This window comes from Streptomyces sp. NPDC002306 (assembly GCF_053593435.1).
The window spans coordinates 1-228477 of record NZ_JBSFCK010000009.1 but is presented as its reverse complement, the minus strand read 5'-3'; the positions used below and the strand labels follow the sequence as shown (position 1 = coordinate 228477).

Sequence of the window (228477 nt, the reverse complement as noted above, 5' to 3'; positions counted from 1 at the left end):
GCAGCAGGGGCGACAGCACGAGCACGGACTTCGTCCGCTCCACGAACGGCTCCCCCGCGATCCGCTCCAGCACCCGCTCGAAGTGGCGCATGTCGGAGGCGAACACCTGGACGATCGCGTCCGCGTCCCCGGTGACGGTGGACGCGGCCACGACCTCCTGGTACCGCTCCAGACCCCGCTGGATGGTCTCCGGCGAGGTGTTGCTCCGGCAGTAGACCTCGACGAACCCCTCGGTCTCCCAGCCGAGCGCGGCCGGGTCCACCCGGACGGTGAAGCCGGTGATGGCGCCGGTGGCACGCAGCCGGTCCACGCGCCGCTTCACCGCGGGCGCGGACAGGCCGACCAGCTGCCCGATGTCCGCGTAGGAGCGGCGCGCGTCCTCGGCAAGGGCGTGCACGATGCGTTCGTCGAGATCGTTCAGCACTGCGGGTGGTTCACTTCTCCGGAGTCGCGAGTCGGGAACGGCGAGGGCCGTACACGAAGTAGAACACGAGCCCGGCCGCCGTCCGGACTCCGAAGACCATGCAGGTGAGCGCCGCCCCGCGCGGGCAGGGGGCTTGGCCCCGGTCAGCTCCAGCTGGCGTGCAGCGGCTTGCCCTCGGCGTAGCCCGCGGCGCTCTGGATGCCGACGACGGACTTCTCGGCGAACTCCTCCAGCGAGCCCGCGCCGGCGTAGGTGCAGGAGGAACGGACGCCCGCGATGATCGAGTCGATCAGGTCCTCGACGCCCGGACGGGCCGGGTCGAGGAACATCCGGGAGGTCGAGATGCCCTCCTCGAACAGCGCCTTGCGGGCGCGGTCGTACGCCGACTCGTCCGACGTACGGTTGCGCACGGCGCGCGCGGACGCCATGCCGAACGACTCCTTGTAGAGGCGGCCGCCGGCGTCCTGCTGGAGGTCGCCCGGGGACTCGTACGTACCCGCGAACCACGAGCCGATCATCACGTTGGACGCGCCGGCCGCGAGAGCCATCGCCACGTCACGCGGGTGGCGGACACCGCCGTCGGCCCACACATGCTTGCCGTACTTCTTCGCCTCGGCCGCGCACTCCAGGACGGCCGAGAACTGCGGCCGGCCCACGCCGGTCATCATCCGGGTGGTGCACATGGCGCCGGGGCCGACACCGACCTTGATGATGTCCGCGCCGGCCTCGATCAGGTCCCGCACCCCCTCGGCGGCGACGATGTTGCCGGCGGCGATCGGGACCTGCGGGTCGAGCGCGCGGACCGTCCTGATCGCGCTGAGCATCGACTCCTGGTGGCCGTGCGCGGTGTCGATGACGAGCGTGTCGACGCCCGCGTCCAGCAGCTGCTTGGCCTTGCCCGCGACGTCGCCGTTGATGCCGACGGCGGCGGCGACGCGCAGCCTGCCGTTCGCGTCGACGGCGGGCGTGTACAGCGTGGCCCGCAGGGCGCCCTTGCGGGTCAGGATGCCGGCCAGCCTGCCGTCCTCGTCGACGGCCGGAGCGTAGCGCCGGTTGGCCGCGTCGAGGCGGTTGAAGGCCTCGCGCGGGTCGATGTCCGCGTCGAGCAGCAGCAGGTCACGGGACATGACCTCACCGAGCTGCGTGAAGCGGTCCACGCCGGTGAGGTCCGTGTCGGTGACGACGCCGACCGGGCGGGTGTCCTCGTCCACGACGACGCCCGCGTTGTGCGCGCGCTTGGGCAGCAGGGCGAGCGCGTCGGCGACGGTCTGGTGCGGGCTCAGCACGATCGGGGTGTCGAGGACCAGGTGGCGGCTCTTCACCCAGGAGACGACCTCGGTGATGACGTCGATCGGGATGTCCTGCGGGATGACCACGAGTCCGCCGCGCCGGGCCACCGTCTCGGCCATGCGGCGGCCGGCGATGGCGGTCATGTTGGCGACGACCAGCGGGATCGTCGTGCCCGTGCCGTCCGGGGAGCTGAGGTCCACGCCCTGTCGCGAGCCGACGGCGCTGCGGTTCGGCACCATGAAGACGTCGTCGTACGTCAGGTCGTACGGGGGCTTGATGTCGTTGAGGAAACGCACGTGCTGCACATCCCAGTCGATCAGAGGTGGCCCCCGGACAGGTCAGCCAGGGGGAAAGAGCACGTACTTCATTCTCCCATGCCGTCGGCCCTCTCATCCCCCGACAGAACATCCAGGCTGGTCAGAGGCGCCTTAGGAGGATCCTCCAAGAGCCAGCGCCACGCAGAGCGCCGGGAGTGCGTCCACCGCCTGGGCGAAGACCTCCTGGGCCGTCCGCCACTCCCGCGGGCGGGTCCTCGCGTACGCCTGCCAGCCCCGGACGACGACCAGGAGCCCCTTCTCCCTGGCGGCCTCGGGCCAGACGGAGGGGTCGGAGAGGCTGTCGGCGAGCGCGTCCCAGTTGCGCCCGAACCAGTCGGGCAGGTCGAGCGCGCGGGCGCAGCGGTCCATCAGGTCCGCCTTGTCGGTGACGCCGTCGAGATCCAGCAGGACGACATGCCGGCCGGTCAGGTCGTCGGTCATCTCAGCACCGCCCGGAACGAGTCGTAGTGATCGTCGGTGTAGTAGAACTCGTCGCCCTGTCCGGTGACGATGCGCCGGGCACCGCGGTCGCGCGAGCCCGGCGTCCGGACGGTGTATTCGTGGTAGTAGCCCCGCTGGTGCGAGGGCAGCAGTCCTTCGAAGTTCCCGAAGACCGCACCGTCCTTGGCGTACGGGAAGGGGCCGCCCCGGTCGATGAGGTCGAGCGTTTGCCGGGCCTCGACCGGGAGCCGGGACGCCTGGACGGTGTCCAGGGAGCCGGCCCACGTGGGGGTGGCGGTGGCGTGGGCCGCGCCACCGGCCGGGGCCTGCGTCGAGGCGCAGCCCGCCAGCAGGACGGTGAGACAGACCAGTGCCCCCGCGAACACGCGGGGGACGAACCGCAGCAGCATGCCCCGATGCTGTCACGGCCGTCCCCGTCATGACCTGTCGTCCGCGCCCTTCCGGGCCCGTCCGTCCGTACTCCCCGTGACCCGTCCGGCCCGGCCCGTCGCGCCCTGTCCGCCGCAGCCGTCCGTGCCCGCCCGCCCTACGCGACCGCGCCCGTCCGCCGCGCTCGACCGCGCCTGAGCGCCGTACCCGCCGTGCCCGCCGTGCCCCGTCCGCCGTACTCGACCGTGCCTGACCGTGGCCGTCAGGGTCCGTCGGGGTCCGCCCGGTTGAGCGCGGGCCTCGGCATCGGTCCCGCCGTCAGCAGATAGTCCGCGGCGGACGTGTCCGTCACCAGGCTGGTGACGAGGCCGGACCGCAGCACCGCGTCGATCGCGGACGCCTTGCGCTGGCCGCCCGCGATGGCGACGACCTCGGGGATCCGGCGGAGCTGGTCCGCCTTCACGGTGATGCACCGCTCGCCCAGGTCCCGGCCGACCCGGCGGCCCTCGGTGTCGAAGAGGTGCGCGGACATCTCGGCGGCGACACCGAGCGAGGCGTAGTGCGCCCGCTCCTCGTCGCTGAGCATGTCGTGCACCGTCGAGATGCCCGGCTCCCAGGAGCCGATGGAGACACAGGCGACCGTGACCTTGTCGAAGTACTCGAAGGCGCGGGCGATGCCGGTCTGGTTGCGCAGCGCGGCCGCGGTGGCCGCGTCCGGCAGCAGCATCGGCGCGTAGATCGGATGGGCGTCGCCGCCCGACACCTGTGCGGCGCGCCGCACGGCCTCCACCGAACCGCGCTCGGCGGTCCCCGCGTCGTACACCCCGGTCAACTGCACCACCGTGCACGGCGGCAGCCGGTCGAGGGCGGCCGCCATGTGGATCGTGGACCGACCCCAGGCCAGACCCAGCACGTCCCCTTCGTTGAGGAGCTCACCGAGCAGGTCGGCTGCCACTTCCCCCAGGTTCTCGGGATCGGGTGTCTCCTCGGCATCGGCCGGGGACTCGACCACGACGGCGTGCCTGAGGCCGTACCGGGCACGGAGCGCGTCGGAGCGCTCGGCGTCCAGTTCGGCCGGCACGCGGATCTCGATGCGTACGAGATCCCGTTCGAGGGCCGTCTCCAGGACCCGGGCCACCTTGAAGCGGCTGACGCCGAACTCCTCCGCGATCTGGATCTTGGACTTGCCCTCGAGGTAGAAGCGGCGGGCCATGGCCGCCGCCTGCACCAGCTCAGCGGGTCCCATCCGCATGGCTGACCGGCCCGCCGACATACCCGACACGGCGATCTCCTCACTGCTGTTCACACTCTGGATTCGCCGTTCATCCTTGCAGATCCGGCGCACTTGATCGGCCCTGCCGGCCGCCGTTCACGTTCCCTTCGTTCAGTGGCTGCACGCCCATGACGCCTGGGCCGTGACCGCGTCCGCACGGGCGCGCAGCGCACGGACCGCTTCGGCCGGGTCCGACGCCCCGTACACCGCCGAGCCGGCGACGAAGACGTCCGCTCCGGCGTCGGCGCACCGCTCGATCGTCTCGGCCGACACGCCGCCGTCGACCTGGAGCCACATCTGAAGTCCGTGCTTGCTGATGAGCTCACGGGTGCGGCGGATCTTCGGCAGCATGATGTCGAGGAACGCCTGACCACCGAAGCCCGGCTCCACCGTCATGATCAACAGCATGTCGAGCTCGGGCAGCAGGTCCTCGTACGGCTCGATCGGCGTCGCGGGCTTGAGCGCCATGGAGGCGCGGGCCCCCTTGGCGCGGATCTCCCGGGCCAGCCGGACCGGCGCGGCGGCCGCCTCCACGTGGAAGGTGACCGAGGAGGCCCCCGCTTCCACGTACCGGGGGGCCCACCGATCGGGGTCCTCGATCATCAGATGGCAGTCCAGCGGCGTGTCCGTCGCCCGGGCCAACGACTCTACGACCGGCACACCGAGCGTGAGGTTCGGGACGAAATGGTTGTCCATGACGTCGACGTGGAGCCAGTCGGCTCCCTCCACCGCCTTCGCCTCGTCCGCGAGGCGGGCGAAGTCTGCGGAGAGGATGCTGGGGTTGATCTGTGCGGCCATGCCCCAAGCCTGCCATGCCGGAGCCCGGTTGTTCGCGCCGGTACAGACCTGGGACGTTCAGATGTTCGTCGGACGGTCGTCCCGGATCACCGGGCGAGGGGCTCACGGCACCCGCCCGGCGTCCCGGCCGGCTCCGCCGCGCCGCCCTTGCGCACGGTCAGGCGGTGCGGCGCAGGAGCGCCAGGTACATCGCGTCCGTCCCGTGCAGATGCGGCCACAGCTGTACGTCGGGGCCGTCGCCCAGCGCCGGTACGCCGGGCAGCAGCGGCCGGGCGTCGATCAGCTCGGCGTCCGGGAACTGCTTGAGCACGTCGGCGACGACGGCCCGGGTCTCGGCGAGGTGCGGTGAGCAGGTGGCGTAGCCGACTACACCGCCGACCCGTACCGACTCCAGCGCCGTACGCAGCAGATCGCGCTGGAGCGGCGCGAAGTTGTCCAGGTCCTCCGGCCGGCGCCGCCACCGCGCCTCGGGCCGCCGTCGCAGGGCGCCCAGTCCGGTGCACGGCACGTCCATCAGGACCCGGTCGAAGGAGCCGGGCCGCCACGGCGGCCGGGTCCCGTCGGCGGTGATGACCTGGTAGGGCCCGGGGTTGCCGGCCAGGGCCTTCGCCACCAGTCCGGCCCGGTGCGGCTGCTTCTCGGAGGCGAGCAGCAGCGCGCCGCGCTCGGCGGCGAGGGCGGCCAGCAGCGCGGCCTTGCCACCCGGCCCGGCGCACCCGTCGAGCCACTTCGTGTCCGTCCCCTCGACCGGCGCGTTGGCGAGGGCGAGCGCGACGAGCTGGCTGCCCTCGTCCTGCACACCCGCCCGGCCGTCCTTCACGGCCTCGATCGCACCAGGCTCGCCGCCCTCGGTGAGCCGCACGGCGTGCGGCGACCAGCGCCCCGGTACGGCGGCCTCCTCCCGCAGCAGCTCGTCCGTGGAGGACCGGCCCGGCCGGGCGACCAGGGTCACCTCGGGCCGCTCGTTGTCGGCCTCCAGCAGGTCCTCGATCCCGGCCCGGCCGCCGCCCAGCGAGTCCCACAGCGCGGAGACGACCCAGCGCGGGTGGGAGTGCACGACGGCGAGATGCTCCTCGGGATCGTCGTCGTACGGCGGGGTGATCTGTTCCAGCCACCCGTCGAGGTCGTGCTGCGCGATCTTCCGGAGCACGGCGTTGACGAACTTGGCCCGCCCGTCACCGAGCACCACCCGCGCGAGCTCGACGGAGGCGGAGACGGCCGCGTGGGTCGGGATCCGGGTCCCGAGCAGCTGGTGCGCGCCGAGGCTCAGCACGTCGAGCACCGGCGGGTCGACCTCCCGCAGCGGCCGGTCGACGCAGGCGGCGATGATCGCGTCGTAGGTCCCCTGCCGCCGCAGCGTGCCGTACACCAGCTCGGTGGCCAGGGCCGCGTCCCGCCCGTCGAAGTCGCCCTTCTCCCGGGCCTTGCGCAGCAGCGGGGGCAGTACGAGGTTGGCGTACGCGTCCCGCTCGTCCACGGCCCGCAGTGCCTCGAAGGCGAGGATGCGGACGGGGTCCTTCTGGGGCCGTCGGTAGGGCTTGCCGGGCTTGCTGGGCCCACGGGAGGTGTCACTCACGAAAAAGGTGCTCCGGATGTCAGATGGAAATACCCCCCAAGCGTACGTCGCACCGGTCCCGGCGCTCCGCCGCGGTGCTCCGGCCACGGCCGACCGCCGTCCCGGGCAGCCGCTTCCGATCCCCGAGAGCCGTCTCCTACTCCCCCAGGCTTTCCGCTACTCCCCCAGGCTCTCCGCCGCGCCGATCCGCACGCCCCGCGCCCAGTCCGCCGCCTGCATCGGCTTCTTGCCCTGGGCCTGCACCCAGAGCAGCTCGACGGCGTACGAACCGGTGCCGACGTGGACGTGGTTCTTGCCGACCTCCAGGGCGCCCGGGGCGAGGTCGGTCCGCTCCGGCCGGGGCGTGACCTGGATGAGCTTGAGCCGCTCGCCGCGGAAGGAGGTCCACGCGCCCGGCGCGGGCGTGCAGCCGCGGACGACCCGGTCGACCCGCAGCGCCGGGGTGGACCAGTCGACCTGGGCGTCCTCGACGGTGATCTTCGGCGCCACGGTGATGCCGTCGCCCGGCTGCGGTACGGCCTTCAGGCTGCCGTCCTCGACGCCGTCCATGGTCGCGGCCAGCAGCCCGGCGCCCGCGAAGGCGAGCCGGGTCAGCAGGTCGCCGCTGGTGTCGGTGGGCCGGACCACCTCGGTGACGGTGCCGTAGACGGGCCCGGAGTCGAGCCCCTCCTCGATGAGGAAGGTGGAGGCCCCGGTGATCTCGTCCCCGGCCATGACGGAGTGCTGCACGGGGGCGGCCCCGCGCCAGGCGGGCAGCAGCGAGAAGTGCAGGTTGACCCAGCCGTGGACCGGGATGTCCAGGGCGACCTTGGGCAGCAGGGCGCCGTAGGCGACGACGGGGCAGCAGTCGGGGGCGATCTCCCGCAGCCGCTCCAGGAACTCCGGATCGCGCGGCTTCCCGGGCTTCAGCACCTCGATCCCGGCCTCCTCCGCCCGCTGGGCCACGGGGGACGCGACCAGCCTGCGCCCACGCCCGGCCGGCGCGTCCGGCCGCGTGACGACGGCGGCCACCTCGTGCCGCCCGGAGGCGATCAGGGCGTCCAGGGCGGGAACGGCGACCTCGGGGGTACCGGCGAAGACGAGCTTCATGGGTGGGATCGGGCCTCTCGGGCGGGGTGGGCAGCGGCAGCGCACAAGTCTATGACCACGAGGTGTGACGCGGCGACGGCGTGATACTCCGCGCGGAGACGGCGTCGCACTCCCGCGCGGGCCGGGGACGCTGACGTGCGGCCAAGGCGGAGGCGGAGGCGCGCAGCGCACATCCACGCCGGGGGCGTACGCATATGCCCCTACGCCCCCACAGCGTGACCAGCGGAGCGCACACGCGTTGGTCAAGAAGGAGTTGACCGCAACGGGCCGCCCTGGCGGCCCACTTCCTTTCACGCCGGTTCGAGAGGCTTGTTCATGGCCGACCACGCAACCCACGACGCCCAGGCCCGGGCCAGCCTGCACTTGCTGGTGCGGGACATCGAGCGGGTCCGCCGCCAGGTGGACGCCCTCCGTACGCTCACCGCGCAGCTGGGCAACGTCTACCGCCCGCGGCGCTCCGGCCCCTCCACGGGCTTCGTCGTGTACGGACGCGCTCCCGCGCCGACGGTCCGTCTCGCCCAGGAACTGCGGGACAGCGTCGAGACCCTGGTCACGGCGGCGGTCGACTTCGACCGCTCGCTCGGCTTCTCGTGGGACGCGGTGGGATCCGCGCTCGGCGTCACCAAGCAGGCGGTGCACCGCCGTTACGGCGCCCGCCGCGCCGCAGCCCAGGCGGCCGCCGAGGCCGAGCGGAGCACGGAGACGTCGGCCAACCACACGGTCAACGTGGGCACCGGCATCCCCGCGGTACCGGTACCGACGGTCCCCGCGGCCCGCTCGATGCCCACCCAGCCGACGGCCGGCAGCCCGGCCCTGCGCGAGGACGTCAGACCGACGGTCTTCCCCGCCCCCCGCAACGGCTGACGCACCTTCATCCCGCCCTCCCGGCGAGCCCCCGGGAGGGCAACCGCATGCCGTGCCCTCCCCCACGGCCTGGCCACTCCACGAACCGCGCACCACCATCCCGCTGTACGGGCCCGCACGGACAGCCCCGGCACAACCAGGCCAGCCCCCCAACCACGCGCGACCGCCGAGAGCTACGTCCCCACACGCGGCGCCACGCCTCGCCGACAGTCCCAGCGCACGACCACCGGCGCCGCCGGCCCGCGCAGCCCACCGAGGCACCCCGGCCCACCGCCCTCCGAAGAGACGCGACACCGCACCGTCCCCGCGCGCACCGCCGCGGCACACGGCCGCCGAGGTCACCGGCTCCGTCCTCACCCGATGTCAGCCGGATCGATCCGCACCCAGACGGGCTCGCTCGCCGCTCCCCCGCCGCCGCCCGTGCCCCGGGCCATCCGTGCGGCCTGCGCCGCCTTCAGGGCGGACGCCAGCGCGCCGCCGCTGCCCGGCGGTACCCGGATCAACGCGCGTTCCCAGTGCTCGCCCGGGGGCGGCGCCCCCGGCCGGCGCGGGCGCCCAGGGGTGGTGTCGGGCACGGGTACCGGCCCCAACACCTCCGCGTCCCCGGGCAGTTCGACCGAACCGAGGAACCCGGCGACCGCCGCCGCCCGGCCCGACACGGCCGCCATCCGCGACACCGGGGGGAAGCCCAGTTCCGCCCGCTCGGCGAGTTCCCGCACCGCGTGGCCGACGGGGTCCCACCGCACGAGCGCCTGCACGGGCCGCAGGCTCGGTTCGGCGACGACGGCCACGGTCCCGCCCGCGCCCTGCGGCCGGACCAGCGCGGACGCGGCGATCCACCGGCGCAGGGCGTCCTCGCCGGCCCGCAGATCGGGGCGCCCGAGCATGGCCCAGCCGTCGAGCAGCAGGGCCGCCGCGTAACCGCCCTCGGCGACGGGCTCGGCGCCCGGTGTGCTCACCACCAGCGCGGGCGTGCCGGGCACGGTGTCGAGCACGTGCTCGCGGCCGGAGGTCCGCACCGGGACCGCCGGGAACGCCCGCCCCAGCTCCTCCGCCGTACGCCGCGCCCCCACGACCTGGGCCCGCAACCGGAACGACCCGCACTCCGGGCAGTGCCAGGCGGCTTCCTCACGCCCGCACCACCCGCACCACAACGCCCCGCCGTCCCGCGCCTCCAACGGCCCGGCGCAGTGCCGGCACCGGGCGGGCGCCCGGCACTGCGCGCAGGCCATCCGCGGTACGTACCCGCGCCGGGGCACCTGGACGAGCACCGGCCCGTGCCGCAGCCCTTCCCGGGCCACCTGCCAGGCGAGACTCGGCAGCCGGGCGGCGCGCGCGGCCTCGTCCCGTGCCAGATCCACGTCACCGACGGTCCGCACCAGCGGGGCGGCGCGGCGCACCTGCTCCCGTCCGGCGACGAGCGGCCGCGCCCAGCCGCTCTCGACGAGCTGCGCGGCCTCCACGGTGCAGCCCCAACCGCCGAGCAGGAAGCCACACTTGTCCAGGGCGGCGCGCAGCAGCAGCACCTCGCGCGCGTGCGGCTGCGGCGCGTGCTGCTCGCTGTGGCTGTCGTCCCCGTCGTCCCAGAGGGCGACCAGCCCGAGATCCCGTACGGGGGCGAACATGGCGGCCCGGGTGCCGACCACCGCCCGTACCGACCCGCGCCGCACCGCGAGCCATTCCCGGTACCGCTTCTCGGGCCCTGCGTCGGCGGTGAGCAGCGCGTGCCGCCCCTCGCCCAGCAGCGCCGTCAGCGCGGCGTCGACACGCGCGGCGACCCGCCCGTCGGGCACGACGACGAGCGCCCCGCGTCCTGAGGCGAGCGTGGCGGCGACGGCGCGCGCCAGCTCCTCGCTCCACTCGGGCCCCGGCAGGGCGTTCCACACGGCGCGCGGCGCGCCTCCCGAGGCCAGGGCGGCCAGGAACGCCGTCCCCTGCTCGTACCGGACCCAGGAGCCCGCCTCCGGCGCCGCGGGCACCGGCAGCGGCTCGGGGGAAGGCCGCTGCTCGGCCCGCGCGCTGCGGGGCGGCACGGCGAGCTGGAGCACGTCCGCGAGACTTCCGGCGTACCGGTCGGCCACCGCGCGGGCCAGTCCCAGCAACTCCTCGCTGAGCACGGGCTCGGGCGACACCACCTGGGCGAGCGCGGCCAGCGGCCCCGAGTAGTCGGACTCGGCGAGCCGCTCCACGAGGAACCCGTCGATGAGCCCCCCGCCCTCGCGGCGGCCCTCCCGCACCCGGTGCCGCCCGGCCCCGAACCGGACCCGCACCCGCACGCCCGGCTGCGCGTCCGCGTCGAGCTCCTCGGGAACGGCGTAGTCGAAGTACCGGTCGAGATGCAGTACGCCCTTGTCGACGAGGACCCGCGCGACGGGCAGTTCCTTCGCCAGCGCGGCCCCCCGCCAGGTCCGCGGCTTGGCCCGCGGCACCTTGGCGTTGCGCACGCTCTCCCGGATGAACGCGAGCTGCTCGGGCGGCGCCCCTTCGGCGTCGCCCGTCCCCGTCCCGTTCTCGCTGCTCACGCTTGCATTCTTACCAAACGGGACTGACAACCGACGCCGCCCGCCTCCCGCGGTCGGTTCCGCGGCGGCGACACCGTTCCCGACGGACGCCCGCGCACGGGACGGGCCCGGTCCTCCCGCAGCGGGAGAACCGGGCCCGGACACACAGGGAGCGGCGGGACTACAGCCCCGCGGCCTCCCGCAGCGCCTCCACGCGGTCCGTGCGCTCCCACGTGAAGTCGGGGAGCTCACGGCCGAAGTGGCCGTAGGCGGCGGTCTGGGCGTAGATCGGACGGAGCAGGTCGAGGTCGCGGATGATCGCGGCCGGCCGGAGGTCGAAGACCTCGTCGATCGCCTTCTCGATCTTCTCGGCGTCGACCTTGGCGGTGCCGAAGGTCTCGACGAAGAGACCGACGGGCTCGGCCTTGCCGATCGCGTAGGCGACCTGGACCTCGCAGCGCGAGGCCAGACCGGCGGCGACGACGTTCTTCGCGACCCAGCGCATGGCGTACGCCGCCGAGCGGTCGACCTTGGACGGGTCCTTGCCGGAGAAGGCGCCGCCGCCGTGGCGGGCGAAGCCGCCGTACGTGTCGATAATGATCTTGCGGCCGGTGAGGCCGGCGTCGCCCATCGGGCCGCCGATCTCGAAGCGGCCGGTGGGGTTGACCAGCAGGCGGTAGCCCTCGGTGTCCAGCTTGATGCCGTCCTCGAGGAGGGCCTTCAGCTCCGGCTCCACGACGAACTCGCGGATGTCGGGAGCGAGCAGCGACTCCAGATCGATGTCACTGGCGTGCTGGGAGGAGACGACGACCGTGTCCAGGCGGACCGCCTTGTCGCCGTCGTACTCGATGGTGACCTGCGTCTTGCCGTCGGGGCGCAGGTAGGGGATGGTCCCGTTCTTGCGGACGTCCGACAGCCGCTTCGACAGGCGGTGCGCCAGGAAGATCGGCAGCGGCATCAGGGTCGGCGTCTCGTCGCTGGCGTAGCCGAACATCAGGCCCTGGTCGCCGGCGCCCTGCTTGTCGAGTTCGTCGTCGTCGCCCTCGACCCGGGACTCGTACGCCGTGTCGACGCCCTGCGCGATGTCCGGGGACTGCGAACCGATCGACACCGAGACGCCGCAGGAGGCGCCGTCGAAGCCCTTCTTCGAGGAGTCGTAGCCGATCTCCAGGATCTTGTCGCGCACGAGCTGCGGGATCGGCGCGTAGGCCTTGGTGGTGACCTCTCCGGCCACGTGCACCAGACCGGTGGTGATGAGGGTTTCGACGGCGACCCGGGACGTCGGGTCCTCGCGCAGAAGCGCGTCGAGAATGGTGTCGCTGATCTGGTCAGCGATCTTGTCGGGGTGACCCTCGGTCACAGACTCCGAAGTGAACAGGCGACGGGACACAACGCTCCCTGGGGTTGCAGCGGCTGCTGGCTGATCATTGGCGGACGGGACAGGGCTGCGCCTGGCGTCGTCCGATAACAGCTTATCGGTCGCACTCGGCCACGGCCCCACCTGTCTCGCCACTCGGAAGCGCTGTGACCTGCGGCACGGGCATTCTGCCCAAAGCCGAGCGGCCTTGACCAGAGTCACCGCGCCCGAATGTGCGGGACGGAAGCGATCCTTGTGCTGAAGGAAACATTCAGCTGAGGCGTCGCGCCACCAGGTCCCACACGGTTTCGGCCAGAGCCTCCTTCGGGCCGTGCGGTACGGGGATTTCGGCGCCGTCGGCGCCCAGCACCACGGCCTCGTTCTCGTCGGCGCCGAAGGTCTTGCGTTCCCCCACCTCGTTCACCACGAGCAGGTCGCAGCCCTTGCGCCGCAGCTTCGCGCGGCCGTTGGCGAGGACCTCGTCGGTCTCGGCGGCGAAGCCGACAATCACCTGTCCGGGGCGCGCCCGATCGGCGGAGATCTCCGCGAGGATGTCCGGATTCCGCACGAGAACGAGAGGTTCCGGCTCCTGCCCGTCCTGCTTCTTGATCTTCCCGGCCGCGTACGCCGCCGGGCGGAAGTCGGCGACGGCGGCGGCCATCACGACCGCGTCGGCGTCCGGGGCCGCCTTGACCACCGCTTCGCGCAGCTGGACCGCGGTGCCGACCTGGACCACGTCCACGCCCGCCGGGTCGGGCAGACCGGTGTTCGCGGCGATCAGGGTGACCCGGGCGCCGCGCGCCGCGGCCGTACGGGCGAGGGCGTAGCCCTGTTTGCCCGAGGAGCGGTTGCCGAGGAAGCGCACCGGGTCGAGCGGCTCGCGGGTGCCGCCGGCGCTGACGACGACATGGCGGCCCACGAGGTCCGGCTCGCGGACACCCCGGGCCAGCACGCGGCGGCAGACCTCGAAGATCTCGGCCGGGTCGGGCAGTCGGCCCTTGCCGGTGTCGACGCCGGTGAGACGGCCCACGGCGGGCTCGATGACGACCGCGCCGCGGCGGCGCAGCGTGGCCACGTTCTCCTGGGTGGCCGGGTGCTCCCACATCTCGGTGTGCATGGCGGGGGCGAAGACGACGGGGCAGCGCGCGGTGAGGAGCGTGTTGGTGAGCAGGTCGTCCGCCAGCCCGTGGGCCGCCTTCGCGAGCATGTCGGCCGTGGCCGGGGCGACCACGACCAGGTCGGCGTGCTGGCCGATACGGACGTGCGGGACCTCGTGGACGTCGTCCCAGACCTCGGTCGAGACGGGGTGGCCGGAGAGCGCGGACCAGGTCGCGGCACCGACGAAGTGCAGCGCCGAGGCGGTGGGCACGACCCGGACGTCGTGCCCCGACTCCGACAGTCGTCTCAGCAGTTCGCAGGCCTTGTACGCGGCGATGCCGCCGCTGACCCCCAGCACGACCTTCGGCTTGTCCACCGTCTCTCCCCGGACTCGGCTCGCGTGCGCCGGTGGCCGGCGCACGACTCCATCACACACCACAGGCCCGGCAGTCGCGCTGCCGGGCCTGTGGAAAAACCAACTGCAAGCTGGAAATACTACTGCGCCGGGCCCTCGATGGCCTCGGACGTCAGCAGTCCCGCGTTGATCTCACGCAGGGAGATCGAGAGGGGCTTCTCGTGGACGTGGGTGTCCACGAGTGGACCGACGTATTCGAGGAGGCCCTCGCCGAGCTGCGAGTAGTACGCGTTGATCTGGCGGGCCCGCTTGGCCGCGTAGATCACGAGGCTGTACTTCGAGTCGGTGGCCTCGAGGAGCTCGTCGATCGGCGGGTTGATGATGCCCTCGGGCGCGGAGATGGAAGAGGACACGCTCTACCTTCCGATGGATGGGAAAAGATCGGTCATGATCACATGTTCGTGATCACACAACATCCATCAAGGCTAGCAGCTCGCGCGCCACGTCCTCGACGGAGGTGTTGACCAGGGTCACATCGAACTCCGGCTCGGCCGCCAGTTCGATCTTCGCCGCCTCCAGGCGGCGTTCGATCACCGCGGGCGACTCGGTGCCCCGGCCGGTGAGCCTGCGCACCAGTTCCTCCCAGGACGGAGGGGCCAGGAACACCAGGTGGGCCTCGGCCATGGAGTCGCGGACCTGCCGGGCGCCCTGGAGGTCGATCTCCAGCAGGACCGGCACACCGGACTCCAGGTGCTCCAGCACGGCCGCTCGGGGTGTGCCGTAGCGGTTGCCGGCGAACTCGGCCCACTCCAGCAGCTCTCCGTTGGCGATCAGCTTGTCCATCTCCTCGTCGGTGACGAAGAAATAGTGGACACCGTGCTTCTCGCCGGGGCGGGGCCTGCGGGTCGTCGCCGACACCGAGAGCCACACCTCGGGGTGAGCCTTGCGCATATGAGCGACGACCGTGCTCTTGCCGACCCCGGAGGGGCCGGAGAGCACGGTCAGCCGCGGACGTACGTCCGGGGGCTCGGGGGTCGTCCCCCGGAATGTTGCAGCCATGCAGCGATTATTCCAGCAATCCCGGGCTGCCCGGGACGCCGGTCCCGGACTGCCCGGTACTCAGGAGCCGGTGCTGCCGAACTCGCGCTCCAGGGAGGCGATCTGGTTGGAGCCGAGACCACGCACGCGGCGGCTCTCGGAGATACCGAGTCGCTCCATGATCTGCTTGGCGCGGACCTTGCCCACGCCCGGCAGGGACTCCAGCAGGGCGGAAACCTTCATCTTGCCGATGACGTCGTTTTCCTGGCCCTGCTTGATGACCTCGTGAAGGGAGGCGCCGGAGTGCTTGAGTCGATTCTTGACCTCGGCCCGCTCCCGGCGAGCCGCGGCGGCCTTTTCGAGCGCGGCTGCGCGCTGTTCGGGGGTAAGGGGCGGAAGAGCCACGCCTACGTCACCTCGGATGTCGAACTGTCGGATACGGACCGGTGAGGAACCTAGTCGCCCCACACCTGGGGAGCTACGAGCAACACGCTTGCCCGTTGCCCCCCACTGCATTTAAAGCGTGGGAGGTGCCCCCACTCGTCGGAGACTAGCGGCCAACTCCGCCAGAGTCAGCGAGAACAGAGGAAAAGTCCTGGTCAGCCTCAGTCAGGACAGGATATTTCAGACATACTGCCCCGGATTTGAGAATGTATCCAGCCTCAAGTCGTCCTGAAGGCCCTCGTCGGAGCCTTCCGAAGATCGTCACGCGGACGCGAGCGCCGTCCGGATCTCGTCCGAGAAGCGGTCCGCGGCCGCCCGCAGCGCCCCGACGTCGGGACCGCGGCGCAGCAGACCCCGGCTGACGTTCGGCACGACGTTGCGCACCGCGGCGCCGAAGACCCGGGGAAGGTCCGCCGGAGTCGCCCCCTGGGCGCCGATGCCGGGCGCGAGGAGCGGGCCGTTGATGTCGAGGTCGTACGTCGACAGGTCGCCGAGCGTGGCCCCGACGACCGCTCCGAAGGATCCCAGGGGCTCCTCCCCCAGGTTCTCCGCGGCCAGGTGCGCCAGCATCGTCGCGCCGACGTCGCGCCCGTCCGCGCGCATCGCGTGCTGGACCTCGCCGCCCTCCGGGTTGGAGGTCAGGGCGAGGACGAAAAGACCGGCGCCGCTCTCGCGCGCCAGCGCGACGGCCGGGCTCAGCGACCCGTAGCCGAGGTACGGCGAGACGGTCAGCGCGTCCGAGAACAGCGGAGCGTCCTTGTGCAGGAAGGACTCCGCGTACGCGGCCATGGTGGAGCCGATGTCGCCGCGCTTGGCGTCCATCACGACCAGCGCGCCGGCCGTCCGTGCCGCCTCGACCGTCCTCTCCAGGACGGCGACGCCACGCGAGCCGAAGCGCTCGAAGAAGGCGCTCTGCGGCTTCAGCACGGCGACCCGGTCGGCCGTCGCCTCGACGACCGTGCGGCTGAACCGCTCCAGGCCCGCCACGTCGTCGTTCAGGCCCCACTCGGCGAGCAGGGAGGCGTGCGGGTCGATGCCGACGCACAGCGGACCGCGCTCGTCCATCGCGCGGCGCAGCCGGGCACCGAAGGGTTCCAGGGAGCTCATGCGGCCTTCCTCACGTCGGCGCCGACCGCGTCGGCGAGGGTGGCGTACGGGCTCGTGCGCAGCCGCGCGGCGAGCCCCTTGTGCAGGGCCCGGGTCCAGAAGGGCCCCTCGTAGACGAAGGCGCTGTATCCCTGGACGAGCGTGGCGCCGGCCAGGATGCGCTGCCAGGCGTCCTCGGCGTTCTCGACGCCGCCGACGCCCACGAGGGTGATCCGGTCGCCCACGCGCGCGTAGAGGCGCCGCAGCACCTCGAGGGAGCGCGCCTTCAGGGGCGCCCCGGACAACCCGCCGGTCTCCTTGACCAGCGCGGGGTCGGAGGCCAGACCGAGCCCCTCGCGCGCGATGGTGGTGTTCGTGGCGATGATCCCGTCCAGGCCGAGCTCGACGGCCAGGTCGGCGACGGCGTCGACGTCCTCGTCGGCGAGGTCCGGGGCGATCTTCACCAGCAGCGGGACCCGGCGGCCGGTCACCGCGCGGTCGGCCGCCTCGCGCACGGCGGCGAGCAGCGGACGCAGCGCCTCGGTGGCCTGGAGGTCGCGCAGGCCGGGGGTGTTCGGGGAGGAGACGTTGACCACCAGGTAGTCGGCGTACGGCGCGAGCCGCTCGGCCGACTTCACGTAGTCGGCGACGGCCTCCGTCTCCGGGACGACCTTGGTCTTGCCGATGTTGACGCCCACGACGGTCCTGAAGACCGGCGTGCGCGCGGCCAGGCGGGCCGCGACCACGAGCGAGCCGTCGTTGTTGAAGCCCATGCGGTTGATCAGCGCCCGGTCCGCGACGAGACGGAACAGCCGCTTCTTGGGGTTGCCCGGCTGCGCCTCCCCGGTGACCGTGCCGATCTCGACGTGGTCGAAGCCCAGCATCGACATGCCGTCGATCGCGACCGCGTTCTTGTCGAAGCCCGCGGCGAGCCCGAAGGGGCCGTGCATGCGCAGCCCGAAGGCCTCGGTGCGCAGTTCCTTGTGCCGGGGCGCGAGGGCGGCCGCCAGGAAGGTGCGCAGCACGGGCACCCGGACGGCCCGGCGGATCCAGCGGAAGGCCAGGTGGTGTGCCTGTTCGGGGTCCATCCGGGTGAAGACCAGACGGAAGAAGAGCTTGTACATCACTGTGTCCTCACGAGAAGGGGGACACCGTTTCCGGTGTCCCCCTCGTCGGCTGCTAGTCGCGGGCCGCGGTCAGATGCCGGGCGTGTTCCTGGAGCGAACGGACGCCCACACCGCCGTGGTTGAGGGCGTCGATGCCCTGGACGGCGGCGGCGAGCGCCTGGACCGTGGTCAGGCAGGGCACGGACCGCGCCACGGCCGCCGTACGGATGTCGTAGCCGTCGAGGCGGCCGCCGGTGCCGTACGGGGTGTTGACGATCAGGTCGACCTCGCCGTCGTGGATGAGCTGGACGATGGTCTTCTCGCCGTTCGGCCCGGTGCCCTCGGACTGCTTGCGGACCACCGTGGCGTTGAGGCCGTTGCGCCTGAGGACCTCGGCCGTGCCCGACGTGGCGAGCAGTTCGAAGCCGTGGGCGACCAGTTCACGCGCCGGGAAGATCATCGAGCGCTTGTCGCGGTTGGCGACCGAGATGAAGGCGCGGCCCTTGGTCGGCAGCGGGCCGTAGGCGCCGGCCTGCGACTTGGCGTACGCGGTGCCGAAGACCGAGTCGATGCCCATGACCTCGCCGGTGGAGCGCATCTCCGGGCCGAGGATGGTGTCCACACCGCGCCCGGAGGTGTCCCGGAAGCGGGTCCAGGGCAGCACGGCCTCCTTGACGGAGATCGGTGCGTCGAGCGGGAGCTCGCCGCCGTCGCCGGTCGCCGGGAGCAGTCCCTCGGCGCGCAGTTCGGCGACGGTCGCGCCCAGCGAGATCCGGGCGGCGGCCTTGGCCAGCGGCACCGCGGTCGCCTTCGAGGTGAAGGGGACGGTGCGCGAGGCACGCGGGTTGGCCTCCAGGACGTACAGGATGTCGCCCGCCATCGCGAACTGGATGTTGATCAGTCCGCGGACGCCCACCCCGCGCGCGATGGCCTCGGTCGAGGCACGCAGGCGCTTGATGTCGAAGCCGCCCAGCGTGATCGGCGGCAGGGCGCACGCCGAGTCGCCGGAGTGGATGCCGGCCTCCTCGATGTGCTCCATGACACCGCCGAGGTAGAGCTCGTGGCCGTCGTAGAGGGCGTCGACGTCGATCTCGATCGCGTCGTCGAGGAAGCGGTCGACCAGGACCGGACGGGTGGGGCTGATCTCGGTCGACTCGGCGATGTAGGAGGCCAGCCGGGTCTCGTCGTAGACGATCTCCATGCCGCGTCCGCCGAGGACGTACGAGGGACGCACCAGGACCGGGTAGCCGATCTCGTCCGCGATGCCCTTCGCCTCCGCGAAGGTGGTGGCGGTGCCGTGCTTCGGGGCCGGCAGGCCGGCCTCGGCCAGCACCCGCCCGAAGGCGCCCCGGTCCTCGGCCGCGTGGATGGCCTCGGGAGGGGTGCCCACCACCGGCACGCCGTTGTCCTTGAGCGCCTGCGCCAGGCCCAGCGGGGTCTGGCCGCCGAGCTGGACCACGACGCCCGCGATCGGTCCGGCCAGCGACTCGGCGTGGACGATCTCCAGCACGTCCTCCAGCGTCAGCGGCTCGAAGTACAGGCGGTCGGAGGTGTCGTAGTCCGTGGAGACGGTCTCCGGGTTGCAGTTGACCATCACGGTCTCGTACCCGGCGTTGGACAGCGCGAAGGAGGCGTGGACGCACGAGTAGTCGAACTCGATGCCCTGGCCGATGCGGTTCGGGCCGGAGCCCAGGATGATCACGGCCGGCTTGTCGCGGGGCGCGACCTCGCTCTCCTCGTCGTAGGACGAGTAGAAGTACGGCGTCTTCGCCGCGAACTCGGCGGCGCAGGTGTCGACGGTCTTGTACACCGGGCGGACGCCCAGCGCGTGCCGCACCTCGCGCACCACGTCCTCGCGCAGGCCGCGGATCTCGCCGATCTGGTGGTCGGAGAAGCCGTGCCGCTTGGCCTCGGCCAGCAGGTCGACGTCCAGCCGCTCGGCGGCGGCCAGGTCGTCCGCGATCTCCTTGATGAGGAAGAGCTGGTCGACGAACCACGGGTCGATCTTCGTGGCCTCGAACACCTCCTCGGGCGTGGCACCCGCGCGGATGGCCTGCATGACCGTGTTGATCCGGCCGTCGGTGGGCCGGACGGCCTCCGCCAGCAGCGCGGTCTTGTCGCCGGTCTCGCCGACGAACGTGAACTGGCTGCCCTTCTTCTCCAGCGAGCGCAGTGCCTTCTGGAACGCCTCGGTGAAGTTGCGGCCGATGGCCATGGCCTCGCCGACCGACTTCATGGTGGTGGTGAGGGTCGAGTCGGCCGACGGGAACTTCTCGAAGGCGAACCGCGGGGCCTTCACGACCACGTAGTCGAGCGTGGGCTCGAAGGAGGCCGGGGTCTCCCGCGTGATGTCGTTCGGGATCTCGTCGAGGGTGTAGCCGACGGCGAGCTTGGCGGCGATCTTGGCGATCGGGAAGCCGGTCGCCTTGGAGGCGAGCGCCGAGGAGCGGGACACACGCGGGTTCATCTCGATGACGATGACCCTGCCGTCGGCCGGGTTCACCGCGAACTGGATGTTGCAGCCGCCGGTGTCGACGCCGACCTCGCGGATCACGGCGATGCCGATGTCACGCAGGATCTGGTACTCGCGGTCGGTGAGCGTCATCGAGGGCGCCACGGTGATCGAGTCACCGGTGTGCACGCCCATCGGGTCGAAGTTCTCGATGGAGCAGACGACCACGACGTTGTCGTGCTTGTCGCGCATCAGCTCCAGCTCGTACTCCTTCCAGCCGAGGATGGACTCCTCCAGGAGCACCTCGGTGGTCGGGGAGAGCGTGAGGCCCTGGCCGGCGATGCGGCGCAGCTCCTCCTCGTCGTGGGCGAAGCCGGAGCCGGCGCCGCCCATGGTGAACGACGGGCGCACGACGACCGGGTAACCGCCGAGCTCGTCGAGACCCGCGAGCACGTCATCCATGGTGTGGCAGATCACGGACCGGGCGGACTCGCCGTGGCCGATCTTCGCCCGGACCGCCTCCACGACGCCCTTGAACAGGTCGCGGTCCTCGCCCTTGTGGATCGCCTCGACGTTGGCGCCGATCAGCTCGACGCCGTACTTCTCCAGGACGCCGTTCTCGTGCAGCGAGATCGCGGTGTTCAGCGCCGTCTGGCCGCCCAGGGTGGGCAGCAGCGTGTCGGGGCGCTCCTTGGCGATGATCTTCTCGACGAACTCCGGGGTGATCGGCTCGACATAGGTCGCGTCGGCGATCTCCGGGTCGGTCATGATCGTCGCCGGGTTGGAGTTGACCAGGATGACCCGCAGGCCCTCGGCGCGCAGGACGCGGCACGCCTGCGTGCCCGAGTAGTCGAACTCGGCGGCCTGGCCGATGACGATCGGGCCGGAGCCGATGACCAGGACGGACTGGATATCGGTGCGCTTAGGCACGCTGGCCCTCCATCAGGGATACGAAGCGGTCGAACAGGTAGGCGGCGTCATGGGGTCCCGCTGCCGCTTCGGGGTGGTACTGGACGGAGAAGGCCGGCTGGTCGAGCAGGTGCAGCCCCTCCACGACGTCGTCGTTGAGGCAGACGTGGGACACCTCGGCGCGGCCGAAGGGCGTCTCGCTGACCTGGCCCAGCGGGGCGTCCACGGCGAAGCCGTGGTTGTGCGCGGTGACCTCGACCTTGCCGGTCGTACGGTCCTGGACCGGCTGGTTGATGCCGCGGTGGCCGTACTTCAGCTTGTAGGTGCCGAAGCCCAGGGCCCGCCCGAGGATCTGGTTGCCGAAGCAGATGCCGAACAGGGGCGTCCGGCGCTTCAGGACGGCGCTCATCAGGGCGACGGGGCCGTCGGCGGTCGCCGGGTCGCCGGGGCCGTTGGAGAAGAAGACACCGTCGGGTGCGACGGCGTAGACGTCGTCCTCGGTCGCGGTCGCGGGCAGGACGTGCACCTCGATGCCCCGCTCGGCCATGCGCTGCGGGGTCATGCCCTTGATGCCGAGGTCGATGGCGGCGACGGTGAACTTCTTCTCGCCGACCGCGGGCACGACGTAGGCCTCCTTGGTGGCGACCTCCTCGTACAGGCTCGCGCCCTTCATGTGCGGCTGGGCCTGCACGCGCGCGAGGAGCTCAGCCTGCGGGGCGACCGCGTCGCCGGAGAAGATGCCGGCCCGCATCGAGCCGCCTTCGCGCAGGTGGCGGGTCAGGGCCCGGGTGTCGATGCCGGAGATGCCGACCACGCCCTGCTCGACCAGTGCGTCGTCGAGTGAGCGGTTGGCGCGCCAGTTGGAGGGCACGCGCGCGGGGTCGCGGACCACGTAGCCGGAGACCCAGATGCGGCTGGACTCGTCGTCCTCGTCGTTCCAGCCGGTGTTGCCGATCTGCGGTGCGGTCGCGACGACGATCTGCCGGTCGTACGACGGGTCGGTGAGGGTCTCCTGGTAGCCGGTCATGCCGGTCGAGAACACCGCTTCGCCGAAGGTCTCCCCCACGGCCCCGTAGGCACGGCCGCGGAACACCCGGCCGTCCTCCAGGACGAGTACCGCGGGAAGCGCCCCTTTCCTCTGCGAGGCGTTCCCCTTCGTGGAGGTGGTCATCGTGCGCCTTCCGTTGTTTCCGTCTTGTTGATCATCGCGTTGATGGTGTCGACCCACTCGTTGTGTTCGGCCGCGCGGTCGGAGCGGAACCCGGAGTCGATCAGCCGGTCGCCGTGCGCCCAGGTCACGACGAGCAGGCCGCCCTCGGTCAGCACCTTGCCCGCGATGCCCTTGTCGAGCCGGGCCTCCCGCAGGGCCGCGCGCGGGACGAAGAAGTCGGTCGCCCCGGGGCGTACGACGTCCAGGCCCGCGTCGGTCAGCGTGAGCTCGACGCGGCTGCGGGTGCCCAGGCCGTGCGCGACGATGCGGTCCAGCCACTGTCCTGCGGTGGTGGAGCCGTGGTAGCGGCCGCTCATGCCCAGTGTCACCGGGCCCGGCTCTTCCGGCATTCCGGACCGTGGCGGCCGGTCGTCTCCGTCGCGGGTGGTGGCGAGCGACGGGCGGGTGGGCAGCTCGGGCAGGTCGCCCTGGAGCGTGCCGCGCCACTTCCAGCCCTCGCGCATCAGCCAGTAGACGAGCGCGACGAAGAGGGCGAGGCCGACGAGCCAGCCGACGCGGGCGGCCCAGTCGGTGACCTCGGCCGACTTCTTCTCGGCGGCCAGCAGGATTACAGATGTCACGTGAGCTTCCCGTCGACGAGGGTGGCCTTGCCCCGGAGCCAGGTGTGGGTGACACGGCCCGGCAGCTCACGGCCCTCGTAGGGAGTGTTGCGGCTGCGCGAGGCGAAGCCCGCGGGGTCCACCTGCCCACGGTATTCCGTGTCGACCAGGACGAGGTTCGCGGGCTCGCCTGCCGAGACGGGTCGTCCATGACCGGTGGCCCGTCCGATCCGGGCCGGCTTGACGGACATGCGGTCGGCGACGCCCGCCCAGTCGAGCAGTCCGGTGTCGACCATCGTCTCCTGGACCACCGACAGCGCGGTCTCCAGGCCCACCATGCCCATGGCGGCCGCGGCCCACTCACAGTCCTTGTCCTCGTGCGGGTGCGGGGCGTGGTCGGTGGCGACGATGTCGATCGTGCCGTCGGCGAGCGCCTCGCGCAGCGCGAGCACGTCCCGCTCGGTGCGCAGCGGCGGGTTGACCTTGTAGACCGGGTCGTACGAGCGCACCAGTTCGTCCGTGAGGAGCAGGTGGTGCGGGGTGACCTCGGCGGTGACGTCGATGCCGCGGGACTTGGCCCAGCGGACGATCTCGACGGAGCCGGCCGTCGACAGATGGCAGATGTGGACGCGGGAGCCGACGTGCTCGGCGAGCAGGACGTCCCGGGCGATGATCGACTCCTCGGCCACCGCCGGCCAGCCGCCGAGTCCCAGCTCGGCGGAGACGACGCCCTCGTTCATCTGGGCGCCCTCGGTCAGCCGCGGCTCCTGCGCGTGCTGGGCGACGACCCCGCCGAAGGCCTTCACGTACTCCAGCGCGCGGCGCATGATCACGGCGTCGTCGACGCACTTGCCGTCGTCGGAGAAGACGGTGACACCGGCGGCCGACTCGTGCATGGCACCGAGCTCGGCGAGCTTGCGGCCCTCCAGGCCGACCGTGACGGCCCCGATCGGCTGGACGTCGCAGTAGCCGTGCTCCTGGCCGAGCCGGTAGACCTGCTCGACGACACCGGCGGTGTCGGCCACCGGGAAGGTGTTGGCCATGGCGAACACGGCGGTGTAGCCGCCGGAGGCGGCGGCCCGGGTGCCGGTCAGGACGGTCTCGGAGTCCTCGCGGCCCGGCTCGCGCAGATGGGTGTGCAGGTCGACCAGGCCCGGCAGCAGCACCTTGCCGTCGGCCTCGACGACCTCGGCGCCCTCGGCGTCGAGCCCGGTGCCGACCTCGGCGATCGTCGCGCCGTCGATCAGCACGTCCTGCGGCTCGCCGCCGAGCACCTTCGCACCACGGATCAGGATCTTGCTCATCGTCGTTACTTCTCCTCGGTGGTACGGGCGTGGGCGACGGCGGGTTCGTTGCCGCCGAGCAGCAGATAGAGGACGGCCATGCGGATGGAGACGCCGTTGGCGACCTGCTCGACGACGGTGCAGCGATCGGAGTCGGCGACCTCGGCGGTGATCTCCATGCCGCGGACCATCGGGCCGGGGTGCATCACGATGGCGTGCTCGGGCATCTTCGCCATGCGCTCGCCGTCGAGGCCGTAGCGCCGCGAGTACTCGCGCTCGGTCGGGAAGAAGGCGGCGTTCATGCGCTCGCGCTGGACGCGCAGCATCATCACGGCGTCGGACTTGGGGAGCGTGCCGTCGAGGTCGTAGGCGACCTCGCAGGGCCAGGTCTCGACGCCGACCGGCACCAGGGTGGGCGGGGCGACGAGGGTGACCTCGGCGCCGAGCGTGTGCAGCAGGTCGACGTTGGAGCGGGCGACCCGGCTGTGCAGGATGTCGCCGACGATGGTGATCCGCTTGCCGTCGAGGTCCTGGCCGATCCCGGCGTCGCGGCCGACGAGCCGGCGGCGCATGGTGAAGGCGTCGAGCAGGGCCTGCGTGGGGTGCTGGTGGGTGCCGTCGCCCGCGTTGATCACGGCGGCGTCGATCCAGCCGGAGGTGGCCAGGCGGTAGGGGGCGCCGGACGCGCCGTGCCGGATGACCACGGCGTCGACGCCCATGGCCTCCAGGGTCTGGGCGGTGTCCTTCAGGGACTCGCCCTTGGAGACGCTCGACCCCTTGGCGGTGAAGTTGATGACGTCCGCCGAGAGGCGCTTCTCGGCGGCCTCGAAGGAGATCCGGGTACGGGTCGAGTCCTCGAAGAAGAGGTTCACGACCGTGCGGCCGCGCAGGGTCGGCAGTTTCTTGATCGGCCGGTCGGCCACCCGGGCCATCTCCTCGGCGGTGTCGAGGATCAGGACGGCGTCGTCGCGGGTGAGGTCGGCGGCCGAGATGAGATGACGCTGCATCTGTCAGGCTCCGTAAGGCAGTTCAGGTTTGGGGAGATTCCGGGCACGCGAGGGCGCGGCCGCGCGGCGCACGAACGTGTCGTACGCCGCGGGGCTAGTGCTGCCGCTCGCCCGGGGAGGTCCGCTTCGCACCGAGCAGCACGGTGTCGCGACCGTCCTCCTCGGCGAGCTGGACCTTGACCGTCTCCCGCAGCGACGTGGGGAGGTTCTTGCCGACGTAGTCGGCGCGGATGGGCAGTTCGCGGTGGCCGCGGTCGACGAGGACCGCGAGCTGGACCGCGCGGGGGCGCCCGATGTCGTTCAGGGCGTCGAGGGCGGCGCGGATCGTGCGGCCGGAGAAGAGCACGTCGTCGACGAGGACGACGAGGCGGCCGTCGATGCCGTCACCGGGGATCTCGGTGCGGGCCAGCGCGCGCGGTGGATGCATGCGCAGGTCGTCGCGGTACATCGTGATGTCGAGGGAGCCGACCGGGATCTTGCGGTCGGTGATCTCCTCCAGCTTGGCGGCGAGCCGGCGGCCGAGGAACACGCCGCGGGTCGGGATGCCGAGCAGCACCACGTCGTCGGCACCCTTGGCGCGCTCGACGATCTCGTGGGCGATGCGGGTCAGTACCCGCGCGATGTCGGGGCCTTCGAGTACGGGCCGCGCATCGGATGATGATGTGTCCATATGAAAACGGACCTCCTTCTCCGCCTCACGGGACGGACCTTAAAGGACGTCGGGATTGCGCCATCCACGGTAGCAGGCCGGGGCGACCCCCCTGATCACCCCCTTGGCCTAGTCGATCGTCGCTACCACGGAAGCGTCGGTGTGGACCATTCGGCTTGACGCAGAAGAATCACGCTGCGTAACCTCACAGTGAGTTACCAACTGCGTGGCCAGGAACCAAAGCCGGCCGCGTCGACCCATGCCGGGGAGCTATATGTCCAGCGAATACGCCAAACAGCTCGGGGCCAAGCTCCGGGCCATCCGCACCCAGCAGGGCCTTTCCCTCCACGGTGTCGAGGAGAAGTCCCAGGGCCGATGGAAGGCGGTCGTGGTCGGTTCGTACGAGCGCGGTGACCGTGCCGTGACCGTACAGCGTCTTGCCGAGCTGGCGGATTTCTACGGCGTTCCCGTCCAGGAGCTGCTGCCGGGCACCACCCCTGGCGGCGCCGCCGAGCCGCCCCCGAAGCTGGTGCTCGACCTGGAGCGCCTCGCCCACGTTCCGGTCGAGAAGGCGGGCCCCCTCCAGCGGTACGCGGCCACGATCCAGTCGCAGCGCGGTGACTACAACGGCAAGGTGCTGTCGATCCGCCAGGACGACCTGCGCACCCTCGCCGTCATCTACGACCAGTCGCCCTCGGTGCTCACCGAGCAGCTGATCAGCTGGGGCGTCCTGGACGCGGACGCGCGCCGCGCGGTCTCCCACGAGGACAACTGAGCGAGGCACCGCCTCAGCAGAAACGTGCCGCCGGGGTGGCCGGAACCTCATCGTTCCGGCCGCCCCGGCGGCGTTCTGCGGGCCTCAGGGGCCACACGGGCACCAGGGAGCTCTGAGCATGCCGGAGGGCCCGCAGCGCGACGCTGCGGGCCCTCCGGCATGCTCAGAGCTCCGGCCTTCCGGTACCTCTTACGCCTCGTCGCGACGCAGCGAGGGCTTCAGCTCCTTCAGACGGCCGAGCAGGCCGTTGACGAACGAGGGCGACTCGTCCGTGGAGAACTCCTTCGCCAGCTGCACCATCTCGTCCAGCACCACGGCGTCCGGAGTCGCGTCGACCCAGATCAGCTCGTAGGCGCCGAGGCGCAGGATGTTGCGGTCGACGACCGGCATCCGGTCGAGCGTCCAGCCGACCGAGTACTGGGCGATCAGCTCGTCGATGCGCCGCGCGTGCTCCGCGTAGCCCTCGACCAGCTCCATCGTGTACTCGCTCACCGGTGGCTGCCGAGTGTCGGCCCGGGAGAGCCGGACCCAGTCGGCGAGGACCGTCAGGACGTCCGCGCCGCGCTGGTCGCCCTCGAAGAGGATCTGGAAGGCGCGCTTGCGGGCCGTGTTGCGGGCAGCCACGGTTAGCTGTTCACCCGGCCGAGGTAGTCGCTCGTACGGGTGTCGACCTTGATCTTCTCACCGGTGGTGATGAAGAGCGGGACCTGGATCTGGTGGCCGGTCTCCAGCGTGGCGGGCTTGGTCCCACCGGTGGAGCGGTCGCCCTGGACGCCCGGCTCGGTCTCCTGGATGGTCAGCTCGACGGCGGCCGGCAGGTCGACGAAGAGCACCTCGCCCTCGTGCTGCGCGACGGTGGCCGAGAAGCCCTCGATGAGGAAGTTGGCCGCGTCGCCGACCGTCTTGCGGTCGATCATCAGCTGGTCGTAGGTGTCCATGTCCATGAAGACGAAGTACTCGCCGTCCATGTACGAGAACTGCATGTCGCGCTTGTCGACAGTGGCCGTCTCGACCTTGACACCGGCGTTGAACGTCTTGTCGACGACCTTGCCGGAGAGCACGTTCTTCAGCTTGGTGCGCACGAAGGCCGGGCCCTTGCCGGGCTTGACGTGCTGGAACTCGACGACGGACCAGAGCTGGCCGCCTTCGAGCTTGAGCACCAGGCCGTTCTTGAGGTCGTTCGTGGAAGCCACGGTTGCGGAATCTCCTGGACTGACGTGGACGACCCCGGGGGCCCGTGCCCCAGCGGCACCCGGGAAGTGCGTGCTTCCCCGGGATCGCTAGAGCGCGAGCAGCTCCTTGGTCGTGATGGTGAGTAGCTCGGGTCCGCCGTCCGCCTCGGGGCGCACGACGAGCGTGTCATCGATCCGGACTCCGCCCCGGCCCGGGAGGTGGACCCCCGGTTCGACGGTGACCGGCACGCAAGCGTCCAGTTTACCCATGGCCGCGGGGGCCAGCTGCGGGTCCTCGTCGATTTCGAGTCCGACGCCGTGCCCGGTGAGCGGTGACAGGCCCTCGCGGTACCCCGCGGAGCCCAGTACATGGCGGGCGGCGCGGTCCACGTCACGGTAGGCCACGCCCGGCACCAGGGACTCCCGTCCGGCCCGCTGGGCGGCGAAGACGAGGTCGTACAGCTCGATCTGCCATTCGGCGGGCGAGGTGCCGATGACGAAGGTCCGGCCGATCTCGCAGCGGTACCCGTGGTACGTGGCACCCAGGCACACCGACAGGAAGTCGCCCTCCTCGACCCTGCGGTCGGTGGGCGCGTGGGTGCGCCGACCGGAGTTCGGGCCGGTGGCGACGGAGGTCGCGAAGGCGGGGCCGTCGGCACCGTGGTCGACGAGCCGCCGCTCCAGTTCGAGGGCGAGGTGGCGTTCGGTGCGCCCGACGAGGATGGACTCCAGCAGCTCGCCGAGGGCCTGGTCGGCGATCTCCGCGCCGATCCGCAGACAGGAGATCTCCTCCTCGTCCTTGACCACCCTGAGCTGTTCGACCGCGCCGCCGAGGTCGGCGAGGCGGAGCCGGGGGGCGACGGAGCGGATGGCCCGGTGCCGGGCCACGGTGAGGTGGTGTTCCTCGACGGCGAGGGAGTCGGCGTCCTGGGCCGTGACGAGATCGGCGGCGGCGACGGCCGGATCCGCACCGGGCCCGGACAGGACATGCACCCGCAGCGCCTCGTCGGGCCGGCCCTCGGAAGGCCGTTCGTCCGGCGGGGCGGTGCAGACCAGCAGGTCCTCGCGCTTTCCCAGCAGCAGGACGGCACCCTGCGGCGCGGCGCCCGCGAGGTAGCGCACATTGGCGGCTCGGGAGACCAGCGCCGCCGCGCTGCCACTCGCGTCGCAACGCTCCCGAAGCCGCGTCCGGCGGGCCGCGTACACCTCTGACATGAGCCGAGCCTACGAGCGGAGGCGGGATCCCGCCGGTCGGGAGGGCCGACCGGGCGGGCGCCGATCGGGGGACACCGCGCGCCACCGGATCCTGGGGCACTCCTCGCGCCCACCGGATCCGGGCCGGCCACTCCCTGCCCTGCCGAAGCCGAAGGGCTCCCACGCCACCGGATCCGCGGCACCCCCCGCCCTAGCGGATCCTGGGCGCTCCGCTCACCACTGCGGTGGGCTGGCGATCGAGCGGGCCAGGACGTCGTCCAGGACCCGTGCCGTCGCGGGCACGTCCAGCTGGGAGTTGTCGATGATCGGGAGGCCCGAGCCGTACCAGCCGGCCATGCGGCCGTGGATGCGGGCGACCTCCTCGTCGGTGAGGCGGCGGTTGCCGCTGCGCTCCGCGTTGCGCTCCAGGACGATGTCCAGGCCGGGCAGGAGGACCACCGGGAGCAGGCCGGGCCCCACGTGCCGCTTCCAGCCGCCGAGTCCGACGACCGGCCGGTCGGGGAAGACGGCGTCGTCGAGGATGCACGAGATGCCGTTGGCGAGGAAGTTGCGCGCGGCGAAGCCGCAGGTGCGGCGGGCCAGGCGGTACTGCGCCTCGGAGTTGTCGTTCCACCCCGACTGCGGGTCGGCGAAGCCGGAGCGGACCCATTCGCGGACGTCGTCGAGGCTGATGTGCGCGGTGGGCACGCGGCGGTGGGAGGCCCAGTACTTGGCGACGCTGGTCTTGCCCGCGCCCGCGGGACCGATGAGCAGCACCGCGAGCGTGGTGACCGTCGGGTCGGGGGCGGTCGCGGCGGTGGGCGGCACGCTGGGCATGGCGACCGGGCCGCCGGGCGGCAGCGGGACGTGGCCGGTGGTGTCCGGGGCCGGCGGGGCCGGGGAATGCTGCGGCACGACGTGCGGCGGCGCGGGCGGGACGGGTGGGACCGGCCCCGACGCGGGCCCGCCGGCGAATCCCGGTGCGGGAGGCGGCGGTGGCACCGGGGCGGGCCCCTGGTGCACGCCCGGTTGATGCGGCCCCTGGTGCTGCGCGGCCGGCGACCAGCCGGCCGCCGGACCGTGCCCCGGCTGGTGGGGCGGCGGCAGCGGAGAACCCACTGCGTGCTGCATCCGGTGCCACTCCGTCTCGTACAGGCAATAGCCGATGGCAAGGGGTGCAAACCCCGCTCTCCCCCACAGCCTAAAGGGCGTGGGGGGTACCCCCGTCCGAACGGTACCGCCCCCGGCTGCCGTTTGGTGAACGGCCGGGGGCGGTCCGAAGTGCCCGGCCCGCCAAGCGAATCGGGCGGAGGGGGCGATGCGGGACCTACTCGCCCACTTCGCCGTACGCGGCGAGCAGGACCGCCGGGTCGGGTCCCTCCAGGACGGTCGGCTTGGCCAGTCCGTCGAGGACGATGAAGCGCAGCAGGTTGCCCCGGGACTTCTTGTCGACCTTCATGGCCTCCAGCAGCTTGGGCCACTGGTCGTAGCGGTAGTGCAGCGGCAGGCCCACCGACTCCAGGATCGCGCGGTGCCGGTCGGCGGTCGCGTCGTCGAGGCGGCCGGCCAGGCGGCCCAGTTCGGCGGCGAAGTGCATGCCGACCGAGACGGCCGCGCCGTGGCGCCACTTGTAGCGCTCGTTCTTCTCGATGGCGTGCGCGAGGGTGTGCCCGTAGTTGAGGACCTCGCGCAGTCCCGACTCCCTCAGGTCGGACGACACGACGTCGGCCTTGACCTTGATGGAGCGCTCGATGAGCTCGGCGGTGTGCGGGCCCGCCGGGGTGCGGGCGGCCTCGGGGTCGGACTCGATGAGCTCCAGGATCACCGGGTCGGCGATGAAACCGGCCTTGATGATCTCGGCGAGCCCGGAGACGTAGTCGTTGACCGGGAGCGAGTCCAGCGCCGCCAGGTCGCACAGCACGCCGGCCGGCGGGTGGAAGGCGCCGACCAGGTTCTTGCCCTCGGCGGTGTTGATACCGGTCTTGCCGCCGACCGCCGCGTCCACCATGGCGAGCACGGTGGTGGGGACGGCGATCCAGCGCACCCCGCGCAGCCAGGTCGCGGCGACGAAGCCCGCGAGGTCCGTGGTGGCACCGCCGCCGACGCCCACGACGACGTCGGTGCGGGTGAAGCCGGACTGACCGAGCGCCTTCCAGCAGTAGGCGGCGACCTCGGCGGTCTTGGCCTCCTCCGCGTTGGGCACCTGGATCGCGACGGCCTCGAAGCCCTGCTCGGCCAGGTCGGCCCGCAGCGCGTCACCGGTGTCGGCCAGCGCCTCGGGGTGGATGACCGCGACCCGGGCGGCCTTGTCGCCGATCAGGCCGCCGAGCTCGCCCAGCAGTTGACGCCCGACCAGGACCTCGTACGGCGCGGAGCCCGCGCTGCCGCCGACCTGGATCCGCGTCACAGACTCGCTCATGCTTCCTTCAACTCCAGTGCGTCCAGGGCGGCCCGGGTGACCTCTTCGGGGGTACGGCCGTCCGTCGCCACGACGGCCGTGGCGATCTCCTCGTACAGGTGGCGGCGGGCCTCCATGAGCTCGCGCCACTGCTTGCGCGGGTTGACCGCGAGCAGCGGGCGGGCCGTGTTGAGGCCGGTGCGCTTGACTGCTTCCTCGACGTCCATCGAGAGATAGACCACGCGCAGTCCGGCCAGCAGCCCGCGCGTGCCGGCGTCGAGCACCGCGCCGCCGCCCAGCGCCAGGACGCCGTCGTGCGCGGCCAGCGCCCGCCGCACGGACTCCTTCTCGATCTCCCGGAAGGCGGTCTCGCCCTCGTCGACGAAGATCTCGGCGACGCTCCGCCCCTGGGCCTCGACGATGTCGTCGTCGCTGTCGCGGTAGGCGACGCCGAGCCGCTCGGCGAGCAGCCGCCCGACGGTGGACTTGCCCACCCCCATCGGCCCGACCAGGACGACCAGCGGCCCGCTCATCGGATGTGCAGGTGGTCGAGGTACGACCGCACGTTGCGACGGGTCTCGGCGACGCTGTCGCCGCCGAACTTCTCCGCCACCGCGTCCGCCAGCACCAGCGCCACCATCGCCTCGGCGACGATGCCGGCCGCGGGGACCGCGCACACGTCGGAGCGCTGGTGGTGCGCCTGGGCGGCCTCGCCGGTGGCGACGTCCACGGTCTGCAGGGCGCGCGGCACGGTCGCGATGGGCTTCATGGCGGCGCGCACCCGCAGCAGCTCACCGGTGGTGAGGCCGCCCTCGGTGCCGCCGGAGCGGCCGGTGGCCCGCTTGATGCCGTCGCCGCCGGCGAGGATCTCGTCGTGCGCCTTCGAGCCGGGCACCCGGGCCAGCTCGAAGCCGTCGCCGACCTCGACGCCCTTGATCGCCTGGATGCCCATCAGGGCGGCGGCCAGCCGCGCGTCCAGGCGCCGGTCCCAGTGCACGTGCGAGCCGAGGCCCACCGGCACGCCGTAGGCGAGCACCTCGACCACACCGCCGAGGGTGTCGCCGTCCTTGTGGGCCTGGTCGATCTCCGCGACCATCGCCTTCGACGCGTCGGCGTCCAGGCAGCGCACCGGGTCGGCGTCGAGCTTCTCGACGTCGGCGGGGACGGGGACGACGCCGTAGGGCGCCGTGGCACCGGCCAGTTCCACGACGTGCGAGACGATCTCGATGCCGGCCGTCTCCTTCAGGTACGACCGGGCGACGGCGCCGAGCGCGACGCGGGCTGCGGTCTCCCGGGCGGAGGCCCGTTCCAGGATCGGCCGGGCCTCGTCGAAGCCGTACTTCTGCATGCCGGCCAGGTCGGCGTGGCCGGGGCGCGGCCGGGTCAGCGGCGCGTTGCGGGCGAGTTCGGCGAGCTCCGCCGGGTCCACCGGGTCGGCCGCCATGACCTTGTCCCACTTGGGCCACTCGGTGTTGCCCACCATGACCGCGACCGGGGAGCCCATGGTGAGGCCGTGCCGGACGCCGCCGAGGAAGGTGACCTCGTCCCGCTCGAACTTCATCCGCGCACCGCGGCCATAGCCCAGCCGCCGCCTCGCCAGATGGTCCGCCACCATGTCGGTGGTGATCGGGACGCCGGCGGGAAGGCCCTCCAGCGTCGCGACGAGTGCGGGACCGTGGGACTCCCCCGCGGTCAGCCAACGCAGCCTGCTCAAAGGTGCTCCTCAGTCTCGCGCCCTCGTACTGCCCTGCGTACGCGTGTCCTCGCGTACGGCGACGGCGCGACCAGGTGCGCGGCCCCGGCCCGCCACCTCCGATCCTCCCACGTCCGCGAGGCGAACCCGGCAGCCGGTCCATCAGGCGGACCGCCGAAGGCCGCCGCGATACCCGCTCCCCTCAGGGGCGCGGGGAGCCGCCCGACCGGCGACGGACGGTCCTCCGGCGGGTTTCCGGGTCGCGGCGAAGTGCCGAGGAGAGCATCGGACGGCCCGCCCGGCTACGCGCCCGACGGCTCAGCGGGCCGCCAGGGCGTGCTCGCCCGCCTTGCGCATGGCCTCCACGGGCGCCGGGGCGCGGCCCGTCATCCGCTCCACCTGGAGCACCGCCTGGTGGACCAGCAGGTCCAGGCCGCTGACGACGGCCCCGCCGTACATCGACCAGCGGGCCGCCAGCGTGGTGGGCCAGGGGTCGTACAGGACGTCGAAGAGGGTGGTGGGCCGCTCGGGGACGGCCGCGGCGAGGGCGTCGGTGGTGCCGGCCGGCGTGGTGGCGACGACCAGCGGGAAGTGCAGCGCCTCGGCCGCGTCCGCCCAGTCCGCGATACGGACGTCCACCTCGAGCCGCTCGCCCCACCGCCGCATCTCGGCGGCCCGCTCCGCGCTGCGGACGTAGGCGACGACCTCGCCGGTGCAGACGCGGGCCAGCGCGGCCAGCGCCGAGGAGGCGGTGGCGCCGGCGCCGAGCACCGCCGCGCTGTCGACCTGGTCGACGCCTCGCTCGCGCAGGGCGGCGACCATGCCGGGAATGTCGGTGTTGTCACCGACGCGACGGCCGTCGCCGGTGAACACGACCGTGTTGACGGCCTCGACCGAGGCCGCCGTCTCGCTGATCTCGTCGAGCAGCGGGATGACCGCCCGCTTCAGCGGCATGGTCAGCGACAGCCCCGCCCACTCCGGCCCGAGCTCGGCGAAGAACCCGGGCAGAGCGGCCTCGTCGACGTCGAACCGGTCGTACGTCCGGTCGACGAGCCCCAGCTCCGCGTACGCGGCGCGGTGCAGCACCGGCGAGAGGGAGTGGGCGATGGGCGAACCGAGTACGGCGGCCCGGCGGGCGTCAGTTGCCCGTACTGGCATCGAACTTTTCCTTGAGTCGCTGGAATTCGTCGTAGTTCTTCGCGAATTCGGTATTGCTCTGACCGTCGGTCGCCACGAAGTAGATCCAGCCCTCTTCGGTCGGATTCAGCGCCGCCTTCAGCGCGTCCTCGCCCGGGTTGCCGATGGGACCGGGCGGCAGACCCTTGTTGGTATAGGTGTTGTACGGGTCCTTGTTGCTGTTGATCTCGGACTCGCTGATGTGGATGTTGCTCTCGTTCTTCAGGTAGTTGAAGGTCGAGTCGAACTGAAGCAGGCGGTTGGTCTCGGTGTTCGTCGGCTTGAGGCGGTTGTAGATCACCTCGGCCATCTTCCGGAAGTCGTCGTGCGTCTTGCCCTCGGCCTGGACGAGGCTGGCGACCGTGACGACCTGCAGCGGGTTCTCCAGGTCGAATTCCTTGGCCTTGGCCGAGAGGTTGTACTTCAGGTACACCTCGTTGGCCTGCGCGACCATCTGCTTCAGGACCGCCTCGGGCTTCATGCCCTTGGCCGCGGGATAGGTGCCCGGGAAGAGGAAGCCCTCCAGCGGGTCCTTGATCTTGGTGTCGGTGTTCGCCCACTTCGGCAGTCCGAGACTCTTGTATTCCTTCTCGGCGACCTTTCTGGTGGCGCCGGCGGAAAGCCCGAGTTTGGTGTCGATGTCCTTGTAGACACCCACGTTCCGCTCGCCGGGGCGAACAATGATGTTGGCCTGGCTCTTCGGGTCGAGCATCATCGCGACAGCGCTTTCCGCGGACATCTCCTTCTTCAGGATGTACGCGCCCGCCTGAATGGCGTTCCCCTTGGGATTCTGCTGCTGCGCGGACACGAAGGCGTCGACGCTCTTCACGACGCCCGCGTCCTTCAGCTTGCGCCCGATGTCGTAGCCGCCGGCGCCTTTGGGAATCTCGACGCTGACCGTCTCGGCGATACCGTCGCCCGCGTAGTCCGGCGCCGTGCCGAAACGATTTTGGTAGAACTGGTAGCCGAAATAGCCGACCCCGGCGAGACCGCCGCCGAACACCAGCACGACCACCAGGCAGGCACAGCCGTTACGGCGCTTCTTGCCTGTGCCACCGCCTTTGCCCCGCTTGTCGCCACGGCCACGCCGGCTGTCCGCCTCGTCGTCACCGTCGCCGTCATCGTCGTCGCCACCGCCCGCGAAGAAGGCGTGTTCGCCCTGGTCGGGGCCGGGATCCCAGTCGACCTTGGGTTCCGGCTCGGGGCGCCTACGGCTGGGCGGCTCGGGCGGGGGGTACGCCTCGGGGGTGCCGTAGTAGTCGGGCGGCTCGGCGCCGTAGGCCACGGCCTGCTGACCGTAGGGGTCACCCGGGTCGGCGGCGTAGGGGACCTGCGCGTGCGTGCCGGTGCCGTCCCAGCCACCGCCCTGCTGGTACTGCTGTTGCTGCTGTTGTTGCTGCTGTTGTTGCTGCTGCTGGTCGTACTGCTGGTACTGCTGCTGCGACGGGTCCGGGTATTGCTGATGCTGCTGCTGGTCGTACTGCTGCGCCTGGCCGTAGGCGACCTGCTGGTGACCGTTGCCCCAGTCGCCGTACTCCTGCTGCTGCGGCTGCTGCGGATAGTGCTGCTGCTGGCCGCCGTAGGCAGACTGAAGACCCGCTTGGGCCTGCTGCCCTTCCCATCCGCCGTCCCCGTACAACGGGTCCTCGGGATGCCACGGTTCGGAGCCTGGGCCCCGGCCATACTCAGTCATCGATCCCCTAGAGCCGCGAGGCGGCGATCATGCGGTTTGCGGGCCGGTCGACGTTCGCCTCTTTTGCTGTGCGGCGACTGTTCGAACACCGCCGCATCGCGCGGAACGTTACCGTATCGCGATCAGATGACCACTTCGACGCCCTCGCCGGGTGGTTTACCTGACACCCGTTCGGATTCCAGCGCCTGCTGAAGGATGATCACGGCGGCGGCCTGATCGATGACCGACCGGCCCTTCTTGGACTTCACACCCGAGGCCCGCAGTCCCTGGCTCGCCGTCACCGTGGTCATTCTCTCGTCGACGAGCCGCACCTCGACCGGAGCGATCCCCCGGGCGAGTTCCTGGACGAAGCCGCGGACCTTGACCGCGGCCGGGCCCTCGCCCCCCTTGAGGGAGCGAGGGAGCCCGACCACGACCTCGATCGGTTCGTACTCCTCGACGAGCTGCCTCAGCCTGCGCTGAGCCGCCGGCACGTCCCGGCCGGGGACGGTCTCCACCGGCGTGGCGAGGATCCCGTCGGGGTCGCACGAGGCGACCCCGATCCGGGCGTCCCCGACGTCGATCGCGAGCCGGCGTCCTCTTCTCATCCTCTTGACCGTCTCTTACTTGGCGGTCTCGGCGACCAGCCGCTCGACGGCCTCGACCGCCTCACCGAGGGCGGCCGGGTTCTGGCCGCCGCCCTGGGCGACGTCCGGCTTGCCGCCACCGCCGCCGCCGAGGGTCTTGGCGGCCGTGCGCACCAGCTCACCGGCCTTCAGACCACGCTCGCGGGCGGCGTCGTTGGTGGCGATGACCGTCAGCGGCTTGCCGTTGTTGACGGTGAACAGGGCCACGACCACGGCCCGGCCACCCTGGATGCGGCCCCGCACGTCGAGCACCAGCCTGCGCAGGTCGTCCGGGGTCGTGCCGTCCGGCACCTGACCGGTGACGACCGCCACACCGTGGACGTCCTTGGCGGACTCGGCGAGCCCGGCGGCGGCCTGGAGCACCTTCTCGGCGCGGAACTTCTCGATCTCCTTCTCGGCGTCCTTCAGCTTGCCGAGCATGGCGGAGACCTTCTCCGGGAGCTCCTCGGGACGCCCCTTGACCAGCTCCTGGAGCTGGGCGACGACCGTGTGCTCACGGGCCAGGAAGTTGTAGGCGTCCACGCCGACGAGGGCCTCGATACGACGCACACCCGAGCCGATCGAGGACTCGCCGAGCAGCTTCACCAGGCCCAGCTGGGCGGTGTTGTGCACGTGCGTGCCGCCGCACAGCTCCTTGGAGAAGTCGCCGATGGTCACCACGCGGACCCGCTCGCCGTACTTCTCGCCGAACTCGGCGATGGCGCCCTGCTTCTTGGCCTCGTCGATGCCCATGACCTCGGCGTGCACGTCGAGATCGCGGGCCAGCACCTCGTTGATCTTCTGCTCGACGTCGGTCATCACGGCCGTCGGGACGGCGGACGGCGAACCGAAGTCGAAGCGGAAGCGGCCGGGCTGGTTCTCGGAACCGGCCTGGGCGGCCGTCGGGCCGAGCGCGTCGCGCAGGGCCTGGTGGGTGAGGTGCGTGGCCGAGTGGGCACGGGCGATGGCCTTGCGGCGGCGGCCGTCGATCGAGGCGTGGACCCGGGATCCGACGGTCACCTCGCCGACCTGGACGACGCCCTTGTGCACGTACACGCCCGGGACCGGCTTCTGGGTGTCGCGGATCTCGATGACGGCGCCGGAGTCGACCTTGATGCGGCCGGTGTCGCCGATCTGGCCGCCGCCCTCGGCGTAGAACGGGGTGCGGTCGAGGACGATCTCGACCTCGTCGCCCTCCGTGGCGGCCGGGGAGGAGGCGCCGTCGACGAGGATGCCGACGATCGTCGACTCGGTCTCGGTGTCGGAGTAGCCGATGAAGTCGGTGGCACCGGCGGCGTCGGCGATCTCGCGGTAGGCGCCGAGACTGGCGTGGCCGGTCTTCTTGGCCTGGGCGTCGGCCTTGGCGCGCTCCCGCTGCTCCTTCATCAGACGGCGGAAGCCGTCCTCGTCCACGGCCAGCCCCTGCTCGGCGGCCATCTCCAGGGTGAGGTCGATCGGGAAGCCCCAGGTGTCGTGGAGCAGGAAGGCCTTGTCGCCGGCGAGGACCGTACCGCCGGCCTGCTTCGTCTCCGTGACGGCCGTGTCGAGGATGTTGGTGCCGGCCTTCAGCGTCTTGAGGAAGGCGTTCTCCTCGGCGATGGCGACCTTCTCGATGCGCTCGCGGTCGGTGACCAGCTCCGGGTACTGCTGCCCCATCATGGCGATCACCGTGTCGATGAGCTCCCGCACGACCAGGCCGGTGGCGCCCAGCAGCCGCATGTTGCGGATGGCACGGCGCATGATGCGGCGCAGCACGTACCCACGGCCCTCGTTGCCGGGGGTCACGCCGTCGCCGATCAGCATCACGGACGTCCGCATGTGGTCGGTGACCACGCGCAGCGAGACGTCGGAGTCGTGCGAGGCGCCGTACTCGACACCGGTCAGCTCGGTGGCCTTCCTGATGACGGCCATCGAGGTGTCGATCTCGTACATGTTCTGCACGCCCTGCAGAATCATGGCGAGGCGTTCCAGGCCGAGGCCCGTGTCGATGTTCTTGCTCGGCAGGTCCCCGAGGATCTCGAAGTTGTCCTTGCCGATGCCCTCGCCCCGCTCGAACTGCATGAAGACGAGGTTCCAGATCTCCACGTACCGCTCGTCGTTGACGGCGGGGCCGCCCTCGACACCGAACTCGGGGCCGCGGTCGTAGTTGATCTCGGAACAGGGGCCGCACGGGCCGGGCACGCCCATGGACCAGAAGTTGTCCTTCATGCCCAGACGCTGGATGCGCTCGGCGGGCACGCCGACGACGTCGCGCCAGATCTGCTCGGCCTCGTCGTCGTCCTGGTAGACGGTGATCCAGAGCTTCTCCGGCTCCAGGGCGTAACCACCCTTGTCCTGGGGGCTGGTGAGCAGCTCCCAGGCGTGCTTGATGGCGCCTTCCTTGAAGTAGTCGCCGAAGGAGAAGTTGCCGCACATCTGGAAGAACGTGCCGTGGCGGGTGGTCTTGCCGACCTCTTCGATGTCGGGCGTGCGCACACACTTCTGCACGCTGGTGGCGCGCGCGAACGGCGGCTTGACCTCACCCAGGAAGTAGGGCTTGAAGGGCACCATGCCGGCCGGGACCAGGAGCAGAGTCGGGTCGTCCGCGATGAGCGACGCCGAAGGGACGACGGTGTGCCCGCGCTCCTCGAAGAAGCTCAGCCAGCGGCGGCGGATCTCAGCCGACTCCATCAGTGGTCCTCATTCCGGTTGTACGAGTACGTCGACCTCTCGACGTACTTCGGGTTGTTGCGGTTCTCGATGGCGACGACGCTCCGGGGAGCGGCGAGTTCGGGGTTCTCGTGGATCCCCAGCGCCTCTCCCAGTTCCGCCTCCCGCCGCGCCATGTTGTCGCGGACATCGAGTGCGAAGTCCACCGCGCGGTCCTTGAGCCGGTGACCGGCCTCGACCGCCTTGTTCGCCGCGGCCGCGGCGAGGCTCTCGGGGGTCAGCTGCTTCAGCTTGCGGTTGACCTTGGTGGTGGCCCACACACCGGCGGCGACACCCGTGGTGAACCAGAACGTACGGCGGAACATCGCTCGGTCAGTCCTTCTTTCCGCGGGCGTTGCGCCTCGCGCGCCGCGCGGCCGGGACGGTGCGGCCCACGATCACGGTACGCCGGGGCGCCTTGGCGGGCACGTCGTCGTCGCGTCGGCCGCCGAGGGCCCGGCGGACGCCGTAACCGAAGGCGGCGACCTTCACGAGGGGGCCGCCGAAGGTGGACGCGACCGTCGTCGACAGCGCCGACGCGTTCGACGTCACCTCCTGGACGTCCGAGGCGATCGAGTCGACCCGGTCGATCTGGGTCTGCGCCGAGCGCACCGCCGAGGAGGCGTCCGCCAGCCGGGACGGCCTGCTCGGTCACGTCCGCCACGAGCTTGGTGGTCGCCCTGAGCGTCTGGGCCAGCCTCGCGAGTGCCACGGCGAGGAAGGAGACCAGGATCGCCCAGAAGACGGCCACCAGGATCCCGGCCACCTCTCCACCGGACACTGCGCACCCGCTCCCTGAAACATGCCTCTACATCGAAAAAGTCGTGCACCGAGCCTATCGCGCCGGGCGTGCCGCTCCGTACCGGATTACCGCCCGTGCCCACCGGAGTCGCGCAGGGCGATTGTACGGAATGAACACGACTCAGTACGCTCCGTGTGCCATGCGAGATCAGCAGCGTGAGGACCGCCGGCCGGACGGCAACCTTCCCCTGGAGACCGACACGTTCGTGGGACGGGCCGGCGAACTCGCCGGACTGGCCGGGGCGCTCGACGCCGCGCGGCTGGTGACGGTGACGGGGGCCGGCGGCGTCGGCAAGTCGCGCCTCGTGGCCCGGGCGGCGGCGCGGCGCGCGCCGGACGACGGGGTGTGGCGGGTGGAGCTGGCACCGCTGCGCGACCCGGAGTTCGTGGCGTACGCGGTCGTGGAGGCCCTCGGGCTGACCGACCACACCACACGGCACCCGCACGAGACGCTGCTCGCCCGGCTCGCCGGGCGTCAACTCCTGCTGGTCCTGGACGGGTTCGAGCATCTCGTGGAGGCCTGTGCCGCGCTGGTGGGCGACCTGCTGCGGCGGTTGCCGGGCCTGACGGTGCTCGCCGCGGGCCGCAGACCGCTCGGGGTGGCGGGCGAGCACCTCTTCCCCCTGGCACCGCTGGACGAGGACGCGGCGGTGGAGCTGTTCGTCGAGCGGGCCGCCCGGCAGGGGCTGACGGTCGCCGACGACGGGGAGGTACGGGAGCTGTGCCGGCGCCTGGACGGCATCCCGCTGGCGGTCGAGCTGGCGGCGGGCCGGCTGCGGGCGCTGTCCCCCGGTCAGCTGCTGGACCGGTTCGACGACCGGTTCCGGCTGCTGACGGGCGGCGCGCGCGACGCCCTCCCCCGCCATCAGGCGCTGCGTACGGCGATCGGCTGGAGCCATGAGCTGTGCACGCCCGGGGAACGGCTGCTGTGGGCGCGGCTGTCGGTGTTCGCCGGACCGTTCGACCTGGCGGCCGCCGAGTACGTGTGCAGCGGGAACGGCCTGGACGCCGACGACGTCCTCGACGTCCTGTCCGAACTCCTCGCCCAGTCCGTGGTGGCCCGGGAGGACACCCCGGCGGGCGTGCGCTACCGGATGCTGGCCACGCTGCGGGCGTACGGCGCCGACTGGCTGGAGGCGATGGGTGACGCGACCCGGCTGCGCCGCCTGCACCGCGACTGGTACATGGGCCTGGCGACCTGGTGCGAGCTGGACTGGTTCTCGCCCCGGCAGAACGAGGTGGCCGCCCGGGTCGAGACGGAGCTGCCGAATCTGCGCCGCGCCCTGGAGTACTGCCTGACCGAGCCGGACGAGGCGCATCTGGGCCAGTATCTGGCGGGCTCCCTGTGGTTCTACTGGGCCGGCTGCGGCCGGCTCTCGGAGGGGCGACGCTGGCTGGAGCGGAGCGTCGAGCGGACCCGCGGCCCGGTGCTGCGGACGGCCGGCCGGCGGTCGCGGCTGAAGGCCCTGTGGGTGCTCGGCTATGTCGCGATCCTCCAGGGCGACTCGGTGCCCGCGCTGGCGGCGCTCCAGGAGTGCCGGGAGGAGGCGGAGCGCGTCGCCAGCCCGACGGCGCTGGCCTACGCGGAGCATCGCGCCGGCTGTCTGGCCCTGGTCACGGACGACATGGCGCGCGCGGAGACCCTGCTGCGTTCGGCGCTCGCGCGCTATCGGGCGATCGGGGAGCTCAACAGCAACGTCCTGATGAGTCAGGTCGAGCTGGCCATGGCCCGGGCCTTCCAGGGCGATCTGCGGGACGCGGTGACGCTCTGCGAGGACGTCCGGCAGGTGTGCGAGGACCACGGGGAGCGGTGGACGCGTTCGTACGCGCTGTACGTCCTGGCCTACGCGGCCTGGCGGGAGGGCGATCTGTCCACCGCCCGCGCGCTGCTGACGGACAGTCTGGCCTGCGCGCACACCTTCCACGACCTGCTCGGCTCGGTGCTGGTGATGGAACTGCTGGCCCTGGTCACGGCCGCGGAGGGCGACGCGGCGGAGGCCGCGGTGCTCCAGGGGGCCGCGGCGGACATGTGGCCCTCGGTGGGGCTGCCGCTGTTCGGCTCGGCGTACTACAACGCCCCGCACGAACTGTGCGAGGCGACGGCCCGCGAGCGCCTGGGCGACGAGCGGTACGAGGAGTGCGTACGGCAGGGGGCGGGGCTGGGGCGGGAGACGGCGGTGGCGCGGGCGCTGGGACGGTCCCGGACGCGGTCGCCGGAGGGCGTGCCCGGGCCGCGCGGGCCGGGCCGGCACGCGCGCGGTGCCGCACAAACGCGCGAACCCGCCGCCTCGCCCACCCGGAAGGGCGGGGAGACGGCGGGCTGAGGTGCTACACCCGGCTGGTGATCAGCGGGCGTAGTACTCGACGACGAGCTGCTCGTCGCAGATCACCGGGATCTCCTTGCGGTTCGGCTCACGGTCCAGGCGGAAGGCCAGGGCCGGGAGGTTCACCTGGAGGTAGCGCGGGGTCTCGCCGTCGGGGGCGAAGCCACCCGCGCGCGAGACCTCGAACAGGGTCTTGCTGCGGCTGCGCTCGCGGACCATCACGACGTCGTCGGGACGGACGCGGAACGAGGGCTTGTCGACCTTCTGGCCGTTGACCTCGATGTGGCCGTGCACGACCATCTGGCGGGCCTGGTAGATCGTGCGGGCGATGCCCGAACGCAGGACCAGCGCGTCGAGACGGCGCTCGAGCTCGATGATCAGGGCCTCACCGGTCTTGCCCTGGACCTTGGAGGCACGCTCGTAGGCGCGGACGAGCTGACGCTCGGACACGTCGTACTGCGCGCGCAGACGCTGCTTCTCGAGCAGACGGACCTTGTAGTCCGAGTTCTGCTTACGGCCGCGGCCGTGCTCGCCCGGCGGGTAGGGGCGGGCCTCGAAGTACTTGACGGCCTTCGGGGTCAGCGCGATGCCGAGGGCACGCGACTTCTTGACCTTGGGGCGGGACTGATTCGCCACTGTGTGTCTCTTTCCTGGATTTCGGCTCACCAGAGTTAAGGGAGGTCGCATCCGCAGCCGGGGAAACCCGCCACGTCCCTGCGGACGAGCCGGGCAGCCGCTCCCTGGTCTGGGCACATACGTGCAGCACGCGAGTGGCCCACCGACCTGTTCCGGGAATCCGGATGGTGGTGGGCTGCCCGCGACACCTTCGACGGTGCGCGACGCTCCTGGAATCCCCGCCGTACGGGCCGGGATTCCGGCTGGATGTCCCGTTCTGGTGGTGCCGGCTCCCTCTTGCGACGGGCCGGACACGGGACTCAGCGCTCCGAGGGATTCTACAGGGTGCTCAGGACCCCTTGCGACCGAGGTGCTTTCTCGTCCACTCGACCGCGTCCGCGTAGCGCGCCTCGCCACCGTGGCGGGTCGGGGTGTAGTACGCGCGGTCCTTGATGGCGTCCGGCGCGTACTGCTGGGCCGCGATGCCCTCGGGCAGGTCGTGCGGGTACACATAGCCCTGCGCGTGCCCCAGCTTGGCGGCGCCCTTGTAGTGCCCGTCCCGCAGATGCGGCGGGACGGGTCCCGCCAGTCCCTTGCGTACGTCCTCCAGGGCGGCGCCGATCGCCGTGGTCGCGGCGTTGGACTTGGGGGCGAGGGCCAGCGCGATGGTGGCGTGGCTGAGGGTGAGGGCGGCCTCCGGGAAGCCGATCATGGCCACGGCCTGAGCGGCGGCGACCGCGATCGGCAGGGCGTTGGGGTCGGCCAGGCCGATGTCCTCGCTGGCGGAGATCATCAGCCGGCGGGCGATGAAGCGGGGGTCCTCGCCGGCCTCGATCATCCGGGCCAGGTAGTGCAGGGCGGCGTCGACGTCGGAGCCGCGGATGGACTTGATGAGGGCGCTGGCCACGTCGTAGTGCTGGTCGCCGTCGCGGTCGTACTTCACGGCGGCGCGGTCGACGGTCTCCTCCAGCGTCGTCAGCGCGATCTCCCGCTCACCCTGGTCGAGGGCGGCGCCGGCGGCGGCCTCCAGGGCGGTCAGGGCGCGGCGGGCGTCCCCGCCGGCGATGCGCAGGAGATGGTCCTCGGTGTCCTCGGGCAGGGTGACGGCGTCCTTGAGTCCGCGTGCGTCGCCCAGGGCCCTGCGGACCAGGCCGCGCAGGTCGTCGTCGGTGAGGGGTTCGAGGGTGAGGAGGAGAGAGCGGGACAGCAGGGGCGAGATCACGGAGAAGTAGGGGTTCTCGGTGGTCGCGGCGATCAGGGTGACCCAGCGGTTCTCGACCGCCGGGAGCAGCGAGTCCTGCTGGGCCTTGCTGAAACGGTGGATCTCGTCGAGGAAGAGGACGGTCTCCTTGCCGTACCCCCCGGTGGCGCGGCGGGCGCCGTCGATGACCGCACGGACCTCCTTGACGCCGGCGGTGATCGCCGACAGCTCGACGAACCGCTTGTCGGTGGCCTTGGAGACGACGTACGCCAGGGTTGTCTTGCCGGTGCCGGGCGGGCCCCAGAGGATCACCGAGGACGGCCCCGCCGGGCCGCCGTCGCCCGCTCCGACGAGGCGGCGCAGGGGCGAGCCCGGCTTGAGCAGATGCTGCTGGCCCACGACCTCGTCGAGGGTGCGGGGGCGCATCCGGACCGCCAGGGGACTCCCCGCGGGGTCCTTCTCCTGGCGGTCTTCGGCGGCGGCGGTGAACAGATCGGGCTCCACCCTGGAAACCCTAAATCACCGCACTGACAATCCCGCCGGGCCCGTCAGCTGGTCCAGAACTCCCACCAGCGGGTCAGCACCAGCATGCCGATGATGCCGATGTGCAGCACGGGCACGACCCAGGTGAACTCGCCGAAGAAGCTCTTCAGCCAGCGCGGGGCGGGCAGCAGGTCGTTGCGGATGTTGAACGAGGTCACGTACCAGAACATGACGATCGTGGCGACCCAGGCCAGGGAGCACCACAGGCACAGCGCGTTGATCCGGTACAGGGACTGGAACTGGAGCCAGGTGCAGAAGGCCACGCCGAAGAGGGTGCCGAAGTTGAAGGTGAGCCAGTACCAGCGCGGGAAGCGGGCGCGGCCGAGCAGGCTCATGCCGACACAGATCACGATGCCGTAGCAGACCAGACCGAGCATCGGGTTCGGGAAGCCGAAGGCGGCGGCCTGCTTGCTCTCCATCACGCTGCCGCAGGAGACCACCGGGTTCAGGCTGCACCCGGGCGTGAAGGTGGTGCCGGCGACCTTGGCCTCGAGCAGCTTGAACTTGTCGATCGTGATGACCCACGCGGCCAGCAGTCCCGCCGCGCCGGTGATCAGCAGCAGGACGCCGAAGGCGCGGCTGCCGCCCACCGTGCGCGCGGCGGGCGCGGAGCGCTCCGGCTCGGGCTCGGTGGAGACGTCTTTGACTGTCGTCTTGCTCATCACGCCGATTCCGTCACTTGAGAGGAGGACCTTCTGCGGGCTGGGGCCATTGTGCCGCACGGGTACGTGCGCGCACCGTTCGCTCCGGATAAGGAAGTGCGTGCGGGCGGCCCCGAACGGCTGGTTCCGGACAGCGTGCGCCTGCGGTGAGGGCGCCGGCGGCCACTGCGGCCCCCGGCGCCCCTTCCACCCGTACGAATGACCGCCCCAGGTCCTCAGCCGAGCCGTGACTCCAGCTCGGCCACGATCTCGTTCACGCCGATCGCCGACTGCTCGCCGGACTCCATGTCCTTGAGCTGGACGACGCCCTCGGCGAGGTCGCGCTCGCCGGCGACGAGCGTGTAGCGGGCGCCGCTGCGGTTGGCGTTCTTCATGGCGCCCTTGAGGCCCTTGTGGCCGTAGGAGAAGTCGGCCGCGATGCCGACCTTGCGCAGCTCGGTGACCTTGGCGAACAGGATCCGCCGGGCCTCCTCGCCCAGCGGGACCGCGAACACGCTGGTGGACGCGGGCAGGGCGAGTTCGACGCCCTCCGCCTCCAGGGCCAGGACCGTGCGGTCGACGCCGAGGGCCCAGCCGACGGAGGGCAGCGCGGGGCCGCCGATCATCTCGGACAGGCCGTCGTAGCGGCCGCCGCCGCCCACCGCGGACTGGGAGCCCAGACCGTCGTGGACGAACTCGAAGGTCGTGCGGGTGTAGTAGTCCAGGCCGCGCACCAGTCTGGGGTCGTCCTCGAAGGCGACGCCCGCCGCCGTGATCAGCTCGCGGACCTCCTCGTGGTACGCCTTGCAGGCGTCGCACAGGTAGTCCCGCAGCAGCGGGGCCCCGGTCAGCTGCTCCTGGACGTCCGGGCGCTTGTCGTCCAGGACGCGCAGCGGGTTGATGTCCGCGCGGCGCAGGGTCTCCTCGTCCAGGTCCAGGCCCCGCAGGAAGGTCTGGAGGGCTTCCCGGTACACCGGGCGGCACTCCTTGTCGCCCAGGCTGTTGAGGAGGATCCGGAACTCGCGCAGGCCCAGCGAGCGGTACGCCTGGTCGGCCAGGATGATCAGTTCGGCGTCCAGGGCCGGGTCCTCGGCACCGATCGCCTCGGCGCCGACCTGCGAGAAGTGGCGGTAACGGCCCTTCTGGGGGCGCTCGTAGCGGTAGTACGAGCCGGAGTACCAGAGCTTGACGGGGAGGTTGCCGCTCTTGTGGAGGCTGGCCTCCAGGGCGGCGCGGAGCACGGACGCGGTGCCCTCGGGGCGCAGGGCGAGCCGGTCGCCGCCCTTGGTCTCGAAGGCGTACATCTCCTTGGTCACGATGTCGGTGGACTCACCGACACCGCGCGCGAACAGTTCCACGTTCTCGAAGCCGGGCGTCTCGATGTAGCCGTAGCCGGAGTTGCGCAGCGGGGCGGCGATCGCCTCGCGGACCGCCAGGTACGTGGCGGAGTCCGGCGGGATCAGGTCGTAGGTGCCCTTGGGGGCCTTGAAGGTGCTCACGGAAGTCTCTCGTCACATTCCTCGTCGGGGAGCGTCGGCGCGCGCTCCCGGGCCGGCCGCCACCTGCCGCAGATACGGGTTGGTGGCGCGCTCCTGGCCGATGGTCGTCTGGGACCCGTGGCCGGACAGCACCACGGTCGAGTCGTCGAGCGGCAGGCACACGCGGGCCAGCGAGTCGAGCATCTCGGCCATGTCACCGCCGGGCAGGTCGGTGCGTCCGATGGAGCCGGCGAACAGCAGATCCCCGGAGAAGAAGACCGACGGGATGTCGGCGGTCTCGGGCATCCGGAAGGTCACCGACCCCTTGGTATGGCCGGGCGCGTGCGCGACGGACAGTTCCAGGCCCGCCAGTTCCAGCCGCGCGCCGTCGGTCAGTTCCTTGACGTCGTCCGGCTCCCCCACGGTCAGCTCGCCCATCAACGGCATCCCGATGGAACGGCCGAGGGCCGTCTCCGGGTCGCTCATCATGTAGCGGTCCGCGGGGTGGATCCAGGCCGGTACGTCGTGCGCGCCGCACACCGGGACGACCGAGGCCACGTGGTCGATGTGGCCGTGCGTGAGGACGACGGCGACCGGCTTGAGCCGGTGCTTCCTGAGCGCTTCCTCGACTCCGGCGGCCGCCTGGTGGCCCGGGTCGATGATCACGCACTCCTCGCCCGCGGCCGGGGCGACCAGATAACAGTTCGTCCCCCAAGCCCCGGCTGGGAACCCTGCAATGAGCACGATCGTCCTTCGTTGTGTCGATACGGGCGGCTACGGCAGTGGTCAGAAGCCTACCGGCGCTGCCGATTCCTCAGCGAACCCATATACGGTACGGGGCACACGCAGGCGGTCGGCACACCAGACGCACGCGTCCCTGACGACGTACGAGACGCATGAGGAGAAAAACCCGTGGTCACCCAGGAACAGCGGCGGCGCCAGCTCGCCCGGGAGAAGTTCTTGCGGCAGCAGCAGCGGCGTACCGCTGCCAGGCGCAAGTCGCGCGTACGCAACTCGGTGATCGCGTCCGTGCTCGGCGTGATCGTCATCGGCAGCCTCGCGCTGTACACCACCGGCGTCCTCAAGGGGGACGACGACAAGACGAACGCGAGCGCGAAGTCGAGCGCGTCGCCCAGCCCGAGCGTGGCGAAGGACCCGTGCGAGAAGCCGGCCGAGGGCAAGGCCAAGACCGAGACCTGGAAGAAGGAACCGGCGGTCACGATCGACAAGTCGGCGAAGTACACCATGAAGCTCGCCACCACGTGCGGTGACATAGACATCGCGCTGAAGGCGTCGGCGGCCCCGCACACGGTGAACTCGTTCGACTTCCTCGCGGGCAAGGGCTACTTCGACCACACCAAGTGCCACCGGCTCACCACCAACGGCATCTACGTGCTGCAGTGCGGCGACCCGACGGGCAGCGGCAGCGGTGGTCCGGGCTACACGATCCCGGACGAGAACCTGAAGGACACCAGCCTCAAGAACAACGTCTACCCCGCGGGCACCATCGCGATGGCGAACACCGGGCAGGCGCACACCGGCGGCAGCCAGTTCTTCCTCGTCTACCAGGACAGTCAGCTCCCGCCCAGCTACACACCGTTCGGCACCGTTTCCGATTCGGGCATGGAGGTGCTGAAGAAGATCGCCTCCGCGGGCGAGAGCACGGGGGGCGGTGACGGGGCCCCCAACGCGACCGTCGTCATCGACAAGGCGACCGTAGCGAAATCCTGATGACCAGCACGGCCAGCTCCGAAATTTCGGTCGCGCTGGATGCGGACAGGCAACCCGCTGGTCGCCTATGTTGGCCGTGACGAAACTGTGGACGATGCCGGGGGAGCCGAGGCCCCCGCAGGCATCATGTGGAGGAGGCGCTGTGAGCAGCGACCCGTGGGGCCGCGTCGACGAGACGGGGACCGTGTACGTGCGTACGGCCGACGGCGAGCAGGTCGTCGGTTCCTGGCAGGCCGGCTCTCCTGACGAGGCGCTGGCCTACTTCGAGCGCAAGTACGAAGGCCTGGTTGTCGAGATCGGCCTCCTCGAGAAGCGAGTCCAGACCACCGACCTGTCGGCCAAGGACGCCCAGACGGCCATCGGCCATCTGCGCGAGCAGATCGACGCGCACCACGCGGTCGGTGACCTGGAGTCGTTGCGGGGCCGGCTGGACAAGCTGGTGGCGACGGTCGAGTCGCGGCGCGAGGAGCGCAAGCAGCAGCGGGCCAAGCAGTCCGACGAGGCACGGCACTCCAAGGAGGCGCTGGTCGTCGAGGCGGAGGAGCTCGCGCAGTCCGACCAGTGGCGGGCCGCGGGTGAGCGGCTGCGCTCCCTGGTGGACACCTGGAAGGGACTGCCGCGGCTCGACCGCAAGTCGGACGACGAGCTGTGGCACCGCTTCTCGCACGCGCGGTCGGCGTTCTCCAAGCGCCGCAAGGCGCACTTCGCGCAGCTGGACGCCCAGCGCGAGGAGGCCCGCCGGACCAAGGAGCGGCTGGTCGCCGAGGCCGAGGCGCTGTCCGCGTCGACCGACTGGGGTCCGACGGCGGCGCGTTACCGCGATCTGATGTCGGAGTGGAAGGCCGCGGGCCGTGCCCAGCGCGAGCACGAGGACGACCTGTGGAACCGCTTCCGCGGCGCCCAGGACGTGTTCTTCGCCGCCCGCAGCGGGGTCTTCGCCGAGCGGGACGCCGAGCAGACGGAGAACCTGAAGCTCAAGGAGGATCTCGCCGAGGACGCCGAGAAGCTCCTGCCGGTCACGGACCTGAAGGCGGCGCGGGCCGGCTTCCGCTCGATCAACGAGCGCTGGGAGGCCATCGGTCACGTCCCGCGGGACGCCCGGCCGAAGGTCGAGGGCCGGATGCACGCTGTCGAGCGGGCGATCCAGGAGGCCGAGGAGTCGGAGTGGCGCCGGACCAACCCGGAGGCACGCGCGCGTGCCGAGGGGCTGACCGGCCAGCTCCAGGCCGCCGTCGACAAGCTGCGCGGTCAGATCGACCAGGCGAACTCCCAGGGCAACACCGCCAGGGCGGAGAAGCTCGGGCGGGAGCTGGAGGGCCGTCAGTCGCTTCTGGACCAGGCGCTGAAGGGTCTGCACGAGTTCGGCGGCTGACCCTGCCCGCCGCGACGCACGCGAGAGGCCCCCGTACACCACGTACGGGGGCCTCTCGCGTGCGTCGGGCCGTCGCTAGGGCCGGCGGGCCGAGGTGACGCGGTAGACGTCGTAGACGCCCTCCACGCCCCTGACCGCCTTCAGGACGTGCCCGAGGTGCTTCGGGTCGCCCATCTCGAAGGTGAAGCGGGAGGTGGCGACGCGGTCGCGGGAGGTCTGGACGGCCGCGGAGAGGATGTTGACGTGCTGGTCCGACAGCACCCGCGTGACGTCCGAGAGGAGCCGGGAGCGGTCCAGCGCCTCGACCTGGATGGCGACCAGGAAGACGGAGGACTGCGTGGGCGCCCACTCGACCTCGAGGATGCGCTCCGGTTCGCGCGACAGTGACTCGACGTTGACGCAGTCGCTGCGGTGAACCGATACGCCGCTACCGCGCGTCACGAACCCGATGATCGGGTCGCCGGGCACCGGCGTACAGCAGCGGGCCAGCTTGACCCACACGTCGTCGACGCCCTTGACCACCACGCCCGGGTCGGCGTTGGAGCGGCGCTTGCGGCCTCGGCCGCGCGCCGGCGGCACGCTCTCGTCGATCTCCTCGGTGGCGGCCTCCTCACCGCCGAGTGCCTGGACGAGCTTCTGCACGACGTTCTGCGCGGCGACATGACCCTCGCCGATCGCCGCGTACAGCGACGAGATGTCGGGGTAGCGCATCTCGTGCGCGAGCGTGACGAGCGAGTCGCCGGTCAGGATCCGCTGGATCGGCAGGTTCTGTTTGCGCATCGCGCGTGCGATGGCGTCCTTGCCCTGCTCGATCGCCTCGTCGCGGCGCTCCTTGGAGAACCACGCCCGGATCTTGTTGCGGGCCCGGGGCGACTTGACGAAGTTCAGCCAGTCCCTGGACGGTCCGGCACCGGCCGCCTTGGAGGTGAAGACCTCCACCAGGTCGCCGTTGTCCAGGGTCGATTCCAGCGGTACGAGGCGTCCGTTGACGCGGGCCCCTATGGTGCGGTGGCCCACCTCGGTGTGCACCGCGTACGAGAAGTCCACGGGGGTGGCGCCGGCCGGCAGCGCTATCACGTCGCCCTTGGGCGTGAAGACGAAGACCTCGTTGCGCGACAGGTCGAAGCGCAGCGACTCCAGGAACTCGCCCGGGTCCTCGGTCTCCTTCTGCCAGTCGAGCAGCTGCCGCAGCCACGCCATGTCGTTGAGGTGGTCGTCCTTGCCGGTGCTCTTGGGCGCGTCCGAGCGCACCTTGGAGGCGCCGGCGACGGCCTCCTGCTTGTACTTCCAGTGCGCGGCGATGCCGTACTCGGCGCGGCGGTGCATGTCGAAGGTGCGGATCTGGAGTTCGACCGGCTTGCCGTTGGGGCCGATGACCGTCGTGTGCAGCGACTGGTACATGTTGAACTTGGGCATCGCGATGTAGTCCTTGAACCGGCCGGGGACCGGGTTCCATCGCGCGTGCACGGTGCCGAGCGCCGCGTAGCAGTCGCGGACGGTGTCCACGAGGACGCGAATGCCCACCAGGTCGTAGATCTCCGCGAAGTCACGGCCGCGGACGATCATCTTCTGGTAGACGCTGTAGTAGTGCTTCGGCCGGCCGGTGACGGTCGCCTTGATGCGGGCGGCGCGCAGATCGGACTGGACCTCGTCGGTCACTATGGCCAGATACTCGTCACGCTTCGGTGCCCTCTCGGCCACCAGCCGTACGATCTCGTCGTACATCTTGGGGTAGAGAATCGCGAAGGCGAGGTCCTCCAGCTCCCACTTGATGGTGTTCATTCCCAGGCGATGAGCCAGCGGCGCGTAGATCTCGAGCGTCTCGCGCGCCTTCTTCTCCTGCTTCTCGCGCTTGAGGTAACGCATGGTGCGCATGTTGTGCAGGCGGTCCGCGAGCTTGATGACCAGGACGCGCGGGTCCTTGGCCATCGCGACGACCATCTTGCGTACGGTCTCGGCCTGGGCGGCCTCGCCGAACTTGACCTTGTCCAGCTTGGTGACGCCGTCGACGAGCAGGGCCACCGTGTCGCCGAAGTCACGGCGCAGCTGTTCCAGGCCGTACTCGGTGTCCTCGACGGTGTCGTGCAGCAGACCGGCCATCAGCGTGGCCGGGTCCATGCCCAGCTCCGCGAGGATGGTGGTCACGGCGAGCGGGTGGGTGATGTACGGGTCGCCGCTCTTGCGCTTCTGCCCGCGGTGCCAGCGCTCGGCGACCTGGTAGGCCTTCTCGATCTGCCGCAGCGTCGAGGTCTCGATCTTGGGGTCGTTGCTGCGCACTATGCGCAGCAGCGGTTCCAGGACCGGGTTGTACGGGTTGGCGCGCTGGACGCCGAGGCGGGCGAGGCGGGCACGGACGCGGTTGGAGGAGCCGGAGCGACCGGGCTGGGCGGACGTCGGGCGCACGGCGGAGGCGCTCGCGGCGCGCTCGGGCGTCGCCGGCTTGGGCCGCGGGGCCTCGGCCGGCTTGTCGGCGGGCGCCGAGCGGTCGTGCTCGACCGGCCCGCGGGCGTCGTTCTTCGCGTGCGGCGCGGGCGTCGCCGCGGGGCCCGGGGCGGGCTCGGGCTTGGCGGCGGTCAGGTGCTGGGCCTCGTCTGCCAAGAGGACTCCTCGTGCGCGGTCCGGGTCCCCCGGTCAGGCTCCGGAGCACCCATCGTAGCGATCCTCGGCCGCGGGATCGCCTTCAGCCCGATGTGAGGGCCTTCCCCAGGTGAAACGCGAGAGGCGGGCCCCGGATTCCTCCGGGGCCCGCCTCGCTGCCTCGCGGCGCCGGTCAGACGGTGAGCAGTGCCTCCAGCGGAGCCCCGTCCAGGGCCGCCTCCAGGCGGGGGCGGCCGGCGAGGAAACCGAGTTCCATCAGCACGGCTGCGCCCACGACCTCGGCGCCCGCGCGGCGGATCAGCTGGATCGAGGCCTCGGCGGTGCCGCCGGTGGCGAGCACGTCGTCGACGATCAGCACGCGGTCCTGTGCGCTGAGGTCCTCGGCGTGCACCTCGATCTCGGCGGAGCCGTACTCCAGGTCGTAGGCCTGGCTGAGGGTGGCTCCGGGGAGCTTGCCCGCCTTGCGTACGGGGATGAAGCCGAGGCCCGCCCGGACGGCGACGGGGGCGCCGAGGATGAAGCCCCGGGCCTCCAGGCCGACGATCTTCGTGGCGCCGGTGCGCTCCGCGACGCCCGCGAAGGCGTCGGTGAGCGCGGTGAACGCCACCGGGTCCGCCAGCAGCGGGGTGATGTCCTTGAACATCACCCCCGGCTCCGGATGGTCCGGGACGTCACGGATCCTGCTGAGCAGCAGGTCCGTGATGTCGGTGAGCTCCGTCATCGGCGCTTCCCCGACGGTCGGCCACGGCCCCGGTTGCGGGACGCGGGCTGACTGCGCGGGCCGACGACCGCGGCGGCGTCGTCGTCGTCCGGGTCCAGGTCGACGGACCGGGTCCCGGTGTACTCCTCCTCGGTGGCGGCCTGGGCGCGCTTGGCCATGACCCGCTTCCTGAGGGCCTTCATCTGCGGCTCGCGCTCCTTGAGGTCGGCGACGAGCGGCGTGGCGATGAAGATCGAGGAGTACGCACCGGCCGCGAGGCCGACGAAGAGCGACAGCGAGATGTCGTTGAGCGTGCCCGCGCCGAGCACACCGCCACCGATGAACAGCAGACCCGCGACCGGCAGCAGCGCGACCACCGTGGTGTTGATGGAGCGGACCAGGGTGCTGTTGATCGAGCGGTTGGCGATGTCGCTGTACGTCCAGCGGGTCTGCTTGGTGATGTCCTTCGTCTGCTCCTTGAGGCTGTCGAAGACGACGACCGTGTCGTAGAGCGAGTAACCGAGGATCGTCAGCAGACCGATGACCGTACCGGGCGTCACCTCGAAGCCGACCAGGGCGTAGATGCCGACCGTGATGGTGATGTCGTGGATCAGCGCGACCAGGGCGGCGATGGCCATGCGCCACTCGAAGGCGATCGCCAGGTAGATCACGACCAGGATCATGAAGATCACCAGGCCCTGCCAGGCCTTGTCGGCGATCTGGTCACCCCAGCTGGGCCCGACCAGGTCCGCGGCGATGTCCTCCGAGGGGACCTTCAGGTCCTTGGACAGGGAGGTCTTGATCGCGTCGGACTTGCTGGTGTCCACGCCGGAGATCTGGATGCGCAGCTCGCCGCCGCCGAGCTTCTGCACGACCGCCTGGTGGCCGGACGCCTCCTCCGCGTACGTCTGCGCCTGTGAGACGGAGACGCTGGTCTTCGGGGTGGTGAAGACGGCACCGCCCTCGAACTCGATGCCCATGTTCAGGCCGCGCACCGTCAGGCCGAGGATGGCCGTGATGGTGATCAGGATCGAGATGCCGTACCAGATCTTGCGGTTGCCGACGAAGTCGTAACCGACCTCGCCGCGGTGCAGTCGGGCGCCGAGGTTGCCGAGTTTCGACATGCTCACGCCTCCTTCGTCTCGGCGGGGGCGGAGGGTCGGCGGGTGCCGCGCAACGGCGGCTTGGCACCCAGTCGCTTCGGGTCGAGGCCGGACCAGCTGTGGCCGTCCGAGAAGAACTTCCTGCGGGCCATGATCGTCATCAGCGGCTTGGTGAAGAGGAAGACCACGACCACGTCCAGCACGGTGGTCAGACCGAGGGTGAACGCGAATCCCTGGACCTTGCCGACGGTGACGATGAAGAGCACCGCCGCGGCGAGGAACGACACGAAGTCGGAGACCAGGATGGTGCGCCGGGCGCGCGGCCAGGCCCGCTCGACGGCGGGGCGCAGGCTGCGCCCCTCGCGGATCTCGTCCCTTATGCGTTCGAAGAACACGATGAACGAGTCCGCGGTGATACCGATCGCGACGATCGCACCGCAGACCGCCGGCAGGTTCAGCGCGAAGTGGATGGTCGGGCCGAGCAGCGCCATGATCACGTAGGTGAGCACGGCGGAGACCAGCAGCGAGGCGATCGCGATGAGCGACAGACCGCGGTAGTAGAACACCAGGTAGATCACGACCAGCCCGAGGCCGATGGCGCCGGCGATCAGACCGGCGTGCAGCTGGTCGCCACCGAGGGCGGCGGTCACCGTGGTGACGCTCTGCTCCTTGAAGGTCAGCGGGAGCGCGCCGTACGACAGCATGTTGGAGAGGCTCTGGGCCTCCTCCTGGTCGAAGCTGCCGGAGATCTCCGCGTTGCCGCCGGTCAGCGCCTGGTTGACGTACGGGTCGGAGACGACGTTCCCGTCGAGGACGATCGCGAACTGGTTCTGCGGGGACTGCTGCTTGGCCAGCTCACCGGTGATGTCCGCGAACTTCTTGGCGCCCTTGGACGTGAAGTCCATGGTGACGGTCCAGCCCGCGGCGGTCTGGGTGTTGAAGATGGCCTGGGCCTTCTTCACGTCCGTACCGTCGACCTCGGCCGGGCCGAGCACGTACTTCTGCCACTGGCCCTGCGAGTTCTTGCCGCACGCGAGGGTCGTGTCCTCGGGCTTGGAACCCTTGCCGGCGTCGGCCCGGTCCGTCGCCTTCGTGCAGTCCAGCGCGGCGTACTGCGCCTGGAGCTTGGCGGTGGCCGCGTCGACGGAGCCGCTGGGCGACGGGGTGGCGGCGCTGCCGGAGGCCGAGGTGCTCGGCGACGGCGTGGAGTCGGCCTTCAGGGCGTCGGTGACCGCGCGTCCCTGCGAGGTGGCGGTCGCCGACGGGGTCGAGGAGCCGGAGGGGGACGCGGACGAGGTCGCCTTGTCCGTCGCCTTGCCCGAAGGGCTGCCGGAGGCGCTCGGCGACGGGCTGGCCGGCGCGGCCGCGCCGGAGGCCTCCGTCGCGATGACCGGCCGGAAGTAGAGCTTGGCCGTGGTGCCGACCTGCTGGCGGGCCTCCTCGGAGTTCGTGCCCTTGGGGATGTTGACGATGATGTTCCGCGTGCCCTGCGTCTGGACCTCGGTCTCCGAGACGCCAAGACCATTGACACGGCGGTTCATGATGTCGACCGCGGTGTCCATGTTGGTCTTGTTGATCGCGGACTCCTGGCCCGGCTCCGGAACGGCCTGGAGCGTGATGCTCGTGCCGCCGGCCAGGTCGATGCCGAGACGCGGAGTCGTGTGCCCGGAGGCGAACATCCCCCCGGTGAGCGCCGCGATGGCGATCAGGATCAGGGCCAGCGAACGCCCCGGCCTGCTCTGGGCGCTCCCGCTCCGGCCCTTCTTAGGTGCTGCCACCTTCTCGTACTCCCTCTCGGGCCGCTCCGCGCCGGGTCAGCGCGGCAGTGGCCATGACATGGTGTCGGGACCCGCTGCGAGATGCGCGAACCCGGGGCGCGCGGACGAGTCCCGCGCGTGTCCCGGGTGGCGCCTACTTCGCGTCGGAGTCGCCGTCGGTCTTCTTCGGCTCTTCGTCCGTCTTGGCCGCGGCGGCGTCGGCGTCGACGGCCTCGGCCTCGGCCTCGTCGGACGGCTCCTCGGTCGCGTCCTTCTTGCCGAGGTCGACGGACTTGTCGCCGGAGACGGCGGCAGCTTCGTCGGCGGGCTCGTCGGCCTCGGTGAGGGAGGAGGCGTTGTCCGGGACGACCGTGGCGTCGGACTTCAGGTCGTGCTCGACGCCGTGGACGATGCGGTTGTACTCGTCGTCGGTCAGTACCGCACCGATGGCGTTCTTCGCGAAGAGCAGATCCACACCCGGGCCGGCGTCGACGAGGACCGTGTCCTCGTTGACCTCCTTGACCGTCGCGTACATGCCCCCGATGGTGCGGATGCCGCTGCCGGGCTGCATGTCGTTGCGCATCTGCGCGGCCGTCTGCTGCTTCTTCTTGGCCGACCGGGTCATCAGGAACATGGCCCCGATGAGCACGATGAACGGGAGGAGGGTCACGAGACTCACGGGTCGGAACTTCCTTCACATGACCGCGAGTGGTGAGCGGCCTGATGGTTGGGGGTATGTGTACCGCCTGTCAGTGGCGGCATCGGCGGAGTCTAAGCGAGTCCGCATGCATGGAACAACGCTCAGCATGGCACCTGGGTTCCAGGCCCGGCCACTGTCCCCCGCCGTCACGCCCCGAACAGGTCCCCTTGTCCGTTTCCCGCGGTGGCGGAGCGGGGCGGAGTGAGGCCGAGGTGCGCCCAGGCGGCGGGCGTGGCCACCCGTCCGCGGGGGGTACGGGCCAGCAGCCCCTCCCGCACGAGGAACGGTTCGGCGACCTCCTCCACGGTCTCACGTTCCTCGCCGACCGCGACCGCCAGCGTGGACAGTCCGACCGGGCCGCCGCCGAACAGCTTCAGCAGCGCCTCCAGGACGCCCCGGTCCAGGCGGTCCAGGCCGCGGGCGTCGACCTCGTAGACCGCCAGGGCCGCCGCGGCGATCTCCGTCGTGATGAAACCGTCGGCCTTGACCTGCGCGTAGTCCCGGACCCGGCGCAGCAGGCGGTTGGCGATGCGGGGCGTTCCCCGGGAGCGGCCGGCGATCTCGGCGGCGCCCGCGGTGTCGATCTCGACGTCGAGCAGGTTCGCGGAGCGGTGGATGACGCGCTCCAGCTCGGCGGGCTCGTAGAACTCCATGTGCGCGGTGAAGCCGAAGCGGTCGCGCAGGGGGGGCGGCAGCAGGCCCGCGCGCGTGGTGGCGCCGACCAGGGTGAAGGGGGGCAGTTCGAGGGGGATGGCGGTGGCGCCGGGGCCCTTGCCGACGATGACGTCGACGCGGAAGTCCTCCATGGCCATGTAGAGCATCTCCTCGGCGGGCCGGGACATGCGGTGGATCTCGTCGAGGAAGAGGACCTCGCCCTCCTGGAGCGAGGACAGGATCGCGGCGAGGTCGCCGGCGTGCTGGATGGCGGGGCCGCTGGTGATGCGGATGGGGGCGCCCATCTCGGCCGCGATGATCATGGAGAGGGTGGTCTTGCCGAGGCCGGGGGCGCCGGAGAGCAGCACGTGGTCGGCGGTGGCGCCGCGCGCCCGTGCGGCGCGCAGCACCAGGTCGAGCTGTTCGCGGACCTTCTCCTGGCCGATGAACTCGCCGAGGTCCTTGGGGCGCAGGGCGGCCTCGACGGCCTGGTCGTCGCGGTCGGCGACAGGGCCCACCAGCCGCTCGGCGGCGGTGTCGTCGGTCGGGTCGTCCCAGTTCATGGAGTGTGCCTCGGGGTCTCGTGGATGCGCGGTGACTCGGTGGGGCCGGCCCGCCGCGGTGCGGCGGCCCGGGACCGGCCCGCGTGGGGTGTGCGGGGCGCGGTCGCTCGGCGGGGTGCGTCGCGGTGGGTCAGCGGGCTCGGTTCAGCGTCTGCAGCGCCGACCGCAGGAGCCGGCCCACCTGGGGGGTCTCCCCTGCGGCCTCGGCCTCGGGGGCGACGGCGGACACGGCCTCGTCCGCCTCCCGGGTCGCGTAGCCGAGGCCGATGAGAGCGGCGTGCAGCTGGTCGCGCCAGCCGCTGGTGACCGGCGCGCCCACGGCGGGCGCGCCGGTCGGCGCGCCCAGCCGGTCCTTCAGTTCCAGCAGGAGTTTCTGGGCGCCCTTCTTGCCGATGCCGGGGACGGCGGTGAGGGCCTTCTCGTCGTCCGTGGCGACGGCCCGGCGCAGCGCGTCCGGGGTGTGCACGGCGAGCATCGCCTGCGCGAGGCGCGGGCCGACGCCGCTCGCCGTCTGCAGCAGCACGAACACCTGGCGCTCGTCGTCGTCCACGAAGCCGTACAGCGTCAGCGAGTCCTCCCGGACGACGAGGGAGGTGGCGAGTCTGGCGGGCTGGCCGAGGCGCAGCGTCGAGAGCGTGTTCGGCGCGCACTGGACGGCCATGCCGACTCCGCCCACCTCGATCACCGCGGTGTCGGGGGCGAGGGCGGCGACCGTGCCGCTCACGAAGGCGATCATGCCGTACGGCCTTTCGATGCGTGCAGGGCCACGGCCTGCTGGAGTCGGTTCTGCGCGGGGGCCCGCCAGATGTGGCAGATGGCGAGGGCGAGGGCGTCGGCCGCGTCGGCGGGCTTGGGTGGTGCGTCGAGCCGCAGCAGACGGGTCACCATGGCGCCGACCTGTGCCTTGTCGGCTCGGCCGCTGCCGGTGACGGCGGCCTTGACCTCGCTGGGGGTGTGCAGGGCGACGGGAATGCCGCGTCGGGCCGCGCAGAGCATGGCGACCGCGCTGGCCTGGGCGGTGCCCATCACCGTCCGGACGTTGTGCTGGCTGAACACCCGCTCCACGGCGACGACTTCGGGCCGGTACTCGTCCAGCCACCGCTCGATGCCCTGCTCGACGGCCACGAGCCGGTGCCCCAGGTCCGCGTCCGCGGGCGTACGCACGACACCGACGCCGCACATCGTCAACGGCCGTCCCGCGACGCCCTCGACGACTCCGACACCACATCGGGTCAGTCCTGGATCCACACCGAGTACGCGCACCGCGCTCCTTCTCCTCCTCGCCCCTGTCCGTCCTGCCGCGCCAGGCTATCCGGCGGCACCGACAACGCGAGGCCGCCGGGGCCGGGGGGCTTGGTCCAGGACACCGGAGCGGCCGCGCGAGATCCCCAAAGGGAAGGTAAAAGATCATCTTCAGATGATCCCCCATATCCGACAAGTCATCAGAAACGCGGGCCGCGGCGGGCTTTTTCGATTGCTTCGCGCCCTTGATCACTTATAGCTTCCGGGGCGACGTGCGCAGCTGACCACTGTGCGCATTCGAGCGAACTGACGTTCGCTTCGACCACATCACACAAGAAACCGGGGAATCCATGCGCTCCATAGCGAAGGTTGCCGTGACCGCGTCCGTCCTGCTGGCCGGCCTGGCTGTCGCGACTCCCGCACAGGCGGCGGCCGACTCCAAGCACACCGGCCGCAGCGGCTGCTTCAACTGGTCGTGGGCCGACGGCGTCTCGACGACGACCGTCTACTTCCACAACATCTGCGACAAGAAGGCCACCATCAACATCTGGTGGAAGGACGGCCGGGTCGACGTCATGCGCGCCGCCACCGTCGCGGCCGACGGCAAGGGCCACATCAAGCACGCCGGCAGCGTGAAGAGCATCGACGGCTGATCCGGCGCCGCACGCCGTATGACGAACGGCCCGCCGAAGGAGACTTCGGCGGGCCGTTCCGTCTGTCCGGTGCGATCAGGCGTCGACCTTCGCCATGACCTCGTCGCTGACGTCGAAGTTGGCGAAGACGTTCTGCACGTCGTCGCTGTCCTCCAGGGCGTCGATCAGCTTGAAGATCTTCCGGGCGCCCTCCTCGTCCAGCTCGACCTGCATGGTCGGGACGAAGTTGGCGTCGGCGGAGTCGTAGTCGATGCCGGCCTCCTGGAGCGCGGTGCGCACCGCGACCAGGTCGGTGGCCTCGGAGAGGACCTCGAAGGACTCGCCGAGGTCGTTGACCTCTTCGGCGCCCGCGTCGAGCACGGCACCCAGGACGTCGTCCTCGGTCAGCTCGCCCTTGGGGACGATCACGACGCCCTTGCGGTTGAAGAGGTACGAGACGGAGCCCGGGTCGGCCATGTTGCCGCCGTTGCGCGTCATGGCGACGCGCACGTCGGAGGCCGCGCGGTTGCGGTTGTCGGTGAGGCACTCGATGAGCACGGCGACACCGTTGGGACCGTAACCCTCGTACATGATCGTCTCGTAGTCGGCGCCGCCGGCCTCGAGACCGGCGCCGCGCTTGACCGCGGAGTCGATGTTCTTGTTCGGGACCGAGCTCTTCTTGGCCTTCTGGATGGCATCGAACAGCGTCGGGTTGCCGGACACGTCGGCGCCACCGGTACGGGCCGCGACTTCGATGTTCTTGATCATCTTCGCGAAGAGCTTGCCGCGCTTGGCGTCGATCACGGCCTTCTTGTGCTTCGTCGTAGCCCATTTAGAGTGGCCGGACATCTGCCTGTCTCCTTCGCGTTACCCAACTCTGTACGAACCCCAGAGATCCTACAAGGACTCCGGTGTCCGGTTCGCGCGCACCATGTCGACGAACAGAGCGTGCACGCGGTGGTCGCCGGTGAGTTCCGGGTGGAACGACGTGGCGAGCGCGTTGCCCTGGCGTACGGCGACGACGTGGCCGCCGTGCTCGGCGAGCACCTCGACCTCGGCGCCCACGGACTCGACCCAGGGGGCACGGATGAAGACGCCCTCTACAGGATCGCCCTCGACGCCGTCGACGTCGACCGCCGCCTCGAAGGACTCGTTCTGGCGCCCGAAGGCGTTGCGCCGCACGATCATGTCGATGCCGCCGACGGTCTCCTGGCCCGAACGCGGGTCCAGGATCTTGTCGGCGAGCATGATCATGCCCGCGCAGGTGCCGTAGACGGGCATGCCGCCGCGCACGCGCGCGCGAAGGGGCTCCATCACGCCGAAGAGGACGGCCAGCTTGGAGATGGTGGTGGACTCGCCACCGGGGATGACCAGGCCGTCCACGGCGTCGAGCTCCTCGGGACGCCGGACCGGCCTGGCCACGGCGTCAGCCGCGGCCAGGGCGATCAGGTGCTCCCGCACGTCGCCCTGAAGGGCCAGGACGCCGATGACAGGGGTGTTCATCAGTGCTTACCAGCCACGGTTGGCGTAGCGCTCGGCCTCGGGGAGGGTGTCGCAGTTGATGCCGACCATGGCCTCGCCCAGGTTGCGGGACGCGTCCGCGATGATCTTCGGGTCGTCGTAGAAGGTGGTGGCCTTCACGATGGCGGCGGCGCGCTTGGCCGGGTCGCCGGACTTGAAGATGCCGGAGCCGACGAAGACGCCCTCGGCGCCGAGCTGACGCATCAGGGCGGCGTCGGCCGGGGTGGCGACACCACCGGCGGAGAACAGCACGACCGGGAGCTTGCCGAGTTCGGCGACCTCCTTGACGATCTCGTACGGGGCGCGCAGGTCCTTGGCGGCGGCGTACAGCTCGTTGTTGTCGAAGCCGCGCAGCCTGGCGATCTCGTTCTTGATCTGGCGCAGGTGGCGGACGGCCTCGACGACGTTGCCGGTGCCGGCCTCGCCCTTGGAACGGATCATCGCGGCACCCTCGGCGATGCGGCGCAGGGCCTCACCGAGGTTGGTGGCGCCACAGACGAAGGGGGTGGTGAACGCCCACTTGTCGGAGTGGTTGACCTCGTCGGCCGGGGTAAGGACCTCGGACTCGTCGATGTAGTCGACGCCGAGCGACTGGAGGACCTGGGCCTCGACGAAGTGGCCGATGCGGGACTTGGCCATGACCGGGATCGAGACGGCGTCGATGATGCCCTCGATCATGTCCGGGTCGGACATCCGGGCCACGCCGCCGTCCTTGCGGATGTCGGCCGGGACCCGCTCCAGGGCCATGACGGCGACGGCTCCCGCGTCCTCGGCGATCTTGGCCTGCTCGGGCGTGACGACGTCCATGATCACGCCGCCCTTGAGCTGCTCGGCCATGCCGCGCTTCACGCGGGCGGTGCCGGTCTCGGGGGCCTGGGCGGGGGTGGGGATCGTGCTGGACACGGGGTGACCTCACTCGGTGAAGAGGATTTGTGCAGCACTAAAGAAACGGGATTGGACCAGGCCACAGCAAGGGCCAATGCGAAGGCGGTGGATCCTTTTGGCCCGGCGGACCTCGGCCGACGCCGGTGAACCTCGGGCGCGACCGGTCGGACGGACCGTGAGGCGACCGGTCGGAGGACCCTGGCGCGACCGGTCGGACGGACCCTGAGGCGACCGGCCGGAGGACCCTGGCGCGACCGGCCGGACGGACCCTGAGGCGACCGGCCGGAGGACCCTGGCGCGACAGGCCGGACGGTCTCAGACCGGGCAGTCGGTCTCAGACCGCGCGGTCGGTCAGGGCGCTCGGCGGCTCGTCGTCCATCTCGAAGGCCATGGGGAACGGGGCGTGTCCGGCGAGCCGGAACCAGCGCACCTTGCGGTGCTGCCGGAGTCTGCGGGCCGCTCCCACGGCGTCGTTGTGGAAGCGCCGGGCCATCGGCACCCGCCGTACGGCCTCCGTGAGTTCGCGCGCCGCCGCCTCTCCCCCGGGCGCCTCGCGCACGGCCTCCACCTGCTGCGGGACCGCGAAGACGGCGCGCAGCGCCTGGCTCAGCTCGCTCTCGGCGACCTCGCGATGTTCCTCCTCCGCCTGCCGGGCCGCGTGCGCGGCCTCGTACAGCACGATGGACGCGGCCGGGTCGAGCACCCCGGAGGTCGCCAGTTCCTGGGCCACGGAGGCCCGGCGCAGCAACTGGGCGTCGAGCGCGGCGCGGGCCGCGTCGATCCGCGCGTGCAGCCGGTCGAGCCGGCCCGCGGTCCAGCTGAGGTACAGGCCGATCGCCGCGAGGGCGACGAGGATCCAGATCAGGGTTGCGGTCACGGGCGGCAAGGCTACCGGGGGCAACCCCGATCACCCAGGGTGGAGGGACCGCCCGAGGGCGACGGCAGCCGGGCCGACTCCGCTCGGGTTCCGGCCACGCGTCCCGCCCCGCCCGAGCACCCGCCATGGAGCCGACTTCGCCCGGGCCCCCACCGGGGACCCCCAGACCCCCCGTGCGCCCTGAACCGGCCGCCGAACAGTTGAGCAAGCGCGGAGAAGGCCGTCGTGGACGGCAGCCCGATTCCGCCCCCACCCGTCGGCAGACGGCGACCCGCGACCCGTCGTGCCGTCGTCCCGCCCGCTCAGTCCCGTGCCAGGCCCAGGCGTGCTCGCAGACCCGGGCTTCGGTCGTCCGCCGCCGCGACGGCCGCCGCGCCCGCCGTGACCGTCTCGTAGACGGACATGATGTCCGCGCCGACCGTCGACCAGTCGAAGCGCCGGACATGGGCGCTGCCCCGCTCGCGCAGTTCGGCGCGGCGGTCCGGGTCGCCGAGGAGGCGCACCGCCGCCTCGGCCAGCGCGTCGGCGTCCTCGTTGGCGAACATCTCGCCCGCCGCCCCCTGGTCGAGGACCTGCGCGAAGGCGTCCAGGTCGGAGGCGAGGACCGGGGCGCCCGCCGACATCGCCTCGACGAGGATGATGCCGAAGCTCTCACCGCCGGTGTTGGGCGCCACGTACAGGTCGACGCTGCGCAGGAAGCGCGCCTTGTCCTCGTCGCTGATCATGCCGAGGAACTCCACCCGGGAGCGCAGCTCCTTCGGCAGGATCTCCACGGCCTCCTCCTCGTCGCCCCGTCCGGCGATCAGGAGCCTGGTCCGCGGGCGGGCGGCGAGGATCTTCGGCAGGGCCCGCATCAGGACCGGCAGGCCCTTGCGGGGCTCGTCGATGCGCCCTATGAAGCCGATCGTGTCGCCCTGCCACTCGGCCTTGGGCTCGGCGTCGGCGAAGAAGTCGACGTCGACGCCGTTGGGGATCACCACCGCGTCCCCGCCGAGGTGCTCGACGAGGGTGCGGCGGGCGTACTCGCTCACGGCGATCCGGGCGCTGATCTTCTCCAGCGCTGCCTGGAGGATCGAGTAGGCGGCGATCATGGCCCTGGAGCGCGGGTTGGACGTGTGGAAGGTGGCCACGATCGGGCCCTGCGCCGCCCAGCAGGCCAGCAGGCCCAGCGACGGCGACGTCGGCTCGTGGATGTGGATCACGTCGAACTCGCCGTCGTGCAGCCAGCGGCGTACCCGCGCGGCGCTCAGGAAGCCGAAGTTCAGCCGGGCCACCGAACCGTTGTAGGGCACCGGGACCGCGCGGCCCGCCGAGACGACGTACGGCGGCAGTGGGGTGTCGTCGTCGGCGGGCGCGAGGACGGACACCTCGTGGCCGAGGCGGATGAAGTAGGCGGCGAGGTCGCGGATGTGGAACTGGACGCCGCCCGGCACGTCCCACGAGTACGGGCAGACGATCCCGATCCTCACGAGGGCCCCTTCCCGGGATCGAGATCCGCGAGCCACAGCCGTTGCAGCATGTGCCAGTCCTCCGGATGGTCGGCGATCCCGGTGGCGAAGGCATCGGCCAGCGCCTGTGTCATCACAGACGTCTTCTCGGCCCGCGTGCCTGTCTCGGGCACCTCGATCGGGGGATGGACCCGGCCGCGCATGACCGGTGAGTCGTCGTACCAGAGCGTGACGGGCAGCAGCAGCGCGCCCGTCTGCTGGGCGAGCAGGGCCGGGCCGGCGGGCATCCGGGCCGTGTCGCCGAAGAACTTGACCTCGACGCCGGAGGCGGACAGGTCGCGCTCGGCGACCAGGCAGATCAGGCCGCCGTCGCGCAGCCGTCGCGCGAGCGTGCCGAAGGCGGTGCCGCCGCTGTGCGGCAGGACCTCCATGCCGAGGCCCTCGCGGTAGGCGACGAAACGGTCGTACAGCGTCTCCGGCTTCAGGCGCTCGGCGACCGTCGTGAAGGGCGTCTCCAGCCGGGTGGTGACCCAGGCGCCGGCCAGGTCCCAGTTCGCCATGTGCGGCAGCGCGAGGATCACGCCCCGGTCTGAGGCGAGTCCGTCGGTCAGGTGGTGCACGTCCTCGGGGTCGAAGCCGTTCCTTATCCGGTCGGCGCTCCAGGTCGGCAGCCTGAACGACTCCATCCAGTAGCGCAGGTACGAGCGCATCCCCGCGCGCGAGAGCTCGGCGAGGCGCTGCGGGCTCGCGTCGGGCACCACGCGCGCGTAGTTGCTCTCCAGCCGCTGGACGCCCTTGCCTCGCCGCTTCCAGGCGAGGTCGGCGACGGTCCGGCCGAGCCGTACGGCGGCCGGTTCGGGCAGCTTCTTGACCGTGCCCCAGCCGAGGCCGTAGAGCGCGTCCGTCAGCCGCTCCCGGGCGCTCACTTCGCGGCCCCGCTCCCCCGTGAGGTGTTCCCCTGCCCGGCCGCGGCGGCCTCGGCCTCGGCCTCCGCCTCCGCGGACTCCCGGCGGACCGTGACGACGCGCTGGATCAGCGTGACGAGGCTGCCGACGGCGACGATCCACAGCGCGACGGGCAGCAGGTACTGGATGCCGGGCACGCCGAACTCGTGCAGGCCCGCGAGCCCGGCCGCGACCAGCGAGACCACCAGCCGCTCGGCGCGCTCCACGAGCCCGTTGACGGCGACCGGAAGGCCGATCGACTCGCCGCGCGCCTTGGTGTACGACACCACCTGGCCGCTGGCCAGGCAGAAAATGGAGACGGCGCACAGGACGTTGTCGTCGCCGTTGCCCGCGTACCAGAGGGCGAAGCCGCCGAAGATGGCGCCGTCGGCCACCCGGTCGAGCGTGGAGTCCAGGAAGGCGCCCCAGCGGCTGGTGCGCCCGAGCTGGCGGGCCATGTTGCCGTCGACGAGGTCGGAGAACACGAAGAGGGTGATGACGATCGTGCCCCAGAAGAACTCGCCCCGCGGGTAGAAGACCAGCGCGCCCGCCATCACGCCGGCGGTGCCGATCAGCGTGACCGTGTCGGGGCTCACGCCCCGCCGGATGAGAAACGCGGCGAACGGTGTGAGGACACGCGTGAAGAATGCACGCGCGTACTTGTTCAGCATGGCCTTCCCGAGGGTCGGTGTGGCCGAGCGGCCCCTGCTGGCCACCGGCTGGCCCATCGTAGCCACGCGCGCTCACGTGCGACGGGCGGGCACCCATGGGCCGTGTCACGTCCTGACGGCATACGGGTCACGGCCGGGTCGCGGATCCGCCGCCCCGGCCGGGTGGCGGGATCGCGTCCGCCGTATGGACGCACCGTGACAGGAGTGGAAAGCTCGAAGGACCGCGGGCGCCATCGGAGCCGCCACCACACGCGGATCCGGGATGCCCGCGCCCACAGTGACCTCACCGTGCACGGGAGGCAGGATCATGGGCGACAAGGCGAACGCACACCCCGGAGCCGCCGGCAGGGCTACGGCGGCCGACCACCCCGCGTCCGTACGGAATGTGGTGCTGGTCGGCCACTGCGGATCGGGCAAGACGACTCTGGTGGAGGCTCTCGCGCTGACCGCGGGAGCGGTGAACCGGGCGGGCCGTGTGGAGGACGGCGGCACCGTCTCCGACTACGACGACATCGAACACCGGCAGCAGCGCTCGGTACAGCTGTCCCTGGTGCCCGTCGAATGGGACGGCATCAAGATAAATCTCCTGGACACCCCCGGATACGCCGACTTCGTCGGTGAACTCAGGGCCGGTCTGCGTGCAGCGGACGCGGCCCTCTTCGTCGTCTCGGCCTCGGACGGGGTGGACGGCTCGACCCGCATGGTGTGGGAGGAGTGCGCGGCCGTCGGCATGCCGCGCGCGATCGTCGTCACGCACCTGGAGTCGGCCCGGGCCGACTTCGTCGAGATGACACGGATCTGCGCGGAGGCGTTCGGCGGGGACGACCCCGACGCCGTGCTGCCGCTGTACCTGCCGCTGCACGGCCCGGCGGCGCCCGACGGGCACGCGCCCGTGACCGGGCTGACCGGGCTGCTGTCGCAGAAGCTCTTCGACTACTCGTCCGGGGAGCGCAAGGAGTCCGAGCCGGGGCCGCAGGACCTGCCCGGGCTCGAGGAGGCCCGTAACCGGCTGATCGAGGGGATCATCGCGGAGAGCGAGGACGAGACCCTCATGGACCGCTACCTCGGCGGCGCGGGGATCGACGTCAAGACGCTGGTGGAGGACCTGGAGCGGGCCGTCGCGCGCGGGACGTTCTTCCCCGTGCTGGCCGCCGCCCCCGCGGCCGAGGGCGCCCGGCAGGGCATCGGGACGGTCGAACTGCTCGAACTGATCACGCGGGGCTTCCCGACGCCCCTGGAGCGCGCGGCGCCGCGGGTCACCACCATCGACGGCCGGGAGCGCGCGCTGACACCGTGCGATCCCGGCGGGCCGCTCGTCGCGGAGGTGGTGAAGACGGCGTCCGACCCGTACGTCGGCCGGGTCTCCCTGGTCCGCGTCTTCTCCGGCACCCTGCGTCCGGACGAGACGATCCACGTCTCCGGGCACGGGCTGGCGGACCGCGGCCACGAGGACCACGACGTCGACGAACGGATCGGCGCCCTGTCGGCGCCGTTCGGCAAACAGCAGCGGGTGCTGTCGCAGTGCATCGCGGGCGACCTCGCGTGCGTGGCGAAGCTGAGCCGGGCGGAGACCGGCGACACGCTCTCGGCCAAGGACGACCCGCTGCTGATGGAACCGTGGCAGATGCCCGACCCGCTGCTGCCGCTGGCCATCGAGGCGCACAGCAAGGCCGACGAGGACAAGCTCTCGCAGGGCCTGGGGCGGCTGGTGGCCGAGGACCCGACGATGCGCCTGGAACAGAACCAGGACACCCACCAGGTGGTCCTGTGGTGCCTCGGGGAGGCCCACGCGGACGTGGCCCTGGAACGGCTGCGCAGCCGCTACGGCGTCCAGGTCGACGTCGTGCCGTACAAGGTCTCCCTGCGCGAGACGTTCGCCGCCCGGTCCGCCGGGCGCGGCCGGCATGTGAAGCAGTCCGGCGGGCACGGGCAGTTCGCCATCTGCGAGATCGAGATCGAACCGCTGCCGGGCGGCTCCGGCATCGAGTTCGTCGACAAGGTGATCGGCGGTGCCGTCCCCCGGCAGTTCATCCCGTCGGTCGAGAAGGGCGTGCGGGCCCAGGCCGCCCGGGGCATCGCGGCGGGCCACCCGCTCGTCGACATCCGGGTCACGCTGCGCGACGGCAAGGCGCACTCGGTGGACTCCTCCGACGCCGCGTTCCAGACGGCGGGCGCGCTGGCGCTGCGGGAAGCCGCGTCCGACGCGAGGATCCACCTGCTGGAGCCGGTGGCCGAGGTGACCGTCCTGGTCGGCGACGACTACGTGGGCGCGGTGATGAGCGATCTGTCCGGGCGGCGCGGCCGGGTGCTCGGCACCGAGCAGGTGAGCACCGGGCGCACTCTCGTCCGGGCGGAGGTGCCCGAGATCGAGATCGGCCGGTACGCCGTCGACCTGCGGTCGCTGTCGCACGGCACCGCGCGCTTCAACCGCACGTACGCGCGGCACGAGCCGATGCCGCCGCAGGTCGCGGAGCGGGTGCGCGAACAGGCGGAGCGGGTCTCGTAGTCGGCGCGCGAGAGCGCCCAACCGGCGTGCGCACGAGGGCAGTACGCCGTCGTGCGACCGGGCGCGCTGGAATGCTCCCCTCCGGGTCGGCGGACCGCTTCCGCGGTCCGCCGACGAACGCCGCTGCCTGCGGATACGCTGATGACCTGATCAACAGGTGTGCGGGGCCGGGAAGTCGGGAAGGCCGCAGGTGCGGGCACGGGCGGCGTTGGGGGGACGGGTATGACCGTTGGCAGCGGTTACGGCGACATCTTCGGACCACAGGTGCCGCGTACGGGCGACGAGGGTCAGACGGCCACCTTCGCGCTGGCCTCGGCGGCCTACCGGGACAACCCGGTCGAGGAGATAACCAAGGCCGACAACGACTGGCACCAGTCGACCGTGAACGCGGGGAAGGTCTCGCTGTTCCGGCCCAACCTCGGCGAGGCCTTCTCCCGGGCGGTGGTGGACCGCATGCTGGGCAGCGGCCGCAAGCCGCTCATCCAGTCCTTCGGCACCGAGCCGCAGGTCGTCGTCGAGCACTGTCTGGCCGCCAACAACATCCGCCGGGACCGGGACAACCGGCTGAGCGCGATCATGGTGCTGTGCGGCCTGCTCTTCCTGCCGGGGCTCCTGGTCTGGCTGCTGGTCTTCGTCATCCGGACCAACATCGACCGGCGCGACGACAAGAGGGCATCGGCCCTGGGCACCACCCTGCTCGTCGCGATCGGCGCCCTCGCCGTCATCTTCCTGATCCGTATGCCGTTCACGGGCTTCTGGGCGTGGTACGCCCGGGCGGCGACCGTCATGCCGGTGGTCGGCTGGGTGCTGGCCCGCCGGGTCTGCGAGAGCACCGCCAAGGACCTGCGCGAGCGCTGGGACGGCCTGCTGTCGGGCAGCAGCGTCGGCGCCAAGGTCCCCGAAGCGGTGCCCAGCAGCCCCCGTGAGACCGCGGCCGAGGGGCTGCGCCAGTCGCTGGCCAAGCTGAGCGCCGAGCAGCAGTCGAACTCCGTCTTCTACGCCGGCCCCAAGGGCATCCTCGGCATGGGCACCCGCTGGGGTGCCTGGCAGCTGGCCGAGGACCTCCAGCCGGCCGACGCCGGCCGGGAGATCCACCCGTTCCGCAGCTGGGACGTGATCCGCTCCATCCACGACCAGCTGCGCATGCTGGAGCGCGGCCCGCTGAACACCGGCGGCTTCCCGAAGGCGTCCATACGACACTGGGTCGTCACGCCGATCGGCGAGAACGCGAAGGCGGTGTCCCGGCCGGAGGGCACGGACGTGGAGGCCTACCAGGTCAAGCCGCACGCGATACAGGAGATCTGCAACAAGCAGCAGTTCGGCGCCGGTGACCGGCACTACCTCGGAGTGCAGTGGACGCTGTGGGACGGGCAGCTGGTGATCACCATGCTGATCACGGTGACCGTGCTGCACTCCACCCTGCGCATCGAGGTGACCGGCCATGCGCTCGGCCCGGTGAACCCGCTGTTCACCACCAAGCCGGAGGCACCGAGCAAGCAGGTCACGAAGTCCCTCAAGCCCTGGGAGACCCGCACGGTGAAACTGCCGCTGGTCACCACCAACGAGGTGGTGCGGCTCGCGGTGCGGGCTCCGCTCACCTGGTATCCGCCGATGCTGAAGTGGCTCGGGGGGACCGTGGGACTACCCGAGCCGTTCGGTCTGCGGCACGCGTGGGCGGACCAGCCGTGGCGGCACCGCTTCATGGCCGACGACGCGCTGCGCGCGGCCGCACCGGTGCTGCGGGTGGTCCACTCCGCCGCGCTGCGGGTCCTGGAGGAGAACGGCGTGAACATCGAGAAGTTCGGTTCGCGGTCGGCGTTCCTCAGCACGTCGGCGCAGGATCTCTCGCCCCGCAAGGCGGACCTCTACGACGCGTAGGCCTCCGGCGGCCGAGAACCGACACCGCTCCCGTCCGCACATCGGCCCGAGGGAGATCAGGCCTTCGGCCAGGCCTCCGCCAGCATCTTGCGGGTGTCCGCGAGCAACTGCGGCAGCACTCTCGTGTGGCCGACGACCGGCATGAAGTTCGTGTCGCCGCCCCAGCGGGGCACGATGTGCTGGTGAAGGTGGGCGGCGATGCCCGCGCCCGCCACCGAGCCCTGGTTCATGCCGATGTTGAAGCCGTGCGCGCCGGAGGCGGTGCGCAGGGCCGTCATCGCCTGCTTGGTCAGCTCGGCGAGCTCGACGGTCTCCGCCCCGGTGAGATCGGTGTAGTCGGCGACATGACGGTAGGGCACGGTCATCAGGTGGCCGCCGTTGTACGGGTAGAGATTGAGCACCGCGTACACGTGTTCACCGCGCCTGACGATCAGCCCGTCCTCGTCGGACTTGGCCGGGATCGCGCAGAAGGGACAGCCGTCCTCGGCCCCCGGACCGGTCGGCTTGTTCTCACCCTGGATGTAGGCCATCCGGTGGGGCGTCCACAGGCGCTGGAACGCGTCCTGCGTCCCCACTCCGATCTGCTGCTCCGGCTCACTCGTCATGCAAGGCAGCATATTGCTTCGCCCGTTCGCGGCGTGTCGGCGGGGTTGCGGGAAATGCGCCCCGGCCAAGCTGGAGCGATGGACCCGAAGGACCCGAAGGCCGGCGACAGCCGGCGGCTCTCCTGGGAGCGCCGTGCCGAGATCCCGCTGGCGCTGGCATCGCTGCTCTTCCTGGGCTCGTACGCGGCCCAGGTGCTCGGGACCGGCCTGCCGGACTCCTGGCGTGGCGTGTGTCTGGCGGTCACCGTGGGGGCCTGGGCGCTGTTCGTCGTCGACTACGTGGTGTGCTGGCGGCTCAGCGGGGAGGGACCGGGTTTCGCGCGCCGGCATCCGCTGGACACGGTCGTCGTGATCCTGCCCCTGCTGCGGCCTCTGTGCATCGTCAAGACGTACGACGCCGTGCAGCACCGCCGCGGCCAGCCGCGCCTCCCGCTGTACCTGCGGGTGATGTCGTACGCGAGCCTGTCGGCGGGGCTGCTCGGCTTCGCGGGGGCGCTCGCGGTGTACCAGCAGGAACGCGGGGCGCCGCACGCCACGATCAAGACGTTCGGCGACTCGGTCTGGTGGGCCTGCTCCACCCTGTCGACCGTCGGCTACGGGGACGTGGCTCCGGTGACGCCCGCCGGGCGGCTGATCGCGGCGGGCCTGATGGCCTGCGGTCTGGCGCTGCTCGGCGCGGTGACCGGGTCGTTCTCGTCCTGGCTGTTGCAGGTGTTCGCGAGCCGGGAGAACGAGCAGGGGCCCCCGGGGAGGTGATCTCCCCGGGGCCCCGCGGTCCGGGATCAGACCTGTGCGCGCTCCTCGACGACCTGCGCGATCTTCGCGATGGCCTCGTCGAACGGGATGCCGTTCTCCTGGGAGCCGTCGCGGTAGCGGAAGGACACCGAGCCGGCCGTCATATCCTCGTCGCCCGCGATGACCATGAAGGGCACCTTCTGCTTCTGGGCGTTGCGGATCTTCTTCTGCATCCGGTCCGAGGAGGAGTCCACCTCGACGCGCAGGCCCTTCTTCTTGGCCGCCGCCGCGAACTTCTCCAGGTACTCGACGTGCGCGTCGCCGATCGGGATGCCGACCGCCTGGACGGGGGCGAGCCATGCCGGGAAGGCACCCGCGTAGTGCTCGAGGAGCACCGCGAAGAACCGCTCGATCGAGCCGAACAGGGCCCGGTGGATCATGACGGGGCGCTGCTTGGCGCCGTCGGGGCCGGTGTACTCCAGGTCGAAGCGCTCCGGCAGGTTGAAGTCCAGCTGGACCGTCGACATCTGCCAGGTGCGGCCGATCGCGTCCTTGGTCTGGACGGAGATCTTCGGGCCGTAGAAGGCGGCGCCGCCCGGGTCGGGCACCAGCGGCAGGCCCTGCTTCTCGGCGACCTGGCGCAGCGTCTCGGTCGCCTCCTCCCAGACCTCGTCGGAGCCGACGAACTTCTCCGGGTCCTTGGTGGACAGCTCCAGGTAGAAGTCGGTCAGACCGTAGTCGCGCAGCAGTCCGAGCACGAAGGTGAGCGTCTTGTCGAGCTCCTCCGCCATCTGCTCACGGGTGCAGTAGATGTGCGCGTCGTCCTGGGTGAAGCCGCGGGCGCGGGTCAGGCCGTGCACGACGCCCGACTTCTCGTACCGGTACACGGTGCCGAACTCGAACAGGCGCAGCGGCAGTTCGCGGTAGGAGCGGCCGCGCGCGTCGAAGATCAGGTTGTGCATCGGGCAGTTCATGGGCTTGAGGTAGTAGTCCACGCCCTCGTCGAGCTGCATGGGCGGGTACATGCCGTCGGCGTACCAGTCCAGGTGGCCCGAGGTCTCGAAGAGCTTCCCCTTCGTCGCGTGCGGGGTGTAGACGAACTCGTAGCCCTCCTCCTCGTGGCGGCGGCGCGAGTAGTCCTCCATCACGCGGCGGACGATGCCGCCCTTGGGGTGGAAGACGGCCAGGCCGGAGCCGATCTGCTCCGGGATGGAGAACAGGTCGAGTTCGCTGCCCAGCTTGCGGTGGTCGCGCTTCTCGGCCTCGACGAGGAAGTCGAGGTACGCCTTCAGCTCGTCCTTGGACGGCCAGGCGGTGCCGTAGATGCGCTGGAGCATCGGGTTCTTCTCGCTGCCGCGCCAGTAGGCGGCCGCGTTGCGCATCAGCTTGAACGCCGGGATGAGCCGGGTGGACGGCAGGTGCGGACCGCGGCAGAGGTCCTTCCAGCACAGCTCGCCGGTCTTGGCGTCGAGGTTGTCGTAGATGGTCAGCTCGCCGGCGCCGACCTCGACGTCCGCGCCGTCGTCGTGCGACGCCGAACCCTTGAGGCCGATCAGTTCCAGCTTGTAGGGCTCGTTCGCGAGTTCCTCACGGGCGGCCTCGTCGGTGACGACACGGCGGGAGAAGCGCTGGCCGCGCTTCTGGATCTCCTGCATCTTCTTCTCGACGGCCTTGAGATCCTCGGGCGTGAACGGCTTCTCGACGTCGAAGTCGTAGTAGAAGCCGTCCTTGACCGGCGGGCCGATGCCCAGCTTGGCCTCGGGGAAGAGCTCCTGCACGGCCTGGGCCAGCACGTGGGCGGTGGAGTGGCGCAGGATGCCCAGACCGTCCTCGGAGGAGATCTCCACACCCTCGACGGTCTCGCCGTCGCGCACCACGTAGGTGAGGTCCTTGAGCTCGTCCCCCACGCGCGCGGCGATGATCGAGCGCTCGCCGGCGAAGAGGTCGGCGGCCGTAGTGCCCGTCGTCACCACGCGTTCTTCCCGCTCGGAATCGCGCTGGATGATCACACGGACGTCTGACACCGGTCTCTCCTGACTGAAGGGGGGTGCGGCGCCATACCAGGAGCGCGCGCATGAGGGGGATCGTACCGACCCGGGCCCGCCGACCGCGAAACGGTTACCGTCAGTCCTCCCCCGTGCACGCCTCCTCGAAGAAGTCCAGGTTCTCCTGGAGCGACTTCATCAGCCGGTCCCGCTCCGCCTCGTCGACCTGCACCGGTACGACCCCGCCCGCGCCGGTGAGCCGGCGGAAGCCGCCCCGGCTCTCCAGCCGCCCGTGCACCCGCACCGGCAGCCCGACCAGGTGGGCCTGTCCCGCGATGCGGTAGTCCTCCTCGTCCAGCGTCAGCCGGACGTGCGGGACCTCGGCGCCGGCGATCACCCGCAGCCGTACGGCTCCCTCGCCGCGCGGCCCCGACCTGCGCATCCGTTCCACCGTGCCGGTGATCCGGACCGGTACCGACGGCTCCTCGCGCAGATAGCGCGCGCCGGCCGCGCGCAGCACCGGCAGATCGCCGGGCGAGAACTCGACGGGCTCGACGCCGGCCGCGCAGTCCTCGGGCACGCCGGCGGCGGGCGCCCACTCGACGGCGATACGGGCCCCCTCGGCGCCGCGCACCAGGGCGATCAGCGCCTCGGTGAGCTCACGGCTGACGCCCGCCTCGACGGCTCCGTCGAAGGCGTCCATGCCGCCGGTGGCCCGCTGGTAGTCGATGGCCTCACGGACGGCGTACAGGGCCTGGTGGAGGCGGACGGCGAGCGGCCGGGCGGTGCCGACGGGCACGAAGGCGGTCAGGTCGCGGCCGCCGGCCGCGGAGCCGACGAGGACGCTCTCCAGCAGTCCGGCGGCCGGGCGGCGGTGCCGGGCGCCGTAGTAGCCGGCACGCGCGCGGGTGGCGAGCGCGCCGGCGAGCAGCATCAGCCGGGCGGCGCCGCGCAGCTGTTCCTCCACGGTCCAGGACGCCGCTCCGGCGGGCCCGCTGGGCACGTCCCGCCACCAGCGGATCTCGTCGCTGGGCACGGAGAGCCCGACCAGCACCTCGCGCGCGGACGGGGTCCCGCTGCGGGACAGCGCGAGCAGCGCCTCGCCGAGCAGGTCGTCGCTGTCGGGGAAGGCGCGGCTCTCGGGCACCAGCAGGCTCGTCCCGCCGCCGCCCGGGCCGGGCGGGGTCCAGCGGCCGTAGCGTCCGGCGGCGCCGCCGCGCCGCTGCCAGCCGTGCCGGCGCAGCAGGGCGCCGAGGACGGCGGGGTCGACCTCGTCGGGTGCGGGCGGCCGGTCCCAGGGGACGTCGGGGTGCGCCCTGACCGGGCGCAGCGCCTCGTCGAGCGGGCGGTGCCTCATGGTCTGCCTCCCGTCCCGACCCGCGTCATGATCTCGCACAGCGCCCGGTCGTCGAAGATGCGTGAGGTCGGTATGCGCACGGTGGTCCGGTGCCGGCCGGTGATGGGCTGTCCGGCCAGGTTGACCCAGTAGCAGCAGTGCCGCAGGTCGAGACGGTCGTGGCTGGCGCGCAGCCAGTCGTCCTGGGATCTGGGGACGAGCATCACGACCAGGATCTTGTGCACCGAGACCGGCGTGCGGGCGAGTTTCGCCAGGTGGTCGTTGTCGAGGGTGAAGGAGAAGAACCGGCCCGGCGGGTGGGGCCGGATCTGGTAGGTGCACTTCAGCTGCACCTTGATGGTGACCTCGTCGTCGACCGTGTGTCCGGGCGAGCCGTGACTGACGTGCCAGTCGATGCCGTTGTCCGGAAACGGCTGTGACAACGAGCATCCCGCGGCCGCGGCGACCGCGTGCAGATACCCCACCTGCAGTGTCTCCATGCAGGCGGTGGTGGCGAGAGTGCCGCGATGGGGTGCCGTCCGTTCGGGCAGCAGCCCGCCCCGCTCGGGCTGCGCTATCACCATGGCCAACAGCCTTCCAAGCCGAGTGTTTTTCCGCTGTGGGCCGCTGAACTGCAAAGACCCGTACTCCTGTTGTGTCCTTCCGGCGTACGGCGCAAACAGCCCGGGTATCACCAAACAGGCAGAAGACGGTGCGTCACCTGCCGTGGGTGAACGAGGAGTTGTGTTCGTATGACGTACTGGTACGAGGGACCCCTGGCCGGGTTCGACACCGAGACCACGGGCGTGGACGTGGAGAGCGACCGCATAGTGTCGGCCGCCCTCGTCGTCCAGGACGCCCCGGGTGCCCGGCCGCGCGTACGGCGCTGGCTGGTGAACCCGGGCGTGCGGGTGCCCGCCGGCGCGACGGCGGTGCACGGGCTGACGGAGGATCATCTCCAGCGCAACGGCCGCTGGCCCGCGCCGGTGATGTACGAGATAGCGGAGGACCTGGCCGAACAGGCCGCGGCGGGCCGCCCCCTGGTGGTGATGAACGCGCCGTTCGACCTGACCCTCCTGGACCGGGAACTGCGCCGGCACCGGGCCTCGTCGCTGGACCGCTGGTTCGACTCGGCGCCGTTGCGGGTGCTGGACCCACGGGTGCTGGACAAGCACCTGGACCGTTACCGCAAGGGCCGCCGCACTCTCACCGACCTGTGCGCGCACTACGGCGTCGCGCTCGACGGCGCGCACGACGCGGCCGAGGACGCGCTGGCCTCGCTGGAGGTCGTCCGGGCGCTGGGCCGTCGCTTCGCGACCCGGCTGGAACGTCTCTCCCCCGCGGACCTGCACGCCTTGCAGACCGGATGGCACGCGGCCCAGGCGCGCGGCCTGCAGGCGTGGTTCGCGCGCAGCGGCACGGAGGAGCAGGTGGACCAGTCATGGCCGCTGCGCCCGGAGATGGAGGCGGCGGCTTGACCGGACCGTCCCCACCTCGCGCGACGGCACACAAAAAGGCCGGTCCGTCTGCACGGACCGGCCCTTTCCCGGTGGGCGATACTGGGTTCGAACCAGTGACCTCTTCGGTGTGAACGAAGCGCTCTCCCACTGAGCTAATCGCCCGGGAACGCACTGAACAATACAGGGCCCCGCACGCTTCGTTCAAACCGCTTGCAGGTACGCGGCGAGACCGCGCCGCCCGGCACGCATCATCAGCCGGTGGTTGGCCCGGAAGACCGGCCGCCCCGGCACCGCGAACCGCCTGAGCAGCGGCTTGTTCACGTCGACCACCTGTTCGTAGCGCGCGAGGGTGCCGTCGCCGTCCGCGGTGAGCGTCCAGCGCGCCCAGCCGTCGATGTCGCCGGACATCGCGACCTCCAGCACCCCGGCCGCCGGATCGCGCCGCGTCTCGCGCGCCGTGAAGGTCATGTCGTACGGCAGCAGGGAGCGGATCCGGATGACGCCGGTGCTGTCGTCGAGCCGGGTCACCTCGCGGACCTGGGGCCACCAGCGGGGATAGTGCTCGGCCCGCTCCAGCGCCTGGTACACGGTCGCGGGCGCCGCGAGCAGGGACCACCGGCTGAGGAAGCGGTATCGGGTCCAGTCCATGGGCAGAGTCTGCCCGCGCCGGGCGGCTTCTCCCAGGATCTGAGTACGTCCTGAGTACCCACGCTCATGCCGCGGGGGGTGACGCGGACCACACTCCGGGACATGACACATGTTCCGCCCCCGGCCGAGGAGTTGCGGATCCTCGACGCCGAGCTGTGGCGACTGGACGCCCGGCGGGCCCAGTTGCTGGCCCGCCGCGCCTGGCTGCTCACCGCCCTGCCACCGCCCCGGCAACAGCCGGTGGCGCCGGTGCACCCGGTGGCTCCGCCCCGGCCGGAGGCCACCGCGCCCCGCGTACAGAACGTCCTCCTGCTGCTCGGCGGTGTGCTGCTCACCCTCGCGGCGATGGTGTTCACGCTGGTCAGTTGGGGACAGCTGGGCATCGTCGGGCGGAGTCTGGTGCTCGGCGCGGTCACGCTGGCCGTGCTCGCGACGCCGGTGCCGCTGCTGCGGCGCGGTCTGCGCTCGACGGCCGAGTCGGTGGTGGGCCTCGGGCTGGCGCTGACGGTGCTCGACACGTACGCGCTGTACGAGGCCGGCTTCGCGGGGACGGACGGCACGGTGTACGCGGCGGTCGCGTCGGCGGTACTGGCCGGGCTCTGGACGGCGTACGGGCTCGCCCTGGACAGGCTGCGTCTGCCGCTGCCCGCGGCGCTGCGCCTGCCGCGGCCCGCCGCGCTGACCGCGGCCCAGCTCCCACTGCTCCTGGCCGCGATCGCCGCCGACGCGGTGCCGTACGGCGTCACGGCCGCGCTCCTGGTGACGGCCGCAGGGGACACGGTCGTGGCGCTCCGGGCGCCCGCCCGGGCCGTACGGTACGTCGCCGCCGTCGGCGCGTGCGGCCTGGGTGCCTGGGGCGTGTCGGCGGCCGGTTGGCTGTCGTGGACGGCCACCGGTCCGAGCGCCGCCGCCCGTGCGGCGGCGCTCCTCACCCTCGCCGCGGGGATCGCGCTGGGGGCCGCCTGGCGCGCGCGGCAGCCGCTGGTCGCCGCCGTCACCGCGGCGGCCGGCGGTCTGCTGCTGGTCGCGGCGGCCGGCGGCCCGCTGCGGGCGGCGCTGCCCGACGGCTGGACGGTGCCCGCGTATCTGGCGTGCGGTGTGGCGTTGTCGGCGGCGCCGCGCGGCCCGCTCCCCGAGCCCGTGCGCCGCGGCCTCGTCCGGGCCTCCGGTGTCGTGCAGTTGGCGGCGCTGGCCGCCGCGCTGCCGCTCGCCGCCGTCACGCTGCTCGGTCCAGTCGGCCACGTGGGGCGGCCGTGGTGGGGCGGTCCGGCCGACGCCCGTGCCGCGGTGACGGTGGGTGTCCCGTGGCCCGCGCACGCGGCACAGTCGCTGATCGCCCCGCTGGTCGTGGCCGCCGTGCTGGTCCTGCTGGTGCGAGCCGAGGCCTGGCGGCAGCGTGCCCTGTCCGGGGCGCTGGTGCTGGGGTGGGCCACCGCCTTCGCCCTGCCCGCGGTGCTCGCACTCCCCTACTCCGCCGGCCTGTGGGCGCAGGGCGTCACGACGACGGCCCTCCTCGCGGCGGTCGCGTCCGGTCGCCTCTCCCCGCTCCCGCGGCGCACGGCGACGGCGGCGGCCCTGGTGGGTTCGTTCAGTCTCGCCTTCTCGGCCCTCGCCTCCGAGGCCGCGACCCTGACCGTGCTGTCCGCCCTGATCCCACTGTTCGCGGCGGTCTCGTGGCGCCGGGAGGCGGCCGCCGTGACCGCTCCGGCGGCCCTGTCCTACGCCGCCGCGCTGGCCTGTGCCACGGGCGCCGCCGCGCACTGGCGGCCGGAGCACATCGCTCTGCTGGTCCTGGCGGTTCCCCTGGCGGCGGCGCTGCTCGCACCGCCCGTCGCCGCCCCCTTGACGCTGGAGGTGCCGGGCGCCGTCGCGGGCCTCGTCGCCATCGGGCTCGCGGTCGCCGACCCGCCGACGCTGGCGCTGGTCCTGTCGCTGTGCGCGGTGATCGCGGCGGGCACGGCCCTGCGACCGGATCGGCGCCACGTCGGCTACGCGGCCGTCGCCCTGTTCGTGACGGCCGCGTGGGTACGGCTGGCGGCCTGGCGGATCGGCGTCCCGGAGGCGTACACCCTGCCGGTCACGGTCCCGGCGCTGCTCGTCGGAGCCCTGCGCCGGCGCCGCGACCCGCACGCCTCGTCCTGGACGGCGTACGGCCCCGCGCTCGCGACCACGCTCCTGCCGAGTCTCGCCGCGGCCTGGACGGACGTCGAGTCCACCCGTCCCGCGCTGCTGGGCGCGGCGGCGCTGACGCTCACCCTGCTGGGCGCCCGGTACCGCATCCGGGCACCCCTGGTGCTGGGTGGTTCGGTGCTGGTCCTGGACACGCTGCACGAACTCGCCCCCTATCTCGTCGAGATGGCCGGCCTGCTGCCGCGCTGGCTGCCGCCCGCCCTCGCCGGACTGCTGCTGCTCGGGGTCGGGGCGACGTACGAACAACGGCTGCGGGACGTCCGCAAGGTGCGGGAGGTCCTGGGGAGGATGGACTAGGGCGGCTCGACGAAGACCTGGAGCGAGTGGGTGGTCTCCAGCAGCACGTCGAAGAAGCCACGGTGCGGGAACCGACGGGGATCGCGAACTGCTCCCCGTCGGCCTCACCGACCGCGGTGACGACACCCTCGCGGAGGTTGTCCCGACTCAGATTTCAGCGTCGATCGGGGACTTGAGGTCCGGCAGGATGCCACGCTTGTCGTACTTCCGAAGAAATCCAACGGCGTTCCGGAATACGTCCGGCGGATTTCCACCGGCGGCCCGTGTCTGGAACTCCTCCCGGAAAGCGACGTGGTCCTGGAAGTCCGCCTTCACCCTGATCTCCGGGTACTTCTTCTCGAAGAGCGCGAGGGATTGATTGATCCTCCGCGCCGTTCGTCGCCACCTCACCATGAGTAACGGATCGTCACCGTCTCGTCGGCCGTCGCGCCATGAATCGATTCAAAGAGGCGCTTTCCGGCACGAGGTGCGGACGAGCGGTGGGGTGCGCGTGCGCCGAGGCGGAACCCCCGGGGCGGGGGTGGGCGGCTGAAAGTCGACGGTGAGCCATCGGCTCGGGAGAGCGGCGGCGGCGTGGGGTTCGGGCTCGCGCCCCAGGGGTGTCACGCGTACAACGAACAGCGGCCCATCCGCGTATTCGCAGATGGGCCGCTGTTTCCGGGTGGGCGATACTGGGTTCGAACCAGTGACCTCTTCGGTGTGAACGAAGCGCTCTCCCACTGAGCTAATCGCCCGGGCGCAGGAAGAACATTACCCCATGTCAGGGGGTGCCTGTGACCGCGTCGGGCGACGCCGGCCGGTGCCCGCGCCCGCGTCCCGGGTCACTGGTCCTTGATCTTCCAGGGCATCACGACGCCGAACTTCCAGACGTAGATCCCGACGACGACCGCGATGATCACGAACCCGATCGCCGTCAGGGTGATGTTGCGGCGCCGCACCTTCGGGTCGAGCGCCTTCTGGGCCGCCTCGGTGACCTTGCGCTTGGTCCAGCGCAGCACCAGCTGGGCCCAGACGAACTCGGTCGCCCAGATCGCCATGCCGCCGAAGATCACGACCCAGCCCGGTCCGGGCAGCGGCAGCATGACGACGCCCGCGCCCACGACCGCCAGCCCGATGATGAAGACGCCGACCTGCCAGCTCAGATGCAGCATGCGGCGCGCCTTGACGAACTCCGGCGCCTTGGAGCCGAGGCCCTGCGCCTCGTCGGCGCCGCGCCCCGCCCCGTCCGCGTTCGTCCCGCTGGGCTGTCCGCCCGACTTCGTCCCGTCCGGCGCCACGGCAACCTCGGCCGGCTCGTCACTCCCCGTGTTCATACGGCCAAACACTACCCGACGGAAACCGGTCACCGGAATGGTCGTAGTTCGCGAATCGGTTCTCGGCCGGAAGAGTTACGTAAAGGCACGCAAAACACTCAGAGGGGTTTACAACGGCACCGTAGGTGGCATGTCGATTTCGCCGACGTGCGAATCCCCGAGCGCACACTGAGCGAAAGGCCCTGGCGCTTATGAACACCACGGTCAGCTGCGAGCTGCACCTGCGCCTCGTTGTGTCGAGCGAGTCATCCCTGCCTGTCCCCGCAGGCCTGCGGTACGACACGGCCGACCCCTACGCCGTGCACGCCACCTTCCACACCGGAGCCGAGGAAACCGTCGAGTGGGTGTTCGCCCGCGACCTCCTGGCCGAGGGACTTCACCGTCCCACCGGCACCGGCGACGTCCGTGTCTGGCCGTCCCGCAGTCACGGTCAGGGCGTCGTGTGTATCGCCCTGAGCTCTCCGGAGGGCGAGGCCCTGCTCGAGGCCCCTGCGCGGGCCCTGGAGTCGTTCCTGAAGCGGACTGATGCCGCGGTGCCGCCCGGCACCGAGCATCGGCACTTCGATCTGGATCAGGAGCTCTCCCACATTTTGGCGGAAAGCTAGGCCGAGGCCGCCACAGAGCCGCCCGGCGCCGTCCACTCGGGGAGACGGCTCGGGCAACGACAACTGCATACGGTATGCATCGACGCCGTCACCGTGAGGTCGACACCCCCACGGTGACGGCGTCGGCGTGCCCGTCGGCCGTCACGGAGCGTTTCCGCCGTCGCGGACGCGGGCCCCCAGGCCGGTCCGGGAACACCGGCCGGCCCGGAGTCGTTCCCCGGGCATGCGCGGGCCGGGCGCAGGGCGGCCTCGGCGGCTCTCCGAGCCACTACGATCGGCCAGCATCGGCGGGCGCCCGCCCACCTTCAGGCCAGGGAGCGAAACGTGCTGATCACCCACGACACCCGGTGTGCCCTCGACGCCGTGGTGGATCTGGTCAACACCGCACCGGAGGACGAGACGACCCCGGACGGGCTTGCGGACGTCCCGGCCCTCATGGAGTTCGTACGAAAGCACGACATGAGCGATGTCGGGATGCTGTCGGAGTTCGACCTGTCGGCGGTGCGCCGCATCCGCGGGCGGTTCGCCGCGATCTTCGCGGCCCCGGACGCCCGGGCGGCGGCCGGAATGATCAACGACCTGGTCGCCGCCGCGGGCACCACGCCCCGGCTGACGGACCACGACGGCTACGACTGGCACGTGCACTACTTCGCCCCGGGCGCGTCCGTCGCCGACCACCTCGCGGCCGACTGCGGGATGGCACTGGCGTTCTTCGTGGTGGCCGGCGAGGAGGAGCGGCTGCGCCGCTGCGAGGCGCCGGACTGCCGGCACGCCTTCGTCGACCTGTCCCGCAACCGCTCCCGGCGCTACTGCGACAGCCGCACCTGCGGCAACCGCCTGCATGTGGCCGCGTACCGGGCGCGACGCAAGGAAGCGGCGGGCTGAGGTCCCGCGAACGGCGCCCCGAGGGATGCGACGCGGTCCCCGGCGGGTGGCGCCGGGGAACGCGGGTACGGCTCACAGCATCAGCAGGTCGTGCAACGAAGCCATGAGCAGCAGACACCCGATCACCGCAAGGAAGATCATCAGCGGTGGCTGGGAAAGGGCGAAGAGGCATCCGCGCGGCTCGTCCTGCGGCGGCGCGGCATCGCTCTGTGTCGTGTCCAGCATCTCGCCGCGATGATGACGCAGCGGACCCCGCTCGCGCGATCAACACGCCCGTAGAGAGCGGGAGTTCGCTGGATTCCGTGACGTCCAGGTCAGGGCATGATCACAGAGTGGACAGGGTGTGATCGTTTTCGGACCCGCGCGGACCTTCTATGACGTTTCAGTCCGCCCGTGGCCTGGTCCGCGCCGCCGTCCGCCAGGTCATATGCCGTGCTTCTTGAGGATGGCCTCGATGTCGCTGAAGTCGTCCGCGGAGCCCTTGCGGGGGGCCGCCGCGGGCCGGATCGCCGGGCGCGTGGCCGGTCCCGGCGATGCGGTCGAGGCGGCCGGCTCCACCGCCTCGCGCCGGGCCGCCGCGCGGGCCTCCCGGCGCTGCTTCCGGCTGCCGCCGCCGCGCCGCTCCACCGCGCGGGTCGTCGCGAACAGTGCCCAGGCCCCGCCGAGCACGCCGAAACCCACCCAGGCGCTGGGGCTGAAGGCGGTGTCGGCGGCCCAGCCGACGACTCCCGTCAGCACCAGGCCGATGGGGACGAGCGAGTAGGCGGCGACACGGGCGGCCGCGAGGAATCGCTTGCGGTAGGCCGTGACCACCGCGATGCCCAGACCCGCCGCGGAGGCGGCGGAACAGACGGTCTCGGCAATCATCCGGTCCTCCAGGCAGGGCTCGGTCGGGCACAGGGCACTTCGTCCCCTCCATCCTGCACCGCCCGGCCCCCGTCGGGCCATGTCCCGGCCCGACATCAGGGACATCTCCGGGTCGGCTCCTCCACAGGTCCCGGTCCCGACCACCGAGGCACCCGTCCCCCCTACGGGCACCGCGGGCACCGCGGGCACCGCGGGCACGCTGAGCGTCGGCGGTTCCGGCAACCCCGGTGACCCGCGTAGCCCCCCGTAGTCCCGTCATCGCCCGTCATCGCTCGTCGTCGCCCGTCGTCCCGGTCGGGGTGGGCGGTGGGGGCTGGGAGACTGGGGGTATGAGTGACTCCTCCCCCGAACGTGCCGCCGCCACCGTCGTCCTCGACGTGTGGTGCGAACTCCAGTGCCCGGACTGCCACAGCGCCCTCGTCGATCTCCGCGCCCTGCGCGAGCGCTACGGCGACCGGCTGGACGTGCGGCTGCGGCACTTCCCGCTGGAGAAGCACCGGCACGCCTTCGCCGCGGCTCAGGCCGCCGAGGAGGCGGTGGAGCAGGGGCAGGGATGGCCTTATGTGGAGGCGGTACTGGGCCGGGTCGAGGAACTCGACCGCGCGGGCGAGCCCTTCCTGGTCCAGGTGGCGGGTGAACTCGGCCTGGACGCGGAGGAGTTCGACACCGCGCTGGTCGACGGACGCCACATCCTGATCGTCGACGCCGACCAGGCCGAGGGCAAGGCCATCGGCGTGACCGGCACCCCCACCTACGTCATCGGCGGCGAACGCCTCGACGGCGGCAAGAGCCAGACGGGACTGCGCGAGCGCATCGAGGAGATCGCTGACCGGCTGCTGGCCGAGTAGCCGCGAGCGAAGCCGGAGCCGGACGGGGCGTCCTACAGCAGGGACTTGTAGAGGACGTGGTCCCGCGTCTCGTAGCCGAGCGACTCGTACAGCCGCTCGGCCGGGGTGTTCCCCGCGAACACGTTGAGGCCGAGGACGCTCCGGCCGGCGGCGATCGCCCGGATCTCCGCCAGCAGCATGAGCGTACGGCCGTGTCCGCGTCCGCGGTGGGCGGCCTCGGTCTCGACGTCGTAGACGAAGGCGTGGTCCTCGCGCAGCGCCAGCCACAGGACGCCCACCCTCGTCCCCTCGTGCTCCAGGACGTCCAGGGTCGTGCCGGGGGTGGCGAGTCCTCGCGGCAGCAGCTGTTCGTGGTCGCGGCGTACCTTGGCGTGGGCCTCGGCCTCGGGGACGCCCCGTTCGATCCAGTCGCGCGCGTACTCCAGCGTCTGACGCGTGTGCCAGGCCTCGAACTCGGGCTGCGTCATGGACCTCGCCCGGCTGCCGGCGGGCAGAGCGGGCGGGATGTCGCCGAGCGGCTTGTCCATGGCGCGGTTGCGCGGGACGTAGCCCAGGATCTCGGCGAGCCGCAGCGCCGCCGGGGCGTCGGCGGGGACGCTCGCCTGGATCTGTCGGCAGCCCCAGCCGCGCGCCACCTCCTCCGCGGCAAGCGCGGCCACCGTGCCCCGGCCACGCCGCCGGTCCGGCTCCTCGATGCGCAGGTCCAGGATGCGGGCCACCGCGTCACCGAGACCCGGGGAGGTGTCGAGGCGGATCGTGCCCACGGGACGGCTGTTCACGCATACCTGGTAGCGGCGTGAACGCCGTCCGTCGGCGGTGCGCTGGAGCGGCTCGGTCGGCCGCAGGGTCGTGGTCATCACCGGTGTTCTACCCGGTGCCGCGCCCCGGGGCAGCCGAATATCCCCGGCATCTCCCGCGCCGGCGCCGCGCGCCCGCACCTCCCGCGCCCGTACCTCCGCGTCACGGATCGAGGTCGTCCCCGGACCGCTCGTCGAAGATCCGCATGGCTTTGGCGGTCACCGGGCCGGGTGCGCCCGGGAGTTCGCGCTCGTCGACGCGGTGTACGGCCTGGACGTCGCGCAGGGTGGAGGTCAGGAAGATCTCATCGGCCCGCTCCAGGACGTCCAGCGGCAGGTCGGTCTCCTTGGCGCCCGTCCACTCGACCGCCAGCGCGCGGGTGATGCCCGCGAGGCAGCCGGAGGCGACCGGCGGGGTGTGGATCTCGCCGTCCAGGACCACGAAGACATTGGATCCGGTGCCCTCGCACAGCCGGCCGACCGTGTTGGCGAACAGGGCCTCGGAGGCGTCGTGCCGGTGGGCGCGGGCCAGGGCGACGACGTTCTCGGCGTACGAGGTGGTCTTCAGGCCGGTGAGCGCGCCGCGTTCGTTGCGGGTCCAGGGGACCGTGACGACGGCGGTGGAGTCGGGGCGGCGGGTGGTCTCGCCGAGGGCGACGACCAGGGTCGGGCCGTGCTCACCGCGGTCGGAGCCCAGGGGACCCTGGCCACCGGTGTAGGTGATGCGCAGTCGGCCGAGGGGCATCGGGTTCGCCTCGATGACCGCGGCGCAGGCGCGACGGACCTCGTCGAGGTCGGGGTCGGGCAGGCCCAGACCGCGCGCGGAGCGGGTGAGCCGGTCGAGGTGCCGGGTGAGCGCGAACAGCCTTCCGTCGAGCGCCTTCACCGTCTCGAAGATGCCGTCGCCCACGGTGAGTCCGTGGTCGAAGACGGAGACGCGGGCGGACTCGGTGTCCTGCAGCCCACCGTCGAGCCAGATCTTCACTTCAGTGCCTCTCCATCTGCGCTTGCCTCGTACGCTCCCGACGCTACCGCGAGCAGCCGGGACGCCTTCAGTTCTGTCTCCCGCCACTCCCCCTCGGGGTCGGAACCCCAGGTGATGCCGGCTCCGGTGCCGAACCGCAGGGCACCCGCGGCCCGGTCGATCCAGAAGGTGCGGATGCCGACGGCGAGCTCGCCCTCGCCCCGGTCGGCGTCGACCCAGCCGACGCCCCCGCAGTACGGGCCGCGCGGTGCCGGCTCCAGGGCGGCGATGATCCGCAGGGCGCTCGACTTGGGAGCGCCGGTGACCGAGCCGGGCGGGAAGGCAGCGGCGAGCAGTTCCGGCCAGCCGGCGCCGGGGCGCAGCTCCCCGCGGACCGTGGACACGAGGTGGACGAGGCCGGGGTGTTTCTCCAGGGCGCACAGGTCGGGGACGGTGACGCTGCCGGTGGCGCAGACGCGCCCGATGTCGTTGCGGACCAGGTCCACGATCATCACGTTCTCGGCGTAGTCCTTCTCCAGCAGGTCCGCCTCGGTACGGCCGGTGCCCTTGATCGGTCCGGACTCGACCGCGCGGCCGGTGCGGCGCAGGAACAGTTCGGGCGAGGCGGTGGCGATCTCCACGCCGTGCCGGGGCAGCCGTATCGTTCCCGCGTACGGCGCCGGGTTGCCGCGGGCGAGCAGTGCGGTGAGGGCGGCCACATCGGCGTCCGGCGCGACGGGCGCGGACAGGACGCGGCAGAGGTTCGCCTGGTAGACCTCGCCGGCCGCGATGTACGCGCGGATTCGGCGGACGGCGGCCGTGTACGCGGCGCGGTCGAGGGAGGAGGTCCAGTCGGCGACCGCCGGACCCCGCCACGCGCCCGGCACCGGCGCGGGAACCGGCACCTCCCGCACCTCCGAGAAGCGCGCGCAGGTCAGACGGCCCTCGAAGTCGGCGCAGACGGCCCAGAAACCGGAGGATTCGAGAGCCGTGGGGTCACTGGTGACGTCGAGCAGGCCGGTGGCGACGCGGTCACCGAAGCGGGCGAGGGGAGGGAGGTCGAGCACACTGTCGAGTCTAGGCGGGTGACCTGCGGGTGACCCGGCCGTGTCCCGGCGGGGGGCCTGAGCAGGTCCGCAGGTGGACGCAGGGCAGCACGCTGCACAAACGCGTTTTTGTGCTGGCCCCGGAATCCGCTAGAGTTCAACACGTCGCCGGGACGCGCAAGCGCACCGAAACGACAGGCGGACGTAGCTCAGTTGGTAGAGCGCAACCTTGCCAAGGTTGAGGTCGCGAGTTCGAGCCTCGTCGTCCGCTCGAAGGAACAGGGGTTTTCCCGATCCCCTACACTCCTGGTGGAGTGGCCGAGAGGCGAGGCAACGGCCTGCAAAGCCGTCTACACGGGTTCAAATCCCGTCTCCACCTCCAAGGACGATTAGCTCAGCGGGAGAGCGCTTCCCTGACACGGAAGAGGTCACTGGTTCAATCCCAGTATCGTCCACTGGCCCGCGAGGGCCTCGATCCGCGAGGATCCCCGCGCGATTAGCTCAGCGGGAGAGCGCTTCCCTGACACGGAAGAGGTCACTGGTTCAATCCCAGTATCGCGCACGCAGTGCCCATGACCGGCTCCTCGGAGTCATCGTGGTCCCGAGGACGATTAGCTCAGCGGGAGAGCGCTTCCCTGACACGGAAGAGGTCACTGGTTCAATCCCAGTATCGTCCACACACACCGAAGCCCCCGGCCGTCTCGAACGGCCGGGGGCTTCGTCGTCTCAGGACGAGAACAGCATGTGGCCGAAGCTCTTGTGGCGGTGGTGGCCGCCGTAGTGCCCACCGCCGTGGTGGCCGCCGCCGTGCGGGGCGCCCCAGGCGGGCGCCTGCGGCTGGGCGGGGTACGCCTGCGGGGCGGACGGCGGCGGGGCGGGCTGCGACCACTGGGACTCCACGCGGGTCAGCGCCTCCAGCTCGCCGTAGTCGAGGAAGATGCCCCGGCAGCCGCTGCACTGCTCTATCTGGACACCGTTGCGGTTGTACGTGTGCATCGGCGCATGGCACTTCGGACACTGCATGGTCGGCTCAACTCCTCGCCGGTCGATCCTGCTTCGTGTTTCGCCAGGACAGACTCTGTCCGGCTGCGGTCGGTTGCACATTACTTGGCCGAGCCTCCGGCCAACTCCGGGGGGATCGGACTCATTCGGGCACATGCGTCGACAAGGGACAGCTCCACCTCGTCCAGCGGGCGGTCGGCGGCGATCGCCTTGCCGACGGCCCGGGCCGCGCTCTGCGCGGTGAGAGCGCGGGCCGGGACGTCCAGGGCGGGCCACGGATCGCCGTCCACGGGCACGGCGGGACCGCCCGCCGCGCGGTAGGCGGTCAGGAAGCGGGTCCACTCGTCGGGCGCGAGCAGCCCGCAGGCGTACCAGGCCGCCGGGCGGGCCAGGTCCCAGGCGGGGACGCCCACGCCGAGGTCGTCGACGTCGATCAGTCTCCAGGGACCGTCCGGGGCCGGGTGACGTACCAGCTGGCCGAGGTGGAGGTCTCCGTGGCAGAGGGTGGCGTGGTCGGGCATGGGGGCCTCGGCGCGCGCCCAGGCCGGGAGGGTGGCCCAGGCCCGGAGAACCGGGGCGACGGCGGGGTGCGGGGCTCCCAGGGCGCGCAGCAGGGCGATGGCACGGGCCGCCTTGACGGGGCCGCGCATCTGGGGCGGCGGGGCGGGCGCGGAGGGTGGGGGCAGCGTGGGCGCGACGGGACCGATCAAGGCGGGGACAGCGGCGGCGGCAGGGACGGTCGAGGCGGGTGCGGTCGACGCGGCGACGGCCGGGTCGGAGGCCGTCGAGGCGGGCGCCGGGGAAGCGGCGGCAGCGGCCGTCGGGGCGGAGGCCGTCGACGCCGGCGCCCCGGAGACGGGGGCGGTCGCCGGGCCGGGGAGCGGCGAGGCCGGTGTCACGGGAGCGGCGGCTGTGGGCCGGTCACCGGCCGTGGGAGCGGGCGCGGTCGGGACAGGGGTTCGGTGGAGGTGGGCGAGGAGGGTGGCGGCGGCCTCCCAGGGGGCCGCGTCCGGATCGTCCGGGTCCACCGGGGCGCCGTACGGCCAGAGGGTCACGAGCCGGCCGTCGAGCGGCGTCGGGCTCGGGTCCAGCGGAGCCAGCAGGATGTGCGGGAGACCGGCGGCGACACCGAGGCGGAGGGCCAGTTCGGCCGGGTCGGTGCCCGGGGCGTGCGCCTTGGCGACGACGCCGGCGTGCCGGACGACGGTGGCGTCGGGGCGGTCGGCGAGGGTCGTGAGGGCGCCGCACGCGCAGCGGGTGCCGTTCGGGTGGGCCGCCGTCCTGGCCTTCGCGGTCAGGGTGGGCAGCAGGTCGGCGGTCACGGGTCCCCCAGCGTCGTACGGTTCTGGCCGGGAGCGTACGCAATCGGGTCCCGCGGGCCGGAAGGTACCCGGTACGCGGGAAAAGCAATGCCGGCGCAGCTCCCCAGCTGCGCCGGCATTTTTTGCCGTCCGCCGCACCCCCGTCCCCACGGGGTTTCATGGGTGGATGTCCCCGCCCGAACCGCTCTTCCGGGCCTGGGGTCGCCGCTCAGCGCCCCAGCATCACTCCCACGGACGACGCCTGTGTCGCCACTGTCTCCCAGCCGTCGAAGACGAGGAGGAGCAGCGCTGCCAGGGGAAGGGCCATGAGCGTCGCCACCAAGGGGTGGCGACGGCCTGTCCGGCGCGGGCGCGTGGTGCGCCCCTCGGTGCGGATCAGCGCCCGCGGTGCCGTGTAGGCCATGGTCCCTCTCCTGACCGTTCTCGGTTGTCGTTGACAGCGGCGGGTGTCTGACCTCGGGGGACGAGTGCTGCACCCGCCGCTTGACCTCAAATCTAGGTGTGTGGCGCCCGCCGGGCGTCATGCCCTCGTACCGATTGGCGGGCCTCCCGGAGGATGAGCGGTGACCTGGGAAGTACTCCCCTGGGTGGAGACGAGGTCCTAGGTCTCGGGGTCTTCCCGGAGGGGGCGTCCGGAGTGCCCCGCCTTTTCCGAGCTGTCCTCACGGGGCACCGGCTGCTCGACGAGCGCCAGGACCCGGTTCGCCATGAACCGGGCCGTACGGACGACCGAGCCGTTTCGGGTGACTTCGCTCACTTCCACCACCCCTCGGCGTATCGCCGTCTCCACTCGGCGGCCCGCCCTGCTCGCCACCACCTCGTACGTCCGAGTCGTGTCACCGGCGTCCACGACTATCTCCACGCGGTCACCCTTCACGGGTTCAATCCCCCTTCTGTGACGAGTGGTTGGTGGTGCGGACAGCGCAAGGCCCCGCTGTGCGCACGCTCCCTGACCACACTTCAATTCTCCCACCGGGCACTGACAATCCGTCGGGCCGAGAGGGCGCGGCCTCTGCGCGCGGGCGGCTGTGGAAACGTAAGCTGTGCCACGTCACACGGACCGGGCAGCGGGGATGAACATGGCGATGATGCGCCTGAGGCGCGAGGACCCGCGCGTCGTCGGCTCGTTCAGGCTTCACAGACGGCTGGGCGCGGGCGGGATGGGTGTCGTCTATCTGGGCTCCGACAAGAAGGGGCAGCGGGTCGCGCTCAAGGTGATCCGGCCCGATCTGGCGGAGGATCAGGAGTTCCGCTCGCGGTTCGCGCGCGAGGTCTCGGCGGCGCGGCGGATCCGCGGCGGGTGCACGGCCCGGCTGGTCGCGGCGGACCTGGACGCGGAGCGTCCCTGGTTCGCCACGCAGTACGTGCCCGGCCCCTCCCTGCACGACAAGGTCGCCGACGACGGGCCGCTCAGCGCGGCCGAGGCCGCCGCGATCGGCGCCGCCCTGTCGGAGGGGCTGGTCGCCGTGCACGAGGCCGGGGTGGTGCACCGGGACCTGAAGCCGTCCAACATCCTGCTGTCCCCGAAGGGGCCGCGGATCATCGACTTCGGTATCGCCTGGGCGACCGGTGCCTCCACGCTGACGCATGTCGGCACCGCGGTCGGCTCCCCCGGTTTCCTCGCCCCGGAGCAGGTGCGCGGGGCCGCCGTCACCCCGGCGACGGACGTGTTCTCGCTGGGCGCCACGCTCGCGTACGCCTCCACCGCCGACTCGCCCTTCGGGCACGGCAGTTCCGAGGTGATGCTGTACCGCGTGGTGCACGAGGAGGCACACCTGAACGGCGTGCCGGACGCGCTGGCCCCCCTCGTGCGCGCCTGTCTCGCGAAGGACCCCGAGGAGCGGCCCAGCACGCTCGAACTGTCGTTGCGGCTCAAGGAGATCGCGGCCCGCGAGGCCCAGGGCCTGGCCGACGGACGTCCGCCCGGACCGCGCACCGCCGAGGCGGACCGGCCCACCGGGCGGCTCGCCGGGCCCAGTTACCCCGAGCACTCGCGGACCACTGGGCGGCGGCCGCAGGGACAGCCGGGCCCGCAGGGGACTCCGCCCCCGCGGGGTGCCACGCCCGCGCGCGGTCCGGCGCCGACCGTCCGGGGCGGCGGAACCCCGTCGCGCGGCGGCGGTTCCTCACGCGGGGGCAGTTCGTCACGCGGCGGCGGCACGCCGTCCCGTTCCGGGGCACGGCCCACCCCGGCCTCGCGCGACACCCGGTCGGGCAGCGGCAGCCGTACGGCACCGCGCAGTGGTACGGGCCGTCCGGCGCCGAGGACCACCGGGACCGGCCGGCGGCCGGCCAATCCGCGCCTGCTGCGCCAGCGGTTGTTCGTGTTCGTCGTGGTGACGCTGCTCGTCGCGGTCGGCATCGCCGTGGTGCAGGGCTGCCAGGGGCCGGCCCGCGGACTGGGCGGCGACGACGTCGTGCGCCGGTCGACCACGCGCTCGCCGTCGCCGGAGCCGTCGAGCGCGGAGCTGATGAGGCGGCCGTACGAGTCGACGGTCCGGGCGGACGACCCGAGGTAACCGCGTCCGCACCCGGCCCCGGACCGCCGTCAGGACTGCGGGCGGCCCGTCGCGACCGCGTAGAAGGCGACCGCCGCCGCCGCGCCCACGTTGAGGGAGTCGACGCCGTGGGCCATGGGGATGCGGACCCATTCGTCGGCGGCGACCAGGGCCTGGGTGGACAGGCCGTCGCCCTCCGCGCCCAGCATCAGGGCCACCCGGTCCATCCGGTGCGGGGCGGCCTCGTCGAGGGACCTGGCCTTCTCGTCGGGGGTGAGGGCGAGCAGGGTGAAGCCCGCCTCGCGGACCGAGTCGAGTCCCTTGGGCCAGGTGTCGAGACGGGCGTACGGGACGGAGAAGACCGCGCCCATCGAGACCTTGACGGAGCGGCGGTAGAGGGGGTCGGCGCAGTCCGGGGAGAGCAGGACCGCGTCCATGCCGAGGGCGGCCGCCGAGCGGAAGATCGCACCGATGTTGGTGTGGTCGTTGACCGACTCCATGACGGCCACCCGGTGGGCGGAGCGCAGGAGTTCGGCCGCCGTCGGCAGTGGTTTGCGCTGCATGGAGGCGAGCGCGCCGCGGTGCACGTGGTAGCCGGTGACCTGTTCGGCGAGCTCCGGGCTGACCGCGTAGACGGGGGCGGGGAGTTCGTCGATGACGTCGCGCATGACGTCGACCCACTTCGCGGACAGCAGCATCGAGCGCATCTCGTACCCGGCGTCCTTGGCCCGGCGGATGACCTTCTCGCCCTCGGCGATGAACAGGCCCTCGGCGGGCTCGCGCTTGCGGCGCAGCTCGACGTCGGTCAGGCCCGTGTAGTCGCGCAGGCGCGGGTCGTCGGGGTCCTCAACGGTGATGAGATCGGCCACAGGGTGATACTGCCTTGTCCTGGGTGTGGTGCCAACGGCTCGGAACGGGTTGTGTTACCCGGGGTTACGCGGAGGTGTGGAGACCCACGGCGACGACATCGCCGATGACGATGACGGCCGGGGGCTTCACGTCCTCGGTACGGACGGTCTCGGCGACGCTCGCGAGGGTCGCGTCGACGCGCCGCTGGGCGGGTGTCGTGCCCTCCTGCACGAGGGCGACGGGGGTGTCCGGCGACCTGCCGTGCGCGACGAGCGTCTCCGCGATCTTCCCGATCTTGTCGACGCCCATGAGGACGACGAGGGTACCGGTCAGCTTGGCGAGCGAGGCCCAGTCGACCAGCGAGCGTTCGTCGTCAGGGGCGACATGGCCGCTGACCACCGTGAACTCGTGTGCGACACCGCGGTGGGTGACCGGGATGCCGGCCGCGCCCGGCACCGAGATCGAACTGGAGATGCCCGGGACGACCGTGCACGGGATGCCCGCCTCGGCGAGCGCCTGGAGTTCCTCCATGCCGCGCCCGAAGACGTACGGGTCGCCACCCTTCAGCCGGACCACGGACCGGCCCCGCCTGGCGTGCTCGATCAGCGCGTCATTGATGGCCTCCTGGGCCATGTACCGCCCGTACGGGATCTTCGCCGCGTCGATCACCTCTACGTGCGGCGGGAGTTCGGCCAGCAGGTCGCGCGGGCCGAGGCGGTCCGCGATGACGACGTCCGCCTCGGCGAGCAGCCGGCGGCCGCGGACCGTGATCAGGTCCGGGTCGCCTGGGCCGCCGCCGACGAGGGCGACGCCCGGCGTACGGGTGCGGTGGTGCGGGGCGACGAGGGTGCCGTCGCGCAGGCCCTCGACGACGGCGTCGCGGATGGCGGCGGTGTGGCGGGGGTCGCGGCCGCGCGCGTCCGTGGTGAGCACGGCCACCGTGACGCCTTCGCTGTGCCCGGTGGCCGGGGTCCAGGCGGTGGCCGCGTCGGCGTCGTCGGAGCGGACGCACCAGACGCGGCGCGTCTCGGCCTCGGCGGAGGCCCGGGTGTTGGCCTCGTGGTCGCTGGTGGCGATCAGCGCGTACCAGGCGTCCGCGAGGTCGCCGTCGGCGTAGGGGCGTCGCCGCCAGGCGATCTCGCCCCCGTCCGCCATGGCCTCGACGGAGGGGGTCGCCTCGGGTGACACCAGGACGATGTCCGCGCCCGCCGCGATCAGCGCCGGGAGACGGCGCTGGGCGACCTGGCCGCCACCGAGGACGACCACGCGGCGGCCGCTGAGGCGGAGGCCTACGGGGTAGGCGGGGTGTTGGGCCATGAGGGTGGCTCCTCGTCCTGGCGGGGGCGATGGGCGCTACAGCTCCGGAGCGGCCCTGACGTGCGGATTTTAGCCGTGTCTTCAGCGTACGGCGGGGGTGGGGGCGGGCGGCGGAACGCCCGGCCGCACCACCCCCCGCCCGCGCTGCGGGCTACTTCTCGGTGACGCCCGCGGAGTCGAACGTCGCCACCTCGTGCATCGCCCGCGCCGTGCTCTGGACCAGCGGGAGCGCGAGCAGCGCGCCCGTGCCCTCGCCGAGGCGCAGGTCGAGGTCGACCAGCGGGCGCAGGCCCAGCTTGTTGAGCGCGGCCACATGGCCCGGCTCGGCGCTGCGGTGGCCCGCGATGCAGGCCGCGAGGACCTCGGGGGCGATCGCCCGGGCGACCAGGGCGGCGGCGCCCGCGCTCACGCCGTCCAGGATCACCGGGGTGCGCAGGGAGGCACCGCCCAGCAGGAGGCCGACCATCGCCGCGTGTTCGAAGCCGCCGATCGCCGCGAGGACGCCGATGGGGTCGGCCGGGTCCGGCTGGTGGAGTTCCAGGGCACGGCGCACGACGTCGGTCTTGCGGGCCAGGGTCTCGTCGTTGATGCCGGTGCCGCGGCCGGTGACCTCGGCGGGGTCGACGCCCGTGAAGACCGAGATGAGCGCGGCCGACGCGGTGGTGTTGGCGATGCCCATCTCGCCCGTGAGCAGCGCCTTGTTGCCGGCCGCCACCAGGTCGCGGGCGGTCTCGATGCCCACCTCGACGGCCTGCTTGGCCTCCTCGCGGGTCATCGCGGGTCCGGTGGTCATGTCGGACGTGCCCGCGCGGACCTTGCGCGGCAGCAGACCCGGGGTGGCCGGAAGGTCCGCGGCGACGCCCACGTCGACGACGCAGACCTCGGCGCCCACCTGAGCGGCGAACGCGTTGCAGACCGCTCCCCCGCCCAGGAAGTTGGCCACCATCTGGGCCGTGACCTCCTGCGGCCAGGGGGTCACGCCCTGGGCGTGCACGCCGTGGTCGCCCGCGAAGATCGCGACGGCCGCGGGCTCCGGGATCGGCGGCGGGCACTGCCGGGACAGGCCGGACAGCTGCGCGGAGATGATCTCCAGCATGCCGAGCGCGCCCGCCGGCTTGGTCATGCGCTTCTGCCGCTCCCAGGCCTCGCCGAGCGCCTTGGCGTCCAGCGGGCGGATCCCGGCGACGGTCTCGGCGAGCAGGTCGTGCGGGTCCTCGCCGGGCAGCGCGCGACGGCCGTACGTCTCCTCGTGCACGACCCACGACAGGGGGCGGCGCTTGGACCAGCCGGCCTGCATCAGCTCGGGCTCGTCCGGGAACTCGTCGACGTACCCGACGCACAGGTAGGCGACGACCTCCAGGTGGTCGGGCAGGCCGAGGGCGCGGACCATCTCGCGCTCGTCGAAGAAGCTGACCCAGCCGACGCCGAGACCCTCGGCGCGGGCGGCGAGCCAGAGGTTCTCCACCGCGAGCGCGGAGGAGTACGGGGCCATCTGCGGCTGGGTGTGCCGGCCGAGGGTGTGCCGGCCGCCGCGGGTCGGGTCGGCGGTGACGACGATGTTCACCGGGGTGTCGAGGATCGCCTCGATCTTCAGTTCCTTGAACTGCTTCGCCCGGCCCTTGGGCAGCGACTTGGCGTAGGCCTCGCGCTGGCGCATGGCCAGTTCGTGCATCGTGCGGCGGGTCTCGGCCGAACGGATCACCACGAAGTCCCAGGGCTGCGAGTGCCCCACGGACGGGGCCGTGTGGGCGGCCTCCAGGACCCTGAGCAGCACCTCGTGCGGGATCGGGTCGCCGCGGAAGCCGTTGCGGATGTCGCGACGCTCACGCATCACACGCAGCACCGCCTCGCGCTCGGCGTCGGCGTAGCCGGGGGCCGCGGGGCCGGTGGACTCTCGTACTTCTTCCACTGCGGCCGTGCTCTCTTCTTCCTGGTCTTCCTGTTCGGCGGCCCTGGTGTCCAGGTCCTCCGCTTGCTGTACGACGTCGGGGTCGGGGTCCCCCGCGAGCTGGGCGGCGTCGGGTCCGGCCGCCCTCGGGGCCGGGACCGTGGCGACGGGTTCCGGAGCCGGGGGGCGCGCGGCCGGTGGTTCCACCGCCTGCGGTGCCGTCGCCCGGAGTTCCTCGACGGGCAGCACGAGGGGGTGCGGCGGGGTCGGGGCGAGGTGCGGGGTGGTCGGCACCATGCCGTCCACCGGGACGAACTGGCCCAGGGTCCGGTCCGGCCGGTGCTCCGGCGCGACCGCGCCGGGCAGGTCCGCGGCCGAGGGGTCCGCGGGCTGGGGCTCGCCCGGAGCGTCGGCGGCCACGGGGGCCGGGTGCGCGGGCACCGGCTCGGCGGGCGCGAGGGTCTCGTGGGCCGGGTGCGGCGTCTGAAGGGCGTCCAGGGCCGACGGCAGGGGCGCGAACGCCACGGCCTCCGGCGCGGGAACGGGCTCGACCGCTTCGGGACCCGGGACGGGCACGGGCGCGCTCTCGTACGCGGCGGGTTCCCGGACCTGCGGGGCCTCGGGCGCCGCGTACTCGGCCGCCTTGGGTTCGGCGGCCCGCGAGGCCGCCGGGGCTTCGAAGCTCTGCGGGCTCTCCGGCGTCACGACCTCGGCCTCGGGGGCCGGCACCGGCTCGGGCGAGTGGGCGACGGCCACCGGGGCGACGGCTTCCGGCGTCTGATCGTGAACCGGCGCCGCGGGCGGCACGGGACCCCGCCCCGCGCCCATGACCACGACGCCCTGGGGAGTCTGTCCGGCGTCCGGGGCCGCGACATCAGGGGTGTACCCGGCGTCCGGGGCCGGCGAGGCCGCGTGGTCCTGTGCGCGGTCCTGCGCCTGGTCCGCGTCGGCGGCGGTGACGGTGACGGAGGACGCCATGGCGTCCGCGTCCTGGCCGTCCACGGCGGCGCCGGGGGCCTGTACGGCGTCCACGGCGTCCGGCACGGGCTCGACGCCCGGGATCGCACCCGGGACCTGGCCCGCGTCGGCGACCGCAGCGGCAGGCTCGACGTACTCGAAGGGCTCGATGGGCTCGATGGGCTCGACCGATTCGGGGCCGGGGATCCGACCGCCGGCCACGGCACCCTCGGGTCCCGGAACCTGACCGGCCTCCGCGACCGGCTCCGGGCCGGCGGACGGGCCGGCCTGCGCGAGGCCGTCGCGCTCGGGAACCTGACCGGCGTCCCCGCCGGGGCCGGCCACGGGGAAGTGCCCCGCCACGGGCTCCCCGTACCCCGCGGATTCCGACGGCTCCGCGGCGGACGCGGGTGCGGTGACCGGACCGGAGAGCGCCGCGGCGTGCGCGTGGCCGCCGTCCTGCGACCGCGGCGGCACCTGGTCCACCGCGACCGGGACCGCCTGACCGGCCTGGCCCTCCTGGAACGCGACGTCCGTCTGCTCCGACGGGGCGGTCACCGCGACCGCCTCCGTGGCGATCCGGGCCATGACGGCCTGGGCCGCGCCGACCGGTTCGGGCTGCTGTTCCCTGACCGGCACAACCGTTTCCGCGGGGTTCGCCCCGGGATCCGCCGACGGCTGTGCCACGACCTGGGCGCCCCAGGGCGAGACGCCCCGCGGGGGCGTCTCGCGCGGCTGCGGGACGTCGAGATACTCGGGCCCGATGGTCGCGGGGCCCGGCTGCCGTACGGGCGCGCCCGCGGGGCCACGGTCGGCGAGCGAGCGGACCGGGCTGGCCGAGGCGTCGGGGATCTGCGGACCGAGGTGCAGGGGCCTGCGGGGCTGGACGGGCGTCGCGGGAGGCGTCGGGCCGGGCAGCCGAACGCCGCTGAGGTCGACCGAGCCGCTGTCCCGGCCGCCCAGCTCGTGCGGGCTCGGCTCGTGGACGGCCTCGACGACCGGTTCCGGCACCGGCGGAGCCACCTCGTTGCCCCAGGCGCTCTGGGCGCCCGGCAGCAGCAACAGGTCTTCGTCCTCGGCGGTGGTCTCGGAGAGGTAGGTGTACGCACCCGGCGCGGGGACGCCCGGCTGCTCCACCATGCCTGAGTTCTCCGGCAGCCCCTCGCCCGGGATCTGGCCGGTGTCGGTCATGCGTACCCCTCGCCCATCGGTTAGTGCCTCTACGACCAGCTCACCGGAAACGGCGCACCGACCGCCCCCGCAGTGAAGAACGAGCGTGCATGCCCAGCGGCACGAACGAGCCGACCGTAAAAGGCGACAAAGCCATTAGGTGGCATTGTCCCGGCCGTTCCGCCGTCACGACAGGTTGATCCGCGACAGCTCGCTGTGGACTGCGCCACGTTGCGCGTCCTCCGGTTCCGCCGTACCACACTCACCCCAAAACGGGCGGGTTTTCCGGACATTGATGAACGAAGTTCCGGATCACCGGGAGCGGTACAACGATCGGCCAGCCTACCGCGCGCAGTACGACAACAGGATCACGGGGCGCGATCCGGCAGCACACCGCTGAGCAGGAACGCGACGCTCCGCTCGGTCTCCGTCCAGGCCCGGGTGTCCAGTTCGACCGACTGGAGGAGGGCGCACTCGACGTCGTAGCCGTGCTCCGTGAGGTCCCGGCCGATGACCTCGGCCGCGTCCCGGTTGGCCGCGTGCGCGACGATGCGGCGCGGGCGGCGGTCGGCGACCGCGGAGACCACGGCGGCGCCCCCGCCGGCGACGCGGACCACGTCGGGTTCGGGCAGCCGCTCCAGGGCGTGCGGGGCGGTGCCGTGGACGACCTGGAGCTGGACCCCGTGCCGGCGTCCGGCGGCGTCCGTGCGGGCGCAGGCCCGAGGGTCGCGGTCGACGGCGATGACGGCGGCGCCGGCCAGGGCCGCCTCGGTGGCGAAGGCGCCGCTGCCGCTGCCGATGTCCCACACGAGGTCGCCGACCCGGGGGCCGAGCCGGGCGAGTTGGGCGGCGCGGAGCAGATCCGTCTCGCCCTCGCCGAGCGGCCCGTCGTAGGCCTCGGGGGGCAGTGTCCAGCCCCGTGGGGCGGCGGCCGGGTCGCGGCCGGCGATCCAGCCGCCGCCCTCGCCCGCGGCGCCCCGGCCGGCCGGACCGCCGATGACGATGACGACGTTCGGGTCGCGCCAGGTGTGGTCGGCGGCCTTGTCGGAGGTGACGACGGAGACCTGTTCACGGTCGGTGCCGAGTTCCTCGCAGATCACGAAGGTGCGGTGGACGCCCTCCAGGAGCAGGCCGAGTTCCGCGGGCCCGGCGCCGGGTGAGGTCAGCACCGCGACCTTGGTGTGGGCCCGGCACACGTTCACCGCGCGGCGCAGCGTACGGCGGTGTGCGACGACCACCTGGGCGTCGTCCCAGGGCATCCCGGCCCGGGCGAACGCGGTGGCCACCGAGGAGACGGCGGGGACGACCTCGACCTCCAGGCCGAAGTCGGGCGCGCGCAGCATCCGTACGACGCCGAAGAAGCCGGGGTCACCGTCGGCGAGCACGACCGCGGTACCGCGGTGCCCGGCGATGCGACGGGCGGCGAGTTCGACACTGCCCAGCCGGATGCGTTCGGCGGAGGGCGGGATCTCGGGCAGTGCCAGGTGGTGGGCCGCACCCGCGACCAGCGTGGCCGCGCCCAGGGCCGCGCGTGCCGTGGCGGTCAGCGGCGAGCCGTCCCAGCCGATCACCGTGACCCGGTCGGCCATCCTCAAACTCCAGGGGTCTCGCGCAGGTCGTCAGGGGGACAGCCCGCAAGGGCTCCGTGAGGGTACCTGGTGGCCGGGTGCGGGTTCAGTTCCAGTCGGTGTAGGCGGTGGACGACGTGAAGCTGCCGCTGTCGGAGAGCTGCTCCCCCGCGCCCTCCAGGTCCTCCGGCAGCAGGCTCCAGACGATGAAGTCGGTGCGCATGTCGATCCAGCGGCCGTCCTCGGTGCGGGTACGCGCTATGCAGGCGTTGCGCAGGACGCCCTCGCTGATGCAGCCGATCTTCTGGGCGACCTGCTGCGAGGCCGTGTTGTCGGCCGCCGTGCGCAGTTCGATGCGCTCGAACTTCTGGTCCGTGAAGAGCCACTGGGCGGTGGCGAGGGCCGCCTCGGAGGCGTAGCCCTCGCCGCGTGCCCAGGAGGCGACGATGTACGACAGTTCGGTGGACCGGACCTGCCAGTTGGTCTTGCCGAGCTGGATGATGCCGACCAGGCGCTGGGTGAGGAACTCGGTGACGGCGAGGTCGAGGCCGCGTCCCGCGACGCGCTCGGTGGGCGCGTAGGTGCTGACCCAGGCGTGGGCGCCGTCCTGGGTGAAGGGCTGGGGCACGCTCGTCCAGGCCGCGATCTGCTCGTCGTTCATCATCTCGGCCAGGGCCTCGACATCGTCCTCGTCGAGGGGACGCAGCACCAACCGCTCCGTGCTGATGGAGATGTTGGGGAAGGTGCTCGTCATGCGCCGCTCCGTAGCCGTCGAGTCGTCAGGTGCTGCTGAACTGCCCAGCATGCAGCATGAAAGCACCGGACCGCACCACGGGGTCCACTCCCGTCGGGACGTGGACCCCGTGGTGCGGTGAGCCGTACTAGAACGAGGCGATGACGGAGCCGTCGTACTTGTCCTGGATGAACTTCTTGACCTCGGGCGAGGTGAGGAGCTTGGCGAGCTTGAGCACGCGCGGGTCCTTCTCGTTGCCCTTCTTCACGGCGAGGAAGTTGCCGTAGGGGTTGTTCGTGGCGGCCTCGAGGACCAGGGCGTCCTTCGCGGGCTTCAGATCGGCCTCGATGGCGTAGTTGCCGTTGATGACCGCCGCGTCCACGTCGTCCAGGGAGCGGGGCGTCTGGGCCGCCTCCAGCTCCTTGAACTCGAGGTGCTTGGGGTTCTTGGTGATGTCGGCGGGGGTCGCCTCGGTGCCGACGCCGTCCTTGAGCGTGATGAGCCCGTTGGCCGCGAGCAGCTTGAGGGCCCGGGCCTCGTTGACGGTGTCGTTCGGGACGGCGACGGTCGCGCCGTCCTTCAGGGCGTCGGCGCTCTTGAACTTGTGGGAGTAGAGGCCGAGCGGCTCCAGGTGGACCGTGACGACGGGCACGATGTGGGTGCCGTTCTTCTTGTTGAAGTCGTCGAGGTACGGCTGGTTCTGGAAGTAGTTCGCCCCCACGGAGCCGTCCTCCGTCGCCGTGTTCGGGGTGACGTAGTCGGTGAACTCCTTGACCTCCAGGTCGAGGCCGGCCTTCTTCGCCAGGTTGTCCTTGACGAAGTCGAGGATCTGGGCGTGCGGCGTCGGGCTCGCGGCGACGACCAGCGGTCCGCTGTAGTCGGCGCCGGAGGATGACGAGGCGGAGTCCTTGTCCGAGCCGCAGGCGGAGAGTCCGAGGGTGAGGGCTCCGGCGGCGAGGACGGCGGTGGTGATCTTGGCGGTGTTACGCACGAAAAGTGCCTTTCCTGAGGGGTGGTGCTGGGTGGTGCGAAGTGGTGCTCTGTGGTGCTGGATGGTGCTCGGTGGTGCTGGTGGTGCGGTGCGCCGCGAGAGGTGCGGCGCGGGTCAGACGGTCTTGCCGGTCGCCGTCGCGGCCTTCAGCAGCCGCAGCCTCGGCGCGGGGCCGCTCTCGCCGCCGCGGCGGTGCAGCGAGCGGGCCGCGTAGTCGCCGGCGAACTGGATGAGCGAGATGACCACGGCGAGGATCGCCACGGTGATCCACATCAGCTGGGTCTCGAAGCGCTGGTAGCCGTAGCGGATGGCGATGTCGCCGAGGCCGCCGGCGCCGACCGTGCCGGCCATCGCGGAGTAGCCGATGAGGGCGACGACCGTGGTGGTGGTGCTGGAGATGAGGGAGGGCAGCGACTCCGGTACGAGGACCTTGCGCACGACCGTCCAGGTGTTGCCGCCCATCGCCTGCACGGCCTCGACGAGGCCGCCGTCCACTTCGCGGACAGCCGTCTCGACCAGCCGGGCGAAGAAGGGGATCGCGCCGATGGCGAGCGGCACGATGGCGGCCTCGCGGCCGATGGTCGTGCCCGTGATCGAGCGGGTGAAGTTCATCAGCGCGACCATGAGGATGATGAAGGGCATCGAGCGGGCGACGTTCACGACCTGCCCGATGACTCTGTTGGCCAGGACGTTCTGGAGGAGTCCGCCCCGGTCGGTGAGGACGAGCAGGACGCCGAGCGGAAGGCCGCCGACGACGGCGATGAGGGTGGACCAGCCGACCATGTAGAGCGTGTCCCAACACGCCTGGGACAGCAGGGGCTGCATCTGGGACCAGCTCACTTCGCACCTTCCTCGACCAGCGCGGGCGTCTGCGCCCGGTTGTCGACCACGTCGATCTGAAGCCCCTGCTCGCGCAGGAAGCCGATGGGCACGACGTTGTCCTCGTAGCCGCCGGGCAGTTCGATGCGCATCCGGCCGACCTGGAGGCCGCCGACGGTGTCGATGGCGGCGCCGAGGATCGATATGTCGATGTTGTAGGTACGCGAGAGCTGGGAGATGACCGGCTGGGTGGCGCTCTCGCCCTGGAAGGTGACGTCGACGACGGTCCGGCCTGCGCCGGTGGCCTCGCCGCCGACGGGGAACAGGGCGGCGGCCAGTTCGGAGCCCGGGGTGGCGAGCAGGTCGCTGACCGTGCCGGACTCGACGATGCGGCCGTTCTCCATCAGGGCCGCCGAGTCGCAGACCGACTTCACGACGTCCATCTCGTGCGTGATGAGCAGGACGGTCAGGCCCAGCTGCCGGTTCAGGTCGCGCAGCAGCTGGAGGATCGACCGGGTGGTCTCCGGGTCGAGGGCGCTGGTGGCCTCGTCGGAGAGCAGCACCTTCGGGTCGCCGGCCAGGGCGCGGGCGATGCCGACGCGCTGCTTCTGGCCGCCGGAGAGCTGGGACGGGTAGGCCTTGGCCTTGTCGGCGAGGCCGACGAGGTCGAGGAGTTCCAGCGCCTTGCGGGAACGTTCCTTCCCCGACTTCCCGAGGATTTCGAGCGGCAGCTCGACGTTGTCCTGAACGGTCCGGGAGGACACCAGGTTGAAGTGCTGGAAGACCATGCCGATCCGGCTGCGCGCCCGGCGGAGCTCCTTGCCGGCGCGGGGTCCGCGTCCGGCCAGGGCCGTGAGGTCCTGGCCCGCCACGGTGACCGTGCCCGCGGTGGGGCGTTCGAGGAGGTTGACGCAGCGGATGAGCGAGGACTTGCCGGCGCCGGACTGGCCGATGACGCCGTACACCTCTCCCTCGCGCACGTGCAGATCGACGCCGTCGAGGGCGGTGACCTCACGGCCGCGGGAGCGGTAGACCTTGGTCAGGCCCGTGGTGGTGATCACTGGAGATTCCGTCACTGTCGAGTGCGCGGGCGTGGGTGTGCCCGGGCACGGGTGCGTTCGTTCAGGGACGCGGCATGGTTCTCGCGGTGGCGATGGAACCGGGGAGAACATGTGCGCGGGCGGCGTCCGTCACGCACGACCTACATCGTGCGGACAGGCCACGGCGTCTCGCTTCGGGGCGCGAGACCGGGTGGTGCGGGGGCCCTCTAGAAGGCGCACATTCGACACATACAACGAGCACCGGGCGTCATGGTCGCCTCGGTCGCAAGGGTGCGGCTGCTCGTCGTGGTCATGCGATCAGTAAACCAGACGTATGGTCCTGACCCTCCGCCGCTGTCCACATGCCGGACAGCGGCGGACGGGGGTCAGCGGCGGACGGAGATCTCCACTCCGGCCTCGGTGACCAGTGCCGACAAGGCCGACAGGTCCCTCACCACCAGGTCGGCGTCGAGCTCGTGGGCCTGGTGGGTTGTGGCCAAGGCCACGGTCGTCATGCCGGCGGCGCGCCCCGCCTCCAGCCCGGCGGGGGCGTCCTCGAAGACGACGCAGTGGGCCGGGTCGACGCCCAGGCGGTGGGCGGCGAGCAGGTAGGGCTCGGGGTCGGGCTTGCCGCGCGTGATGTCGTCGGCGGCGATCAGCGTCTTCGGCAGGATGCCGACGGCGTCGAGCCGGGCCTGGGCGAGGCGCAGGGTGGCGGAGGTGACGACGGCCCACCGGTCGGCGGGCAGCGCGTCGAGGAAGTCCTTGGTCCCGGGCAGCAGTTGCACGCCCCCGTTCGGTACGTCCTCCACCTCCAGCAGCTCGATCCGCGCGACGGCCTCCGGCACGATCTCGGCGGGCAGCAGGTCGGCGGCTATCTCCACGGCCGGCCGGCCGTGCAGCGGGACCCCGGCGAAGTCCTCGGCGGTGATGCCGTACTCCCGGGCCCACCGGGTCCAGCAGCGCCGCACGGAGGCGAGGGAGGAGACGAGGGTGCCGTCGTTGTCGAACAGGAGGGCTTGTGCGTGGAACGTCATGGTCAAGACCCTACGGCGCCACCACACCCGCCCTGTGGGCCCGCCCACGCCCCCCTCACCGAACCGGCTGCTCGGCCCCGCCGGGGTCGGCCACCACCGTCCCGGCGGACCGCTCGCCGACCTCCCCGCGGTGCGGTCGGCTTCGGCGTGGGTGGGGCCCAGGGGCGGGGGCGCACGCGGCGGGGCTTTTGGGGCGTAATAGGGTCGCCGCATGCTTGATGCCCTGACGCCGGTGATCGGTGTCGCCGCGCTGCTCCTCGCCGCCTGGTGCGGCTGGGCGGCCTATCGTGACCAGCCGACGAAGGACTGGCACTTCATCGGGATGGCCGTGGTCTCGGTGCTGGCCGTGGTCCAGCTGGTGGTCGGGATCGTGCAGTTGGCGCGGGGCGAGCAGGCGGAGCAGGGCACGACGATCTTCGTGGCGTACCTGGTGGGCGCGTTCGCGTGCGTCCCGGCCGCGGGCTTCATGTCGCTGGCCGAGCGGACCCGGTGGGGATCGGCGACGGTCGCGGCCGGCGGTGTCGTCCTCGCCGTCCTCGAAGTGCGGCTCTTTGACATCTGGGGAGGCTGAGATGACCGCGGTGAACGAGAAGCCGGCACGGCTCATCGGCGGGCCGGGCATTCTGCTGGTCTGGCTGTACGGCGTGATGGTCGTCGGCGCGGTGTCGCGGTCCGTCTACCAGATCGCCACCGAGTTCGACCGGGCGCCACTGGCGTACACGCTGTCGGCGGTGGCGGGCGTGGTCTACGGATTCATCACGTACTCGCTGGTGCGCGGCGGGGACCGGGCCCGCAGGGCGGCGCTGGTGTGCTGCGCCGCCGAGCTCGCGGGCGTCCTGATCGTCGGTACCTGGACCCTGGTCGACCCCTCGGCGTTCCCGGACGCGACGGTGTGGTCGAAGTACGGCATGGGGTACGTCTTCATCCCCGTACTGCTGCCCGTGTCGGCGCTGTACTGGCTCCGCGGGGCGCGCACCCGCGACTGAGGCGCGCACCCGGGACGGGCGACGGCGACACCCGGGTCGAGCCGGGTCGGCGCTACGCGGTCGTCGCGTAGGCTCCGGCCGGCTTCTCCAGGACGATCATCGGTACGCCGTCGTCACCCTTCGACGTGCCCACCGTCTCGTAGCCGACCCGGCGGTACAGGCGCAGGCTGCCCTCGCTGCGGTGGCCGGCGAACAGGCGGAAGGTCTTGGCGCCGCGCTCCTCGGCGAGCGCCGCCTCGGCCGCGCGCAGCAGGCGGGCGCCGATGCCGTGACCCTGGAGGCGGGGGTGGACGCAGAGCTTGCCGATGGAGGCCGCGCCGTCCTCGGTGATCCGGCCGCGCACCGTGCCGACGACCTCCTCGCCGAGGCGTGCGACGAAGACGCAGTCGGCGTCGACCTCCCCGCGGACCGAGTCGAGGCTCTGCACCAGCGGGTCGATGCGGTAGTTGCCGTACAGCGCCGCCTCGCTCTGGAAGCACAGGTACTGCAGCCTGAAGATCTGCTCCACGTCCTGCTCGGTCGCCACCGAGATGGTCACGCTCATGCCCATGTGCGCACGCCTCCCGCTCACCTGATCGCCTGTTGTCCCTCACTCCTATCCCCGTGCTCCGCGGGCCGCAACCTCCGGCGCGAGCAAACGCCGTAGACATCCGAGACATTTGGAGCGTTCCGGTCCGAGACTGCCCTGTGAGATACCCAACTCCCCCGCGATCTCCCGGTAGGTGAGGTCCTCCGGCGCCAGCAGCGCCTCCAGCAGACGGGGGCAGCGGCCGGGCAGCCGGCGCACCGCGTCGCGCAGGGCGCGGTGGCGGGCGGCGCTGAGGGCGAGTTGCTCGGGGCCGCGGCTGTCGTCGGCGACGGGCTCGGTGGCGTAGGGCCGTTCATGGCGGGCCCGGCGGCGCGTGCGGCGCGCCTCGGAGCGGACGGCCCTGCGCAGCCAGCCCTGGGGGTCGGGCGGCGGCGCGTCGACCGCGAGGCGCTCCAGGAGGCGGAGCCAGACCGCCTGTTCCAGATCACCCGCCTCGGTTCCCGAGGCGTGCGCCTCGGCGGATGCCTCGGCGGCGAGCAGCGGGCGCAGGGTGGTGAGCATGTCGTGCTTCATGTGCGGCACGACGCGGCCGCCCGGGCATCGGGTTGCCCGGGCGGCCGGTTGTCACTCCAACGGGGAATCAGCCGTTGACGAAGTCCGCGCGGGCCAGCACGCCGGTGTCCGCGTTGTCGGTGAAGACACCGTCGATCCCGGTGGCGAAGTAGGCCTTGAAGGCGCCGAAGGCGTCGCCGTAGCCGTCGGCGTCGGTGCCCTTGCGGAAGTTCGCGGGCAGGAAGGGGTTCTCGTTGCGCATGGTGTACGGGTGCAGGATCAGACCCACCGCGTGCGCGTCCCTGACCAGGGTGGTCGGCGTGCCGAGGTTGCCGCTCGCGTCGCGCGGGACGACCAGGTCCAGGGTCGGTCCGATGCCCTGCGCGTAGCCGGCGATCTCCCGGAGCCCCGCGGGGCTGATGAGGTCGGCGACCGTGCGCGGGTCGCCCGTCTCGACGAAGTCCCAGGGGCGGCTGGCCGCGGTGGACAGCAGCACGACGAGCGGGTTGTCGACGAGCCGGTTCAGGCGCTGGATGCTGGTCGGCTCGAAGGACTGGAGGATGACCGGCGAGTTCCACTTGTCCTTGTTGTACTTGCGCAGCAGCTTGGCGACCCGCTCCTCCAGGCCGAGACCGAGCTTGCGGAAGTACGTGGGGTGCTTGGTCTCCGGGTAGATCCAGACCTGCTTGCCGCGCTTGCGGGTCTGCTCGTCCTGCCAGCGGAGCACCTCTTCGAAGGTGGGGATCTCCCAGCGGCCGTTGTAGAGGGTGTTGTGCGGACGGTTGGCCGGGATGCGCTCGACGGCCCGCAGCGTCTTCAGCTCGGCGAGCGTGAAGTCCTCGGTGAACCAGCCGGTGGTGGAGACGCCGTCGAGGACCTTGGTGGTCTTGCGGTCGGCGAACTCCCGGTGGTCGGCGACGTCCGTGGTGCCGCCTATCTCCGGCTCGTGCCGGCAGACGAGGTGACCGTCCTTGGTCGGGACCAGGTCACCGGCCTCGACGACGTCGGCACCCAGGTCGAGGGCCAGCTGGTAGGAGCCGAAGGTGTGCTCGGGGCGGTAGCCGCTGGCGCCGCGGTGGCCGATGACGGTCGGTACGGGCAGGCTCCGCAGGCCGCGTCCCCCGTGCCGCGCGTCGGCTCTCGCCGTGCCGGCGGTGCCCAGGACCGCCGCGCTCGCACCGAGGACCGCCGCGCCGAGCAGCGCCCGGCGTCCGGTCCCGGTCGTTTCCTCGTTCGGCCCCTGCGGCTCCTGTGAACCCTGCGTGCCCATGAGCGTCCTCCTACCGTCGGCTCGTCCGTGCGCGCCGATCGTAGGGGCGTGGATGTGACCGAAGGGAGGCTCCGTGCCGAACAGGCGGATGACACCGGATGGCGTGTCGTCGGCGGGCCGTGACGGGGTGTCGGATTCGGCTCGGACGGCGGGGGTACGCGAACAGTGTCCGCCCGGGCGATCCGGCGGTCGGGTGGTGCGATGTCCGCCACATGGCTCACAGCGTCGCGGTCACGTTACGCGGGGGTGGCGGAGCTGCACCGCAGGTAAACGTACATCAACAGTGCGTAAGACCTCGGTGAACCCGATGTGCGCCGACCCTGGCGCCGCGAGTATCGTCCTCACCTGCCCAGAGACACACATGTCGCTCGGCCGTCTCTCGAACCCGGAGGGTCCGTTGTCCCGCTTCACGCTCATCAAGGCAGTGCTCGGACCGGTCATGCGCCTGATGTTCCGCCCTCGGGTGGAGGGTGTGGAGCACATTCCCGGTGAGGGCCCGGTGATCCTGGCCGGCAACCACGTCACGTTCATCGACTCGATGATCCTGCCGCTCGTCTGCGACCGTCAGGTCTGCTTCATCGGCAAGGACGAGTACGTCACCGGCAAGGGCCTCAAGGGCCGGCTGATGGCGTGGTTCTTCACCGGCGTCGGCATGGTCCCGGTCGACCGGGACGGCGGCAAGGGCGGGGTCGCGGCGCTGATGACCGGCCGTCGGATCCTGGACGAGGGCCGGGTCTTCGGCATCTACCCCGAGGGCACGCGCTCACCCGACGGCCGCCTCTACCGCGGGCGTACCGGTATCGCGCGGCTGACGCTGATGACCGGGGCGCCCGTCGTCCCGTTCGCCATGATCGGCACGGACAAGATCCAGCCGGGCGGGTCCGGGATGCCCCGGCCGAGCCGGGTCACGGTCCGGTTCGGGGAGCCGATGGAGTTCTCCCGCTACGAGGGGATGGACCGGGACCGCTATGTGCTGCGGGCCGTGACGGACTCCGTGATGACCGAGGTCATGCTGCTGTCCGGGCAGGAGTACGTGGACATGTACGCGACCAAGGCGAAGGCCGCGTAGCACTCCGCAGCGGTCCGCGCCCGCCCGGCACCTGCCGGGCGCGGCCCCACAGCTGTCCGCGCCGCCCCGCATCTCCCGAGCGCGGCCCCGCGCCCGCCTGACCGGGGGCGCGTGTCGGTGCCCCCGCGCCCCTCAGTGGCCGCTGTCCAACCGTTGGCCGCGCAGCAGGAACCAGGCCGCTGCCGCCGTCGCGAGCAGGACCACCGCGCCCGCGCCCGCCGCCAGGCTCAGGCCGTGCACGAAGGCCTCACGGGCCGCGCTCAGAAGGTGCTCGGCGGTGTCCGGGGGCAGGTGTGCCGCCGCCTCGACCGCGCCGCCGAGGGACTCGTGGGCCGCGGCCGGGGTGCCCGCCGGGCCCGTGAAGTCGCGGTAGACGCCCGTCATGATGGAGCCGAGTACGGCGATGCCGAGGGCCGCACCGAGTTCGTAGGCCGTCTCGGAGACCGCGGACGCGGCGCCCGCCTGTTCCTTGGGCACGCTGGAGAGGATCACGTCGGCGGTGACGGTGAAGGAGAAGCCGGCGCCGACACCGACGACGAGCAGGGCGGTGCCGAGCAGCGGGTAGCCGGTCGACCGGTCCAGCACGGTGAGCGCGGCCAGCGCGAGACCCACGGCGGCCAGACCGCCCGAGACCACGGCCCGTACCGAGAAGCGCCGGGCCGCGCGGCCCGCGACCAGTCCGGCCGCCACCGCGCCGATCGCGGCCGGCAGCTCGGCCAGGCCCGCCTCGAACGGGCCTCTGCCCTGGACGAGTTGCAGGTACTGGGAGAGGAAGAACACCAGGCCGGAGAGGCCCAGCACGGTCAGCAGGTCGGCCAGGACGGCGCCGCTGAAACCCCGGCTGCGGAACAGCCGCATGTCGAGCAGCGGGGTCGGCATGGTGAGCTGACGTCGGACGAACCCGTACAGGGCGGACGCGCCCAGCAGGCCCGCGGCGCATGTCTCCCAGGTGAGTCCGTGGGTGGCGGCCTCCTTGACCGCGTACACGACACCGATCATGCCGAGCAGGGACAGCACCACGCTGATGAGGTCCCAGGGACCGGGGTTCGGGTTGCGGGACTCCGGCAGCAGCCTGATGCCGACGAGGACGAGGACGACCATCACGGGCAGGTTGATCAGAAAGACGGAACCCCACCAGAAGTGTTCGAGCAGGAAACCGCCGGTGATCGGCCCGATCGCCGTGCCCGCCGAGGCGGCGGCGCCCCAGACGCCGATGGCCAGGCTGCGCTCGCGCGGGTCGTGGAAGAGATTGCGGATCAGGGCCAGCGTGGCCGGCATCAGGGTGGCACCGGCGACGCCGAGCAGCGCCCGGGCCAGGATCATCGTCTCCGGCGTGGTCGCGTAGGCGTTCAGGACGGATATCGCGCCGAACGCCGTGGCCCCGCCGAGCAGGATCCGCTTGCGGCCGACGCGGTCGCCGAGGCTGCCCATGGAGACGAGCAGGCCGGCGATGACGAAGGAGTAGACGTCGCCGATCCACAGGAGCTGGGTGCCGGTGGGCTCCAGGTCCTCACTGATGTAGGGGGTCGCGAGGCCGAGGACGGTCGCGTCCACGGCCACCAGCAGCACGGCGAGCACGAGGACGCACAGCGCGAGCCATCGGCCCGGGCGCGGTGCCGCCTCCGTGGTGGCCGCCGGCCGCAGGGTGCTGGTCATGATTCCTCTCTCCGTGGTTCGTCCCGTCGCAGTGCGCCGCCCAGGAGCAGCTCGACGGTCATGTGCGTGAAGTCCTTGGCGGCGACCCGGCCTTCCGAGACCGCCCAGGCGGCCGAGGCCAGCAGGCCGTACAGCGCCTCCGTGAGCCAGGCCGGGGTGAGGTCGATACGGAACTCGCCGGTCGCCTGGCCCTCGCGGAACAGGGCCGCGATGCGGTCGTCGATCCGGGTCCAGCCCGCGTTCTGCTCCTCGCCCTCGAACAACTGGTTCTCGGTGTAGAGGAAGGCGAGCAGTCCGGCGGCGGGTTCGATTTCGCGCACCAGCCGGTGTACGGCGTCCCGGGCCGGGCCCTCGTCCAGGCGGGCGGCGTCCAGCGCGGCCTCGCACTCGGCGATGCCGAGCGACTCCAGCGCCCGGACGAGCGCGTCCCGCCCGGCGAACTGGCGGTGCAGCGTGGCCCGGCTGATGCCGGCGGCCTTGGCGACCTCGTCCATGGTCGCGGTGGATTTACGGGTCAGCAGGGCGGCTGCGCTGCGCAGCACGTGGTCACGGTCGACAGCCATGAGACAATGATAGGCCAGATGAGACACTTCTGTCTCATCGTGAGCATGTGTGCCTCACGGCCGCCAGGGCGCGGCACGGCGGGGACGAGCACGCCCGGCCGCGCGGGGGTGTCTCGTCAGTGCCAGGGCAGCTGCCCGCGCCGCTCCCAGTACGCGTGCGGCTCCTCCACGAGCGCGGCCAGCCGGGCGAGCTGGTCCTCGTCGAGGTCGACGACGGCCGCGTGCAGGTTGGAGGCGAGCTGGTCGGCGGTCGCCGCGCCGGAGAGGACCACCCCGGCCCAGGGCTCGCGCAGGACCAGGGCGAGGGCGACGGCGTCACAGCCGAGGGAGGTCCGCTCCGCCACCTCGCGCAGCGCCTGCGGCGCGTACGGCCCCGCGAGCCGCCCGTTGGCCATGCCCTCCTTGACGATCACGGCGAGTCCCGCGTCGTGCGCCTCGGCGAGGGCGGGTCCGGCCGAGGTCTCGAGGACGTTGTACGTCGACTGGACGGTACGGAAGAGGGGCTCGCCGTCGACCGTCACGGCGAGCGCGGCCCGGATGGTGTCGGCCTGGGCCGGGCCGCTGGTGGAGAAGCCGATGGTGACGCCCTGCGCGGCGGTCTCGGCGAGCCGGGCGTGGAGCTCCTTGTCGGTGAGGGCGGGACTGTCCGGGGTCACCGAGTGGATCTGATAGAGGTCGAGCCGGTCGCCGAGCAGGGCGGCGGTCTCGGCGTGCTGCCGCTCGTACGTCCGCACGCCGTGGTCCTTGACCTCGTGCCGTTCGGCGTCGGTGGACCAGCCCGCGGTGTAGGTGTAGCCCCACTTGCTGCCGACCACGACGCCGTCGAGGTCGGGACGCGCGTTCAGCCAGTCGGCGAGGAACTCCTCGGAACGGCCGTAGGAGCGGGCGACGTCGAAGTAGCGGACGCCCTGGGCGTAGGCGGCGTCGAGGAGTTCATGGGTGCGCTCGCGCAGCGCGTCGACGCTGCGGTCCGGTGGCAGGTCGCGTTCCCGGCCGAGGTTGATGTAACCGGGACGGCCGACGGCGGCGAGGCCGAGACCGAGGTGGGCGGTGGGAGTCGTCGCTGCGCTCAGGCGGGCGAAGGGCATCGCGTGCTCCGTTCCGGTGGCTCCTTGCGGCTCACGACCAACGTAACCCGCGCCCACCCGGTGGCGGCCGGTGGCGCGGCGCCGGGCGCACGGCCACCCACTCCACTCCACTCCGCCACCGCCCCCGCCCCCGCCCCCGCCAACCGCACCGGCGCCACCCCGAGTTGTCGGGGTGGCGCCGGGCACGGACTTTCGGGAGGAGGCCGCGAGGCCGCTCAGCGGCGGGCGTCGGCCCACGTGTGCTGAACCGCCAGGTCCGCCTTCACCTCGGCGAGCTGTACGGCGACCGCCTCCGGAGCCGTACCGCCCCGGCCGTCGCGCGACGCGAGGGCGCCGGGGACATTGAGGACCGAGCGGACCTCGGGGGTGAGGTGAGGGGAGATCTTCGCGAACTGCTCGTCCGTGAGGCCGTCGAGTTCCTTGCCGTCGGCCTCGGCGACCTTCACGCACTCACCGGCGACCTCGTGCGCCACACGGAACGGCACGCCCTGCTTGACCAGCCATTCGGCGATGTCGGTCGCGAGGGAGAAGCCGGCCGGGGCCAGCTCCTCCATGCGCTCGCGGTGCACCGTGAGGGTGGCCATCATGCCGGTGAAGGCCGGGAGCAGGACCTCCAGCTGGTCGCAGGAGTCGAAGACCGGCTCCTTGTCCTCCTGGAGGTCTCGGTTGTACGCGAGCGGGAGGGCCTTGAGCGTGGCCATGAGGCCGGTCAGGTTGCCGATCAGGCGTCCCGACTTGCCGCGCGCCAGCTCGGCGATGTCGGGGTTCTTCTTCTGCGGCATGATCGACGAACCCGTGGAGAACGCGTCGTGCAGGGTCACGAAGGAGAACTCCTTCGTGTTCCAGATGATGATCTCCTCCGCGATCCGGGAGAGGTTGACCCCGATCATCGCGGTGACGAACGCGAACTCGGCGGCGAAGTCACGCGAGGCCGTGCCGTCGATGGAGTTGCCGGCACTGCCGCGCTCGAAGCCGAGGTCCGCGGCCACCGACTCCGGATCCAGGCCGAGGCTGCTGCCCGCGAGCGCGCCCGCGCCGTACGGCGACACGGCCGTCCGCTCGTCCCACTGGCGCAGGCGTTCGGCGTCCCGGGACAGCGACTGGACATGGGCGAGCACATGGTGCGCGAAGAGCACCGGCTGGGCGTGCTGGAGGTGGGTGCGGCCGGGCATCGCCACGTCCGGGTGAGCCTCCGCCAGGCCGACCAGCGCGTCCTGGAGGTCGGCGATCAGGCCGCCGATGATCCGGGCGTGGTCGCGCAGGTACATCCGGAAGAGGGTGGCGACCTGGTCGTTGCGGGACCGGCCCGCGCGCAGCTTGCCGCCGAGGTCGGGACCGAGGCGCTCCAGCAGACCCCGCTCCAGGGCGGTGTGCACGTCCTCGTCGGCGACCGTGCCGACGAAGGAGCCGTCCGCCACGGCCGACTCCAGGAGGTCGAGGCCGGCCAGCATCCGGGTCAGCTCGTCGTCCGTGAGCAGCGCCGCCTTGTGCAGCACACGCGCGTGGGCACGTGAACCCGCGATGTCGTAGGGCGCGAGGCGCCAGTCGAAGTGGACGGACGCGGACAGCTTCGCCAGGGCCTCGGCGGGTCCGTCGGCGAAACGGCCGCCCCAGAGCCGTACGTCACCGCTGTTGCTGCTCACTCGGTTTGCTCCTCGAAGGTGGTGATGTGCGAGGTCCGCGTCAGGCCGGCCGCGCCCGCTCTATGCATGAGTATGCAGAACTCTGCATGATTCGTCAATCGAAGCGGAGGGTCGTGGCTGGGTGGCGCGCTCCCGGCGGGCGGGCGGAAGGGAGGGAGGGAAGGTACGGCGTCCGGGTGGACCGCCCGCGGGGCCGCGCGGAGATTTCCGCGATCGCTTGAACACGAGAAATCGCTTTCCCGTATTCCTGTCCGACGCAGGCGCCGCGTCGACCGAGGAACGACAGCCACCCCCCGACCCGAGTGAGGCATTCCCATGTCCAGGGCTCTTCCGAAGTACAGCAAGCGCCGCGTCGCGTTCATCGGCGGTGCCGCCGCCGTGGTGCTGTCCGGCGCGGTCATCGCCGGTTCCGCCTTGGCCGGAGAGTCGTCCGGGAACGACAGCGCGAACGCCCGGACCCTGGCGGCCCCCGGCACCATCACCTGTCCGGACGTCGCCTCGCGGCTGCCCGCGATCCCCGCCACCGCACAGGCCGAGGTCGCCCGCAACCTCACCCTGCTCCAGACCCAGATCGACGAAGCGAACAAGCGACTCGTCGACACCGTCGGCCAGGGCGGACCCAACTTCGTCCAGAACGCCATCCTCGGCCCGCTCGAGGACAAGCGGATCGCCACGGTCAACCGCATCGCGACGGCGATCGGACGGACGGCGGCCAAGCCCACGGGGCTGGACGCGCTCGCGCCGTGCGCGCTCGGCGCGGGCGGCGTGACGAACACGGCGCCGGCCGCCCCGGGCGCGACGCAGACCGAACAGCCCGGTGGGAACACGGGCGACGCGAGCGGCACCGGCGGCACGGACGAGACCGGGGACACGGGGAACGCCGGCGCCGCCGGGACGATCGCCTGCCCGGACGTCGCCTCGCAGCTGCCCGCGATCCCCGCCACCGCCCAGGCCGAGGTCGCCCGCAACCTCACCCTGCTCCAGACCCAGATCGACGAAGCGAACAAGCGACTCGTCGACACCGTCGGCCAGGGCGGACCCAACTTCGTCCAGAACGCCATCCTCGGCCCGCTCAAGGACAAGCGCGTCTCGACCATCGACCGGATCGCCCTCTCCATCGGCCGCACCGCCGCCAAGCCCCAGGGACTGGACGCGCTGGCCGCCTGCACCCTCGAACAGTGAGGTGACAGGCAGCTGTGGCCGCCCCGATTCAGCGCCGGCCGGGGCGGCCACGGCAAGCGACGGCCACGAGCGGGGCGGGACGGCCGCGACGAGCCGTGACACGACGAACGCGGGTCGGGTCGGCCACGACCAGCGTGCCGGATCCGGCGGTTCCTGGAGACGGGCGCCAGGGTGTTCGACGATAATCGTTAGACATGGGAAAGACTTACGAGCGCATCGACGGCAGGCTCCGTACGTTCATCGAGGAGCAGCCCCTCTTCTTCACCGCGACCGCTCCACTGTCCGGCGACGGCACGGTCAACCTCTCCCCCAAGGGCCTCCGGGGCTCGTTCGTCGTCCTCGACGAACACTCCGTCGCCTACCTCGACTTCGCCGGATCCAACGCCGAGACCATCGCGCACCTGCGCGAGAACGGCCGGATCACCCTGATGTGGTGCGCCTTCCAGGGGCCGCCGAACATCGTGCGCGTCCACGGCCGCGGGGAGCCGGTCCTCCGTGACGATCCCCGCTTCAAGGAACTCCTCGCCCGCTTCCCGGACATCGACCCGACCCTGCACGGCCTGCGCGCGATCATCGTGGTGCGGGCCGAACTCGTGCGCGACAGCTGTGGGTACGCGGTGCCCTTCATGACGTACGACGAGGACCGCGATCTGCACGCCAGGCGCTTCGCCCGCGAGGACGACGACTCGCTGAGCGACTACTTCCAGCGGAAGGACCACGTGGCGACCAGCCTGGATGGCCTACCCGGGCTGCCGTTGCCGCTGCCGCCGTCTAGCGTCTGAGCATGCGCTCTGGTGCCGTCGCCGGTCTCGTCTCCCTGTCCCTTCTGGTGCTGGGCGCCACCACGCCCGGTGCCCGGCAGCCGCTGCCCGCGGACACCGGGGGCGGCACCCAGCTGATCACCGCTCAGGCGCCCGGCACCGGCTCGACGTCCGGCACGCTCACCTGGTGGGACCTTCGCGACGGGCAGTGGGTGGCGACCGGTTCCGCGCCGGCCAGGTTCGGCGCGAAGGGACTCGTCGACGGCGCCGCCCGGAAGCAGGGCACGAACACGACGCCGACCGGGCTGTACGACCTGCCGTTCGCGTTCGGCGTCGAGAAGGCGCCGGACGGCACCACGGTCGAGTACCGGCCGGTGCGGGAGGACTCCTGGTGGTGCCAGGACAACGACTCCCTGTCCTACAACCGCTGGACCGAGCCCCGCCCGTCCGACTGCCGGGCCGTCGAGTCCGAGCACCTGATCTCGTACCGGACGCAGTACGCGTACGCGTTCGTCATCGGCTTCAACTACCACGCACCCGTACGGGGACGCGGCGCCGGAATCTTCCTGCACGTCAACGGGGCCGGGGCGACCGCCGGCTGCGTCTCGGTGCCGGCTGACGCGATGCGCGCGCTGGTGCGCTGGGCCGACCCCGCGCGGCATCCGCACATCGCGATCGGCACCGACGACGGGCCGACGGCGATCACGCGGTACTGACGCTCCCCTTCGGTCACTCGGCTTCGCATCCGACTCTCCAGCAGGCTGAACACTCGGCGGTCGCGGCACGTATCTGTGGGCCAAGGGTCAAGTCCCCACGGAGGAACCGTGACCACCACGCTCGCGGGCGGCCGTGCCGCCCGACGCCAGACGATGCGCCGCATCCGTCCGCGCCGCTCCCCCGCCGTCCCCCTGCTGCTCGCCGTGTGGGCGGGCGCGGTGGGCGTGCTGTGGCTGTGGTGGCACAACACACCGTCGATCGCCGACAACAGCAGCAGGATCCTCAACGCGGGCCGGATCACCGGTCTGCTCGCCGGGTACCTGATGGCGCTCGTCGTCCTGCAGATGGCCCGCGTCCCCGCGCTGGAGCGCCGGGTGGGCTCCGACCGGGTGGCCCGCTGGCACGCGATGAGCGGGCGCTACACGCTGAGTCTGGTCATCGCGCACGTCTTCCTCACGATGTGGGGCTACGCGCTCCAGGCCGGCAAGTCGCTCGGCGACATCGTCCAGCAGACGATCGACTCGGTCAACCAGCTGCCGGACATGGGCAAGGCCGCCATCGGCACCGGTCTGCTGGTCCTCATCGGGCTGGTGTCGGTCGGCGGGATCCGCAAGCTGATGCCGTACGACACCTGGTACCACATCCATCTGATGACGTACGCGGCGGTGTTCCTGACGTTCTGGCACCAGATCAGCACCGGCAACGACTTCGCCGTCGAGCCGGTCGCGAAGACCGCGTGGTACGTGCTGTACGGCTCGGTCACCGCGCTGGTGCTCTGGTACCGGATCATCACGCCGATCCGGCTGAACCTGCGGCACCGGATGCGGGTCGAGGCGGTCATCGAGGAGACGCCGGGCATCGTGTCGGTGCTGATCGGCGGGAAGAAGCTGCACCGGATGGGTGCGGAGGCCGGGCAGTTCTTCCGCTGGCGGTTCCTCGCACCGGGCATGCGGTTCAGCTCGCACCCGTACTCGCTGTCGGCGGCACCCCGCCCGGACATGCTCCGGATCACCGTCAAGGCGATCGGGGACCACAGTGCCGGACTGCGCGAGCTCACCCCCGGCACCCGGGTGTGGGCCGAGGGGCCGTACGGCGCGCTGACCGCGTCCCGGCGCAGCCGCGGCAAGGTGCTGCTGGTCGCGGGCGGTGTCGGCATCACCCCGATGCGGGCGCTGTTCGAGACGCTGCCCGGCGCGGCCGGCGACATCACCCTGCTCTACCGGGCCAACAGCACCCAGGATCTGGCGCTGTGGGACGAACTGTCGAAGATCGCCGGTGAGCGGGGGGCGCGGCTGATGTACGCGGTCAACAGCCCCGACGGGGAGCGTCCCGACATCTCGGCGGAGAGCCTGCGCCGGAAGATCGGTGACATCGACCGCCACGACGTCTTCATGTGCGGGCCGCCCGGCTTCGCCCAGCAGGTGTACGAGGCACTGCGCGGCGCGGGGGTCCCCGCCCGCCGCATCCATCACGAGTCGTTCGAGATGTGAGCGACGGGAGTCAGGAGCGATGAAGAAGAGCCACCCCCTTCGGCGTGTCGTGCTCGCCACCGCCGCCACCGTGTCCGGAATCGTGCTGCTGCTGTCGCTGAAGCCGGCGTCCGACCCGGGCGCCGCGCAGGCGGCCGGCGGCGCGGCCCCCCAGCAGACGGCCGCCGCGCAGGAGTCCGCCCAGGGCGGCGCCGAGGCCGCCGGAGCGGGCTCGGTTACCGGAAACGTGGTCCAGACCCAGTACGGCCCCGTCCAGGTGCGGCTCACCATGAGCGGCGGCAGGATCACCAAGGCCGAGGCCGTCCAGGCGCCCAGCGGTGGCACCAGCACCCAGAAGACCGAACTGGCCGTGCCCAAGCTCAACCAGGAGGCCGTCGCCGCCCAGAGCGCCGAGATCGACGCGGTCTCCGGGGCCACGTACACCAGCACCGGCTACAAGCAGTCCCTCCAGTCCGCGCTGGACAAGGCCAAGACCGCCGGCGGCTCGTCCGCCGGGGGCGGCGGCTCGTCCACCGGCGGCGGGGGCGCGTCCGCTCCGGCCGCGCAGGCCCGTATCGTCACCGGACGCGTGGCCCAGACCCAGTACGGTCCGGTCCAGGTCCGCATCACGGTCAGCGGCGGCAAAATCATCAAGGCGGAGGCGCTCCAGGCGCCCAGCGGTGGCACCAGCACCCAGAAGACCGAACTGTCCGTGCCCAAGCTCAACCAGGAGGCCGTCGCGGCCGGCAGCTCGGACATCGACGCGGTGTCCGGGGCGACCTACACCAGCACCGGCTACAAGCAGTCCCTCCAGTCGGCGCTGGACCAGGCCGGTGGCTGAGTCGGTGACCGAGTCCGCTGAGGCGCCCGCCCCGGTCCGTCACGCGGAGGAGGTCATGGGGACCGTCTTCTCCTTCGACGTCCGGGGCGGGGAACCCGGTGCCGTACGAGGCGCGCTCGACGAGGCCGTCGCCGCACTGCACCGGGCCGACGAGGTGTTCAGCACCTACCGCGACGACAGCCAGGTCTCCCGGCTGGCCCGTGGTGAGCTGTCCGTCGAGGAGTGCGCCCCCGAGGTGGCCGAGGTGCTCGAACTGGGCGCCGAGGCGGAACGGGTGAGCGACGGCTGGTTCAGCATGTCGTACCAGGGGCGGCTCGACCCGACCGGGATCGTCAAGGGCTGGGCCGCCGAACGGGCCGCCGGACTGCTGGCGGCCGTACCCGGGGTGACCGGCGTGAGCGTGAACGGCGGCGGGGACGTGCAGCTGTGCGGTGCGCCGGGGACGCAACGGCCCTGGCGCGTGGGCGTGGCCGATCCGCTGCGGCCCGGCGGGCTGGCCGCGGTGATCTCGGCGGCCGGGACGGACCGGCTGGCGGTGGCGACGTCCGGCACCGCCGAGCGGGGCGCGCACATCGTGGATCCGCGTACGGGGCGCTCGGCGGTCACCGACCTGGTGGCCGTGACCGTGGTCGGCCCGTCGCTGACCTGGTCGGACTGCTGGGCCACGGCAGCCTTCGCGATGGGTTCGCGGGAGGCGCTGGGCTGGCTGGAGGGCCTGCCGGACGTGGAGGCACTACTCATCACGGCGGGCGACGAGGTCCGGTGCACCGGAGGGCTCGGGGCCCGGCTGGGCTGAGCCCCACGTACGCGAGCGCAAGTACACGGCGGCCGTCACGGGCCGGTGCACCGAGGGACTCGGGGCCCGGCTGGGCAGCTCCGACCCACGCGAGCGCGAGTACGCCGTACCGGGCCGCGACCGGCCTCAGCGGGATACACACCCTCCGGCCCGCCGCCGAAGCCAGGGACCCGGCCGACCGGGGACCGGCCCGGCTCCTCACGCCCGTCCGATCTCCCCCGACGACACCCGTCCGATCTCCCCGGACGACCCCCGGGACGGCGGGTTCCCCCGGTGGCACTCGCACGGCGGGGCGGGGCAGTTGCTCCTTCCTCGGCGCCAAGCGCCCGACGTCCCCGCAGGACGAGGCAGCGGCAGCCACCCCGGCCCGCACGGCAAGCACCCTCAATCCCTCACAGCACCAGGAAACCTGACGCCCCCTCAGCGGGGGCAATCACCCGATCCGCCCGCGCACGCGACACCCGTCATCCCCAACGCGCGCGGCGCCCGCGGAGCGGAACTCCGGGGCGCCGCCAGGTGTCTCAGTGGCCGTTCTGGGCCAGGCGGAGCAGGTGGTCCGCCAGGGCCTGGCCGCCGGTCGGGTTCCGGCTGATCAGCATCAGCGTGTCGTCGCCCGCGATCGTGCCCAGGATGTCGTGCAGCTCGGCCTGGTCGATCGCCGAGGCCAGGAACTGCGCCGCCCCCGGAGGGGTGCGCAGGACCACGAGGTTGGCGGAGGCCTCCGCGGAGATCAGCAGCTCCTGCGAGAGGCGCCGCATCCGCTCCTCCTTCGCCGACTCCCCCAGCGGGGCCCGGGGAGTGCGGAAGCCGCCCTCGCTGGGGACCGCGTAGATGAGGTCGCCGTCCGTGTTGCGGATCTTCACCGCGTTCAGCTCGTCGAGGTCCCGGGAGAGCGTCGCCTGGGTGACGGTCAGTCCGTCGTCGCCGAGGAGCTTCGCCAACTGGCTCTGGGAACGGACCGGCTGCCGGTTGAGGATGTCCACGATCCGCCGGTGACGGGCGGTGCGCGTCTGCGGCAGGGCGGGTCCCCCGGTCTGCTCGTGGTCCTGCGCCTGACTCATCGTCGTCTCATTCCCCGGATCGTCCGTCCCCGTTGGCCACGTCCAGCACGCCGGGCAGCGCCCCGAGGAGCGCGTCCACGTCGTCGTCGCCGAGATTCAGCGCCGGCATCAGCCGTACGACATCGGGTGCGGGCGCGTTCACGAGGAAGCCGGCGTCCTGAGCCGCCTGCTGCGCCTTCTGCGCGAGCGGCTCCGTGAGCACGATACCCAGGAGCAGGCCCGCGCCCCGGACGTGGTCGATCAACGGGTGCCCGAGCGACTCGATTCCGCCGCGCAGCTTCTCGCTCTGGTTCTTGACGTTGTCGAGGAGGCCCTCGTTCTCGATGGTGTCGAGGACGGCGAGTCCGGCCGCGCAGGCGACGGGGTTGCCGCCGAAGGTCGTCCCGTGGTGGCCGGGCTGGAGCAGTTCGGCGGCGCGTCCGAAGGCGACGGTCGCGCCGAGCGGCAGTCCGCCGCCGAGGCCCTTGGCGAGGGTGACGACGTCCGGCAGGACGCCCTCGTGGGCCTGGTACTCGAACCAGTGGCCGGTACGGCCCACACCGGTCTGCACCTCGTCGAGGACGAGCAGCGCGCCGGCGGCGGCGGTGATCGCCCGGGCGGCCTTGAGATAGCCGGCCGGCGGGACGACGACGCCGTTCTCGCCCTGGACGGGCTCGATGATCACCAGCGCGGTCTCCTCGGTGACCGCGGCGGCCAGCGCCTGCGCGTCGCCGTAGGGCACGTGCGTGACCTCGCCGGGCAGCGGCAGGAACGGTTCGCGCTTGCCGGGCTGGCCGGTGAGGGCGAGGGCGCCCATCGTGCGGCCGTGGAAGCCGCCGTCGGTGGCGACCATGTGGGTCCGCCCGGTCAGCCGGCCGATCTTGAAGGCGCCCTCGTTGGCCTCGGCGCCGGAGTTGCAGAAGTAGACCCTGCCGTCGCGGCCGAAGTGCTGGAGCAGCCGTTCGGCGAGGGCGACGGGCGGTTCGGCGACGAAGAGGTTGGAGACATGGCCGAGGGAGGCGATCTGCCTGCCGACGGCCTCGACGACCGCCGGGTGCGCGTGGCCGAGGGCGTTGACCGCGATACCGCCGACGAAGTCGACGTACTCCTTGCCGTCGGCGTCCCACAGCCGGGTGCCCTCGCCGCGTACGAGGGGCAGTCGCGGGGTGCCGTAGTTGTTCATGAGAGCGCCCTGCCACCGCTGGGTGAGCTCCGCGTTGGTCGCGGTGCCGGTCATGCGTCCCCCTCGTCGTCCGGCACGACCATCGTGCCGATGCCTTCGTCGGTGAAGATCTCCAGCAGGATCGAGTGCTGGACCCGGCCGTCGATGACGCGGGCGGTGTTGACGCCGTTGCGTACGGCGTGCAGACAGCCCTCCATCTTCGGCACCATGCCGGAGGACAGCTCCGGCAGGAGCTTCTCCAGCTGGGAGGCGGTGAGGCGGCTGATCACCTCGTCGCTGTGCGGCCAGTCCTCGTAGAGTCCCTCGACGTCCGTGAGGACCATGAGGGTTTCGGCTCCCAGTGCCGCAGCGAGTGCCGCAGCCGCCGTATCAGCATTGACGTTGTAGACATGTCCGTCGTCCTGACTACGGGCGATCGACGAGACGACCGGGATGCGGCCGTCGGCGAGCAGGGCCTCGATCGCGCCCGTGTCGATCGAGGTGATCTCGCCCACCCGTCCGATGTCGACCAGTTCGCCGTCGATCTCGGGCTGGTGCTTGGTCGCGGTGATGGTGTGCGCGTCCTCGCCGGTGAGGCCGACGGCGAGCGGGCCGTGCTGGTTGAGCAGCCCGACCAGCTCGCGCTGGACCTGTCCGGCGAGCACCATGCGCACGACGTCCATGGCGTCCTCGGTGGTGACCCGCAGGCCCGCCTTGAACTCGCTGACGATGCCGTGCCGGTCGAGGGCCGCGCTGATCTGCGGGCCGCCGCCGTGCACGACGACGGGCTTGAGGCCGGCGTGGTGCAGGAACACGATGTCCTGCGCGAACGCGGCCTTCAGCTGCTCGTCGATCATGGCGTTGCCGCCGAACTTGACGACCACGGTCTTGCCGTTGTGCCGGGTCAGCCAGGGCAGCGCCTCGATGAGGATCTGGGCCTTGGGCAGCGCGGTGTGCCTGCGTGTGACGCTCATGACGAGTACGCGCTGTTCTCGTGGACGTAGTCCGCGGTGAGGTCGTTGGTCCAGATGGTGGCGGTCTCGGGGCCGGCCGCGAGGTCGGCGACGATGTGCACCTCGCGGTAGCGCATGTCGACCTTGTCGCGGTCCTCGCCGACGCCGCCGCTCTTGCAGACCCAGACGCCGTTGATGGCGACGTTGAGCTGGTCGGGCTCGAAGGCGGCGGAGGTGGTGCCGATGGCGGACAGCACCCGTCCCCAGTTGGGGTCCTCGCCGTGGATGGCGCACTTGAGGAGGTTGTTGCGGGCGATGGAGCGGCCCACCTCGACGGCGTCCTCCTCGGTCGCGGCGTTGATCACCTCGACCTTGATGTCCTTGCTGGCGCCCTCGGCGTCCCGGATGAGCTGCTGACCGAGGTCGTCGCAGACGCCGCGGACGGCCTCGGCGAACTCCGCGTACCCGGGGGTGACGCCGGAGGCCCCCGAGGCCAGCAGCAGCACGGTGTCGTTGGTGGACATGCAGCCGTCGGAGTCGACGCGGTCGAAGGTCGTGCGGGTCGCGGCCCGCAGCGCCCCGTCCAGTACGTCGCTGTCGAGGTCTGCGTCGGTGGTGAGGACGACGAGCATGGTGGCCAGGCCGGGGGCGAGCATGCCCGCGCCCTTGGCCATGCCGCCGACGGTCCAGCCGTCCCGGCTGACGACGGACGTCTTGTGGACGGTGTCGGTGGTCTTGATGGCGATGGCGGCCTTCTCGCCGCCGTGGTCGCTCAGCGCGGCGGCCGCGGCCTCGACGCCCGGCAGCAGCTTGTCCATGGGCAGCAGGACGCCGATGAGTCCCGTGGAGGCGACCGCGACCTCGGCGGCGTTGTGGCCGAGCGTGGCCGCGACCTTCTCCGCGGTGGCGTGCGTGTCCTGGAAGCCCTTCGGCCCGGTACAGGCGTTGGCGCCGCCGGAGTTGAGGACGACGGCGGAGACCTGGCCGCTCTTGAGGACCTGCTCGGACCACAGCACCGGCGCGGCCTTCACGCGGTTGGAGGTGAAGACGCCGGCGGCGGTGCGGCGGGGCCCGTCGTTGACCACGAGGGCCAGGTCCGGGTTGCCGTTCGCCTTGATCCCGGCGGCGATGCCCGCCGCCGTGAATCCCTTGGCTGCCGTGACGCTCACGGTGCGACTCCGATCGTGGAAAGCCCGGTGGTCTCGTCGAGCCCGAGGGCGATGTTCATGCTCTGGACGGCACCGCCCGCGGTGCCCTTGGTCAGGTTGTCGATGGCGCTGATCGCGATGATGCGGCCCGCCGCCTCGTCGAATGCGACCTGCACCTGAACGGCGTTGGAACCGTGGACGGACGCCGTGGCGGGCCAGCGGCCCTCGGGGAGCAGATGGACGAAGGGCTCGTCGGCGAAGGCCTTCTGGTAGGCGGCGCGCACGGTCTCGGCGGTGACGCCGGGCCGGGCCTTGGCGCTGCACGTGGCGAGGATGCCGCGCGGCATCGGGGCGAGCGTCGGCGTGAAGGAGACGGTGACCGGTTCGCCGGCGGCCGCAGCGAGGTTCTGGATCATCTCGGGGGTGTGCCGGTGGACGCCTCCGACGCCGTACGGCGACATGGAGCCCATGACCTCGCTGCCGAGCAGATGCGCCTTGGGCGCCTTGCCCGCGCCGGACGTGCCGGAGGCGGCGACGATCACGGCCTCGGTCTCGGCCAGACCGGCCGCGTAGGCCGGGAAGAGGGCGAGCGAGACGGCCGTCGGGTAGCAACCGGGCACCGCGATGCGCTTGGACCCCTCCAGCGCGGCGCGGCCGCCCGGCAGTTCGGGGAGGCCGTAGGGCCAGGTCCCGGCGTGCGCGGAGCCGTAGAAACGCTCCCAGTCGGCCGCGTCCTTGAGCCGGAAGTCGGCGCCCATGTCGACGACGAGGACGTCCGGGCCGAGCCGCTCGGCGACGGCGGCGGACTGCCCGTGGGGCAGCGCGAGGAAGACGACGTCGTGCCCGGCGAGCACCTCGGCGGTGGTCTCCTGGAGCACCCGGTCGGCCAGCGGCAGCAGGTGCGGCTGGAGCGCGCCCAGTTCCTGGCCGGCGTTGGAGTTGCCGGTCAGGGCACCGATCTCGATCTCGGGGTGTGCCAGGAGCAGCCGCAGGACCTCTCCGCCCGCGTATCCGCTCGCCCCGGCCACCGCTGCTCGTACCGCCATGTCACCCTCCTCCTGGATGGCATGACTATACGTCGCGCTGCACGTTTATGCAATCGTTCGGGCGGTGCCCGCCCCGGAGTCCATGACCCAGCGCGAGACCACGAAGGTCACCGGGATCGCCGCCATGGACGCGACGAGGGGGGCGAAGCGGCTCCCGTGGTGCAGGACGCCGACGATCACGTACACACCTGCCGTGGTGATCAGGAAATTGGCCGCATTCGTCAGCGGAAACAGCAGGAATTTCCGCCAGGTCGGCCGCGTCCGATAGGTGAAACGCGCATTCAGAAAGAAGGAGCCGGTCATGCTGAGAAGAAATGCAAGCACATGGGCGCCGAGATAAGGCAAGGGGATGAGAAACAAGAGGTAAAGACCGTAGTACGTGGCCGTGTTGATCACACCGATCGCGGCGAAGGTGAGCAGCTGCCGTCGCACGGGTCGCGGCCGCGCGGGGTGCGGGTTCGCGGGGCGCGCGGTCACGGGGCGCGTGGTCGCGGTGCGCATCAGGGAATCAGGTCCTTCACTCGTTCCACGTTGGTCGCCTTCACCAGGAAGTGCGGACGTCCCTTCACCTCGTAGTAGATCCGGCCCGTGTACTCCCCGATGACCCCCAGCATGGTCATCTGGACGCCCGCGAGGGCGGTGACGGCGGTGACGACCGTCACATAGCCGGGTGTCTCCACGCCGTTGACGAGCGCCGCGCCCACGATCCACGCCGTGTACAGCCCGGCGCACAGCAACAGGGTCATACCAAGGTAGAGGGCCGCCCGCAGCGGGCGGTTGTTGAACGAGAGCAGTCCGTCGATCCCGTAGTTGAGCAGGCCCCGGAAGCTCCATGAGCTGCGGCCGTGCTCACGCACGGCATTCTCGTACTCGAAGGTGGTGCCGGGGAACCCCACCCAGGCGAACAGCCCCTTGGAGAACCGGTTGGTCTCGGTGAGCGCCAGGATCGCGTCCACCACGCGGCGGGACAGCAGCCGGAAGTCACCGGCCCCGTCCACGAGTTCCACGTCGACGAGACGGTTGACGAGCCGGTAGTACAGGCGGGCGGTGACGGTGCGCAGCATCCGGTCGCCGCCGCGGGTGCGCTTGGCGATGACCTGGTCGAAGCCCTGTTCGTGCAGCTCCACCATGCGCGTGATCAGTTCCGGCGGGTGCTGGAGGTCGGAGTCCATGACGATCACGGAGTCCCCCGAGGCGTGGCGCAGGCCGGCCAGCAGCGCCGCCTCCTTGCCGAAGTTGCGGCTGAAGGAGACGTACCGCACGCGCGAGTCGCGGTCCGCGAGCCGTTTCAGCTCGGCGAGCGTACGGTCGCGGCTGCCGTCGTCGACGTAGACGAACTCCATGTCGTGGCCGCGTGGCAGCAGGTCGTCCGCGACCCGCTGGACCTGGTCGTGGAAACGCTCGATGACGTCTTCCTCGTTGTAGCAGGGTGCGACGATCGAGATGAGCATGGTTCTCCCCCTGAAGCGTGGTGTCAGAGCGCGGGTCGGGCGCCGACGCGGTCGGGTGGACGGGTGGTCGTGGAGCGGGCCGCGGCCCGCCGTCCGCGGACGGCGGTGAGGGCGCCCAGCAGGGCCAGGCCCAGGAGCGCCATGCCGCCGATCGCGGCGCCCAGCCGCAGTCCTGGCGGGCGGAACGTGCAGGTGAGGCTGGTCGCGGAACCGTCGAGCGGCACGGCGATCAGCCCGTGGTAGTCCCGGGCGGGTACGGCGGCGGCATCGCCCGTGGCGCAGCGCCAGCCGGCGATCCTCGGGGCCGCGACGACCGCGATGCCCGTGCTGCCCGCCGGCAGCCGGGCCCGGACGGTGCCGCCGGAGACGGTCACCTCGGTGGCGCCGGTGGCCTGGAGCCGGTCGACCGCGGTGCGCAGCCGCGCGGTGTCCAGACAGCCGACCGCGCCGTCCGGGACGAGGCTCGGCCGGTCCGGGGCCAGATCGATCCGCAGCCGCCCCGAGGCGGGCACCCGGCCGAGCCGCTGCATGGAGGCGATCATGGTGACGGGATAGTCGGACCGGAACCGTCCGGTCGGGCCGGGGGCCGAGGCGTCGGCCAGGCGCGCGGTGCCCGAGAAGTAGGGCGCCCACAGATAGACCTCGCTGCCGGCCCGGCAGCGCGCCGTGATCGTCGGCTGCCGCGCGGCCGTCGCCGTCGGAAGGGCCTCCAGGCGCAGGCCCGGCCGCCAGTCGTCGCCACGGGCCGGTACTGTCCCGTCGCCAGTACGCACGGTCAGGCGGGGCACGGTGTAGACGCGGGTGCCCAGCAGCATCTCCTGGTTGCGGTACGGCGACGGGCCGAAGGCGCGGACGTCCGCACGGCCGTGCCCGCCGGCGCCGGCCGGCCGCACCGTGACCAGGGGCGGCGCCTCCTGCCGGGTCACGGTCGTCCGGCTGCCGTCCTGGGGGAACCGCGTCTGGTGCGGATCCGGCGGGGAGTGCACCCGGGCGCCGACGGAGAAGAGCGCGTCCGTCACGGCGTTGTCCAGGCTCTGCACGTTGCGGCCCCGGGAGGTCCAGCCGTCCCCGAGGGCGGTCAGCGTGCGGCTGAGGACGTCGGAGGTGAGGCTGCTGTAGTACTGGGCGCCCTGGCCTCCGACCTCCATCGGGTCGTTGCCCACGGTCTGTTCCCGGCCCGGTTCGGTGCGGTACCGAGGCCAGTCGTCGGCCCCGGCGACCGCCTCCGACTGGGTCAGTTGGCGGGCACCCCAGGGAACGTAGGCGTCCATGTGGGTGACGCGCGCCCTCGTGGCCACGGCGGAGGTGGCCGTGGCCTCGCCGAACTGCCCGCCGAGCAGCAGGGCCGCGGCCAGCGCGGTGCAGACCCGGCCGTCCAGGCCCCACCCGCCGTCCGCGCGGCCCAGCAGGGCCAGCCCGGCCAGCGCGGCCAGGGCGGCGAGCAGGGCGATCGGCAGTGTGAAGGAATGACGTACCGGCGCGCTCCCGGCCGCGACGGCCGTGATCAGTGCGAGGAGCCCGGCCGCCGCGCCCAGCGCGCGCGGGTCCGGCGGGCCGTACGACAGCGCGGTCCAGGCGGAGATGACCAGCAGCCCGCACAGCACGAAGGTCTGCCGGTACGCGCTGCCCTGCGGGGTGGCGAAGGCGTGCCAGACCAGATGGGTCGGTTCCCACCGCATCGACAGCGTCACCGCCACCACCAGCAGCGTCCACCCGGCGCGCACCCGCCGGGGAACCGCCCGGTGGAAGGGCAGGGCGAGGGCGAGCAGCAGCGCCGCCATGCCCACGTAGACGGCCGGGCTGCTGAAGCTGTACGACGTCGGCAGCAGGTGGGCCAGCAGGTACTCGGTCGCCAGCGGCCTGAACTGCGTGACCCGGCCGGGACGGGCGTGCCTGGTCCCGAAGTACACGACGACGACCAGCGGGGCGGCCAGGCCGATGCCGAGCACGGTGCTCAGTCCCGCCCGGCCCGCCGCGGCGAGCCGCCGCCGCGCCGGGAGGCCGGACAGCGACAGGCGCAGCAGCAGCACCAGACCGGCGGCGAGGGTGGCCATGTACGCGGTGTAGAAGTTGGCGATCCAGGCGACCGCCACGATCAGCGTGCCGAGAACCGGTCGCCGTCCGGTCAGCGCCCACTCGCCGACCAGGCACAGCAGCGGCAGGGCGATGAGGCCGTCGAGCCACATGGGGTTGACCGCGGCCATCAGCACGCTCCAGCCGCACAGGGCGTAGGAGGCGCCGAGCAGCCCCGCCGCCCACCAGCGGCCGGGGCGCAGGACGAGCAGCAGCCAGGCCATGGCCGCACCGGCGCACGCCGTCTTGAGCACGGTGATCACGTAGACCGCGAGGTCGATCCCGTCCCTCGGGAACACCCCCACGAGCAGGGCGAACGGGCTACTCAGGTACGTACCGAAGTCGGGCAGGAAGCTGGAGCCGAGTCCCGATCGCCAGTTCACCAGCAGGCCGCCCTCGGCCCTCCCGTGGAGCAGGTCCCACAGATGCGCGTGGAACGGTACGTACTGGTTGCCCAGGTCGCTCACGTTGCGGGTGCGGGGCCCGAACGGGTAGCTGCGCGCCACGGTGTCGGCGGCGCAGCACACGAGGGCCACGACCGCCGCCGCGAGCAGGGCGGCGGCCTGCCGCGGCCCGACCGCCGGGCGGCGGGGCCACGGCGGACCGCGGCGCTCCGAAGTCCGGTCGGGCGGCGGATCGGAGGGCGGCGCGGGCGTGGACCCAGGCGTCGGACGGACGGTCGGTTTCACACCGTGTTCCTGTGCGGACGACGCCCCGTGTTCCTGTGAGGAATGCCACACGAAAGGGCGGTGAGTAAAGTCCGGCGTTCCATTGTCAGCAGGCTCCCAGGGGAAGTGACGCACATGGCGTCTCGTCCAGGGGTGTCACTCCCCCGAATTACCGATTCGCCGCCTTAGACGGGCTGGGATTACGAATGGTTGTGCCGTGTACGGGAATTGGTGAGGGTCCTTTCGAAATCGGCCACGAGCCAAACGAAGGCCACGGTGAACACCCGGGGAACAGGAATTGACTCACTCAGGGATCAGAGGTGAAGGACAGCGGTACGACGGTCGGCTTGCCCTGGAGCGCGCTCCAGGTTCTACGGTCGGTCACATGACCGGCGGACGACCTCTCCCGCGGCCTGGGCGGCGTGCCGCGCCGGCCGGGGCCCCGTAGCGGAACACGTGCGCCGGACCACACGACCGCCCCCTCTGCACGGCCGCCCCGTGGTGCGGCCGGGAACGGATGACCGGACATGAGCGAGCACACCACCCGGGACGAGCGCTTCGCCCACGGCCTGGAGGTCCTGAACCGGGTCGACGGCGAGGCCGGCCGACGGGTCCTCGACTCCCTCGCGGACATCAGCCCGGAACTCGGCCACCAGGTCGTCGCCTGGGCCTTCGGCGAGATCTACGACCGCCCCGGACTCGCCGCGCGCGACCGCCAGTTGGTGACCCTGGGCATGCTGACCGCGCTCGGCGGCTGCGAGGCCCAGCTGCACGTGCACGTGAACGCGGCGCTGAACGTGGGCCTCACACCCGAGGAGATCACCGAGGCGCTGCTGCACTCCGCCGTCTACTGCGGCATGCCGAAGGCGCTGAACGCGACCTTCGCCGCGAAGCAGGTGTTCGCCGAGCGCGGGCTGCTGCCGCTGGGACAGCACCCCGCCGAGGACCCGGCCGCCTCCGCCTGATCCGCGGGAGGGTGGTCAACGGGGCGGGCGCCGGGCCGTAGGGTCGAGGCCGGCGGCGGGCCGCGTCGCCGTGGAGCGGTGCGAGGCGCCGGCCGAGGAGGGACGAGCAGGGGATGACGAGGGGCGAGTTCTGGCCCGTGCCCGACGTGCTGGCCCATCTGGCCGGGCGCTGGCGGGTGGAGCGCACCGTGCGCGATCTCGCCGGCGGCGACGAGGGCCGTTTCGAGGGCGCCACCGTCTTCGGCCCGCTGGACGGCGGCGGGCTGCTGCACCAGGAGAGCGGTGTCTTCGTCTGGCGGGGGGTCGCCCGGCCCGCCGAGCGGACCCTGCGGTTCCTGCCGGGCGCGGCCCCGGGCACGGCGGACGTACGGTTCGCGGACGGGCGGCCCTTCCACGACCTGGACCTGTCGTCGGGGCGGTACGTGGCCGGCCATCCCTGCGCCGCCGACTTCTACCGGGGCGAGTTCACCGTCCGCGACGCGGACCACTGGCGGACGCTCTGGCGCGTCGGCGGCCCCGCGAAGGACCTGGTCCTCACCACCGACTACGTCCGCGAGGACTGAGCGGACCCGGGGTCGAAGCGCAGGTTCCAGCGGCTCGCATGGCCCGTGACGGTGATCGTCGACAGCGGGCGCACGTCGATGTTCCAGTACGTCGAGGGCGGCGACTTCAGGGCGTACACCAGCGCCGCGCGGATCACCGAGGGCTCGGCCACGGCGACGATACGGCCGCCGTCCTCGACCGGGCGGGTGTCCAGCCAGCCGCCGACCCGGGAGATGAACGCGAGCAGCGGCTCCCCGCCGTGCGGGTTGGAGCGCGGGTCGGAGAGCCACGCGTCCACGGCTTCCGGTTCCCGGGCCATCGCCTCACCGAGGGTCAGCCCGCGCCAGCGGCCCATGTCGCAGTCCCGCAGGGCGAGCTGCACGAGCGGCGCGTAACCGAGGGCGTCCCCGGTGGCACGGCTGCGCGGGGTCGGTGAGCAGTAACGCAGCTCCGCGGCGGCGAGCGGCAGCAGTCCGCCGGCGGCGCGCTGCACCTCCTCCCAGCCCGCCTGGTCCAGCGGCCGGTCGTCCTCGAAGCGTTCCGCGAGCAACGGGGAACTGCGCGCGGCGGCGACGAATGTGAGCCGAAGGGGCATGCGGCGATGGTGAGCCGCGAGAGTCCGCTGGTCAAGGGGTGTTGACGGGGATTTACCGAGGGTGCGCCAAGTCTTACCCCAAGGTCAGGACCTGCCGGACCTGCCGGACAACCCGCGCGAAAGCCTCACTCGTCTCACGACGGCCGCAGTCGCCTCACGACCGTCGGTCGCCTCACGAAGGCGCTCGCTCGCCCCATCGGTCTCACTCGAAGACGAGCGCCATCCAGTGGTCGGGCCGGTCCAGCGCCCGGAAGCCCAGCTTCTCGTAGACCCCGTGGGCGTCGTGGGTGGCGAGCAGGACGCGTCGCAGCCCGTACGGCCGCACCTGCTCGCGCACGGCTCCCACCAGGGCCGTCCCGATCCCCTTGCCCCGCACCGACGGGTGCACGTACACGTCGCACAGCCAGGCGAAGGTCGCCCGGTCGGTGACGACCCGCGCATAGGCCACCTGTTCCCCCGAAACTGTGTCGTACACGCCGAAGTTGAGGGATGCGGCGATCGCCCGGTCCTGCTTCTCGCGCGGCCGGCCGATCGCCCAGTACGCGTCGGCGGACAGCCAGCCGTGCACGCGCCCGGCGTCGATCCGGTCGGGGTCGGTGGAGATCTCGTAGCCCTCGGCGAGGCTCGGGGTGTCGGTCATGGCGGGATCCTCACAAGCTCAGGCACCGTGTGTCGAACGGTTTCCCGGCCGCGGGAGCACCTCGTCGCAGGCGGCCCGCAGCCGTCGTACGCCCTCCGTGATCTCGCCGGTCCCGGCGACCGCCGCGAAGCTCAGCCGGAGGTGCCCGGCGGGGGGTTCGGCGCTGAAGTACGGCCGGCCGGGGGTCAGCGCGACGCCCGCGCGCAGCGCGGCGGCGGTCAGGGCGCTCTCGTCGGCGCCGTCGGGCAGGCGCAGCCACAGGTGGTAGCCGCCGGACGGGATGTGCGGCAGGGCGAGTTCGCCCAGGTGCACGCGCAGGGCGGCCGTCATCGTGTCGCGGCGGGTGCGCAGCTCAGCCGAGATCGCCCGCAGGTGCCGCGGCCAGGCGGGCGAGCCGACGAGTTCCAGCGCGGCCTCCTGGAGCGGCCGGGGGACGAAGAAGGTGTCGACCACCTGGATGGCGCGCAGCCGCTCCAGGACCGGTCCGCGCGCGGCCAGGGCGCTGACCCGGAAGCTCGGCGAGGTGGCCTTGGTGAGCGAGCCGACATGGACGACGACACCGTCCGGATCGTCCGCGACGAGCGGGCGCGGCAGCTCCCCCGCGTCCTCGTGCACGAGCCGCCGGACGAAGTCGTCCTCGACGACGAACGCGCCCGCCTCGCGCGCGATGCGCAGCACCTCGCCGCGGCGGGCCGGGGCGAGCACGGCGCCGGTCGGGTTCTGGAACAGCGGCTGGCAGACGAGGACGCGGGCGCCGGTGGCGCGCAGCGCGTCGGCGAGCAGGTCCGGGCGCACCCCGTCGGCGTCCACCGGCACCGGCACCGGACGCAGGCCCGCCGCACGGGCGATGGCCAGCATGCCCGGGTAGGTGGGCGACTCCACGAGCACCGGGGCGCCGGGCGGCGCCAGCGCGCGCAGCGCGGTGGTCAGCGCGGACTGACCGCCGGCCGTGACCAGCACCTCGGCGGCCGTGACCGATCCGCCGATGCCCCGCGCGAACCACTCGCGCAGCTCCGGCAGCCCCTCCATGGGCGGCCGCCCCCACGCCCCGGGGCGGCGCCCGGCGCGCGACAGGGCGGCGGCCATGGCCCGCTCGGGCTGGAGCGAGGGATGCAGGTAGCCGCCGTTGAACTCGATCACCCCGGGCGGCGGCGCGGCCAGCGAGACCGTGACCCCGGAGGCGTCCACCGTGCGCGGTACGAGGTCGGCGGCGCCGTCCGCGCTGAGGGCGACCTCCTGCCAGGAGGTGTCGCCGACGGGTTCCGTCCTGGCGTGCGGGCGCGCCCGGAACGCGCCGGCTCCGGGCCGGGTGACCACCAGCCCCTCGGCGGCCAGCTGCGCGAGGGCGCGCGAGACGGTCACCGGGCTCACCCGGAACCGTTCGACCAGGGACCGGCTCGACGGCAGCTTTCCGCCAGGAGAGTAGCGGTCGAGCTCTCGCCGCAGCTGATTCGCCAGTTCTTCCACACTGCTACGCTCATGCATGAGAGCACAGAGTAGCGCTACCGCCGCCACCGGGATAGCGGTCGACACCCCCTCCCCCGGCTCCCCTCGCTCGCCCGGACCGACCGTGGGGGCGGCGCAGGCCGCCCTCGGTGTCCTCGCCTTCTCCCTCACCTTCCCGGCCACCGCCTGGGGCCTGGAGGGATTCGGCCCCTGGGCCCTGGTGTCCGTACGCAGCGTCCTGGCGGCCGTGATCGCGGGCGGCTGCCTGCTCGCGCTGCGCGTGCCACCGCCGGCCCGCGCGCACTGGCCCGGGCTCGCGGTCGTCGCGGCCGGGGTCGTCCTCGGCTTCCCGCTGCTCACCACGCTCGCCCTGGAGACGTCGACCACCGCGCACGCCGCCGTCGTGGTCGGGCTGCTCCCGCTCACCACCGCGCTGCTGTCCGCCCTGCGCGTCGGCGCCCGCCCCTCGCGCACCTTCTGGGCGGCGTCGCTGGCGGGCGCCGCCGCCGTGGCCGCCTTCACCGTGCGGCAGAGCGGGGGCGCCCTGTCCACCGCCGACCTGTACCTCTTCGGCGCCCTGCTGGTGTGCGCGGCCGGCTACACCGAGGGCGGCCGGCTGGCCCGGGTGCTGCCGGGCTGGCAGGTGATCGGCTGGGCACTGGTGCTGTGCCTGCCGCTGACCGTGCCCGTCGCCGCCGTCGCCCTCGCCCACCAGCCGGCGCACCTGACCGGGCACAGCGTCGCGGGACTGCTGTGGGTCGCGGCCGGATCGCAGTTCCTGGGGCTGGTCGTCTGGTACCGGGGCATGGCGGCGATCGGCATCCCCAAGGCCAGCCAGTTGCAGTTGGCGCAGCCGCTGCTCACACTGGTGTGGTCGGTGCTGCTGCTCGGCGAGCACCTCACGCCGGCCGCCCCGCTGACGGCCGTCGCGGTACTCGTCTGCATCGCCGTCACCCAGCGGGCGCGCGACTGAGCGCGCACCGGTGAGGAGGCCCTGAGATGCGCGCAACCAAAGGCGACCAGCTTGTCCAGCACGGCAGGGTGGTCGGCCAGCACGACCAGGTCTCGGAAGTCGTCGAAGTGATGGGCACCGAGGGCAACCCGCCCTACCGGGTCCGCTTCGCCGACGGGCACGAGGCGGTGATGTCCCCCGGCCCGGACTGCGAGGTCCGCCACCCCGAACGGGAGCGGTGAGTCAGCGCGGGGGTTTCGCCGGCTGCCGGTAGTGGTCGGCGACCACCCGCGCCATCGCCCCGATCCGATCCGCCGACACCTCCCGGGCGGCGAAGAAGACATGCCCACGCACCTCCGGGTGGTGCGCGGCGAGGGTGAGGTGCCGGGACAGTTCGGCCGGGTCCTGCCAGGCCTTGGGCTGGGCCGGGTCGCCCGCCTTGTACAGCGCCTCGCCCAGGTAGAGCTGTGTCCCGGTGCCCCGCGCGACCTCGGCCCACCAGGGCACGAGCTTGGCGTAGTCCGCGGCGGACAGGCCGATGTTCCAGTACAGCTGCGGGACCAGGTAGTCGATCCAGTGCTTGCGGACCCAGGTCCGGGTGTCCGCGTACAGGTCGTCGTACGTCTGCACGCCCGCCCGGGTGTCGGAGCCGAGCCGGTCCGTGGCGGCGTTGCGCCACACCCCGAAGGGGCTCACGCCGAACCGGGTGCCGGGCCGGACCCGCTTGATCCGGGCCGCCGTCTCGCGCACCAGCCGGTCGATGTTGTCGCGCCGCCACGCGGCCCGGTTCGGGAAGCCGCCGCCGTGGGCGTCGTAGGCGGCGTCGTCGTCGAAGGTCTGGCCCGCCACCGGATACGGGTAGAAGTAGTCGTCGAAGTGCACCGCGTCGACCGGATACCGGGCGACCGCGTCGAGCATGGCGTCCTGGACGAAGGCGCGCACCTGGGGCAGCCCCGGGTTGTAGTACAGCTTCCCTCCGTACCGCACCACCCAGTCCGGGTGCCGTCTGGCCGGGTGGGAGGCGACCAGCCGCGCCGGATCGGCGTGCAGGGCGACCCGGTACGGGTTGAACCAGGCGTGCAGCTGGAGCCCGCGGGCGTGGGCCTCCGCGACGGCCGTGCCGAGCGGGTCCCAGCCCGGGTTCTTGCCCTGGGTGCCGGTCAGGTACTGCGACCACGGCTCGTACGGGGAGGGCCACAGCGCGTCCGCCGTCGGCCGCACCTGGAAGATCACCGTGTTGAGCCGGTCGCGCACCGCCCGGTCCAGATGGGCGATGAGTTCGGCGCGCTGCGCCGCCGCCGTCAGCCCGGTGCGGGAGGGCCAGTCGCGGTTGGTCACCGTCGCCAGCCACACGCCCCGCATCTCCTCGGCGGCCCGCGGCCGCCCCGCGGCCGGGAGGTCACCGCGGGCCGACGCACCCGTCGTCGTCAGCGCCGTCAACGCCGCCAGCGCGAAGACACGCCGGGTCGGTCGCCCCATGCCGCACACCCCCAGTACGCCGTGGATCCGCGCCCTCACGGACCGTCTGCGCGCCCAGGATGCCGCACCCGGACGATCGATCATCGATACTTGGCGGTAACGTGCACGAACGGAGCAGGCACCGAACCACGGCCGTCCTGCCACCGCCGTAGATCAGCGCAGCGAAAGGGACGATGTGACCGACATCGAACGCGTCGGAGTGGTGGGCTGCGGCCAGATGGGAGCGGGCATCGCCGAGGTCTGCGCCCGTTCCGGCCTGGACGTCAAGGTCGCCGAGACGACCGGCGAGGCCCTGGAGTTCGGCCGGACCCGGCTGTTCACCTCCCTGGCCAAGGCAGCCGAGCGCGGCAAGATCTCCGAGGAGGAGCTGGCGCAGACACAGGCCCGGCTCAGCTTCACCACCGACCTCGGCGAGTTCGCGGACCGCGATCTGGTGATCGAGGCGGTCGTCGAGAACGAGCAGGTCAAGACCGAGATCTTCCAGGTCCTGGACCAGGTCGTGACCCGCCCGGACGCCATCCTGGCCTCCAACACCTCCTCGATCCCGCTGGTGCGGCTGGCGGTCGCCACCTCGCGGCCGGACCAGGTCATCGGCATCCACTTCTTCAACCCGGCCCCGGTGCAGCAGCTCGTCGAGCTGATCCCGGCGCTGACCACCTCCGAGGGCACGCTGGGCCGCGCGCAGCTGTTCGCCGAGAAGGTGCTCGGCAAGCACGCCATCCGCGCCCAGGACCGGTCCGGCTTCGTGGTCAACGCGCTGCTGATCCCGTACCTGCTCTCCGCGATCCGGATGTTCGAGTCGGGCATCGCCAGCCGCGAGGACATCGACAACGGCATGGAGATGGGCTGCGCCCACCCGATGGGCCCGCTGAAGCTGTCCGATCTGATCGGCCTGGACACGGTCGCCTCGGTGGCCTACTCCATGTACGAGGAGTACAAGGAGCCGCTGTACGCCGCTCCCCCGCTGCTCCAGCGCATGGTCGACGCGGGCCGCCTCGGCCGGAAGTCCGGCTCGGGCTTCTACACCTACGGCTGACCCCGCGCTGGTCACACCCAGCGACGCCCGCGGGCCCGGCACCGGTATCGGTGCCGGGCCCGCGGCATTCACACGCCGTGTGCGCGCCGGGCACGCATATGCCCCTCGCACACTCTCCCCACGCGCCCACCAGGCGAGTTGACTCTTCATGCACATGCAAGGGATGTGAGACGACTACGGAAAGGAGCGGACACGTGACCGCCGATCCCGAGCATCCCGCCGTCCATGGAGAACTCGCAGAGTTACGGCGCCGCCTCGACGTGGCGTACGCCCGCGTCGAGGGCGGACTGGCTCTGCTCACCCATCGCACCGAAGAGACCGCCAAGGAGCTCGACGAACTGAACACCCGGCTCGGCTCGCTGGAACACACGCGCTGGCCCCTGCCCTCGATCGCGGCCGTCACGGCCGTGGGAGCACTGGTCGTGGCGGTCTGGCAGGCCCTCGGACACTAGGGACGCCGTGAGGAACGTCAGGGCAAGGTGTCCTGCCCGAGCCTGAGATGGTGCAGGAGCAGCAACGCGGCCGCCATGTTGGCGGCCGGGACCTCACCGCGGGCGACCATGTCGGGGACCAGCTTGAGGGGGACCCACTCCCGGCGGTCCGACTCGAAGTCGTCCACGGGGTGTCCGATGTACTCCCCCTCGTCGGCCCAGTAGATGTGGTGCCGGGCGTCGGTGAGGCCGTTGGACGGTTCCACGCTCATGAGGTGGCGCAGAGGCCCCGGCCGCCAGCCGGTCTCCTCCTCCAGTTCCCTGGCGGCCGCGTGGGCGATGTCCTCGCCGTCCTCGACGACGCCCGCCGCGAGTTCCCACCCCCAGCTGTCGGTGATGAAACGGTGGCGCCACAGGAGGAGCACCTCGTTGGCCTCGTTCACCACCGTGGCCACGGCGACGGGCCGCAGCCTGATGAGGAAGTGGTCGAGATGCCGGCCGTCCGGCAGCTCGACATCTGCGAGATTGACGCTGAACCAGCGGTTTTCATACACAGTTTGTTCGTTCTGTTTCGTCCACTGCACGGTTCTGCCACCTTCCGCCGAGTAAGTGGCAATATCGCAGCAGGAGCGGGCTGACAGCAGGCGCACAGCGGGCCGCTCCCGGCGCAGCGACAGGCGCAGTTGTCCCGTACCCGTGGGAAATCCGCGGAATCTACAGCGGTACGCGCAGTGCGCCGTCGATGAGTTCGGCGGCCTCGGCCGTACCGGCCACGCCGCTGCGCACCAGGTGCTCGCGTACCGCGCGGAGTCTGTCCCGCAGGCGCTGGGACTCCATCCCTCGGGCCGCCTCGGCCATCCGCACCGCCGTGGCCACCGCCTTGTCGGCGTTGCCCTGACGGAGTTCGATCGTGCTGAGCATCGCGAGCCGGTGCACCCGGCCGCGGTCGTGGGCGGGGTTGTCCACGGCGGCCGCCGCGTGCTCCCGGGCCGCCGCCAGCTCGCCGAGACTGAGCAGCGCCTCCGCCACCTGGACGTTGACGAGACCCGGCTGGACATAGCCGGTCTCGTCGGGTTCGCGTCCACGCCGGATGCGTTCGGCGGCCGTCTCGGCCCGCCGGATGCAGGACAGGGCGCTCGTACCGTCGCCCAGGTGCGCGTACGCCTTGGCCTGCATCGCGTACAGATCCGAGGCGAGCGCGGGGGTGATGTGCCGTCCGGCGGCCCGCAGCGCGGCCTCGGCGAAGGCGACGGCCTGCCGGTACTCCCGCATGAACAGCGACTGGTTGACCAGCAGCGCTATGACGTAGGCGCCAAGTCCCCGGTCCCCACTGGCCTTCGCGAGCCGGAGAGCCTGGTGGAAGTAGCGCTGGGCCAGGCCATGGGCGTCCGAGTCGTACGCGCAGATGCCGGCGACGGCCACCAACCCGCCGGTGGCCCGGTGGAGTTGACGACCGGTGGCGTCGGTGTAGCTGCCGCGCAGCAGGGGGGCCGCCTCGGCGTTGAGGAAGCCGACGATGCGGCTGCGGGTCGCGACGCCGCCCGCCTTGCGGTACATCTGCTCGTAGTGGGTGCGGGCGGCGCGCAGCATCTCGATGTCGGCCGAGGTGACCCGGTGCCGGCCGCCCCGGGAGACGTCCACGTCCTCGGGCGGGTTCTCCCACTCCCACACGGGCATCACGGCGGGCGTGCCGGTGACGGCGGGGGCGCCGAGGACGTGCGGGCGCTGCTGTTCGTCGGAGCGCCACAGAGCGGTGGCCCGCTCCACGAAGCCGGACAGCGAGGTGCCGTGCGGGGCCGACGGCTCGCCCGGAACGCCGAGGCCGATGTCGTCGAGGGTGACCGGCCGGTGCAGCCGGCCTGCCAGCACCTCGCAGATCAGGTCGGGCACCTGACCGCGCGGCCGCTGACCCTTCAACCACCGCGCCACGGCGGTGTGTTCGTACCTGAGGGACAGACCACGGGCCCGCCCGGCCTGGTTGACGTGCGCGGCCAGCCCGGCGTGCGAGATCCCCGCCTCGTCGAGGATCGCGTCGAGCAGAGTGTTGGGCTGCATGGGTGCCCCCCGGTTCCTCGGTGCCGTCAGGGTAGTGGGTCCCGCTTCACACGGGGTGTGAACGGAGTACGCGCATCCGTGCTGTGCGCGCGCTGTTGCGGGCGGTTCCCGGCCGGTTGACTGAGATGCCTCGCAAGAGGCCGGCCGGGCCGCCGGCTCCCCCTCATACAGTGCGGCGGCCCGCTACCGCGCCGTCCGCCCGGCTGCCTGCCCGACACTCCGTGGCGGGGCGGACGGCGACGGGGCGCCGCGCTCGACCGGACCGCGTCGGTGCGCCGGGTGCTAGAGGAGGTCGGTCGACTGCGGGTTCGTGGGGGCCGGTCGCACGGTTCCCCGCGCCCCCGGACGCGCCCCGGCGGGTTCCCGGTCGCGTGGTCGTTCGTCGCGCAGGACGAGCAGGGCCACGTCGTCCGTCGGTGGGCCTCCGCCGGTGTGCCGGTGGAGTGCGTCGAAGACGGTGCGCAGGATGGACCGGGAGGTGACCGGGTGGTCGCGTATCGCCTCCGCGAGCACCGCGCGCAGCGGGAAGAACCGGCCATGGCCGTCCCTCGCGTCCTCCGCCCCGTCCGTGTACAGGACCAGGGATTCACCCGGCAGGAGAAGTCCCAGGCGCACCGCGGGCAGTTCGCCCGGGAGCGGGAACGGGCCGAGGGGTGGCAGGGGGTCCGTGCGGGCCAGTGGCTCGACGCGGGTGCCGCTGAGCAGATAGGGCCAGGGATGGCCGCAGTTGAGGGCGCGCATCTCGCCGTCGCGGCCGATCTCCAGCAGCAGGACCGTGACGAACTCCTCGGCGACCGGGGTGTCCGGCGGCGGTCCCGCCGAGGGGTGCTCGGCGCGGGCGCGTTCGCGTAGGTGCCGGGCGAGCGCGCGCTCCAAGCGGCGCAGTACGTCGCCGAGTTCGGCCTCGTCGTGCGCGGCCTCGCGGAAGCTGCCGAGGACGGCGGCGACCGTGGAGATCGCCGCCAGCCCGTGGCCGCGCACATCGCCCATCACCACCCGCACGCCGTGCTCGGTGGCGACGGCCTCGTAGAGGTCACCGCCCACCGAGGCGCCGCGTTCCGCGGAGCGCTGGGCGGCGGCGACGCCCAGTCCGGCGATCCGCGGGGGCAGTGGCCGCAGCAGCGCGCTCTGGGCGGCGTCCGCGACCCGGCGGGCCTGTCTCAGCTCGCGCAGCAGCGCTCCCTGGACGTGCAGCACCAGCCCGGTGCCCACCACGAAGAACACCGCGCTGCTGACGACCCGCGCGCCCCACCCGCTCTGCTGGGCGAGCGGGCAGGAGAGCTTGTAGGTGATCGCCGTCGCGCCCCACACCGTGGGCAACCCCAGAGCGAAGGCCCGGCGCGGCGACAGCCCGATGCGGAACATGTCCATGGCCCCCCATCTAGGACCTGACGGCACAGACCGACCCGGCCCCGAAAGACCGGTCCGATTCTGTCGACCGCACCCCCCGCCCCACCACACCCCCAACGGATCTCACCCGATCGAGTGAGCCCCCGAGGGGCGCGGGGAACGGCGCGACCAGCCGCCGGCGACCCACAGCCGGGTGACCACAGGCCCCTCCAAAGGGGCGCGGGGAACCGCGCGACCAGCCACGACCGACCCGCAGCCGAGGCATGCCGCGCGGTCCCCCACCGGGAACCTAGCTCCGCAGCACCGCACCCGTACGCTCGGCGGCCAGCGCCACCGCCGCGTCCCGAGCCGCCGACGCCTCGTCGACCGTCAGCGTCCGCTCCCCCGAACGGAAGCGCAGCGCGTACGCGAGGGACTTCTTGCCCTCACCGAGCTGCTCGTCGTTCTCGTAGACGTCGAACAGCCGGATGGCCTCGAGCAGTTCACCCGCGCCGTCGCGCAACGCGGCCTCGACGTCCGCGTGCGCCACCGACTTGTCGACGACCAGCGCGACATCCTGGGTGGCGACCGGGAAGGCGGAGATGCCGGGCGCCTGCGGGGTGTCGTCGCCGACCGCCTCCAGGGCGTCCAGGTTCAGCTCCGCCGCGCTGGTGCGGGCGGGCAGGCCCAGCGCCTTGACGACCCGCGGGTGCAGCTCGCCGGCGTGGCCGACGACCTGCTCCGTGCCGTCGGCGGTGACGACCGCCAGCTCCGCGCAGCGCCCCGGGTGCCAGGGACCGTACTTGCCGCCGCGCACGACCAGTTCGGCACCGGCCTCGCGGGCGACGGTCCGGGCGGCCTCGACCGCGTCGGCCCAGTCGGCCGGACGGCCCTTGCCCCACCAGCCGGCCTGCTCGCGGGCGCCCGCGAGGACGACGGCGACATGGCGCGGCTGCTCGGGCAGCGCCGCGTCGAGCGTCGCGATCTCCTCGTCGGTGGGACGCCGGTCCACGGGCAGGGCGATGGCGATCCGCTGCTCCTCGCGCGGGTGGAAGACCAGCCCGGTCTCGAAGAGCGCGAGGTCGTGCGAGCCCCGGCCGTCGTTGCGGCGCAGCGCGCCGAGCAGACCCGGCAGCAGCGACGTACGGAGCGCGGGCTCCTCGTCGTTGAGCGGGTTGGTCAGCTTCACGACGCGGCGGGCCGGGTCGTCGGCGTCGAGGCCGAGCTGGTCGAATACCTGCTCGGCGACGAACGGGTAGTTCGGCGCCTCGACGTAGCCCGCTCCGGCCAGCGCCCGTCCGACCCGGCGGTGCAGCCGCTGGCGGTGGGTCAGACCGCGCCCGGAGGGGAGCTTGGGCAGCGTGGAGGGCAGGTTCTCGTAGCCCTCCAGACGGATGACCTCTTCGGCGAGGTCGTTGGGCTCGGAGAGGTCGGGCCGCCACGAGGGCACGGTGACGAGGAGCTCGTCCTGGCCGTAGACGTCGCAGCCGATCTGCTGGAGACGGCGTACGACGGTCTCGCGGCCGTAGTCAACGCCCGCGACCTTGTCCGCGTGGCCGGCCGGGACGGTGATGGTGTGCGGCGCGGACGGGGCGATGACCTCGGTGACGCCCGCGTCGGCCGTACCACCGGCCAGCAGCACCAGCAGGTCCACCGTGCGCTGGGCCGCGGCGGACGCGGCCTGCGGGTCGACGCCCCGCTCGAAGCGCTTGGACGCCTCCGAGGACAGCTTGTGCCGACGGGCCGTGCGCGCGATCGACACCGCGTCGAAGTGCGCGGCCTCGATGACGACCGCGGTGCTGGCGTTCTCGACGTCCTGGTGGTCGGCGATCTCCGTGTTGGCGCCGCCCATGACACCGGCGAGGCCGATCGGGCCGCGCTCGTCGGTGATCACCAGGTCCTCGGCCTCGAGGGTGCGCGTGACACCGTCGAGGGTGACGAGCTTCTCGCCCGCCTCGGCCCGGCGTACGCCGATGGTGCCCTGGACCAGGTTGCGGTCGTAGGCGTGCAGGGGCTGGCCGAGCTCCATCATCACGTAGTTGGTGACGTCGACGGCGAGCGAGATCGGGCGCATGCCGACCTTCTGGAGCCGGCGCTGGAGCCAGAGCGGGGAGCGTGCCTCCGGTTCGAGGCCGGTGACCGTGCGGGCCGTGAAGCGGTCGCAGCCGAGCGGGTCGGAGACCTGGACCGGGTAGCCGAAGGCGTTGGGGCCCGGGACGTCGAGCAGCGCCGGGTCGCGCAGCGGCAGACCGTAGGCGATGGCGGTCTCGCGGGCGACACCGCGGATCGACAGGCAGTCGCCGCGGTTGGCGGTGACGGCGATGTCGAGGACCTCGTCGACCAGTTCGAGCAGCTCGACGGCGTCCTTGCCGACCTCGGTCACCCGCGGCAGCACGATGATGCCGTGGCTGCCGTCGTCGCCCATGCCCAGCTCGTCGCCGGAGCAGATCATGCCGTGGGACGTCCGGCCGTACGTCGTGCGCGCGGCGATCGCGAAGTTGCCGGGCAGGACGGCGCCCGGGAGCACCACGACGACCTTGTCGCCGACGGCGAAGTTGCGGGCGCCGCAGACGATCTCCTGGGGCTCGCCGGTGCCGTTGGCCTGGCCGACGTCGACCGTGCAGAAGCGGATCGGCTTCTTGAAGCCCTCCAGCTCCTCGATGGTCAGCACCTGGCCGACGACGAGCGGACCCTTGAGGTCGGCACCGAGGTGCTCGACGGTCTCGACCTCCAGGCCGGCCGCCACGAGCTTCTCCTGGACGTCACGCCCGGTTTCGGTCGCCGGCAGGTCGACGTACTCCCGCAGCCAAGAAAGCGGGACCCGCATCAGATCTCCATCCCGAACGGCCGGGTGAACCGGACGTCACCCTCGACGATGTCGCGCATGTCTTCGACGTTGTGGCGGAACATCAGCATCCGCTCGATACCGAACCCGAAGGCGAAGCCGCTGTACTTCTCCGGGTCGACTCCGCAGGCGGTGAGCACCTTGGGGTTGACCATGCCGCAGCCGCCGAGCTCGATCCAGCCCTCGGACGAGCAGGTGCGGCAGGGGCGGTCGGGGTTGCCGACGGACTCGCCGCGGCAGACGTAGCACACCATGTCCATCTCGGCGGACGGCTCGGTGAAGGGGAAGAAGTTCGGCCGCAGCCGGGTCTTCATGCCGGCCCCGAACAGCGACTGGACCATGTGGTCCAGGGTGCCCTTGAGGTCGGCCATGGTCAGGCCCTCGTCGACGGCGAGCAGCTCGACCTGGTGGAAGACCGGGGTGTGCGTCGCGTCCAGCTCGTCCGTGCGGTACACCCGGCCGGGGCAGATCACGTAGAGCGGCAGCTCACGCTGGAGCAGCGAGCGGATCTGCACGGGCGACGTGTGCGTGCGCAGCACCACGCCGGACTCGGTGCCGCCCTCGGGGCCCCGCACGAAGAACGTGTCGGCCTCGCCGCGGGCCGGGTGGTCCGGGCCGATGTTGAGGGCGTCGAAGTTGAACCACTCCGCCTCGACCTGCGGGCCTTCGGCGACCTCGTAGCCCATGGCCACGAAGACGTCCTCGATGCGCTCCGAGAGCGTGGTCAGCGGGTGGCGGGCCCCGGCCGGTACGCGGTCGTAGGGCAGCGTGACGTCCACGGCCTCCTCGACCAGCACCCGGGTGTCCCGCTCGGCCTCCAGCTCGCTCTGGCGGACGCCCAGGCCCTTGCTCACGGCGCCGCGGGCCTGGCCGACCAGCTTGCCCGCGGCCGCCTTGGCGTGCGGGGGCAGGGCGCCGATCTCGCGGTTGGCCAGGGCCAGCGGCGAGGCGCCGCCGGTGTGGGCGACCTTGGCCTCCTGGAGCGCGTCGAGGGAGTCCGCGGCGGCGAAGGCGGCGAGCGCCTCGTCCCGCATGCGCTCGATCTCTTCCGGTTTCAACGTCTCGACCTCTACAGGGTCGTACGACTTATTCGGTGCCGACATCTCTTCCCGTGCTTCCGGTTGGCTGGCTGTGAGGTCCCCGTCACCCATCCGATGACAAGCCGTCGCCGACTTCGGGACACAAAGGTGCCAAAGGCCGAGTCTAACGGGGTGAGGACTGACGGATGCGCCCGCGGGCTGCTCAGGCCAGGTAGGCCGGGGCCCCCACGGGCAACGTAAATCGGAACTGCGCGCCACCGCCGGGGGCGCGGCCGACCGTGATGAGGCCGCCGTGGACCTCGACGATGCCCTTGACGATGTACAGCCCCAGGCCCGTGCCGCCGCGCTTGCTGCCCCGCCAGAAGCGGGTGAAGACGCGGTTCATGGACTCCTCCGGGATGCCGGGACCCTCGTCGCTCACCGTGACCGACGTGGCCGTGATCTCCTCGGTCTCCCCTTCGCGGGGGGACGCCGAGGGCGTGATGTCGATGGTGACGGTTCCCTCGCCGTGTCGCACGGCATTTTCCAGCAGGTTGCTCAGCACCTGGTCGACCTTGTCGGGGTCGGCCCACAGGGCGGGCAGCGGCTGCTCGACGCGCAGCAGGAAGCGGTCGGCGGGCTGGCCCGCGGCGACGTAGGCCTGGATGTGCCGTCCCACGGCCGCGCCGATGTCGACGGGCTGGCGGCGCAGCTCCAGGCGTCCGGAGTCGATGCGCGAGATGTCGAGCAGTTCGGCGATGAGCCGGGTGACCCGGTCGGCGTCGGCGTCGACGGTCTCCAGCATCAGCCGTTTCTGGTCGTCGGTGAACCGCTCCCACTTGGCCAGCAGGGTGGCGGTGAAGCCCTTGACGGACGTCAGCGGTGAGCGCAGTTCGTGGGCGACGGTCGCGATGAGTTCGGCGTGGCTGCGCTCGGTGCGCCGGCGGGCCTCGGTGTCACGCAGGGTGACGACGACGCGGCGGACGGGCCCGGTGGGTTCGGTGCGGACGTACCGTGCGGACACGAGCACCTCGCGGCCGCCGGGCAGCAGCAGGTTGCGCTCGGGCTGGCCGATGCGGATGGACAGCCCGCCGTACGGGTCGGTCAGCTGCCACCAGCGCCGGCCCTCCAGGTCCTCTAAGGGCAGGGCCTTCTCCAGCCGCCGGCCGAGGGCGTCGGCGGCGGCGGTGGCGGTGATGCGCCCGGCGGCGGCGTTGAAGCAGACGACGTGTCCGTGCTCGTCGGCGATGACGAGGCCGTCGGGCAGTTCGTCGGGGTCGACGCCGAGCTCGGCGAGGTCGCCCTGTCGCGGCGCGGGTGTGTGCCGCGCCCGCCTCGCTCCCGGTGCGCTGCTCGTGCCGACGCTCATCCCCGTACCCCACTTCTCAGACGGCCACGGGCCCCCGAGCTGGTCACCCTACTAGCTCTCGGTGACGGAGCGGCACCCTCCGGAGGCGCGCTGTGCACGGGCCGAGGCGTAGAGACATACGGCGGCGGCGGTGGCGAGGTTCAGACTTTCGGCCTTTCCGTGGATCGGGACGCGCACCACGGCGTCCGCGAGTGCGCGGGTCTCCTCCGGGAGCCCCCAGGCCTCGTTCCCGAACACCCACGCGGTGGGGCCGCCCATGGTGCCCCGGTCGAGTTCGTCGTCGAGGTCCGCGCCACCGGCGCCGTCGGCGGCGAGGATACGGACGCCGGCCGCCTTGAGCCCGCCCACGGCCTGCTCGACGGGGACGCCGACGGCGACCGGGAGGTGGAAGAGGGAGCCGACGGAGGCGCGCACGGCCTTGGGGTTGTACAGGTCGACGGAGGCGTCGGTCAGGACGACCGCCTGTGCGCCGGCGGCGTCGGCGCAGCGCAGCACGGTCCCGGCGTTGCCGGGGTCGCGGACGTTGGCGAGGACGGCGACGAGCCGGGGGCGGGCGTCGAGGATCCGCGCGAAGGGCGTGTCGAGGAACCGGCAGATGCCGACCAGTCCCTGCGGGGTGACGGTCGTGGAGATGTCCTCGATGACCTGCTCGTGGGCGAGGTGCAGCCGGGCGCCGGCGGCCTGTGCCTCCGCCACGATGTCGGCGTACCGCTCGGCGGCCTCGACGGTGGCGAACAGCTCGACGAGGGTGGGCGTGCCGTCGGTCCGGTGCCCGGCGGCCTCCCGGACGGCCTGCGGTCCCTCGGCGAGGAACAGCCGCTCCTTCCCCCGGAAGTTCCGCTTGGCCAGCCGCCGCGCGGCCAGGACGCGGGGGGAGCGGGGGGAGATCAGCTCGGGGGCGGCGGCAGGCATGGGGTTCACCTTCGGAGGTTCAGGGGTACGGACACCGTCGTCGTACACACACCGTCGTACGGAGATCGTCGTACGGAGACCGTCGCAGGGACGGACGCGGCCGGGCAGACAGGAGCGGACCCGCAGGCTTCCTCAGCCTGCGGGTCCGATCACGTCACGTCCGGCTCAAGCCAGTACGGCGTCACGCAGCCTTCGGCGCGTTCACGTCCGCCGGCAGCGCCTTCTGAGCGACCTCGACGAGCGCGGCGAACGCACCGGCGTCGTTGACGGCCAGCTCGGCCAGGATCTTGCGGTCGACCTCGACGTTCGCGGCCTTCAGACCCTGGATGAGGCGGTTGTACGTCATGCCGTTCTGGCGGGCAGCGGCGTTGATGCGCTGGATCCACAGCTGACGGAAGTCGCCCTTGCGCTTCTTGCGGTCGTTGTAGTTGTAGACCAGCGAGTGGGTGACCTGCTCCTTGGCCTTGCGGTACAGGCGCGAACGCTGACCGCGGTAGCCGGAGGCCGCCTCGAGGATCGCCCGGCGCTTCTTGTGGGCGTTGACTGCCCGCTTGACGCGTGCCACTTTGTTTAACTCCTTGTAGCGGGGCCGTGGTTGTCGTCACACGGCCCGGAATCGATGGGGTCCCGGTCCAGACGTACGGCGCTCAGCGGCGCCCGTACGTCACTTGCCGAGAAGCTTCTTGATCTTCGCGGCGTCGCCCGGGGCCATCTCGGCGTTGCCGGTGAGGCGGCGCGTCACGCGGGACGACTTGTGCTCGAGCAGGTGGCGCTTGCCGGCGCGCTCACGGAGCACCTTGCCGGAGCCGGTGATCTTGAAGCGCTTGCTGGCACCGCTGTGCGACTTGTTCTTCGGCATAGCGCCGTTCTCTCCTCGTCGGTGGCGCTCCGGTGCCCGGTCGTTAAACCGGGCACGGTGGAGCGTCGCTTGTATCGGTTACATCCTGGGACTCGCGTCCCGGGGATCACGCCTCGGCGTGCTCCTCGGCGGGTGCCTCGGTCGTGACCTCGCCGGCCTCGACCTCGGTGGTCTCGACGTCGTCGATCCCGGCCTCGGCGTCGATGTCCGCCGCGTTCTGCGAGCGACCGGGGTTGGCCTTCGCTTCCGCCTTGCGGGCTTCCTGAGCCTGCCGGGCCTCGGCCATCGCCTCGGTCTTCTTCTTGTGCGGACCGAGAACCATGATCATGTTTCGGCCGTCCTGCTTCGGGTTCGACTCCACGAAGCCGAGGTCCTGGACGTCCTCCGCGAGACGCTGCAGCAGTCGGTAGCCCAGTTCGGGGCGGGACTGCTCGCGGCCGCGGAACATGATCGTGATCTTGACCTTGTCGCCCTGCTTGAGGAACCGTACGACGTGACCCTTCTTGGTGTCATAGTCGTGCGGGTCGATCTTCGGCCGGAGCTTCATTTCCTTGATGACCGTGTGCGCCTGGTTCTTGCGCGCCTCACGTGCCTTCATGGCCGACTCGTACTTGAACTTGCCGTAGTCCATGAGCTTGCAGACCGGCGGGCGGGCGCTCGCCGCGACCTCGACCAGGTCGAGGTCGTACTCCTGCGCAAGCTCCAGCGCCTTGGCCAGCGGGACGATGCCCACCTGCTCGCCACTGGGACCGACAAGTCGCACCTCGGGAACGCGAATCCGGTCGTTGATGCGGGGCTCGGTGCTGATGGATCCTCCTCGGTAGCACCACACGGCGGTCTGGCGGACAGCCGCGTAACGTCTCTAATCCTTGGACCTAACCGCGCCGACGCACAAAAAATGCCCCGGACGATCACAGGCGGGGCTCCTCGAACTACCGGAGCACCGCCGCGGTGAACGCGGGGCGCACTATCGGGCGGACCGCCATCATGGAAAATGGCGCCGCCTGACCGGTGACCCGCCGCCCCGGAGGGTGGTCGGGTGGGAGTTCGAAGCCTCCACTTGTAGGTCGGACCCGTCTGCCATGGGCATACGTATTCGACCGGTCGTTACGCAAGGTTAGCAGGAACGGGCTCGAACGGCTAATTGAGGCCAAGTGGGGCCGGCCGGCGCTCGGGACCTATCGTGTGGGGCATGAGTGACACCTCCCCCTCGGACACCCCCGAGACCCCCGGCCCGACCGACTTCGACGCCATGACCCGCGACATCGCCGAGGTCCCCGCGGTCGAGGTGATCGTGACGGTCGCCGTCAACCTGATGAGCGCCGCCGCCGTGAAGCTCGGTCTGACCGAGGAGGGCGACAAGTACAAGGACCTGGACGAGGCCCGCAAGCTGGTGCACGCCCTCGCCGGTCTGCTGGACGCGAGCGCGACCGAGATCAGCTCGTTCCACGCGGCACCGCTGCGCGACGGTCTGAAGTCGCTCCAGCTGGCGTTCCGCGAGGCGTCGATCGTCCCGGACGAGCCCGGCCAGGGCCCCGGCGAGAAGTACACCGGGGCGATCTACGGCTAGGGCCCGACAGCCCCTCCGGTCGCCCTGATCCCTCCCGCCGCGTCCTGACTCATCCGCGGACGAACAGGGGCTCGCCCGGCGGTGTCGTCCCGGCCGGCAGCAGGGCCAGGTCGAGGCCCTGCACCAGGCGGGCCCTCAGTGTCTCGTCGGCGGCCAGCCGCTGGGCGAGGGCGCGGGCGGTCTCGGCCGCCGGCACGGCCGGGTCCAGCACGAGAGCGAGGGTGCCGTCGGCCTGCCCGGGGCCGAGGTGGGCGCGCAGCACGGCGGGCTCCGCGGCCACCGCGGCGCGTACCGCGGCGACGACGGCCGGGTCGGCGAGCGGCTCGGTCGACGTACGGCCCTCGGCGAGCGCCAGCAGCGCCGGTGCCGTCAGCTCGTAGGCCACCGGGCCGGCCAGGTCCAGCACGATCGTGTCCGCCTTCTCGTGCGCCGCGGCCTGAAGGGCCTGGTGCAGGGGTACGGCCACGGGGCGGGCCTGCGCGTCCCAGCGGGCCAGCGCGTCGGTGGACGTGAAGGCCGGGAGCGCCGTGCGGCCGCCCGCCTTCAGCGTCGGCACGGCCATGTCGCTGGTCTTCTCGCGGCGCAGCCCGTTCTCGTCCTCCTCCACCTCGCCGAGCACGGCCACGACGGGGACGAGCAGCCGGGCGCCCTTGAGGGCCTCAAGGACGGGGCCGACAGCGGTGCGGTCCTCGGCCCAGGCGGCGAGCGCCGCGCTCAGCCGGGGATCGGCGGAGCCGTCGTCGTCGGAGAAGCCGGGGTCGGGAATGTTCTTGTTCGCCACGGTCACCGACCCTATCGGGGGGAAGCTGTTGCGCTTGTGCGGCCCCTGAAACCGGGCGGACACGGGATTCACGGGTTTCTCATTTTTCCCTGACGAACCTCTTACCCACGTCTAACGGCCCGCACAGGCGACGCCCCGAGCATCGCGGGATGGAGTCCTCCGGAGCCCGCCGACGCCGCCGTCCCCGTCCGTCGCGCCGCCGCACCCTGTTCCACGCGGCCCTCGCCGTGGCCGTCGTCGTCGGCGGTACGGCCGCGGGCACCGTCTACGTCAAGGCGCAGGCGCACTCGGGCGGCGGCGCCGTATCGTCGTCGGGAACGCCGTCGGCCACGTCCTCGCCGTCGGCGGCCGGGGAGGAATCGGTGGAGCCAGTGTCGCGGCCGGCGGTGGACCGGGATCAGTTGCTGGCCGACGCGCTGGCGGCGGTGACCGTGCCGGACCGGGCGAAGGTGTCGGCGGCGGTACTGGACCTGGAGTCCGGGCAGAGCGCCACCTACGGGGACGCCGCCTTCGACACGGCGAGCATCGTCAAGGTCGACATCCTCGCGACGCTGCTGCTCCAGGCGCAGGACGCGGGCCGGCATCTCACCGCCGCGGAGAAGACGTACGCCACCGCGATGATCGAGAACAGCGACAACGACTCCGCGTCGGCGCTGTGGCGGATCATCGGCAAGGCGGGCGGGCTGGACGCCGCGAACAAGCGGTTCGGGCTCACGGACACCGCGGGCGGCGACGACATGCTGTGGGGGCTGACCCGGACCACGGCCGCCGACCAACTGACGCTGCTCCGGCAGGTCTTCGGGGACGACTCGCTGCTGAGCGAGGCCTCACGGTCGTATGTGCGGGGGCTGATGCGGCAGATCGCCGTCGACCAGCACTGGGGTGTCTCGGCCGCCGCCGACGGCTCCGCGTGGGCGCTGAAGAACGGCTGGCTGGCGCGCAGCACCACCGGGCTGTGGGACATCAACAGCATCGGGTGCGTGACGGCCGACGGGCACGACTACCTGGTGGTCGTCCTGTCCGACGGCAACACGACACAGGCGAAGGGCATCGCGCTGGTCGAGGCGGCGGCACGGGCGGCGGTCGCGGAGTTCACCGGCGGCGACGGGGCGTCGGCCGCCGCCTCGGCGTCCACCACGGCCGCCGACTAGCCGACCGGGACGACGGGGACGGCCCGGCACGTCGGGTCGGGTCGCGTCGGGTCGGGGGAGAGTGGTGCGCCGGGCAGGTTCCGGCCGCCCGGCGGGTCCTGGCCCTAGAAGCCGTCGTGGTGCGACGGCTCGCGACGGCCCCGGCGGATGACGACCGCGGCGACCAGCAGGACCGCGCCCGCACCGCCCGCGAGCGGGCCCGCCCACCCGGCCGTGTCGTCGTCCGCCTCGGCGGTGTCGGGCCCCGAGCCGAAGTACTTCGCGCCGTACGACGCGGCGCGCAGGCCCTCCGGGTCGAGGCGGCCGGCGGCCTTGATGGCGGCGGCCGGGTCGATGAAGCCGAAGCCGCGCGAGTCGTCACGGCCCTTGCTGGGGGCGTTGCGGGCGGTGTCCTCCAGGAGCTTCTTGATCTGCGCCGGGCTCAGGCCCGGGTGGGCCGCCTTGACGAGGGCCACCGCGCCGGAGACGAAGGCGGAGGCCGCGCTGGTGCCCCAGCCCTCGTAGTACCTGTGGTCCGGGTCGGCGATGACGACGTCGACGCCGGGGGCGCTGACGGTGGCGTACCAGCGGCGGGTGGAGAAGGAGGCGCGGGTGCCGTAGCGGTCGACGGCGGTCGCGGCGATGACGCCGGGGTAGGCGGCCGGGTAGGAGATGTGGTCGCCCTTCTCGCCGCCGTTGCCGGACGAGGCGACGACGACGGCGCCCTTCTTGAGGGCGTACTGGACGGCCTCGTCCTCGCTGGGTTCCGGGTGCGCGGAGGCGGAGTCGTCGCCGAGGGAGAGGTTGATGACGTCGGCGCCGTGGTCGGCGGCCCAGCGGATGCCTTCGGCGAGGGCGTTGCCCCGGGTGCTGCGGGCCTTGGACCGGGAGGGGTCGCCGTCCTCCAGGATGACGCGGACGGGGAGGATCTTGGCCTCCGGGGCGATGCCCAGGACACCGTCGCCGTTGCCGGCGCCGTGTCCGTGGCCGGCGATGATCCCGGCCATCGCGGTGCCGTGCCGGGCCCAGGAGCGGTCGCCGGGTCCGGCTCCGAAGCCGACCATGTCCTTGCCGGTCAGGACGTTGCCGGTGAGGTCGGGGTGGTCGGCCTCGACGCCGGTGTCGAGGACGGCGACGGTGATGCCCCGGCCCTTCGTGGTCTGCCAGGCCTGCTGGGTGTGCATGGCCTCCAGCGCCCACTGCTGGGCGCGGATCCCGTCGGCGTGCGCGGGGGCGGCCGGCACCAGGGCGAGGGAGGCGGCGAGCAGACCGCTCACGAGCCCGGCGCGGTGTGTCGTACGACTGTTCACGAGGGTTCCTCCGTGGCCGCGTCGGCGGTCCTGCGGAACGCGCGTTCGATGCGGTCGGCGAGTCCCTGGGCCTCGTTGCCGAGACCGGCCTGGGCGGGGGCCGTGGTCGCGCCGGACCGCGTGGCGTCGGCCGCGGGCTGGGGTGCGTCGACGGTACGGCCGTCGGCCCAGCCGGAGACGGCGAAGACGACGACGGGGGTGTCCGTGAGGACGGAGACGGTCCACGAGGCACGCTGCTTGTCGCCGAAGGCGGCGGCGACCGTGTCCTTCGCGGCGTACGGGCGGGGCATGAGGTCGGGGCGGCGGTCGAGGCGCTCCTTCTGGAACCGGGTGTCCAGGGCGGTCATGGCCGTGGCGTCGGCCTTGGTGAAGAGCAGGCCGACGGTGGTGACGTAGCTGCGGGTCGCGTCCGTGTAGGTCGCGCGCAGCAGGCGCGAGCAGCCGACGGGGGCGAGGGCCTTGCGCAGCAGTGGGTCGAACGCGTCGCGGCAGCCGGTGTCCGGGGCGACGGCGATCCGGGTCCAGGTCCGGTCGGCGCCCCCGGGGCCGGCTCCCGTCCCCACCACGGTGGGCGGGAACAGTTGGTCGACGGGGATGCCGTGCCACAGCTCGGCGGACGCCGTGAAGGAGTCCCGGGTACCGTCCTCCCCGGATCCGCCGGTCAGCCAACTGCCCGTCGCGGCACCGCCGATGAGCCCGATCCCGAGCACCACGCAGACGGTGACGGCGGCGGTACGGGACCGCAGGCGCGCGCCGATCGCGAGCGGCCGCGCCCGCCCGTCGTACCCCTCCGGTTCCCCGAACGTCACGACCGGCCGGTCCGCGGCGGGCGTCATGGCGCCCCAGGAGAGCGCGGGGTCCGGGGTGAGGGGCGCGGGGGTGCCGCCGGTGTGCGGCGGTATGGGGGAGGTGCCCGGCGTCCAGGCATCACGTATGCCCCCGCCGTCGTCCGGCCCGGACCGCCCCGGCGGCACGGTGCCGGGCCGCGGGGGCGCGGTCCCCTGGCCGGACCGCGCGGCCGGAACGCCCTCACCCGGCGGCGGCGCCAGGCTGGGGGAACCGGACGGCTGGAAGGCGTCGGCGGAAGTGGGGCCACCGCCCGGGCGGGGAGGCACGCCTTCGACACCGGCCGGCTGGAAAGCGTCGACGGAGGGGCCACCGCCCGGCCGCGACGGCACACCCTCGGAACCCGGACGCCGGAAAGCATCGGCGGACGGGGAGTCGGGGCGACCGTCCGGCCGGGGAGGCACACCTTCGGAACCAGGCCGCCGGAAGACGTCGGCTGAGGGGCCACCGCCCAGCCGCGACGGCACACCCTCGGAACCCGGACGCCGGAAAGCATCGGCGGAGGTGGAGTCGGGGCGGCTGTCAGGGCGGGGCGGTACGGCCCCGGACCCGAACCCGCCGCTGAAAACGTCGTCGGACGGCACGCCGGGCCGCCCGTCCGGCCGGGACGGCACACCCCCGGAACCGGGACGCCGGAAACCGTCGGCGGACGCGGAGCCGGGCCGACTGTCCGGCCGGGGAGGCACAGCTTCGGAACCAGGCCGCCGGAAGACGTCGGCTGAGGGGCCACCACCCGGACGGGACGGCACGCCCCCGGAACCCGGGCGCCGGAAAGCGTCGGCGGACGGGGAATCGGGGCGGGTGTCCGGGCGGGGCGGTACAGCCCCGGACGTGGAGCCGTCGAAGGCCTCGCCGGACGGGACACCGGGCCGGCTGCCGGGCCTGGGCGGCACACCGGCCGGCGTCCCGGGACGGCTGAACGCGTCGGTCGGCAAAGGACCGGGACGGCTTTCCGGGCGCGGTGGCACCTCCCCGGTTCCGGGGTGGCGGAAGGATTCCGCGGGCGGTGCGGTACCGGGGCCTGCCGCCGGACGAGGCGGGACGGCCGTGGTGCCGGGACGGCCCGTCGGTGCCGAGGGGGCGCCATCGCGGTCGGTGGCGGGTTCGGGCTGTGACGCCGGGGGGACCTGGCGGCGGAGGCCTACGGTCGGCTCCGAGGACGACTCGGGCGGTACGCCGGAACGCGTCGGCTGCGCCACGGGCCAGTGACTCGGGCGCGCGGGCCGACCGCCTGAAGCACCGGCCCCCGCTCCTGGCTCGCTGCCGGCGTTTCCACGACCCGGGTCACGACCGGCGTCCCGCGCCGGGCGGCCGGGGGCCGACGGGGCGTCCGGGAACCGGGTAGAGGCGGACGGCGGGGCTTCCGAGAAACGGGGCGAGCCGGACGGCGGCGCGTCCGCGAAACGCGCCGAGGGGGCCGAACCCGACGGCGGACCGCCCAGGGAGCCCGCCGAGCCCGACGGCGGGGCGTCCGGGAAACGACCCGAGGAGGCCGTACCCGACGGCGTCGCGTCCGTACGACGGGCCGAACCCGGCAACGGAGTGCCCGGCGAAGCCGCCGAACCCTGCGGCGGGGTGTCCGGGAAGCGGGCCGAGGCCGGTGGTGGGGGTGGGGTTGTCGGGGCGCCGGGTCGGGTGGGGGCGGGCCGGAAGCTCGGGAAGCGTGAGCCTGCCTGCGGCGCACCCGGCACGGAGGGGTCCGTACCGGTCCTCGCGCCGCCGTCGGCCGTGCTCGCGGCCGGGCCCCGCGGCGCCTCGGCCGGCGGGTCCGGAGGCAGGGGTGGCGGTGTGGGTTCGGGGGACGTGGTGTCGCTCACCGGGGTGTCGGAGGGGCCCGTGGGCGGGGGTGTGGTGGGGCGTGGGGGGATGGGGGCGCGACGCGCTTCCGTGCTCATGCACCCCCCGTTTCCTCGTACCCGGGCCGTCGTTCTCGTGCGCGGGCCGCCGTCCCGCTCGCGCCCGGGATACCCGGTACGGATCGGCTCGCCTCGGGCACGCATACCCGCACGGACGGAGCGTCATCCCGGCCCGGACCTGCGACCGGCGTCGTTCCTCCGTGCGTGCGCGTCACTCTACGGCTTGTTCAGGGGCGAACGGGAACCAGTCCGCGAGGCCGGGGCATCTGCCCGGAACGTCCCCCTACCCTGCGGTAATCCTGTCTGGCAGGCTTCGTTCATGACTGCGCGCGCCGCCGACAGGGCCCGTTACGACCGGGCCACCGCCCATCTCGACGCCCCCCTCGCGATCGTGGACCTGGACGCCTTCGACGCCAACGCGGAGGATCTCGTCCGCCGGGCCGGCGGCAAACCGATCCGGGTCGCCAGCAAGTCCGTCCGCTGCCGGGCGCTGCTCGAACGCGTCCTGGCGAAGGACGGCTTCGCGGGCATCATGTCCTTCACCCTCGCCGAGTCGCTCTGGCTGGCCCGCTCCGGATTCGACGACATCCTGCTCGCCTACCCCTCGGCCGACCGCACGGCCTTCGCCGAACTGACCGGCGACCCGAAGCTCGCCGCGGCCGTGACCGTGATGGTCGACGATCCCGCGCAGCTCGACCTGATCGACGCCGCCCGCTCCGGCGGCAGCGAAGTCGTGCGCGTCTGCCTGGAGTTGGACACCGCCCTGAAGCTGTTCGGCGGCCGGGTGCGGGTGGGGGCGCTGCGCTCGCCGCTGCACACCGCCGAGCAGGTCGCCGAGCTGGCGCGCACGGTGACCCGGCGGCCGGGGTTCAAGGTCGTGGGGATCATGGCGTACGAGGGTCATGTCGCCGGGGTGGGCGACTCGCTGGCCGGACGGCCCCTGCGCTCCCGCGCCATCCGCCTGATGCAGGCGACCGCCCGCAGGGAGTTGGCCGAGCGGCGCGCCGAGGTCGTGCGGGCGGTCCGGGCCGTCGTCCCCGACCTGGAGTACGTCAACGGCGGCGGCACCGGCAGCGTGCAGCACACCGCCGCCGAGGACGCGGTGACCGAGATAGCGGCCGGCTCCGGGCTTTACGTGCCGAGGCTGTTCGACAACTACACGTCCTTCAGCGGGCGTCCGGCCGCCCTCTTCGCCCAGCCGGTGGTGCGCAGGCCGGGCGTCGGGATCGTGACCGTCCTGGGCGGCGGCTACCCCGCCTCGGGCGCCGCCGGGCCGGACCGGGTCCCGGTGCCGTACCTGCCCGAGGGGCTGCGCTACGACCCCCAGGAGGGCGCCGGCGAGGTGCAGACCCCGCTGCTCGGCTCCCCCGCCGACGACCTGCTCGTCGGCGACAAGGTGTGGTTCCGGCACGCCAAGGCCGGTGAACTGTGCGAGCGGTTCGACGTACTGCACCTGATCGAGGGGGACGCGGTGACGGCGACGGCCCCGACGTATCGCGGCGAGGGCCACACCTTCCTCTAGGAGGCGGCGGGTACGCCGGGGCCGTGCGCCGCCGTACCCGCTACAGCGGGGTGACGTACGCGCCGGAGATGCCGCCGTCCACGAGGAAGTCGCTGGCGTTCACGAACGAGGAGTCGTCGCTGGCGAGGAAGGCGACGGCGGCGGCGATCTCCTCGGCCTCGGCGAACCGGCCGACCGGGATGTGGACCAGGCGGCGGGCGGCCCGCTCCGGGTCCTTGGCGAACAGCTCCCGGAGCAGCGGGGTGTTGACGGGTCCGGGGCACAGGGCGTTGACCCGGATGCCCTCGCGGGCGAACTGCACGCCCAGTTCACGGGACATGGCGAGGACGCCGCCCTTGGAGGCCGTGTAGGAGATCTGGGACGTGGCGGCGCCCATCCGGGCCACGAAGGACGCCGTGTTGATGATGGAGCCCTTGCCCTGGCGGCGCATGTAGGGGATGGCGGCCTTGCAGCACAGGTAGACGGAGGTGAGGTTGACCTCCTGGACGCGCTTCCAGGCCTCCAGGCCCGTCTCCAGGATGGAGTCGTCGTCGGGCGGGGAGATGCCCGCGTTGTTGAAGGCGATGTCGACGCTGCCGTAGGTGTCGTAGGCGGTCTTGAACAGCGCTTCGACCTGCTCGGGGTCGGTGACGTCGACCTTCACGAAGATTCCGCCGACCTCCTCGGCGGCGGCCTTCCCGCGGGCGTCGTCGACGTCGCCGCAGACGACGTGGGCACCCTCGGAGGCGAGCCGGCGCGCGGTGGCGAGGCCGATGCCGCTGCCGGCTCCGGTGATGACGGCGGTGCGGCCGACCAGGCGGCGGCAGACGGGGTCAGGGGTCTGAGCGGTCACTGTGCGGGGCCCTCCGTGCTGATGAAGACGTTCTTGGTCTCGGTGAAGGCGGCGAGGGCGTCCGGGCCGAGTTCACGGCCGATGCCGGACTGCTTGAAGCCGCCGAAGGGGGTCCAGTAGCGGACGCTGGAATGGGAGTTGACCGACAGGTTGCCCGCCCGGACGGCCCCCGAGACGCGCAGGGCGCGGCCGACGTCCCGGGTCCAGATGGAGCCGGAGAGGCCGTAGTCGGTGGCGTTGGCCAGGGCCACGGCCTCCGCCTCGTCCTCGAAGGGCAGGACGACGGCGACCGGCCCGAAGACCTCCTCGACCGCCACGCGCGCGTGGGGGTCGACGCCGGTGAGGACGGTGGGCGGGAACCAGAAGCCCGGGCCTTCGGGTGCCTTGCCGCGGATGCCGGGGGCGGCCGCGTCGACGTACGAACGCACCCGGTCCAGCTGGGCGTTGGAGATCAGCGGGCCCATCTGGGTCCGCTCGTCGGCCGGGTCGCCGACGAGGACGGACTCGATCGCGGGGGCGAGCAGGTCGAGGAAGCGGTCGTGGACCGACCGCTGGACGAGGATGCGGGTGCGGGCGCAGCAGTCCTGGCCGGAGTTGTCGAGGAAGGCCATGGGGGCGGCGGCGGCGGCGACCTCCAGGTCCGCGTCGGCGAAGACGATGTTCGGGCTCTTGCCGCCGAGTTCGAGGGTGACGCGCTTGAGCAGTGCCGAGCCCTTGGTCAACACCTGTTTGCCCACGCTCGTGGACCCGGTGAAGACGATCTTGGCGACGCCTGGGTGCTCGACGAGCGCGTTGCCGGTGACCGGCCCGTGGCCGGGGAGCACCTGGAGGAGGTGCTCCGGCAGCCCGGCCTCCAGGGCGAGTTCGGCGAGGCGCAGAGCGGTCAGCGGTGTCGTCTCGGCGGGCTTGAGGATGACCGCGTTGCCCGCCGCGAGCGCCGGAGCCGTGCCCCAGGCCGCGATGGGCAGGGGGAAGTTCCAGGGGGCGATCACGCCGACGACGCCGAGCGGTTCGAGGATCGTCACGTCGAGGCCGCCGGCCACCGGGATCTGGCGGCCCGTCAGCCGCTCCACTCCCCCGGCGGCGTAGTCGAGCAGGTCGCGGACGTTGCCCGCCTCCCAGCGGGCGTTGCCGACGGTGTGGCCGGCCTCCCGGACCTCCAACCGCGCCAGTTCCTCGACGTGTTCGTCGACGACGGTGGCGAACCGGCGCAGCAGCCGGGCGCGGTCGCCCGGCGCGAGGCCGGCCCAGCGGACCTGCGCCCGGGCGGCGCGTGCCACGGCCGCGTCCACGTCGGCCGCGGTGGCGGCCGGCACGGTCGCGACGACCTCCTCGGTGGCGGGGTTGAGCACCCGCAGCTCGGACGCGTAGGGCTGCTCGGACGCGTAGGACGGCCCTGACGACTTCCCGTACGGCGCTCCGTACGGCTGCTCGTGCTCGTGGTCGTGTTCGTGCTCGTGCGACAAGAAGGGCCTCACATGCGTTCGAAGGAGCGGCGCAGCTCCCAGTCGGTGACCGCGGCGTCGAAGGCCTCCAGCTCGACGCGGGCCATGTTGCGGTAGTGCGCGACGACCTCGTCCCCGAAGGCCGCCCGGGCGATCGGGCTGTTCGACCAGAGGTCGGCGGCCTCGCGCAGCGTGGTGGGAACGTGGTCGAACCCGGCGGTGTAGGCGTTGCCCGCGCACGCCTCGGGCAGTTCCAGCTTCTGCTCGATGCCGTACAGCCCGGCCGCGACCAGGGCGGCGACGGCGAGGTGCGGGTTGACGTCACCGCCGGGGAGCCGGTTCTCGAACCGCATCGAGCGGCCGTGACCGACCACGCGCAGCGCGCAGGTGCGGTTGTCGTTGCCCCAGGCGACGGCGGTCGGCGCGAAGGAGCCCGGCTGGAAACGCTTGTAGGAGTTGATGTTGGGGGCGTAGAGCAGCGCGAAGTCGCGCAGCGCGGCGAGTTGCCCGGCGAGGAAGTGCCGCATGACGGCGGACATCCCGTCGGGGTCGTCGGCGGTGCCCGCCATGGCGTTCGCGCCGTCCGCGTCGGCGAGCGAGAGGTGGATGTGGCAGGAGTTGCCCTCGCGCTCGTTGTACTTGGCCATGAAGGTGAGCGAGACGCCTTCCTGGGCGGCGATCTCCTTGGCGCCGGTCTTGTAGACGGCGTGCTGGTCGCAGGTGACGAGGGCCTCGTCGTAGCGGAAGGCGATCTCGTGCTGGCCGGGGTTGCACTCGCCCTTGGCGGACTCCACGGTGAGACCGGCGCCCGCCATCTCGTTGCGGATGCGGCGCAGCAGGGGCTCGATCCGGCCGGTGCCGAGCACCGAGTAGTCGATGTTGTACTGGTTGACCGGCGTCAGCGCCCGGTAGTTGGCGTCCCAGGCCTGCTCGTAGGTGTCCTTGAAGACGATGAACTCCAGCTCGGTGCCGACCTGGGCGGTGAACCCGTGTTCGGCGAGCCGTTCCAGCTGGCGGCGCAGGACCTGCCGGGGCGCGGCGACCACCGGGGAGCCGTCGTTCCAGGCGAGGTCGGCGATCACCAGGGCGGTACCGGCGTTCCAGGGCACGCGGCGCAGGGTGGACAGGTCCGGGTGCATGGCGAAGTCGCCGTAGCCCCGCTCCCAGGACGACATGGCGTACCCGTCGACCGTGTTCATCTCGGCGTCGACGGCGAGGAGGTAGTTGCACCCCTCGGTGCCGTGCTCCAGCACTTCGTCGAGGAAGAACGGGGCGGCGAACCGCTTGCCCTGGAGACGCCCTTGCATGTCGGGGAAGGCCAGGACGACAGTGTCGATCTCACCGCTCGCGACGAGGTCGCGCAGCGCCTCGACGCTCAGCGGGGGCGTGCGGTCTGCCACGGGAGGGCCTCCTTCGCCTTCTTGGGATCAGGAGTCATAAGGTATTGCTGGGGACCATTGCTTGGGAAGGGGATGCGGCCGGATGTCGCAGGACACGGACCGGGGAAGGCCGGCCGCCGCCGGACCGGACGACCGGCTGGGACCGGTGCTGCGGCCGGTGCGGGCGGGCAACGGTTTCGAGGAGGCCCTGGAGCAGATCCTCCAGGTCGTACGGCTGGGGCTGGTGCCCGGCGGCGGACGGCTGCCGGCCGAGCGGGAGCTGGCGGAGCGGCTCGGGATCAGCCGGGTCACCCTGCGCGAGGTGCTGAAGGTGCTCCAGGACCAGGGCCTGGTGGAGTCGCGCCGGGGACGGTACGGCGGCACGTTCGTGCTGGCGCGCCCGGACGCCGTCGGCGAGGACGAGCTGCGGCGCCGGATCGCCGAGGTCGACATCGAGGACGTACTGCGCTTCCGCGAGGTGCTGGAGGTGGGCGCGGCCGGGCTGTGCGCGGCGCACGGGCTGACGGACGAACGGGCGGCCCGGCTGCGCGAGGCGCTGGCCCGCACGCATGACGCGCCGCTCGCGGACTACCGGCGGCGGGACACGCTGCTGCACCTCACGCTGGCCGAGCTGTGCGGTTCCCCGTCGCTGACCGCGCGGTACGCGGGCGTACGGGCCTCGGTGAACGAACTGCTGGACTGCATACCGCTGCTCGTGCGCAACCTGGAGCACTCGCAGCGCCAGCACACCGCGCTGGTCGAGGCGGTGCTGGACGGGGACGCGGACGGGGCGCGGGAGATGATGCGGGAGCACTGCGCGGGCACGGCGGCCCTGCTGCGGGGATTCCTGGCGTGAGGGCGGGGGCGGTGGGGCGGACCGTTTGCCCCGCACCGGTCACCTCGGCAAAGGTATGAGGGCAATCCATTGCACAAGGTGGGAGGGCGCATGGCGCACAGGCCGCTGATCGGCGTCAGCACGTATCTGGAGTCCGGGACCCGCTGGGGCGTCTGGGAGATGGAGGCGGCGCTGCTGCCCGCCGGGTACCCGCGGCTCGTCCAGCGGGCCGGCGGTCTCGCCGCGATGCTGCCGCCGGACGAGCCGGGGCGGGCGGCGGCGACCGTGGCCCGGCTGGACGGGCTGGTGATCGCGGGCGGCCCGGACGTCGAACCCGTCCGCTACGGCGCCGACCCCGACCCCCGCACCGGGCCGCCCGCCCGGGCCCGGGACGCCTGGGAGCTCGCCCTGATCGAGGCGGCGCTCGCCGCCCGCGTCCCGCTGCTGGGCATCTGCCGTGGCATGCAGCTGCTGAACGTCGCCGTCGGCGGCACCCTCGTCCAGCATGTCGACGGGCACGCGGACGTGGTCGGGGTCTTCGGCCGGCACTCGGTCAAGCCGGTCCCGGGCACGCTGTACGCCGGTGTCGTACCGGAGGAGACGGCCGTACCGACCTTCCACCACCAGGCCGTGGACCGCCTCGGCGCGGACCTGGTGGTGTCGGCCTACGCGGAGGACGGGACCGTCGAGGCGGTCGAGCTGCCGGCCGCGGCGGGGTGGGTACTGGGCGTGCAGTGGCACCCGGAGATGGGCGAGGACCTGCGGGTGATGCGGGCCCTGGTCACAGCCGCGACCTGAGCCATGCCACGGCTGCTTCCCCCTGTGCCCGCTGGAAGGCGCGGAGGGTGGGCAGACCGGGCGGCGTGGGCAGCAGCGCGTGTGCGAGGAAGTATCCGGCGAGACCGGCCAGGGCGGCGGTGACCGCGCCGGGGTCCGCGTCCCGGCCCGCCGGGTACCTGGTGAACACCTCCTGCGGGTCCGGGCTACCCTGGGCGCGCACGCACGGCAGCATCACCAGCAGGTCGAACCAGGGCGCGGCACGCAGGGCGTGTGGCCAGTCGACGAACACGACGCCTCCGTCGTCCGTGAGCAGCAGGTTGTCCGCGCGCAGGTCGGCATGGGCGAGGGTGTCGCCGGCGACCGACTCGGGCCAGGCGGCGGCGAGTTCGGCCAGCTCCGCCAGGTGGGCCACGCTCCAGTCGTCCAGCCTTCCGCGTACGTCGCCGGCCGCGCCGTCGCTCAGCCGCCGCCAGCCGTCGAAGGCGTCGGCGAGGTGCTCGGCGGCGGGCGGGGCGGCGAAGGGCGCCGGGGTGAGGGTACGGCCGAGGTCCGCCACCGCGTCGAGCACCCGCCGCAGCTCGGCCGGCCGCCACGGGATGTGCGGCTGGCGTCCCGCCACCTCCTCGAAGACCAGCGCGACCCAGGTGCCGTCGTCGTACATGCCCAGCAGGCGCGGGGCGGGAACGGCGCGCGGGAGCGCGGCGGCGTTGCGGGCCTCCGCCCGGTGCAGGGCCGGGCTGTCGGGGTTGCCCCGCGCGTTGACCGCCTTGGCGAAGGCGCGGCGGCCGTCGGCGGTACGCAGGCGGGCGGCCACGCCCGGGGAGAAGCCTCCGGACTGGGTGCGGGCGTCGACGACGGGACCGCCGAGCAGCCGCGCGACGGCGTCCCGCACCTCGGCGGGCAGGGCCTCCCAGGGGGTTCGGACACCGGTGGCGGCCGGGGCGCTGAGGGGACGACCGGTGGCGGGATGGGCGGTGTGCGGCGAAGTGGTGGGTGGCGGAGTGCTGTGCGGCGGGGTGGTGTGCGGCGGGGGCATGCGGTCATGGTGCTGGTGGGCGGGGACGGCGGGCCACGGGTTTTCACCCCCGCCTCCCCTTCCGCCCCCTCCCTCGGCCCCGAGGTTCGCAAGCGAGGACCAGAACTAGCCCTGTGTCAGCGACAGGAGTTCCCTCGCCGGGCCCACCGGGCGGTGGCCCGTCGGCCAGACCGCTCGCAGGCCGCGGCGCAGCGCGACGCCCTCCACGGGAATGCCGACCAGCCGGCGCGTCGCCAGTTCCTCCCCCACCGCCAGTTCGCTCAGCACCGCGGGTCCCGCGCCGCTGACCGCGGCCGCCTTCACGGCCGTCGTCGACGACAGCTCGATCAACGGCCGGGCCAGGCCGCCCAGCGCCACGTCCAGCACCTGCCGGGTGCCCGAGCCCTGCTCCCGCAGGATCAGCGGCGTCGCGGCCAGTTCCTCGGCCGTCAGGGCGCTCCGGCGGCGGGCCCAGGGGTGGCCGGGAGCCGTCACCACGATCAGCCGGTCGTGGGCGATGACCGCGGAGTCCAGACCGGACGGGACGTCGAGGCCTTCCACGAAACCCAGGTCCGCCTCGCCGGACAGCAGCCGTTCCGCCACCACCGTCGAGTTCCCGGCCAGCAGCGACACCGCGGTGTCGGGGCGCTGGGCGCGCAGCGCGAGCAGCCAGCCCGGCAGCAGATACTCGGCGATCGTCATGCTCGCCGCCACCCGCAGCCGGGAGTCACGGCGGTCGCGCAGGGCCTGCGCTCCCGCGTCGAAGGCCTCCGCCGCCTCGACGACCCGTCGCGCCCAGTCCGTCACCAGCGCACCGGCGTCCGTGAGCCGGGAGCCGCGCGGTGAACGGTCCACCAGCGCCAGCCCCAGCCGGCGTTCCATCGAGCGGATCCGGCTGCTGGCGGCGGGCTGGGTGATGCCGAGTTCGCGCGCCGCCCCGCCGAGGCTGCCCAGCCGGGCCACGGCGATCAGCAGCTCCAGCGCACCGAGGTCCGGGACCCGGTGCGCGATCGAGCCGCCCGTCTCCGCTGCCCCACCCTGCCCACGCGTCTCGCTCATAAGCCCACCTTATGCCCCCATAGAGACATCGTCCCTGGTCGCGGGCGCCCGCACACGCGACCGTGGAGTCATGGTCATCGCAGCCCATCCCCGCCCCCACCCGGCAGTCCGCCATCTCGGCCCGAACTGGTACGCCTCCGTCATGGGCACCGCCATCGTCGCCACGGCGGGAGCGGGGCTGCCCCTGCGCGTTCCCGGTCTGCGCACCGCGTGCGCCGCCGTCTGGGCGCTCTCCCTCGTCCTGCTGGTGACCTTGCTGATCGCGCGCGCCCTGCACTGGACCCACCACCGCGACCAGGCCCGAGCGCACCTCCTCGACCCGGCGACGGCCCCGTTCTACGGCTGTCTCGCCATGGCGCTGCTGGCCGTCGGAGGCGGTGCCGTCACCGTCGGCCGGGACTGGATCGGGAGCGGCCCCGCGGTCGCGCTCGACGCCGTCCTCTTCACCGCCGGTACGGTGATCGGGCTGGGGGCCGCCGTCGCCATCCCTTACCTCATGGCCGTACACCACCGCGTCGATCCGGCGCAGGCGACGCCCGTCTGGCTGCTGCCGGTCGTCGCGCCCATGGTGTCCGCGGCTCTCGGCCCGCTCCTCGTGCCGCATCTGCCGGCCGGGCAGCCCCGGGAGACCCTGCTCCTGACGTGCTTCGCGCTGTTCGGGCTCAGTCTGTCGGCGACCCTGCTCATGCTGCCGCTGATCTTCGGCCGGCTGCTCGCCGGGCCGCTGCCCCTCGCCCTCACCCCGACCCTGTTCCTGGTGCTGGGCCCGCTCGGCCAGTCCACGACCGCCGTCGGAAACATCGCGGACGCCGCGGCGGGCGTGGTGCCGGCCCCGTACGAGCAGGGCTTCACCACCTTCGCCGTGCTCTACGGCGTCCCCGTCATCGGCTTCGCGCTGCTCTGGTTCGCGCTGGCCACCGCCCACGTCGTACGGGCCAGGCGGCACGGGATGGGCTTCACCATGACCTGGTGGGCGTTCACCTTCCCGGTCGGGACCTGTGTCACCGGTGCCGAGGCGCTCGCCCGGCACACCGGGCTGGCCGCCTTCGACGGGCTCGCGGCCGGGTTGTTCGCCGTGCTCCTGGGCGCCTGGGGCACCGCCGCCGCGCACACCGTGCGCGGTCTGGTCAGCGGTGAGCTGCTCGCAGCGCCGCGCCCAGTACCCGTGGCGCCTCGGCCAGCGACGGTCCGTACCACGTCAGGTGCCGTCCGCTGACCAGCGCGCAGGGCAGGCCGGAGAAGGCTTCGGGGCCGTCGTCGGGGGTGAAGCGGTACGGCTCGTCCGGGAGCACGACGACGTCCGGTCCCGCCGCGCGCAGCTCGGCCAGGGGGATGCGCGGGTAGCGCTCCGCGTGCGTCGCGTACTCGTGGTCGACGCCCAGGCGGGCCAGTACGTCACCGGCGAAGGTGTCGCGGCCCAGGACCATCCAGGGGCGCCGCCAGATCGGTACGACGGCGGTCCGGCGGGGGCCGGGACCGGGGGGCGCCGCCCACGCCTCCCGCGCCTCGTCGAGCCATCGCGGCCGCTCGCGCGCCCCGCAGGCCCGCAGGACGCGGTCCAGTTCGCGGAAGGCCTGCGGCACGTCCCGTACCTCGGTCACCAGGACCTGGACGCCGGCCGCGCGCAGCGCCGCCAGGTCCGGGGCACGGTTCTCCTCCTCGTTGGCGACCACCAGATCGGGGGCGAGCGCGAGGATCTGCTCGACCTTCGGGTTCTTCGTGCCGCCGACGCGGGCGACGTCCAGGCCCGCCGGGTGGGAGCACCAGTCCGTGGCACCCACCAGGACGCCGGGGACGGACACGGCCACCGCCTCCGTCAGCGACGGCACCAGGGAGACGACCCGCACCGCTACCTCTGCCGGTCCCGGACCGCCTCGATGTGCTCCGCCACCGCGACCACGACCACCCGGGTGTCCGGGACGGTCGCCCGCCACCGGTGCCGCACCCCGCCGGTCAGGTACAGCGTGTCGCCACGGCCTAGGCGGTAGGCGCGGCCCTCCGCCTCGATCTCCACGGCGCCGTCGGCGACGTACATCAACTGGTCGTTGCGGTACTGGAACTCGCGGCCGGCCTCGTGGCCGCCGGTGAACTCCGAGGCGTGCATCTGATGGTGACCGCGCACCAGGGAACGGGACCGTGGCGCGGCGTCCGGCTCGGTGTCCTCGGCGCGCACGACGTCGACGCTGCACGCCGGGTCGGCGGCGGCGAGGAGTTCGACGGCGGTGGTGCGCAGCGCGTCGGCGACCTTCTCCAGGGAGCTCCTGCTGGGGCGCGCCCTGTCGTTCTCCACCTGGCTCAGGAAGGGGACCGACAGGCCGCTGCGCTCGGCCACGACGGCAAGGGTGAGCTCCAGCGAGCGGCGGCGCCGCCGCACGGCCGCGCCCACTCGCAGGTGCTGCTCTTTGTGGTCGCCCATCGCTCCCGCTCCCTCCTTCGCTCGTCGCTCGGCCGCTGGTGCGTCCGGATCGGCACGCACTCCTCCTGATGAGTTCTCTGCACCCTACGCATGTTCGGCAAACCGTTTCAGGCGGCCGTCACATCGACGACACACTGCGTCGGGTCGGACCTCACAGATCTCGCCAGTGGATCAGCCGGATCGGTGATGGGCGCGGTCGTGGGGTTGACAGAGGCCCGGCTGCGACCGGGGGTACGGACGGTCCGCAGGTCGGCACGTGTGGACACGGGCCCGTGAGTGTACATCCGGCGACGGTCGAAGGCCTCCCGCCAGGACTGACCACCGATCAGCACGAGCACGGCACCGTTCACTTGAACGCGTGAGCCGCGTGCGATGTTCCCGGCCGCTCTCGAGGCCCGAACCGCCTGGTCAGGACGGGGACGGAGACGGTGGGAGGACGCCCGGGCCCGGGCACCGGCGTAGCGCTGTGTGGTTGTCCGGATCTTTATCGTAGGGGCGGACGTGGGTGCGGGTGGGGCGCACCCGGCGCGCCGGTGGGGCGCACGCTTCGGCGGCCCCTCGGACACGACCCGAGGGGCGGGCTTCCCCGGGCGCTGTCAGGACGCGCGGGGAAGCCCACCCCTCGGGTGGCGGTGGGCGCAGCGGCTACCGCTGCGGTGTCATGCGGTCGACGACGTCCGGATGCTCTTTCAGCCAGGCCTCGACCGCGTCCTCCTCATGGCCCTGGCCACGGTCCTTGATCTCGCCCTCCAGGGTGCCGAGTTCGTCCTCGCTCATCGTGAAGTTCTTGATCCACTTCGTGAGCTGCGGGTACTGCTCCGGGAACGTGTCGCTGGAGATGGTGCGGATGGTGTTGCCCTCGCCGAAGAGCTTCTTGTCGTCGGTCAGCTTGGTGAGGCCGTACTCGCTGTACGCCCAGTGCGGCGACCACAGGACGACCGCGACGGGCTCCTTCTTGGCGTAGGCGCGCTTGAGCTCGGCGAGCATCGCCGGCGTGGAGCCGTCGACGACCTTGTACTCCTTGTCCAGGCCGTAGCCGGGCAGCACCTTCGTCTTGAGCAGGTCCATCTCGCCGGTGCCCGGCTCGATGCCGATGATCTTCCCGTCGAAGGTGCCGGCCTTGCCCTTGAGGTCCTCCAGCGACTTGACGTCCTTGACGTAGGACGGCACGGCGATCTCCAGCGAGGTCGGCCGGTACCACGTGCCCAGATCCCGGAGTCTGTCCTTGTTCCGGTCCCAGTAGTTCTTCTGGGCGTAGGGCAGCCAGGCGTCGAAGTTGAGGTCGAGGTCGCCGGAGGCGAGGCCGGTGTAGACCGGGCCGACGTCCATCTGCTTGAGGTCGAGCCGGTAGCCGCGCCGCTCCAGGACGTTCTTCCAGAGATAGGTGACGGCGACGTCCTCGTCCCACGGGAACCAGGCGACGTCCAGGGCGCGTCGGGCCTCCGCCGGGGTGGCGCCGGAGCCGCTCGGCACGGGCGCCAGCTTGTCGACGACCCCGGGGTTGTCCTTCAGCCAGGCGCGCACGGCCTCCTGCTGCCTGCCCTTGCCCGCCTTGTTGATCTCGGCTTCGAGGCTGGTGAGCTGCTTCTCCGTCAGCTCGAAGTCCTTCAGCCACTTGGCGACGACCGGGTTGTCGTCCGCGAAGCCCTTGCGGGCCAGCGTGTGCACGCCGTCGCCCGAACCCCAGGCGCCCCGGGGATCCTTCAGCTTCTTCAGGCCGTAGTCGTTGTACGCCCAGTGCGGCGACCAGAGCGTGACGACGATCGGTTCCTTCTTGCTGTAGGCGCGCTTGAGTTCGGCGAGCATCGCGGGCGTGGAGCTGTCGACGACCTCGTACTCCTTGTCCAGGCCGTACTCCTTGAGGACCTTGCTCTTGAGCAGGGCCATCTCGCCGGCGCCGGACTCGATGCCGGTGATCTTCCCGCCGAACTCCGACGCCTTGCCCTTGAGGTCGTCCAGGGAGTCGACGCCCTTCATGTACGAGGGCACGCTCAGCTCCAGAGACGTCTTGCCGTACCAGGCGCCGAGGTCGTCGAGCCGGTCCCCGTACTTCTTCCAGTACTGCGCGTGGGTGGTCGGCAGCCAGGAGTCCGTCTCGAAGTCGACACTGCCCTGGGCGAGGGAGGTGTACAGCGGCCCGGCCTCGTACTGCTTGGCGTCCACCTGGAAGCCGCGCTGTTCGAGGATCTCCTTCCACAGGAAGGTGGAGGCGACGCCCTCGTCCCAGGGGATGTAGCCGATGCTGACCTCCTTGCCCTGGCCGACGTCCTTGCCGTCGGCGACGGGCGCGGAACCGCCGTCGCCGCCGCCGAAGATCCCCATGCCGCCGGCCACGAGGGCGAGGACCACGACACCGATCACGGCGACCTGCGGGCGGGGCCGGTAGGACCGGATGTTCAGGCCCTGGGCGGCGCGCGCCTTGGCGGCGGCACGGCGGCCGAGCGGGGAGACCTGGGTACCGAGGGCACTGGTCATACGGTCGAGGTAGATCGCGAGGATCACGATGGCGACGCCGGCTTCGGAGCCCAGGCCGACGTCGAGCTGGCCGATGGACTCGTTGACGTCGCCGCCGAGGCCGCCGGTGCCGACCATGCCGGCGATCGCGGCCATGGACAGGCCGAGCATGATGACCTGGTTGACGCCCGCCATCACCGTGGGCAGCGCCAGCGGCAGCTGGACCCTCAGCAGGGTGTCGCGGGGGGTGGTGCCGAACGCGTCGGCGGCCTCGACCAGTTCCTTGTCGACCTGCCGGATGCCCAGCTCGGTCATCCTCACGCCCGGGGCGAGCGCGAAGATCAGGGTGGCCACGATGCCGGCGGAGGCGCCGGTGCCGAAGAACAGGATCGCCGGGATGAGGTAGATCATCGCGGGCAGCGTCTGCATGAAGTCCAGCACCGGCCGGACGACTCCGCTGACCCGGTCGGAGCGGGCCGCCCAGACCCCCACCGGCACCGAGATCACCAGCGCGATGATCGTGGCGACGAGGACCAGCGACAGGGTGACCATCGCGTCGTCCCACAGTTCGAGGGAGTCGATGAACGCGAAGCCCACGAAGGTGAGGACGCCGGCGAGGGTGCCGCGCAGCCAGAAGGCCAGCACGGCGAAGATGCCGGCGAGCAGCAGCGGCTGCGGGGCCTGGAGGACGGCGGCGATGCCGTCGTAGGCACCGGTGAAGACGGCCTTGAGGAAGTCGAAGAGCCACGACACATGGCCGAGCAGCCAGTCGACCACGTCGTTGACCCAGTCGCCGAGCGGGATCCTAGGCACGGGCCACCACCTTCTCGCCGTCCTTGTCGCGCGGAGCGGCACAGGGGCCGGGGGCGGCGGCCGGCTCGTCGCCGAGGAAACCGACGAGGCGCTGCCGCGGGACGACCCCGACGAGGGCGCGGTCCGCGTCGAGCACCGCCACCGGGTGCGGCACGCGCGCGCTGATCGCGCACAGGTCGGTGAACGGCGTGGCGGGCGTGGCGGTCTCGCAGTCGCAGTCGGCCTCGTCGCCGTGCACGGCGCGGTCCATGACGGCGTCGGCGGTCAGCACCCTGGAGCGGTCGACGTCCTGGGTGAAGGAGGCGACGTAGTCGTTCGCGGGGCGCACGAGGATGTCCTGCGCGGTGCCGAGCTGCACGATCCGGCCGTCGCGCATCACCGCGATGCGGTCGCCTAGGCGCATGGCCTCGTTGAGGTCGTGGGTGATGAAGACGATCGTCTTCTTCAGGGTCTTCTGGAGTTCCAGCAGCTGGTCCTGCATGTCACGGCGGATCAGCGGGTCGAGGGCGCTGAAGGACTCGTCCATCAGCAGCAGTTCGGCGTCCGTGGCGAGCGCGCGGGCGAGGCCGACGCGCTGCTGCATGCCGCCGGACAGTTCGTCGGGCCAGGACTTCTCCCAGCCGGCCAGGCCACACAGGGCGAGCGCCTCGTCGGCGCGGCGAGCGCGCTCGGCGCGGGGCACGCCCTGCACTTCCAGACCGTAGGCGGCGTTGTCGCGGACGCTGCGGTGCGGGAAGAGCGCGAAGTGCTGGAAGACCATGCTGATCTTCTTCGAGCGGACCTCGCGCATTCCGCGGGCGCCGAGTTCGGTCAGGTCCTGGCCGCCGAAGCTGACCTGCCCGGCCGTGGGCTCCAGCAGGCCGTTGAGCATGCGCAGCAGCGTGGACTTGCCGGACCCGGACAGGCCCATCACGACGAAGATCTCGCCCGGTTCCACGGTGAAGGAGGCGTCGATCACGGCGGCCGTGGTGCCGTCGGCGCGCAGCTCCTCCCGGTCGGCTCCCTGGCGCAGTCGTTCGACCGCCTGGTCGGGTCGTCTGCCGAACACCTTGTACAGGTGCTCGGCCTCAAGCCTGGCTGACACGCAGACCTCTTGCTCTCGGGGACAAGGGACGGAACGAGCACCGACCGCAAACGTTGAATCTGCAATCGGCATCGCTCAGAAACCGCGCCTGCCCCTGCGCTTCCTGACCAAACGCCTCAGTGGCCCAGTTCACAGCACATTCACATCCGCCATGCGCGCACTTCTGCCATGCACACGCATCCGCCATGCGCGCACTTCCGTCCTGCGCACGCATCCGCCATACGCGCGGGAAGTCGGGCACCGCGCGCGGTGGTGCACAAGGTCACCGCCCACGCACCCCATGTCGTCCGGCACGCGGCCCGACGCGTTGTCGCCCTGTCAGGTGGTTGTCGGTGCCGTACGGCATGATGCGAGCGTGACCGGACGACTGATGCTGCTCGACACCGCCTCCCTGTACTTCCGCGCCTACTTCGGCGTGCCGGACTCCGTGAAGGCGCCGGACGGCACACCGGTGAACGCGGTGCGCGGGCTGCTGGAGTTCATCGACCGGCTGGTCAAGGACCATCACCCGGATCACCTGGTGGCCTGCATGGACGCGGACTGGCGGCCGCAGTGGCGGGTCGACCTGATCCCGTCGTACAAGGCGCACCGCGTGGCACAGGAGCGCGAGGCCGGTCCGGACGAGGAGGAGGTGCCGGACACGCTGTCGCCGCAGGTGCCGGTCATCGAGCAGGTCCTGGACGCGCTGGGCATCGCGCGCGTGGGCGTCGAGGGGTACGAGGCGGACGACGTGATCGGCACGTTCACCGCGCGGGCGAAGGGCCCGGTCGACATCGTCACCGGCGACCGCGACCTGTACCAGCTCGTCGACGACGCCCGCGGGGTGCGCGTGCTGTACCCGCTCAAGGGCGTCGGCACGCTCCAGTTGACCGACGAGGCGGTGCTGCGCGAGAAGTACGGCGTCGACGGGCGCGGGTACGCGGATCTGGCGCTGCTGCGCGGCGACCCGAGCGACGGCCTGCCGGGGGTGCCCGGCATCGGTGAGAAGACGGCGGCCAAACTGCTGGCCGAGTTCGGCGACCTGGCCGGGATCATGGCGGCGGTGGACGACCCGAAGGCGAAGCTGACGCCGTCGCAGCGCAAGCGGCTCGACGAGTCACGCCCGTACCTCGCGGTCGCGCCGAAGGTCGTCCGGGTCGCCGACGACGTCCCCCTGCCGGACGTCGACACCACGCTGCCGCGTCACCCGCGCGACGGGGTGACACTGGAGGGGCTGGCGACGCGCTGGGGACTCGGCGGGTCACTCCAGCGACTGCTCACCACCCTGGGCGCACCCGGCGCGTGACCACTGTTCCCGCCCGGGGGAACAGCCGTCCCGTGGACAGGACGTCACGCTCTGTACGACGGGGTTCACGAACCTCTCATCAGGGGGGAGTTAACTGGGGGAAGAAATGCTAACTTAGGTAAGCCTAAGCTAGGAACGACTGGGAGGCCGTCATGGCAGAACGTCCGGCACGGAAGCCGCGGAAGCCCCATTCCGCGCAGGTCGTCCGCACCGAACGGCTCACCCCGCACATGCAACGCGTGGTGCTCGGCGGCGAGGGCCTGGCCGACTTCTCGGCGGGATCCTGCACCGACCATTACGTGAAGCTGCTGTTCCCGGCCGGGGGCGCGACCTACCCGGACCCCTTCGACATGGAGCGGATCCGCGCCGAGTTCCCGCGCGAGCAGTGGCCGGTGACCCGGACCTACACCGTGCGCGCCTGGGACCCCGAGCACCGCGAACTGACCCTCGACTTCGTGATCCACGGCGACGAGGGCCTCGCCGGCCCGTGGGCGACCCGGGTCCAGCCGGGCGAGACCGTCCGTTTCATGGGCCCCGGCGGCGCCTACGCTCCCGACGGCGACGCGGACTGGCACCTGCTGGCCGGCGACGAGAGCGCGCTGCCGGCGATCGCGGCCGCGCTGGAGGGCCTGCCCGACGGCGCCGTGGCCCACGCCTTCGTGGAGATCGCCGGGCCGGAGGAGGAGCAGAAGGTCGACTCCGACGTGGAGGTCGTCTGGCTGCACCGCGGTGAGCGGCCCGTCGGCGAGCTGCTGGTCGAGACGGTCCGGGGCCTGGATTGGCCCGAGGGCCGGGTGCACGCGTTCGTGCACGGCGAGGCCGGTCTCGTGAAGGAACTGCGCCAACTGCTGCGGGTGGAGCGGCAGATCCCGCGCGAGGACCTGTCGATCTCCGGCTACTGGCGGCTGGGCCACAACGAGGACGGCTGGCAGGCCTCCAAGCGCGAGTGGAACGCGCGCGTGGAAGCCGAGCAGGAGGGCTCCGCACCCGCCGCCTGAACGAGGACGTGACGAAGCGGCGGCACCCCACATGGGTGCCGCCGCTTCGTCGTGCCCTGCCACGGTCGCATCACGCGCTCCGGCACCACGGCCACGCCATGCCCGACGCTCGCCGAACCCACGTCACGACCGGCGCTCTTCGGACCCACGTCACGGCCGACGCTCGCCCAACACACGCCATTTCCAGTGCCCTTCGAACCCACGTCACGACCGGCGCTCGCCCAACTCGCGCCATTTCCACCGCCCTTCGACCCCACGTCACGGCCGACGCTCGCCCAACTCGCGTCATTTCCACCGCCCTTCGACCCCACGTCACGACCGGTGCCGCCGCACCCCACGTCATGCGCCGGGCCCCTCCAACGCGCGCGACATATCGCGACCGGTGCCGGACCGCACGGGCGTGAGGACTTGGGCCCGCCGCGGACACGACGGCGTGACGCGGGTGAAACAGCCCGTCCCTAATTTCTGTCGCCCGACAGGAATTACGCGACCGAGGCAGGTGCCGCCGTGACGACCACAGCCCCCTCCGACGTACGTCCCGACCCCCCGGAGCCCACCGCCGACCGCTCCCTCGCGGAGTTCGGCTACCGCCAGGAGCTGCACCGCAGCCTCGGCCGCTACGCGTCCTTCGCGGCCGGGTTCTCCTTCATCTCCGTCCTGACCACCGTCTTCCAGTTCTTCGCCTTCGGGTACGCGTTCGGCGGTCCCGTCTTCTTCTGGGCCTGGCCAGCGGTGCTGGTCGGGCAACTGCTGGTGGCCGCCTGCTTCGCCGAACTGGCCGCCCGCTACCCGATCTCGGGCGCGATCTACCAGTGGTCGTCCCGTCTGTCGAACGCCTCTTTCGGCTGGTTCGCCGGCTGGATCATGGTGATCGGACAGATCGTGGTGGTCGCGGCGGCGGCGCTGGCCCTGCAGATGGTGCTGCCGGCGATCTGGTCCGGCTTCCAGCTGGTCGGCGACGACCCGGCGCCGACGTCCCCCGACGGCGCGGCCAACGCGGCGCTGCTCGGCGTGCTCCTGCTGGCCCTGACGACCCTGGTGAACGTCCTGGACAACCGTGTGCTGTCCGTGGTCAACCGGATCGGGGTGACCGCCGAGATCATCGGCGCGGTACTGATCGTCGTCCTCCTGCTCACGCACTCCGACCGCTCCCCCGGCATCACCTTCCACACCGGGGGCGCCGCTCAGGACGGCTTGTTCGGCGCGCTGCTCGTCGGCTCGTTCACAGCGGCGTACGTGATGATCGGCTTCGACAGCGCGGGCGAGATGAGCGAGGAGACGCACCACCCCCGGCGCACCGCGCCCCGGACGATCCTCACCGCGCTCGGCGCGGCCGGCCTGCTCGGCGGTCTGATCGTGCTGGGCGGCCTGCTCGCCGCGCCCAGCCTCACCGACGGCCGGCTGGCGGTGGACGGCCTGAGCTATGTCCTGACCAGCAGCCTGGGCGACGGGGTCGGCAAACTCCTGCTCGCCGACGTGGTGGTGGCGATCGCGGTGGCGACCCTGGCGATCCAGACCGCCGCCTGCCGGATGCTGTTCTCGATGGCCCGCGACGGCCGGCTGCCCTTCGCCCACCGCCTGGCGAAGGTCGACCCGCGCACCGGGATGCCCAGCGCCCCCGCCCTGGTCGTCGGCTCCCTCGCGGCGGCGCTGCTGCTGCTCGACTTCGCCTCGCCGGAGGCGTTCCTGGCCATCGGCACCACCTGCATCGTGATGCTCTACCTGGCCTACGCGATGGTCACCGGCCCGCTCCTGGTGCGCCGACTGCGCGGCGAGTTCCCGGCCGGTGGCACCGACGAGACGGGCGCCCCGCTGTTCTCCCTGGGCCGCTGGGGCGTCCCCGTCAACGCGCTCGCCCTGGTCTACGGCCTGTTCATGACGGTCAACCTCGCCTGGCCCCGCGCCGAGGTGTACGACCCGGCGGGCGGCCACTGGTACTTCCAGTGGTTCACGGTGCTGTTCCTGACCGTGACGGTCGCGGCGGGCGTGGCCTACCGGACGTACCGCAAACGGGCGACGACCGGGACGGTCGTGGCGGAGGCGGAGGCGGCGTCCGCGTCGGCGGCTTGACGCGCCGGCGGGGCGGAAGCGAGGAGCTTCGGTCCGGGCGAGGCGTCGACTCCTCACCCGGTCGCGGCGGAACGCTCCGCGGGCGACGCACCTGCCGCCCGGCGGCTCGCGTGGGACCCGGATGGTCTCCGGGGTCACCTGCCGCCTCGTAGGCTGGGTCGTGATGAGACGTCGCACCCCGCCACCGCCCTCCCCGCTGCCGCAACGCGACGGCGTGGACGCGGTGCGGGTACGGCTGCCCGCCGAGGGGCCCTGGCCCACCGTGCGGGCCTACCTGGTGGAGCGGCTCTCGGGGGCGGAACCTGGCGCGGTCGCCGGAATGTTCGACGCGGGGCTGGTGGTCGGGGCGGACGGACGGTCCGTGGCGTCGGCGGCGGCGTACGTGCCGGGGACATACGTGTGGTTCCACCGGGACCTGCCCGTCGAAGTGCCGGTGCCCTTCCCGCTGGAGGTCGTCTACCGCGACGATCACATCGTGGTCGCCGACAAGCCGCACTTCCTGGCCACCACCCCCCGGGGCAGCCATGTCACCCAGTCCGCGCTGGCCCGGCTGCGGCGGGAGCTGGGCATTCCCGCCCTCGGCGCCGCGCACCGGCTGGACCGGCTCACGGCCGGGCTGGTGCTGTTCACGGTACGGCCCGAGGAGCGCGGCGCGTACCAGACGCTGTTCGCCGAGCGGCGGGTGCGCAAGGTGTACGAGGCCGTCGCCCCGTACGATCCGGCGCTCGCGCTGCCCAGGACCGTGCGCAGCCGGATCGTGAAGGAGCGCGGGGTGCAGGCCGCGCGGGAGGTCGAGGGCGAGCCCAACGCGGTCACCCGCGTGGAACTGATCGAACACCGCGCCGGGCCGGACGCCGCACCCTCCCCCACGCTGGCCACCGGCCCGGCGGCCGCTCTGGCCCGCTACCGGCTGCTGCCCACGACCGGACAGACCCATCAGCTACGGGTGCACCTGAGCGCGCTGGGCCTGCCGATCCTGGGCGACCCCCTGTATCCCGTCGTGACCGGCCCCGTGCCGGACGGCGACTTCCGGCGCCCGCTGCAACTGCTGGCGCGGGAGCTGGAGTTCACCGACCCGGTCACGGGGACCACGCACCGGCTGCGCAGCGGACGCGCCCTCGCCGCGTGGTCCGGGTACGACGAGTGGGCCGGTCAGTAGCCGCGCCACCAGCGCAGGAAGCGCTGCCAGGCACCCAGCCGGTGTGACGGCTCCGGCGTCGGAGCGGGCTGGGCGGGGGCGGGCCGTTCGGGCACGATCGGCGCGACCGTCGGGGCGGGCGGGACGACGACCGGCGCGGACTGCGCCTCGGTGAGGTCGACCTGCCAGGTGGAGCGCTGCGGCGGGATCGGGTTGCCGTGGGTCGGTTTGACCATCACGTCCTGCTCCGGCTTCGGCTCGAACACCACCGGCAGCTCGACCAGATGCCGTGAGGCGATGGACGCCGTCCACCTCAGCTCGTCCTCGTCGCAGTCGAGTTGGACGTCCGGGAGCCGCCTGAGCAGCGCGTCGACACCGACGTCCGCGATGGCCCGGCCGATGTCCTGCCCGGGGCACTCGTGCGGGCCGCCGCCGAAGGAGAGGTGCGAGCGGTTGCCCTGCATGCCGGCGGTCAGGTCGGGGCGTACGCGCGGGTCGACGTTGCCCGGGGCGGGAGCGAAGAGCAGTCCGTCGCCCCTGCGGATGCGCTGGCCACCCAACTCCGTGTCGTGCTTGGCGAAGTAGCCCAGGACGGTGCTGAACGGCGGCTCGTCCCACAGGGACTGTTCCACCGCCTCGGGCACGGTCATCTGTCCGCCGTTGAGCCGGGCCACGAAGCCCGGATCGGTCAGCACCCGGCGCAGGACGTTGCCGAGCAGGTTGGTGGTGGCCTCGTAGGCGGCGAAGAGCACCAGCCGTAGGTGCTCCCTGACCTCGTCGTCGCTGAGCTTCGCCGGGTGGTTGACGAGGTGACTGGTGAGGTCCTCCTCGGGGCGGGCGCGGCGGCGGATGGTGAGCCGGCTCAGCGCGTCCATGACGTAGCCGTGGCTGGCGATCGCCGTCTCGGTGCCCTTGAGGGCGTCGCGGGCGGCCTGCACCATACGGTCGTTGTACTCGTCGGGCATGCCGAGGATCTCGCACAGCACGGCCATCGGAAGGTGCTCGGCGAACTGGCTGATCAGCTCCGCGTGTCCCTTCCGGCTGAACTCGTTGACCAGGCGCTGGGTGTAGCGGTAGATGTGCCGGCGCACGCCACGGGGGTCGATCGTGGAGACGGCACCGAGCACCGCTCCGCGCAGCCGCAGATGCTCGTCGCCCTCGGCGTGGGAGCAGATGGGCTGCCAGGCGATGTGCGGCATCAGCGGATGGTCGGGCTTGACCGTGCCCTCCAGCAGCGGGGTCCAGATGCGGCTGTCCCGGGTGAACTGCGAGGGCGTACGCACCATGTGCATGTTCTCCGTGTGGCCGAGGACCACCCACATCGGTACGTCCTCATGGAGCAGAACAGGTGCCACGGGGCCGTACTCGTCGCGTAGTCGCTCGTACAGGTCGTCCAGGTCCGCCGCTTCGGGGCCGTAGATCCGGTGCAGTCCGCCGGGGCCGCGGCCGTGCGCGGGACAGCCGGGGGGCGGGCCGGTCACGAGGTCGTCCGTACCGGTCGTGGAGTGCTGTTCAGACGTCACGGTGGTCGCTCCGAGAAAACTGGGGTCGATCGTGAAGTGGGGTGTGGTGGGGGGTGGGTGGGAAGTGAGAAGTGGGGTGGGGTCGGGGGTGGGGTGGGTGACGTGGGGGCCGCTGAGGTCAGACGACGCTGCCGGAGAGGGCCATGGAGTGCAGGAAGCGCATCAGGGTCAGCAGCACGTCGCGGCTGGAGGCCCGCCGGCGGACGTCGCACTCGATGATCGGGATCACCGGCGCCAGGTCGAGAGCCGCCCGCAGGTCCTCGATCGCGTAACGGGGACCGTCGGGGAAGGAGTTGACGGCGACCACGAACGGCACGCCGCGTTCCTCCAGTTGGCCCATGACGTCGAAGCTGACTTCGAGCCGGCGGGTGTCGACGAGGACGACGGCGCCGAGCGCACCCTCGAACAGCCCGTTCCACAGAAACCAGAAACGCTCCTGGCCCGGGGTGCCGAAGAGGTACAGGACCACCTGGTCGGTGATCTGGATACGGCCGAAGTCCATCGCCACGGTGGTGGCCGTCTTGGTCTCGGAGCCGTAGTTGTCGTCGACTCCGATACCGGCCTGCGTCATGGTCTCCTCGGTGGTCAGCGGCCTGATCTCGCTGACCGCGCCGACCATGGTGGTCTTGCCGACGCCGAAGCCGCCCACGATGACGATCTTGGCCGCGGCCTGGGCCGTGTGCGGGAGGTGGTCCTCGACCCGTGGGCCCGGGACCGTCTCAGAGCCGTTGAAGTCCATGCATCACCGCTTCGAGAAGGGAACGGTCGGGGATCTGCTGACGGACGATCGGGGCGCGTACCTGCACCAGTTCGACCGCGAGCATCTCGGTGATCAGCACGGTCACCACGCTGAACGGCAGGCTGAGGTAGGCCGACAGTTCGGCCACCGACAGCGGGTTGGCGCACAGCCGGAGCACCGCCGACTGCTCGGGCGTGGCGGACGAGGGCGGCTCGGCGCGCGCCACGATCAGGGACACCAGGTCGAGGGGTGCGCGTTCGCCGTCCGTGCCGGTGATGATGAACAGCCGTTCGGGGTTCTTGCGCTCGCCCTCTTTCGGGGGCTGCGCGGACGGCGGTTCCATGGGGTGTCGCCGCTGGCGTCGCGGAGGACTCATACGGTCTGCCCGTTGCGCCGGGGCGGACTCGTGAGGTGGGCGCCGATGCGGACGACGAGGTCACGCATGTGGGCGCTCATGTTCCCGGGTTCGCAGATCACATCGGCGAGGACGGCGAGATAGGCGTTGGCGCCGGCGGCCATCAGATAGAAGTAGCCGCCGTTCAGCTCGATGATGACCACCTTCATCTCGCCGTCGCTGGTCGGGATCTCCTGGGCGACGGCGCCGGCGAGGCTCTGCAGGCCCGCGCAGGCGGCGGCGACGCGGTCGGCGGCGTCCGGATCGCCGCCGTAGCGGGCGATGCGCAGTCCGTCGGCCGAGAGCACCACGATCATCTCGATGCCCGGGACGCTCTTGTAGAGCTCCTTGAGCATCCAGTCGAAGTTCGCTCGCTGCTGGATCACTTGAGGTCCCCCTCGTCGTCGGCCCCGGGGTGGGCCGGCTTGTCGATCAGATGCATGTACGCGGTCGGGTTACGGGTGAAGTCGGTCGGGTCCGGGCCCGGGTTGTCCTTCTTGAGTCCCTCCCAGAAGGCCTCGACCCAGAGGCCGGGGGCGGGCTCGTCCTTCTTGGGTTCGGGCTTGGCCTGGGCCTGGGTCCAGACATCGGGCGTGCCCTCGCGGGCGAGGCGTTCGGATTCCGCGGCCTCGGCGAACCGCTGGGTCAGCGGGGTCTGCATCCGGCTGCGGCGCTGCGGCAGGCCTTTGTCGGTCCACTCCGTGACCTCGGGCACGTCGTCCTCCATGGAGACAGAGGCCGGGATACGCGGGCTGGTGGGGCGGCGCTTCTTCGGCGGGCGCTTGGGGCCCTCCACCGCGCCGAGTTCGATCGAGGGCACGGCGGTGGCGCCGATGCCGTGCGCGAAGCCGGGCGCCGGGTCGGAGGTCATCATCTCGCTGGGCACGATGAGAACGGCGCGGACACCGCCGTACGCGGAGGCCCGCAGGGAGACCTGGAGGTTGAACGACGTGCACAGGCGGCCGACGACCGCGAGGCCAAGCCGAGGGGTGTCGCTGAGCTCCTGGACGTCGACGCCTCTCTTGGCGGCCTCCAGCAGGCCCTCGGCCTTGGCGCGGGCCTCCTCGCTGAGGCTGACCCCGGCGTCCTCGATCTCGATGGCGATGCCGGTCTGCACCTCGACCGCGTTGACGTGCACGTTGGTCTGCGGCGGCGAGTAGCGCGTGGCGTTGTCCATGAGCTCGGCGAGCGCGTGGATGAGCGGCTCGACGGAGATGCCCCGGATGTTGACCTTGGCGATGGAGTCGAGCTTGATGCGGCGGTACTCCAGGATGCGGCACATGGCACCGCGCAGCACGCTGTACAGCGGGACGGGCTGGGGCCACTGACGTCCGGGGCGGCCGCCGTTGATGACGGCCATGGTGTCGGCGAGCCGGCCGATCAGCGAGGTGCCGTGGTCGATCCGCAGCAGGTCGTCGAAGACCTCGGGATTGCGGCCGTGGTCCTCCTCCATCTCCCGGAGTTCACTGGCCTGCTGGTGGACGATCGCCTGGACGCGCCGGGCGACGCTGACGAAGGAGCGCTGCCCGGAGTCACGGATCATCTCCTCGTGGTCGACGATGTCGAGCACCGTCTTGACCACGATGCGGTGCGCCTCGGTGAGATCGGCGTAGACGGGATCCGAGTTGATGAGGTGACGCATCACCTCGCCGGGGGAGTTGCCGCCGCGCATCACCTTCAGCGCGGTCGGCAGGACCTCCTTGGCGACCCTGAGGTTGACCTCGTCATGGGCGGCGACCCGGCCTTCCAGATACGCACGGTGACGGACATGGTCGGCGCGCGCGTCCTGGAGGGCGCGGCCGCGGCGGACCGCCTCGGCCCCGGTCGCGATCACCAGGAGAGTGGCCACGGCGCCGCACAGGCCGACGGCGAGGCGAGCCGAGTCGGCCACCAGGGCGACGGCGGCCCCGGTCACCGCGGCCATCAGTATGGCGGGCAGCAACAGCACGCGCGCGTAGGGGAGTTCGCGGCGATCTGGCGGGGACTGAACACTCACCATGTAAGCCCTCGAAACGAATCGGGATCTGTTAAACATTTGGGAACAAGCGCACGAATACATATCAACCCGGTGCGCTGCGGGCGAGCTTAGTCCGACCGGATCAACGCTGTGTCATATTCAGCAACCACCGGAAATCGCCCTCGCAAAGGGAGTACCCTCAGCCCCATTTGCACGCTGAGCCCCTGCTCGAACACGTTGCGTCACGACACACGGGCACGCGAAAACCACTCACCGTAATGAGTGACGACCGATTCCGGGTCAGACCCCGACGATGCGCAGCGCCGCGTCCGCCGTGGCCTCGGCGAACACCGACACCGGCCGCTCCGGATCGGAGCGGTGGACCAGGATGACGCCCTCGATCAGCCCGAACACCAGGTCCGTACGGACTTCGAGCTCGCTCTTGGCGAGCCCGCCTCCCGCGGCCGTACCGGCCAGCAACTGCCGGTAGGCGTCCTTGAGTTCGGCGCGCACGGCATGGAAACCTGCGAAGCGCTCGGTGCGCACCTCGGGCAGCAGATAGAGGCCGCCGAGGTTGTGCGGACCGCCGCACAGCAGCTCGACGTCGGTCCGGCACAGCCGCCACAGCCGGCCCTCGGCCGGTGTCACGTCGTCGGCGAGCAGGTCACGGGCGTACGCCAGCGAGGGCGTGACCGTGGACTCCAGCAGGGCGGCGAGCAGTTCCTCCTTGCCGGAGACGTAGTGGTACATCGACGCCTGCCGCATGCCCGCCCGCTCGGCGACGGCCCGCGTGGTCGTGGCCGCGTAGCCACGCGTGGTGAACAACTCCGCTGCGGAGGAGAGCAGTTCGGCACGCGGTTCCAGACCACTGTCCGGCCGCTGCGCGGCCCGCGGTCTGCCGACCCTGCGCCCGCCGTTCGTCCCCATGCGTTCGATCCTCGCACACGGCCCCGGCCGCCGATCTCCGTGAGAGCTCGGTAACCGCCCGGCAACGCGAGGGCAACGCCCGCGACCCGGCCCACGCCTAATTTCTGTCGGACGACAGAAATGACGCGGCGGAGTCGACCGTCGGCGGTCAGGCCGCACACCGAGCCGACGAACACCGCACGCGTGAACACCACACGTGTGAACACCGCACGAGCGAACACCGCAGTGAAGCCGTACGAGCGAACCCGAGCCGGAGGTCCCGCGATGGCGACAGCGACCACCTATGGAGCCCGCGCCCATGCCCGCGCCCAGGAGGGCACCCACACCGACGCGATGCCCGTCGTACCGGCGGGGAACTGGCCGACACCGCCGTGCGAGGCGGGCCACCTGGTGTGGGCCGAGACCGTGGCCGGCGGCAACTACACCCACCGCGTCCTCGCCCGCGGCACCGAACTGCGCCTGACCGATCCGCACGGCGACGCGTGCGCCCACCTGCTGCTCTTCGTGGCCGACCGGCCCTGGGAGCGGCTCAACGTCGCCGACACGGTCAAGGTCCAGTGGAACGCCTACCTGACCGAGGGCCGGCTCCTCCTGTCCGACCAGGGCCGGGTCCTCGCCTCCGTCGTCCGCGACACCTCCGCCCGGCACGACGCCCTGTGCGGCACCTCCACACTGGTACGCAACACGGCGCGCTACGGCGACGGCACCCCGCAGTCCGCCTCCCCCGCAGGACGGGAACTGTTCAAGCTGGCCGCGGCCAAGAACGGCCTCGGGCCACGCGACCTGCCACCGTCCCTGTCGTTCTTCCAGGGCGTGGCGGTCCGCGCCGACGGCACACTCGACTTCACCGGCTCGGCGGGCCCCGGCGGCAGTGTCACCCTGCGCGCCGAACAGGACGTGACCGTACTGATCGCCAACGTGCCCCACCCGGCCGACCCGCGCCCGGACTACGTGAGCACGCCGCTGGAGGTACTGGCCTGGCGCGCGGCGGCGACCGGGCCCGGCGACCCGTTGTGGGACGCCACGCCCGAGGGCCGCCGCGCCTTCCTGAACACCGTCGAGCTCCTGGCCGCGAGGGGGCTCGCATGAGCGCGAGGACCGTGGTCCCGGCCCGTGCGGCCTGGTCGTCCGTCGTCCGCGCGGGCGAGACGCTCACCATCACCGACCTGCACGGCAACCAGGCCGTCGACTTCCTCGTCTACGACGCCCACGACACGTCCGTGCGCTACAGCGCGCCCGACACGATCCACGCCCAGGGCAACATCTTCCTCACCACCGGCAGTGTGCTGCTGTCCGACGAGCACACCGCGCTGATGACCGTCGTCGCCGACGACGTCGGCCGGCACGACACCGTCGGCGGCGCCTGCTCCAAGGAGTCCAACACCCTGCGCTACGGCCACCACACCTGGTCGCAGCACGCCTGCGTGGACAACTTCCTGGCCGAGGGCGCCCGTTACGGCCTCGGCAAGCGCGACCTCGTCTCCAACGTCAACTGGTACATGAACGTGCCCGTCGAAGGCGACGGCACACTCGGCATCGTCGACGGCCGCTCCGCCCCGGGACTGGCGCTGACCCTGCGCGCCGAACGCGACGTCCTGGTCCTCGTCTCCAACTGCCCCCAGACCAACAACCCGTGCAACGGCTTCGAGCCGACGGCTGTGGAGATGACCCTCACCGAGGCGGGCGGCGGCGCATGACCTTCGACACGCTCCTGGTCGCCAACCGCGGCGAGATCGCGGTACGGATCCTGCGCACCGCCCGCGCACTCGGGCTGCGCACGGTGGCGGTGTACTCCGACCCGGACCGCTCGGCGCCCCATGTCCGGCTCGCCGACACGGCCGTACGGCTCGGCCCGGCGCCCGCGAAGGAGTCCTACCTCGACGCCGACCTGGTCCTGAGGGCGGCCAAGGACACCGGCGCGGGCGCCATCCATCCCGGCTACGGCTTCCTCTCCGAGGACGCGGCCTTCGCGCGCCGCTGCGAGGACGCCGGGATCGTGTTCGTGGGCCCGACGCCCGAACAGCTGGAACTGTTCGGCGCCAAGCACACCGCCCGGGCGGCGGCCGAGGCGGCCGGGGTGCCGCTGGCGCCGGGCACCGGACTGCTGGCGTCGGCGGCGGAGGCGGTGCGGGCCGCCGCGCGCGTCGGCTATCCGGTGATGCTCAAGGCCACCGGCGGTGGCGGCGGTATCGGTATGTCGGCATGTCGCTCCGCCGGTGAACTGACCGAGGCCTGGGACCGGGTCCAGCGGGTGGCCGCCGCGTCGTTCTCCTCCGCCGGGGTCTTCCTGGAGCGGCTGGTCGAACACGCCCGCCATGTCGAGGTGCAGGTCTTCGGCGACGGCGAGGGCCGGGTGGTCACCTTCGGCGACCGCGACTGCTCCCTCCAGCGCCGCAACCAGAAGGTCCTGGAGGAGGCACCGGCCCCGGGGCTGGCGCCGCACGTCCGCGAGCGGCTCGCCTCCTCGGCCCGCGACCTGTGCGCCTCGGTCGGCTACCGCTCCGCAGGCACCGTCGAGTTCGTGTACGACGCCGTCCGCGAGGAGGCGTACTTCCTGGAGGTCAACACGCGCCTCCAGGTGGAGCACCCGGTCACCGAGGAGGTCTACGGCGTCGATCTGGTCGCCTGGATGCTCAGGCTGGCCCGCGGCGAACGGGACGTCGTGCGCGACCCGGGCGCCCCGCGCGGTCACGCCGTCGAGGCCCGCCTCTACGCCGAGGACCCCGCACGCGGACACCGGCCCAGCGCGGGCCTGTTGACCCGGGTGGAGTTCCCGCCCGGGACCCGCGTCGACGGCTGGGTGGAGACGGGCACCGAGGTGACGACGTCGTACGACCCGATGCTCGCGAAGGTGATCGCCCACGGCACCGACCGGGAGCAGGCGCTGCGCCGGCTGGACGAGGCGCTGGCCCGCACCCGTGTCGACGGCATCGAGACGAACCTCGGGCTGGTCCGGGCCGCGCTGACCGACCGGGACTTCCTGGGCGCGACCCATGAGACGTCGACCCTGGCGCGCGTCACCGATCCGACGCCCCGCGTCGAGGTGGTCGCCGGCGGGACGCTCACCACCGTGCAGGACTGGCCCGGCCGCACCGGCTACTGGCAGGTCGGCGTACCGCCCTGCGGCCCGATGGACGACCTGTCCTTCCGGCTCGGCAACCGGGCACTCGGCAACCCCGCGGGCGCGCCCGGCCTGGAGTGCACACTCCTGGGCCCGACGCTGCGGTTCACCCACGCCACCACGGTGTGTGTGACGGGCGCCCCTGCACAGGTCACGGTCGACGGCGCCCCGGTCGCGCAGTGGGAGCCGGTGACGGTGCCCGCCGACGGGGTGCTGGCGGTCGGGGCTCCCACCGGGCACGGTCTGCGCAGCTACGTCCTGTTCGCGGGCGGCGGTCTGGACGTACCCGCCTTCCTGGGCAGCGCGAGCACCTTCACCCTGGGCCGCTTCGGCGGCCACGGCGGCCGGGCGCTGCGCACCGGCGACGTCCTGCACGGCGGAACGGTCACCGAGGGCACACCCGTCCCGGCCGCCGACCGGCCGGTGCTCGGCGCGCTGTGGCACGTGGCGGCCGTGGAAGGCCCGCACGCGGCACCGGAGTTCTTCACCGAGGACGACATCCACGAGTTCTACGCCGCCGACTGGAAGGTCCACTTCAACTCGGCGCGCACCGGTGTGCGCCTGGTCGGACCCAAGCCGCGCTGGGCCCGCGCCGACGGCGGCGAGGCGGGTCTGCACCCGTCCAACATCCACGACACCCCGTACTCCGTCGGCGCCGTCGACTACACGGGCGACATGCCGGTGCTGCTCGGCCCGGACGGCCCCTCACTGGGCGGGTTCGTCTGTCCGGCGACCGTACCGAGCACCGAGCGCTGGAAGCTGGGACAGCTGCGGCCGGGCGACACGGTGCGCTTCGTGCCGGTGGACGCCGACGGCTCACCCCGGCCGCCGATCGTGGACGGCGGGGTGCTGGCCCGGGACGGCGACGTGACCTTCCGGCGCGGCGGCGACGACAACCTGCTGGTCGAGTTCGGCCCGATGCAACTCGATCTGGCGCTGCGCATGCGGGTCCACGCGCTGATGGAGGCGGTGGAGCGGGCCGGGCTCGACGGGGTCACCGACCTCACCCCGGGCATCCGCTCCCTCCAGATCCACGCCGACCCCCGCCGCCTCCCGCAGCCCGCGCTCCTGGCCACCGTGCGCGCGATGGCCGCCGCGCTGCCGCCCACCGGCGAACTCGTCGTCCCCTCCCGGACCGTGCATCTCCCCCTGTCCTGGGACGACCCGGCGACCCGGGAGGCGATCGCCCGCTACATGGCGGGGGTGCGCGACGACGCCCCCTGGTGCCCGTGGAACATCGAGTTCATCCGCCGGGTCAACGGCCTGGAGTCGGTGGCGGACGTGTACCGCACGGTGTTCGACGCGGAGTACCTGGTCCTGGGGCTGGGCGATGTCTACCTGGGCGCGCCCGTGGCCACGCCGCTGGATCCCCGTCACCGGCTGGTGACCACGAAGTACAACCCGGCGCGCACCTGGACGGCCGAGAACTCGGTCGGCATCGGCGGGGCCTACCTGTGCGTCTACGGCATGGAGGGCCCCGGCGGCTACCAGTTCGTGGGCCGTACGACCCAGGTGTGGTCGCCCTGGCAGCAGCGCGGCGCGTTCGAGCCGGGCTCGCCCTGGCTGCTGCGCTTCTTCGACCGGATCAAGTGGTATCCGGTGGACGCGGACGAACTGCTCGAACTGCGCGCCGACATCACGTCCGGCCGCTTCGTGCCGCGCGTCGAGGAGGGGACCTTCTCCCTCGCCGGGCACCAGGCCTTCCTGGCCGAACACGCCGACTCGATCGCGGAGTTCAGGTCCCGCCAGCGGGCGGCGTTCACGGCCGAGCGGGACGCGTGGGAGGCGGCGGGCGAGTTCGCCCGGGCGGAGGCCGCGAGCGCGCCCGCCGCGCCGCCGGCCCCGGTGGCGGTACCGGCGGGCGGCCGGCTGATCGAGGCCGAGTTCGCCGCGTCGGTGTGGCAGGTGAACGTCGAGCCGGGCGACGAGGTGAGCGCCGGTCAGCCGCTGCTCGCCCTGGAGGCGATGAAGATGGAGTCCAGGGTGCACGCGCCGGCCGCCGGTGTGGTGGCCGCGGTCCTGGCCGGACCCGGCGACCAGGTGGAGGCCGGGACGGCCCTGATCGTCCTGGCCCCGGCCGCGCGCTGAGCCCCGGGGCGGACGCGCAGCACGAGGACCACATGGACCACGCACGAGGAACAGGAGGCCTACGAGGTGTCCGAGACGCACGAGGACTACACGGTGTACGAGGCGCACGAGGTGTACGTATGACGTCCGCTCTGTCCCGAGTCCGGGCCGCGTACGCCCGGGTCGAGGCCGTCGACCGGCCGGAGATCTGGATCGACCTGCGGCCGCGCGCGGAGGCCGAGGCGGAGGCCGAGGCCGTCGACGCGCGCGTGGCCGCGGGCGAACGGCTCCCGCTCGCCGGTCGTCTGCTGGCCGTGAAGGGCAACATCGACGTGGCGGGCCTGCCCACCACGGCCGGCTGCCCGGCCTACGCCTACGCGCCGCGCGCCGACGCCCCGGTCGTCGCCGGGCTGCGGGCGGCCGGGGCGCTCGTGCTCGGCACCACGAACCTGGACCAGTTCGCCACGGGCCTGGTGGGCACCCGTTCCCCGTACGGCGTGGTCCGGGGCGCCCGCGACCCGCGGCGGATCAGCGGCGGCTCCAGCTCCGGTTCGGCCGTCGCGGTGGCCCTCGGGATCGTCGACCTGGCGCTGGGCACCGACACCGCGGGCTCGGGCCGGGTCCCGGCCGCCTTCAACGGCGTCGTCGGCCTCAAGCCCACCCGCGGCCTGGTGCCGACGACGGGCGTGGTCCCGGCCTGCGCCTCGATCGACTGCGTGACGGTGTTCGCCCGTACCCTCCCGGAGGCCGAGGAGGCGCTCGCGTACATGGCGGCACCGCCCGGCCGGCCACTGCCCGCCCGCACCCCCGGCCCGTGGCGGATCGCGGTCCCCGCGCCGGAACAGCTGGGAGAGCTCGACGCGGGCTGGGCCGAGGCCTACGCGGCGGCCGTCGGTCAGGTCGCGGCCGCGGGCGCCGACGTACGGACCCTCGACCTCGCGCCGTTCACCGAGGCGGCCGCCATGCTGTACGAGGGCGCGTTCGTCGCCGAGCGCTACACGGCGGTAGGCAGCTTTGTCGACAAGTTGATCTCGGAGGGGGGTACGGGACTCGACCCCACGGTGGCCGGCATCATCACCCGCGCCCGGGACGTCCCGGCCCACCGGCTCTACGCCGACCAGGCCCGCCTCGCCGCCCTGCGCACGAGGGCACTGGCGGAACTCGGCGACGCCGACGCCCTGCTGCTGCCCACCGCGCCGGGCCATCCCACGCTCGCCGAGGTCGCGGCCGACCCACTGGGCGCCAACGCCCGCCTGGGCCGCTTCACCAACTCCACGAACCTGTTCGACCTGGCGGCGGTCGCCGTCCCGGCCGCGGAGGTGAACGGCCTGCCCTTCGGCGTGATGATGGTGGGTCCGGCGGGCACGGACGAACGGCTGGCGCGGATCGCCGGACTGCTCCAGCCGGACACGCGGCTGGCGGTGGTCGGGGCGCATCTGTCCGGCCAGCCCCTCAATCCGCAGCTGGCGGCCCTGGGCGCCCGTCTCGACCGGACGACCACGACCGCGCCCGTCTACCGGCTGCACGCCGTGCGGACCGACCCGCCCAAACCGGGCCTGGTCCACGTCGGCGCGGGCGGCGCCGGGATCGAGGCGGAGATCTGGCGGCTCCCGGCGGAGGGCCTCGGCCGCCTGCTGACCACCCTCCCCCGCCCGATGGCCCTGGGCAGCGTGGAACTCGCGGACGGCACCCGAGTCCCCGGCTTCCTCTGCGAGCCGGGCGCTCTGGCCCAGGCCGAGGACATCACCTCGTACGGCGGCTGGCGCGCGTACCTGCGACGCCAGCCGACCGCCACTCCCTAGAACCGCGAGCGGCCCTAGCTCGACACCGCCCACACGAGCTCGCTCAGGGGCGTGGGGAACCGCGCGACCAGTCCCCCACCCCCCGCACCCGCGATCCGGTCCCTCACCCGACGGACGAGTAGGCGACAACTCCCCGCAGCAACAGATCGACCGCCTTACGCGCGGCCTTCGTCACCGTCGAGCCCCCCACAGGGGACGCCGCCGAGATCTGCCCCAGCACATCGATCACCTGCTTGCACCACCGCACGAAGTCCCCCGCCGGCATCTCCGCCTCGCGCAGCACCTCGTCCAGGCCCTTCCCGGACGCCCACATGTACGCCGCCCAGGCGAAGCCGAGATCCGGCTCGCGCTGGCCGACACCCTCGCTCTGGGTGATCCGGAAGTCCTCCTCCAGGGCGTCCAGCCGGCCCCAGATCCGGACCATCTCGCCGAGCGCGGCCTTCGCCTTGCCCGAGGGCAGCTTCGGCGCCATCGCGTCGTCACCGACCCGTGCCTCGTACACCAGCGCCGAGACGCACGCGGCGAGTTCGGCCGGGGCGAGCCCCTCCCAGACCCCGGCGCGCAGGCATTCGCTGGCCAGCAGGTCGAGTTCGCCGTACAGCCGGGCGAGCCGCTTGCCGTGCTCGGTGACCTCGTTGCCGCGCAGGTAGTCGAGCTCGGTGAGGAGCGCGACGATCCGGTCGAAGGTGCGGGCGATCGTGTTCGTCCGGCCCTCGATCCTGCGCTCCAGCTGCGAGGTGTCGCGCAGCAGCCGGTGGTAGCGCTCGGCCCAGCGGGCGTGGTCCTCACGGTCGTTGCAGCCGTGGCAGGGGTGTGCGCGGATCGCGGTGCGCAGCTGGGCGATCTCCCGGTCGTCTGCGGCCTGGGAGCGCTGCTTGCGGGCCCGCTCCGGCGGGATGTGCCCGGCCTTGGTGCGCAGCGCGGACGCCAGGTCCCGACGGGACTGCGGGGAGCGCGGGTTGAAGGACTTCGGGATCCGCATCCGCTCCAACGCCTCGACCGGCACCGGGAAGTCCATCGAGGCGAGCCGCTTGACCTGCCGTTCGGCGGTCAGCACCAACGGCCGCGGCCCGTCGTGCTGTTCGAAGCCCCGGTGGCCGTTGGACCGGCCGGCGGGCAGCCCGGGGTCCAGGACCAGCGCGAGACCCGCGTACTTGCCGGTCGGGACGTGGATGACGTCTCCCGGCTTGAGCTTCTCCAGCGCCACGGCGGCCTCGGCGCGCCGCTGGGCCGCGCCCTGCCGGGCCAGCTCGGTCTCCCGGTCCTTGAGTTCGCGGCGCAGTCGCGCGTACTCCTCGAAGTCGCCGAGGTGGCAGGTCATGGAGTCCTTGTAGCCCTCCAGGCCCTCCTCGTTGCGCTGCACCTGCCGGGAGATCCCGACGACCGACTTGTCGGCCTGGAACTGCGCGAAGGACGTCTCCAGCAGTTCGCGCGAGCGATGCCGGCCGAACTGCTCGACCAGGTTGACCGCCATGTTGTACGACGGCTTGAAGCTGGAGCGCAGCGGATACGTGCGGGTCCCGGCGAGTCCCGCCAGGTGGTCGGGGTTCATGGCGCGCTGCCACAGCACCACCGCGTGGCCCTCGACGTCGATACCGCGCCGACCGGCCCGACCGGTCAACTGGGTGTACTCGCCGGGGGTGATGTCGGCGTGCTGCTCGCCGTTCCACTTGACGAGTTTCTCCAGCACCACGGAGCGGGCGGGCATGTTGATGCCGAGGGCGAGCGTCTCGGTGGCGAACACGGCCCTCACCAGGCCCTGCACGAACAGCTCCTCGACGACCTCCTTGAAGGTCGGCAGCATGCCCGCGTGGTGGGCGGCGATGCCCCGCTCCAGGCCCTCCAGCCATTCGTAGTAGCCCAGGACGTGCAGGTCCTCGGACGGGATGGAGGCGGTGCGCTCCTCGACGATCTCGCGCACCTTGGCGCGGGCCTCGTCGTCGTTCAGCCGCAGTCCCGCGTGCAGGCACTGCTGTACGGCGGCCTCGCAGGCCGCGCGGCTGAAGATGAAGGTGATGGCGGGGAGCAGCCCCTCCGCGTCGAGGCGTTCGATGACCTCGGGCCGGCTCGGCGTCCAGATCCGCGAGCGCTGCCTGCGCTCGCGCTCGCGGTCGGCCTCGCGCATGGCGCGGCCGCGTTTGCGGTCCTGGTAGGACGGTCTGCTGGCCTCCATGCGGGCGAGGCGGGTGAGATCGGGGTTGACGGCCTTCTTCTGGCCCTCGCCCTCCTCGAACAGGTCGTACATCCGCCGCCCGGCGAGCACGTGCTGGAACAGCGGCACCGGCCGGTGTTCGGAGACGATCACCTCGGTGTCGCCGCGGACGGTGTCGAGCCAGTCGCCGAACTCCTCGGCGTTGGAGACGGTGGCCGACAGCGAGACGAGGGTGACGGACTCGGGCAGGTGGATGATCACCTCTTCCCACACGGCGCCGCGGAAGCGGTCGGAGAGGTAGTGCACCTCGTCCATGACCACATAGCCGAGGCCGAGGAGCGTCTGCGATCCGGCGTACAGCATGTTCCTGAGGACCTCGGTGGTCATCACGACCACCGGGGCGCCGGAGTTGACGCTGTTGTCGCCGGTGAGGAGGCCTACCTTGTCCGCGCCGTAGCGACGGCACAGGTCGGCGTACTTCTGGTTCGACAGCGCCTTGATGGGGGTCGTGTAGAAGCACTTCTTGCCCTGTTGCAGGGCGAGGTGGACGGCGAACTCGCCCACGATCGTCTTGCCCGAGCCGGTGGGCGCGGCGACCAGCACGCCCTTCCCCGCCTCGAGCGCCTGGCAGGCCTCGATCTGGAAGGGGTCGAGACCGAAGTCGTACATCTCGCGGAAGGAGGCGAGCGCGGTGGCCTGCTCGGCAGCGCGCCTGCGTGCTGCGGCGTACCGCTCGGCCGGTGAGAGGTCCTCTGTCATCGTGCTTTCGAGCGTACCGGGCCTCGCTGACAACAGGACGATCATTATCCGGATCAGTGTCCGGTGGACCCTGGATCCGCCCAGCTCACGGCCCTGGACCGGGCGAGGCCCAGGGCGGGGGCGGACAGCCGCTCCCCCGCCCGCCCGCGACGACGAGAGCGGCCGGGCGCGCCCTGTGGGCGCCCGGCCGCGGTCGGCGTGCGAGAGGTGCGTGGGTCAGGTCAGGTCGGTTCAGGTCACGTCGTCGTAGCCGTTGACCCGGTCCGTGCTCGTCTGCTCGGGCAGCGCGCGCCCGGCCGTCACGGCCTCGGCCTCGCCGATGTCCCCGGGGGTGAGATCCAGGTCGGAGGCCTCGTCGTCGTCCGGTCCCGCCGCCTCACGGCGCCGCTTGCGCTTGTCGTTGAGCAGGGAGAAGGCGACCGCGGCGAAGTACAGCACCCAGATCGGTCCGGCCAGCGCCAGCATGGACAGCGGGTCGGTGCTGGGTGTGGCGACGGCCGCGAACACCGTGATGCCCATGATCATGCCGCGCCACCAGCCGAGCATGCGGCTGCCGGTGAGCACACCGGTCAGATTCAGCATGATCAGCAGCAGGGGGAGCTCGAAGGAGAGTCCGAAGACGACCACCATGCGCGTGACGAGCTGGAGCAGATCGTCCAGGGGCAGCAGGTTGTCGACGCCGGTCGGCGTGAAGTCGATGAGCACCTTCGCCGTGGTCGGCAGCACCCGGTAGGCGAAGTACCCGCCCCCGAGGAACAGCGGCACGCCGGTGAGCACGAACCCGTAGGCGTACTTCTTCTCGCTGCGGTGCAGACCGGGGGCGACGAACGCCCACAGCTGGAACAGCCAGACCGGCGAGGCGAACACGACACCGGCCATCAGGGAGACCTGAAGGGCCAGCGTGAAGGGGGCGAGGAGGCCGTTGATCGTGATCCGCGCGCACTGCTGCGTGTCGTCGGACGAGGACGTCCTGGCCAGTTCCTCGAAGGTCTTCCCGCAGCCGACCGAGTCGAGGATCGGCTGGGTGAGGAAGTTGATGACGTCGTTGTAGAAGAAGGCGGCGACGATCGTCACGACGACGATCGCCAGCATCGCCTTCGCGAGCCGGTTGCGGAGCTCACGAAGGTGATCCGCGAGGGGCATCCGCCCCTCTGGGTCCTTCTCCTGACTGCGGGCAGGCTTCAGCAACCCACGTTCCCATCTCGTGCGGCGGGCCGGAGGTCACCGGCCCTGCGTCAGCGCTTCGTGGTGTCCGTCGGCTCGGCGACCGGGCGGGAGCTGGTCACGTCGCCGGGGGCGGCCTGGATGGTGCGCTGCGCGGGGGGCTGCTCGTCGGTGGCGGGCGGCGTCTGGGCGGCGGAACCGCTGCCGCCCTCTTCCTTCATGGCCTTGGCTTCGCTCTTGAGGATGCGGGCGGACTTGCCGAGCGAGCGGGCCATGTCCGGAAGCTTCTTCGCGCCGAACAGCAGGATGATGACGACGAGGATGAGAATGATCTCGGGAGCTCCGAGCCTTCCGAACATAAGTCTTTACCTTCTCACCGAGGCGGCTGGGTGGGTGCTGTCCGACCGGTCGGACAGGTGCCCGAAACGATCGTCTGCCAGCGATCGTAACGCTCAGGGGTAAACGTGAGGCAATCCCCGTGCGTACTCCCGGTCCGCGCCGTGGGCCTCGTTCTCCACGCCGCGACCAGCAGCGTACCTGCCCCCGTGACCGGGATGACAGGGCGAAGCGTCCCGAAACGCGTGCGCCCGGGACTCACCGGCGCGGCCCGGCGGCCTTCACAGCGCGTCCACCGCCCGGGCCGTGCTCACGGCGGCCTTCTCCAGGTCCTCGGCGGCCCGGTTGATGCGGCGCGCCGACTCCTCGACCTGCCGGCCGAGGCGCTGCGCCTCCAGGAAGACCCGGACGGCGAGCACACCGAGGACGGTGAGACCCAGGAAACCCACAGCTACCGCGAACATCGGCCAGAACATGGGCCCGAGCCTAGTTGGTCCCGCGCCCGGCCGGTCCCGCGCCGTCCGGCGCACGCCCGGTGGCACGGTGACCGTACGCGCGGTGACGCGGTTACGTCGCGTGCAGCCGCAGGGTGCTGACCCCGCCCCCTGCCAGCAGCTCCACGATGCGCTCACCGGCCGGCTTGCGGACGGGCACGCCGCACTCGGGGCAGGTGAAGGAGTAGAAGGTGGTGCGGCTGCTGGCGCCGATGGCCAGGCGCAGGGCGCCCGCGCCGAGCTCGAAGCGGCCGCGGCAGTCCGGGCAGCCGGCCCGGAACACGACCGGCGCCACGTTTCTCATGCCGGCGAACGCGGCCGACACCGACATGCCTCGCACTGCGAAGGTCGCCGATTCGCTCAAAGCCCCTGCTCCTGCCTCTCGGACTGCCGGTCGTGGACCTCGTGCGGTGCCTCGGCGGTGCCGGTCCCCTCGATCACGTCGTACGCCGCCAGCGCCTCCCGGGCCGCCCTGCGCGCGCTGTCGGCGAGGTCGGGCGGGGAGACGATCCGGCCGTCCGGGCCGAGCCGCAGCGCCAGGCGTCTCAGCGAGGCCGGGTCGGGCGTACGCAGAGTGATACGCAGACCGCCGTCGGGAAGCTCATCCGCACTGTCGTGCGGGTAGTACTCGGCGACCCAGCGCCCGCCGGGGCCGACCTCGACGACGACCTCCGGATCCTCGGCGGCGGGCTGCACCAGCCCCTCGGAGAGGTCCCTCAGCTCGACCTCGGGCGGCGCGGACGGCTCGTCGAGGACCCTGATCTCGGCGACCCGGTCCAGCCGGAACGTACGGCGGCCCTCGGAGCGGTAGCACCAGGCCTCGACATAGGTGTGGCCGACGCTGACCAGCCGGATGGGGTCGATCTCACGCTCGGTGACCTCGTCGCGGGCGGGCGAGTAGTAGCGGATCCACAGACGGCGACGCTCGGAGATCGCCCGGTCGACATCGGCGAAGACCCCGCCCTCGGACTCAAAGGTCACCGACAGCCGGGAGCTGGCCCCGGCGGCCTCGCCGGCCGAGGCCTCCACCTTGGCGGTCGCCCGCAGCAGCGCCTGCCGGTCGCTCTCGCGCAGTCCCGGCAGCGTCGACACGGCCCGGGCCGCCACCAGCAGCGCCGTCGCCTCGTCGGCGGCCAGCCGCAGCGGCTCCGCCGCGTCCGCCCCCAGGGCGGCCGGGTTGTGCCACCAGATGCGCTCGCCGTCGGTGTCGATGTCGAGCAGGTCACCGCCGCGGAAGCTGGTGCCGCACATCGGCAGCACGTCGAGGTCCGAGACCAGTTCGTCCTCGGTGATGCCGAAGGCACGCGCGACGTCCTCGATCCGGGCACCCGGACGCTCCCTGAGATACGTCACCAGGGAGAGCATCCGCCGGGTCTGGTCGATGGCGCTCGTGGGCCTGACCGGTTTGCCTGCCACTGTGTTGCTCGCTCCCCCTCAGCCCTTGGCCACGGCACGCAGCCGGTCCACCACGTCGGCCCGCAGCTCTGCGGGCTCCAGGACCACCACGTCCGGTCCGAACTCCACCAGCCAGGCGTCCAGCCCGTGCCCGTACGGAATCTCCAACTCGTCCCAGCCACCGCCGAGTTCCCGAACCGCCGAGGCCTTCGCCCGAAGGGGGTAGCCCGCGCCCGTGCGCAGCCGGATCAGCGCGCTGCGGTCGGCGGTCTCCCCCGCCCAGCTCGCCACGGTCTCGCGCACGGTGACCACGTCGGGGACCTCGGCGGTGTAGCGGCCGCTGCGGCTGCGCACCTTGCCGGTGATCCGGGACAGCCGGAACACCCGCTCGGCCCCCCGGTCGCGGTCCCAGCCCGCCAGGTACCAGTGGCCGCGCCAGCACTCCAGCGCCCACGGCTCGACCTGCCGGGGCTCGGGGCGGGCGGCGGTGGCCTTGCGGTAGTCGAAGAGGACCGGGCGGCGGTCGCGGCAGGCCAGCATCAGCGGCTCGAAGGCGGCCTCGTGCACCGGGATGCGCGGCTCCAGGGCGCCGTGCGCCTCGTACGGGTCGACGTCCTCGGGCAGCCCGGCCGCGCGCAGTTTCTGGAGCGCTCCGCTGGCCGCGCCCGCGAGCCGTGCCTGCTGCCACACCTTGGCGGCCAGCCCGAGCGCCGCGGCCTCCTCGGCGTCCAGGGTGATGGCCGGCAGCCGGTTGCTGTCGCGGCGCGCCAGATAGCCGACCTCGCCGTCGAGGTTCTCGACGGTCTCGATGACCAGACCGAGCTCCCGCAGGTCGTCCTTGTCGCGCTCGAACATACGGTTGAACGAGTCGTCCGAGCCGGCTTCCAGATAAGCCTCGACGGACTCGCGCAGCTCGCGCTTGCTGAGCGGCCGCCGCGTCCCCAGCAGACACAGCGCCAGGTTCATCAGCCGCTCGGCCTTGGCAATGGCCATCGACGCCCTTCACCTTCCCTAGGGTGCTTCCGACCGATGACCGTACCGCTCAGCGGTGCCACGACAAAAGCCGAGGGCCCACGCCCGGACAGGCGTGGGCCCCAGATGATCGGGTCCGGTCGTTCGACGATCAGACGCCGAGCAGGTCGACCACGAAGATCAGCGTCTCACCCGGCTGGATCGCCGGGGTCGGGCTCTGGTTGCCGTAGGCGAGGTGGGCGGGGATGGTCAGCTGCCGACGGCCGCCGACCTTCATGCCCTGCACGCCCTGGTCCCAGCCCTTGATGACGCGACCGCCGCCCAGCGGGAAACGGAACGGGGAGTTCCGGTTCCAGCTGGCGTCGAACTCCTCGCCGGTGCTGAAGGCGACACCCACGTAGTGCACGGTGACGGTCTGACCCGCCTCCGCCACGGGACCGTCGCCCTCCCAGATGTCCTTGATCTCGAGGTCCGCCGGGGGCTCGCCGCCCGGGAAGTCGATCTCGGGCTTCTCGATGCTCACGTCTCTCGCTCCATGCTTGTCTGCGGTAAGGCAACGGTCACAGTCTTACATCACTGCGGAGTCACATTTTCGCGAGGATGTCCACGGAGAAGACCATCGTGGAGTCCTTCTCGATCCCGCTGCCGCTCGGCGGGTTGTCGCCGTAGCCCAGGTCCGGCGGGATCACGATCAGCACCCGGCTGCCCACCTTCTTGCCGGTCAGGCCCTGCGCCCAGCCCTTGACGACCTGCGAGAGCCCGAACGACGTCAACGCCTTGCGGCCGTACGTCGAGTCGAACTCCTTTCCGGTGGCCCACAGCACGCCCTCGTACTGGACCAGGACGCTGTCCTCGGCCGCCACCTCGTCGCCGTCGCCCTCGATGACGTAGTTCGCCACGAGCTTCTTCGGCGGGTCGGACTTGGGGATCTCGATGGACGGCGCGGCGCCGTCGGTGTTCGTACCGACCTTGGGCAGGTCGGCGTCGTCCTGGGGCACGTCCGTGCCCTTGGCCGAGCTCTTCGCGCTGAAGGTCCCCAGCACATCGACCACGAACACCAGCGTGTCGGTGCCCTTGATGCCCGCCTGCGAGTTGCCGTCCTTGCCGTACCCCCAGGTCGGCGGCACCGAGAACTCCACCCGGCTGCCGGCCTTGCGGCCCGCCAGCGCGTACCGCCAGCCGTCGATGATGCTGCCCTGCGCCAACTGGATGACCAGCGGCGTCTTACGGTCGAAGGAGTTGTCGAACACCTTCGCCGTGTTCCAGACCTGTCCCAGGTAGTGCGCCTGGATGTAGTCGTTCTCCGCGACGGTCTGACCGCCGCCCGCGATCACGGTCTTGACCGCGAGCTGGTCGGACGGATCACCCGAGCCCTTCTCGACCGTCGGCTTCTCGCCGAACTTCGTGCCCGCGGTGATCGCCGGCAGCGGACCGTCGACGATCTTCGGCGGCGGGGCCGTCGAAGCCGAGGCCGACGGCGAGGGCGACGCACTGTCGCTCGCCTTGCTCGAGTCCGACTTGTCGTCACCGCATCCGGCGATCGTGACCAGTCCAGCGGGTACAGCGGCAAGCATGAGCGAGCGTCGGCGCACGATAAAGGCCTCGTAATCGGTCGATCTTGTTGATGGCGTGCGCGCAACTCTACGACGTGACAGGGGCGCCGTACGGGAAACGTACGGCGCCCGTGTTGCGTTCCGACCATGTGTGCGGAACGTCCTGCTCACATTCCGGCGATCAGCTTCTCCACCCGGTCGTCCACCGAACGGAACGGGTCCTTGCACAACACCGTGCGCTGCGCCTGGTCGTTCAGCTTCAGATGCACCCAGTCGACCGTGAAGTCACGGCGCTGTTCCTGGGCCCTGCGGATGAAGTCACCGCGCAGCCTCGCCCTGGTGGTCTGCGGCGGAACCGACTTGCCCTCGAAGATTTTCAAGTCGTTGCAGATCCGGGCGGCCTGACCCTTCCTCTCCAGCAGGTAGTACAGACCACGACGACGGTGGATGTCGTGATACGCGAGGTCTATCTGCGCGACCCGCGGATGCGACATCGTCATATTGTGCTTGGCCCGGTACCGCTCGATCAGCTGGTACTTCATCACCCAGTCGATCTCGGTGCCGATCCGGTCGAGATCCTCCGCCTCGATCGCGTCCAGCGTGCGGCCCCACAGCTCCAGGACCTGCTCGACGGTTCCGGTGCGAATCCCGCGGCGCTCGCAGAAGTCCACGGCCTTCTCGTAGTACTCGCGCTGCACCTCCAGCGCCGAGGCCTCCCGGCCACTGGCCAGGCGCACCTTGCGGCGGCCCGTGATGTCATGGCTGACCTCGCGGATCGCCCGGATCGGGTTCTCCAGGGTCAGGTCACGCATCACCGTGCCCGCCTCGATCATGCGCAGCACCAGGTCGGTGGCTCCGACCTTGAGCAGCATCGTCGTCTCGGACATGTTCGAGTCGCCCACGATGACGTGCAGCCGGCGGTAGCGCTCGGCGTCGGCGTGCGGCTCGTCCCGGGTGTTGATGATGGGCCGGGAACGGGTCGTCGCCGAGGAGACGCCCTCCCAGATGTGCTCGGCCCGCTGACTGACGCAGTAGACGGCCCCGCGCGGAGTCTGCAGAACCTTGCCCGCGCCACAGAGCAGCTGGCGCGTGACCAGGAACGGGATCAGGATGTCCGCGAGACGGGAGAACTCCCCGTGCCGCGCCACCAGATAGTTCTCGTGGCAACCGTAGGAGTTGCCCGCCGAGTCGGTGTTGTTCTTGAAGAGGTAGACGTCGCCTGCGATTCCCTCCTCGTGCAGGCGTCGTTCCGCGTCCACCAGGAGTCCCTCGAGAATGCGCTCGCCGGCCTTGTCGTGGGTGACCAGTTCGGTCACGTTGTCACATTCGGGTGTCGCGTATTCCGGATGTGACCCGACGTCGAGATAGAGGCGGGCGCCGTTTCGCAGAAAGACATTGCTGCTGCGGCCCCATGACACGACACGGCGGAAGAGGTACCGCGCCACCTCGTCAGGCGACAGGCGGCGCTGTCCCCTGAACGTGCACGTGACGCCGTACTCGTTCTCCAGCCCGAAAATGCGGCGGTCCATGACTGAACATTACGCCCGATCCCCCGAGCTGAAACGGGGTTCGGCAGCACGATTTGGATCATTTTCCGATGAAGCCGCAATCACCGCTCCCCCGGCGGGAGCTGCGAGGACCCGTCCCGTGGCCAGCAGAACCAGCAGGGACACGGCCCCCGCCACCCCCGGAACCGCGAACCCCCACAGCGCGCCACCCGTCTGGACCACCGGCCCCGCCAGGCCCGTTCCCACCGACGCGCCCACGGTGAACGTCGTCACAAGCCAGGAGAACGCCTCGGTGACCGTCCCCCTCGGCGCGTGCCGGTCCACGATGACGAACGCGCAGGCGATGGCCGGCGCCAGGAACACCCCCGCGAGCGCCGCCAGCGCCACCATCGCGACCGCACCCGGCATCAGCATCAGCGGCAGGTAACACACCGCCAGGAACGCCACCAGCACCCGCAGTCGCCGCTCCGGCGCCCCCGCCCACTGACGCGCGCCGTACACCGAGCCGCCCACCAGCGCGCCCAGCCCGATGGCGGCCATCAGCCACCCGTACACCGCGTCACCCCCATGGCCGTCCGCGTACGGCACCGACGCGACCGTGATCGACCCCAGCGCGATCCCCACGAACAGGAACGCGGCGAGCAGCGCCAGCAGCCCGGGCGACCGCAGCGCGCCGAGCCAATGCGCCTCGCGCGGCGCCGAACGCCACGCGCGCGAGGGCGGCGAGACCACCACCGACAGCGCCCCGAGCACCCCGACCACGTTCAGGACCAGCAGAGCCACCCGCGCCGACCACAGCGACACGCAGAGCGTCACCAGCAACGGGCCGACGGTGAACATCACCTCCTGGGCCACCGCGTCCATCGCGTACGCCCGGTGCACCTGCTCCTCCCCGCGCAGGACCCCGGGCCACAACGCCCGCAGACCGCCCTCCAGGGGCGGCGTGAAGAGTCCGGCCGCCGCCACCGCGGCGTACGCGAGCGGCAGCGGATCGGAGCCCGCGAAGGCGAACACGGCCATCGCGAGGGCCGAGGCGAGCGCGGCGGGCAGCTGCACACGCGGCTGCCCGTACAGGTCCACCAGCCGGCCCAGCACGGGCTGCCCGACGGCGTTGGCCACCCCGTACACCGCCGCCAGCGCCCCCGCCAGGCTGTACGTACCGCCCTCGGCGCGCACGAACAGCACGATCGCGATGGCCGCGGTCGCGTTCGGCAGCCTGCCCACGAGCGTGCCGCTCAGCAGCCGGGCGGCGTGCCTCGCCCTGAGGATCTCCAGGTACCCCGCGGCCATGTCTGCCTCCGTCGCCTCGCCCGAGGCTCTGTACCGCCCCATGGTGTTACGTATAACGTCCTCCGTCATACGTACCATGTGCGCTGTTCACCAGTCCAGACGAAGGAGCACGCCAGCGGTGGCACGAGGTAGCACACGCCCGACGAGCCGCGACGTCGCCCAGGCCGCGGGAGTCTCCCAGGCCGCGGTCTCACTCGTCCTCGGCGACAAATGGCGCGGCCGCGTCTCCGAGACGACCGCGCAACGCGTACGCGACGCCGCACGCGACCTCGGCTACCGGCCCAACCTGGCCGCCCGCAACCTCCGCCTCGGCCACACCCGCACCGTCCTGCTCGTCGTCCCCGCCCTCACCACCGAATTCTTCGCCGGCGTCTACACCGGAGCCGCCCGCGTCGCCGCCGAACACGGCTTCGGCCTGGTCCTCTACCCCTCGCCCGAAGGCGTCGGACCCGCCCGGGACCCCTTCGCCTCCGCCCAGAGCGCCCTCGACGGCGTCATCGCCTCCTCCATGGCCGCCGACGCCCTCACCGCCCTGCGCGGCGGCGACCGGCTCCCCCTCGTCATGCTCGACAGCGACCCCGCGAGCAGCCTCGGCGCGGCGACGGTCAACCTCGACATCGCCGACGGCGCACGCCAGGTCGCCGACCACCTCCTCGGCCTGGGACACCGCCGCTTCCTCCACCTCGCGGCGGACATCCCCTCCTGGACCTTCGACGTACGCGCACGGGAACTCACCGCCCGGATCGCCGCCGTGCCGGGAACCACCCTGCGCACGACCAGGGCACCCCTCTCCATCGACGGCGCCCTGACCGCCGCCACCGCCGCCTTGGCCGCCCCCGCGCCCCGCCCCACCGCCCTCATCTGCGACGACGACAAACTCGCGGCCGGCGCCTACAAGGCCCTGCGCCGCCTCGGCCTGCGCATCCCCGACGACATCTCCGTCACCGGACTCGACGACCTCGCCCTGGCCACCGCCATCGACCCCGAACTCACCACCGTCCGCCTCGACGCCGAACTCTTCGGCGAACGCGGCATGCGGGCCCTCCTGGCCGTCCTGGAGGGCCGCACACCCGAACCGGGGGACATCCCCGTACAACTCGTCGTACGGGACTCCACGGCCCCACCGAGCGCCTCCTGAACGCACCGTGCCCCCGGCCGCCGTCACCGGCCGGGGGCACACACGAGCAGGATCGCCCGCGAAAGACCTACTCCTCGTCGGAGCCCTTCTCCACGCCTTCCGAGCTCTGCCCCTCCGCCGCCACACCGGCCGCCGCCAGCAACCGGGACAGCTGCGGACCCACGATCCGCCTGAACTTGCGCGCCTGCGGACGCGTACGGTCCAGCACCGCGACCTCCAGCCGCTCGGCGGGAATCTCCCGCTGCGTACCGTTCGTGTCCCGGGACAGCGCCTGCACCGCCAGCTTCAGCGCCTCGGGCAGACTCATGCCGTCCTCGTGCCGCTGATCCAGATACGTACTGATCTGCTCCGCGTTGCCACCCACCGCGACCGAACCGTGCTCGTCCACGATCGACCCGTCGTGCGGCAGCCGGTAGATCTGGTCGCCCTCGGGCGTCTCCCCCACCTCCGCCACGACGAGCTCCACCTCGTACGGCTTCTCGGCCGCACTGGAGAAGATCGTGCCCAGCGTCTGGGCGTAGACGTTGGCCAGCCCGCGGGCCGTCACATCATCCCGGTCGTAGGTGTAACCACGCAGGTCCGCGTAGCGCACACCACCGATCCGCAGATTCTCGTACTCGTTGTACTTACCGGCGGCCGCGAACCCGATCCGGTCATAGATCTCGCTGAACTTGTGCAGCGCGCGGGACGGGTTCTCACCGACGAACACGATGCCGTCGGCATACTGAAGCACGACCAGGCTGCGGCCACGGGCGATGCCCTTACGGGCGTACTCCGCCCGGTCGGCCATGGCCTGCTGGGGTGACACATAGAACGGCGTCGACACCGGTTATCCATCCCTTTCTGTCGAAGTCACAGGATCACCTTGCTCAAGAAGAACGGACCGTCGGCTACAGCAGCGCGGCACGCGGGCCGTCGGGCTGCTCGAGGCGGCGCTCCAGGATCGCGCGGGCGATCCCGGAGGCCTCGTCCTCGGTGAGCCGGCGGAAGCCGTCCTCGGTGATCACGGTGATGATCGGGTAGATCCGGCGGGCGACATCGGGACCACCGGTCGCCGAGTCGTCGTCTGCCGCGTCGTACAGAGCCTGCACGACCAGGGTCGTGGCCTGCTCCTCGGTGAGGTCGTCACGGTAGAGCTTCTTCATGGCCCCGCGCGCGAAGATCGAACCGGAGCCCGTCGACGCGAACCCGTGCTCCTCGGAGCGGCCACCGGTGACGTCATAGGAGAAGATGCGGCCCTTGGCCCGGTCCACGTCGAACCCGGCGAACAACGGCACCACGGCCAGGCCCTGCATGGCCATACCGAGGTTGGAACGGATCATCGTCGACAGCCGGTTCGCCTTGCCCTCCAGGGACAGCGTGGCGCCCTCGACCTTCTCGAAGTGCTCCAGTTCGAGCTGGAACAGCTTCACCATCTCCACGGCCAGACCCGCCGTACCGGCGATACCCACCGCCGAGTACTCGTCGGCCGGGAAGACCTTCTCGATATCGCGCTGCGCGATGACATTGCCCATGGTCGCCCGGCGGTCACCCGCGAGCACCACACCGCCGGGGAACGTCGCGGCGACGATCGTGGTGCCGTGCGGTGCCTCGATCACGCCCTGCGTCGGCGGCAGTTGCCGCTTGCCGGGCAACATCTCCGGCTGGTGATCGGAGAGAAAGTCCATGAAGGACGCGGACCCGGGCGTCAGGAAGGCAGCCGGTAGACGCCCGGTGCTACGAGTGTTGGCTTCCACGAGGATCCCTCCAGGTAGGCGGCAGCCCGACGAACAGCGTCGGGATCGTCTCCCAACTTGCCGATGGCCGAATTACAGTTGAAGCACAGTACGCCACGGACCCTACCCGTCTCGTGGCAATGATCCACATGTACGGCAGGAGCTTTCACGCAGATCACGCGGAGCCCCGTTCGAGAGGCGACCATCGCGTCTCGTTCGGCTTCGGTGAGACCGTACTGGCGCTTGAGGTGGCCACTTCAGGCAGTGTTTGTGCTCCTGGGGTACATCGACCTTTGAGTCGAACTCTTTTCCCCAGTTCTTTTCCGCCGTGCGCGGTGATGGTCCGAAGCGCAACCCCGGCAGTGCCGCTGCAGACCGTCCAGATCGGATCGCCCGCGAGCGAAGGCTGCGAGCGGTTTGGACTCGCCGCACCGCACGCAGCACTTCACACCATCCACCCTCAAGCCCCCCGTAGCCTTCGATTCGAAGGCTACTCGCCACCTTTTTGAACGAATGAGCGAACGAAATCCTCTGCATTCTCCTCGAGGACGTCGTCAATCTCGTCAAGAACCGAGTCCACGTCGTCGCTCAGCTTCTCGTGTCGCTCCTTGAGGTCCTCGGAGCCCTGCGCCTCCTGCGCCTGCTCCTCGACCTCCTCGGTGGAGCGTGTGGCCTTCTGCTGGCCGCCGCCGGTGTCCTTGGTCGCCATAACCTCACCCCGCTCAGTTCGCCCGACATGGTCGTCAGGTCGGCATTCCTGCCGATCGGTGATGATCAGACCCTACAAGCCGGGTCCGACATCGGCCCCGCAGTTCTCACAACGTACGGGGGCCACCTCGATGATTCCCTCGCGCACGGGTTTCCACCCTGCCCGCCGGGGTCCGTCCGTGCGGCCGCTCAGCCGCCGGACAGCACCTTGACCAGGTCCTCGGCCGTGCGGCACCGGTCCAGGAGCTCCTTGACGTGATTTCGCGTTCCGCGTAGCGGTTCCAGGGTTGGCACCCGCTGGAGAGAGTCCCTGCCCGGCAGGTCGAAGATCACGGAGTCCCAGGAGGCGGCCGCGACGTCGTCCGCGTACTGCTCCAGACAGCGGCCGCGGAAGTACGCCCGGGTGTCCTCCGGAGGCTTCGTCCTGGCCCGTTCGACCTCCGTCTCGTCCAGGAGCCGCTTGATGCGGCCACGGGCCACCAGACGGTTGTAGAGGCCCTTCTCGGCCCTCACGTCGGCGTACTGGAGGTCGACCAGGTGGAGCCGGGCGGCGTCCCAGTCGAGGTCGTCGCGGCGGCGGTAGCCCTCCATGAGCTCGCGCTTGGCGACCCAGTCCAGTTCGCCGGCCAGGCTCATGGGGTCGCGTTCGAGCCGGTTGAGGGTGTCCTCCCAGCGGGCCAGGACGTCCTTCGTCTGCTCGTCGGCGTCGGCGCCGTAGCGCTCCTCCACATACTTGCGCGACAGCTCGTAGTACTCCATCTGGAGCTGGACCGCGGTGAGTGTCCGGCCGCTGCGGAGGGTGACCAGCCGCTGGAGGCTCGGGTCGTGGGAGACCTGGTGCAGGGTGCGTACGGGCTGGTCGACGGCGAGGTCGACGGCGATGAAGCCGTCCTCGATCATGGACAGGACCAGGGCGGTCGTGCCCAGCTTGAGGTAGGTCGAGATCTCGGAGAGGTTCGCGTCCCCGATGATGACGTGCAGGCGGCGGTACTTCTCGGCGTCCGCGTGGGGTTCGTCGCGGGTGTTGATGATCGGGCGCTTGAGGGTCGTCTCCAGGCCGACCTCGACCTCGAAGTAGTCGGCGCGCTGGCTGAGCTGGAAGCCGTGCTCGTGGCCGTCCTGGCCGATGCCGACGCGGCCGGCTCCGGCGAAGACCTGGCGGGAGACGAAGAAGGGCGTCAGGTGGCGCACGATGTCGGAGAAGGGGGTTTCCCGCTTCATCAGGTAGTTCTCGTGCGTGCCGTAGGAGGCGCCCTTGTTGTCGGTGTTGTTCTTGTAGAGGTGGATCGGCTGGGCGCCCGGGAGCTGGGCGGCCCGTTCGGCGGCCTCGGCCATGATCCGCTCGCCGGCCTTGTCCCAGAGGACGGCGTCGCGGGGGTTGGTGACCTCGGGAGCGCTGTATTCGGGGTGTGCGTGGTCGACGTAGAGGCGGGCGCCGTTGGTGAGGATCACGTTGGCGAGGCCGATGTCCTCGTCGGTGAGCTGGCTGGTGTCGGCGGCCTCACGGGCCAGGTCGAATCCGCGGGCGTCCCGTAGCGGGTTCTCCTCCTCGAAGTCCCAGCGGGCCCGGCGGGCCCGGTGCATCGCCGCCGCGTAGGCGTTGACGATCTGGGACGAGGTGAGCATGGCATTGGCGTTGGGGTGGCCGGGGACGGAGATGCCGTACTCCGTCTCGATGCCCATTACTCGCCGTACGGTCATGCGGCCCTCCTTGCCCGGCGGCACCCTCGGTCGTGGGCGCCGCTCAAGTACCGCTGGTGCTCCGGTGCGTGTGCGGTGCCCGTCCCCGCACTGCGCGTCCCGGCGGTACGGAAGAGCCTAGAACGCCTTTGAGCTGGTGGGGAGATCATTTGCGTCATTGCCTTGCTCCAGCCGTGGCCTGAAAAACAGTTGGCTGCGGGTACCCACCGAGGGCACCCGCAGCCGCCCTGCTTTTACAGGTACTGTCCGGTGTTCGCCACCGTGTCGATGGAGCGTCCGGTGTCCGCGCCCTGCTTTCCGGTGATGAGGGTACGGATGTAGACGATCCGTTCGCCCTTCTTACCGGAGATGCGGGCCCAGTCGTCCGGGTTGGTGGTGTTGGGCAGGTCCTCGTTCTCCTTGAACTCGTCCACGCAGGCCTGGAGGAGGTGGGAGACGCGAAGGCCCTTCTGGCGGTGTTCCAGGAAGTCCTTGATCGCCATTTTCTTGGCGCGGCCGACGATGTTTTCGATCATCGCGCCGGAATTGAAGTCCTTGAAGTAGAGGACTTCCTTGTCGCCGTTGGCGTAGGTGACTTCCAGGAAGCGGTTTTCCTCGGATTCGGCGTACATGTGTTCCACTGCCGTCTGGATCATGCTCTGGACGGTGGTGGCCTTGCTGCCGCCGTGCTCGCCGACGTCGTCGGAGTGCAGGGGGAGGCGCTCGGTCAGGTACTTGCCGAAGATGTCCTTGGCCGCTTCGGCGTCCGGACGCTCGATCTTGATCTTCACGTCGAGGCGGCCGGGCCGCAGGATGGCGGGGTCGATCATGTCCTCACGGTTGGAGGCACCGATCACGACCACGTTCTGCAGGCCCTCCACACCGTCGATCTCGGCGAGCAGCTGGGGGACGATGGTGTTCTCCACGTCCGAGCTGACACCGGAGCCACGGGTACGGAAGAGGGATTCCATCTCGTCGAAGAAGACGATGACGGGGGTGCCCTCGCTGGCCTTCTCCCGGGCACGCTGGAAGATGAGCCGGATCTGCCGCTCGGTCTCGCCGACGTACTTGTTCAGGAGCTCGGGGCCCTTGATGTTGAGGAAGAAGCTCTTGCCGGTGGCCTGTCCGGTCACTTCGGCGACCTTTTTGGCCAGCGAGTTGGCGACGGCCTTGGCGATGAGCGTCTTGCCGCATCCGGGGGGTCCGTAGAGCAGGACGCCCTTGGGCGGGCGCAGCTCGTGCTCCTTGAACAGGTCCGGGTAGAGGTACGGGAGCTCGACCGCGTCGCGGATGGCCTCGATCTGGTTGCCGAGGCCGCCGATCTGCTCGTAGCCGATGTCGGGGACCTCTTCGAGGACGAGTTCCTCGACCTCGCTCTTGGGCACGACCTCGTAGACGTAGCCGGAGCGGGGTTCGAGCAGGAGGGCGTCGCCGGGGCGGATGGTGACGTCCAGCAGCGGCTCGGCGAGCCGTACCACCCGTTCCTCGTCGGTGTGCCCGAGCACCAGGGCCCGCTCGCCGTCCTCGAGGATCTCCTTGAGGGTGACGATGTCCCCGACCCGCTCGTACTCCATGGCCTCGACCACGTTGAGCGCTTCGTTGAGCATCACTTCCTGGCCGCGCCTGAGCTCGTCGAGCTCCACGCTGGGGCTGACGTTCACCCGGAGCTTGCGGCCCCCGGTGAAGATGTCGGCCGTGCCGTCCTCGTTCGCCACGAGGAAGACGCCGAAGCCGGCCGGCGGCTGGGCGAGCCGGTCGACTTCCTCTTTGAGGGCCACGATCTGGTCGCGGGCCTCACGGAGCGTGTTGGCGAGCCGCTCGTTCTGTGCGGACACGCCGGCCAGGTTGGTCTGCAGCTCGACGATCCGCTCTTCGAGAATCCTCGTGTGCCGCGGAGAGTCGGCGAGCTTGCGTCGCAGGACGGCGATCTCCTGCTCAAGGTAGGCAATCTGCCCGGCGGGGTCGTCGGACCCTCGTCCCGGGCGGATGCCGCGGTTCATGTCGTCGTCGTGGGCTGCCACGGTCCTCACCTCCTCCAAGGGGAGCTGGACGCTTCCAGACCCTACCTGGGTGGGTGTCGATTGAAACCCCTAGATCACAAAGACTGTCGGGGTGTGTCCGATCTTCACCCTTGCGCTCTCCCTCACGCCAGGGGAATACCCACCGAACATGATTGGAAAGCGGACGGAGGTAGGGTCGAACTGTTCAACACCCGTCAGGGTCCGCATCGTTCCCGCGGCCCGGCGCAGTAAACGGTCAGGAGAGATCACGTGCAGCAGGAGGCCACCGTCGGCGGTGAGGCGTTGGAGGTCTGGATCGACCAGGATCTCTGTACCGGCGACGGCATCTGCGCCCAGTACGCGCCCGAGGTGTTCGAGCTGGACATCGACGGTCTGGCCTATGTGAAGGGCGCCGACGACGAGCTGTTGCAGAGCCCGGGCGCGACCACCCCGGTGCCGCTGCCGCTCCTGACGGACGTGGTGGACTCGGCCCGGGAGTGCCCCGGCGACTGCATCCATGTACGGCGGGTTTCGGACATGGTCGAGGTGTACGGTCCGGACGCGGAGTGACCGCGCGGTCGCGGCGTGTGAGGAATGTCTGATTTCTCACACGCTCTGATGACCGGATTCAGACGCTGTGCGCACCCGCCGGTGTCGAGCGGATGAACGCGCCGTTCTTCCACTGCCATTTCGCGCTGTCGGTGACGTCGGGGCAGCAACTGGGTACGTCGGTCGACGAGTAGCCGAGGAGTGTGGCGAGAACGGCTCCGTCGGTCACGGCGAGGCTGCTGACGGTGAAGCGTCCCTTGGGGTCGACGAGGGTGGCGACGACCCGGGGCCGCTGGGCGTCGGCGGCCTGGGTGAGGACGTAGAGGCCGTCGGGCGGGGTGCCCATGCCGGCGTCGCAGTGGACGGCGGCGACGGTTTCCGGCCGGCCGTCGCCGTCGAGGTCTCCGGTGGCCTTCTTCTGTACGACCGCTTTCACGGGGCCGCAGTCGAGCGGGAAGTCGACGCCGGTGGTGGCCGGGGGCGGTGCGGTCGCGGCCCTGCCCTCGCCACCGGAGCCCTGGGCGGCGGTGGCCGGGTGGGGTTGCAGGATCGAGGAGAGGGCCACGACGCCGGCGACCGCGGTCGCGGTGGCGACCCAGTGGATCGGCCGGGTGTGGGTGTGTGCCAGTTCCGGGACGACGGATTGCTGCACTGGGGGCGTCTCCTGCGAGGGCTGTGCCGGTGGAGGGGAGGTGGGCTGCATCGTGCCACACGTCACAGTGCGGGGGAACGGCGGGGTCAGGGGTTCGCGTGGGACGGCCGGGCCGGCGGCAACGAAACGGCGCCGTGGCCGAGTTCCGGTGTGGTGCTCGGGAACTCGGCCACGGCGCGGCGTCGTTGTAGGCGGCACGGGGCCGCCCGGGGTGGACTGTGACGGGGCCGGGTCAGCGGCCGGCGCCTCCGTCGGCGTTGGGGCCGGAGTAGTCCTCGCCGTAGGCGCCCTTGGCGGGGCGGCGGCGGCGCATGGGCGGCTCGACGCCGTCCGCGAGGCGGCGGGCGGTGAGCAGGAAGCCGGTGTGGCCGATCATCCGGTGGTCGGGGCGGACGGCCAGGCCCTCGATGTGCCAGTTGCGGATCATCGACTCCCAGGCGGTCGGCTCGTTGAAGCAGCCGATCTCGCGGATGGACTCGACGGTCCGGGCGAGCTGGGTGGTGGTGGCGACGTAGCAGCAGAGGATGCCGCCGGGGACGAGGGCCTTGGAGACGGCCTCGAGGCACTCCCAGGGGGCGAGCATGTCGAGGATGACGCGGTCGACGTCGGTGTCGCTCAGGTTGTCCTGGAGGTCACCGACGGTGAGCTGCCAGGCGGGGTGCGGGCCGCCGAAGTAGCGCTCCACGTTCTGCTGGGCGATCTCGGCGAAGTCCTCGCGGCGCTCGTAGGAGTGCAGCATGCCCTGGTCGCCGATGGCGCGCAGCAGGAAGCTGCTGAGTGAGCCGGAGCCGACGCCCGCCTCCACGACGCGCGCGCCGGGGAAGATGTCGGCGAAGGCGAGGATCTGCCCCGCGTCCTTGGGGTAGACGACTGCCGCCCCGCGGGGCATGGACAGGACGTAGTCGGGGAGCAGGGGGCGCAGCGCGAGGTAGGCGACGTTACCGGTGGTGCGGACAACGCTGCCCTCGGGTGAGCCGATCAGTTCGTCGTGCGGGAAGGAACCCTTGTGGGTGTGGAAGTTCTTCCCGGCTTCGAGCGTGAACGTGTAGTGGCGGCCCTTGGGGTCGGTCAGCTGAACCTGGTCCCCGACCTTGAAGGGCCCGCGCCTGCGGGCGGCACCGGTCGGTTCGGACATGTGACCAGCCTACCGGTCCCCGAAGGGCCCGCCGACCACCTCAGCTGGGCCGGGCCATCGCCTTCACGAAGGCGCGTTCGACGTCCGCGGCGGACAGGACGCCGTAGATCTCGCCGCTCTCCTCGACGACGAGGTACTCGGTGGCGGGGGTGGCGCGCAGGACGTCGAGGAGTTCCTCGCCGGACAGTTCGGCGGAGACGCGCATGCCGTCGGTGAGGTCCTGGGCGAGTCCGCTGACGGCCACCCAGGGGCGGCGGTGTTCGGGTACACCGACGATGGCGGCCTCGCGTACGAGGGAGAGGGGTTCGCCGTTGGCGTCGACCACGACGAGGGCGCGGGCGCCGGCGGCGTTGGCGCGGCGCAGCGCCTCGGAGAGCGGGGTGCCGGTCTCGACGGGGACGGCGCGGCGGGTGAGGTTGCGGGCGCGCAGTTCGGGGAGGTGTTCGCGCAGCCGGGCCATGCGCAGGCTGTTGCCGGCGCCGGTCCAGATGATGGCGGCGAGGATGGCGGCGAGCAGGGCGTCGAAGACGGTGTCCATGCCGACGCTGTCCTCGGCGGTGGTGCCGAGGGCGCCGGACTGGGTGAGCAGCGGCAGGCCGATCAGAACGGAGACGGCGAGGGCGCGGCCGACCCAGGCGGCGGCCACCGTGCCGCTCATGGCCCGTCCGGTGATCTTCCAGACGACGGCGCGGAGCATGCGGCCGCCGTCGAGGGGGAGGCCGGGCAGCAGGTTGAAGGCGGCCACGATGAGGTTGGAGATCATCAGGCCGGCCAGCAGGACGCCGGGAACGGTGCCGGGTTCGACAGGCCGCAGGGCGAGGTAGAAGAGGCCGGAGAGGACCAGGGAGAGCAGCGGGCCGACGAAGGCGAGCACGAACTCGCGGCCGGGGGTCTCGGCCTCTTTCTCGATCTCGGAGACACCGCCGAAGAACTGGAGCTGGATGCGGCGGACCGGGAGCTTGAAGCGGAGGGCGGCCACGGTGTGGGCCAGTTCGTGGACGAGCACGGAGGCGTAGAAGGCGACCGCGAAGAAGAGGGAGACCAGGTAGCGGGCGGCGCCGAGTTCGGGCAGCACGCGGTCGAGCTGGTTGCCGAACACCCAGGTGATGAGGGCGGCGACCAGGAACCAGCTGGGCGCGACGTAGACGGGTACCCCGAAGGGCCGTCCCATCAGCAGGCCGCCGCGGGGTTCGGGGGCGCGTCGCGGCGGGCGGGTCCGGCCGGCTTCGGGGTTCGGTCCGGAGTCGGGGGCGGGGGCCGAGTGGGCGAGGGTGCGGTGAGGGTGGTCGGCGCCGGGGCCGTGCTCGGGCGCGTGGCCGTCGGGCTCGCGCTCCGGGGTGCCGGGTTCACGCCGGCCGGTGTGCTCGGCGGTCGCGTGCGGACGGGCGGGGGCTTGCGGGGTTCCGTCCGTGTCGGCGGGGGCCTCGGCGTGGGGGGTCGGGGCCGCGGGGGCTTCGGACCCGGGGTTCGCGGCGGTGGGGGTCTCGGACCCGGGGTCCGCTGTGGCAGGGGCTTCGGGCGTGGTGTGCGGGCCCACGGGGGTCCCAGGGCCGGGGTCCGGCGGGGCGGGGGTCTCGGGGCCGGTGGCCGGGGCGGTGGGGGGTCGGGCCGGTGGTGGCTGTGCCGGTCCGTCCGTGCCGGAGGTGGGCGGCTCCTCGGCTTTGTCGTCCGGGGTGCCGGAGCCCGGGGGCTTCGGGTGGGCGGTCTCGTCGTGCGGGGTGGGGGCCGGGCGTGCGGGGCCGGTGGCCGGGGCCGCGGGCCCCGCGTCGGCCGACTCGTCGTTGCCCGACCGCGGCTGACCGCTCCCGCCGCTCTCGTCCACGATGTCCCCTCGTTCGAAGCGTCTCCGCTCCTGCCGGGCGGAAGGTCTCGGGTCGATGGTATGCGGCGGCCGTGGCACGTTCCGCCCCGGCACCCCCTGTGTTCTCCCTGTCGTCGCCCGTCACGTCGGGGGCTGGGTCACTGTCAGTGGTGGGCCGTATGGTCTGTGGTCATGGAGACGAGTGCGGAGGGCGTCGCGGACGCCCAGAGCGGCGGTACACCGGGCGAGGCCCCGGCGGTCACGGGCACGACGGGGCCGGCGGCCGGGGCCCGTCCGCCCGCGTCGCTGTCTCCGTCACGTGCGAGTGACTTCATGCAGTGCCCGCTGCTGTACCGGTTCCGGGTGATCGACCGGCTGCCGGAGAAGCCGAGCGAGGCGGCGACGCGGGGCACCCTGGTGCACGCGGTGCTGGAGCGGCTGTTTGACGCGCCCGCCGTGGAGCGGACCGCGCCGCGGGCCAAGTCCCTCGTCCCGGCTCAGTGGGACCGGCTGCGGGAGAACCGGCCGGAGGTCGTGGAGCTGTTCGCCGACGATCCGGAGGGTGAGCGGCTGGCGCGCTGGCTGGGCGAGGCGGAGCAACTCGTCGAGCGCTGGTTCACACTGGAGGATCCGACGCGGCTGGAGCCCGCGGAGCGCGAGTTGTTCGTGGAGGCCCGGTTGGACTCGGGGCTGACGCTGCGCGGGATCATCGACCGGGTGGACGTGGCGCCCACCGGCGAGGTGCGCATCGTCGACTACAAGACGGGCAAGGCGCCCCGGGCGGAGTACGCCGACGGCGCGCTGTTCCAGATGAAGTTCTACGCGCTCGTGGTGTGGCGCCTGAAGAACGTGATCCCGAGGCGGCTCCAGCTCGTCTATCTCGGCAGCGGTGACGTGATGACGTACGACCCGGTCCGCGCGGACCTGGAGATGGTCGAGCGCAAGCTGCTCGCGCTGTGGGAGGCGATCCGGCTGGCCACCGAGACGGGTGAGTGGCGGCCCCGGCCGACGAAGCTGTGCGGCTGGTGCGACCACCAGGCGCACTGCCCGGAGTTCGGCGGCACTCCCCCGCCGTATCCGCTGCCGGTCAGGGCGGGCGCGTCCGGCGTCGTGGAGCAGGGCAGAATGGGGCCGGACTAGCGAAGGAGACTTACGTGGCCATCCGCGTCCTACTGGTCGACGACCAGCCGCTGCTGCGTACGGGGTTCCGGATGATTCTGGAGGCCGAGCAGGACATCGCGGTGGTCGGCGAGGCCGGAGACGGTCTGCAGGCGCTCGATCAGGTGCGGGCCCTGCAACCCGATGTGGTTCTGATGGACATCCGCATGCCGCGGATGGACGGTGTGGAGGCGACCCGGCAGATCACCGGTCCGGGGCGGGACGGTCCGGCGAAGGTGCTGGTGCTGACCACGTTCGACCTCGACGAGTACGTGGTGGAGGCGCTGCGCGCGGGTGCCAGCGGGTTCCTGCTGAAGGACGCGCCGGCGAACGAACTGGTGCAGGCGATCCGGGTCGTCGCGGGCGGCGAGGCGATGCTCGCGCCGAGCATCACACGGCGGCTGCTCGACAAGTACGCCACCCATCTTCCCTCCGGTGACGAGCCGGTGCCGGACACGCTGCACACCCTCACCGACCGTGAGGTGGAGGTGCTGAAGCTGGTGGCGCGGGGATTGTCGAACGCCGAGATCGCGGCGGACCTCTTCGTCAGCGAGACCACCGTCAAGACCCACGTCGGTCATGTGCTGACCAAGCTGGGGCTGCGCGACCGGGTGCAGGCGGCGGTGTACGCGTACGAGAGCGGTCTGGTGCGTCCCGGCGCGCAGTAACGCGAGGCGCCGAGGATCGCGGTGACGATCCGTCACCAGGGCTTCGCCGCACATGTGAGAGCGCCCCCTCCCGGAAGACCGGGAGGGGGCGCTCTCACATGTGCGGGTCGGGCGTCACTCGCTGACGCCGCGGCCGAGCTCCCACAGCTGAAGGGTGGAGGAGCTGTTCAGGGCGTACGCGGTGCCCGTCACGTCGTCGCGGGCGACGACGTACTGCTTGCCCTGCCACAGCGGGATCAGCGGGACGTCCCGGGCCACGATGTCCTGGATCTGGTTCAGGCTCCCGGCGGCGGTGATCCGGTCGGCCTCGCGGCGGGACTGCGGGATCAGGCTGTTGATGATCTGGCTGTTGGCGTAGGGCGACTTGAGGAAGTTGTCCTTGTCGAGGAACGGCGCGAGGAAGTTGTCGGCGTCGGGGAAGTCGGGGAACCAGCCCATGCCGTAGACGTCGTACTGACCCTTGCGCTCCGCGGGGACGAACGCGTCCCACTTGGTGCCCTCGATGTCGATGTCGAAGAGGCCGCTCGCGTTGAGCTGCTTCTGCAGCACCTCGAACTCCTGCTTGGTCGCCGTGCCGTAGTGGTCGGTCGTGTAGTGCAGGGTGAGCTTGATCGGGGTGGTGATACCGGCCTTGGACAGCGCCGACTGGGCCTTGGCGACGCTCGGGTCGCCGTAGCGGTTGAAGAAGGCGTTGGAGTGGCCGGTCACGCTGGCCGGGACCAGCGAGTACAGCGCCTCGGCCTGGGAGCCGTAGACCTTGGAGACGATCTCGCTGCGGTTGATGACCTGGGCCATCGCCTCGCGCACGGCCTTGCTCTTCACGCTCGGGGCGCTGGTGGTGAAGGCGAGGTAGCGGATCTCGAGGCCGGGCAGCTCGACGGTGTCGATGTTGCCGCCGGCGGCGTTGGTGAACTTCTTGATCTGCTCCGGCGTCAGGCCTCGGGAGACGATGTCGACGTCACCCTTGTCGAGGGCGGTACCCATGGACTCGGGGTCGGCGAAGGAGACCATCTCGACCTTGTCGTTGTTCACCTTCAAGGACCCCTTGTAGTTGGGGTTCTTGATGAACACGGCCTTGACCATCTCGTCGTTCTTGACCTCGGCCTGGAGGGTGTACGGGCCGGAGCCGTCCACGGCGAAGCCGTCGCGCAGCTTGTCCTTCTCGTAGTCGTCGGGGTTCACGATGCCCGCGACCGGGGTGGACAGCTTGTACGGGAAGGTGGCGTCGGCGGTCTTCAGGTGGAAGATCACCTCGCTGTCGCCCTGCGTCTCGACGGTGTCGATGGTGGACAGCAGCGCGAAGACGCCCGAGTCGGCCTTGATGGCGAGGGCGCGGTCGATGGAGAACTTCACATCGGCCGCGGTGATGGCCTTTCCGTTGGAGAACTTCAGACCGCTGCGCAGCTTGCAGGCGTAGCGCTCGTTGCCGCTGTCGGTGAAGCCACAGCTCTGGGCGGCCTCGGGGACCGGGTCGCCTTCGCCCTTCGGCTGGACCATCAGGGTCTGGACGGTCTGGCGCAGGATGTTCCAGGTGCCGACGTCGTAGGAGTAGGCGGGGTCGACCGGCGCGGGCGCGTCCTTCGTGATCGTGAACCTGTCCGTGGTACCGACGACGATGGCGTCACCGCCGCCGCTCCCGCTGCCGGATCCGCCGCAGGCAGCGAGCACGGGCGCGATAAGGCCGATCACAGCCGGCAGCACCAAAGTCTTGCGGTTCATGCTCGAGTTTCTCCAGGCTGATTCGAGTCCGTGTACCCGGCATGCATGGGTGTCGCGGCGGATCACGGCGGGGTGGGGCGAGGTTCTCGCGATGAGATTAGTCCGCACCAGCCCGGGGGTTCACAGTCGGCGGACCGAGGTGCCATCACGCAGCGAAACCGGTCGTGGACACACCGAAAACCCGACAGCGGAAGGATTAGTGCACGGTTTCATCAATCAGGACACAAGGACGCGGTGACACCCCCCGAAATAGGGTGAGCAGCACACGTCGACCCGTCTGTCGACCCCGCTCCGGGTGGCGAAAGTCACATGGTCAACCGCGGTGGTGTGGGCAGGAATCCGGGTCGTCGCGAATTTCCGCTCCGCGGAGTCACCTCGGGGTCACTCCCCGCGGGATCCGGGGCGGGCGATGACGCACGCCGGGCGAACGGCTGGTGCGCTTCCGTGACTAGTGCACTTCCGTGATCAGTCCGCGCAGGAACGCGAGGTCCACCTCTTCGAGGGAACCGACGACGGTGCGCCGGGCGGCCGGGGCGACGGGGGCCACCGACGGTACGACCACGACATGGCAGCCCGCCGCCTCGGCGGCGGCGACACCGGTCGCGGTGTCCTCGACGACCGCGCACCGGGTGGGATCCACCCCGAGTCCGGCGGCGGCGAGCAGATACGGGTCGGGGTACGGCTTGGTGCGCGTCACTTCGTCGCCGGCGATGCTCAGGGCGAAGTGCTGGGGGCCGAGCGAGGTGAGGACCCGGTCGATGATGCGCCGGTGGGAGGCGGACACCAGGGCGGTGGGGATGGCGTACTCGGCCAGCTCGGCGAGGAGCCTGGCGGCCCCCGGCATCAGCGGCAGGGTGTGCGCGATGCGTGCCTCGAACCCCGCGTTCAGCAGGACCGTGAGCTCGGCGAGGGTGATGTCGGCGCCGGTGGCCTCGATGAGGAAGCCCGCGCTGCGGGTCATCGGACCGCCGACCACGACATGGCGCCAGGAGTCGTCGAGGACGTGACCGAGGCCGCCGAAGACCTCGACCTCGACGTCCCACCAGAAGCCCTCGGTGTCCACCAGGGTGCCGTCCATGTCGAGGAGCACCGCTTGAAGAGCTGAGCCTTCGGCCGTTCGGGTTCCGAGTGCGGGGACCGTGCTGGTCATCCACGTACCTCCTTGAAGGGACGACCAGGCCGGTTCCCGCACGGGGAACCGGCCTGGAGTGGACCGACCAGTCTACGACTTATCCGATCAGTGCGCGCTGCGGCGTAGGTCTCACGGCGCGTCGCGCGGGCACGTCACCGTGTGTCAGCACCGTTCGTCACCATGTGTCGGCACCGTTCGTCACCGTGTGTCGGCACCGTTCGTCACCGTGCGTTGAAGTACTTGGCCTCCGGGTGGTGGATGACGATGGCGTCGGTGGACTGCTCGGGGTGGAGCTGGAACTCCTCGGAGAGGTGGACGCCGATCCGTTCGGGCCCGAGCAGGTCGGCGATCTTCGCGCGGTCCTCCAGGTTCGGGCAGGCGCCGTAGCCGAGGGAGAAGCGGGCGCCCCGGTACTTCAGGGCGAACATGTCCTCCATCGCGGCCGGGTCCTCGCCGGCGAAGCCCAGTTCGGAGCGGACCCGCGCGTGCCAGTACTCGGCGAGCGCCTCGGCCAGCTGGACGGACAGCCCGTGCAGTTCGAGGTAGTCGCGGTAGGCGTCCGCCGCGAACAGCTTCGCGGTCTCCTCGCCGATCCGGGAGCCGACGGTGACGACCTGGAGGCCGACGACGTCCCGCTCCCCGGACTCCTCCGGGCGGAAGAAGTCCGCCAGGCACAGCCGCCGGCCGCGGCGCTGACGCGGGAACGTGAACCGGGTGCGTTCGTTGCCCCGGTCGTCCAGGATGATCAGGTCGTCGTCCTTGGACACGCACGGGAAGTAGCCGTAGACCACCGCGGCTTCCAGCAGGTTGTCGGTCTGGAGCCGGTCCAGCAGTCCGCGCAGCCGCGGCCGGCCCTCGGACTCGACGAGCTCCTCGTACGTCGGTCCCTCACCGGTGCGCGCCTGCTTCAGGCCCCACTGCCCCTTGAACAGCGCGCCCTCGTCGAGCCAGCCGGCGTACTCCTTGAGCTGGATGCCCTTGATGACGCGGGTGTCCCAGAACGGCGGGACGGGGACCGGGGTGTCGATGGCGACGTCGGAGCGGACGTGTCCTTCCTCCGGGCGTTCCTCGACCTCCACGGCGGCCGCGGGCCGCACCCTGCGCTGCTTGAGTTCGGGCAGTTTCGCGCCCGGAACGCCCCGCTTCACCCCGATCAGCGCGTCCATCAGCCGCAGGCCCTCGAAGGCGTCCCGGGCGTAGCGCACCTCGCCCTCGTAGACCTCGTGCAGGTCCTGTTCCACGTACGCCCTCGTCAGCGCCGCACCGCCGAGGATCACCGGGAAGTTCGCCGCCAGGCCGCGCTGGTTGAGCTCCTCCAGGTTCTCCTTCATGATCACCGTCGACTTCACCAGCAGGCCGGACATCCCGATCACGTCGGCGCGGTGTTCCTGCGCGGCCTCCACGATCGCCGACACCGGCTGCTTGATGCCGAGATTGACCACGTTGTAGCCGTTGTTGGAGAGGATGATGTCGACCAGGTTCTTGCCGATGTCGTGCACATCGCCGCGTACGGTGGCCAGCACGATCGTGCCCTTGCCCTCCGCGTCCGACTTCTCCATGTGCGGTTCGAGGTAGGCGACCGCGGTCTTCATGACCTCCGCGGACTGCAGGACGAACGGCAGCTGCATCTGGCCGGAGCCGAACAGCTCGCCCACGACCTTCATGCCGTCGAGCAGTGTCGCGTTCACGATCTCCAGTGCCGGACGCTCGGCCAGCGCGAGATCGAGGTCGGCCTCCAGTCCGTTGCGCTCACCGTCGACGATCCGCCGCTTGAGCCGCTCGTCCAGCGGCAGCGCCGCCAGCTCCTCCGCCCGGCCGGCCTTCAACGACTTGGTGGTGGCGCCCTCGAACAGTGCCATCAGCTTCTGCAGCGGGTCGTAGCCCTCGCGCCGCCGGTCGTGGATCAGGTCCAGAGCCGTGGTCACCTGCTCCTCGTCGAACCGCGCGATCGGCAGGATCTTCGAGGCGTGCACGATCGCCGAGTCCAGCCCCGCCTTCACGCACTCGTCCAGGAAGACGGAGTTGAGCAGGATCCGCGCGGCCGGGTTCAGACCGAAGGAGATGTTCGACAGGCCGAGCGTGGTCTGCACGTCGGGGTGGCGGCGCTTCAGCTCACGGATCGCCTCGATCGTGGCGACGCCGTCCCCGCGCGACTCCTCCTGGCCCGTGCAGATGGTGAACGTCAGCGTGTCGACCAGGATGTCCGACTCGTGGATGCCCCAGTTGCGGGTCAGGTCGTCGATCAGCCGCTCGGCGATCGCCACCTTCTTCTCCGGGGTACGGGCCTGGCCCTCCTCGTCGATCGTCAGCGCGATCAGCGCCGCGCCGTGCTCCCGTGCCAGGCCCGTCACCCGCGCGAACCGTGACTCGGGGCCGTCGCCGTCCTCGTAGTTCACCGAGTTGATCACCGCGCGGCCGCCCAGCTTCTCCAGGCCGGCCCGGACCACCTCCAGCTCGGTGGAGTCCAGCACGATCGGCAGCGTCGACGCCGTCGCGAACCGGCCCGCCAGCTCCGCCATGTCGGCCACGCCGTCCCGGCCGACGTAGTCCACGCACAGGTCCAGCATGTGCGCGCCCTCGCGGATCTGATCCCGCGCCATCTCCACACAGTCGTCCCAGCGGCCCTCGAGCATCGCCTCACGGAACTTCTTCGAACCGTTGGCGTTCGTCCGCTCACCGATCGCCAGGTACGCGGTGTCCTGCCGGAACGGCACGCTCTGGTAGAGGGAGGCCGCTCCCGGCTCCGGGCGCGGGGCGCGCTCGGTCGGGCTGAGCTCGCGGACGCGCTCGACGACCTGGCGCAGGTGCTCGGGGGTGGTGCCGCAGCAGCCGCCGACCAGGGACAGGCCGTAGTCGAGGACGAAGTTCTCCTGGGCATCGGCCAGGCCCTCGGCGTCGAGCGGGAAGTGGGCGCCGTCCTTGGTGAGGATCGGCAGGCCGGCGTTCGGCATGCACAGCAGGGGGATGCGGGAGTGGCGGGTGAGGTAGCGCAGGTGCTCGCTCATCTCGGCCGGGCCGGTCGAGCAGTTCAGGCCGATCATGTCGATGCCGAGCGGCTCGAGCGCGGTCAGCGCGGCGCCGATCTCCGAGCCGAGCAGCATCGTGCCGGTGGTCTCGAAGGCCATCGAGACCAGCAGCGGGACCTCGACGCCGGTGGCCTCCATCGCGCGGCGGGCGCCCAGGACGGAGGCCTTGGTCTGCAGGAGGTCCTGGGTCGTCTCGACGATCAGCGCGTCGGCACCGCCGGCCAGCAGGCCCTCGGCGTTGACCTGGAAGCCGTCACGGATCGTGGGATAGGGGACGTGGCCGAGGGTCGGCAGCTTGGTGCCGGGGCCGATGGATCCGAGGACCCAGCGCTGCCGGCCGTCGCGGGCGGCGAAGTCGTCGGCGGTCTCGCGGGCGATCCGGGCACCGGCCTCGGACAGTTCGTGCACGCGGTCGGCGATGTCGTACTCGGCCATCGCCGCGTGGTTGGCGCCGAAGGTGTTCGTCTCGACGCAGTCCACGCCCACGGAGAAGTACGCCTCGTGGACCGAGCGGACGATGTCGGGGCGGGTGACGTTCAGGACCTCGTTGCATCCTTCGAGGTCCTGGAAGTCTTCGAGTGTGGGCTCCTGGGCCTGGAGCATGGTGCCCATGGCACCGTCCGCCACCACCACACGGGTGGCGAGGGCCTCTCGGAGCGCGGACACGCGGGTCCGGCTGTCGGCGGAAGGGGTCGGCGGCACAGAGGCCATGAAGGGGGCTCCCTTATATGCGACGGCTGTCGGCTTTGCGCCACCAGGGGATGTGCTCGCGAAGAGCTGCCCGAGGCGGCCGCACCACGTCAGGGTATCCGGGACCGGGGGCTTATGGTCGGGGCGTCCACGGGACGGACGAGGATGTCGTCCGGGTCACCCCGCACGGGCGAGTGACGTAACAGGTACGGACGGACCATTAGCGGTACGTCGCCACGGACCGGTAGTGTTCGGCATTGCCGAACGTCGGCAGCGGGGACCGCGTGTGATCGGTCAAGGGGACGGAGGCAGGACGGCGATGGCACGGAACATCCAGTCGCTCGAACGGGCGGCCGCGATGCTGCGGTTGCTGGCGGGCGGTGAACGGCGGCTGGGCCTGTCGGACATCTCCTCGTCCCTGGGCCTCGCCAAGGGCACCGCGCACGGCATCCTGCGCACCCTCCAGCAGGAGGGTTTCGTCGAGCAGGACGAGGCTTCCGGGCGCTACCAGCTGGGCGCCGAACTGCTGCGGCTGGGCACCACGTATCTCGACGTGCACGAACTGCGGGCGCGGGCCCTGGTGTGGACGGACGACCTGGCCCGTTCCAGCGGGGAGAGCGTCCACCTGGGGGTGCTGCACCAGCAGGGCGTGCTGATCGTGCACCACGTCTTCCGGCCCGACGACAGCCGGCAGGTCCTGGAGATCGGGGCCATGCAGCCGCTGCACTCGACGGCTCTGGGCAAGGTGCTGACGGCGTACGACCCCGTGGCGCACAGCGAGGCACTGGAGGCCGACCGCAAGCCGTTCACGGACCGGACCGTGTGCGAGCCCGAGGACTTCGAACAGATCCTCGACCTGACGCGCGCGCGGGGGTACGCGGCCGATGTCGAGGAGACCTGGGAGGGCGTGGCGTCCATCGCCGCGCCCATCCACGACCGGCGCCGGATGCCGGTCGGCGCGGTCGGCATCACCGGCGCGGTGGAGCGGCTGGGCCGGGACGGGGAGCTGCGGCCCGAGCTGATCGCGGCGGTGCGGGACTGCGCCCGAGCGGTGTCTCGGGACCTGGGCGCCGGCCGGTTCTGAGCCGGGACCGCCGGCCCGCGTAGGCGGCGTACGCGACACATGTCACCGACAGACCGGAACGCCAGGGGGCGTCCCGGTCTCAGCCGTACCCTGATGCGCACATAGCGGACAAATGCCTGGTTCGGCCGTACGTCCCGGTGCGCGTGGCGCACGGACGCGAGCCGTGCGGGGCCAGGAGTGAGATCGATAGCCCACAGCAATCAATAACGATCGCGTTTTCGATAACAGAACCCTTGACGCATCCGTGGCGCCGGAGCAAGACTCCCGTCCATCGGTCGGCATTGTCGAACACCTAACGGCATTAGGCGCTAGAGTGTGAGCACGCCAAGGGCCGGAATCGCTCTCACCCCTGAGGGCGCTCGATCTCCCGGAGGGACCCGGGATTTCGGCTTCCCTGGACGAAGGACAAAGGAGTCGCGGGTGTCCAGCTCCGACATCTTCATCGGCGAGACCATTGGTACCGCCATACTCATCCTGCTCGGCGGTGGCGTGTGTGCCGCCGTCACGCTGAAGGCGTCCAAGGCTCGCAACGCCGGCTGGCTCGCGATCGCCTTCGGGTGGGGCTTCGCCGTACTGACGGCGGTCTACACCTCCGGGCCCCTGTCAGGCGCCCACCTCAACCCGGCGGTCACGCTCGCGCTCGCGATCAAGGACGGCGGCTGGAACGACGTTCCGCTCTACTGGGGCGGCCAGCTCCTCGGCGCCATGATCGGCGCGACTCTGGTCTGGGTCGCCTACTACGGCCAGTTCCAGGCGCACCTCACCGACCGGGAGATCGTCGGCGAGGCGGCGGCCCGGTCCGCCGAGACGCAGGGCGTCAAGGTGAAGTCCGTCGAGGCGCAGGAGCAGGCCGCGGGCCCGGTCCTGGGCGTCTTCTCCACCGGCCCCGAGATCCGGGTGGCGTGGCAGAACCTGGCGACCGAGATCATCGGCACCTTCGTGCTGGTGCTCGCCGTCCTCACTCAGGGGCTGAACGACGCGGGCAACGGCCTGGGCGTATTGGGCGCCCTGATCACCGCACTCGTCGTCGTCGGGATCGGTCTGTCCCTCGGTGGCCCGACCGGCTACGCGATCAACCCGGCGCGTGACCTCGGTCCGCGCATCGTGCACGCCCTCCTGCCCCTGCCCAACAAGGGCGGCTCGGACTGGCGCTACGCCTGGATACCGGTGGTCGGCCCGCTGGCCGGCGGCGCGATAGCCGCCGTCGTGTACAACGTCGCCTTCGCCTGAGAGCACCGGACTTCGCCTCCTGCACCACGCGCATCGACCCGCGAACCAAGAGCATGAGCACGAAGCACCGAGTCTTCCCGCACGCGCCGTACGGACAGCCCCACACCCACGGACCTTTCAGGAGCACACAGTGACCGACGCGCACACCGCCGGCCCGTTCATCGCCGCCATCGACCAGGGCACCACCTCCAGCCGCTGCATCGTCTTCGACCGGGACGGCCGCATCGTCTCCGTCGACCAGAAGGAGCACGAGCAGATCTTCCCGAAGCCGGGCTGGGTCGAGCACGACGCCACCGAGATCTGGACCAACGTCGAGGAGGTCGTCGCCGGAGCCATCGCGAAGGCCGGCATCACCCGCGACGACATCAAGGCCATCGGCATCACCAACCAGCGCGAGACCACGCTGCTCTGGGACAAGAACACCGGTGAGCCCGTCCACAACGCCATCGTCTGGCAGGACACCCGCACCGACGCGCTCTGCCGGGAACTCGGCCGCAACGTCGGCCAGGACCGCTTCCGCCGCGAGACCGGTCTGCCCCTCGCCTCCTACTTCGCCGGCCCCAAGGCCCGCTGGCTGCTCGACAACGTCGAGGGCCTGCGCGAGCGCGCCGAGGCGGGCGACATCCTCTTCGGCACCATGGACAGCTGGGTCATCTGGAACCTGACCGGCGGCGTCAACGGCGGCCACCACGTCACCGACGTCACCAACGCCTCCCGCACCATGCTGATGAACCTCCACACTCTGGAGTGGGACGCGAAGATCGCCGAGTCCATCGGTGTCCCGCTGTCGATGCTGCCCGAGATCCGTTCCTCCGCGGAGGTCTACGGCGAGGTCACCGGTGGCAAGCTGGGCGACCTGCTCGGCGGCATCCCGGTCGCCTCCGCGCTCGGCGACCAGCAGGCGGCGCTGTTCGGCCAGACCTGCTTCTCCGAGGGCGAGGCCAAGTCCACGTACGGCACCGGCACGTTCATGCTGATGAACACCGGTGAGAAGATCATCAACTCGTACTCGGGGCTGCTCACCACCGTCGGCTACCGCATCGGCGACCAGAAGCCGGTCTACGCCCTCGAGGGCTCGATCGCCGTCACCGGTTCGCTGGTGCAGTGGATGCGCGACCAGATGGGCCTGATCTCCACCGCCGCCGAGATCGAGACGCTCGCGCTCTCGGTGGACGACAACGGCGGCGCCTACTTCGTGCCGGCCTTCTCCGGCCTGTTCGCCCCGTACTGGCGCTCCGACGCCCGCGGTGTGATCGCCGGTCTGACCCGGTACGTCACCAAGGCGCACCTCGCGCGCGCCGTCCTGGAGGCCACCGCCTGGCAGACCCGTGAGATCACCGACGCCATGACGAAGGACTCGGGCGTCGAGCTCACGGCCCTCAAGGTCGACGGCGGCATGACCTCCAACAACCTGCTGATGCAGACCCTCTCCGACTTCCTGGACGCCCCCGTGGTGCGCCCGATGGTCGCCGAGACCACCTGCCTCGGCGCCGCCTACGCCGCCGGTCTCGCCGTCGGCTTCTGGACCAACACCGACGACCTGCGTGCCAACTGGCGCCGGGCCGCCGAGTGGACCCCCCGCATGGACGCGGACACCCGCGACCGTGAGTACAAGAGCTGGCTCAAGGCCGTCGAGCGGACCATGGGCTGGATCGAAGACGAAGACTGACGAGGAGCAAGAACCCCACATGACCAGTCAGCCCACCCTGCAGTCCGTGCCTGCCCTGGGGAAGCGCCCGGCTTCCGGCTCCAACCCGAGCCGCGCCGAGACCCGGGAGCAGCTCTCCAAGGCGTCGTACGACCTCCTCGTGATCGGCGGCGGCATCCTGGGCATCTCCACCGCCTGGCACGCCGCGCAGTCCGGTCTGCGGGTGGCTCTGGTCGACTCCGGCGACTTCGCCGGTGCCACCTCCTCCGCCTCCTCCAAGCTGCTCCACGGCGGTCTGCGCTACCTCCAGACCGGCGCGGTGCGGCTGGTGGCGGAGAACCACTTCGAGCGCCGTGCGGTCTCCCGCCAGGTGGCCCCCCACCTGGCGAACCCGCTCACGTTCTACCTCCCCGTGTACCGGGGCGGGCCGCACGGCGCCGCGAAGCTCGGGGCGGGCGTGTTCGCCTACTCCGCGCTCTCCGCGTTCGGTGACGGCGTGGGACACCTGCTCAGCCCCGCCAAGGCCGCGCAGGACGTGCCCGAGCTGCGCACCGACAACCTCAAGGCCGTCGCCGTGTACGGCGACGACCAGATGAACGACTCCCGGATGGCCCTGATGACGGTCCGCGCGGCCGTCGAGTCGGGCGCCGTCGTCCTCAACCACGCCGAGGTCACCGGGCTGCGCTTCACCAGGGGCCGGGTGACGGGCGCCGAGCTGCGCGACCGTCTCTCCGGCGACGAGTTCGGCGTCAGCGCCCGCCTGGTGCTGAACGCGACCGGTCCCTGGGTCGACCACCTGCGCCGGATGGAGGACCCGAACGCCGCGCCGTCGATCCGGCTGTCGAAGGGCGCGCACCTGGTCCTGAAGCGGACCGCGCCGTGGAAGGCCGCGCTGGCGACCCCCATCGACAAGTACCGCATCACCTTCGCCCTCCCCTGGGAGGACATGCTGCTGCTCGGCACGACCGACGAGGAGTACGAGGGCGACCCGGCGGACGTCGCGGTCAACGACAAGGACATCGCCCAGATACTCGACGAGGCCGCGTTCTCCATCCGTGACCAGCAGCTCGACCGTGACCTCATCACGTACGCCTTCGCGGGTCTGCGCGTGCTGCCGGGCGGTCCCGGGAACACCGCCAAGGCCAAGCGCGAGACGGTGGTGACCGAGGGCAAGGGCGGCATGCTGTCCGTCGCGGGCGGCAAGTGGACCACCTTCCGCCACATCGGCCGCACGGTGATGCAGAAGCTGGAGGCGCTGCCCGGCCACCCGCTCGGCGACGACTTCGAGCCGATCTCCTCGCTGCCGAAGAAGCTGCCGCTGCCGGGTGTCGCCAACCCGCGCGCGGTCGCGCACCGGCTGCTCATCGACCGTCCCGCGCCGGGTCCGCGCATGGCGGCGGACACCGCCAGGCACCTGGCCACGCACTACGGTTCGCTGGCCTTCGACATCGCCCGGCTGGCGAATGAGAACCCGGAACTGGGCGAGCGCGTCCACCCGGATGCGCCGGAGATCTGGGCGCAGGTCGTCTACGCCCGGGACAACGAGTGGGCCCAGACGCAGGACGACGTGCTGCGCCGCCGTACGACGCTGACGATCCGCGGCCTGGCCACGGACGAGATCCGCGCGAAGGTGCAGGACGTGCTCGACAAGGAGTAGGCCTGCCGCCGGCCTCTCCCCGACCGGGCGCCGGCGTCACGCGAAGGGCGGCTCCACCCCGGTGGCGCCGCCCTTCGGCACAGGTGCGGCCGAGCGCGGTCCGTCACCCGGCGGGAGCCGGCCGCAGCCCCGATCTCGGTCTCGGTCCCGGTCCCGGTCCCGGTCTGGGTCTCGGTCTCGGCAGGTGAGCCGGTCACCACGGCGTACTCGGCGCTGCGTACGGTCGTCGGAGCGTGCGCCCTTCCTGACGACGGGTCGCCGCGGTCGCCGCCGTCCCCGCCCCACCGGAGTCGCCCCATGCCCCAGGATTCGCTGCCCGTCACCCGCGTCCCCCGCACCGGGCTTCCGGCGCACGCGCTGGTGGTCGGCGACCCGGCGCGCGCCGCGGCCGTCGCCGCGCTGCTCGACGGCGCCGAGGAGGTGTCCCACCACCGCGAGTACCGCGTGTTCAGCGGCGGTTGGCAGGGCCTGCCGGTCGTCGTGGCCTCGCACGGGGTGGGCGCGCCGGGGGCGGTCCTGCTGTTCGGGGAGCTCGCGGACGCGGGCGTGCGCACGTTCCTGCGGTTCGGCACGGCGGGCTCGATGCGGCCCGGGATCGGGGCCGGCGACCTCGTCATCGCCGAGGCGGCCGTACGCGACGACGGGGTGACCCACCAGTTGCTGCCGCCGGAGTATCCGGCGGTGTCGGCGCCGGAGGCGGTGCTCGCGCTCCAGCGTGCCGCGCGCCGGGCCGGGGTCGCGCACCACCGGGGCATCGTGTGGACGCGGGCCGCGTTCCAGCCGGGGCTGATCCCGCTCTTCTCCTACGACGGCGCGGGCCTCGCGGCCATCGAGATGGAGCTGTCCGCGCTGTTCGTGACGGCCTCGCTGCGCGGCCTCGTCGCCGGCGGGGTGCTCGTCGTCGACGGGGCGAACGCCGACGAACTCGTCGACGAGCGGGCCACAGGCGGGTACGACCCGCACCGCGAGGTCGTCGCGACCGGGGTCGAGCGGGGCGCGGTCGTCGCGCTGGAGGCGCTGCGGCTGCTGGCGCTGGAGGAACGGGCCTGAGCCTCCATAATGTGCTGAGACATCGGATGTCTGAGCGACAGGAGACCCGCCATGGCAGTCACCGACGAGGCGATCGAGAAGATCAAGGGCATGATCGTCTCCGGCGCGCTGCGCCCCGGTGACCGCCTGCCGAAGGAGAGCGAACTCGCCTCCGGCCTGGGGTTGTCCCGCAACTCGCTGCGGGAGGCCGTGCGGGCCCTGTCGCTGATCCGGATCCTGGACGTACGGCAGGGCGACGGCACGTACGTGACGAGCCTGGCCCCGCAACTGCTGCTGGAGGCGATGAGCTTCGTAGTCGACTTCCACCGCGACGACACCGTGCTGGAGTTCCTCGCCGTGCGCCGCATCCTGGAGCCGGCCGCGACGGCGATGGCGGCCCCACGCATCAGCGAACAGCAACTGGACGTGCTCACGGCCCAGTTGGAGGCGCTCGGCACGGCGCCCTCGGTGGAGGAACTCGTCGCCTGCGATCTGGAGTTCCACCGGGGCATCGTGCGCGGCGCCGGCAACTCGGTGCTGTGTTCCCTGCTCGACGGTCTGTCGGGGCCCACCACCCGGGCCCGGATCTGGCGCGGGCTGACCCAGGAGGACGCGGTCGGCCGCACCCTGCGCGAGCACCGGGCGATCCTGGCCGCGCTGCGCGACCGGGACGCGGAGGCGGCCCGCTCGTGGGCGACCGTGCACATCGCGAGCGTGGAGCAGTGGCTGCGCAGCACCCTGTGAATCACCTGTGACTCCCCCGCCGGGCCTCGACGGATCTCACCGGCCGGAGGGGTTCAGGGGTGGCGATCGGGGCAGTGATCCGTTCACTCCCCCGTGCAAGGGGGCTGCGGGCGCCCCCGCCGCACGCCGTAAGGTTGGGGCGTACGCGAGGGCACGTCGGAAGGAGGCGCTGGGTGATCGAGCTCGAGGGAGTACCCGAGCTGATCGACCCGGTCATGGTGGCCGCGTTCGAGGGCTGGAACGATGCCGGCGACGCCGCCTCCACCGCGGTCGCGCATCTGGAGCGGGAGTGGAAGGGCGAGGTGTTCGCGGCGCTCGACGCCGAGGACTACTACGACTTCCAGGTGAACCGCCCCACGGTGTGGATAGACGACGGGGTCCGCAAGATCACTTGGCCGACGACAAGGTTGTCGGTGGTCCGGATCGGCGGCGAGAAGCCGCGCGACCTGGTGCTGGTCCGCGGCATCGAACCGTCCATGCGCTGGCGTTCGTTCTGCAACGAGCTGCTCGGCTTCGCACACGAGCTGGGCGTGGAGCTGGTGGTGATCCTGGGCGCCCTGCTCGGTGACACCCCGCACACGCGTCCGGTACCGATCAGCGGGACGACGTCCGACGCGGACCTGGCCCAGCGCATGGATCTGGAGGAGACCAAGTACGAGGGCCCCACGGGCATCGTCGGCGTCCTCCAGGAGGCGTGCACGCACGCGGGTGTGCCGGCGGTGTCGCTGTGGGCGGCCGTGCCGCACTACGTGTCGCAGCCGCCGAACCCGAAGGCCACGCTGGCCCTCCTCAACCGGCTGGAGGACCTGATCGACGTGCGCATCCCGCTGGGCGAGCTGCCCGAGGACGCGCGCGCCTGGCAGGTGGGCGTGGACCAACTGGCCGCCGAGGACAGCGAGGTCGCCGAGTACGTGCAGACGCTGGAGGAGGCCCGGGACACCGCGGAGCTGCCGGAGGCGTCGGGCGAGGCGATCGCCCGCGAGTTCGAGCGGTATCTGCGGCGCCGGGACGGCGGCGGCCCGCCCGGGGCACCCGGCGGGCATGCCACGGACGGCGGCGACGGCGGGTCGCCCGGCTCGTACCTGCGGGACAACCCCAGCGAGCGGACCCGGCCGCCGAAGCCACCGAAGCCGAGCGCGGACGACGAGGATTCGTCGGAGGACTGAGTCGACGGGCCGGGTCGGCGCGCTGAGTCTGCGCGCCGGGCCGGTGGGCCGGCGGATCGATGGACCGGCCGACACAGGAAGAGGGCGCCGAACATCGACCCGAGTGCGGCATCCGCACCGGCCGTGATCCGGTCGCGCTGGACTTCCAGCAGCCGCGATCCGAGCGCCGCG

General features: G+C 71.7%; 202 protein-coding genes, 7 tRNA genes and 3 pseudogenes (1 of these 212 only partly in view). 60 read left to right on the top strand and 152 right to left on the bottom strand.

Annotated elements, in window-relative coordinates; all coding sequences use genetic code 11:
- From ACWCQK_RS20365 to fmt, 8 genes are all read right to left on the bottom strand, one after another.
- On the bottom strand, window positions 1–424 hold the 5' portion of the coding sequence (locus ACWCQK_RS20365) for an Lrp/AsnC family transcriptional regulator (RefSeq protein WP_385789326.1). It extends 29 nt beyond the left edge of the window; 424 of the gene's 453 nt are visible here — the first part of the coding sequence; it begins with the start codon at window positions 422–424; its stop codon lies off the left edge, out of view.
- A gap of 143 nt (window positions 425–567) precedes the next feature.
- A complete protein-coding gene (locus ACWCQK_RS20360) occupies window positions 568–2010 on the bottom strand; it encodes a GuaB1 family IMP dehydrogenase-related protein (protein ID WP_451156874.1) in 1443 nt (480 codons plus the stop codon).
- A 132-nt stretch (window positions 2011–2142) separates the two neighbouring features.
- The gene (locus ACWCQK_RS20355) at window positions 2143–2472 is read right to left on the bottom strand and encodes a barstar family protein (RefSeq protein WP_451156705.1); all 330 of its coding nucleotides are present in this window, start codon (window positions 2470–2472) and stop codon (window positions 2143–2145) included.
- On the bottom strand, window positions 2469–2882 hold the full coding sequence (locus ACWCQK_RS20350) for a ribonuclease domain-containing protein (RefSeq protein ID WP_451156703.1): 414 nt from the start codon (window positions 2880–2882) through the stop codon (window positions 2469–2471). The genes ACWCQK_RS20355 and ACWCQK_RS20350 overlap by 4 nt, the downstream gene beginning before the upstream one ends.
- Before the next feature lie 242 nt (window positions 2883–3124).
- Window positions 3125–4168 carry a sugar-binding transcriptional regulator gene (locus ACWCQK_RS20345; protein WP_451156701.1) on the bottom strand — a complete coding sequence of 348 codons (1044 nt, stop codon included), beginning with the start codon at window positions 4166–4168 and terminating at the stop codon, window positions 3125–3127.
- A 78-nt stretch (window positions 4169–4246) separates the two neighbouring features.
- Window positions 4247–4933 carry a ribulose-phosphate 3-epimerase gene (rpe, locus tag ACWCQK_RS20340; protein ID WP_451156699.1) on the bottom strand — a complete coding sequence of 229 codons (687 nt, stop codon included), beginning with the start codon at window positions 4931–4933 and terminating at the stop codon, window positions 4247–4249.
- A 157-nt stretch (window positions 4934–5090) separates the two neighbouring features.
- Window positions 5091–6509: an RsmB/NOP family class I SAM-dependent RNA methyltransferase gene (locus ACWCQK_RS20335; RefSeq protein WP_451156697.1), complete on the bottom strand. Its 1419-nt coding sequence runs from the start codon at window positions 6507–6509 to the stop codon at window positions 5091–5093.
- Between the two features lie 156 nt (window positions 6510–6665).
- The gene (gene fmt, locus ACWCQK_RS20330; protein ID WP_451156695.1) at window positions 6666–7598 is read right to left on the bottom strand and encodes a methionyl-tRNA formyltransferase; all 933 of its coding nucleotides are present in this window, start codon (window positions 7596–7598) and stop codon (window positions 6666–6668) included.
- Window positions 7599–7913: 315 nt separating this feature from the next.
- Between fmt and ACWCQK_RS20325 the strand changes: the two genes are divergently transcribed.
- A complete protein-coding gene (locus tag ACWCQK_RS20325; RefSeq protein WP_451156693.1) occupies window positions 7914–8462 on the top strand; it encodes a hypothetical protein in 549 nt (182 codons plus the stop codon).
- 353 nt (window positions 8463–8815) lie between these two features.
- Here ACWCQK_RS20325 and ACWCQK_RS20320 read toward each other — a convergent pair whose 3' ends face one another.
- The 14 genes from ACWCQK_RS20320 to pyrR all read right to left on the bottom strand — a co-directional run bounded on the left by ACWCQK_RS20320 (window position 8816) and on the right by pyrR (window position 25538).
- The gene (locus ACWCQK_RS20320; RefSeq protein WP_451156691.1) at window positions 8816–10984 is read right to left on the bottom strand and encodes a primosomal protein N'; all 2169 of its coding nucleotides are present in this window, start codon (window positions 10982–10984) and stop codon (window positions 8816–8818) included.
- 160 nt (window positions 10985–11144) lie between these two features.
- Window positions 11145–12353, bottom strand: coding sequence for a methionine adenosyltransferase (gene metK / locus ACWCQK_RS20315; protein WP_451156689.1), 1209 nt, complete (start codon window positions 12351–12353; stop codon window positions 11145–11147).
- Between the two features lie 238 nt (window positions 12354–12591).
- The gene (gene coaBC / locus ACWCQK_RS20310) at window positions 12592–13794 is read right to left on the bottom strand and encodes a bifunctional phosphopantothenoylcysteine decarboxylase/phosphopantothenate--cysteine ligase CoaBC (protein ID WP_451156687.1); all 1203 of its coding nucleotides are present in this window, start codon (window positions 13792–13794) and stop codon (window positions 12592–12594) included.
- A gap of 119 nt (window positions 13795–13913) precedes the next feature.
- Complete coding sequence (gene rpoZ / locus ACWCQK_RS20305) at window positions 13914–14186, bottom strand: DNA-directed RNA polymerase subunit omega (protein WP_067025681.1); 273 nt, start codon at window positions 14184–14186, stop codon at window positions 13914–13916.
- 52 nt (window positions 14187–14238) lie between these two features.
- Window positions 14239–14832, bottom strand: a complete 594-nt coding sequence (gene gmk, locus ACWCQK_RS20300; protein WP_451156685.1) for a guanylate kinase — start codon at window positions 14830–14832, stop codon at window positions 14239–14241.
- 60 nt (window positions 14833–14892) lie between these two features.
- On the bottom strand, window positions 14893–15216 hold the full coding sequence (locus ACWCQK_RS20295; RefSeq protein WP_003977346.1) for an integration host factor: 324 nt from the start codon (window positions 15214–15216) through the stop codon (window positions 14893–14895).
- Between the two features lie 300 nt (window positions 15217–15516).
- Entirely contained in the window at window positions 15517–16362 is an 846-nt protein-coding gene (gene pyrF / locus ACWCQK_RS20290; RefSeq protein ID WP_451156683.1) for an orotidine-5'-phosphate decarboxylase, read from the bottom strand.
- Complete coding sequence (locus tag ACWCQK_RS20285) at window positions 16359–17465, bottom strand: quinone-dependent dihydroorotate dehydrogenase (RefSeq protein WP_451156681.1); 1107 nt, start codon at window positions 17463–17465, stop codon at window positions 16359–16361. Before ACWCQK_RS20285 ends, pyrF begins: the two co-directional genes overlap by 4 nt.
- A gap of 55 nt (window positions 17466–17520) precedes the next feature.
- Window positions 17521–20829 (bottom strand): carbamoyl-phosphate synthase large subunit, encoded by a 3309-nt coding sequence (carB, locus tag ACWCQK_RS20280; protein WP_451156679.1) that lies wholly within the window; start codon window positions 20827–20829, stop codon window positions 17521–17523.
- Window positions 20822–21979 (bottom strand): glutamine-hydrolyzing carbamoyl-phosphate synthase small subunit, encoded by a 1158-nt coding sequence (gene carA / locus ACWCQK_RS20275; protein WP_451156678.1) that lies wholly within the window; start codon window positions 21977–21979, stop codon window positions 20822–20824. Before carA ends, carB begins: the two co-directional genes overlap by 8 nt.
- Window positions 21976–22599: a PH-like domain-containing protein gene (locus ACWCQK_RS20270; RefSeq protein ID WP_451156676.1), complete on the bottom strand. Its 624-nt coding sequence runs from the start codon at window positions 22597–22599 to the stop codon at window positions 21976–21978. Before ACWCQK_RS20270 ends, carA begins: the two co-directional genes overlap by 4 nt.
- Window positions 22596–23882, bottom strand: coding sequence for a dihydroorotase (locus tag ACWCQK_RS20265; protein ID WP_451156674.1), 1287 nt, complete (start codon window positions 23880–23882; stop codon window positions 22596–22598). Before ACWCQK_RS20265 ends, ACWCQK_RS20270 begins: the two co-directional genes overlap by 4 nt.
- A gap of 5 nt (window positions 23883–23887) precedes the next feature.
- Window positions 23888–24868 (bottom strand): aspartate carbamoyltransferase catalytic subunit, encoded by a 981-nt coding sequence (locus ACWCQK_RS20260; protein WP_451156672.1) that lies wholly within the window; start codon window positions 24866–24868, stop codon window positions 23888–23890.
- 94 nt (window positions 24869–24962) lie between these two features.
- Window positions 24963–25538 (bottom strand): bifunctional pyr operon transcriptional regulator/uracil phosphoribosyltransferase PyrR, encoded by a 576-nt coding sequence (gene pyrR, locus ACWCQK_RS20255; RefSeq protein ID WP_451156670.1) that lies wholly within the window; start codon window positions 25536–25538, stop codon window positions 24963–24965.
- 253 nt (window positions 25539–25791) lie between these two features.
- On the opposite strand from pyrR, the gene bldD reads away from it, so the two are divergent.
- Complete coding sequence (bldD, locus tag ACWCQK_RS20250; protein WP_399422782.1) at window positions 25792–26292, top strand: transcriptional regulator BldD; 501 nt, start codon at window positions 25792–25794, stop codon at window positions 26290–26292.
- Window positions 26293–26481: 189 nt separating this feature from the next.
- Here the strand turns inward: bldD and nusB are convergent, their stop codons facing one another.
- From nusB to ACWCQK_RS20185, 13 genes and pseudogenes are all read right to left on the bottom strand, one after another.
- The gene (gene nusB / locus ACWCQK_RS20245; RefSeq protein ID WP_451156668.1) at window positions 26482–26916 is read right to left on the bottom strand and encodes a transcription antitermination factor NusB; all 435 of its coding nucleotides are present in this window, start codon (window positions 26914–26916) and stop codon (window positions 26482–26484) included.
- Window positions 26917–26918: 2 nt separating this feature from the next.
- A complete protein-coding gene (gene efp, locus ACWCQK_RS20240; RefSeq protein WP_451156666.1) occupies window positions 26919–27485 on the bottom strand; it encodes an elongation factor P in 567 nt (188 codons plus the stop codon).
- Between the two features lie 87 nt (window positions 27486–27572).
- Complete coding sequence (locus ACWCQK_RS20235; protein WP_451156664.1) at window positions 27573–28679, bottom strand: aminopeptidase P family protein; 1107 nt, start codon at window positions 28677–28679, stop codon at window positions 27573–27575.
- Window positions 28680–28892: 213 nt separating this feature from the next.
- Complete coding sequence (locus tag ACWCQK_RS20230; RefSeq protein WP_451156662.1) at window positions 28893–29789, bottom strand: Pro-rich N-terminal domain-containing protein; 897 nt, start codon at window positions 29787–29789, stop codon at window positions 28893–28895.
- 196 nt (window positions 29790–29985) lie between these two features.
- Window positions 29986–31077 carry a 3-dehydroquinate synthase gene (gene aroB / locus ACWCQK_RS20225; protein WP_451156660.1) on the bottom strand — a complete coding sequence of 364 codons (1092 nt, stop codon included), beginning with the start codon at window positions 31075–31077 and terminating at the stop codon, window positions 29986–29988.
- Window positions 31074–31589, bottom strand: coding sequence for a shikimate kinase (locus ACWCQK_RS20220; protein WP_451156658.1), 516 nt, complete (start codon window positions 31587–31589; stop codon window positions 31074–31076). The genes aroB and ACWCQK_RS20220 overlap by 4 nt, the downstream gene beginning before the upstream one ends.
- Complete coding sequence (aroC, locus tag ACWCQK_RS20215) at window positions 31586–32770, bottom strand: chorismate synthase (protein WP_451156656.1); 1185 nt, start codon at window positions 32768–32770, stop codon at window positions 31586–31588. The genes ACWCQK_RS20220 and aroC overlap by 4 nt, the downstream gene beginning before the upstream one ends.
- Before the next feature lie 297 nt (window positions 32771–33067).
- Window positions 33068–33907: a shikimate dehydrogenase gene (locus ACWCQK_RS20210; RefSeq protein WP_451156654.1), complete on the bottom strand. Its 840-nt coding sequence runs from the start codon at window positions 33905–33907 to the stop codon at window positions 33068–33070.
- Window positions 33888–35618 carry an endolytic transglycosylase MltG gene (gene mltG / locus ACWCQK_RS20205; RefSeq protein ID WP_451156652.1) on the bottom strand — a complete coding sequence of 577 codons (1731 nt, stop codon included), beginning with the start codon at window positions 35616–35618 and terminating at the stop codon, window positions 33888–33890. The genes ACWCQK_RS20210 and mltG overlap by 20 nt, the downstream gene beginning before the upstream one ends.
- 122 nt (window positions 35619–35740) lie before the next feature.
- Window positions 35741–36205 (bottom strand): Holliday junction resolvase RuvX, encoded by a 465-nt coding sequence (gene ruvX, locus ACWCQK_RS20200; protein ID WP_451156650.1) that lies wholly within the window; start codon window positions 36203–36205, stop codon window positions 35741–35743.
- 15 nt (window positions 36206–36220) lie between these two features.
- The gene (gene alaS, locus ACWCQK_RS20195) at window positions 36221–38893 is read right to left on the bottom strand and encodes an alanine--tRNA ligase (protein WP_451156648.1); all 2673 of its coding nucleotides are present in this window, start codon (window positions 38891–38893) and stop codon (window positions 36221–36223) included.
- On the bottom strand, window positions 38893–39237 hold the full coding sequence (locus ACWCQK_RS20190) for a hypothetical protein (protein ID WP_451156646.1): 345 nt from the start codon (window positions 39235–39237) through the stop codon (window positions 38893–38895). The genes alaS and ACWCQK_RS20190 overlap by 1 nt, the downstream gene beginning before the upstream one ends.
- A gap of 7 nt (window positions 39238–39244) precedes the next feature.
- Window positions 39245–39692: pseudogene (locus tag ACWCQK_RS20185) on the bottom strand (DUF948 domain-containing protein).
- A 160-nt stretch (window positions 39693–39852) separates the two neighbouring features.
- Here ACWCQK_RS20185 and ACWCQK_RS20180 point away from each other — a divergent pair.
- A complete protein-coding gene (locus ACWCQK_RS20180; protein ID WP_451156644.1) occupies window positions 39853–42036 on the top strand; it encodes an ATP-binding protein in 2184 nt (727 codons plus the stop codon).
- Window positions 42037–42057: 21 nt separating this feature from the next.
- Here the strand turns inward: ACWCQK_RS20180 and rpsD are convergent, their stop codons facing one another.
- From rpsD to ACWCQK_RS20155, 5 genes are all read right to left on the bottom strand, one after another.
- Window positions 42058–42672 carry a 30S ribosomal protein S4 gene (gene rpsD / locus ACWCQK_RS20175; RefSeq protein ID WP_054233962.1) on the bottom strand — a complete coding sequence of 205 codons (615 nt, stop codon included), beginning with the start codon at window positions 42670–42672 and terminating at the stop codon, window positions 42058–42060.
- Between the two features lie 328 nt (window positions 42673–43000).
- Window positions 43001–44356 (bottom strand): replication-associated recombination protein A, encoded by a 1356-nt coding sequence (locus ACWCQK_RS20170; RefSeq protein WP_451156642.1) that lies wholly within the window; start codon window positions 44354–44356, stop codon window positions 43001–43003.
- A gap of 44 nt (window positions 44357–44400) precedes the next feature.
- Window positions 44401–45057, bottom strand: coding sequence for a vitamin K epoxide reductase family protein (locus ACWCQK_RS20165; RefSeq protein ID WP_451156640.1), 657 nt, complete (start codon window positions 45055–45057; stop codon window positions 44401–44403).
- Between the two features lie 215 nt (window positions 45058–45272).
- On the bottom strand, window positions 45273–46535 hold the full coding sequence (gene hisS, locus ACWCQK_RS20160; RefSeq protein WP_451156638.1) for a histidine--tRNA ligase: 1263 nt from the start codon (window positions 46533–46535) through the stop codon (window positions 45273–45275).
- Window positions 46536–46547: 12 nt separating this feature from the next.
- Entirely contained in the window at window positions 46548–47258 is a 711-nt protein-coding gene (locus ACWCQK_RS20155; protein WP_451156636.1) for an MBL fold metallo-hydrolase, read from the bottom strand.
- A 168-nt stretch (window positions 47259–47426) separates the two neighbouring features.
- On the opposite strand from ACWCQK_RS20155, the gene ACWCQK_RS20150 reads away from it, so the two are divergent.
- Both ACWCQK_RS20150 and ACWCQK_RS20145 read left to right on the top strand, forming a co-directional pair.
- Window positions 47427–48245, top strand: coding sequence for a peptidylprolyl isomerase (locus tag ACWCQK_RS20150; RefSeq protein ID WP_451156634.1), 819 nt, complete (start codon window positions 47427–47429; stop codon window positions 48243–48245).
- Between the two features lie 142 nt (window positions 48246–48387).
- Window positions 48388–49617 carry a DUF349 domain-containing protein gene (locus ACWCQK_RS20145; RefSeq protein ID WP_451156632.1) on the top strand — a complete coding sequence of 410 codons (1230 nt, stop codon included), beginning with the start codon at window positions 48388–48390 and terminating at the stop codon, window positions 49615–49617.
- A gap of 75 nt (window positions 49618–49692) precedes the next feature.
- Here the strand turns inward: ACWCQK_RS20145 and ACWCQK_RS20140 are convergent, their stop codons facing one another.
- The 8 genes from ACWCQK_RS20140 to ruvC form a co-directional block, all read right to left on the bottom strand.
- Window positions 49693–52215, bottom strand: a complete 2523-nt coding sequence (locus tag ACWCQK_RS20140; protein ID WP_451156630.1) for a RelA/SpoT family protein — start codon at window positions 52213–52215, stop codon at window positions 49693–49695.
- Window positions 52216–52387: 172 nt separating this feature from the next.
- Window positions 52388–52936 (bottom strand): adenine phosphoribosyltransferase, encoded by a 549-nt coding sequence (locus ACWCQK_RS20135; RefSeq protein WP_451156628.1) that lies wholly within the window; start codon window positions 52934–52936, stop codon window positions 52388–52390.
- Window positions 52933–54039, bottom strand: a complete 1107-nt coding sequence (gene secF / locus ACWCQK_RS20130) for a protein translocase subunit SecF (protein WP_451156626.1) — start codon at window positions 54037–54039, stop codon at window positions 52933–52935. The genes ACWCQK_RS20135 and secF overlap by 4 nt, the downstream gene beginning before the upstream one ends.
- 2 nt (window positions 54040–54041) lie before the next feature.
- Window positions 54042–55796 (bottom strand): protein translocase subunit SecD, encoded by a 1755-nt coding sequence (gene secD / locus ACWCQK_RS20125; protein WP_451156624.1) that lies wholly within the window; start codon window positions 55794–55796, stop codon window positions 54042–54044.
- Between the two features lie 133 nt (window positions 55797–55929).
- Window positions 55930–56454 carry a preprotein translocase subunit YajC gene (yajC, locus tag ACWCQK_RS20120; protein ID WP_451156623.1) on the bottom strand — a complete coding sequence of 175 codons (525 nt, stop codon included), beginning with the start codon at window positions 56452–56454 and terminating at the stop codon, window positions 55930–55932.
- A 167-nt stretch (window positions 56455–56621) separates the two neighbouring features.
- Window positions 56622–57692, bottom strand: coding sequence for a Holliday junction branch migration DNA helicase RuvB (ruvB, locus tag ACWCQK_RS20115; protein ID WP_451156621.1), 1071 nt, complete (start codon window positions 57690–57692; stop codon window positions 56622–56624).
- A gap of 130 nt (window positions 57693–57822) precedes the next feature.
- Window positions 57823–58428: a Holliday junction branch migration protein RuvA gene (gene ruvA, locus ACWCQK_RS20110; RefSeq protein WP_451156619.1), complete on the bottom strand. Its 606-nt coding sequence runs from the start codon at window positions 58426–58428 to the stop codon at window positions 57823–57825.
- Window positions 58425–58955 carry a crossover junction endodeoxyribonuclease RuvC gene (ruvC, locus tag ACWCQK_RS20105; protein WP_451156617.1) on the bottom strand — a complete coding sequence of 177 codons (531 nt, stop codon included), beginning with the start codon at window positions 58953–58955 and terminating at the stop codon, window positions 58425–58427. The genes ruvA and ruvC overlap by 4 nt, the downstream gene beginning before the upstream one ends.
- Before the next feature lie 329 nt (window positions 58956–59284).
- Between ruvC and ACWCQK_RS20100 the strand changes: the two genes are divergently transcribed.
- Window positions 59285–59587 carry a hypothetical protein gene (locus ACWCQK_RS20100; protein WP_385785777.1) on the top strand — a complete coding sequence of 101 codons (303 nt, stop codon included), beginning with the start codon at window positions 59285–59287 and terminating at the stop codon, window positions 59585–59587.
- Between the two features lie 75 nt (window positions 59588–59662).
- Here ACWCQK_RS20100 and ACWCQK_RS20095 read toward each other — a convergent pair whose 3' ends face one another.
- The 7 genes from ACWCQK_RS20095 to pgsA all read right to left on the bottom strand — a co-directional run bounded on the left by ACWCQK_RS20095 (window position 59663) and on the right by pgsA (window position 65969).
- Window positions 59663–60415, bottom strand: a complete 753-nt coding sequence (locus ACWCQK_RS20095) for a YebC/PmpR family DNA-binding transcriptional regulator (RefSeq protein ID WP_385785774.1) — start codon at window positions 60413–60415, stop codon at window positions 59663–59665.
- A 48-nt stretch (window positions 60416–60463) separates the two neighbouring features.
- A complete protein-coding gene (gene pdxT / locus ACWCQK_RS20090; protein WP_451156615.1) occupies window positions 60464–61069 on the bottom strand; it encodes a pyridoxal 5'-phosphate synthase glutaminase subunit PdxT in 606 nt (201 codons plus the stop codon).
- Between the two features lie 6 nt (window positions 61070–61075).
- A complete protein-coding gene (gene pdxS / locus ACWCQK_RS20085) occupies window positions 61076–61990 on the bottom strand; it encodes a pyridoxal 5'-phosphate synthase lyase subunit PdxS (protein WP_451156613.1) in 915 nt (304 codons plus the stop codon).
- Window positions 61991–62306: 316 nt separating this feature from the next.
- Window positions 62307–62849 carry a hypothetical protein gene (locus tag ACWCQK_RS20080; protein ID WP_451156611.1) on the bottom strand — a complete coding sequence of 181 codons (543 nt, stop codon included), beginning with the start codon at window positions 62847–62849 and terminating at the stop codon, window positions 62307–62309.
- A gap of 302 nt (window positions 62850–63151) precedes the next feature.
- Window positions 63152–64318, bottom strand: coding sequence for a glycosyltransferase family 4 protein (locus ACWCQK_RS20075; protein ID WP_451156609.1), 1167 nt, complete (start codon window positions 64316–64318; stop codon window positions 63152–63154).
- Window positions 64315–65223 (bottom strand): phosphatidylinositol mannoside acyltransferase, encoded by a 909-nt coding sequence (locus ACWCQK_RS20070; RefSeq protein WP_451156607.1) that lies wholly within the window; start codon window positions 65221–65223, stop codon window positions 64315–64317. Before ACWCQK_RS20070 ends, ACWCQK_RS20075 begins: the two co-directional genes overlap by 4 nt.
- Window positions 65220–65969: a phosphatidylinositol phosphate synthase gene (pgsA, locus tag ACWCQK_RS20065; RefSeq protein ID WP_451156872.1), complete on the bottom strand. Its 750-nt coding sequence runs from the start codon at window positions 65967–65969 to the stop codon at window positions 65220–65222. The genes ACWCQK_RS20070 and pgsA overlap by 4 nt, the downstream gene beginning before the upstream one ends.
- Window positions 65970–66219: 250 nt before the next feature.
- Here pgsA and ACWCQK_RS20060 point away from each other — a divergent pair, with 250 nt between their 5' ends.
- Complete coding sequence (locus tag ACWCQK_RS20060) at window positions 66220–68418, top strand: elongation factor G-like protein EF-G2 (RefSeq protein ID WP_451156605.1); 2199 nt, start codon at window positions 66220–66222, stop codon at window positions 68416–68418.
- Between the two features lie 222 nt (window positions 68419–68640).
- Window positions 68641–70296 carry a hypothetical protein gene (locus ACWCQK_RS20055; RefSeq protein WP_451156603.1) on the top strand — a complete coding sequence of 552 codons (1656 nt, stop codon included), beginning with the start codon at window positions 68641–68643 and terminating at the stop codon, window positions 70294–70296.
- Window positions 70297–70352: 56 nt separating this feature from the next.
- On the opposite strand, the gene ACWCQK_RS20050 is transcribed toward ACWCQK_RS20055, so the two are convergent.
- Window positions 70353–70913 (bottom strand): HIT family protein, encoded by a 561-nt coding sequence (locus ACWCQK_RS20050; protein ID WP_451156601.1) that lies wholly within the window; start codon window positions 70911–70913, stop codon window positions 70353–70355.
- Between the two features lie 66 nt (window positions 70914–70979).
- On the opposite strand from ACWCQK_RS20050, the gene ACWCQK_RS20045 reads away from it, so the two are divergent.
- Complete coding sequence (locus ACWCQK_RS20045; protein WP_451156599.1) at window positions 70980–71657, top strand: potassium channel family protein; 678 nt, start codon at window positions 70980–70982, stop codon at window positions 71655–71657.
- 26 nt (window positions 71658–71683) lie between these two features.
- Here ACWCQK_RS20045 and thrS read toward each other — a convergent pair whose 3' ends face one another.
- The 3 genes from thrS to ACWCQK_RS20030 form a co-directional block, all read right to left on the bottom strand.
- Window positions 71684–73660, bottom strand: coding sequence for a threonine--tRNA ligase (gene thrS / locus ACWCQK_RS20040; RefSeq protein WP_451156597.1), 1977 nt, complete (start codon window positions 73658–73660; stop codon window positions 71684–71686).
- A gap of 100 nt (window positions 73661–73760) precedes the next feature.
- The gene (locus ACWCQK_RS20035; RefSeq protein ID WP_451156595.1) at window positions 73761–74978 is read right to left on the bottom strand and encodes a hypothetical protein; all 1218 of its coding nucleotides are present in this window, start codon (window positions 74976–74978) and stop codon (window positions 73761–73763) included.
- A complete protein-coding gene (locus ACWCQK_RS20030) occupies window positions 74975–75541 on the bottom strand; it encodes a DUF4365 domain-containing protein (RefSeq protein WP_451156593.1) in 567 nt (188 codons plus the stop codon). Before ACWCQK_RS20030 ends, ACWCQK_RS20035 begins: the two co-directional genes overlap by 4 nt.
- Window positions 75542–75709: 168 nt before the next feature.
- Between ACWCQK_RS20030 and ACWCQK_RS20025 the strand changes: the two genes are divergently transcribed.
- Window positions 75710–76435 carry an exonuclease domain-containing protein gene (locus ACWCQK_RS20025; protein WP_451156591.1) on the top strand — a complete coding sequence of 242 codons (726 nt, stop codon included), beginning with the start codon at window positions 75710–75712 and terminating at the stop codon, window positions 76433–76435.
- Between the two features lie 72 nt (window positions 76436–76507).
- Here ACWCQK_RS20025 and ACWCQK_RS20020 read toward each other — a convergent pair.
- Window positions 76508–76579: transfer RNA gene (locus ACWCQK_RS20020), tRNA-Val, on the bottom strand.
- A gap of 39 nt (window positions 76580–76618) precedes the next feature.
- A complete protein-coding gene (locus ACWCQK_RS20015; protein WP_451156589.1) occupies window positions 76619–77065 on the bottom strand; it encodes an SRPBCC family protein in 447 nt (148 codons plus the stop codon).
- A gap of 66 nt (window positions 77066–77131) precedes the next feature.
- On the opposite strand from ACWCQK_RS20015, the gene ACWCQK_RS20010 reads away from it, so the two are divergent.
- Complete coding sequence (locus ACWCQK_RS20010) at window positions 77132–79552, top strand: SCO7613 C-terminal domain-containing membrane protein (RefSeq protein ID WP_451156587.1); 2421 nt, start codon at window positions 77132–77134, stop codon at window positions 79550–79552.
- A 147-nt stretch (window positions 79553–79699) separates the two neighbouring features.
- Here ACWCQK_RS20010 and ACWCQK_RS20005 read toward each other — a convergent pair whose 3' ends face one another.
- From ACWCQK_RS20005 to ACWCQK_RS19995, 3 genes are all read right to left on the bottom strand, one after another.
- A complete protein-coding gene (locus ACWCQK_RS20005; protein WP_451156585.1) occupies window positions 79700–79945 on the bottom strand; it encodes an extracellular solute-binding protein in 246 nt (81 codons plus the stop codon).
- Between the two features lie 269 nt (window positions 79946–80214).
- Window positions 80215–80286 (bottom strand) — tRNA-Val (locus ACWCQK_RS20000).
- A gap of 87 nt (window positions 80287–80373) precedes the next feature.
- Window positions 80374–80865: a TIGR02611 family protein gene (locus ACWCQK_RS19995; RefSeq protein ID WP_451156583.1), complete on the bottom strand. Its 492-nt coding sequence runs from the start codon at window positions 80863–80865 to the stop codon at window positions 80374–80376.
- Window positions 80866–81056: 191 nt separating this feature from the next.
- Between ACWCQK_RS19995 and ACWCQK_RS19990 the strand changes: the two genes are divergently transcribed.
- Window positions 81057–81470, top strand: a complete 414-nt coding sequence (locus ACWCQK_RS19990; protein WP_004002642.1) for an SsgA family sporulation/cell division regulator — start codon at window positions 81057–81059, stop codon at window positions 81468–81470.
- A gap of 324 nt (window positions 81471–81794) precedes the next feature.
- Window positions 81795–82355, top strand: a complete 561-nt coding sequence (locus ACWCQK_RS19985; protein ID WP_451156581.1) for a CGNR zinc finger domain-containing protein — start codon at window positions 81795–81797, stop codon at window positions 82353–82355.
- Window positions 82356–82427: 72 nt separating this feature from the next.
- On the opposite strand, the gene ACWCQK_RS19980 is transcribed toward ACWCQK_RS19985, so the two are convergent.
- Complete coding sequence (locus ACWCQK_RS19980) at window positions 82428–82580, bottom strand: hypothetical protein (protein WP_371672706.1); 153 nt, start codon at window positions 82578–82580, stop codon at window positions 82428–82430.
- A gap of 198 nt (window positions 82581–82778) precedes the next feature.
- The gene (locus ACWCQK_RS19975) at window positions 82779–83222 is read right to left on the bottom strand and encodes a hypothetical protein (RefSeq protein WP_451156579.1); all 444 of its coding nucleotides are present in this window, start codon (window positions 83220–83222) and stop codon (window positions 82779–82781) included.
- A gap of 329 nt (window positions 83223–83551) precedes the next feature.
- On the opposite strand from ACWCQK_RS19975, the gene ACWCQK_RS19970 reads away from it, so the two are divergent.
- Entirely contained in the window at window positions 83552–84070 is a 519-nt protein-coding gene (locus ACWCQK_RS19970) for a DsbA family protein (protein WP_451156577.1), read from the top strand.
- 32 nt (window positions 84071–84102) lie between these two features.
- Here the strand turns inward: ACWCQK_RS19970 and ACWCQK_RS19965 are convergent, their stop codons facing one another.
- The 3 genes from ACWCQK_RS19965 to ACWCQK_RS19955 form a co-directional block, all read right to left on the bottom strand.
- The gene (locus ACWCQK_RS19965; protein ID WP_451156575.1) at window positions 84103–84927 is read right to left on the bottom strand and encodes a GNAT family N-acetyltransferase; all 825 of its coding nucleotides are present in this window, start codon (window positions 84925–84927) and stop codon (window positions 84103–84105) included.
- Between the two features lie 103 nt (window positions 84928–85030).
- The gene (locus tag ACWCQK_RS19960) at window positions 85031–85852 is read right to left on the bottom strand and encodes an aminotransferase class IV (RefSeq protein WP_451156573.1); all 822 of its coding nucleotides are present in this window, start codon (window positions 85850–85852) and stop codon (window positions 85031–85033) included.
- A complete protein-coding gene (locus tag ACWCQK_RS19955; RefSeq protein WP_451156571.1) occupies window positions 85849–86898 on the bottom strand; it encodes a chorismate-binding protein in 1050 nt (349 codons plus the stop codon). The genes ACWCQK_RS19960 and ACWCQK_RS19955 overlap by 4 nt, the downstream gene beginning before the upstream one ends.
- A 177-nt stretch (window positions 86899–87075) precedes the next feature.
- Between ACWCQK_RS19955 and ACWCQK_RS19950 the strand changes: the two genes are divergently transcribed.
- The 5 genes from ACWCQK_RS19950 to ACWCQK_RS19930 all read left to right on the top strand — a co-directional run bounded on the left by ACWCQK_RS19950 (window position 87076) and on the right by ACWCQK_RS19930 (window position 87554).
- Window positions 87076–87148 (top strand) — tRNA-Gly (locus ACWCQK_RS19950).
- Between the two features lie 37 nt (window positions 87149–87185).
- Window positions 87186–87259: transfer RNA gene (locus ACWCQK_RS19945), tRNA-Cys, on the top strand.
- 1 nt (window position 87260) lies between these two features.
- Window positions 87261–87332: transfer RNA gene (locus ACWCQK_RS19940), tRNA-Val, on the top strand.
- Between the two features lie 35 nt (window positions 87333–87367).
- Window positions 87368–87439: transfer RNA gene (locus ACWCQK_RS19935), tRNA-Val, on the top strand.
- Window positions 87440–87482: 43 nt separating this feature from the next.
- Window positions 87483–87554 (top strand) — tRNA-Val (locus tag ACWCQK_RS19930).
- A 49-nt stretch (window positions 87555–87603) separates the two neighbouring features.
- Here the strand turns inward: ACWCQK_RS19930 and ACWCQK_RS19925 are convergent.
- The 4 genes from ACWCQK_RS19925 to ACWCQK_RS19910 all read right to left on the bottom strand — a co-directional run bounded on the left by ACWCQK_RS19925 (window position 87604) and on the right by ACWCQK_RS19910 (window position 90078).
- Window positions 87604–87900 carry a TFIIB-type zinc ribbon-containing protein gene (locus ACWCQK_RS19925; protein ID WP_451156569.1) on the bottom strand — a complete coding sequence of 99 codons (297 nt, stop codon included), beginning with the start codon at window positions 87898–87900 and terminating at the stop codon, window positions 87604–87606.
- Window positions 87901–87980: 80 nt separating this feature from the next.
- A complete protein-coding gene (locus ACWCQK_RS19920; RefSeq protein WP_451156567.1) occupies window positions 87981–89201 on the bottom strand; it encodes a phosphotransferase in 1221 nt (406 codons plus the stop codon).
- Between the two features lie 208 nt (window positions 89202–89409).
- Window positions 89410–89604 (bottom strand): hypothetical protein, encoded by a 195-nt coding sequence (locus ACWCQK_RS19915; protein WP_451156565.1) that lies wholly within the window; start codon window positions 89602–89604, stop codon window positions 89410–89412.
- Window positions 89605–89802: 198 nt separating this feature from the next.
- Entirely contained in the window at window positions 89803–90078 is a 276-nt protein-coding gene (locus ACWCQK_RS19910; RefSeq protein ID WP_451156563.1) for a hypothetical protein, read from the bottom strand.
- Between the two features lie 196 nt (window positions 90079–90274).
- Here ACWCQK_RS19910 and ACWCQK_RS19905 point away from each other — a divergent pair, with 196 nt between their 5' ends.
- A complete protein-coding gene (locus ACWCQK_RS19905) occupies window positions 90275–91720 on the top strand; it encodes a serine/threonine-protein kinase (RefSeq protein WP_451156870.1) in 1446 nt (481 codons plus the stop codon).
- A gap of 29 nt (window positions 91721–91749) precedes the next feature.
- On the opposite strand, the gene ACWCQK_RS19900 is transcribed toward ACWCQK_RS19905, so the two are convergent.
- The 9 genes from ACWCQK_RS19900 to ACWCQK_RS19860 all read right to left on the bottom strand — a co-directional run bounded on the left by ACWCQK_RS19900 (window position 91750) and on the right by ACWCQK_RS19860 (window position 104068).
- Entirely contained in the window at window positions 91750–92568 is an 819-nt protein-coding gene (locus tag ACWCQK_RS19900; protein ID WP_451156561.1) for a TrmH family RNA methyltransferase, read from the bottom strand.
- A 64-nt stretch (window positions 92569–92632) separates the two neighbouring features.
- Window positions 92633–93865: a uroporphyrinogen-III C-methyltransferase gene (gene cobA, locus ACWCQK_RS19895; protein WP_451156559.1), complete on the bottom strand. Its 1233-nt coding sequence runs from the start codon at window positions 93863–93865 to the stop codon at window positions 92633–92635.
- 151 nt (window positions 93866–94016) lie between these two features.
- Complete coding sequence (gene cobT / locus ACWCQK_RS19890) at window positions 94017–97901, bottom strand: nicotinate-nucleotide--dimethylbenzimidazole phosphoribosyltransferase (protein WP_451156557.1); 3885 nt, start codon at window positions 97899–97901, stop codon at window positions 94017–94019.
- 347 nt (window positions 97902–98248) lie between these two features.
- Window positions 98249–99469 (bottom strand): precorrin-6y C5,15-methyltransferase (decarboxylating) subunit CbiE, encoded by a 1221-nt coding sequence (cbiE, locus tag ACWCQK_RS19885; RefSeq protein WP_451156555.1) that lies wholly within the window; start codon window positions 99467–99469, stop codon window positions 98249–98251.
- Window positions 99470–99554: 85 nt separating this feature from the next.
- On the bottom strand, window positions 99555–100202 hold the full coding sequence (locus tag ACWCQK_RS19880) for a GNAT family N-acetyltransferase (RefSeq protein ID WP_451156553.1): 648 nt from the start codon (window positions 100200–100202) through the stop codon (window positions 99555–99557).
- 127 nt (window positions 100203–100329) lie between these two features.
- Entirely contained in the window at window positions 100330–101172 is an 843-nt protein-coding gene (locus ACWCQK_RS19875) for a MetQ/NlpA family ABC transporter substrate-binding protein (protein ID WP_451156551.1), read from the bottom strand.
- 114 nt (window positions 101173–101286) lie between these two features.
- Complete coding sequence (locus ACWCQK_RS19870; RefSeq protein ID WP_451156549.1) at window positions 101287–102012, bottom strand: methionine ABC transporter permease; 726 nt, start codon at window positions 102010–102012, stop codon at window positions 101287–101289.
- Window positions 102009–103052 carry a methionine ABC transporter ATP-binding protein gene (locus ACWCQK_RS19865; RefSeq protein ID WP_451156547.1) on the bottom strand — a complete coding sequence of 348 codons (1044 nt, stop codon included), beginning with the start codon at window positions 103050–103052 and terminating at the stop codon, window positions 102009–102011. The genes ACWCQK_RS19870 and ACWCQK_RS19865 overlap by 4 nt, the downstream gene beginning before the upstream one ends.
- A 365-nt stretch (window positions 103053–103417) precedes the next feature.
- Window positions 103418–104068: an HAD family hydrolase gene (locus ACWCQK_RS19860; protein ID WP_451156545.1), complete on the bottom strand. Its 651-nt coding sequence runs from the start codon at window positions 104066–104068 to the stop codon at window positions 103418–103420.
- Between the two features lie 211 nt (window positions 104069–104279).
- On the opposite strand from ACWCQK_RS19860, the gene ACWCQK_RS19855 reads away from it, so the two are divergent.
- Window positions 104280–104639 (top strand): hypothetical protein, encoded by a 360-nt coding sequence (locus tag ACWCQK_RS19855; RefSeq protein ID WP_451156543.1) that lies wholly within the window; start codon window positions 104280–104282, stop codon window positions 104637–104639.
- 1 nt (window position 104640) lies between these two features.
- Entirely contained in the window at window positions 104641–105054 is a 414-nt protein-coding gene (locus tag ACWCQK_RS19850) for a hypothetical protein (protein WP_451156541.1), read from the top strand.
- 52 nt (window positions 105055–105106) lie between these two features.
- Here the strand turns inward: ACWCQK_RS19850 and ACWCQK_RS19845 are convergent, their stop codons facing one another.
- The 3 genes from ACWCQK_RS19845 to ACWCQK_RS19835 all read right to left on the bottom strand — a co-directional run bounded on the left by ACWCQK_RS19845 (window position 105107) and on the right by ACWCQK_RS19835 (window position 107405).
- Complete coding sequence (locus ACWCQK_RS19845) at window positions 105107–105604, bottom strand: GNAT family N-acetyltransferase (protein WP_451156539.1); 498 nt, start codon at window positions 105602–105604, stop codon at window positions 105107–105109.
- Between the two features lie 45 nt (window positions 105605–105649).
- Window positions 105650–106156 carry an RNA polymerase sigma factor gene (locus ACWCQK_RS19840; RefSeq protein ID WP_451156537.1) on the bottom strand — a complete coding sequence of 169 codons (507 nt, stop codon included), beginning with the start codon at window positions 106154–106156 and terminating at the stop codon, window positions 105650–105652.
- Window positions 106157–106223: 67 nt separating this feature from the next.
- Complete coding sequence (locus ACWCQK_RS19835; RefSeq protein ID WP_451156535.1) at window positions 106224–107405, bottom strand: glycerophosphodiester phosphodiesterase; 1182 nt, start codon at window positions 107403–107405, stop codon at window positions 106224–106226.
- A gap of 361 nt (window positions 107406–107766) precedes the next feature.
- Between ACWCQK_RS19835 and ACWCQK_RS19830 the strand changes: the two genes are divergently transcribed.
- A complete protein-coding gene (locus ACWCQK_RS19830; protein WP_451156533.1) occupies window positions 107767–108474 on the top strand; it encodes a lysophospholipid acyltransferase family protein in 708 nt (235 codons plus the stop codon).
- Between the two features lie 132 nt (window positions 108475–108606).
- On the opposite strand, the gene ACWCQK_RS19825 is transcribed toward ACWCQK_RS19830, so the two are convergent.
- The 4 genes from ACWCQK_RS19825 to argH all read right to left on the bottom strand — a co-directional run bounded on the left by ACWCQK_RS19825 (window position 108607) and on the right by argH (window position 113424).
- Window positions 108607–110130, bottom strand: coding sequence for an MFS transporter (locus ACWCQK_RS19825; RefSeq protein WP_451156531.1), 1524 nt, complete (start codon window positions 110128–110130; stop codon window positions 108607–108609).
- Window positions 110127–110693 carry a TetR/AcrR family transcriptional regulator gene (locus ACWCQK_RS19820; RefSeq protein WP_451156529.1) on the bottom strand — a complete coding sequence of 189 codons (567 nt, stop codon included), beginning with the start codon at window positions 110691–110693 and terminating at the stop codon, window positions 110127–110129. Before ACWCQK_RS19820 ends, ACWCQK_RS19825 begins: the two co-directional genes overlap by 4 nt.
- A 116-nt stretch (window positions 110694–110809) precedes the next feature.
- On the bottom strand, window positions 110810–111781 hold the full coding sequence (locus ACWCQK_RS19815; RefSeq protein WP_451156527.1) for an aldo/keto reductase: 972 nt from the start codon (window positions 111779–111781) through the stop codon (window positions 110810–110812).
- 215 nt (window positions 111782–111996) lie between these two features.
- The gene (gene argH, locus ACWCQK_RS19810) at window positions 111997–113424 is read right to left on the bottom strand and encodes an argininosuccinate lyase (RefSeq protein ID WP_451156525.1); all 1428 of its coding nucleotides are present in this window, start codon (window positions 113422–113424) and stop codon (window positions 111997–111999) included.
- A 315-nt stretch (window positions 113425–113739) separates the two neighbouring features.
- Here argH and ACWCQK_RS19805 point away from each other — a divergent pair, with 315 nt between their 5' ends.
- From ACWCQK_RS19805 to ACWCQK_RS19780, 6 genes are all read left to right on the top strand, one after another.
- Entirely contained in the window at window positions 113740–114606 is an 867-nt protein-coding gene (locus ACWCQK_RS19805; protein WP_451156523.1) for a hypothetical protein, read from the top strand.
- Between the two features lie 194 nt (window positions 114607–114800).
- Window positions 114801–115388: a pyridoxamine 5'-phosphate oxidase family protein gene (locus ACWCQK_RS19800; protein ID WP_451156521.1), complete on the top strand. Its 588-nt coding sequence runs from the start codon at window positions 114801–114803 to the stop codon at window positions 115386–115388.
- A gap of 2 nt (window positions 115389–115390) precedes the next feature.
- Window positions 115391–116083: a L,D-transpeptidase family protein gene (locus ACWCQK_RS19795; protein ID WP_451156519.1), complete on the top strand. Its 693-nt coding sequence runs from the start codon at window positions 115391–115393 to the stop codon at window positions 116081–116083.
- A gap of 108 nt (window positions 116084–116191) precedes the next feature.
- The gene (locus ACWCQK_RS19790) at window positions 116192–117574 is read left to right on the top strand and encodes a ferredoxin reductase family protein (protein WP_451156517.1); all 1383 of its coding nucleotides are present in this window, start codon (window positions 116192–116194) and stop codon (window positions 117572–117574) included.
- 19 nt (window positions 117575–117593) lie between these two features.
- Window positions 117594–118394 carry an FMN-binding protein gene (locus ACWCQK_RS19785; protein WP_451156515.1) on the top strand — a complete coding sequence of 267 codons (801 nt, stop codon included), beginning with the start codon at window positions 117594–117596 and terminating at the stop codon, window positions 118392–118394.
- A gap of 4 nt (window positions 118395–118398) precedes the next feature.
- Complete coding sequence (locus ACWCQK_RS19780) at window positions 118399–119190, top strand: FAD:protein FMN transferase (RefSeq protein WP_451156513.1); 792 nt, start codon at window positions 118399–118401, stop codon at window positions 119188–119190.
- Between the two features lie 521 nt (window positions 119191–119711).
- Here the strand turns inward: ACWCQK_RS19780 and ACWCQK_RS19775 are convergent.
- Genes ACWCQK_RS19775 through ACWCQK_RS19740 form a run of 8 tightly spaced genes read right to left on the bottom strand, consistent with a single transcriptional unit; the run spans window position 119712 to window position 128752 of the window.
- Complete coding sequence (locus ACWCQK_RS19775) at window positions 119712–120251, bottom strand: arginine repressor (protein ID WP_451156511.1); 540 nt, start codon at window positions 120249–120251, stop codon at window positions 119712–119714.
- Window positions 120252–120258: 7 nt separating this feature from the next.
- A complete protein-coding gene (locus ACWCQK_RS19770) occupies window positions 120259–121467 on the bottom strand; it encodes an acetylornithine transaminase (protein WP_451156509.1) in 1209 nt (402 codons plus the stop codon).
- The gene (gene argB, locus ACWCQK_RS19765; RefSeq protein ID WP_451156507.1) at window positions 121464–122366 is read right to left on the bottom strand and encodes an acetylglutamate kinase; all 903 of its coding nucleotides are present in this window, start codon (window positions 122364–122366) and stop codon (window positions 121464–121466) included. The genes ACWCQK_RS19770 and argB overlap by 4 nt, the downstream gene beginning before the upstream one ends.
- Window positions 122363–123514: a bifunctional glutamate N-acetyltransferase/amino-acid acetyltransferase ArgJ gene (gene argJ / locus ACWCQK_RS19760; protein WP_451156505.1), complete on the bottom strand. Its 1152-nt coding sequence runs from the start codon at window positions 123512–123514 to the stop codon at window positions 122363–122365. The genes argB and argJ overlap by 4 nt, the downstream gene beginning before the upstream one ends.
- Window positions 123511–124539 carry an N-acetyl-gamma-glutamyl-phosphate reductase gene (gene argC, locus ACWCQK_RS19755; protein WP_451156503.1) on the bottom strand — a complete coding sequence of 343 codons (1029 nt, stop codon included), beginning with the start codon at window positions 124537–124539 and terminating at the stop codon, window positions 123511–123513. Before argC ends, argJ begins: the two co-directional genes overlap by 4 nt.
- 45 nt (window positions 124540–124584) lie before the next feature.
- Window positions 124585–125040, bottom strand: coding sequence for a GtrA family protein (locus ACWCQK_RS19750; RefSeq protein ID WP_451156501.1), 456 nt, complete (start codon window positions 125038–125040; stop codon window positions 124585–124587).
- Window positions 125040–125990, bottom strand: a complete 951-nt coding sequence (locus tag ACWCQK_RS19745) for a glycosyltransferase family 2 protein (RefSeq protein ID WP_451156499.1) — start codon at window positions 125988–125990, stop codon at window positions 125040–125042. Before ACWCQK_RS19745 ends, ACWCQK_RS19750 begins: the two co-directional genes overlap by 1 nt.
- A gap of 23 nt (window positions 125991–126013) precedes the next feature.
- On the bottom strand, window positions 126014–128752 hold the full coding sequence (locus tag ACWCQK_RS19740; RefSeq protein WP_451156497.1) for a YfhO family protein: 2739 nt from the start codon (window positions 128750–128752) through the stop codon (window positions 126014–126016).
- A gap of 506 nt (window positions 128753–129258) precedes the next feature.
- On the opposite strand from ACWCQK_RS19740, the gene ACWCQK_RS19735 reads away from it, so the two are divergent.
- Window positions 129259–129696 (top strand): carboxymuconolactone decarboxylase family protein, encoded by a 438-nt coding sequence (locus ACWCQK_RS19735; RefSeq protein WP_451156495.1) that lies wholly within the window; start codon window positions 129259–129261, stop codon window positions 129694–129696.
- Between the two features lie 113 nt (window positions 129697–129809).
- A complete protein-coding gene (locus ACWCQK_RS19730; protein ID WP_451156493.1) occupies window positions 129810–130259 on the top strand; it encodes a DUF6314 family protein in 450 nt (149 codons plus the stop codon).
- Here ACWCQK_RS19730 and ACWCQK_RS19725 read toward each other — a convergent pair.
- From ACWCQK_RS19725 to ACWCQK_RS19715, 3 genes are all read right to left on the bottom strand, one after another.
- The gene (locus ACWCQK_RS19725; protein ID WP_451156491.1) at window positions 130241–130834 is read right to left on the bottom strand and encodes a histidine phosphatase family protein; all 594 of its coding nucleotides are present in this window, start codon (window positions 130832–130834) and stop codon (window positions 130241–130243) included. The genes ACWCQK_RS19730 and ACWCQK_RS19725 overlap by 19 nt on opposite strands.
- A gap of 202 nt (window positions 130835–131036) precedes the next feature.
- Entirely contained in the window at window positions 131037–131474 is a 438-nt protein-coding gene (locus ACWCQK_RS19720) for a GNAT family N-acetyltransferase (protein WP_451156489.1), read from the bottom strand.
- Between the two features lie 18 nt (window positions 131475–131492).
- A complete protein-coding gene (locus ACWCQK_RS19715; protein ID WP_451156487.1) occupies window positions 131493–132959 on the bottom strand; it encodes an aminotransferase-like domain-containing protein in 1467 nt (488 codons plus the stop codon).
- Here ACWCQK_RS19715 and ACWCQK_RS19710 point away from each other — a divergent pair.
- Together ACWCQK_RS19710 and ACWCQK_RS19705 are read left to right on the top strand one after the other, a co-directional pair.
- Window positions 132958–133893 (top strand): DMT family transporter, encoded by a 936-nt coding sequence (locus ACWCQK_RS19710; protein ID WP_451156485.1) that lies wholly within the window; start codon window positions 132958–132960, stop codon window positions 133891–133893. The two genes, ACWCQK_RS19715 and ACWCQK_RS19710, sit on opposite strands and share 2 nt — an antisense overlap.
- Window positions 133894–133919: 26 nt before the next feature.
- Complete coding sequence (locus tag ACWCQK_RS19705) at window positions 133920–134114, top strand: DUF1918 domain-containing protein (RefSeq protein ID WP_451156483.1); 195 nt, start codon at window positions 133920–133922, stop codon at window positions 134112–134114.
- A gap of 1 nt (window position 134115) precedes the next feature.
- On the opposite strand, the gene ACWCQK_RS19700 is transcribed toward ACWCQK_RS19705, so the two are convergent.
- The gene (locus ACWCQK_RS19700; RefSeq protein ID WP_451156481.1) at window positions 134116–135351 is read right to left on the bottom strand and encodes a glycoside hydrolase family 10 protein; all 1236 of its coding nucleotides are present in this window, start codon (window positions 135349–135351) and stop codon (window positions 134116–134118) included.
- A 175-nt stretch (window positions 135352–135526) separates the two neighbouring features.
- Here ACWCQK_RS19700 and ACWCQK_RS19695 point away from each other — a divergent pair, with 175 nt between their 5' ends.
- Both ACWCQK_RS19695 and ACWCQK_RS19690 read left to right on the top strand, forming a co-directional pair.
- Window positions 135527–136387: a 3-hydroxybutyryl-CoA dehydrogenase gene (locus ACWCQK_RS19695; RefSeq protein ID WP_451156479.1), complete on the top strand. Its 861-nt coding sequence runs from the start codon at window positions 135527–135529 to the stop codon at window positions 136385–136387.
- A 194-nt stretch (window positions 136388–136581) separates the two neighbouring features.
- Window positions 136582–136839: a hypothetical protein gene (locus ACWCQK_RS19690; RefSeq protein WP_451156477.1), complete on the top strand. Its 258-nt coding sequence runs from the start codon at window positions 136582–136584 to the stop codon at window positions 136837–136839.
- 17 nt (window positions 136840–136856) lie between these two features.
- On the opposite strand, the gene ACWCQK_RS19685 is transcribed toward ACWCQK_RS19690, so the two are convergent.
- From ACWCQK_RS19685 to infC, 10 genes are all read right to left on the bottom strand, one after another.
- Entirely contained in the window at window positions 136857–137402 is a 546-nt protein-coding gene (locus tag ACWCQK_RS19685) for an NUDIX hydrolase (RefSeq protein ID WP_451156475.1), read from the bottom strand.
- A gap of 130 nt (window positions 137403–137532) precedes the next feature.
- Complete coding sequence (locus ACWCQK_RS19680) at window positions 137533–138873, bottom strand: transcriptional regulator (RefSeq protein WP_451156473.1); 1341 nt, start codon at window positions 138871–138873, stop codon at window positions 137533–137535.
- A 282-nt stretch (window positions 138874–139155) separates the two neighbouring features.
- Window positions 139156–140238, bottom strand: a complete 1083-nt coding sequence (locus tag ACWCQK_RS19675; protein ID WP_451156868.1) for a PP2C family protein-serine/threonine phosphatase — start codon at window positions 140236–140238, stop codon at window positions 139156–139158.
- 274 nt (window positions 140239–140512) lie between these two features.
- On the bottom strand, window positions 140513–143029 hold the full coding sequence (gene pheT, locus ACWCQK_RS19670; protein WP_451156471.1) for a phenylalanine--tRNA ligase subunit beta: 2517 nt from the start codon (window positions 143027–143029) through the stop codon (window positions 140513–140515).
- The gene (gene pheS, locus ACWCQK_RS19665; RefSeq protein ID WP_451156469.1) at window positions 143029–144150 is read right to left on the bottom strand and encodes a phenylalanine--tRNA ligase subunit alpha; all 1122 of its coding nucleotides are present in this window, start codon (window positions 144148–144150) and stop codon (window positions 143029–143031) included. Before pheS ends, pheT begins: the two co-directional genes overlap by 1 nt.
- A gap of 139 nt (window positions 144151–144289) precedes the next feature.
- Window positions 144290–145435, bottom strand: a complete 1146-nt coding sequence (locus tag ACWCQK_RS19660) for an ATP-binding protein (protein ID WP_451156467.1) — start codon at window positions 145433–145435, stop codon at window positions 144290–144292.
- Window positions 145436–145486: 51 nt separating this feature from the next.
- Window positions 145487–146347 carry a TrmH family RNA methyltransferase gene (locus ACWCQK_RS19655; protein ID WP_451156465.1) on the bottom strand — a complete coding sequence of 287 codons (861 nt, stop codon included), beginning with the start codon at window positions 146345–146347 and terminating at the stop codon, window positions 145487–145489.
- Window positions 146348–146528: 181 nt separating this feature from the next.
- Window positions 146529–146912: a 50S ribosomal protein L20 gene (rplT, locus tag ACWCQK_RS19650; RefSeq protein ID WP_162469411.1), complete on the bottom strand. Its 384-nt coding sequence runs from the start codon at window positions 146910–146912 to the stop codon at window positions 146529–146531.
- Window positions 146913–147011: 99 nt separating this feature from the next.
- The gene (rpmI, locus tag ACWCQK_RS19645; protein ID WP_003977225.1) at window positions 147012–147206 is read right to left on the bottom strand and encodes a 50S ribosomal protein L35; all 195 of its coding nucleotides are present in this window, start codon (window positions 147204–147206) and stop codon (window positions 147012–147014) included.
- 106 nt (window positions 147207–147312) lie between these two features.
- Window positions 147313–148038: a translation initiation factor IF-3 gene (infC, locus tag ACWCQK_RS19640; RefSeq protein ID WP_451156463.1), complete on the bottom strand. Its 726-nt coding sequence runs from the start codon at window positions 148036–148038 to the stop codon at window positions 147313–147315.
- A 360-nt stretch (window positions 148039–148398) separates the two neighbouring features.
- On the opposite strand from infC, the gene ACWCQK_RS19635 reads away from it, so the two are divergent.
- Window positions 148399–148776 (top strand): DUF1844 domain-containing protein, encoded by a 378-nt coding sequence (locus tag ACWCQK_RS19635; RefSeq protein ID WP_451156462.1) that lies wholly within the window; start codon window positions 148399–148401, stop codon window positions 148774–148776.
- 49 nt (window positions 148777–148825) lie between these two features.
- Here ACWCQK_RS19635 and ACWCQK_RS19630 read toward each other — a convergent pair whose 3' ends face one another.
- Window positions 148826–149557, bottom strand: a complete 732-nt coding sequence (locus tag ACWCQK_RS19630) for an SseB family protein (RefSeq protein WP_451156460.1) — start codon at window positions 149555–149557, stop codon at window positions 148826–148828.
- A 149-nt stretch (window positions 149558–149706) separates the two neighbouring features.
- On the opposite strand from ACWCQK_RS19630, the gene ACWCQK_RS19625 reads away from it, so the two are divergent.
- Window positions 149707–150708, top strand: coding sequence for a serine hydrolase (locus ACWCQK_RS19625; RefSeq protein ID WP_451156458.1), 1002 nt, complete (start codon window positions 149707–149709; stop codon window positions 150706–150708).
- 104 nt (window positions 150709–150812) lie between these two features.
- On the opposite strand, the gene mycP is transcribed toward ACWCQK_RS19625, so the two are convergent.
- Window positions 150813–151997 carry a type VII secretion-associated serine protease mycosin gene (gene mycP, locus ACWCQK_RS19620; protein ID WP_451156456.1) on the bottom strand — a complete coding sequence of 395 codons (1185 nt, stop codon included), beginning with the start codon at window positions 151995–151997 and terminating at the stop codon, window positions 150813–150815.
- Window positions 151994–153112, bottom strand: coding sequence for a hypothetical protein (locus tag ACWCQK_RS19615; protein WP_451156454.1), 1119 nt, complete (start codon window positions 153110–153112; stop codon window positions 151994–151996). Before ACWCQK_RS19615 ends, mycP begins: the two co-directional genes overlap by 4 nt.
- Before the next feature lie 1906 nt (window positions 153113–155018).
- Between ACWCQK_RS19615 and ACWCQK_RS19610 the strand changes: the two genes are divergently transcribed.
- Window positions 155019–156221, top strand: coding sequence for an amino acid deaminase/aldolase (locus ACWCQK_RS19610; protein ID WP_451156452.1), 1203 nt, complete (start codon window positions 155019–155021; stop codon window positions 156219–156221).
- A gap of 40 nt (window positions 156222–156261) precedes the next feature.
- Here the strand turns inward: ACWCQK_RS19610 and ACWCQK_RS19605 are convergent, their stop codons facing one another.
- The 3 genes from ACWCQK_RS19605 to ACWCQK_RS19595 all read right to left on the bottom strand — a co-directional run bounded on the left by ACWCQK_RS19605 (window position 156262) and on the right by ACWCQK_RS19595 (window position 159898).
- Window positions 156262–157053, bottom strand: a complete 792-nt coding sequence (locus ACWCQK_RS19605) for a 3-oxoacyl-ACP reductase (protein WP_451156450.1) — start codon at window positions 157051–157053, stop codon at window positions 156262–156264.
- The gene (locus ACWCQK_RS19600) at window positions 157050–158405 is read right to left on the bottom strand and encodes an aldehyde dehydrogenase family protein (RefSeq protein ID WP_451156866.1); all 1356 of its coding nucleotides are present in this window, start codon (window positions 158403–158405) and stop codon (window positions 157050–157052) included. Before ACWCQK_RS19600 ends, ACWCQK_RS19605 begins: the two co-directional genes overlap by 4 nt.
- A gap of 122 nt (window positions 158406–158527) precedes the next feature.
- On the bottom strand, window positions 158528–159898 hold the full coding sequence (locus tag ACWCQK_RS19595; RefSeq protein WP_451156448.1) for a glutamine synthetase family protein: 1371 nt from the start codon (window positions 159896–159898) through the stop codon (window positions 158528–158530).
- An 82-nt stretch (window positions 159899–159980) separates the two neighbouring features.
- On the opposite strand from ACWCQK_RS19595, the gene ACWCQK_RS19590 reads away from it, so the two are divergent.
- Both ACWCQK_RS19590 and ACWCQK_RS19585 read left to right on the top strand, forming a co-directional pair.
- Complete coding sequence (locus ACWCQK_RS19590) at window positions 159981–160733, top strand: FadR/GntR family transcriptional regulator (protein ID WP_451156446.1); 753 nt, start codon at window positions 159981–159983, stop codon at window positions 160731–160733.
- A gap of 90 nt (window positions 160734–160823) precedes the next feature.
- Window positions 160824–161510 carry a gamma-glutamyl-gamma-aminobutyrate hydrolase family protein gene (locus tag ACWCQK_RS19585; protein ID WP_451156444.1) on the top strand — a complete coding sequence of 229 codons (687 nt, stop codon included), beginning with the start codon at window positions 160824–160826 and terminating at the stop codon, window positions 161508–161510.
- Here the strand turns inward: ACWCQK_RS19585 and ACWCQK_RS19580 are convergent.
- Complete coding sequence (locus tag ACWCQK_RS19580) at window positions 161494–162528, bottom strand: phosphotransferase (RefSeq protein ID WP_451156442.1); 1035 nt, start codon at window positions 162526–162528, stop codon at window positions 161494–161496. The two genes, ACWCQK_RS19585 and ACWCQK_RS19580, sit on opposite strands and share 17 nt — an antisense overlap.
- A gap of 105 nt (window positions 162529–162633) precedes the next feature.
- Window positions 162634–163566 carry a LysR family transcriptional regulator gene (locus tag ACWCQK_RS19575; RefSeq protein ID WP_451156440.1) on the bottom strand — a complete coding sequence of 311 codons (933 nt, stop codon included), beginning with the start codon at window positions 163564–163566 and terminating at the stop codon, window positions 162634–162636.
- A gap of 70 nt (window positions 163567–163636) precedes the next feature.
- On the opposite strand from ACWCQK_RS19575, the gene ACWCQK_RS19570 reads away from it, so the two are divergent.
- Entirely contained in the window at window positions 163637–164782 is a 1146-nt protein-coding gene (locus ACWCQK_RS19570; protein WP_451156438.1) for a TDT family transporter, read from the top strand.
- On the opposite strand, the gene ACWCQK_RS19565 is transcribed toward ACWCQK_RS19570, so the two are convergent.
- From ACWCQK_RS19565 to ACWCQK_RS19550, 4 genes are all read right to left on the bottom strand, one after another.
- Window positions 164694–165413, bottom strand: a complete 720-nt coding sequence (locus ACWCQK_RS19565) for a helical backbone metal receptor (RefSeq protein ID WP_451156436.1) — start codon at window positions 165411–165413, stop codon at window positions 164694–164696. The two genes, ACWCQK_RS19570 and ACWCQK_RS19565, sit on opposite strands and share 89 nt — an antisense overlap.
- 2 nt (window positions 165414–165415) lie before the next feature.
- Window positions 165416–165982 (bottom strand): helix-turn-helix domain-containing protein, encoded by a 567-nt coding sequence (locus ACWCQK_RS19560; protein WP_451156434.1) that lies wholly within the window; start codon window positions 165980–165982, stop codon window positions 165416–165418.
- Window positions 165983–166627: 645 nt separating this feature from the next.
- Entirely contained in the window at window positions 166628–169249 is a 2622-nt protein-coding gene (locus tag ACWCQK_RS19555; RefSeq protein ID WP_451156432.1) for an ABC transporter permease/substrate binding protein, read from the bottom strand.
- Window positions 169242–170333 carry a quaternary amine ABC transporter ATP-binding protein gene (locus ACWCQK_RS19550; protein WP_451156430.1) on the bottom strand — a complete coding sequence of 364 codons (1092 nt, stop codon included), beginning with the start codon at window positions 170331–170333 and terminating at the stop codon, window positions 169242–169244. The genes ACWCQK_RS19555 and ACWCQK_RS19550 overlap by 8 nt, the downstream gene beginning before the upstream one ends.
- Before the next feature lie 344 nt (window positions 170334–170677).
- On the opposite strand from ACWCQK_RS19550, the pseudogene ACWCQK_RS19545 reads away from it, so the two are divergent.
- The 4 genes and pseudogenes from ACWCQK_RS19545 to ACWCQK_RS19530 all read left to right on the top strand — a co-directional run bounded on the left by ACWCQK_RS19545 (window position 170678) and on the right by ACWCQK_RS19530 (window position 175845).
- Window positions 170678–171618, top strand: a pseudogene (locus ACWCQK_RS19545) (5'-3' exonuclease).
- A gap of 152 nt (window positions 171619–171770) precedes the next feature.
- Complete coding sequence (locus ACWCQK_RS19540; protein ID WP_451156428.1) at window positions 171771–172616, top strand: siderophore-interacting protein; 846 nt, start codon at window positions 171771–171773, stop codon at window positions 172614–172616.
- 507 nt (window positions 172617–173123) lie between these two features.
- On the top strand, window positions 173124–174686 hold the full coding sequence (locus tag ACWCQK_RS19535) for an amino acid permease (RefSeq protein WP_451156426.1): 1563 nt from the start codon (window positions 173124–173126) through the stop codon (window positions 174684–174686).
- Between the two features lie 163 nt (window positions 174687–174849).
- The gene (locus ACWCQK_RS19530; protein ID WP_451156424.1) at window positions 174850–175845 is read left to right on the top strand and encodes an RluA family pseudouridine synthase; all 996 of its coding nucleotides are present in this window, start codon (window positions 174850–174852) and stop codon (window positions 175843–175845) included.
- Here the strand turns inward: ACWCQK_RS19530 and ACWCQK_RS19525 are convergent.
- From ACWCQK_RS19525 to ACWCQK_RS19500, 6 genes are all read right to left on the bottom strand, one after another.
- The gene (locus tag ACWCQK_RS19525; protein ID WP_451156422.1) at window positions 175839–177347 is read right to left on the bottom strand and encodes a cytochrome P450; all 1509 of its coding nucleotides are present in this window, start codon (window positions 177345–177347) and stop codon (window positions 175839–175841) included. The two genes, ACWCQK_RS19530 and ACWCQK_RS19525, sit on opposite strands and share 7 nt — an antisense overlap.
- Window positions 177348–177465: 118 nt before the next feature.
- Window positions 177466–178086, bottom strand: a complete 621-nt coding sequence (locus ACWCQK_RS19520; RefSeq protein ID WP_451156420.1) for a GTP-binding protein — start codon at window positions 178084–178086, stop codon at window positions 177466–177468.
- The gene (locus ACWCQK_RS19515; protein ID WP_451156418.1) at window positions 178067–178462 is read right to left on the bottom strand and encodes a DUF742 domain-containing protein; all 396 of its coding nucleotides are present in this window, start codon (window positions 178460–178462) and stop codon (window positions 178067–178069) included. Before ACWCQK_RS19515 ends, ACWCQK_RS19520 begins: the two co-directional genes overlap by 20 nt.
- On the bottom strand, window positions 178459–178866 hold the full coding sequence (locus ACWCQK_RS19510) for a roadblock/LC7 domain-containing protein (protein ID WP_451156416.1): 408 nt from the start codon (window positions 178864–178866) through the stop codon (window positions 178459–178461). Before ACWCQK_RS19510 ends, ACWCQK_RS19515 begins: the two co-directional genes overlap by 4 nt.
- Window positions 178863–180479 carry an ATP-binding protein gene (locus ACWCQK_RS19505; protein ID WP_451156414.1) on the bottom strand — a complete coding sequence of 539 codons (1617 nt, stop codon included), beginning with the start codon at window positions 180477–180479 and terminating at the stop codon, window positions 178863–178865. Before ACWCQK_RS19505 ends, ACWCQK_RS19510 begins: the two co-directional genes overlap by 4 nt.
- Window positions 180480–180737: 258 nt before the next feature.
- The gene (locus ACWCQK_RS19500) at window positions 180738–181364 is read right to left on the bottom strand and encodes a TetR/AcrR family transcriptional regulator (protein WP_451156412.1); all 627 of its coding nucleotides are present in this window, start codon (window positions 181362–181364) and stop codon (window positions 180738–180740) included.
- Window positions 181365–181628: 264 nt separating this feature from the next.
- Between ACWCQK_RS19500 and ACWCQK_RS19495 the strand changes: the two genes are divergently transcribed.
- From ACWCQK_RS19495 to atzF, 4 genes are all read left to right on the top strand, one after another.
- A complete protein-coding gene (locus ACWCQK_RS19495; protein WP_451156410.1) occupies window positions 181629–182453 on the top strand; it encodes an urea amidolyase associated protein UAAP1 in 825 nt (274 codons plus the stop codon).
- Window positions 182450–183061, top strand: coding sequence for an urea amidolyase associated protein UAAP2 (locus ACWCQK_RS19490; RefSeq protein ID WP_451156408.1), 612 nt, complete (start codon window positions 182450–182452; stop codon window positions 183059–183061). Before ACWCQK_RS19495 ends, ACWCQK_RS19490 begins: the two co-directional genes overlap by 4 nt.
- Window positions 183058–186573, top strand: coding sequence for a 5-oxoprolinase/urea amidolyase family protein (locus ACWCQK_RS19485; protein ID WP_451156406.1), 3516 nt, complete (start codon window positions 183058–183060; stop codon window positions 186571–186573). The genes ACWCQK_RS19490 and ACWCQK_RS19485 overlap by 4 nt, the downstream gene beginning before the upstream one ends.
- A 119-nt stretch (window positions 186574–186692) precedes the next feature.
- Window positions 186693–188354 carry an allophanate hydrolase gene (gene atzF, locus ACWCQK_RS19480; protein WP_451156404.1) on the top strand — a complete coding sequence of 554 codons (1662 nt, stop codon included), beginning with the start codon at window positions 186693–186695 and terminating at the stop codon, window positions 188352–188354.
- A 103-nt stretch (window positions 188355–188457) separates the two neighbouring features.
- Here the strand turns inward: atzF and ACWCQK_RS19475 are convergent, their stop codons facing one another.
- The 11 genes from ACWCQK_RS19475 to ACWCQK_RS19425 all read right to left on the bottom strand — a co-directional run bounded on the left by ACWCQK_RS19475 (window position 188458) and on the right by ACWCQK_RS19425 (window position 199977).
- Window positions 188458–191310 (bottom strand): DEAD/DEAH box helicase, encoded by a 2853-nt coding sequence (locus ACWCQK_RS19475; RefSeq protein WP_451156402.1) that lies wholly within the window; start codon window positions 191308–191310, stop codon window positions 188458–188460.
- A 186-nt stretch (window positions 191311–191496) separates the two neighbouring features.
- Complete coding sequence (gene tatC, locus ACWCQK_RS19470; protein ID WP_451156401.1) at window positions 191497–192453, bottom strand: twin-arginine translocase subunit TatC; 957 nt, start codon at window positions 192451–192453, stop codon at window positions 191497–191499.
- Window positions 192454–192500: 47 nt separating this feature from the next.
- The gene (gene tatA, locus ACWCQK_RS19465) at window positions 192501–192788 is read right to left on the bottom strand and encodes a Sec-independent protein translocase subunit TatA (RefSeq protein WP_451156400.1); all 288 of its coding nucleotides are present in this window, start codon (window positions 192786–192788) and stop codon (window positions 192501–192503) included.
- A 258-nt stretch (window positions 192789–193046) separates the two neighbouring features.
- Window positions 193047–193241: a hypothetical protein gene (locus ACWCQK_RS19460; protein ID WP_451156399.1), complete on the bottom strand. Its 195-nt coding sequence runs from the start codon at window positions 193239–193241 to the stop codon at window positions 193047–193049.
- A 91-nt stretch (window positions 193242–193332) separates the two neighbouring features.
- A complete protein-coding gene (locus ACWCQK_RS19455) occupies window positions 193333–193623 on the bottom strand; it encodes a hypothetical protein (protein ID WP_451156398.1) in 291 nt (96 codons plus the stop codon).
- Window positions 193620–194675 carry a helix-turn-helix transcriptional regulator gene (locus tag ACWCQK_RS19450; RefSeq protein WP_451156397.1) on the bottom strand — a complete coding sequence of 352 codons (1056 nt, stop codon included), beginning with the start codon at window positions 194673–194675 and terminating at the stop codon, window positions 193620–193622. The genes ACWCQK_RS19455 and ACWCQK_RS19450 overlap by 4 nt, the downstream gene beginning before the upstream one ends.
- 18 nt (window positions 194676–194693) lie before the next feature.
- Window positions 194694–195647, bottom strand: coding sequence for a helix-turn-helix transcriptional regulator (locus ACWCQK_RS19445; protein WP_451156396.1), 954 nt, complete (start codon window positions 195645–195647; stop codon window positions 194694–194696).
- A gap of 130 nt (window positions 195648–195777) precedes the next feature.
- Window positions 195778–196149: an FKBP-type peptidyl-prolyl cis-trans isomerase gene (locus tag ACWCQK_RS19440; RefSeq protein ID WP_366697397.1), complete on the bottom strand. Its 372-nt coding sequence runs from the start codon at window positions 196147–196149 to the stop codon at window positions 195778–195780.
- A gap of 61 nt (window positions 196150–196210) precedes the next feature.
- The gene (locus tag ACWCQK_RS19435) at window positions 196211–197218 is read right to left on the bottom strand and encodes an FKBP-type peptidyl-prolyl cis-trans isomerase (protein ID WP_451156395.1); all 1008 of its coding nucleotides are present in this window, start codon (window positions 197216–197218) and stop codon (window positions 196211–196213) included.
- Window positions 197219–197346: 128 nt separating this feature from the next.
- Entirely contained in the window at window positions 197347–198708 is a 1362-nt protein-coding gene (gene pafA / locus ACWCQK_RS19430) for a Pup--protein ligase (RefSeq protein WP_007499792.1), read from the bottom strand.
- Window positions 198709–198717: 9 nt separating this feature from the next.
- Window positions 198718–199977 (bottom strand): MFS transporter, encoded by a 1260-nt coding sequence (locus tag ACWCQK_RS19425; RefSeq protein WP_451156864.1) that lies wholly within the window; start codon window positions 199975–199977, stop codon window positions 198718–198720.
- A gap of 118 nt (window positions 199978–200095) precedes the next feature.
- Here ACWCQK_RS19425 and ACWCQK_RS19420 point away from each other — a divergent pair, with 118 nt between their 5' ends.
- Window positions 200096–201115 carry a LacI family DNA-binding transcriptional regulator gene (locus tag ACWCQK_RS19420; protein ID WP_451156394.1) on the top strand — a complete coding sequence of 340 codons (1020 nt, stop codon included), beginning with the start codon at window positions 200096–200098 and terminating at the stop codon, window positions 201113–201115.
- A gap of 67 nt (window positions 201116–201182) precedes the next feature.
- Here ACWCQK_RS19420 and prcA read toward each other — a convergent pair whose 3' ends face one another.
- From prcA to arc, 6 genes and pseudogenes are all read right to left on the bottom strand, one after another.
- Window positions 201183–201941 carry a proteasome subunit alpha gene (gene prcA / locus ACWCQK_RS19415; RefSeq protein WP_451156393.1) on the bottom strand — a complete coding sequence of 253 codons (759 nt, stop codon included), beginning with the start codon at window positions 201939–201941 and terminating at the stop codon, window positions 201183–201185.
- 64 nt (window positions 201942–202005) lie between these two features.
- Window positions 202006–202851, bottom strand: coding sequence for a proteasome subunit beta (prcB, locus tag ACWCQK_RS19410; RefSeq protein ID WP_451156392.1), 846 nt, complete (start codon window positions 202849–202851; stop codon window positions 202006–202008).
- Window positions 202803–203069, bottom strand: a pseudogene (locus ACWCQK_RS19405) (endonuclease VII domain-containing protein); the annotation flags it as partial. The pseudogene ACWCQK_RS19405 and the gene prcB, both read right to left, overlap by 49 nt.
- A gap of 251 nt (window positions 203070–203320) precedes the next feature.
- Window positions 203321–203539, bottom strand: a complete 219-nt coding sequence (locus ACWCQK_RS19400) for a ubiquitin-like protein Pup (RefSeq protein ID WP_380884004.1) — start codon at window positions 203537–203539, stop codon at window positions 203321–203323.
- Window positions 203540–203727: 188 nt separating this feature from the next.
- A complete protein-coding gene (dop, locus tag ACWCQK_RS19395; protein ID WP_451156391.1) occupies window positions 203728–205239 on the bottom strand; it encodes a depupylase/deamidase Dop in 1512 nt (503 codons plus the stop codon).
- 233 nt (window positions 205240–205472) lie between these two features.
- Window positions 205473–207239 (bottom strand): proteasome ATPase, encoded by a 1767-nt coding sequence (arc, locus tag ACWCQK_RS19390; RefSeq protein WP_451156390.1) that lies wholly within the window; start codon window positions 207237–207239, stop codon window positions 205473–205475.
- A 249-nt stretch (window positions 207240–207488) separates the two neighbouring features.
- On the opposite strand from arc, the gene ACWCQK_RS19385 reads away from it, so the two are divergent.
- A complete protein-coding gene (locus ACWCQK_RS19385) occupies window positions 207489–207788 on the top strand; it encodes a ferredoxin (protein WP_451156389.1) in 300 nt (99 codons plus the stop codon).
- Between the two features lie 58 nt (window positions 207789–207846).
- On the opposite strand, the gene ACWCQK_RS19380 is transcribed toward ACWCQK_RS19385, so the two are convergent.
- The 3 genes from ACWCQK_RS19380 to ACWCQK_RS19370 all read right to left on the bottom strand — a co-directional run bounded on the left by ACWCQK_RS19380 (window position 207847) and on the right by ACWCQK_RS19370 (window position 211376).
- Window positions 207847–208419 carry a hypothetical protein gene (locus ACWCQK_RS19380; RefSeq protein ID WP_451156388.1) on the bottom strand — a complete coding sequence of 191 codons (573 nt, stop codon included), beginning with the start codon at window positions 208417–208419 and terminating at the stop codon, window positions 207847–207849.
- Between the two features lie 232 nt (window positions 208420–208651).
- Window positions 208652–209554: a tRNA (adenine-N1)-methyltransferase gene (locus tag ACWCQK_RS19375; protein WP_451156387.1), complete on the bottom strand. Its 903-nt coding sequence runs from the start codon at window positions 209552–209554 to the stop codon at window positions 208652–208654.
- Window positions 209555–209594: 40 nt separating this feature from the next.
- Window positions 209595–211376, bottom strand: a complete 1782-nt coding sequence (locus ACWCQK_RS19370; RefSeq protein WP_451156386.1) for a site-2 protease family protein — start codon at window positions 211374–211376, stop codon at window positions 209595–209597.
- Window positions 211377–211547: 171 nt separating this feature from the next.
- On the opposite strand from ACWCQK_RS19370, the gene ACWCQK_RS19365 reads away from it, so the two are divergent.
- Together ACWCQK_RS19365 and ACWCQK_RS19360 are read left to right on the top strand one after the other, a co-directional pair.
- A complete protein-coding gene (locus ACWCQK_RS19365) occupies window positions 211548–212495 on the top strand; it encodes a RecB family exonuclease (protein ID WP_451156385.1) in 948 nt (315 codons plus the stop codon).
- Window positions 212496–212509: 14 nt separating this feature from the next.
- Complete coding sequence (locus ACWCQK_RS19360; RefSeq protein ID WP_016434400.1) at window positions 212510–213181, top strand: response regulator; 672 nt, start codon at window positions 212510–212512, stop codon at window positions 213179–213181.
- Window positions 213182–213295: 114 nt separating this feature from the next.
- Here the strand turns inward: ACWCQK_RS19360 and ACWCQK_RS19355 are convergent, their stop codons facing one another.
- From ACWCQK_RS19355 to metH, 3 genes are all read right to left on the bottom strand, one after another.
- Window positions 213296–214900: an ABC transporter substrate-binding protein gene (locus tag ACWCQK_RS19355; RefSeq protein WP_451156384.1), complete on the bottom strand. Its 1605-nt coding sequence runs from the start codon at window positions 214898–214900 to the stop codon at window positions 213296–213298.
- A gap of 448 nt (window positions 214901–215348) precedes the next feature.
- Window positions 215349–216050: an HAD family hydrolase gene (locus ACWCQK_RS19350; RefSeq protein WP_451156383.1), complete on the bottom strand. Its 702-nt coding sequence runs from the start codon at window positions 216048–216050 to the stop codon at window positions 215349–215351.
- Window positions 216051–216253: 203 nt separating this feature from the next.
- Window positions 216254–219769, bottom strand: coding sequence for a methionine synthase (metH, locus tag ACWCQK_RS19345; protein ID WP_451156382.1), 3516 nt, complete (start codon window positions 219767–219769; stop codon window positions 216254–216256).
- 298 nt (window positions 219770–220067) lie between these two features.
- Between metH and ACWCQK_RS19340 the strand changes: the two genes are divergently transcribed.
- The 7 genes from ACWCQK_RS19340 to ACWCQK_RS19310 all read left to right on the top strand — a co-directional run bounded on the left by ACWCQK_RS19340 (window position 220068) and on the right by ACWCQK_RS19310 (window position 228306).
- Complete coding sequence (locus ACWCQK_RS19340; protein ID WP_451156381.1) at window positions 220068–220832, top strand: IclR family transcriptional regulator; 765 nt, start codon at window positions 220068–220070, stop codon at window positions 220830–220832.
- Window positions 220833–221252: 420 nt separating this feature from the next.
- On the top strand, window positions 221253–222062 hold the full coding sequence (locus ACWCQK_RS19335) for an MIP/aquaporin family protein (RefSeq protein WP_451156380.1): 810 nt from the start codon (window positions 221253–221255) through the stop codon (window positions 222060–222062).
- A gap of 130 nt (window positions 222063–222192) precedes the next feature.
- Window positions 222193–223731 (top strand): glycerol kinase GlpK, encoded by a 1539-nt coding sequence (gene glpK / locus ACWCQK_RS19330; RefSeq protein WP_451156379.1) that lies wholly within the window; start codon window positions 222193–222195, stop codon window positions 223729–223731.
- Between the two features lie 19 nt (window positions 223732–223750).
- Window positions 223751–225367 (top strand): FAD-dependent oxidoreductase, encoded by a 1617-nt coding sequence (locus ACWCQK_RS19325; RefSeq protein ID WP_451156378.1) that lies wholly within the window; start codon window positions 223751–223753, stop codon window positions 225365–225367.
- 297 nt (window positions 225368–225664) lie between these two features.
- Window positions 225665–226417 (top strand): phosphorylase family protein, encoded by a 753-nt coding sequence (locus tag ACWCQK_RS19320; protein ID WP_451156377.1) that lies wholly within the window; start codon window positions 225665–225667, stop codon window positions 226415–226417.
- Between the two features lie 51 nt (window positions 226418–226468).
- Window positions 226469–227140: a FadR/GntR family transcriptional regulator gene (locus tag ACWCQK_RS19315; RefSeq protein ID WP_451156376.1), complete on the top strand. Its 672-nt coding sequence runs from the start codon at window positions 226469–226471 to the stop codon at window positions 227138–227140.
- A 173-nt stretch (window positions 227141–227313) separates the two neighbouring features.
- Window positions 227314–228306, top strand: a complete 993-nt coding sequence (locus ACWCQK_RS19310; RefSeq protein ID WP_451156375.1) for a PAC2 family protein — start codon at window positions 227314–227316, stop codon at window positions 228304–228306.
- The last annotated feature ends 171 nt before the right edge of the window (window positions 228307–228477 follow it).

Excerpts from the sequence above, each read along its gene's own strand:
- pyrR (WP_451156670.1), bottom strand. The coding sequence starts at position 25,538 with ATGGACACATCATCATCCGATGCGCGGCCCGTACTCGAAGGCCCCGAC.
- ACWCQK_RS20005 (WP_451156585.1), bottom strand. The coding sequence starts at position 79,945 with ATGGTGAGGTGGCGACGAACGGCGCGGAGGATCAATCAATCCCTCGCG.
- ACWCQK_RS19730 (WP_451156493.1), top strand. The coding sequence starts at position 129,810 with ATGACGAGGGGCGAGTTCTGGCCCGTGCCCGACGTGCTGGCCCATCTG.
- ACWCQK_RS19350 (WP_451156383.1), bottom strand. The coding sequence starts at position 216,050 with ATGACCAGCACGGTCCCCGCACTCGGAACCCGAACGGCCGAAGGCTCA.
- ACWCQK_RS20035 (WP_451156595.1), bottom strand. The coding sequence starts at position 74,978 with ATGAGGCACCGCCCGCTCGACGAGGCGCTGCGCCCGGTCAGGGCGCAC.
- pheT (WP_451156471.1), bottom strand. The coding sequence starts at position 143,029 with ATGCGGGTCCCGCTTTCTTGGCTGCGGGAGTACGTCGACCTGCCGGCG.
- ACWCQK_RS20210 (WP_451156654.1), bottom strand. The coding sequence starts at position 33,907 with ATGCCAGTACGGGCAACTGACGCCCGCCGGGCCGCCGTACTCGGTTCG.
- ruvX (WP_451156650.1), bottom strand. The coding sequence starts at position 36,205 with ATGAGAAGAGGACGCCGGCTCGCGATCGACGTCGGGGACGCCCGGATC.
- argB (WP_451156507.1), bottom strand. The coding sequence starts at position 122,366 with ATGAGCGTCACACGCAGGCACACCGCGCTGCCCAAGGCCCAGATCCTC.
- ACWCQK_RS19845 (WP_451156539.1), bottom strand. The coding sequence starts at position 105,604 with ATGGGCATGAGCGTGACCATCTCGGTGGCGACCGAGCAGGACGTGGAG.
- ACWCQK_RS19675 (WP_451156868.1), bottom strand. The coding sequence starts at position 140,238 with ATGTTCCGCATCGGGCTGTCGCCGCGCCGGGCCTTCGCTCTGGGGTTG.
- ACWCQK_RS20060 (WP_451156605.1), top strand. The coding sequence starts at position 66,220 with ATGGGCGACAAGGCGAACGCACACCCCGGAGCCGCCGGCAGGGCTACG.
- argC (WP_451156503.1), bottom strand. The coding sequence starts at position 124,539 with ATGGCGGTACGAGCAGCGGTGGCCGGGGCGAGCGGATACGCGGGCGGA.
- ACWCQK_RS19820 (WP_451156529.1), bottom strand. The coding sequence starts at position 110,693 with ATGGCTGTCGACCGTGACCACGTGCTGCGCAGCGCAGCCGCCCTGCTG.
- ACWCQK_RS19785 (WP_451156515.1), top strand. The coding sequence starts at position 117,594 with ATGAAGAAGAGCCACCCCCTTCGGCGTGTCGTGCTCGCCACCGCCGCC.
- ACWCQK_RS20135 (WP_451156628.1), bottom strand. The coding sequence starts at position 52,936 with ATGACGGAGCTCACCGACATCACGGACCTGCTGCTCAGCAGGATCCGT.
- ACWCQK_RS19745 (WP_451156499.1), bottom strand. The coding sequence starts at position 125,990 with ATGCTCATCTCGATCGTCGCACCCTGCTACAACGAGGAAGACGTCATC.
- ACWCQK_RS19660 (WP_451156467.1), bottom strand. The coding sequence starts at position 145,435 with ATGAGCGTCGGCACGAGCAGCGCACCGGGAGCGAGGCGGGCGCGGCAC.
- ACWCQK_RS19485 (WP_451156406.1), top strand. The coding sequence starts at position 183,058 with ATGACCTTCGACACGCTCCTGGTCGCCAACCGCGGCGAGATCGCGGTA.
- ACWCQK_RS19580 (WP_451156442.1), bottom strand. The coding sequence starts at position 162,528 with ATGCCCCCGCCGCACACCACCCCGCCGCACAGCACTCCGCCACCCACC.
- ACWCQK_RS19800 (WP_451156521.1), top strand. The coding sequence starts at position 114,801 with ATGGGAAAGACTTACGAGCGCATCGACGGCAGGCTCCGTACGTTCATC.
- ACWCQK_RS20055 (WP_451156603.1), top strand. The coding sequence starts at position 68,641 with ATGACCGTTGGCAGCGGTTACGGCGACATCTTCGGACCACAGGTGCCG.
- ACWCQK_RS19610 (WP_451156452.1), top strand. The coding sequence starts at position 155,019 with ATGACTGCGCGCGCCGCCGACAGGGCCCGTTACGACCGGGCCACCGCC.
- ACWCQK_RS19990 (WP_004002642.1), top strand. The coding sequence starts at position 81,057 with ATGAACACCACGGTCAGCTGCGAGCTGCACCTGCGCCTCGTTGTGTCG.
- atzF (WP_451156404.1), top strand. The coding sequence starts at position 186,693 with ATGACGTCCGCTCTGTCCCGAGTCCGGGCCGCGTACGCCCGGGTCGAG.
- fmt (WP_451156695.1), bottom strand. The coding sequence starts at position 7,598 with ATGAAGCTCGTCTTCGCCGGTACCCCCGAGGTCGCCGTTCCCGCCCTG.
- ACWCQK_RS20010 (WP_451156587.1), top strand. The coding sequence starts at position 77,132 with ATGCCGCGGGGGGTGACGCGGACCACACTCCGGGACATGACACATGTT.
- ACWCQK_RS20180 (WP_451156644.1), top strand. The coding sequence starts at position 39,853 with ATGCGAGATCAGCAGCGTGAGGACCGCCGGCCGGACGGCAACCTTCCC.
- carA (WP_451156678.1), bottom strand. The coding sequence starts at position 21,979 with ATGACCACCTCCACGAAGGGGAACGCCTCGCAGAGGAAAGGGGCGCTT.
- pgsA (WP_451156872.1), bottom strand. The coding sequence starts at position 65,969 with ATGGGCCAGCCGGTGGCCAGCAGGGGCCGCTCGGCCACACCGACCCTC.
- ACWCQK_RS20165 (WP_451156640.1), bottom strand. The coding sequence starts at position 45,057 with ATGAGCAAGACGACAGTCAAAGACGTCTCCACCGAGCCCGAGCCGGAG.
- ACWCQK_RS19575 (WP_451156440.1), bottom strand. The coding sequence starts at position 163,566 with ATGAGCGAGACGCGTGGGCAGGGTGGGGCAGCGGAGACGGGCGGCTCG.
- ACWCQK_RS20355 (WP_451156705.1), bottom strand. The coding sequence starts at position 2,472 with ATGACCGACGACCTGACCGGCCGGCATGTCGTCCTGCTGGATCTCGAC.
- ACWCQK_RS19975 (WP_451156579.1), bottom strand. The coding sequence starts at position 83,222 with ATGATTGCCGAGACCGTCTGTTCCGCCGCCTCCGCGGCGGGTCTGGGC.
- ACWCQK_RS19590 (WP_451156446.1), top strand. The coding sequence starts at position 159,981 with ATGTCGCAGGACACGGACCGGGGAAGGCCGGCCGCCGCCGGACCGGAC.
- ACWCQK_RS19570 (WP_451156438.1), top strand. The coding sequence starts at position 163,637 with ATGGTCATCGCAGCCCATCCCCGCCCCCACCCGGCAGTCCGCCATCTC.
- ACWCQK_RS19705 (WP_451156483.1), top strand. The coding sequence starts at position 133,920 with ATGCGCGCAACCAAAGGCGACCAGCTTGTCCAGCACGGCAGGGTGGTC.
- rpe (WP_451156699.1), bottom strand. The coding sequence starts at position 4,933 with ATGGCCGCACAGATCAACCCCAGCATCCTCTCCGCAGACTTCGCCCGC.
- ACWCQK_RS19655 (WP_451156465.1), bottom strand. The coding sequence starts at position 146,347 with ATGCCTGCCGCCGCCCCCGAGCTGATCTCCCCCCGCTCCCCCCGCGTC.
- ruvB (WP_451156621.1), bottom strand. The coding sequence starts at position 57,692 with ATGAACTGGGACGACCCGACCGACGACACCGCCGCCGAGCGGCTGGTG.
- ACWCQK_RS19750 (WP_451156501.1), bottom strand. The coding sequence starts at position 125,040 with ATGCGCACCGCGACCACGCGCCCCGTGACCGCGCGCCCCGCGAACCCG.
- ACWCQK_RS19815 (WP_451156527.1), bottom strand. The coding sequence starts at position 111,781 with ATGCCCTTCGCCCGCCTGAGCGCAGCGACGACTCCCACCGCCCACCTC.
- tatA (WP_451156400.1), bottom strand. The coding sequence starts at position 192,788 with ATGTTCGGAAGGCTCGGAGCTCCCGAGATCATTCTCATCCTCGTCGTC.
- cobT (WP_451156557.1), bottom strand. The coding sequence starts at position 97,901 with ATGACCGACACCGGCCAGATCCCGGGCGAGGGGCTGCCGGAGAACTCA.
- ACWCQK_RS19915 (WP_451156565.1), bottom strand. The coding sequence starts at position 89,604 with ATGGCCTACACGGCACCGCGGGCGCTGATCCGCACCGAGGGGCGCACC.
- ACWCQK_RS19725 (WP_451156491.1), bottom strand. The coding sequence starts at position 130,834 with ATGCCCCTTCGGCTCACATTCGTCGCCGCCGCGCGCAGTTCCCCGTTG.
- ACWCQK_RS20100 (WP_385785777.1), top strand. The coding sequence starts at position 59,285 with ATGCGCTCCATAGCGAAGGTTGCCGTGACCGCGTCCGTCCTGCTGGCC.
- ACWCQK_RS19735 (WP_451156495.1), top strand. The coding sequence starts at position 129,259 with ATGAGCGAGCACACCACCCGGGACGAGCGCTTCGCCCACGGCCTGGAG.
- pdxT (WP_451156615.1), bottom strand. The coding sequence starts at position 61,069 with ATGAACACCCCTGTCATCGGCGTCCTGGCCCTTCAGGGCGACGTGCGG.
- ACWCQK_RS20030 (WP_451156593.1), bottom strand. The coding sequence starts at position 75,541 with ATGGTGATAGCGCAGCCCGAGCGGGGCGGGCTGCTGCCCGAACGGACG.
- secF (WP_451156626.1), bottom strand. The coding sequence starts at position 54,039 with ATGTCGAAACTCGGCAACCTCGGCGCCCGACTGCACCGCGGCGAGGTC.
- alaS (WP_451156648.1), bottom strand. The coding sequence starts at position 38,893 with ATGGAGTCGGCTGAGATCCGCCGCCGCTGGCTGAGCTTCTTCGAGGAG.
- ACWCQK_RS19700 (WP_451156481.1), bottom strand. The coding sequence starts at position 135,351 with ATGGGGCGACCGACCCGGCGTGTCTTCGCGCTGGCGGCGTTGACGGCG.
- ACWCQK_RS20045 (WP_451156599.1), top strand. The coding sequence starts at position 70,980 with ATGGACCCGAAGGACCCGAAGGCCGGCGACAGCCGGCGGCTCTCCTGG.
- ACWCQK_RS19965 (WP_451156575.1), bottom strand. The coding sequence starts at position 84,927 with ATGACCACGACCCTGCGGCCGACCGAGCCGCTCCAGCGCACCGCCGAC.
- ACWCQK_RS20325 (WP_451156693.1), top strand. The coding sequence starts at position 7,914 with ATGGCCGACCACGCAACCCACGACGCCCAGGCCCGGGCCAGCCTGCAC.
- pyrF (WP_451156683.1), bottom strand. The coding sequence starts at position 16,362 with ATGAGCTCCCTGGAACCCTTCGGTGCCCGGCTGCGCCGCGCGATGGAC.
- ACWCQK_RS19860 (WP_451156545.1), bottom strand. The coding sequence starts at position 104,068 with ATGACGTTCCACGCACAAGCCCTCCTGTTCGACAACGACGGCACCCTC.
- ACWCQK_RS20235 (WP_451156664.1), bottom strand. The coding sequence starts at position 28,679 with ATGTCAGAGGTGTACGCGGCCCGCCGGACGCGGCTTCGGGAGCGTTGC.
- ACWCQK_RS19680 (WP_451156473.1), bottom strand. The coding sequence starts at position 138,873 with ATGCAGCCCAACACTCTGCTCGACGCGATCCTCGACGAGGCGGGGATC.
- ACWCQK_RS19490 (WP_451156408.1), top strand. The coding sequence starts at position 182,450 with ATGAGCGCGAGGACCGTGGTCCCGGCCCGTGCGGCCTGGTCGTCCGTC.
- ACWCQK_RS19880 (WP_451156553.1), bottom strand. The coding sequence starts at position 100,202 with ATGACGAGCACCTTCCCCAACATCTCCATCAGCACGGAGCGGTTGGTG.
- ACWCQK_RS20265 (WP_451156674.1), bottom strand. The coding sequence starts at position 23,882 with ATGAGCAAGATCCTGATCCGTGGTGCGAAGGTGCTCGGCGGCGAGCCG.
- ACWCQK_RS20015 (WP_451156589.1), bottom strand. The coding sequence starts at position 77,065 with ATGGACTGGACCCGATACCGCTTCCTCAGCCGGTGGTCCCTGCTCGCG.
- cbiE (WP_451156555.1), bottom strand. The coding sequence starts at position 99,469 with ATGGCCGACCGGGTCACGGTGATCGGCTGGGACGGCTCGCCGCTGACC.
- ACWCQK_RS19320 (WP_451156377.1), top strand. The coding sequence starts at position 225,665 with ATGCCCCAGGATTCGCTGCCCGTCACCCGCGTCCCCCGCACCGGGCTT.
- gmk (WP_451156685.1), bottom strand. The coding sequence starts at position 14,832 with ATGGCTGCAACATTCCGGGGGACGACCCCCGAGCCCCCGGACGTACGT.
- ACWCQK_RS19795 (WP_451156519.1), top strand. The coding sequence starts at position 115,391 with ATGCGCTCTGGTGCCGTCGCCGGTCTCGTCTCCCTGTCCCTTCTGGTG.
- pheS (WP_451156469.1), bottom strand. The coding sequence starts at position 144,150 with ATGTCGGCACCGAATAAGTCGTACGACCCTGTAGAGGTCGAGACGTTG.
- ACWCQK_RS20050 (WP_451156601.1), bottom strand. The coding sequence starts at position 70,913 with ATGCTGCCTTGCATGACGAGTGAGCCGGAGCAGCAGATCGGAGTGGGG.
- ACWCQK_RS19980 (WP_371672706.1), bottom strand. The coding sequence starts at position 82,580 with ATGCTGGACACGACACAGAGCGATGCCGCGCCGCCGCAGGACGAGCCG.
- ACWCQK_RS20260 (WP_451156672.1), bottom strand. The coding sequence starts at position 24,868 with ATGCAGCGTCATCTCATCTCGGCCGCCGACCTCACCCGCGACGACGCC.
- ACWCQK_RS19720 (WP_451156489.1), bottom strand. The coding sequence starts at position 131,474 with ATGACCGACACCCCGAGCCTCGCCGAGGGCTACGAGATCTCCACCGAC.
- ACWCQK_RS19425 (WP_451156864.1), bottom strand. The coding sequence starts at position 199,977 with ATGGCCGCGGGGTACCTGGAGATCCTCAGGGCGAGGCACGCCGCCCGG.
- ACWCQK_RS19770 (WP_451156509.1), bottom strand. The coding sequence starts at position 121,467 with ATGACCGGCACCGCGACCAACGCGGAGCTCACCCAGCGGTGGCAGGGC.
- ACWCQK_RS20350 (WP_451156703.1), bottom strand. The coding sequence starts at position 2,882 with ATGCTGCTGCGGTTCGTCCCCCGCGTGTTCGCGGGGGCACTGGTCTGT.
- ACWCQK_RS19840 (WP_451156537.1), bottom strand. The coding sequence starts at position 106,156 with ATGAAGCACGACATGCTCACCACCCTGCGCCCGCTGCTCGCCGCCGAG.
- ACWCQK_RS19805 (WP_451156523.1), top strand. The coding sequence starts at position 113,740 with ATGTCCAGGGCTCTTCCGAAGTACAGCAAGCGCCGCGTCGCGTTCATC.
- ACWCQK_RS20095 (WP_385785774.1), bottom strand. The coding sequence starts at position 60,415 with ATGTCCGGCCACTCTAAATGGGCTACGACGAAGCACAAGAAGGCCGTG.
- ACWCQK_RS19365 (WP_451156385.1), top strand. The coding sequence starts at position 211,548 with ATGGAGACGAGTGCGGAGGGCGTCGCGGACGCCCAGAGCGGCGGTACA.
- ACWCQK_RS19445 (WP_451156396.1), bottom strand. The coding sequence starts at position 195,647 with ATGGCCATTGCCAAGGCCGAGCGGCTGATGAACCTGGCGCTGTGTCTG.
- ACWCQK_RS19775 (WP_451156511.1), bottom strand. The coding sequence starts at position 120,251 with ATGAGTCAGGCGCAGGACCACGAGCAGACCGGGGGACCCGCCCTGCCG.
- ACWCQK_RS19835 (WP_451156535.1), bottom strand. The coding sequence starts at position 107,405 with ATGGGCACGCAGGGTTCACAGGAGCCGCAGGGGCCGAACGAGGAAACG.
- ACWCQK_RS19520 (WP_451156420.1), bottom strand. The coding sequence starts at position 178,086 with ATGGACTTCAACGGCTCTGAGACGGTCCCGGGCCCACGGGTCGAGGAC.
- ACWCQK_RS19500 (WP_451156412.1), bottom strand. The coding sequence starts at position 181,364 with ATGGGGACGAACGGCGGGCGCAGGGTCGGCAGACCGCGGGCCGCGCAG.
- bldD (WP_399422782.1), top strand. The coding sequence starts at position 25,792 with ATGTCCAGCGAATACGCCAAACAGCTCGGGGCCAAGCTCCGGGCCATC.
- ACWCQK_RS20190 (WP_451156646.1), bottom strand. The coding sequence starts at position 39,237 with ATGTTCCGCCGTACGTTCTGGTTCACCACGGGTGTCGCCGCCGGTGTG.
- ACWCQK_RS19530 (WP_451156424.1), top strand. The coding sequence starts at position 174,850 with ATGAGACGTCGCACCCCGCCACCGCCCTCCCCGCTGCCGCAACGCGAC.
- cobA (WP_451156559.1), bottom strand. The coding sequence starts at position 93,865 with ATGGCCCAACACCCCGCCTACCCCGTAGGCCTCCGCCTCAGCGGCCGC.
- ACWCQK_RS19315 (WP_451156376.1), top strand. The coding sequence starts at position 226,469 with ATGGCAGTCACCGACGAGGCGATCGAGAAGATCAAGGGCATGATCGTC.
- ACWCQK_RS19355 (WP_451156384.1), bottom strand. The coding sequence starts at position 214,900 with ATGAACCGCAAGACTTTGGTGCTGCCGGCTGTGATCGGCCTTATCGCG.
- dop (WP_451156391.1), bottom strand. The coding sequence starts at position 205,239 with ATGACCGTACGGCGAGTAATGGGCATCGAGACGGAGTACGGCATCTCC.
- aroB (WP_451156660.1), bottom strand. The coding sequence starts at position 31,077 with ATGAGCGAGTCTGTGACGCGGATCCAGGTCGGCGGCAGCGCGGGCTCC.
- ACWCQK_RS19995 (WP_451156583.1), bottom strand. The coding sequence starts at position 80,865 with ATGAACACGGGGAGTGACGAGCCGGCCGAGGTTGCCGTGGCGCCGGAC.
- ACWCQK_RS19515 (WP_451156418.1), bottom strand. The coding sequence starts at position 178,462 with ATGAGTCCTCCGCGACGCCAGCGGCGACACCCCATGGAACCGCCGTCC.
- ACWCQK_RS19585 (WP_451156444.1), top strand. The coding sequence starts at position 160,824 with ATGGCGCACAGGCCGCTGATCGGCGTCAGCACGTATCTGGAGTCCGGG.
- ruvA (WP_451156619.1), bottom strand. The coding sequence starts at position 58,428 with ATGATCGCCTTCGTGAGCGGCACGGTCGCCGCCCTCGCCCCCGACACC.
- ACWCQK_RS19925 (WP_451156569.1), bottom strand. The coding sequence starts at position 87,900 with ATGCAGTGTCCGAAGTGCCATGCGCCGATGCACACGTACAACCGCAAC.
- ACWCQK_RS19715 (WP_451156487.1), bottom strand. The coding sequence starts at position 132,959 with ATGCATGAGCGTAGCAGTGTGGAAGAACTGGCGAATCAGCTGCGGCGA.
- ACWCQK_RS19505 (WP_451156414.1), bottom strand. The coding sequence starts at position 180,479 with ATGGTGAGTGTTCAGTCCCCGCCAGATCGCCGCGAACTCCCCTACGCG.
- ACWCQK_RS19460 (WP_451156399.1), bottom strand. The coding sequence starts at position 193,241 with ATGTTCTGGCCGATGTTCGCGGTAGCTGTGGGTTTCCTGGGTCTCACC.
- ACWCQK_RS19825 (WP_451156531.1), bottom strand. The coding sequence starts at position 110,130 with ATGACCAGCACCCTGCGGCCGGCGGCCACCACGGAGGCGGCACCGCGC.
- ACWCQK_RS20230 (WP_451156662.1), bottom strand. The coding sequence starts at position 29,789 with ATGCAGCACGCAGTGGGTTCTCCGCTGCCGCCGCCCCACCAGCCGGGG.
- ACWCQK_RS19375 (WP_451156387.1), bottom strand. The coding sequence starts at position 209,554 with ATGTCCGAACCGACCGGTGCCGCCCGCAGGCGCGGGCCCTTCAAGGTC.
- metH (WP_451156382.1), bottom strand. The coding sequence starts at position 219,769 with ATGGCCTCTGTGCCGCCGACCCCTTCCGCCGACAGCCGGACCCGCGTG.
- ACWCQK_RS19495 (WP_451156410.1), top strand. The coding sequence starts at position 181,629 with ATGGCGACAGCGACCACCTATGGAGCCCGCGCCCATGCCCGCGCCCAG.
- ACWCQK_RS19340 (WP_451156381.1), top strand. The coding sequence starts at position 220,068 with ATGGCACGGAACATCCAGTCGCTCGAACGGGCGGCCGCGATGCTGCGG.
- pafA (WP_007499792.1), bottom strand. The coding sequence starts at position 198,708 with ATGGACCGCCGCATTTTCGGGCTGGAGAACGAGTACGGCGTCACGTGC.
- ACWCQK_RS19475 (WP_451156402.1), bottom strand. The coding sequence starts at position 191,310 with ATGATCGTCCTGTTGTCAGCGAGGCCCGGTACGCTCGAAAGCACGATG.
- ACWCQK_RS19540 (WP_451156428.1), top strand. The coding sequence starts at position 171,771 with ATGGCAGAACGTCCGGCACGGAAGCCGCGGAAGCCCCATTCCGCGCAG.
- ACWCQK_RS19625 (WP_451156458.1), top strand. The coding sequence starts at position 149,707 with ATGGAGTCCTCCGGAGCCCGCCGACGCCGCCGTCCCCGTCCGTCGCGC.
- ACWCQK_RS19325 (WP_451156378.1), top strand. The coding sequence starts at position 223,751 with ATGACCAGTCAGCCCACCCTGCAGTCCGTGCCTGCCCTGGGGAAGCGC.
- rpmI (WP_003977225.1), bottom strand. The coding sequence starts at position 147,206 with ATGCCGAAGAACAAGTCGCACAGCGGTGCCAGCAAGCGCTTCAAGATC.
- mltG (WP_451156652.1), bottom strand. The coding sequence starts at position 35,618 with ATGACTGAGTATGGCCGGGGCCCAGGCTCCGAACCGTGGCATCCCGAG.
- ACWCQK_RS19560 (WP_451156434.1), bottom strand. The coding sequence starts at position 165,982 with ATGGGCGACCACAAAGAGCAGCACCTGCGAGTGGGCGCGGCCGTGCGG.
- ACWCQK_RS19970 (WP_451156577.1), top strand. The coding sequence starts at position 83,552 with ATGAGTGACTCCTCCCCCGAACGTGCCGCCGCCACCGTCGTCCTCGAC.
- ACWCQK_RS19905 (WP_451156870.1), top strand. The coding sequence starts at position 90,275 with ATGAACATGGCGATGATGCGCCTGAGGCGCGAGGACCCGCGCGTCGTC.
- ACWCQK_RS19710 (WP_451156485.1), top strand. The coding sequence starts at position 132,958 with ATGAGAGCACAGAGTAGCGCTACCGCCGCCACCGGGATAGCGGTCGAC.
- ACWCQK_RS19855 (WP_451156543.1), top strand. The coding sequence starts at position 104,280 with ATGCTTGATGCCCTGACGCCGGTGATCGGTGTCGCCGCGCTGCTCCTC.
- ACWCQK_RS20285 (WP_451156681.1), bottom strand. The coding sequence starts at position 17,465 with ATGTACAAGCTCTTCTTCCGTCTGGTCTTCACCCGGATGGACCCCGAA.
- ACWCQK_RS19850 (WP_451156541.1), top strand. The coding sequence starts at position 104,641 with ATGACCGCGGTGAACGAGAAGCCGGCACGGCTCATCGGCGGGCCGGGC.
- ACWCQK_RS19830 (WP_451156533.1), top strand. The coding sequence starts at position 107,767 with ATGTCGCTCGGCCGTCTCTCGAACCCGGAGGGTCCGTTGTCCCGCTTC.
- ACWCQK_RS20025 (WP_451156591.1), top strand. The coding sequence starts at position 75,710 with ATGACGTACTGGTACGAGGGACCCCTGGCCGGGTTCGACACCGAGACC.
- ACWCQK_RS19635 (WP_451156462.1), top strand. The coding sequence starts at position 148,399 with ATGAGTGACACCTCCCCCTCGGACACCCCCGAGACCCCCGGCCCGACC.
- ACWCQK_RS20220 (WP_451156658.1), bottom strand. The coding sequence starts at position 31,589 with ATGAGCGGGCCGCTGGTCGTCCTGGTCGGGCCGATGGGGGTGGGCAAG.
- ACWCQK_RS19400 (WP_380884004.1), bottom strand. The coding sequence starts at position 203,539 with ATGGCGACCAAGGACACCGGCGGCGGCCAGCAGAAGGCCACACGCTCC.